226 protein-coding genes, 1 tRNA gene and 2 pseudogenes (2 of these 229 only partly in view) are annotated in these 226,437 nt (G+C 71.4%); 111 read left to right on the top strand and 118 right to left on the bottom strand.

The window, feature by feature from the left end; genetic code table 11:
• Positions 1–723: pseudogene (locus I847_RS0102195) on the bottom strand (LLM class flavin-dependent oxidoreductase); its annotated part reaches 147 nt to the left of the window's first position; the annotation flags it as partial.
• Between the two features lie 92 nt (positions 724–815).
• On the opposite strand from I847_RS0102195, the gene I847_RS0102190 reads away from it, so the two are divergent.
• Positions 816–3,167, top strand: coding sequence for an excinuclease ABC subunit UvrA (locus I847_RS0102190; RefSeq protein WP_231384043.1), 2,352 nt, complete (start codon positions 816–818; stop codon positions 3,165–3,167).
• Between the two features lie 66 nt (positions 3,168–3,233).
• Positions 3,234–3,662 (top strand): iron chaperone, encoded by a 429-nt coding sequence (locus tag I847_RS0102185; protein WP_028048367.1) that lies wholly within the window; start codon positions 3,234–3,236, stop codon positions 3,660–3,662.
• Positions 3,663–3,717: 55 nt separating this feature from the next.
• Here the strand turns inward: I847_RS0102185 and I847_RS0102180 are convergent, their stop codons facing one another.
• Both I847_RS0102180 and I847_RS0102175 read right to left on the bottom strand, forming a co-directional pair.
• Positions 3,718–4,227 (bottom strand): hypothetical protein, encoded by a 510-nt coding sequence (locus tag I847_RS0102180; protein WP_028048366.1) that lies wholly within the window; start codon positions 4,225–4,227, stop codon positions 3,718–3,720.
• 68 nt (positions 4,228–4,295) lie between these two features.
• The gene (locus I847_RS0102175; protein ID WP_028048365.1) at positions 4,296–4,565 is read right to left on the bottom strand and encodes an SHOCT domain-containing protein; all 270 of its coding nucleotides are present in this window, start codon (positions 4,563–4,565) and stop codon (positions 4,296–4,298) included.
• Positions 4,566–4,864: 299 nt separating this feature from the next.
• Between I847_RS0102175 and I847_RS0102170 the strand changes: the two genes are divergently transcribed.
• Positions 4,865–5,146 (top strand): hypothetical protein, encoded by a 282-nt coding sequence (locus I847_RS0102170; protein WP_028048364.1) that lies wholly within the window; start codon positions 4,865–4,867, stop codon positions 5,144–5,146.
• A gap of 68 nt (positions 5,147–5,214) precedes the next feature.
• On the opposite strand, the gene I847_RS0102165 is transcribed toward I847_RS0102170, so the two are convergent.
• A complete protein-coding gene (locus I847_RS0102165; protein WP_028048363.1) occupies positions 5,215–6,213 on the bottom strand; it encodes a hypothetical protein in 999 nt (332 codons plus the stop codon).
• A gap of 154 nt (positions 6,214–6,367) precedes the next feature.
• Between I847_RS0102165 and I847_RS0102160 the strand changes: the two genes are divergently transcribed.
• The gene (locus I847_RS0102160) at positions 6,368–6,856 is read left to right on the top strand and encodes a hypothetical protein (protein ID WP_155855959.1); all 489 of its coding nucleotides are present in this window, start codon (positions 6,368–6,370) and stop codon (positions 6,854–6,856) included.
• Between the two features lie 388 nt (positions 6,857–7,244).
• On the top strand, positions 7,245–7,649 hold the full coding sequence (locus I847_RS0102155) for a hypothetical protein (protein ID WP_155855958.1): 405 nt from the start codon (positions 7,245–7,247) through the stop codon (positions 7,647–7,649).
• A gap of 35 nt (positions 7,650–7,684) precedes the next feature.
• Here the strand turns inward: I847_RS0102155 and I847_RS0102150 are convergent, their stop codons facing one another.
• The 4 genes from I847_RS0102150 to I847_RS27315 all read right to left on the bottom strand — a co-directional run bounded on the left by I847_RS0102150 (position 7,685) and on the right by I847_RS27315 (position 11,368).
• Positions 7,685–8,407, bottom strand: coding sequence for a bifunctional 2-polyprenyl-6-hydroxyphenol methylase/3-demethylubiquinol 3-O-methyltransferase UbiG (locus I847_RS0102150; RefSeq protein ID WP_028048360.1), 723 nt, complete (start codon positions 8,405–8,407; stop codon positions 7,685–7,687).
• A gap of 758 nt (positions 8,408–9,165) precedes the next feature.
• Positions 9,166–9,708, bottom strand: coding sequence for a hypothetical protein (locus I847_RS0102145; RefSeq protein ID WP_028048359.1), 543 nt, complete (start codon positions 9,706–9,708; stop codon positions 9,166–9,168).
• A 4-nt stretch (positions 9,709–9,712) separates the two neighbouring features.
• Entirely contained in the window at positions 9,713–10,015 is a 303-nt protein-coding gene (locus tag I847_RS0102140; RefSeq protein ID WP_155855957.1) for a hypothetical protein, read from the bottom strand.
• 819 nt (positions 10,016–10,834) lie between these two features.
• Positions 10,835–11,368: a hypothetical protein gene (locus I847_RS27315; protein ID WP_231384041.1), complete on the bottom strand. Its 534-nt coding sequence runs from the start codon at positions 11,366–11,368 to the stop codon at positions 10,835–10,837.
• Between the two features lie 420 nt (positions 11,369–11,788).
• Between I847_RS27315 and I847_RS0102130 the strand changes: the two genes are divergently transcribed.
• On the top strand, positions 11,789–11,974 hold the full coding sequence (locus tag I847_RS0102130; RefSeq protein ID WP_028048356.1) for a hypothetical protein: 186 nt from the start codon (positions 11,789–11,791) through the stop codon (positions 11,972–11,974).
• A 990-nt stretch (positions 11,975–12,964) separates the two neighbouring features.
• On the opposite strand, the gene I847_RS21510 is transcribed toward I847_RS0102130, so the two are convergent.
• Positions 12,965–13,216: a VOC family protein gene (locus tag I847_RS21510; protein WP_196804450.1), complete on the bottom strand. Its 252-nt coding sequence runs from the start codon at positions 13,214–13,216 to the stop codon at positions 12,965–12,967.
• 682 nt (positions 13,217–13,898) lie between these two features.
• Between I847_RS21510 and I847_RS21505 the strand changes: the two genes are divergently transcribed.
• Complete coding sequence (locus I847_RS21505; RefSeq protein WP_155855956.1) at positions 13,899–14,321, top strand: hypothetical protein; 423 nt, start codon at positions 13,899–13,901, stop codon at positions 14,319–14,321.
• A gap of 415 nt (positions 14,322–14,736) precedes the next feature.
• On the top strand, positions 14,737–15,930 hold the full coding sequence (locus I847_RS0102110) for an alkaline phosphatase family protein (RefSeq protein WP_028048355.1): 1,194 nt from the start codon (positions 14,737–14,739) through the stop codon (positions 15,928–15,930).
• Between the two features lie 56 nt (positions 15,931–15,986).
• Here I847_RS0102110 and I847_RS0102105 read toward each other — a convergent pair whose 3' ends face one another.
• Complete coding sequence (locus I847_RS0102105) at positions 15,987–16,529, bottom strand: dihydrofolate reductase family protein (protein WP_028048354.1); 543 nt, start codon at positions 16,527–16,529, stop codon at positions 15,987–15,989.
• Between the two features lie 151 nt (positions 16,530–16,680).
• Here I847_RS0102105 and I847_RS0102100 point away from each other — a divergent pair, with 151 nt between their 5' ends.
• Together I847_RS0102100 and I847_RS0102095 are read left to right on the top strand one after the other, a co-directional pair.
• Positions 16,681–17,091, top strand: a complete 411-nt coding sequence (locus I847_RS0102100) for a YciI family protein (RefSeq protein WP_028048353.1) — start codon at positions 16,681–16,683, stop codon at positions 17,089–17,091.
• 5 nt (positions 17,092–17,096) lie between these two features.
• Positions 17,097–18,287: an RNA polymerase sigma factor gene (locus tag I847_RS0102095; protein WP_034608735.1), complete on the top strand. Its 1,191-nt coding sequence runs from the start codon at positions 17,097–17,099 to the stop codon at positions 18,285–18,287.
• A 99-nt stretch (positions 18,288–18,386) separates the two neighbouring features.
• On the opposite strand, the gene I847_RS0102090 is transcribed toward I847_RS0102095, so the two are convergent.
• The 3 genes from I847_RS0102090 to I847_RS0102080 all read right to left on the bottom strand — a co-directional run bounded on the left by I847_RS0102090 (position 18,387) and on the right by I847_RS0102080 (position 19,780).
• Positions 18,387–18,887, bottom strand: coding sequence for a GNAT family N-acetyltransferase (locus I847_RS0102090; RefSeq protein ID WP_034608734.1), 501 nt, complete (start codon positions 18,885–18,887; stop codon positions 18,387–18,389).
• Positions 18,888–18,948: 61 nt separating this feature from the next.
• Complete coding sequence (locus I847_RS26490) at positions 18,949–19,089, bottom strand: hypothetical protein (protein ID WP_155855955.1); 141 nt, start codon at positions 19,087–19,089, stop codon at positions 18,949–18,951.
• Between the two features lie 55 nt (positions 19,090–19,144).
• Positions 19,145–19,780, bottom strand: coding sequence for an MBL fold metallo-hydrolase (locus I847_RS0102080; protein ID WP_028048350.1), 636 nt, complete (start codon positions 19,778–19,780; stop codon positions 19,145–19,147).
• A 95-nt stretch (positions 19,781–19,875) separates the two neighbouring features.
• On the opposite strand from I847_RS0102080, the gene I847_RS0102075 reads away from it, so the two are divergent.
• Positions 19,876–20,640, top strand: coding sequence for a ParA family protein (locus tag I847_RS0102075; RefSeq protein ID WP_028048349.1), 765 nt, complete (start codon positions 19,876–19,878; stop codon positions 20,638–20,640).
• Between the two features lie 31 nt (positions 20,641–20,671).
• On the opposite strand, the gene I847_RS0102070 is transcribed toward I847_RS0102075, so the two are convergent.
• From I847_RS0102070 to I847_RS0102035, 8 genes are all read right to left on the bottom strand, one after another.
• Positions 20,672–21,205 (bottom strand): MerR family transcriptional regulator, encoded by a 534-nt coding sequence (locus I847_RS0102070; protein ID WP_081680452.1) that lies wholly within the window; start codon positions 21,203–21,205, stop codon positions 20,672–20,674.
• Between the two features lie 206 nt (positions 21,206–21,411).
• Positions 21,412–21,924, bottom strand: a complete 513-nt coding sequence (locus I847_RS0102065) for a bifunctional nuclease family protein (protein WP_028048347.1) — start codon at positions 21,922–21,924, stop codon at positions 21,412–21,414.
• A 69-nt stretch (positions 21,925–21,993) separates the two neighbouring features.
• Positions 21,994–22,788 (bottom strand): MerR family transcriptional regulator, encoded by a 795-nt coding sequence (locus tag I847_RS0102060; protein ID WP_034608733.1) that lies wholly within the window; start codon positions 22,786–22,788, stop codon positions 21,994–21,996.
• A 13-nt stretch (positions 22,789–22,801) separates the two neighbouring features.
• Entirely contained in the window at positions 22,802–23,266 is a 465-nt protein-coding gene (locus I847_RS21500; protein WP_034608732.1) for an FHA domain-containing protein, read from the bottom strand.
• 130 nt (positions 23,267–23,396) lie between these two features.
• Complete coding sequence (locus I847_RS25295) at positions 23,397–24,608, bottom strand: DUF881 domain-containing protein (RefSeq protein ID WP_155855954.1); 1,212 nt, start codon at positions 24,606–24,608, stop codon at positions 23,397–23,399.
• A 2-nt stretch (positions 24,609–24,610) separates the two neighbouring features.
• Positions 24,611–24,943, bottom strand: coding sequence for a small basic family protein (locus tag I847_RS0102045; protein ID WP_028048345.1), 333 nt, complete (start codon positions 24,941–24,943; stop codon positions 24,611–24,613).
• The gene (locus tag I847_RS21490; protein WP_081680343.1) at positions 24,940–25,875 is read right to left on the bottom strand and encodes a DUF881 domain-containing protein; all 936 of its coding nucleotides are present in this window, start codon (positions 25,873–25,875) and stop codon (positions 24,940–24,942) included. The genes I847_RS0102045 and I847_RS21490 overlap by 4 nt, the downstream gene beginning before the upstream one ends.
• Positions 25,876–25,937: 62 nt before the next feature.
• Complete coding sequence (locus I847_RS0102035) at positions 25,938–26,522, bottom strand: CDP-alcohol phosphatidyltransferase family protein (RefSeq protein ID WP_028048344.1); 585 nt, start codon at positions 26,520–26,522, stop codon at positions 25,938–25,940.
• A 119-nt stretch (positions 26,523–26,641) separates the two neighbouring features.
• Between I847_RS0102035 and I847_RS0102030 the strand changes: the two genes are divergently transcribed.
• Together I847_RS0102030 and I847_RS0102025 are read left to right on the top strand one after the other, a co-directional pair.
• A complete protein-coding gene (locus I847_RS0102030; protein ID WP_028048343.1) occupies positions 26,642–27,058 on the top strand; it encodes a CoA-binding protein in 417 nt (138 codons plus the stop codon).
• Between the two features lie 266 nt (positions 27,059–27,324).
• Complete coding sequence (locus I847_RS0102025) at positions 27,325–29,103, top strand: DEAD/DEAH box helicase (protein ID WP_028048342.1); 1,779 nt, start codon at positions 27,325–27,327, stop codon at positions 29,101–29,103.
• A 51-nt stretch (positions 29,104–29,154) separates the two neighbouring features.
• Here the strand turns inward: I847_RS0102025 and I847_RS0102020 are convergent, their stop codons facing one another.
• On the bottom strand, positions 29,155–30,201 hold the full coding sequence (locus I847_RS0102020; protein ID WP_028048341.1) for a low specificity L-threonine aldolase: 1,047 nt from the start codon (positions 30,199–30,201) through the stop codon (positions 29,155–29,157).
• A gap of 71 nt (positions 30,202–30,272) precedes the next feature.
• On the opposite strand from I847_RS0102020, the gene I847_RS21485 reads away from it, so the two are divergent.
• The gene (locus I847_RS21485) at positions 30,273–30,797 is read left to right on the top strand and encodes a DUF6328 family protein (RefSeq protein ID WP_051274469.1); all 525 of its coding nucleotides are present in this window, start codon (positions 30,273–30,275) and stop codon (positions 30,795–30,797) included.
• Here the strand turns inward: I847_RS21485 and I847_RS0102010 are convergent.
• The 4 genes from I847_RS0102010 to I847_RS0101995 all read right to left on the bottom strand — a co-directional run bounded on the left by I847_RS0102010 (position 30,754) and on the right by I847_RS0101995 (position 33,582).
• Complete coding sequence (locus I847_RS0102010; RefSeq protein ID WP_028048340.1) at positions 30,754–31,158, bottom strand: Fur family transcriptional regulator; 405 nt, start codon at positions 31,156–31,158, stop codon at positions 30,754–30,756. The genes I847_RS21485 and I847_RS0102010 overlap by 44 nt on opposite strands.
• Positions 31,159–31,259: 101 nt before the next feature.
• Positions 31,260–31,541, bottom strand: a complete 282-nt coding sequence (locus tag I847_RS0102005; protein WP_028046395.1) for an HU family DNA-binding protein — start codon at positions 31,539–31,541, stop codon at positions 31,260–31,262.
• 143 nt (positions 31,542–31,684) lie between these two features.
• Positions 31,685–32,731: a PHP domain-containing protein gene (locus I847_RS0102000; protein ID WP_051274382.1), complete on the bottom strand. Its 1,047-nt coding sequence runs from the start codon at positions 32,729–32,731 to the stop codon at positions 31,685–31,687.
• Complete coding sequence (locus I847_RS0101995; protein ID WP_028048338.1) at positions 32,728–33,582, bottom strand: Ku protein; 855 nt, start codon at positions 33,580–33,582, stop codon at positions 32,728–32,730. The genes I847_RS0102000 and I847_RS0101995 overlap by 4 nt, the downstream gene beginning before the upstream one ends.
• A 24-nt stretch (positions 33,583–33,606) precedes the next feature.
• Between I847_RS0101995 and ligD (I847_RS21480) the strand changes: the two genes are divergently transcribed.
• Genes ligD (I847_RS21480) through I847_RS21475 form a run of 4 tightly spaced genes read left to right on the top strand, consistent with a single transcriptional unit; the run spans position 33,607 to position 37,209 of the window.
• Complete coding sequence (gene ligD / locus I847_RS21480; protein WP_369751695.1) at positions 33,607–34,620, top strand: non-homologous end-joining DNA ligase; 1,014 nt, start codon at positions 33,607–33,609, stop codon at positions 34,618–34,620.
• Positions 34,617–35,507 carry a non-homologous end-joining DNA ligase gene (gene ligD / locus I847_RS0101985; RefSeq protein WP_028048337.1) on the top strand — a complete coding sequence of 297 codons (891 nt, stop codon included), beginning with the start codon at positions 34,617–34,619 and terminating at the stop codon, positions 35,505–35,507. Before ligD (I847_RS21480) ends, ligD (I847_RS0101985) begins: the two co-directional genes overlap by 4 nt.
• Positions 35,508–35,551: 44 nt before the next feature.
• Positions 35,552–36,112 (top strand): Dps family protein, encoded by a 561-nt coding sequence (locus I847_RS0101980; RefSeq protein WP_028048336.1) that lies wholly within the window; start codon positions 35,552–35,554, stop codon positions 36,110–36,112.
• Positions 36,109–37,209 (top strand): App1 family protein, encoded by a 1,101-nt coding sequence (locus tag I847_RS21475; RefSeq protein WP_034608729.1) that lies wholly within the window; start codon positions 36,109–36,111, stop codon positions 37,207–37,209. The genes I847_RS0101980 and I847_RS21475 overlap by 4 nt, the downstream gene beginning before the upstream one ends.
• 1 nt (position 37,210) lies before the next feature.
• Here I847_RS21475 and I847_RS0101970 read toward each other — a convergent pair whose 3' ends face one another.
• Entirely contained in the window at positions 37,211–37,417 is a 207-nt protein-coding gene (locus I847_RS0101970) for a hypothetical protein (protein WP_028048335.1), read from the bottom strand.
• Between the two features lie 135 nt (positions 37,418–37,552).
• On the opposite strand from I847_RS0101970, the gene mqo reads away from it, so the two are divergent.
• Both mqo and I847_RS0101960 read left to right on the top strand, forming a co-directional pair.
• Positions 37,553–39,052, top strand: a complete 1,500-nt coding sequence (mqo, locus tag I847_RS0101965; RefSeq protein WP_034608726.1) for a malate dehydrogenase (quinone) — start codon at positions 37,553–37,555, stop codon at positions 39,050–39,052.
• 24 nt (positions 39,053–39,076) lie between these two features.
• Positions 39,077–39,337, top strand: coding sequence for a hypothetical protein (locus I847_RS0101960; RefSeq protein WP_051274381.1), 261 nt, complete (start codon positions 39,077–39,079; stop codon positions 39,335–39,337).
• A 15-nt stretch (positions 39,338–39,352) separates the two neighbouring features.
• Here I847_RS0101960 and I847_RS0101955 read toward each other — a convergent pair whose 3' ends face one another.
• Genes I847_RS0101955 through I847_RS0101945 form a run of 3 tightly spaced genes read right to left on the bottom strand, consistent with a single transcriptional unit; the run spans position 39,353 to position 40,780 of the window.
• On the bottom strand, positions 39,353–39,691 hold the full coding sequence (locus I847_RS0101955) for a DUF2277 domain-containing protein (RefSeq protein ID WP_028048332.1): 339 nt from the start codon (positions 39,689–39,691) through the stop codon (positions 39,353–39,355).
• A gap of 10 nt (positions 39,692–39,701) precedes the next feature.
• Complete coding sequence (locus I847_RS0101950) at positions 39,702–40,307, bottom strand: methylated-DNA--[protein]-cysteine S-methyltransferase (RefSeq protein WP_081680341.1); 606 nt, start codon at positions 40,305–40,307, stop codon at positions 39,702–39,704.
• Entirely contained in the window at positions 40,304–40,780 is a 477-nt protein-coding gene (locus I847_RS0101945; RefSeq protein WP_196804449.1) for an RNA polymerase sigma factor, read from the bottom strand. The genes I847_RS0101950 and I847_RS0101945 overlap by 4 nt, the downstream gene beginning before the upstream one ends.
• Before the next feature lie 62 nt (positions 40,781–40,842).
• Between I847_RS0101945 and I847_RS0101940 the strand changes: the two genes are divergently transcribed.
• The 5 genes from I847_RS0101940 to I847_RS0101920 are packed head-to-tail and all read left to right on the top strand — an operon-like array spanning position 40,843 to position 45,852.
• Positions 40,843–41,817, top strand: coding sequence for a pirin family protein (locus I847_RS0101940; protein ID WP_028048329.1), 975 nt, complete (start codon positions 40,843–40,845; stop codon positions 41,815–41,817).
• A complete protein-coding gene (locus I847_RS0101935) occupies positions 41,814–42,290 on the top strand; it encodes a YbaK/EbsC family protein (protein ID WP_028048328.1) in 477 nt (158 codons plus the stop codon). The genes I847_RS0101940 and I847_RS0101935 overlap by 4 nt, the downstream gene beginning before the upstream one ends.
• Before the next feature lie 55 nt (positions 42,291–42,345).
• The gene (locus I847_RS0101930; RefSeq protein WP_028048327.1) at positions 42,346–44,016 is read left to right on the top strand and encodes an FAD-dependent oxidoreductase; all 1,671 of its coding nucleotides are present in this window, start codon (positions 42,346–42,348) and stop codon (positions 44,014–44,016) included.
• 31 nt (positions 44,017–44,047) lie between these two features.
• Entirely contained in the window at positions 44,048–45,520 is a 1,473-nt protein-coding gene (locus tag I847_RS0101925) for an ATP-binding protein (RefSeq protein WP_196804448.1), read from the top strand.
• The gene (locus tag I847_RS0101920; RefSeq protein ID WP_028048325.1) at positions 45,517–45,852 is read left to right on the top strand and encodes a UBP-type zinc finger domain-containing protein; all 336 of its coding nucleotides are present in this window, start codon (positions 45,517–45,519) and stop codon (positions 45,850–45,852) included. The genes I847_RS0101925 and I847_RS0101920 overlap by 4 nt, the downstream gene beginning before the upstream one ends.
• Before the next feature lie 67 nt (positions 45,853–45,919).
• Here the strand turns inward: I847_RS0101920 and I847_RS0101915 are convergent, their stop codons facing one another.
• Together I847_RS0101915 and I847_RS0101910 are read right to left on the bottom strand one after the other, a co-directional pair.
• A complete protein-coding gene (locus tag I847_RS0101915) occupies positions 45,920–46,615 on the bottom strand; it encodes an anti-sigma factor (RefSeq protein ID WP_028048324.1) in 696 nt (231 codons plus the stop codon).
• Complete coding sequence (locus I847_RS0101910; protein WP_028048323.1) at positions 46,612–47,118, bottom strand: sigma-70 family RNA polymerase sigma factor; 507 nt, start codon at positions 47,116–47,118, stop codon at positions 46,612–46,614. The genes I847_RS0101915 and I847_RS0101910 overlap by 4 nt, the downstream gene beginning before the upstream one ends.
• 136 nt (positions 47,119–47,254) lie before the next feature.
• Here I847_RS0101910 and I847_RS21470 point away from each other — a divergent pair, with 136 nt between their 5' ends.
• On the top strand, positions 47,255–47,779 hold the full coding sequence (locus tag I847_RS21470; RefSeq protein ID WP_231384039.1) for a hypothetical protein: 525 nt from the start codon (positions 47,255–47,257) through the stop codon (positions 47,777–47,779).
• 4 nt (positions 47,780–47,783) lie between these two features.
• On the opposite strand, the gene I847_RS0101900 is transcribed toward I847_RS21470, so the two are convergent.
• The gene (locus I847_RS0101900; protein WP_231384038.1) at positions 47,784–48,194 is read right to left on the bottom strand and encodes a VOC family protein; all 411 of its coding nucleotides are present in this window, start codon (positions 48,192–48,194) and stop codon (positions 47,784–47,786) included.
• Positions 48,195–48,299: 105 nt separating this feature from the next.
• Here I847_RS0101900 and I847_RS0101895 point away from each other — a divergent pair, with 105 nt between their 5' ends.
• On the top strand, positions 48,300–49,166 hold the full coding sequence (locus I847_RS0101895) for a sigma-70 family RNA polymerase sigma factor (RefSeq protein ID WP_028048321.1): 867 nt from the start codon (positions 48,300–48,302) through the stop codon (positions 49,164–49,166).
• A 92-nt stretch (positions 49,167–49,258) separates the two neighbouring features.
• On the opposite strand, the gene I847_RS21465 is transcribed toward I847_RS0101895, so the two are convergent.
• Positions 49,259–49,498 (bottom strand): PspC domain-containing protein, encoded by a 240-nt coding sequence (locus I847_RS21465; protein WP_231384037.1) that lies wholly within the window; start codon positions 49,496–49,498, stop codon positions 49,259–49,261.
• Between the two features lie 276 nt (positions 49,499–49,774).
• Between I847_RS21465 and I847_RS0101885 the strand changes: the two genes are divergently transcribed.
• The 10 genes from I847_RS0101885 to I847_RS0101840 all read left to right on the top strand — a co-directional run bounded on the left by I847_RS0101885 (position 49,775) and on the right by I847_RS0101840 (position 61,556).
• Positions 49,775–50,992, top strand: coding sequence for a toxic anion resistance protein (locus I847_RS0101885; RefSeq protein ID WP_028048320.1), 1,218 nt, complete (start codon positions 49,775–49,777; stop codon positions 50,990–50,992).
• A gap of 32 nt (positions 50,993–51,024) precedes the next feature.
• Entirely contained in the window at positions 51,025–51,552 is a 528-nt protein-coding gene (locus I847_RS21460; protein WP_051274380.1) for a hypothetical protein, read from the top strand.
• Positions 51,549–52,889: an AAA family ATPase gene (locus I847_RS0101875; RefSeq protein ID WP_028048319.1), complete on the top strand. Its 1,341-nt coding sequence runs from the start codon at positions 51,549–51,551 to the stop codon at positions 52,887–52,889. The genes I847_RS21460 and I847_RS0101875 overlap by 4 nt, the downstream gene beginning before the upstream one ends.
• An 89-nt stretch (positions 52,890–52,978) precedes the next feature.
• Positions 52,979–54,151, top strand: a complete 1,173-nt coding sequence (locus I847_RS0101870) for a hypothetical protein (protein ID WP_051274378.1) — start codon at positions 52,979–52,981, stop codon at positions 54,149–54,151.
• Positions 54,148–55,098: a glutamate ABC transporter substrate-binding protein gene (locus I847_RS0101865; protein ID WP_028048317.1), complete on the top strand. Its 951-nt coding sequence runs from the start codon at positions 54,148–54,150 to the stop codon at positions 55,096–55,098. The genes I847_RS0101870 and I847_RS0101865 overlap by 4 nt, the downstream gene beginning before the upstream one ends.
• Positions 55,095–56,204, top strand: coding sequence for a hypothetical protein (locus I847_RS0101860; protein ID WP_028048316.1), 1,110 nt, complete (start codon positions 55,095–55,097; stop codon positions 56,202–56,204). The genes I847_RS0101865 and I847_RS0101860 overlap by 4 nt, the downstream gene beginning before the upstream one ends.
• Positions 56,201–58,483, top strand: coding sequence for a serine/threonine-protein kinase (locus I847_RS0101855; protein ID WP_028048315.1), 2,283 nt, complete (start codon positions 56,201–56,203; stop codon positions 58,481–58,483). Before I847_RS0101860 ends, I847_RS0101855 begins: the two co-directional genes overlap by 4 nt.
• A complete protein-coding gene (locus tag I847_RS0101850) occupies positions 58,477–59,514 on the top strand; it encodes a PP2C family serine/threonine-protein phosphatase (protein WP_028048314.1) in 1,038 nt (345 codons plus the stop codon). The genes I847_RS0101855 and I847_RS0101850 overlap by 7 nt, the downstream gene beginning before the upstream one ends.
• A gap of 24 nt (positions 59,515–59,538) precedes the next feature.
• Complete coding sequence (locus tag I847_RS0101845; protein ID WP_028048313.1) at positions 59,539–60,822, top strand: VWA domain-containing protein; 1,284 nt, start codon at positions 59,539–59,541, stop codon at positions 60,820–60,822.
• A complete protein-coding gene (locus I847_RS0101840; RefSeq protein WP_028048312.1) occupies positions 60,819–61,556 on the top strand; it encodes an FHA domain-containing protein in 738 nt (245 codons plus the stop codon). The genes I847_RS0101845 and I847_RS0101840 overlap by 4 nt, the downstream gene beginning before the upstream one ends.
• A 95-nt stretch (positions 61,557–61,651) precedes the next feature.
• Here the strand turns inward: I847_RS0101840 and I847_RS0101835 are convergent, their stop codons facing one another.
• From I847_RS0101835 to I847_RS0101825, 3 genes are all read right to left on the bottom strand, one after another.
• The gene (locus tag I847_RS0101835; RefSeq protein WP_034608718.1) at positions 61,652–63,631 is read right to left on the bottom strand and encodes a hypothetical protein; all 1,980 of its coding nucleotides are present in this window, start codon (positions 63,629–63,631) and stop codon (positions 61,652–61,654) included.
• 147 nt (positions 63,632–63,778) lie between these two features.
• A complete protein-coding gene (locus I847_RS0101830; protein ID WP_028048310.1) occupies positions 63,779–64,831 on the bottom strand; it encodes a LacI family DNA-binding transcriptional regulator in 1,053 nt (350 codons plus the stop codon).
• Positions 64,832–64,985: 154 nt separating this feature from the next.
• Complete coding sequence (locus tag I847_RS0101825) at positions 64,986–65,408, bottom strand: hypothetical protein (protein ID WP_028048309.1); 423 nt, start codon at positions 65,406–65,408, stop codon at positions 64,986–64,988.
• Positions 65,409–65,533: 125 nt separating this feature from the next.
• On the opposite strand from I847_RS0101825, the gene I847_RS0101820 reads away from it, so the two are divergent.
• Positions 65,534–65,992 carry a MarR family winged helix-turn-helix transcriptional regulator gene (locus tag I847_RS0101820; RefSeq protein ID WP_028048308.1) on the top strand — a complete coding sequence of 153 codons (459 nt, stop codon included), beginning with the start codon at positions 65,534–65,536 and terminating at the stop codon, positions 65,990–65,992.
• 60 nt (positions 65,993–66,052) lie between these two features.
• On the opposite strand, the gene I847_RS0101815 is transcribed toward I847_RS0101820, so the two are convergent.
• The 4 genes from I847_RS0101815 to I847_RS21455 form a co-directional block, all read right to left on the bottom strand.
• Positions 66,053–66,685, bottom strand: coding sequence for a DedA family protein (locus I847_RS0101815; protein ID WP_051274377.1), 633 nt, complete (start codon positions 66,683–66,685; stop codon positions 66,053–66,055).
• A 113-nt stretch (positions 66,686–66,798) separates the two neighbouring features.
• Positions 66,799–67,518 (bottom strand): FAD:protein FMN transferase, encoded by a 720-nt coding sequence (locus I847_RS0101810; protein ID WP_231384036.1) that lies wholly within the window; start codon positions 67,516–67,518, stop codon positions 66,799–66,801.
• A 35-nt stretch (positions 67,519–67,553) separates the two neighbouring features.
• A complete protein-coding gene (locus I847_RS0101805) occupies positions 67,554–68,066 on the bottom strand; it encodes an FMN-binding protein (RefSeq protein WP_028048305.1) in 513 nt (170 codons plus the stop codon).
• Complete coding sequence (locus I847_RS21455; protein WP_034608716.1) at positions 68,066–69,433, bottom strand: ferric reductase-like transmembrane domain-containing protein; 1,368 nt, start codon at positions 69,431–69,433, stop codon at positions 68,066–68,068. The genes I847_RS0101805 and I847_RS21455 overlap by 1 nt, the downstream gene beginning before the upstream one ends.
• A 101-nt stretch (positions 69,434–69,534) precedes the next feature.
• On the opposite strand from I847_RS21455, the gene I847_RS0101795 reads away from it, so the two are divergent.
• From I847_RS0101795 to I847_RS21445, 3 genes are read left to right on the top strand one after another with little or no spacing between them, the layout of a single operon-like run.
• Positions 69,535–69,990: a MarR family winged helix-turn-helix transcriptional regulator gene (locus I847_RS0101795; RefSeq protein ID WP_028048304.1), complete on the top strand. Its 456-nt coding sequence runs from the start codon at positions 69,535–69,537 to the stop codon at positions 69,988–69,990.
• 17 nt (positions 69,991–70,007) lie between these two features.
• The gene (locus I847_RS21450) at positions 70,008–70,475 is read left to right on the top strand and encodes a redoxin domain-containing protein (RefSeq protein ID WP_034608714.1); all 468 of its coding nucleotides are present in this window, start codon (positions 70,008–70,010) and stop codon (positions 70,473–70,475) included.
• A gap of 45 nt (positions 70,476–70,520) precedes the next feature.
• Positions 70,521–70,919, top strand: coding sequence for a nuclear transport factor 2 family protein (locus I847_RS21445; protein WP_051274376.1), 399 nt, complete (start codon positions 70,521–70,523; stop codon positions 70,917–70,919).
• A gap of 22 nt (positions 70,920–70,941) precedes the next feature.
• Here the strand turns inward: I847_RS21445 and I847_RS0101780 are convergent, their stop codons facing one another.
• The 3 genes from I847_RS0101780 to I847_RS21435 form a co-directional block, all read right to left on the bottom strand.
• On the bottom strand, positions 70,942–72,090 hold the full coding sequence (locus I847_RS0101780) for an EAL domain-containing protein (protein WP_051274375.1): 1,149 nt from the start codon (positions 72,088–72,090) through the stop codon (positions 70,942–70,944).
• 22 nt (positions 72,091–72,112) lie between these two features.
• Positions 72,113–74,431: a PAS domain S-box protein gene (locus I847_RS25290; protein ID WP_051274374.1), complete on the bottom strand. Its 2,319-nt coding sequence runs from the start codon at positions 74,429–74,431 to the stop codon at positions 72,113–72,115.
• Positions 74,432–74,648: 217 nt separating this feature from the next.
• A complete protein-coding gene (locus I847_RS21435) occupies positions 74,649–75,008 on the bottom strand; it encodes a nitroreductase family deazaflavin-dependent oxidoreductase (RefSeq protein ID WP_034608711.1) in 360 nt (119 codons plus the stop codon).
• 61 nt (positions 75,009–75,069) lie between these two features.
• Between I847_RS21435 and I847_RS0101765 the strand changes: the two genes are divergently transcribed.
• Positions 75,070–75,615 (top strand): NUDIX hydrolase, encoded by a 546-nt coding sequence (locus tag I847_RS0101765; protein ID WP_028048302.1) that lies wholly within the window; start codon positions 75,070–75,072, stop codon positions 75,613–75,615.
• A 79-nt stretch (positions 75,616–75,694) separates the two neighbouring features.
• Here the strand turns inward: I847_RS0101765 and I847_RS0101760 are convergent, their stop codons facing one another.
• Positions 75,695–77,413 (bottom strand): SulP family inorganic anion transporter, encoded by a 1,719-nt coding sequence (locus tag I847_RS0101760; RefSeq protein ID WP_028048301.1) that lies wholly within the window; start codon positions 77,411–77,413, stop codon positions 75,695–75,697.
• Positions 77,410–78,951, bottom strand: a complete 1,542-nt coding sequence (locus I847_RS0101755; protein ID WP_051274467.1) for an MFS transporter — start codon at positions 78,949–78,951, stop codon at positions 77,410–77,412. The genes I847_RS0101760 and I847_RS0101755 overlap by 4 nt, the downstream gene beginning before the upstream one ends.
• Before the next feature lie 610 nt (positions 78,952–79,561).
• Between I847_RS0101755 and I847_RS0101750 the strand changes: the two genes are divergently transcribed.
• A complete protein-coding gene (locus tag I847_RS0101750) occupies positions 79,562–80,089 on the top strand; it encodes a CD225/dispanin family protein (protein WP_028048299.1) in 528 nt (175 codons plus the stop codon).
• 325 nt (positions 80,090–80,414) lie between these two features.
• Positions 80,415–81,929, top strand: a complete 1,515-nt coding sequence (locus tag I847_RS0101745; protein WP_028048298.1) for a DUF3466 family protein — start codon at positions 80,415–80,417, stop codon at positions 81,927–81,929.
• A gap of 119 nt (positions 81,930–82,048) precedes the next feature.
• Here the strand turns inward: I847_RS0101745 and I847_RS0101740 are convergent, their stop codons facing one another.
• Genes I847_RS0101740 through I847_RS0101730 form a run of 3 tightly spaced genes read right to left on the bottom strand, consistent with a single transcriptional unit; the run spans position 82,049 to position 83,195 of the window.
• Positions 82,049–82,540 carry a GNAT family N-acetyltransferase gene (locus tag I847_RS0101740; protein ID WP_028048297.1) on the bottom strand — a complete coding sequence of 164 codons (492 nt, stop codon included), beginning with the start codon at positions 82,538–82,540 and terminating at the stop codon, positions 82,049–82,051.
• Entirely contained in the window at positions 82,537–82,785 is a 249-nt protein-coding gene (locus tag I847_RS27650) for a hypothetical protein (protein ID WP_028048296.1), read from the bottom strand. The genes I847_RS0101740 and I847_RS27650 overlap by 4 nt, the downstream gene beginning before the upstream one ends.
• The gene (locus tag I847_RS0101730) at positions 82,782–83,195 is read right to left on the bottom strand and encodes an LLM class flavin-dependent oxidoreductase (protein ID WP_028048295.1); all 414 of its coding nucleotides are present in this window, start codon (positions 83,193–83,195) and stop codon (positions 82,782–82,784) included. The genes I847_RS27650 and I847_RS0101730 overlap by 4 nt, the downstream gene beginning before the upstream one ends.
• 295 nt (positions 83,196–83,490) lie before the next feature.
• Between I847_RS0101730 and I847_RS0101725 the strand changes: the two genes are divergently transcribed.
• Both I847_RS0101725 and I847_RS21430 read left to right on the top strand, forming a co-directional pair.
• Positions 83,491–84,660, top strand: a complete 1,170-nt coding sequence (locus I847_RS0101725) for a serine/threonine-protein kinase (RefSeq protein ID WP_155855952.1) — start codon at positions 83,491–83,493, stop codon at positions 84,658–84,660.
• 14 nt (positions 84,661–84,674) lie between these two features.
• Positions 84,675–85,166, top strand: coding sequence for a mucin-associated surface protein (locus tag I847_RS21430; RefSeq protein ID WP_155855951.1), 492 nt, complete (start codon positions 84,675–84,677; stop codon positions 85,164–85,166).
• Positions 85,167–85,229: 63 nt separating this feature from the next.
• Here I847_RS21430 and I847_RS25285 read toward each other — a convergent pair whose 3' ends face one another.
• Positions 85,230–86,759, bottom strand: a complete 1,530-nt coding sequence (locus I847_RS25285) for an HD-GYP domain-containing protein (RefSeq protein WP_051274371.1) — start codon at positions 86,757–86,759, stop codon at positions 85,230–85,232.
• A 210-nt stretch (positions 86,760–86,969) separates the two neighbouring features.
• On the opposite strand from I847_RS25285, the gene I847_RS21420 reads away from it, so the two are divergent.
• The 6 genes from I847_RS21420 (at position 86,970) to I847_RS0101675 (ending at position 91,763) form a co-directional block, all read left to right on the top strand.
• On the top strand, positions 86,970–87,413 hold the full coding sequence (locus tag I847_RS21420) for a hypothetical protein (RefSeq protein ID WP_155855950.1): 444 nt from the start codon (positions 86,970–86,972) through the stop codon (positions 87,411–87,413).
• Between the two features lie 82 nt (positions 87,414–87,495).
• Entirely contained in the window at positions 87,496–88,179 is a 684-nt protein-coding gene (locus I847_RS0101700) for a DUF6766 family protein (RefSeq protein ID WP_028048293.1), read from the top strand.
• Between the two features lie 286 nt (positions 88,180–88,465).
• A complete protein-coding gene (locus I847_RS26480; RefSeq protein ID WP_155855949.1) occupies positions 88,466–88,621 on the top strand; it encodes a hypothetical protein in 156 nt (51 codons plus the stop codon).
• A gap of 212 nt (positions 88,622–88,833) precedes the next feature.
• A complete protein-coding gene (locus I847_RS21415) occupies positions 88,834–89,529 on the top strand; it encodes a GAF and ANTAR domain-containing protein (RefSeq protein WP_051274369.1) in 696 nt (231 codons plus the stop codon).
• A gap of 90 nt (positions 89,530–89,619) precedes the next feature.
• Positions 89,620–90,162 (top strand): DUF2231 domain-containing protein, encoded by a 543-nt coding sequence (locus I847_RS0101680; protein ID WP_028048292.1) that lies wholly within the window; start codon positions 89,620–89,622, stop codon positions 90,160–90,162.
• A gap of 2 nt (positions 90,163–90,164) precedes the next feature.
• Complete coding sequence (locus tag I847_RS0101675) at positions 90,165–91,763, top strand: NAD(P)/FAD-dependent oxidoreductase (protein ID WP_028048291.1); 1,599 nt, start codon at positions 90,165–90,167, stop codon at positions 91,761–91,763.
• 6 nt (positions 91,764–91,769) lie between these two features.
• Here the strand turns inward: I847_RS0101675 and I847_RS0101670 are convergent, their stop codons facing one another.
• From I847_RS0101670 to I847_RS0101625, 10 genes are all read right to left on the bottom strand, one after another.
• Positions 91,770–92,744, bottom strand: coding sequence for an SDR family oxidoreductase (locus I847_RS0101670; protein ID WP_028048290.1), 975 nt, complete (start codon positions 92,742–92,744; stop codon positions 91,770–91,772).
• Positions 92,741–93,193 (bottom strand): SRPBCC family protein, encoded by a 453-nt coding sequence (locus I847_RS0101665; RefSeq protein ID WP_028048289.1) that lies wholly within the window; start codon positions 93,191–93,193, stop codon positions 92,741–92,743. The genes I847_RS0101670 and I847_RS0101665 overlap by 4 nt, the downstream gene beginning before the upstream one ends.
• Positions 93,193–94,395, bottom strand: coding sequence for a Zn-dependent alcohol dehydrogenase (locus I847_RS0101660; RefSeq protein ID WP_028048288.1), 1,203 nt, complete (start codon positions 94,393–94,395; stop codon positions 93,193–93,195). Before I847_RS0101660 ends, I847_RS0101665 begins: the two co-directional genes overlap by 1 nt.
• A gap of 519 nt (positions 94,396–94,914) precedes the next feature.
• Positions 94,915–96,678, bottom strand: coding sequence for a thiamine pyrophosphate-requiring protein (locus I847_RS0101655; RefSeq protein ID WP_028048287.1), 1,764 nt, complete (start codon positions 96,676–96,678; stop codon positions 94,915–94,917).
• Complete coding sequence (gene glf, locus I847_RS0101650) at positions 96,675–97,880, bottom strand: UDP-galactopyranose mutase (protein ID WP_051274368.1); 1,206 nt, start codon at positions 97,878–97,880, stop codon at positions 96,675–96,677. Before glf ends, I847_RS0101655 begins: the two co-directional genes overlap by 4 nt.
• The gene (locus I847_RS0101645) at positions 97,880–98,206 is read right to left on the bottom strand and encodes a hypothetical protein (RefSeq protein WP_028048285.1); all 327 of its coding nucleotides are present in this window, start codon (positions 98,204–98,206) and stop codon (positions 97,880–97,882) included. Before I847_RS0101645 ends, glf begins: the two co-directional genes overlap by 1 nt.
• On the bottom strand, positions 98,203–100,806 hold the full coding sequence (locus tag I847_RS26470; RefSeq protein WP_051274367.1) for a family 1 glycosylhydrolase: 2,604 nt from the start codon (positions 100,804–100,806) through the stop codon (positions 98,203–98,205). Before I847_RS26470 ends, I847_RS0101645 begins: the two co-directional genes overlap by 4 nt.
• 138 nt (positions 100,807–100,944) lie before the next feature.
• The gene (locus I847_RS21405) at positions 100,945–102,879 is read right to left on the bottom strand and encodes a sugar-binding domain-containing protein (protein WP_231384035.1); all 1,935 of its coding nucleotides are present in this window, start codon (positions 102,877–102,879) and stop codon (positions 100,945–100,947) included.
• Positions 102,852–103,124 carry a hypothetical protein gene (locus I847_RS0101630; protein ID WP_028048284.1) on the bottom strand — a complete coding sequence of 91 codons (273 nt, stop codon included), beginning with the start codon at positions 103,122–103,124 and terminating at the stop codon, positions 102,852–102,854. Before I847_RS0101630 ends, I847_RS21405 begins: the two co-directional genes overlap by 28 nt.
• A 126-nt stretch (positions 103,125–103,250) precedes the next feature.
• On the bottom strand, positions 103,251–104,027 hold the full coding sequence (locus I847_RS0101625; protein ID WP_028048283.1) for an aldo/keto reductase: 777 nt from the start codon (positions 104,025–104,027) through the stop codon (positions 103,251–103,253).
• A 140-nt stretch (positions 104,028–104,167) separates the two neighbouring features.
• Here I847_RS0101625 and I847_RS0101620 point away from each other — a divergent pair, with 140 nt between their 5' ends.
• Positions 104,168–104,911, top strand: a complete 744-nt coding sequence (locus I847_RS0101620; RefSeq protein WP_028048282.1) for an MBL fold metallo-hydrolase — start codon at positions 104,168–104,170, stop codon at positions 104,909–104,911.
• 19 nt (positions 104,912–104,930) lie between these two features.
• On the opposite strand, the gene I847_RS27525 is transcribed toward I847_RS0101620, so the two are convergent.
• Together I847_RS27525 and I847_RS0101610 are read right to left on the bottom strand one after the other, a co-directional pair.
• Positions 104,931–105,059, bottom strand: coding sequence for a hypothetical protein (locus tag I847_RS27525; RefSeq protein WP_255346359.1), 129 nt, complete (start codon positions 105,057–105,059; stop codon positions 104,931–104,933).
• Between the two features lie 15 nt (positions 105,060–105,074).
• Complete coding sequence (locus I847_RS0101610; RefSeq protein WP_028048281.1) at positions 105,075–105,257, bottom strand: Rv0909 family putative TA system antitoxin; 183 nt, start codon at positions 105,255–105,257, stop codon at positions 105,075–105,077.
• A gap of 192 nt (positions 105,258–105,449) precedes the next feature.
• Here I847_RS0101610 and I847_RS21400 point away from each other — a divergent pair, with 192 nt between their 5' ends.
• On the top strand, positions 105,450–106,232 hold the full coding sequence (locus I847_RS21400) for an alpha/beta fold hydrolase (RefSeq protein ID WP_196804447.1): 783 nt from the start codon (positions 105,450–105,452) through the stop codon (positions 106,230–106,232).
• Here I847_RS21400 and I847_RS0101600 read toward each other — a convergent pair.
• Positions 106,189–107,670 carry an aldehyde dehydrogenase gene (locus I847_RS0101600; RefSeq protein ID WP_231384034.1) on the bottom strand — a complete coding sequence of 494 codons (1,482 nt, stop codon included), beginning with the start codon at positions 107,668–107,670 and terminating at the stop codon, positions 106,189–106,191. The genes I847_RS21400 and I847_RS0101600 overlap by 44 nt on opposite strands.
• A 138-nt stretch (positions 107,671–107,808) precedes the next feature.
• Here I847_RS0101600 and I847_RS0101595 point away from each other — a divergent pair, with 138 nt between their 5' ends.
• From I847_RS0101595 to I847_RS0101560, 8 genes are read left to right on the top strand one after another with little or no spacing between them, the layout of a single operon-like run.
• A complete protein-coding gene (locus tag I847_RS0101595; protein ID WP_231384033.1) occupies positions 107,809–109,479 on the top strand; it encodes a carbamoyltransferase C-terminal domain-containing protein in 1,671 nt (556 codons plus the stop codon).
• Positions 109,480–109,499: 20 nt separating this feature from the next.
• Positions 109,500–111,017, top strand: coding sequence for an HAD-IIIA family hydrolase (locus tag I847_RS0101590; protein WP_196804446.1), 1,518 nt, complete (start codon positions 109,500–109,502; stop codon positions 111,015–111,017).
• Positions 111,014–112,042, top strand: a complete 1,029-nt coding sequence (locus I847_RS0101585; RefSeq protein ID WP_028048277.1) for a glycosyltransferase family 9 protein — start codon at positions 111,014–111,016, stop codon at positions 112,040–112,042. Before I847_RS0101590 ends, I847_RS0101585 begins: the two co-directional genes overlap by 4 nt.
• Positions 112,039–112,995 carry a glycosyltransferase gene (locus I847_RS0101580; protein ID WP_028048276.1) on the top strand — a complete coding sequence of 319 codons (957 nt, stop codon included), beginning with the start codon at positions 112,039–112,041 and terminating at the stop codon, positions 112,993–112,995. The genes I847_RS0101585 and I847_RS0101580 overlap by 4 nt, the downstream gene beginning before the upstream one ends.
• Entirely contained in the window at positions 112,992–114,212 is a 1,221-nt protein-coding gene (locus I847_RS0101575; RefSeq protein ID WP_028048275.1) for a glycosyltransferase, read from the top strand. The genes I847_RS0101580 and I847_RS0101575 overlap by 4 nt, the downstream gene beginning before the upstream one ends.
• Positions 114,209–116,206 (top strand): PfkB family carbohydrate kinase, encoded by a 1,998-nt coding sequence (locus I847_RS21395; RefSeq protein ID WP_051274365.1) that lies wholly within the window; start codon positions 114,209–114,211, stop codon positions 116,204–116,206. The genes I847_RS0101575 and I847_RS21395 overlap by 4 nt, the downstream gene beginning before the upstream one ends.
• Entirely contained in the window at positions 116,203–116,931 is a 729-nt protein-coding gene (locus I847_RS0101565) for an SDR family oxidoreductase (RefSeq protein WP_051274364.1), read from the top strand. Before I847_RS21395 ends, I847_RS0101565 begins: the two co-directional genes overlap by 4 nt.
• Complete coding sequence (locus tag I847_RS0101560; RefSeq protein ID WP_231384032.1) at positions 116,928–117,851, top strand: glycosyltransferase family 9 protein; 924 nt, start codon at positions 116,928–116,930, stop codon at positions 117,849–117,851. Before I847_RS0101565 ends, I847_RS0101560 begins: the two co-directional genes overlap by 4 nt.
• On the opposite strand, the gene I847_RS21390 is transcribed toward I847_RS0101560, so the two are convergent.
• Entirely contained in the window at positions 117,843–118,829 is a 987-nt protein-coding gene (locus I847_RS21390; protein WP_051274363.1) for a UDP-glucuronic acid decarboxylase family protein, read from the bottom strand. The genes I847_RS0101560 and I847_RS21390 overlap by 9 nt on opposite strands.
• A 306-nt stretch (positions 118,830–119,135) precedes the next feature.
• Between I847_RS21390 and I847_RS0101550 the strand changes: the two genes are divergently transcribed.
• Together I847_RS0101550 and I847_RS0101545 are read left to right on the top strand one after the other, a co-directional pair.
• Complete coding sequence (locus I847_RS0101550; protein WP_028048273.1) at positions 119,136–120,017, top strand: manganese catalase family protein; 882 nt, start codon at positions 119,136–119,138, stop codon at positions 120,015–120,017.
• 4 nt (positions 120,018–120,021) lie between these two features.
• Positions 120,022–121,002, top strand: coding sequence for a glycosyltransferase (locus tag I847_RS0101545; RefSeq protein WP_196804445.1), 981 nt, complete (start codon positions 120,022–120,024; stop codon positions 121,000–121,002).
• Between the two features lie 27 nt (positions 121,003–121,029).
• On the opposite strand, the gene I847_RS21385 is transcribed toward I847_RS0101545, so the two are convergent.
• From I847_RS21385 to I847_RS25275, 4 genes are all read right to left on the bottom strand, one after another.
• Positions 121,030–122,505, bottom strand: a complete 1,476-nt coding sequence (locus I847_RS21385) for a PP2C family protein-serine/threonine phosphatase (protein ID WP_051274362.1) — start codon at positions 122,503–122,505, stop codon at positions 121,030–121,032.
• Positions 122,502–123,221: a GAF and ANTAR domain-containing protein gene (locus I847_RS0101535; protein ID WP_028048271.1), complete on the bottom strand. Its 720-nt coding sequence runs from the start codon at positions 123,219–123,221 to the stop codon at positions 122,502–122,504. Before I847_RS0101535 ends, I847_RS21385 begins: the two co-directional genes overlap by 4 nt.
• Positions 123,218–123,583: a hypothetical protein gene (locus I847_RS0101530; RefSeq protein ID WP_028048270.1), complete on the bottom strand. Its 366-nt coding sequence runs from the start codon at positions 123,581–123,583 to the stop codon at positions 123,218–123,220. The genes I847_RS0101535 and I847_RS0101530 overlap by 4 nt, the downstream gene beginning before the upstream one ends.
• A gap of 90 nt (positions 123,584–123,673) precedes the next feature.
• Entirely contained in the window at positions 123,674–124,627 is a 954-nt protein-coding gene (locus I847_RS25275; protein ID WP_155855945.1) for an ANTAR domain-containing protein, read from the bottom strand.
• Between the two features lie 332 nt (positions 124,628–124,959).
• On the opposite strand from I847_RS25275, the gene I847_RS0101520 reads away from it, so the two are divergent.
• From I847_RS0101520 to I847_RS0101505, 4 genes are all read left to right on the top strand, one after another.
• Positions 124,960–125,625 (top strand): DUF4142 domain-containing protein, encoded by a 666-nt coding sequence (locus tag I847_RS0101520; RefSeq protein WP_051274360.1) that lies wholly within the window; start codon positions 124,960–124,962, stop codon positions 125,623–125,625.
• Positions 125,622–126,257, top strand: coding sequence for a class F sortase (locus tag I847_RS25270; RefSeq protein ID WP_051274359.1), 636 nt, complete (start codon positions 125,622–125,624; stop codon positions 126,255–126,257). The genes I847_RS0101520 and I847_RS25270 overlap by 4 nt, the downstream gene beginning before the upstream one ends.
• Before the next feature lie 92 nt (positions 126,258–126,349).
• The gene (locus I847_RS0101510; protein ID WP_155855944.1) at positions 126,350–126,742 is read left to right on the top strand and encodes a hypothetical protein; all 393 of its coding nucleotides are present in this window, start codon (positions 126,350–126,352) and stop codon (positions 126,740–126,742) included.
• A complete protein-coding gene (locus I847_RS0101505) occupies positions 126,739–128,364 on the top strand; it encodes a DNA polymerase ligase N-terminal domain-containing protein (protein WP_028048267.1) in 1,626 nt (541 codons plus the stop codon). Before I847_RS0101510 ends, I847_RS0101505 begins: the two co-directional genes overlap by 4 nt.
• Here I847_RS0101505 and I847_RS0101500 read toward each other — a convergent pair.
• The gene (locus I847_RS0101500; protein WP_196804444.1) at positions 128,347–128,898 is read right to left on the bottom strand and encodes a DUF2243 domain-containing protein; all 552 of its coding nucleotides are present in this window, start codon (positions 128,896–128,898) and stop codon (positions 128,347–128,349) included. The two genes, I847_RS0101505 and I847_RS0101500, sit on opposite strands and share 18 nt — an antisense overlap.
• Before the next feature lie 341 nt (positions 128,899–129,239).
• Between I847_RS0101500 and I847_RS21365 the strand changes: the two genes are divergently transcribed.
• The 6 genes from I847_RS21365 to I847_RS0101470 all read left to right on the top strand — a co-directional run bounded on the left by I847_RS21365 (position 129,240) and on the right by I847_RS0101470 (position 133,377).
• Complete coding sequence (locus I847_RS21365; protein WP_051274358.1) at positions 129,240–129,536, top strand: hypothetical protein; 297 nt, start codon at positions 129,240–129,242, stop codon at positions 129,534–129,536.
• A gap of 74 nt (positions 129,537–129,610) precedes the next feature.
• Positions 129,611–129,844 (top strand): hypothetical protein, encoded by a 234-nt coding sequence (locus tag I847_RS0101490; RefSeq protein ID WP_155855943.1) that lies wholly within the window; start codon positions 129,611–129,613, stop codon positions 129,842–129,844.
• A 22-nt stretch (positions 129,845–129,866) separates the two neighbouring features.
• Positions 129,867–130,616 (top strand): histidine phosphatase family protein, encoded by a 750-nt coding sequence (locus tag I847_RS0101485; RefSeq protein WP_034608983.1) that lies wholly within the window; start codon positions 129,867–129,869, stop codon positions 130,614–130,616.
• Positions 130,600–131,463, top strand: a complete 864-nt coding sequence (locus I847_RS0101480; RefSeq protein ID WP_028048263.1) for an NAD(P)H-hydrate dehydratase — start codon at positions 130,600–130,602, stop codon at positions 131,461–131,463. Before I847_RS0101485 ends, I847_RS0101480 begins: the two co-directional genes overlap by 17 nt.
• Positions 131,464–131,726: 263 nt before the next feature.
• Entirely contained in the window at positions 131,727–132,806 is a 1,080-nt protein-coding gene (locus I847_RS0101475) for a YihY/virulence factor BrkB family protein (protein WP_028048262.1), read from the top strand.
• Positions 132,799–133,377 carry a type 1 glutamine amidotransferase domain-containing protein gene (locus I847_RS0101470; RefSeq protein WP_028048261.1) on the top strand — a complete coding sequence of 193 codons (579 nt, stop codon included), beginning with the start codon at positions 132,799–132,801 and terminating at the stop codon, positions 133,375–133,377. The genes I847_RS0101475 and I847_RS0101470 overlap by 8 nt, the downstream gene beginning before the upstream one ends.
• Positions 133,378–133,434: 57 nt before the next feature.
• Here I847_RS0101470 and I847_RS21360 read toward each other — a convergent pair whose 3' ends face one another.
• Together I847_RS21360 and I847_RS0101460 are read right to left on the bottom strand one after the other, a co-directional pair.
• Positions 133,435–134,400 carry a glycosyltransferase family 2 protein gene (locus I847_RS21360; RefSeq protein ID WP_051274357.1) on the bottom strand — a complete coding sequence of 322 codons (966 nt, stop codon included), beginning with the start codon at positions 134,398–134,400 and terminating at the stop codon, positions 133,435–133,437.
• Positions 134,401–134,640: 240 nt separating this feature from the next.
• A complete protein-coding gene (locus tag I847_RS0101460; protein WP_028048260.1) occupies positions 134,641–135,081 on the bottom strand; it encodes an Hsp20/alpha crystallin family protein in 441 nt (146 codons plus the stop codon).
• A 264-nt stretch (positions 135,082–135,345) separates the two neighbouring features.
• Here I847_RS0101460 and I847_RS21355 point away from each other — a divergent pair, with 264 nt between their 5' ends.
• The 3 genes from I847_RS21355 (at position 135,346) to I847_RS0101445 (ending at position 138,691) form a co-directional block, all read left to right on the top strand.
• Positions 135,346–136,197, top strand: coding sequence for an SDR family oxidoreductase (locus tag I847_RS21355; RefSeq protein WP_051274356.1), 852 nt, complete (start codon positions 135,346–135,348; stop codon positions 136,195–136,197).
• Positions 136,198–136,204: 7 nt separating this feature from the next.
• Positions 136,205–137,800, top strand: a complete 1,596-nt coding sequence (locus tag I847_RS0101450) for a RecQ family ATP-dependent DNA helicase (protein WP_028048259.1) — start codon at positions 136,205–136,207, stop codon at positions 137,798–137,800.
• A 90-nt stretch (positions 137,801–137,890) separates the two neighbouring features.
• Positions 137,891–138,691, top strand: coding sequence for an SDR family oxidoreductase (locus I847_RS0101445; RefSeq protein WP_028048258.1), 801 nt, complete (start codon positions 137,891–137,893; stop codon positions 138,689–138,691).
• A gap of 44 nt (positions 138,692–138,735) precedes the next feature.
• On the opposite strand, the gene I847_RS26465 is transcribed toward I847_RS0101445, so the two are convergent.
• The 6 genes from I847_RS26465 to I847_RS0101410 form a co-directional block, all read right to left on the bottom strand.
• Positions 138,736–138,882, bottom strand: coding sequence for a hypothetical protein (locus I847_RS26465; RefSeq protein WP_155855942.1), 147 nt, complete (start codon positions 138,880–138,882; stop codon positions 138,736–138,738).
• A gap of 71 nt (positions 138,883–138,953) precedes the next feature.
• On the bottom strand, positions 138,954–139,184 hold the full coding sequence (locus I847_RS0101435) for a hypothetical protein (protein ID WP_028048257.1): 231 nt from the start codon (positions 139,182–139,184) through the stop codon (positions 138,954–138,956).
• Between the two features lie 49 nt (positions 139,185–139,233).
• The gene (locus tag I847_RS0101430) at positions 139,234–139,905 is read right to left on the bottom strand and encodes a hypothetical protein (protein ID WP_028048256.1); all 672 of its coding nucleotides are present in this window, start codon (positions 139,903–139,905) and stop codon (positions 139,234–139,236) included.
• 277 nt (positions 139,906–140,182) lie between these two features.
• Positions 140,183–140,611: a hypothetical protein gene (locus tag I847_RS0101420; RefSeq protein WP_028048255.1), complete on the bottom strand. Its 429-nt coding sequence runs from the start codon at positions 140,609–140,611 to the stop codon at positions 140,183–140,185.
• The gene (locus tag I847_RS0101415) at positions 140,608–143,064 is read right to left on the bottom strand and encodes a molybdopterin oxidoreductase family protein (protein ID WP_028048254.1); all 2,457 of its coding nucleotides are present in this window, start codon (positions 143,062–143,064) and stop codon (positions 140,608–140,610) included. The genes I847_RS0101420 and I847_RS0101415 overlap by 4 nt, the downstream gene beginning before the upstream one ends.
• 15 nt (positions 143,065–143,079) lie before the next feature.
• Positions 143,080–143,943, bottom strand: a complete 864-nt coding sequence (locus I847_RS0101410; RefSeq protein WP_028048253.1) for an SDR family oxidoreductase — start codon at positions 143,941–143,943, stop codon at positions 143,080–143,082.
• A gap of 436 nt (positions 143,944–144,379) precedes the next feature.
• Between I847_RS0101410 and I847_RS21350 the strand changes: the two genes are divergently transcribed.
• From I847_RS21350 to I847_RS21340, 8 genes are all read left to right on the top strand, one after another.
• Positions 144,380–145,141, top strand: a complete 762-nt coding sequence (locus I847_RS21350) for a hypothetical protein (RefSeq protein ID WP_051274355.1) — start codon at positions 144,380–144,382, stop codon at positions 145,139–145,141.
• The gene (locus I847_RS0101400; protein WP_028048252.1) at positions 145,138–145,548 is read left to right on the top strand and encodes a phage holin family protein; all 411 of its coding nucleotides are present in this window, start codon (positions 145,138–145,140) and stop codon (positions 145,546–145,548) included. Before I847_RS21350 ends, I847_RS0101400 begins: the two co-directional genes overlap by 4 nt.
• The gene (locus I847_RS21345) at positions 145,545–146,183 is read left to right on the top strand and encodes a DUF3618 domain-containing protein (protein ID WP_034608699.1); all 639 of its coding nucleotides are present in this window, start codon (positions 145,545–145,547) and stop codon (positions 146,181–146,183) included. The genes I847_RS0101400 and I847_RS21345 overlap by 4 nt, the downstream gene beginning before the upstream one ends.
• A gap of 189 nt (positions 146,184–146,372) precedes the next feature.
• Positions 146,373–146,543 (top strand): hypothetical protein, encoded by a 171-nt coding sequence (locus tag I847_RS26460; protein WP_155855941.1) that lies wholly within the window; start codon positions 146,373–146,375, stop codon positions 146,541–146,543.
• Between the two features lie 42 nt (positions 146,544–146,585).
• The gene (locus tag I847_RS0101380) at positions 146,586–147,191 is read left to right on the top strand and encodes a UdgX family uracil-DNA binding protein (RefSeq protein WP_028048251.1); all 606 of its coding nucleotides are present in this window, start codon (positions 146,586–146,588) and stop codon (positions 147,189–147,191) included.
• Positions 147,188–148,102, top strand: a complete 915-nt coding sequence (locus I847_RS0101375) for a phosphotransferase family protein (protein WP_028048250.1) — start codon at positions 147,188–147,190, stop codon at positions 148,100–148,102. Before I847_RS0101380 ends, I847_RS0101375 begins: the two co-directional genes overlap by 4 nt.
• A 133-nt stretch (positions 148,103–148,235) precedes the next feature.
• Entirely contained in the window at positions 148,236–149,189 is a 954-nt protein-coding gene (locus I847_RS0101370; protein ID WP_034608697.1) for a carbohydrate ABC transporter permease, read from the top strand.
• The gene (locus tag I847_RS21340) at positions 149,189–150,127 is read left to right on the top strand and encodes a carbohydrate ABC transporter permease (RefSeq protein WP_081680336.1); all 939 of its coding nucleotides are present in this window, start codon (positions 149,189–149,191) and stop codon (positions 150,125–150,127) included. The genes I847_RS0101370 and I847_RS21340 overlap by 1 nt, the downstream gene beginning before the upstream one ends.
• 1 nt (position 150,128) lies before the next feature.
• Here the strand turns inward: I847_RS21340 and I847_RS21335 are convergent, their stop codons facing one another.
• The 5 genes from I847_RS21335 to I847_RS0101340 all read right to left on the bottom strand — a co-directional run bounded on the left by I847_RS21335 (position 150,129) and on the right by I847_RS0101340 (position 157,027).
• Positions 150,129–152,108 carry a hypothetical protein gene (locus I847_RS21335; RefSeq protein ID WP_051274354.1) on the bottom strand — a complete coding sequence of 660 codons (1,980 nt, stop codon included), beginning with the start codon at positions 152,106–152,108 and terminating at the stop codon, positions 150,129–150,131.
• Entirely contained in the window at positions 152,105–153,952 is a 1,848-nt protein-coding gene (locus I847_RS0101355) for an MBL fold metallo-hydrolase (protein ID WP_028048248.1), read from the bottom strand. The genes I847_RS21335 and I847_RS0101355 overlap by 4 nt, the downstream gene beginning before the upstream one ends.
• The gene (locus tag I847_RS21330) at positions 153,949–155,772 is read right to left on the bottom strand and encodes a hypothetical protein (RefSeq protein WP_034608972.1); all 1,824 of its coding nucleotides are present in this window, start codon (positions 155,770–155,772) and stop codon (positions 153,949–153,951) included. The genes I847_RS0101355 and I847_RS21330 overlap by 4 nt, the downstream gene beginning before the upstream one ends.
• The gene (locus tag I847_RS0101345; RefSeq protein ID WP_028048247.1) at positions 155,757–156,653 is read right to left on the bottom strand and encodes a hypothetical protein; all 897 of its coding nucleotides are present in this window, start codon (positions 156,651–156,653) and stop codon (positions 155,757–155,759) included. The genes I847_RS21330 and I847_RS0101345 overlap by 16 nt, the downstream gene beginning before the upstream one ends.
• Positions 156,654–156,778: 125 nt before the next feature.
• Positions 156,779–157,027: a hypothetical protein gene (locus tag I847_RS0101340; protein WP_028048246.1), complete on the bottom strand. Its 249-nt coding sequence runs from the start codon at positions 157,025–157,027 to the stop codon at positions 156,779–156,781.
• A 269-nt stretch (positions 157,028–157,296) separates the two neighbouring features.
• On the opposite strand from I847_RS0101340, the gene I847_RS0101335 reads away from it, so the two are divergent.
• The 8 genes from I847_RS0101335 (at position 157,297) to I847_RS0101300 (ending at position 167,620) form a co-directional block, all read left to right on the top strand.
• Positions 157,297–159,735 (top strand): alpha-mannosidase, encoded by a 2,439-nt coding sequence (locus I847_RS0101335; RefSeq protein WP_028048245.1) that lies wholly within the window; start codon positions 157,297–157,299, stop codon positions 159,733–159,735.
• Between the two features lie 170 nt (positions 159,736–159,905).
• On the top strand, positions 159,906–161,276 hold the full coding sequence (locus I847_RS0101330; RefSeq protein ID WP_155855940.1) for an extracellular solute-binding protein: 1,371 nt from the start codon (positions 159,906–159,908) through the stop codon (positions 161,274–161,276).
• 192 nt (positions 161,277–161,468) lie between these two features.
• Complete coding sequence (locus tag I847_RS0101325; protein WP_028048243.1) at positions 161,469–163,673, top strand: catalase; 2,205 nt, start codon at positions 161,469–161,471, stop codon at positions 163,671–163,673.
• Positions 163,674–163,903: 230 nt separating this feature from the next.
• Positions 163,904–164,551: a fasciclin domain-containing protein gene (locus tag I847_RS0101320; protein ID WP_028048242.1), complete on the top strand. Its 648-nt coding sequence runs from the start codon at positions 163,904–163,906 to the stop codon at positions 164,549–164,551.
• A 148-nt stretch (positions 164,552–164,699) separates the two neighbouring features.
• A complete protein-coding gene (locus I847_RS0101315; RefSeq protein WP_028048241.1) occupies positions 164,700–165,527 on the top strand; it encodes a DUF4397 domain-containing protein in 828 nt (275 codons plus the stop codon).
• Positions 165,528–165,706: 179 nt separating this feature from the next.
• A complete protein-coding gene (locus I847_RS21325; RefSeq protein WP_231384031.1) occupies positions 165,707–166,249 on the top strand; it encodes a class F sortase in 543 nt (180 codons plus the stop codon).
• 29 nt (positions 166,250–166,278) lie between these two features.
• Positions 166,279–166,890 carry an RNA polymerase sigma factor gene (locus I847_RS21320; RefSeq protein ID WP_231384030.1) on the top strand — a complete coding sequence of 204 codons (612 nt, stop codon included), beginning with the start codon at positions 166,279–166,281 and terminating at the stop codon, positions 166,888–166,890.
• Between the two features lie 7 nt (positions 166,891–166,897).
• Positions 166,898–167,620 (top strand): anti-sigma factor, encoded by a 723-nt coding sequence (locus I847_RS0101300; RefSeq protein WP_231384029.1) that lies wholly within the window; start codon positions 166,898–166,900, stop codon positions 167,618–167,620.
• Between the two features lie 226 nt (positions 167,621–167,846).
• Here I847_RS0101300 and I847_RS0101295 read toward each other — a convergent pair whose 3' ends face one another.
• The 3 genes from I847_RS0101295 to I847_RS21315 form a co-directional block, all read right to left on the bottom strand.
• Positions 167,847–168,467, bottom strand: a complete 621-nt coding sequence (locus I847_RS0101295) for a dihydrofolate reductase family protein (protein WP_028048239.1) — start codon at positions 168,465–168,467, stop codon at positions 167,847–167,849.
• Between the two features lie 178 nt (positions 168,468–168,645).
• Entirely contained in the window at positions 168,646–169,362 is a 717-nt protein-coding gene (locus I847_RS0101290; protein ID WP_034608691.1) for an SRPBCC domain-containing protein, read from the bottom strand.
• A gap of 1 nt (position 169,363) precedes the next feature.
• The gene (locus I847_RS21315) at positions 169,364–170,011 is read right to left on the bottom strand and encodes a helix-turn-helix domain-containing protein (protein ID WP_051274352.1); all 648 of its coding nucleotides are present in this window, start codon (positions 170,009–170,011) and stop codon (positions 169,364–169,366) included.
• A gap of 272 nt (positions 170,012–170,283) precedes the next feature.
• Here I847_RS21315 and I847_RS0101280 point away from each other — a divergent pair, with 272 nt between their 5' ends.
• The 8 genes from I847_RS0101280 (at position 170,284) to I847_RS25260 (ending at position 178,190) form a co-directional block, all read left to right on the top strand.
• The gene (locus tag I847_RS0101280) at positions 170,284–171,189 is read left to right on the top strand and encodes an SDR family oxidoreductase (protein WP_028048237.1); all 906 of its coding nucleotides are present in this window, start codon (positions 170,284–170,286) and stop codon (positions 171,187–171,189) included.
• A gap of 92 nt (positions 171,190–171,281) precedes the next feature.
• Positions 171,282–174,479 (top strand): AfsR/SARP family transcriptional regulator, encoded by a 3,198-nt coding sequence (locus I847_RS25265; RefSeq protein ID WP_028048236.1) that lies wholly within the window; start codon positions 171,282–171,284, stop codon positions 174,477–174,479.
• A 192-nt stretch (positions 174,480–174,671) separates the two neighbouring features.
• Positions 174,672–175,460 (top strand): CPBP family intramembrane glutamic endopeptidase, encoded by a 789-nt coding sequence (locus I847_RS0101270; RefSeq protein WP_028048235.1) that lies wholly within the window; start codon positions 174,672–174,674, stop codon positions 175,458–175,460.
• Positions 175,461–175,527: 67 nt separating this feature from the next.
• The gene (locus I847_RS21305; RefSeq protein WP_051274351.1) at positions 175,528–176,187 is read left to right on the top strand and encodes a hypothetical protein; all 660 of its coding nucleotides are present in this window, start codon (positions 175,528–175,530) and stop codon (positions 176,185–176,187) included.
• Positions 176,188–176,379: 192 nt separating this feature from the next.
• A complete protein-coding gene (locus tag I847_RS27310; RefSeq protein WP_155855939.1) occupies positions 176,380–176,577 on the top strand; it encodes a hypothetical protein in 198 nt (65 codons plus the stop codon).
• A gap of 848 nt (positions 176,578–177,425) precedes the next feature.
• Complete coding sequence (locus I847_RS26450) at positions 177,426–177,611, top strand: hypothetical protein (protein ID WP_155855938.1); 186 nt, start codon at positions 177,426–177,428, stop codon at positions 177,609–177,611.
• A gap of 123 nt (positions 177,612–177,734) precedes the next feature.
• The gene (locus I847_RS26445; protein WP_155855937.1) at positions 177,735–177,893 is read left to right on the top strand and encodes a hypothetical protein; all 159 of its coding nucleotides are present in this window, start codon (positions 177,735–177,737) and stop codon (positions 177,891–177,893) included.
• Between the two features lie 18 nt (positions 177,894–177,911).
• Complete coding sequence (locus I847_RS25260; protein ID WP_028048233.1) at positions 177,912–178,190, top strand: site-specific integrase; 279 nt, start codon at positions 177,912–177,914, stop codon at positions 178,188–178,190.
• A 96-nt stretch (positions 178,191–178,286) separates the two neighbouring features.
• Here I847_RS25260 and I847_RS0101235 read toward each other — a convergent pair.
• The 11 genes from I847_RS0101235 to I847_RS0101185 all read right to left on the bottom strand — a co-directional run bounded on the left by I847_RS0101235 (position 178,287) and on the right by I847_RS0101185 (position 188,120).
• Positions 178,287–178,360 (bottom strand) — tRNA-Pro (locus I847_RS0101235).
• 65 nt (positions 178,361–178,425) lie between these two features.
• Positions 178,426–179,901 carry a ribosome biogenesis GTPase Der gene (gene der, locus I847_RS0101230; protein ID WP_028048232.1) on the bottom strand — a complete coding sequence of 492 codons (1,476 nt, stop codon included), beginning with the start codon at positions 179,899–179,901 and terminating at the stop codon, positions 178,426–178,428.
• A 124-nt stretch (positions 179,902–180,025) separates the two neighbouring features.
• Complete coding sequence (locus I847_RS0101225) at positions 180,026–180,715, bottom strand: 1-acyl-sn-glycerol-3-phosphate acyltransferase (protein WP_051274350.1); 690 nt, start codon at positions 180,713–180,715, stop codon at positions 180,026–180,028.
• Positions 180,712–181,422, bottom strand: coding sequence for a (d)CMP kinase (cmk, locus tag I847_RS0101220; protein WP_231384028.1), 711 nt, complete (start codon positions 181,420–181,422; stop codon positions 180,712–180,714). Before cmk ends, I847_RS0101225 begins: the two co-directional genes overlap by 4 nt.
• Positions 181,419–182,528 carry a prephenate dehydrogenase gene (locus I847_RS0101215; protein WP_028048229.1) on the bottom strand — a complete coding sequence of 370 codons (1,110 nt, stop codon included), beginning with the start codon at positions 182,526–182,528 and terminating at the stop codon, positions 181,419–181,421. Before I847_RS0101215 ends, cmk begins: the two co-directional genes overlap by 4 nt.
• Positions 182,525–183,796 (bottom strand): pseudouridine synthase, encoded by a 1,272-nt coding sequence (locus tag I847_RS27305; protein ID WP_231384027.1) that lies wholly within the window; start codon positions 183,794–183,796, stop codon positions 182,525–182,527. The genes I847_RS0101215 and I847_RS27305 overlap by 4 nt, the downstream gene beginning before the upstream one ends.
• Positions 183,793–184,449: an SMC-Scp complex subunit ScpB gene (scpB, locus tag I847_RS0101205; RefSeq protein WP_028048227.1), complete on the bottom strand. Its 657-nt coding sequence runs from the start codon at positions 184,447–184,449 to the stop codon at positions 183,793–183,795. The genes I847_RS27305 and scpB overlap by 4 nt, the downstream gene beginning before the upstream one ends.
• Complete coding sequence (locus tag I847_RS21295; RefSeq protein WP_051274349.1) at positions 184,446–185,339, bottom strand: ScpA family protein; 894 nt, start codon at positions 185,337–185,339, stop codon at positions 184,446–184,448. Before I847_RS21295 ends, scpB begins: the two co-directional genes overlap by 4 nt.
• A complete protein-coding gene (locus I847_RS0101195; protein ID WP_034608953.1) occupies positions 185,323–186,174 on the bottom strand; it encodes a ParA family protein in 852 nt (283 codons plus the stop codon). The genes I847_RS21295 and I847_RS0101195 overlap by 17 nt, the downstream gene beginning before the upstream one ends.
• Positions 186,175–186,253: 79 nt before the next feature.
• Positions 186,254–187,189: a site-specific tyrosine recombinase XerD gene (locus I847_RS0101190; RefSeq protein WP_028048225.1), complete on the bottom strand. Its 936-nt coding sequence runs from the start codon at positions 187,187–187,189 to the stop codon at positions 186,254–186,256.
• 4 nt (positions 187,190–187,193) lie between these two features.
• On the bottom strand, positions 187,194–188,120 hold the full coding sequence (locus I847_RS0101185) for a heme o synthase (RefSeq protein ID WP_369751704.1): 927 nt from the start codon (positions 188,118–188,120) through the stop codon (positions 187,194–187,196).
• A 382-nt stretch (positions 188,121–188,502) separates the two neighbouring features.
• On the opposite strand from I847_RS0101185, the gene tkt reads away from it, so the two are divergent.
• From tkt to pgl, 5 genes are all read left to right on the top strand, one after another.
• Complete coding sequence (gene tkt, locus I847_RS0101180; RefSeq protein WP_028048223.1) at positions 188,503–190,668, top strand: transketolase; 2,166 nt, start codon at positions 188,503–188,505, stop codon at positions 190,666–190,668.
• Between the two features lie 62 nt (positions 190,669–190,730).
• Positions 190,731–191,873 carry a transaldolase gene (tal, locus tag I847_RS0101175; protein ID WP_028048222.1) on the top strand — a complete coding sequence of 381 codons (1,143 nt, stop codon included), beginning with the start codon at positions 190,731–190,733 and terminating at the stop codon, positions 191,871–191,873.
• A complete protein-coding gene (gene zwf, locus I847_RS0101170) occupies positions 191,870–193,411 on the top strand; it encodes a glucose-6-phosphate dehydrogenase (RefSeq protein WP_028048221.1) in 1,542 nt (513 codons plus the stop codon). The genes tal and zwf overlap by 4 nt, the downstream gene beginning before the upstream one ends.
• Positions 193,408–194,325: a glucose-6-phosphate dehydrogenase assembly protein OpcA gene (locus I847_RS0101165; protein ID WP_028048220.1), complete on the top strand. Its 918-nt coding sequence runs from the start codon at positions 193,408–193,410 to the stop codon at positions 194,323–194,325. Before zwf ends, I847_RS0101165 begins: the two co-directional genes overlap by 4 nt.
• Positions 194,322–195,758, top strand: a complete 1,437-nt coding sequence (gene pgl / locus I847_RS27645) for a 6-phosphogluconolactonase (protein WP_028048219.1) — start codon at positions 194,322–194,324, stop codon at positions 195,756–195,758. Before I847_RS0101165 ends, pgl begins: the two co-directional genes overlap by 4 nt.
• A 150-nt stretch (positions 195,759–195,908) precedes the next feature.
• Here the strand turns inward: pgl and I847_RS0101155 are convergent, their stop codons facing one another.
• From I847_RS0101155 to uvrC, 9 genes are all read right to left on the bottom strand, one after another.
• Complete coding sequence (locus tag I847_RS0101155; protein WP_034608687.1) at positions 195,909–196,256, bottom strand: RNA polymerase-binding protein RbpA; 348 nt, start codon at positions 196,254–196,256, stop codon at positions 195,909–195,911.
• Positions 196,257–196,268: 12 nt separating this feature from the next.
• Complete coding sequence (gene secG, locus I847_RS0101150) at positions 196,269–196,511, bottom strand: preprotein translocase subunit SecG (RefSeq protein ID WP_028048217.1); 243 nt, start codon at positions 196,509–196,511, stop codon at positions 196,269–196,271.
• Positions 196,512–196,674: 163 nt separating this feature from the next.
• Entirely contained in the window at positions 196,675–197,469 is a 795-nt protein-coding gene (tpiA, locus tag I847_RS0101145; RefSeq protein WP_028048216.1) for a triose-phosphate isomerase, read from the bottom strand.
• Positions 197,470–197,471: 2 nt separating this feature from the next.
• Positions 197,472–198,671: a phosphoglycerate kinase gene (gene pgk / locus I847_RS0101140; RefSeq protein WP_028048215.1), complete on the bottom strand. Its 1,200-nt coding sequence runs from the start codon at positions 198,669–198,671 to the stop codon at positions 197,472–197,474.
• A 134-nt stretch (positions 198,672–198,805) separates the two neighbouring features.
• Positions 198,806–199,810, bottom strand: a complete 1,005-nt coding sequence (gap, locus tag I847_RS0101135; RefSeq protein WP_028048214.1) for a type I glyceraldehyde-3-phosphate dehydrogenase — start codon at positions 199,808–199,810, stop codon at positions 198,806–198,808.
• Positions 199,811–200,022: 212 nt separating this feature from the next.
• Positions 200,023–201,003 (bottom strand): DNA-binding protein WhiA, encoded by a 981-nt coding sequence (gene whiA, locus I847_RS0101130; protein ID WP_028048213.1) that lies wholly within the window; start codon positions 201,001–201,003, stop codon positions 200,023–200,025.
• A 48-nt stretch (positions 201,004–201,051) separates the two neighbouring features.
• Positions 201,052–202,038, bottom strand: coding sequence for a uridine diphosphate-N-acetylglucosamine-binding protein YvcK (gene yvcK / locus I847_RS0101125; RefSeq protein ID WP_028048212.1), 987 nt, complete (start codon positions 202,036–202,038; stop codon positions 201,052–201,054).
• Positions 202,035–202,979, bottom strand: a complete 945-nt coding sequence (gene rapZ, locus I847_RS0101120) for an RNase adapter RapZ (protein ID WP_028048211.1) — start codon at positions 202,977–202,979, stop codon at positions 202,035–202,037. Before rapZ ends, yvcK begins: the two co-directional genes overlap by 4 nt.
• Entirely contained in the window at positions 202,976–205,015 is a 2,040-nt protein-coding gene (uvrC, locus tag I847_RS0101115) for an excinuclease ABC subunit UvrC (protein ID WP_028048210.1), read from the bottom strand. Before uvrC ends, rapZ begins: the two co-directional genes overlap by 4 nt.
• Positions 205,016–205,088: 73 nt before the next feature.
• Here uvrC and I847_RS0101110 point away from each other — a divergent pair, with 73 nt between their 5' ends.
• Positions 205,089–205,607, top strand: a complete 519-nt coding sequence (locus I847_RS0101110) for an OsmC family protein (RefSeq protein ID WP_028048209.1) — start codon at positions 205,089–205,091, stop codon at positions 205,605–205,607.
• A gap of 8 nt (positions 205,608–205,615) precedes the next feature.
• On the opposite strand, the gene I847_RS0101105 is transcribed toward I847_RS0101110, so the two are convergent.
• A complete protein-coding gene (locus tag I847_RS0101105) occupies positions 205,616–206,221 on the bottom strand; it encodes a hypothetical protein (RefSeq protein WP_028048208.1) in 606 nt (201 codons plus the stop codon).
• Positions 206,218–209,079 carry an excinuclease ABC subunit UvrA gene (uvrA, locus tag I847_RS0101100; protein ID WP_034608684.1) on the bottom strand — a complete coding sequence of 954 codons (2,862 nt, stop codon included), beginning with the start codon at positions 209,077–209,079 and terminating at the stop codon, positions 206,218–206,220. Before uvrA ends, I847_RS0101105 begins: the two co-directional genes overlap by 4 nt.
• A gap of 123 nt (positions 209,080–209,202) precedes the next feature.
• Between uvrA and I847_RS0101095 the strand changes: the two genes are divergently transcribed.
• Both I847_RS0101095 and I847_RS0101090 read left to right on the top strand, forming a co-directional pair.
• Positions 209,203–211,014: a glycoside hydrolase family 15 protein gene (locus tag I847_RS0101095; protein ID WP_028048206.1), complete on the top strand. Its 1,812-nt coding sequence runs from the start codon at positions 209,203–209,205 to the stop codon at positions 211,012–211,014.
• A complete protein-coding gene (locus I847_RS0101090) occupies positions 211,011–211,655 on the top strand; it encodes an MBL fold metallo-hydrolase (protein WP_028048205.1) in 645 nt (214 codons plus the stop codon). Before I847_RS0101095 ends, I847_RS0101090 begins: the two co-directional genes overlap by 4 nt.
• Position 211,656: 1 nt before the next feature.
• On the opposite strand, the gene I847_RS0101085 is transcribed toward I847_RS0101090, so the two are convergent.
• Genes I847_RS0101085 through I847_RS0101075 form a run of 3 tightly spaced genes read right to left on the bottom strand, consistent with a single transcriptional unit; the run spans position 211,657 to position 215,001 of the window.
• Entirely contained in the window at positions 211,657–213,309 is a 1,653-nt protein-coding gene (locus I847_RS0101085; protein ID WP_028048204.1) for an AMP-binding protein, read from the bottom strand.
• A 29-nt stretch (positions 213,310–213,338) separates the two neighbouring features.
• On the bottom strand, positions 213,339–213,830 hold the full coding sequence (locus tag I847_RS0101080; protein WP_028048203.1) for a GNAT family N-acetyltransferase: 492 nt from the start codon (positions 213,828–213,830) through the stop codon (positions 213,339–213,341).
• Between the two features lie 7 nt (positions 213,831–213,837).
• Positions 213,838–215,001, bottom strand: coding sequence for an acyl-CoA dehydrogenase family protein (locus tag I847_RS0101075; RefSeq protein ID WP_028048202.1), 1,164 nt, complete (start codon positions 214,999–215,001; stop codon positions 213,838–213,840).
• Between I847_RS0101075 and I847_RS27290 the strand changes: the two are divergent.
• Positions 215,000–215,227 (top strand): annotated as a pseudogene (locus I847_RS27290) (YciI family protein); the annotation flags it as partial. The gene I847_RS0101075 and the pseudogene I847_RS27290 sit on opposite strands and share 2 nt — an antisense overlap.
• Here I847_RS27290 and I847_RS21290 read toward each other — a convergent pair.
• From I847_RS21290 to I847_RS0101040, 7 genes are all read right to left on the bottom strand, one after another.
• The gene (locus I847_RS21290; protein ID WP_081680320.1) at positions 215,150–216,295 is read right to left on the bottom strand and encodes a TerC/Alx family metal homeostasis membrane protein; all 1,146 of its coding nucleotides are present in this window, start codon (positions 216,293–216,295) and stop codon (positions 215,150–215,152) included. The pseudogene I847_RS27290 and the gene I847_RS21290 sit on opposite strands and share 78 nt — an antisense overlap.
• A gap of 10 nt (positions 216,296–216,305) precedes the next feature.
• Complete coding sequence (locus I847_RS0101065; protein WP_028048201.1) at positions 216,306–217,310, bottom strand: TerC family protein; 1,005 nt, start codon at positions 217,308–217,310, stop codon at positions 216,306–216,308.
• A 209-nt stretch (positions 217,311–217,519) separates the two neighbouring features.
• Complete coding sequence (uvrB, locus tag I847_RS0101060) at positions 217,520–219,625, bottom strand: excinuclease ABC subunit UvrB (protein ID WP_028048200.1); 2,106 nt, start codon at positions 219,623–219,625, stop codon at positions 217,520–217,522.
• A 60-nt stretch (positions 219,626–219,685) separates the two neighbouring features.
• The gene (locus I847_RS0101055) at positions 219,686–220,288 is read right to left on the bottom strand and encodes a peptidase C15 (RefSeq protein WP_028048199.1); all 603 of its coding nucleotides are present in this window, start codon (positions 220,286–220,288) and stop codon (positions 219,686–219,688) included.
• Entirely contained in the window at positions 220,285–220,914 is a 630-nt protein-coding gene (gene coaE / locus I847_RS0101050; protein ID WP_028048198.1) for a dephospho-CoA kinase, read from the bottom strand. The genes I847_RS0101055 and coaE overlap by 4 nt, the downstream gene beginning before the upstream one ends.
• Before the next feature lie 162 nt (positions 220,915–221,076).
• The gene (rpsA, locus tag I847_RS0101045) at positions 221,077–222,588 is read right to left on the bottom strand and encodes a 30S ribosomal protein S1 (protein WP_028048197.1); all 1,512 of its coding nucleotides are present in this window, start codon (positions 222,586–222,588) and stop codon (positions 221,077–221,079) included.
• Positions 222,589–222,826: 238 nt separating this feature from the next.
• On the bottom strand, positions 222,827–223,852 hold the full coding sequence (locus tag I847_RS0101040) for a 6-phosphofructokinase (RefSeq protein ID WP_028048196.1): 1,026 nt from the start codon (positions 223,850–223,852) through the stop codon (positions 222,827–222,829).
• A gap of 126 nt (positions 223,853–223,978) precedes the next feature.
• Here I847_RS0101040 and I847_RS0101035 point away from each other — a divergent pair, with 126 nt between their 5' ends.
• Positions 223,979–224,788 (top strand): class I SAM-dependent methyltransferase, encoded by an 810-nt coding sequence (locus tag I847_RS0101035; RefSeq protein ID WP_028048195.1) that lies wholly within the window; start codon positions 223,979–223,981, stop codon positions 224,786–224,788.
• 24 nt (positions 224,789–224,812) lie between these two features.
• On the opposite strand, the gene I847_RS0101030 is transcribed toward I847_RS0101035, so the two are convergent.
• Positions 224,813–226,437, bottom strand: partial view of a cation acetate symporter gene (locus I847_RS0101030; RefSeq protein WP_028048194.1) — the 3' portion only. 34 nt of this gene lie beyond the right edge of the window; the window shows 1,625 of its 1,659 coding nt (coding positions 35–1,659); its start codon lies beyond the right edge, outside the window; its stop codon occupies positions 224,813–224,815.

The raw sequence follows: 226,437 nt of genomic DNA, 5'->3' as shown, positions 1-226,437 counted from the left end.
CTGCGCGGTCGACCCCTGCGGCCCGTTCGTGAGGTTCAGCAGTCGCCGGACGTCGCGCGGGGAACGACCGGCCGCGTGCGCCGCCTCGTCGATGGTCGCGTTGCCCCGGCTCAGGTCACCGGGCTGCAGGTAGCCCTGGCTCGGTAGCCACCCGTCGGCCTTGGTGCCGACGAGCCGAAGCATCCGCGGCTTGTACGCACCGAGCCAGATCGGGATGTCATGCGCGGGAGCCGGGCCACGCTTGGCGCCGTCGACGGAGTGGAACGTGCCGCGCACCCGCAGGGGAGTGCGCTCGTCGGCGTCCCAGATGCCGCGGATGATGTCGATCGCCTCGTCGAGCGCGGTCACGCTCTCCCCGGGCGTCCTACGGGGTGCTCCCATGGCCACGATCGCGTCCCAGAACACCCCCGAGCCGAGCCCGAGAGCCAACCGTCCGCCGGACAGCAGGTCGAGGCTGGCGGCCGCGCGGGCGAGCACGGCGGGCGGACGCAGCGGCAGGTTCAGCACGTTGCCGGACAGCTGGATCGTCTCGGTCGAGGCGGCCACCCAGCCGAGCAGGGTCCACGTGTCGAGGAACGCCGGCTGGTAGGGGTGGTCCTGGAACGTGACGAGGTCGATCCCGACCCGCTCGGCGGTCTGGGCAAGTGCGACGACGCGTCGTGGGTCCTTCGCCGACGGGGTCAGGAAGCTGCCGAAGACCAGATCGTGGCCGTAGTCGGGCACCGCGTTCACCTTCGCTCGGTCATTGAGAGTTCAACGATATCCGGTGGTGCGCGGCTGCTCGCCGGGGGAGTGGGCGTGGCAGGATTTCGCGCGTGACGCTCGCCGACAGCCATGACCTGATCCGTGTGCAGGGCGCACGGGAGAACAACCTCAAGGACGTCAGCGTCGAGCTGCCGAAACGACGACTGACGATCTTCACCGGCGTCTCGGGCTCGGGCAAGAGCTCGCTCGTCTTCGGCACGATCGCCGCCGAGTCGCAGCGGATGATCAACGAGACGTACAGCAGCTTCGTGCAGGGCTTCATGCCGACGCTCGCCCGGCCGGACGTCGACGTCCTCGACGGGCTGACCACCGCGATCATCGTCGACCAGGAGCGGATGGGCGCCAACGTGCGCTCGACCGTCGGCACCGCGACCGACGCGAACGCCATGCTCCGCATCTTGTTCAGCCGGGTCGGGCAGCCCCATGTCGGCCCGCCTCAGGCGTTCTCGTTCAACGTCGCGTCCGTGTCCGGAGCCGGGGCGATCACGATGGAACGAGGCGGCGAGACCGTCAAGGAGCGCCGCAGCTTCTCGGTCACCGGAGGCATGTGCCCCCGGTGCGAGGGCATGGGCAGCGCCACGAGCATCGACCTCGCCCAGCTCTACGACGACTCCAAGTCGCTCGACGAGGACACGCTCACGATCCCCGGCTACACCGGCGGCGGCTGGAACACGCGGCTGTACAAGGAGTCCGGCTTCTTCGACCCGGCAACACCGATCCGCGACTTCACCGAGCAGGAGCTGCACGACTTCCTGTACCACGAGCCGGTCCGCATGAAGATCGCGGGCATCAACATGACCTACGAGGGCCTGATCCCGCGGATCGAGAAGTCGATGCTCTCCAAGGACAAGGAGGCCATGCAGCCGCACATCCGTGCGTTCGTCGACCGTGCTGTCACGTTCACGACGTGCCCGGACTGCGGTGGCACCCGGCTCAACGAAGGTGCGCGTTCCTCGAAGGTCGGTGGCCTCAGCATCGCCGACGCCTGCTCGATGCAGATCAGCGACCTCGCCGAGTGGGTGCGTGGGCTGGACGAGCCGTCGGTGGCTCCGCTGCTCTCGGGGCTGGGCGGGATCCTCGACTCGTTCGTCGACATCGGCCTGGGCTACCTCTCGCTCGACCGGCCGTCGGGCACGCTCTCCGGCGGCGAGGCCCAGCGGACCAAGATGATCCGTCACCTCGGGTCGTCGCTCACCGACGTCACCTACGTCTTCGACGAGCCGACGATCGGCCTGCACCCGCACGACATCCAGCGGATGAACACCCTGCTCCTGGCGCTGCGGGACAAGGGGAACACGGTGCTCGTCGTGGAGCACAAGCCCGAGACGATCGTCATCGGCGACCACGTGGTCGACCTGGGCCCGGGTGCCGGCACCGAGGGCGGCACGATCTGCTTCGAGGGCACCGTCGACGACCTGCGGGCCAGCGGGACCCTGACCGGGCGGCACCTGGACGACCGCGCGGTGCTCAAGGACTCGGTGCGGTCGTCGTCGAGAAGCCTCGAGATCCGCGGAGCGAAGGCGAACAACCTGCGGGACGTCGACGTCGACGTCCCGCTCGGTGTCCTCGTGGTCATCACGGGCGTCGCAGGGTCGGGCAAGAGCTCGCTGATTCACGGGTCCATCCCGGCCGACGCCGGCGTCGTGTCCATCGACCAGGGTGCGATCAAGGGGTCGCGACGCAGCAACCCCGCCACGTACACGGGCCTGCTCGAGCCGATCCGCAAGGCCTTCGCGAAGGCCAACAACGTCAAGCCCGCTCTGTTCAGCGCCAACTCGGAGGGTGCCTGCCCGAACTGCAACGGCGCAGGCGTGATCTACACCGACCTGGGACCGATGGCCACCGTGTCGACGATCTGCGAGGTCTGCGAGGGCAAGCGGTTCGACGCCTCGGTGCTCGAGTACCACCTCGGTGGCCGGGACATCAGCGAGGTGCTCTCGATGTCCGTCACGGAGGCGGAGGAGTTCTTCAGGACGGGCGAGTCGAAGACCCCTGCCGCGCACGCGATCCTCCACCGGCTCGTCGACGTCGGCCTGGGCTACCTGCGCCTCGGCCAGCCGTTGCCCACCCTCTCCGGTGGGGAGCGGCAGCGCCTCAAGCTGGCGACGTCGATGGGGGAGAAGGGCGACGTCTACGTCCTGGACGAGCCGACGACGGGCCTGCACCTGGCGGACGTCGAGAACCTGCTCGGCCTGCTCGACCGTCTCGTCGACTCGGGCAAGTCCGTCATCGTCATCGAGCACCACCAGGCCGTGATGGCGCACGCCGACTGGATCATCGACCTCGGCCCCGGCGCCGGCCACGACGGCGGGCTCGTGGTGTTCGAGGGAACGCCGGCGGCGCTCGTCGCGGACCGCACGACGCTCACGGGTGAGCACCTGGCGGCCTACGTCGGCAGGTGAGTTCGCCTGTCACATCTTCTCGTCGGGGAACGTCAGGCCAACACGACACCCGAGAGGACGGCGGACATGACGAACACCCAGACGGAGACGACGACGCAGGGCTTCACCGACGACGAGCGCGCCGCCATGAAGGAACGCGCAGGGGAGGTCAGCGGCAAGAAGGGCAACGGCGAGGCCGAGGTGCTGGGCAAGATCGCCGAGATGGAGGACGCCGACCGCGTCATGGCCGAGCGCCTGCACATCCTCGTCGCCGAGTCGGCCCCGGGGCTGGCCCCGAAGACCTGGTACGGCATGCCTGCCTACGCGAGGGACGGCAAGGTCGTGCTGTTCTTCAAGCCGGCGGCGAAGTTCAAGGCACGCTACGCGACCCTCGGGTTCAGCGACTCGGCGGCGCTCGACGGCGGCACGATGTGGCCGACGGAGTTCGCGCTCACGACGTTGACGGCTGCCGACGAGCTGCGGATCGCTGCGCTGGTGAAGCAGGCGGCCGGCTGAGCTCCGGCCGGGTCCGACGACGCGGGGCACGGATCCGTGCCCCGCGTCGGTCATGTCAGGCGCGTTCGAGCTCGTCGGCGGCGAGCAGCCCGACCTCGACGAGATCGAGCGGGTGCACCCACCCGTCGCTGACCGGGACGCCACCGGCGCGTGCGATCGCAGCCCGCAACGGTGTCGCCCACACGTGCTCGATGAGCGCGATCGCCGCGGCACTCCCTCGGGGGATCTGCGCGGCGACGTCCCACGCCTGCTCCTCGTCGAGGACATGGCCGTCGGACCCCGCCTCGAAGCCCGCCAGGGCTCCTGCTTCGAGACCCGCCTCACCCGCGAGCCCGAGTCCGAGCAGCGCGCCGATCGTCGCGCCGAAGTCCTCCGCCTCCTCGATCGACAGGTCGCTCCAGGACAGGGCGACGACGTCGCCGTCGAGCGTCTTCTCCACCACCAGGACGTCGATGAGGCGGATGAGCTCGTTCTCACGCAGGCGCTGCAGCTCCTCCAGGATCTCTCCCGAGAAGTTGGGCTTCTCGAAGCTGACGACGAGCAGCTGTACTGGACCGATGGGCATGCTGAACTCCTGTGGGACGGAACGTGCCGGCGCCCCGGACCAGGACGCCAGGTCTCGCTGTCTGCTGGTCAGGCGTTGAGGAGCTTCGTCTTCTGAGCGTCGAACTCCGCCTGGGTCAGCACGCCCGCGTCGAGAAGCTCCTTCAGCTGGGTCAGCTCCGCGTAGACGTCCGCAGGCGCGGCTGCGGGTGGCGCCGCCGCAACCGGTGCCGCCTCCGGCTCAGGAGCGGCCGCCTCCTGCGCGGCGGCGTTCTGGGCGTTCGCTCTCGCGGCTCCGCGGTTCGCGGCGACGTGGGCCGTGGCCCCGAGCACTGCAGCGCGACGTAGCATCCGCGGCATCGTGTTCTCCTTCTGTCCGGCGTCGCGCACGATGTGCCGCCACCTGGGTATACGGGCGAGCCGCGTCCGCGAGCGGGGCCGGTCCCTCCTGCGGGCCGCCCGCTTGGAGCGTAGCCCGCGCCCGGTTCCTCCGGGCATCGTCCCTGGCGGGTGATTTGTCGAGACGGCCGCCTCCGACTACCGCGGCGTGCGGGCGCACGTCCGACGAGCGACCGCGCCCGGATACGACCAACTCCCGGAGGCGCGTGTCGGTGCCTGCCGAGAGGATGCGTCTCGACAGCGTGGGAAACGGGGGAGCAATGAACGAGAAGGTCGTCGAAACTCCGCAGTGGGCCGCGGCTCGGCTGCGTTCCGAGGTGCGTCTGACAGCGAGTCGCCTGACGTTCGAGCAGCGAGCCGACTTTCTTCGCGACCTGGTGAAAGCGGTTCGCGACGCCGTCAAGTTCGACCCACTTCTGGGCGGGTCTGCTCCCGACGGCACCGAGTGGGAGCTCAACGGAATGGGCGTCGTCGGCGGCGCCGCAGAGGACTACTACGCCGAGGCGCTGGACGCCGACCATCGAGCCCAGGGTCGCTCCTGACGCGTCGGCGCAGGACCGTGCGGCGGGACCGAGCGCCCGGCTGGACGCTCGCGGTCCCGCCGCCGACCTCAGTGCCAGAACGTGTCGAACGCCAGGCTGCCCTTGGCGTCGAAGTACGCCGCGATGCCGAGGTAGGGCGTGACGCCGAACCCGGACGTGACGACCGTCCCTGTGTCGGACGCGCTGAAGCACGACGGGCGGCAGCCCTCCGAGTAGCCGAGGTACTCGTGACTGTTCGCGCCGCGGAACACCACGTACAGGTCCGAGTCCGCCGACGACAGAGCCGGGGGTGAGAGCGCCGTCACGGGGTCACGAGGTCCCGAGACGTTCGTGAGCGTCGTCGTCCCCGTGAAGGTGCCGAACTTGAGGTAGCGCGTCGCGTCGTCGCTCACCCAGCCGACCAGGACACCGAGCTCGCTACTGCCGCTCGAGTCGTAGACGAGTCCAGGCCCGAACGGCGTGGTCGCGGTCAGCACCTGTCGACCGACGAGGTTCATCAGCCCACCGCCCGCGGCCGTGCACCCCGACTGGCCCAGCTGGGCGACGTTGATGTGCTTGGTCTTGTCGGTCCACGCGATCCAGGCGCGACCCTGTGGGTCTCGGGCGAGCGCGGGGGCGTGGTCGGTGGTGAGGAAGGCGAACGAGGTGAAGCAGCCGAAGTGCGTGCCGTCGAACCGGACGGCCGTCAGCGTGTTCCCGTTGTCGCCTGCCGTCCACGCCATCGTGACGCCGGCTCCTCCTGTCGCGTCGGCGACCAGCGCCGGCCCCTCACCCTGCGGGCTCTTCTGCGGGTTCGTGTATTGCGGGTCAGGCGGCAGCTTGACGATGTTCTTGCCGTTCGCCAGCGAGTAGCCGAGGTTGAGGTACTTCGCCGCCGCCGTCCCGGTCGTGCCGGTCCAAGCGACGTACAGCCGGTCGCCGACCCGGGCGACTGCGGGGGAGCCGCTGCCGACGTGGCCAGTCGTGATCACGGTGGCCGCGGCCGGCGTGACGAGTGCGGCGACGAGTGCGGCTGCCACCGCGACGATGATGACGCCCGTGCGGGCGCGGAGCGTTCGGCGCTTCATGGACTCTCCGATGAGTGGGGGAAGCGGTTCGGGGTGGCATTTCTCGGCGATAGAGCGCTCTATGAGCCAGGACGAGTGTGGGCCACCTGGACGAACCGGGTCAATGCCCCCAAGGTGCGCCTCGATCGCGGGCGCCCCCGCGCCGGTCGCTGGCTTGAATGACGAAGGACCCAATCGCTACATTCCGGGACCGACGTCGGTGCATGATGACGTCGACATGCCGAAGCCGTATCCGGCTCCCGCCGTGACGCCGCGGAGCACGCATGCAAAGTCTTCTGCCGGGCGCACCAATCCGAAGGGCACGACCATGAAGTCTTACCAGTTCGCGCGCTCCACCGGCCGGCTCGTCTCCGGCATCATCTTGACGTTCATCGGCCAGGCTGTCTGGAACATGGGCCAGCAAGCCGCACTGCTCGACTCCCTGACCAGGAACGGGTACGTCGACAACTCGAATGGCGCTCAGGGAGCGAGCGTCATCGGTGCGCTGCTGACGTTGATGGGGCTGAGCCTGTTGATCGCAGGGGTCGGGCGGCTCTCGAAGAACGTGGATCTGGCCGCGCTGGTGGCCGCACGCAACCTCGAGGTCGAGGAAGCGGCCTCGATCGAGGCGACCCAGAAGCGAGTCGGCCCCGCCGGCGAATGATCCGAGAGTGGTTCGATCACCTCCCGCGAGAGAGTCTCGAGCTCAACCCAGGGGATTGAGGGCCGGTGCCCGTCTGGGTCCGACGACCCGAACGGGTGACACGGTGTGAAACGAGGTTCCGCGGAGCAATGCCGGCGATAGGTTCGCACCCGCTCGCCCATTCACCGAAAACCGGCATCCAGGGGTATTCCATGCGCGCCATCCTGTACGGCGTTCGCGCCGCGACCCTGGCGACCAGCAACTGATGGCGACGACGAAAACAATGCTGCGTTGGTTCGGTCCCGTCTCGGCGGCGTTGATCGGTGCGGCCTGCCTCGCGGGGTGCGCCTCGATGGGCTCGGGTGTCGGAGCGACGAACGACGTCGCCGGAGACTGCGACCGAGGGCACGTGCCCAGCGAGCTCGCATGCCTGACGTTCGTGTCCACGTCCGGAAGCGACGCGGCCAGTGACGTCTCGTGGCTCGCGACCGATCCGCTCACCGTCGAGTTCGAGCAGGTCGACGGACAGGTCACCATCGAGCTCCAGGTGTCGTGCGGCAGTTCGCTGGTCCCCGTGAGCATCGACGGGTCGACCCTCACCCCGGACGCCAGCGGCACGGTCGTCTCCCTCGTCGGCTGCATCGAGGGAGCCGCAGGCCCGCGGGACTGGGCATACGAATTCTTCGCCGAGCCCATGACGTACGCACTCGACGGCAAACAGCTCACCCTGAAGACGGACCACGCAACCGTCGTGCTCGGCGGTCATCCCACGCCGGCGGACGAGCCCGTCGCTACAGCGTCGCAGCAGAGCTGAGAGACCTCGAGCGACGTCGCCAGCCGAATGGGCGGCTAGTTCCTTCGTGCCTCGAAGATCATGAGCGGTGAGTCGTTGGTCGAGGCCGTGCGGGACCAGTCACCCCAGACGTTGGCGACGTGAAATCCTGCGTCGACGAGCTGCTGCTCGATCTGCTCCCGTTCACGGAACTCGAGCGTCAAGTGCTCGATCACGAGATCGCCAGTCTGAACGAACTCGTTGTACGCGGTCAGCACCACGCGGCCCGGCTGGATCTCGTCGACATCCAGCCACTCCCGAAGTAGACCGTGTGGTGTGGGCCTGGACGTCGGTTCGACGTTCGACCACGTCGTCCACGCTCGGGCGAGGGGATTGCGACTCTCGAACGTCAGCACACCGTCGTCCCGGAGCGCCGTGCGGATGTCCGACAGTGTTCGCTCCCACGCAGGGTCCGGGATGTGCTGGGCGACGTTCCCCGACATGACCGCGAGATCAAAGCGGCCCGCCGGAATGTTCCGCGAGTCGCCGAGCACCCAGGTCACCTCGCCACCGCCGGCGCGGCCACGGGCGTACGCGAGCATGGTGCTGGACGGATCGATGCCTACGACTCGTCGACCGGCCTGTACGAGGGTCGCGGTCAGAATTCCCGTCCCACATCCCACGTCCAGGATCGACTGTGCGCCGATCTCGTCGGCAAGAGATCGCACGTAGTCGTGGTCGGCACCGTCCGGGTTGTCGACGTCGTAGAGATCCACGAGTCGAGCGTCATAGTCGGGCACGAGTTGATGCTAGGGCTCCGGACCCGTGCCTCAGATGCACCTCGCACTGGCTGATTTGGTATGCGTGCATGCTTGGTCGTACCGGATGTCGGCCACTATCTGAGCGAAGAGGCTCCGGATGCAGTGGCCGACGCGCTGAGGACCTTCTTCGTCGGCGCGTCCGACTGAGTCGGCCGACGATCCGCAGATCAAACCTGCCTGGAGATGCAACTCGCGCTGCTCGACTGGTACGCGTGCGTGACCGTCAGGTGCGAGTAGGTGGAGGAAACGACCGTTGAAGAGCACGCGGCGGCAGCATGGGCCCGGGCCTATCAAACTCGGGGGGCGCCTCAGCGGGTCGCCTCCCTCAGAGTCCTTGCGTCAGATGCAACTCGCACGGATTGACTGGTACAGAGACGTATCGCGTTGAGACGAGTTGACGGCGCGGCTCGGCCTCGAGTAGTCATCAGTTCGTCGACGTCGGGCCGGCGCAGTGGGTCGACGAGGGCGCCGACACCGGCATCGCCCGCCCACGCGTGTGCCGGCACCTGGCTCCCTGGCCGACCGAGCACCACAGCGCTGCGCCGGGCTGCGAGCCGCCACCGGGCGAGCCGGGGACGTAGGGAGTGTGGTCACCTGATCTGGCCCCGGCGGGGCGGGTTGTCGTCATGAACGGCTCGCCACCACCGGGGCTCGCCGGTTCGACGGGGCGACATCGCTGCAGCTGCAGCTGCAGGGCTACGTCCGGTCGAGCGCGACCACACGGTGGTCGTGTTGGTCTACGGCCCGATCGGCACGTTCATGAAGTCGACGCCGACGAGGTCGAGTGCGAGGAGCGCGTCGGCGACGGTCGCCGAAATGATGGTGGTCAAGGGGTTGCCGGGTAGTGCCGTGACGGCGTGGCCGGCAAGTTTGGCGCGGGAGAGCACGTAGACGATGGGCAGGCCGCTGGGTCCGAAGGTGGAGAGCTCATGGTTGAGCAGGTCGTGCACGGGGAAGTGTGGGCTCCAGTGCGGTAGTGCGGTGCCGTCGGGCAGGGTGACGGTGCCGGGTAGCCATTGGATCTCGTCGTCGGGTCCGAGGTGGGCGTCGAAGATCTCCCGCAGCCGCGGGCTGACCAACCGGATGCCGTCAGCCGTCGGCACCAGGTCGTCGACGGGTTCCGGGCTGGCCCAAGTCCAGCCGAGCTCGGAGGGCTCGTCCTTGTGCCCGTCGGCTCTGAGCCGGCGCGTCGTCGCGTAGGGGTGCACGGGCATCGCGACACGTCCGGCGTCGGACCAGTCCGTCGCATGGATTTCGACGTAGTCGGGGCGATCGACCACGTGCTCACCTCCACTTGTAGTTCGGCTGACACTTCCAATAGCCGGCCCTGACGATACTGGGGTCCTTCTCCACCACCTTCGTCACCCACTTTTCGGACAGCTCGAGGAACAGAGCCGTGCGTTGCGCCTTGTCGGCGTCCACGGGGAACTGCGCCCGTGCGGCGCGGTCCGCCTCTCGCATGTTCCGCCAGACCCAGTTGTGATAATTCCAACGGTGCGAGCCAGCGTGGTCGCGGATGCACATGGGCGTTTCGGGGCTGTGAGGTGCGACGACGTTCCGATGGAGCAGTGAGGCGAGTTCTCTCATCTAGTTGACCTCGTCCCGTTTTCCTGGTGGAGAGACGTATCGCGTTGAGACGAGTTGACCGTCGCGGCTCGGCCTCGAGTAATCATCAGCTCGTCGACGTCGGGCCGGCGCAGTGGGTCGACGAGGGCGCCGACATCCTCGCCAAGACCGGCATCGCCCGCACACGCGTGTGCCGGCACCTGGCTCCCTGGCCGACCGAGCACCACAGCGCTGCGCCGGGCTGCGAGCCGCCACCGGGGGAGCCGGGGACGTAGGGAGTGTGGTCACCTGATCTGGCCCCGGCGGGGCGGGTTGTCGTCATGAACGGCTCGCCACCACCGGGGCTCGCCGGTTCGAGAGGGCGACATCGCTGCCGCTGCAGCTGCAGGGCTACGTCCGGTCGAGCGCGACCACACGGTGGTCGTGTTGGTCTACGGTCGCCTGCGTCGAAGGCGCCGTCCATTTCCCGCGCCGCCGCTGCCGGGAGGCTCACACTCGGAACCGACAACGGGTCGCAGTTCACCTCGCGGGACTTCCGCACGCACCTGTCCGCCCGCGGCATCACCCACCGCCGCGGCGGCTACCGCGACCCGGAGTCCCAGGCGTTCATCGAGTCCTGGTTCGGACAGTTCAAGAAGCGCTGCGCCTGGCGCATTGAGTGGGAGACCATCGAGCAGGCACGACAGGAGATCGCTTCCTATCGACGGCTACCACCACCGGCCGCACTCCGGGCTGGCCTACCGCACCCCCGCCGAGGTCGCCCGCACCTCGGCCGACCCCGAACACCTACCCACCACAGCGACCTGACCCGTCAACGTCGGCGGGGTCCACGTCAGCCTCTCACTCGTTGGAGGACAACTGATGCAACTCGACCTCCGCCGCAGCGCCCAGATCTCCTCCTATGTCCGCAACCACTCGGCGAAGGTAATAGGACGCCTCTGACGCAACACTGTCGTCCAGCGCGGCACACAAGGCTGCGAAGTCCACAAACTCGGCCTGTAGGTCGACATCACCCAACTGAGCCGCCACGGCAAAGAAGGGAAGGGCAGTTGCCAGGCCGCGAGCCATTTCCTGATCCACAGTCGCGCCAGCGCCCAGCAACGAGCCGCCGATCTGACCAATAAGGGCCAGCGCGGCTGGCCTGCCCGATGAGGCCATGAGGGGCAGACACGCACTCACGGCACGAACCACTGCTCCAGCACCGCGCCCCACGCCCCCGCGAGGAGGTGCGACTCTCAACTCAATGAGAGACGCGAGCCGTTCAGCCACCTCGCCGTCATTGGCCACAACGAGTCGCTCGACCAGTCCAGTGAGTTCAGGGTCGATATCCCCCTCACCGAAACAATACGCGACGACCCAGCTACCTTCACTCATGGAAGACCATCCGACTCGAACGGCGTGCCCGGCGGGTAGGCGCCTCGCCCATACGCGGGTTCACAGAACGCCGCACATACAGGCTGCACCGTTGGGGCTCTTCCCCCACCGCGAGGCCTAAGCGGTGTCGTGAACCTTATATCACCGATGTCGCAGCGGAGGAGGTTACTCGCCTGGTAGCCCTGCGGAACGCTGGACACTTGTCCGACGAGGAGTTCGCAGTAGCTAAGGCCAAGCTCTCGGCCTCTGAGGCTGTTGTTCATTTGCGGCGACAGATCCTCCGCTGACCTGCGGCCGCACTCGCACTAGTTGACTACCGATAATGCACATTATGACAACTGGCTCGAACAAGAGGCCTGTTGCCCGCCCGTGAGCATCCTCTAGCCCTCTTCGAACGTTGGCTTGCACCCGAACACCGTCATGGTCCGCCTTCGCGACCTCGGAGTCGACCTGCGAGGCGCACGCAACCGAGCCCTCGACGACCTCGTGAACGAGATACCGCCGCCCGTTGTCGCCGATGCGCTCGGCTACAGCCACGTCACCGCGTTCAACCACCAGCAGGTCGCCGGTGGCACCTGGGCCCGGTACGTCGCCCGCCCCACCTGAACTACAGCCAACGGTTGGTGCAAGCAGGAGGTTGCCGGCCGTACAGACCGTAGGTGAACTGGCAACAGCTGTTGCCAAACTGCTTCCGCTTTCATCTCGGAAGCGCGCATCTAGCGATACGCCGACCCCGGCGTTCGGTCCGGACGAACGCGGAACCGGGAGATATCCGTCTTCATCGCCAACGAACCACAAGAACCGATGCGGCCTGATGCGAGCTTGCGTAGCGCACAGTCGAACAATTTCTTCCAACGCCGGCCGCTCCTTGTCTGGAACGCCTTCGACGAGCAACGTTTCCGCTTCTGAGGCCAGCCCTTCGCGCTGAAATCTGTTGAAGAGAGTGTTCCCGATTGGGTTGATTCCGGCGAGCATCGGAAACCTTCTCCGGTCCCGGTTGGCGTATGAGGCGAAGTACACGGCGTCGCTCAGATATTCGCGGTGCCGCGCACTGGCCCGATTGCCATGGCAATTCCCATGTGTCACCATCCTGGGTGCAGAGTATTCAACTCGTGCGTGTAGACATCACGGGCAATTGTATAGTTGCTCGTTTGGGCCCCCCGTTGAGGGGGCGGTCGGCGGCCCTGTGGGCATCAGAGGAGCGTCACACCGCCCATCCGAGCGGCGTGCGCGATGTTTTCAGAGCGGCGCCGCGATAGACCGGTTACCTTGACGCTCTTTGACGAGTCCGTAAACCACAGGGTTACCCCGTGGCCGGAGACCTTAAGCCTAGAAATGTCGCCCCATTCGTGCCGTAGGCCAATCGTATTCGATACAAAGATTCGCAAGAATGGCCCGCGAAACGCGAAGCCTTGTGTGTCGAATTGAAACCCGACAAGCGGCCATGTTGCGGTGAAACGAAGGGGGATGCGAACTCCAACTCGATATCGTCGCACTACCATGCCTTTCCAGGGTCGGTCGAGCCTCCTCCATGGCGGTCTGGGTCGCGGAGCACCGACTGGCGCTCTACCCACGGCTGGTCGGCCGGCTCGTCAATCACCTCGGCGCCTGCCGCAACGGAGTGAACGTTGCGGCGCCGACATCGTCGACTGCGAAGCTCAGGGCAACGGCCCCGTCGTTGCCCGACGTCGGTCGCTCGTGCAGCTGGATCTCCATGCCGGAGGCGTCCTGGAGCCTCGCGATCGGCGGTGAGACCCAGGTGCGGCGCAGGCCGAGGGTCGTCTCATAGAACATGAGCGAGCGGTCCAGCTGTGACCGGGAAACGATGGCGCGCGCGAGCGAAGGCATTCACAGAGGCTATCGAGAGCGAAACCATGTTCGACCGCTCCCACGAACACGACGATTCTTGATACGCAGCGGTGCCAGTACGAGCCCTTTCGTACTGCGTCTGACGACACACAGCCCCTGGCGACGCGGGCTCCTCTTGCGCGGCCGTTGCGTCCCTGAGCAAGCACGTCCTCCTGTGTCAGAGCCCGCTCGTACTCTCGGCTGACATGAGGGCAGAGGAACTGACGAGGTGGATCCCAGCCGTCTTGCTCGCGGTCGCCCTGTGGTCGGCCGTGGGGACGGCCGTTCTCGGGCGCCGTACCCGGGTGTTCTGCAATGCTCCGACTCGTCGGGGCGGGCGCTGCCGAAACCCGGTTGCGGTGCCCGGCCGCTGTAGCGCAGGGCACGGCACCGGGTGGATCGCGCGCGAGCGGGTGGCGGCGCTCGTCGTCACAAGCCTGGCAGTGGTCATGTTGCTGGTGGGTCCAGCGACGTTCATCGAGAACGTGCAGAAGACGCTCGACTCGTCCTCGTCACCGGTATCGACGCACTGACGACCACATGATTCCTCGCACCTGGCGCGAGGAATCCTGTCGTCGCCAGGCTAGATGGTTCCGACCATAGGACGCGCGCGACTCACTCGCCCGCCAACCTCGCCGGTTTGGTGGCTAGCGGGGACTCCGATGCTGCCATCCTCGTCCTCATGGATGAGACGTCGGCTACGCATGTCGAACTTGACGAGCCGCAGAGGCGGTTCCTCCGAGCCGCGCTCTTGGACTGGAGCGGGCCGGCTCGTCCCACCGACGAGTTGGCAGCCGCGATGGGGTTCAGCAGGGCGGAGAACCTCTCGCGCGAGGCCTGGACCCTTTGGACACGCATCGAAGCGGGCGAGAAGCTCACGACGAATGCCTGGCGGCAAGTCCTCTTGGCGGTCGAGATTGTGTTTGTGAGCGACGTCGTCGGCTCGGGTCTGGATTGGCGATTCACGTCCGGGATGTCAGACGAGGAGTCGATCCGAGTACTCCGAGAACTTCAGCGCAAGCTACCCCGGTGGCGTGGAAGCGCTCAGTTCTCAACCAAGAGCGGAAGCGTGGAGATTTTGGACCCCGAACGCGGCGCTCCCTGATGTCCGCTCTTGCCGCGGAAGGCGGCTGGGCCGAGCGGAGATCGGGCACCCTGCCGATTCGCGGGCGTTGAATCGTTGCAGGTCGGCCGGTGGATGCGACGCAATTTGATATCCAGGGGTGCCAGTAACCGTTCGGACTGTGCCTTCGCATCGTTGCTCCGGTCTGAGCGCTGGCCTTCCCCCGAGAGTCGCGGGAGCTTCCGGGCTGCTCTCGCGTGTCAGATCGAGAAGATCCGTAGGCGCGCGCGCGAACCTCGCCGGGTGCTGAGGAGCGCGTCGATGGCCACTAGCACTCGACGGGCGCTCCAGCCGGTCCGAGCCAGTCCGAGCGCGCTGCGGCCATTCGCTCGGTCGAGTAGCGTGATTTCACCGGACGCCCCGTCACGACCCCCATGAATCCCGCCTGGAGGCACGCATGGCCGCTGCGATCCCGGGACACCGGGTGATCGTGTTCCTGCAGGAGAACAAGACGACGGACTTCTATTTCCCCACCATGAGCGCGTGGGGTGCCGCGGTAGCGAATGGCGGCGCACTGCTCACGCAGCCCCCCGACTTCGACCAGCCGCACGACCGGAACGCGTGGGTGCACTACCGGATGGGCGACTATCCGGCACTGGCAGCGCAGGTCGACAACGACGTCGTCATACCGTTCTACAGCTGGCTGGCCAAGCAGTTCGTCTTCGCCGACCACCATTTCGGTCCCGGCACCAACTCCACGCCGGGCCACATGCTCGCCATCGGTGGGCAGATGCCGACGATGAAGAATCCCCCGTTCGTCGGGCCGCACCCCGTCTGGGACCTGCCGTCGATCTTCACCGTCGCCGAGGCTGCCGGGGTGTCGTGGGCCGCGTTCCCGGACCAGAGCGGCTATCCGACGAAGTACTACACCAGCCTGAGCACCGCGCCCGGCAACGAGAAGGTCCACCCGCCCAAGGACTTCGTGCCGATGGCCAAGGCCGGGACGCTGCCGCAGATCTGCTACGTGTGGTCCCCCGCGGGTTTCGACGAGCATCCCCCGCAGGTGTCTGATCCCGGTTACGTCACCAAGGGGCACAACCTGGTCTGGGACCGGGTGCAGGCAGTCATCGACGGCGGTGGGTGGGCCGACACCACCTTCATCCTGACGTGGGACGACTGGGGCGGGTACGCCGACTCGGTGACGACCCCGTCGATCGAGACGGTGGCCGACGCGCTGCACCCGGACGGCTTCGTGGCGATCGGCGGCTCCCGCCTCCCTCTGCTCATGTTCGGCGGCAAGGTCGGCCAGGCCATCGACGCTCAGTGGCGCTCCCACGCATCGATCCCCAAGACGATCATCGACCTGCTCGGGCTGCCTCCGATGGGGGTCGCGCGGGTCGACACCGCACCCTCGCTCGCCGGGCACGTCGATCCGACGTCGAGCCGGCCCGTTCCGCCGGTGCCGGGGTCCACCATCGTGCAACCCGCTCCGCCCGACCCCACGCCGGCACCGCAGCCCACGCAGCCGTGGCCCGAGCCGACCGACCAGCCCATGCCGTCGCTGGTCACCCTGGACGGCAGCGTCGTTGCTGCACCGACGGACGGCATCGTGCGACCGAACCCACCGAAGCCGCCCGTGCATCAGCCCTGAAGGTCGCAAGGGCGCGACGACCACCTCTCCCCCGGCGAGCTTCGTGACCGCGGTGCCTACCCCAGCACGCGATAGTCGACGATCAGGTGACCCGTCGGCGAGATCACGCTTCGGATGAGAGCGAGGCGGATGGACGGCAACCCGTCGAGCAGCCTTCGCCCGGCACCGGGGACCGTCGGTGCGATCGCGAGCCGGAGCTCGTCGACGACGCCCGCGGCGAGAAGCGTCTGCGCGACCGAGATACTGGCGTGGACGCCGATGTCGCCGCCAGGTCTGCTCTTCAGATCCCGCACGAAGTCGACCAGCTCACCGCCGATCGCACTCGCGTTGGCCCACTCGCGGTCGAGCGGCGTAGATGTCGCGACGTACTTGGGGACGGCGTTGATGAATGTCGCGAACGGCTCGATCTCGCTGCCCGGCCAGAACGCGGCCCATTCGTCGTAGCTGCGACGGCCCAGGACGACGGCGTCCTGGGTGGCGATCCAGTCGGCGCCGGCGGCGTCCAGGGCGTCGTCCCACTCGGTGAAGAAGCCGTCGGGAGCCTCGGCGACGCCATCGAGGGACAGCAGCTCGCACACGACGACTTTCCTCGAACCCATCGTCCGATGGTTCCAGCCCCAGCGGCACCGTGTCCACGCGGTCCGGTCCCCTGGCTTGATCGGTGATTTCATGTCGAGAACCGCAGGTCGGCTCCGCTCACCAGGTGAAGGGCCGCGACCGACGCGGCCGACGACACCTAGGAGACGCACCATGCCGAAGTACCTGCTCCTCAAGCACTACCGCGGCGGCCCCCAGGACCACCGCGACGTGCCGCCGATGGACCAGTGGGCACCCCAGGACGTCGAGGCGCACATGGCGTTCCTCAAGCACGTCGCCGAGCTGCTCGAGAAGAACGGCGAGTACGTCGACGCGCAGGCGCTGACGCCGACGCAGACCTGGGTGCGCTACGGCGGCCCGGACGCCGCGCCGGTGACGACGGACGGCCCGCACCCCGAGACGAGCGATCTCGTCGCGGGCTGGTACATGATCGACGTCGACTCGTTCGAGCGTGCTGTCGAGCTCGCGGCCTACGTCTCGTCAGAACCCGGTCCGGGTGGGACACCGTTGTACGAGTGGATCGACATCCGCGAGGTCATGTCCGAGATCCCGGCGAACGACTGAGTCGCATGGTCGACGACACGTCAGCGCGGGACGAGGTCGCACTGCGCGTCCTCGTCCCGCGTGTCCTCGCCGGGCTGGTCCGTCGGGGTGAGGACTTCGACGCCGCCGAGGACGCGCTGCAGGAGGCGCTCCTGGAGGCGCTTCGCGTATGGCCCGACCATCCGCCGCGGGACCCGCGCGCCTGGCTGACCACGGTGGCGACACGGAGGCTCGTCGATGCCCGTCGCAGCCAGGCCGCCCGGGATCGTCGCGAGGAGGCGGTGTTCGTCGAGCCGCATCCGGGAGCGACCGAGGAAGGCGACGACACCCTCTTCCTGCTGTTCTGCTGCTGCTCCCCCGAGCTGTCGCCCGCATCCCAGGTCGCGCTGACCCTGCGCGCAGTCGGTGGGCTGACCACTCGGGAGATCGCCGACGCGTTCTACGTTCCGGAGCCGACGATGGCGCAGCGGATCAGCCGGGCGAAGGGCATGCTGCGGGGTCGCCGGCTCGACCAGCCCGGCGACCTCGCGGTCGTGCTGCGCGTGCTCTACGTGATCTACACCACCGGCCACGCGGCGCGCGTCGACCTGGCCGGCGAGGCGATACGGCTCGCCCGGCACCTCACGCTGGCCACCGACGAGCCCGAGGCTCGTGGGCTCCTCGCGCTGATGCTCCTCAACCACGCCCGATTCCCGGCGCGCTTCGACTCCGAGGGGCGCATCGTCACGCTCGACCTGCAGGACCGCACGCTCTGGGACACCCGCCAGATTGCCGAGGGGGTTCGCGTCCTGCAGTCGGCGCTGGAACTGCAGCGCCCTGGTCGCTATCAGATCGAGGCCGCCATCGCCGCGCTGCACGACGACACGGCGCGAGCGGACGAGACCGACTGGCCACAGATCCTTGCGTGGTACGACGACCTGGTCGGGCTCACCGACGACCCGGTGCGACACGACCCGGCCGCGGTGCTCGGGCGTGCTGTCGCGGTCGGACACGTCCTGGGTGCGGCCGCCGGGCTTCGTGAGACCGACCGGCTCAGGGCTGTCCTCGGGGACCGGCACCGGTGGCACGCGGTCCGCGCGTACCTGTACCAGCTCGACGGCGATCCCGAGGCTGCGGCCACGGAGTTCGCCCGTGCGGCTCACCTGGCGACGGACGTCAGAGAACGCGACCACCTCGTCCGTCAGGCCGTGCGTGCGAGGGCCATGTCGACACCCTGAGCCGGGCGGAGCCGACGACCGGTCCTCAGGGGCACGTCTCGCCCGGGCCACGGCGATCGCTCGATGCGTCGACGCCGAGGAGCGCGTCACATCCGGAACTCAGGACGTCTGCTCCGGCACGATGGTGAGCACGTAGCGTTCCTCGGTCAGGGAACCGTCGCGGGACAGCGCCTGCCGCTCCCCCGTGCGTGCGTACCCGGCGCGGACGGACAGGTCGCCCGCAGCATGGTTGTTGTCGACGACCCACAGGGAGACCGTCCGCGCACCGTCGGCGGCCGCAGCCTGGCGGACGGCGTCGAGGAGCGCCCAGCCCATGCCCTGGCGGCGCGACTCGGGTGCGACCCACAACGAGATCACGTGCCGGTCGTCGATCGGCGAGCCGGGCTCCTGGAGCATCTGGACGATGCCTCGGCCGGTGCCCGTGTCGTCGACCGCGATCCACGTGGGGCTCGTGCGCAGACGCATGCGCCAGTGCGACTCCACGAACCGGTTCTCGCGGGCAAGCGACGCGCCGAAGATCTGGGGGTTCTCACGCACGGCCCTCAGACGGACGTCGCGGACGAGCTCCCAGTCGTCCTCGCCTACGCGTTGGATCAGCACCAGGACAGAATGCCCCACGTCGGGCACGGGCGCCGTCAGGGCGCGCCGCGGCCTGATCCGGTCAGCCGCCGTGGCCCGCCGGATCGGGTACCGACCGCGCGGCGTCGGCGATCTCCTCCTCGGGGCGAGGTGGTACGGACTCGTCGTACTCGAGCTCGGGCACCTCGTGCGCATGGCCGTCGTGGCCTTGGGGGTGAGTCACGGGCTTCTCCCTCCGACGAGGATCACGGTACGCGGCCAGTCCGGCAGCGCGCGCCCTACAGCTCGATCGATTCACCCGAGCCCAGCAGGATCGGGTCCCCCGCGCCCCCGAGGCGACCCACGAGCGTCGACGCGAGCCCGACGCCCGGCGCGGAGAGCTGAGCGTCGTGGATCGTGACGAGCCGACCGGGCGAGACCGACCGGACGTAGTCGACGACCTCGCCGATCTTGAGCCAGGGACCGCCGATCGGTGTCATCAGCGCGTCGACGTCCGCGCCGAGCGGGTCGACGAACGCGTCGCCGGGGTGCAGCACGCCCGCTGTCAGATAGCCGACGTTGGCGGCTCGAGGGATGTCCGGGTGGATCTCGGCGTGCCACTCCCCCAGCACGGTGACGTCGAACCCACCCGCGTGGACGGCGTCCCCGGCGGCGACCGCATGTAGCCGGTCAGCCGTGACCCCGGCTGCCGCCAGGAGGTCGAGCGCTGGTTGCGGTCCCCAGACCTCGACCCCTGCCGCCGCCACGGGATCGGCGGCCAGATGGTCGGCGTGCTCGTGCGTGACGAGCACCGCCGAGACTCCGGACAGGGCGCCCGCAAGGTCCGAGAAAGCCCCAGGGTCGATCACCAGGCGGTCGTCGCCGCGGTCGAGCCTGATGCAGGAGTGGCCCCAGCGGGACAGTCGGACGCTCATCCCCGCAGTCTCCCCTGACCGGCCTCTGCGTGCCGCCCGAACGGCGTCCGGGCTGCGATTCGTGAACGACACGCGGCACAGATACGGTGTCGCCCGTGCTGGTGCTCGGTGTGTGCAGCCTCAAGGGTGGCGTCGGGAAGACGTCGGTGACCCTCGGTCTGGCGTCGGCTGCCCTGGAACGCGGCCTGCGCACGCTCGTCATCGACCTCGACCCCCAGGGCGACGCCACGATGGCGCTCGGTGCGCGGCCGGACACGGCGGACGTGGCCACGGTGCTGGAGCTTCCCGGCGCCGCGACGATCGAGGCCGCAACCGTCCGGTCGTCGTGGGCCGACGAGGGCGTGGACGTGCTCGTCGGCTCCGAGCGCTCGGCCGAGCACGACCGGCTGCGTGACAACGACGTCGAGCGGCTGCGGTACGCGCTGTCGTGGGTGAACGCCTACGACCTGATCCTGATCGACTGCCCGCCGTCGCTCGGCGGCCTCACGCGGACGGGCCTCGTGGCCGCGGACCGAGCGATCGTCGTCACAGAGCCCGGACTGTTCTCCGTGATGGCCGTCGGGCGCGCCATGCGGACGATCGACGAGCTGCGCCGCGGTCCCGCACCGGCGCTGCAGCCGCTCGGGATCGTGGTGAACCGGGTGCGGGCCCGCTCGGTCGAGCAGGCGTTCCGGCTCGACGAGCTGCAGACGCTCTACGGGCCCCTCCTGCTCAGTCCGAGCGTCCCGGAGCGCGCGGCCCTCCAGCAGGCTCAGGGCGCCGCGCAGCCGGTGCACGCCTGGCCGGGGGCCGCCTCCGTCGAGCTCGGTCGCACGTTCGACGCCCTGCTGGACAGAGCACTGCGCGCGCCCCGCCGATAGGCGGAACGCGCGCACGTAGTATTCGGGCTGGTCAGCCTGCGGTTCGTGCCTGGCGTCGCATGGCGAGCTCGTCGTGCGGCGACGGCTCTCCGGTGAGGTCCTCGTCCTCGTCCGCACGCTCCGACGGGAGGGCCGCGAGCGTGCCCTCGACCTCACGCCAGACCCGGCCGACGGCGATGCCGAACACGCCCTGGCCGCCCTGCACCAGGTCGATGACCTCGTCGGCGGACGTGCACTCGTACACGCTGGCACCGTCGGACATCAGGGTGATCTGCGCCAGGTCGTCGACGCCCCGCTCGCGCAGGTGGGCGACGGCGGTCCGGATCTGCTGCAACGAGACGCCCGTGTCGAGCAGGCGCTTGACCACCTTGAGCACGAGGATGTCGCGAAAGCTGTAGAGGCGCTGCGTTCCCGAGCCGGTCGCCGGACGGACCGAGGCCTCGACCAGCCCGGTGCGGGCCCAGTAGTCGAGCTGGCGGTACGTGATGCCGGCCGCGCGGCAGGCCGTGGGGCCGCGGTAACCGGTCGAGGTGTCGAGATCCGGGAGGTCGTCGTCGAAGAGCATGCCCTGGGCGCGCTGGGGAACGACCCCGCCGACGCTCTCGGCATTCTCGGTGCTGGTCACGGATCCTCCACTCGTCGAGCGCCGGTCAGGACGACGTCTCGCCCGGCTATCCGCCACAGTAGGCCCGTCACGGTGCAGACGCCACGACGCCCCCGGGCGTGTCGCCGTGCGCGAGTCTCACCTTCAACCTGAACCGGAAGGTTTGATCACAACCCCTCGTCGTCGGGCTCGCTGCCGGTGCCGAAGTCCTCCGGCGTCACCAGGTCCAGGAACCGACGGAACCGCTCGAGGTCCTGCTCGGAGGACGCTGTGCGGACCTCGACGCCGGCCACGGCGACCACCTCGGCGGAGCAGAGGACCGGGCACGAGAACCGCAGAGCCAGAGCGATGGCGTCGGATGCGCGCGAGTCGACGCGCGGACCGGTGCGCAGCACCAGCTCGGCGTGGAACACGCCCTCTTCCAGCCGGGTGATCTCGACGCGGGTCAGGCCCGAGCCGGTTGCGACCAGGACGTCCCGCAGCAGGTCGTGGGTCATCGGGCGCGGCGGCACGATCCCCGCCTGCGCGGAGGCAATCGCACTCGCCTCGGACGGCCCGATGAGGATGGGCACGAGGAGCTCCGAGTCGGGGTCCAGGAGCAGCACGACGATCTCGTCGTCCGCCAGGTGCTGACGTACACCCACGACCTCGACGGGAATCAGCTCAGGATCTTCCCCCATACGGCCCAACCTACGACGCCCAGGGCGATCCGGCGTGGTGGTGGGGGGCGCGAGTGTGTCTCGGTCCCGTTACGGAGCGAGGTCGGCGACGGCCGCGCGTACGAGGGCCGTGTGCATTTGCGTGCAGAGCTCGCCGACCTCCGCGGCGAGCGTTCCTGCGCGTGCACGGCTCGATGCGCTGCGCTGGCCGCGCCACGGCGCAACCACCTGCTCGACCAGGTCCGCCTGACGGTCAGCCGCAGCACGGAACTGGCGCAGGTGCCGCGGGTCGATCCCGTGCTCGGCGAGGGCCGCCGCCGAGACGACGATCTGGAGCGCCCAGGAGTCGAAGGCGCCGGACGGGTGCGGCCGCACGATTCCGGCGGTGACCAGGTCCTCGATGAACGCCGCCTCGACCCCCGCCTCGGTCGAGAGGACCTCCAGCGTCAGGCGAGTCCCGGAGGACTCACGAACGCCGTCGCGGGTGGCCAACCGGGCCCGGGGCGCAGGCTCGTCCTCCTCCCCTGCGTCCAGCGCCGCGAGCCGTTCGCCGATCACCTTCAACGGCATGTACCGGTCGCGCTGCTGGCGCAGGACGAACCGGAGGCGCTCGACGTCGGCCGGCGAGTACTGGCGGTACCCCGACGGCGTGCGCACCGGTTCGATCAGGCCCTGCTCCTCGAGGAACCGCAGCTTGGACGTCGTCACGGCGGGGAACTCGATCTGCAGGCCGGCGAGCACGTCCGAGATCCGCATGGTCGCGCGGCGCGAGATGCCGCGCGGCCAGAGCTCGTCGGTCGGTGCGGCGTCCTGCGTCGTCGCAGGTTCGTGCACGGCGTCCAGCCGGTTCGGTCGTGCACTCACCACGCGATGCCCCCGGTCCATCCGATCCGTCGGTTCACGCGTCCGCCGCGTCCCGGTGCGGGCTGGGATGGAACGTCATGCGGTACTTGCCGATCTGCACCTCGTCGCCGGCCCGCAGGACCGACTGGTCGATCCGGGTGCGGTTCACGTAGGTGCCGTTGAGCGAGCCGATGTCGCGGACGACGAACTGGTTGCCCTCGCGGACGAACTCCGCGTGCTTGCGCGACACCGTCACGTCGTCGAGGAAGATGTCCGCCCCGGTCGAGCGGCCTGCGACGGTCCGCTCGGCGTCGAGCAGGAACCGTGCCCCTGCACTGGGGCCCCGTTGCATGACGAGCAGCGCGGACGTGGGCGGCAGGGCGTTCACCGCCCCGATCTCGTCGGGGGTGAGTCCGACGGGCGCAGCGGCCTCGATCTCGACGGGCTCGATCGCACCAAAACTCATGGTCGTGTCTTGTCCGGATGTCGGACCGCCGACGCGCGAATCGTCGCTGCTCATGCCACCTCCCGGCCCGGTTCCGACTCTGCAAGCGGGCTGACCGCCACGCGTTTCACACCCTATGCGGACCGGGGCGTCCCGCGCAGCACCGTCGAGATGCGCACGGCGGGCGAAGGCCGACAAACCAGGGTCATTTCTTCGACGGAGGTACCGGGGTGGCGTACACGGGGTCCGGGATGACGCGCAGGGCTGTGATCTGGACGTTGTCCCGGCGGTCGACCGTGCCCTCGGCTCGGTTGTTGCGCACCTGCGCCATCGCGCCGCCTGGGATCTGCAGAGCAGGGTCGATCGTCTCCGGGTCGCCGATCGCCGTCCACACGTACGGCGAGACCAAGGCGACTCCGTCGAGCTCGATGGCACCGGCGGTGCCCGTGAACGCACTGCTCGCCGTCACTCGCTGACCGTTCAGCTCGATCGCCTCGGCGCCCGCGTTGCGCAGCTCCTCGAGCACGTCGAGCATCGTGATCGGCTTGACGAGCCCGTTCGAGTCGTTCGGCTCCGTGAGCGTCACGACGACACCGGGTCCCTCCGCCGGAAGCCGGCCCGTCAGGATGCCCTGGGTCTCGGCGCTGCGGCGCAGGGCGTCGAGCGCGGCCTGGCGTCGGTCCGAGCCCGACAGGAGCTCGTCCCGCTCCCGGGTGAGGTCCGCCGACTCGTTCGCCAACGCGTCGCTGCGGTTGGTCACCTCGTCGAGGATGCGCACGAGGTCTTGCTGGCGCATGGAGCTCAGGTCAGCGCCGGCCGCCTGACGCACCTGGACCACGAGCGCGAACCCGAGCATGGCGCACAGCACTCCCGCCAGGACCTGGGCCCGCGTCATCCGCGGCCGCAGTGCCCGCCCGAGCACCGCCCATGCGCCCGGCGACGCGGGTGCTGCCGGACTCGCCGGCTGTTCAGGCCCCGACGAACGCTCGTCCTGGTCGACGGCGGGCTCGAGCCCGTCGACGGCGGACTCGTCCTCCGACCCGGCGGACGCGTCCTCTGCCCAGGCGGGCGCCTCGCCGGACCGGGCAGGCGCGTCGTCGAACCCCGTGGGCTCGTCGTCGGAGCCTGTGGGCTCGTCTGTCCCGGGCTCGGAGCTCGGGGCGACCTCGACGTCCGGTGCGTCGTCCGGTGCGTCGTGCGCCGACTCCTCGATCGCGTCCGCGCGAGCCTGCTCGATGGCTTCTGCGCGGGCGAGCTCGGCGGCGGCAGCAGCTGCGAGAGGCGACTCGTCGTCGTTGACGACCGGCCCAGCGAGGTCAGGGCGGGGCTCGTTGAGGGCGTCGAACACCTCGAGCGGGCTCGGGCGACCAGGCTCCAGGTCGTCCCGACCCTCTCTCTCGTCCGACGGGGTGTCCACGGTCACGCCTTGAACAGGTGACGGCGGATCGAGGCAGCGTTGGAGAAGATGCGGATCCCGAGCACGACGACGACGGCGGTCGACAGCTGCGTCCCGACGCCCAGCTGGTCGCCGAGGAAGACGATCAGGGCGGCCACCACGACGTTCGACAAGAACGAGATCAGGAAGACGCGGTCGTCGAAGATGCCGTCGAGCATGGCGCGCAGCCCGCCGAAGAGCGCATCGAGCGCTGCGACGACAGCGATCGGCAGGTACGGCTGCAGCTCGGTGGGCACGGTCGGCTGAAGGAGCAGCCCGCCCACGATGCCGATGAGCAGCCCGATGACGGCGATCATGTGCCCTCCCTCCCCGAAAGACGTGCCGACGATGCCACACCGGACTCGTCGGGCGCACGTCCCGCGCCGAACGCATCGGCCGTCCCGCTCTGCGTCGGGCTCGGGGTCGTCGACGGGGTCGGCTCCGTGGCCTCGCCCAGACCCAGCCTCGTCGCGTCGTGCAGCGTGACCGGCCCGGTGCCTGGGAGCTTGAGGCGGGACTGCGACGACATCTGGACGCCGATCCCGAAGCTCGTGCGCAGTGTGGAGAGGCGCTGACCGGCGCTCGACCGGGCGAGTGCCGGCTGCATCGCCACCGGGTTCCCGATCGCGTCGACCTTGTACGGGCTGCTCAGCGGGACGAGGTCGACCAGCACGGCGTCCCCGGCAGAGCGGATGGCCGTCATCGAGGTGAGTCGCTGCCCGTTGACCGCGATCGCCTCCGCGCCGGACGCCCACAGGCCGTTGACCAGCACCTGCAGGTCCTGGTCCTGGACGCGCAGCTTCGGGTCCTCGGTGTCCGGGTCCTCCGTGGGCGCGTCGGTGAGCTCGATACGCAGTCCGCGCCCCTCGACCGGCTGGACGCCCGACTCGACAGCCACGGCGTCCGCGCCCTCCTGCAGCGCACGGTCGTCGTCGCCCAGGACCTCCGCCTGCAGCGAGCTGACCTGGCCCGTGAGCTCGTCGATCTGGGCCTGGAGGTTCTCGGCCTTCTCGGTGCGCTCCCCGATCTGCCCCTCGAGGATCTCGCGTGCCTTCTGCACGGAGCTCGCGGGATGGCGCAGGGCGATGGTCGCGGCCGTGGTGCCGAGCCCGAGGACGACGGCGATCACGACGAGCGTCGAGAGCGACCGGATGGTGCGTGGGCTCGCCGTTCCGGTGGCTCGCCGGGCTGCGGCCTCGGCGTACCCGGGGTCGAGCGGGCGTCGGTACACCTCGGTCAGCAGCGTCATCGATGCGTCGGGTGGCCGAGCAGGCGCGACCGGCAGCGGTCTCTCAGTGCCGTGCCGGGAGCTCATGCCTGCTCCGCCGGTGCGCGCAGCAGGCTCGCCGCCTGCGCGAGATACAGGGCGCCCGCGAACCAGTACAGGGCCACGCCCCAGAGCGCGAACGCCCAGCCGACCACGCCGGCGACCACACCGACCCACGAGTCGAGCTCGGCGAGCAGAAGGAGCGGGAACGCGTACAGCAGGGCGAAGGTGCCGGCCTTGCCTGCCAGGTGAACCGGGAGCGGTGCGTAGCCGGCGCGGCCGAGCACGAGCAGCATGATGCCGAGCACCACGTCCCGGAGCACCAGCACACCGAGCAGCCACCACGGGACGACGTCACGCCAGGCAAGGGCCACGAGCGTGACGATGATGAACAGGCGGTCGGCTGCGGGGTCGAGCAGCTGGCCCAGCCTCGAGACCTGTCCGAGCCGACGGGCGAGCACCCCGTCGAGCCAGTCGGACGCACCGGAGACGGCGAGGACGAGGATCGCCCAGCCGTCGTTGCCAGTGGCCAGGAGAACCGCGAACACCGGCACGAGCAGGAGCCGGACGAAGCTGATCGCGTTGGGGATCGTCAGCACGCGCGAGGAGACGGTGTTGTCGTCGATCATCGCCTGCCACTTCCTGATCCCCGTGCGGACTGTGCGCGGCGACGATCCTATGCGCGCGACCGGCACGCTCCCGACCGTGGCGCGCGGCGGGCACGGCCCGTTGGTGCGACGCTGGCGCTATGGCGCATCGCAACGACCCTGAGGTGATCCGACGGCTCCTGACAGCCCCGGGTCGATGGGCGGTGGTCGGCCTGTCGTCGAACCGGGCGAGGGCCGCCTACGGGGTGTCGGCCTACCTGGGCCGGATCGGCAAGGAGATCGTCCCGGTGCACCCGAGCGGGGACGCGGTCCACGGCGCGGCTGGGGTGCGCTCCCTCGCGGAGGTCCAGGGGCCGATCGACGTGGTGGACGTCTTCGTCAACCGCAGCCTGGCCGGTGGCGTCGTCGACCAGGCCATCGCGGTCGGCGCCGGGGCGGTGTGGCTCCAGCTCGACGTCATCGACGAGGAGGCGGCGGCGCGCGCGGAGGCGGCCGGACTCGACGTCGTCATGAACGCCTGCCCGGCGATCGAGGGTCCGCGGCTCGGCCTGACGTGACCTGTGCCCGACGTCACGCGAACCGGTCCGGACAACCGGGCGCGCGCCCGGCTAGACTTGCCCCGAATCTGGAGTTCGTCGCGTCCCCCTTCGAGGCGTCGCCACCATCACTGCCTGCACGGCAGTGGCTGGGGCCCGCCTCTTGTTGTGAGGTCTAGGCACCGCGAGACGCGGTTGCCACTGGGTGGTCCGGGGCTGCGACCCGCTGTTCGCCGACCCGGTGCACGGTTCAGGGCTCCGCCCCGCGATGATCGGTTTCTCATTTCATGAGTTCTGTTGCGCCCTCTTCCATGCCCGAGAACGGCACCTTCGACGAGCTGGGACTCCCTCCGGCGCTCGAGGCCGCTATCGCCGACCTGGGCTTCACCACTCCGTCCGCGATCCAGGCACAGGCCGTCCCTGCCCTGCTGAGCGGCCGCGACATCGTCGGCGTCGCCCAGACCGGCACCGGCAAGACGGCCGCGTTCGGCCTGCCCCTCCTGGCGTCGATCGACATGGACGTGCACGCGGTGCAGGCCATCGTCCTGACGCCGACGCGTGAGCTCGCCATGCAGGTCGCCGACGCGATCCAGTCGTTCGCGACGCACCTGCCCGGCCTCAACGTCCTGGCCGTCTACGGCGGTTCGCCGTTCCTGCCGCAGCAGCGTGCGCTGGCCCGTGGCGCCCAGGTCGTCGTCGGTACCCCGGGCCGCGTGCTCGACCACCTCGACCGTCACACCCTGAAGATGGCGGACGTCCGCTTCCTCGTGCTCGACGAGGCCGACGAGATGCTCCGCATGGGCTTCGCCGAGGACGTGGACCGGGTCCTGTCGGCCGCGCCGCGTGAGCGCCAGGTCGCGCTGTTCTCCGCGACGATGCCGCCGCCCATCCGCCGCGTCGCCGAGCAGCACCTGACGCGTCCGGTCGAGATCACCGTGTCGCGCCAGGCGTCCACGGTGACGAGCGTCCGCCAGACCTACGCGGTCGTCCCCCACCGCCACAAGACCGGCGCGCTCGCCCGCGTGCTCGCCGTGTCCGAGGCCGATGCCGCGATCGTGTTCGTCCGCACCCGCGGTGCGGCCGAGGAGGTCGGCAGCGCGCTGATCGAGCGTGGCATCTCCGCCGCCTACATCTCGGGCGACGTGGCTCAGACGGAGCGCGAGAAGATCGTCGACCGCCTCCGCACCGGTGCGCTCGACGTGCTCGTCGCGACCGACGTGGCCGCCCGCGGGCTGGACGTCGACCGGATCGGCCTCGTCGTGAACTTCGACGTGCCGCGCGAGCCCGAGACCTACGTGCACCGCATCGGTCGCACCGGCCGCGCCGGTCGCGAGGGTGAGGCGCTGTCGTTCGTCACGCCGGCCGAGCAGTCGCGTCTGCGTCAGATCGAACGGACCACGCGCCAGTCGCTCATCCAGGTGGAGATCCCGACGCCCGTCGAGGTCTCAGCGCACAAGGTCACCGGGCTGCTCGCCCGCACGGCCGAGCGCAAGGAGATCGGCCGCCTGGACCTGTACCGCGAGGCCATCGCGGTCCACCTGGCGCAGAACCCGGACGTCGACCCGGTCGACCTGCTCGCCGTCCTGACGGCTCTCGCCGTCGGTGACGAGGGCCCGCAGGCTGCGAGCGGCGACGACCTCGACGATGCGCTCTCGCGTGCTCACCTCAGTGGTGGCAACGGGCGGGACCGCGACGGCGAGCACGCGAGCGGCCGGAGCTACGACCGCCCTGAGCGTGGCGAGCGTCGCAACAACAGCACGCACATCGCCGGCGGTTCCCCGCGCTGGCGCGTGGCGGTCGGCCACCGGGACGGTCTCCAGCCGGGCGCCCTGGTGGGCGCGCTGACCGGTGAGGGTGGCCTCACCGGCAAGGACGTCGGCAAGATCGACATCTTCGGCAGCTTCGCCCTCGTCGACATCCCGTCCGGACTGACCCCCGAGGTCATCGACCGTCTGGCGCGTACGCGCGTCGCCGGTCGTCCGTTGCGGATCCGCCAGGACACGGGCCCGCGCCCCGGCCAGGGTGCCTCGCGCCCGAGCCACGGCCCGGCGCGCGGCCGCTCCTGACATCGACGACGAAGCCTCGCCTCTCCGACGAGAGGCGAGGCTTTCTCGCGCTCAGGCGACTTCGGACGCCACTGCCGCGACCAGCTCGTCCACGTCCGACTCGGTCGTGTCGAACGAGCACATGAGTCGGACCTCGCCGGTGGCGACGTCCCAGTCGTAGAACCGCCAGCGGCGTCGCAGCGCCTCGACGACCCCGGCCGGGAAGACGACGAACACGCCGTTCGCCTGGGTCGGCCGCGTCACCCGGACGCCGGGGAGGTGCTCGATGCCCGCCCGCAGACGGGCCGCCATCGCGTTCGCGTGCGTGGCGGACCGCAACCAGAGATCGCCCTCGTACAGCGCCACGAGCTGCGCGGAGACGAACCGCATCTTCGAGGCCAGCTGCATGTCCATCTTGCGCAGGTAGAGGAGACCGCCGTCGGCGTCCGGGGTGAGCACGACGACCGCCTCCCCGAACAGCAGCCCGTTCTTCGTCCCGCCGAGGGAGACGACGTCCACGGCCGCATCGGTGGTGAAGGCCCGCAGCGGCAGGTCGAGGGCCGCAGCCGCGTTGGAGATCCGGGCGCCGTCGAGGTGCAGGCGCATGCCGAGCGCGTGCGCCTGGTCGGCCAGGGCGCGGATCTCGTCCGGCGTGTAGAGCGTGCCCAGCTCGGTGCTCTGCGTGATGGAGACGACCCCGGGCTGGGCGCGGTGCTCGTCGCCGAACCCCCATGCCTGGGTGGCCACAAGGTCCGGAGTGAGCTTGCCGTCGGGCGTCGGGACCGTGAGCAGCTTGAGGGCTCCGATCCGCTCCGGGGCACCGTTCTCGTCCGTCTGGATGTGTGCGGTGTCGGAGCAGATGACCGCGCCCCAGCGCGGCAGCAGCGACTGCAGGGACAGCACGTTGGCGCCGGTGCCGTTGAAGACCGGGAACGCGGAAGCCGTCGGCCCGAAGTGCTGCTGGAGCACGGTCTGGAGGCGTGCCGTGTAGACGTCTTCGCCGTACGACGTCTGGTGCCCGCCGTTCGCCGACGCGATCGCCTCGAGGATCTCCGGATGCGTCCCCGCATAGTTGTCGGACGCGAAGTCCCGGCGGTCGGCGTCGTGCAGTCTGGTCACGGCTCAAGTGTGCCCTGGGGCTTCCCGTGCGGCATGATCCGAGCAGTCGGCAGGAGGTGACGGTGGACCCGATGGACGCAGACCCGGACGACGGTCGGACCGAGACGGCCAACCAGAGGGCCGACCGCAACTGGAGCGAGCTCCTCCAGGAGCTGCGGGTGTCCCAGACCGGCACGCAGATCCTCACGGGCTTCCTGCTGACGATCCCGTTCCAGCAGAGATTCGCGACGCTCGACACCTACGAGCGCAACCTCTACCTGGTGCTGGTGCTGCTCGCCGTGCTGGCGACGGCCCTGCTGCTCACGCCGGTCCCCCTGCACCGGGTCCTGTTTCGCCGACACCTCAAGCCGCAGCTCGTCGAGTGGGGAAACCGGTTCGCGCGCGTCGGGCTGTTCGTCCTGGCACTCGTCCTCGCCGGCGGAGCGATGCTCCTCTTCGACGTCGTGCTCGGGCGTACCGCCGGGCTGCTCGTCGGCGTGTCGTCGCTCGTCGTCCTCCTCGGGTTCTGGTGGGTGCTCCCCCAGGTCATCGGGCGACGCACGGACCGAAGCGCTACGACGCAGCGGCCGCCCGGCAGCCGGCACACGTCCCGATGAGCTCGATCGTGTGCTCGACGTCGTCGAACCCGTGCGCGGCCCCCACCTGTGACGCCCACGCCTCAGCCTGACCCGCGTCGATCTCGACGGTCCGGCCACACGACCGGCACACGAGGTGATGGTGGTGGCTGCGCTGCTCGCAGAGGCGGTAGACCGACTCCCCCTCCTCGGTCCGCAGCACGTCGACGTCACCGTGCTCGGACAGGCTCTGCACCGCGCGGTAGACCGTGGCGAGGCCGACGCTCGAACCCCGCGAGCGCAGCATCTCGTGCAGCTGCTGCGCGCTGCGGAACTCGTCGACGTCCGAGAGCAGGTCGAGGATCTCGGCGCGCTGCCGCGTCTGGCGCGGGACGACCACCATCGCGGAGCCGCCTTCCTGAGAGTCGTTCCCAAGATCATACGAGACCGAGCCCCCGATCCCAGTGGATCGGGGGCCCGGCCTGACGTGCTGGAGGTGCTGCGTCAGCCCTGCACGGCGCGCTTGAGGGCGCTGCCCGCAGTGAGCTTCACGCGGAAGCCCGCGGGGATCTCGAGCTTCTCACCGGTCTGCGGGTTGATACCGGTGCGGGCACCACGCTCGGCGCGGGCGACTGCGAGGAAGCCGGGGATCGTGACGGCCTCGCCCTTGGCAAGGTTCTCGACCACGACCTCCTGGAGGGCCTTCAGGGCCTTGTCGGCGTCCGTGTTGGTCAGGCCCGCCTTGGCGGCGAGGGCCTGGACGAGCTCGGTGCGGTTCACGCTCACTAGATGTGCTCCTTGTTCACTCGGAATGCGGGCCCAGGTGCGGGCCGAGGTGTGCCCGGGCATGAGGGGGTACCGACGTGCCCGGGGACGACCGGCTGACACTAACCCGTGAAGGGCCTCCAGACCGATCCGGGCGTGTCGCGTCACCTGTGCGCGCGCGCCAGGACAGCCTCCAGCGGCCACGTGGTGATGATGCGGGCGGGATCGAGATCGTGCTGCGCGACCCGCTCACAGCCTGCCCCGAGCCAGTCGAGCTGGCCGGGGGCGTGCGCGTCGGTGTCGATCGAGAACAGGCACCCGGCCTCGATGGCGATGTCGAGCAGGTCGTGGGGCGGGTCGAGCCTGTCGGGGCGGCAGTTGATCTCCACGGCGACCCCGTGCTCGGCGCAGGCGTCGAACACGCGACGGGCGTCGAACTCGCTCTGCGGGCGGCTCTTGCCCTTGATCTGGCGTCCCGTGCAGTGGCCCAGGATGTCGGTGCGGGGATTGCGGACGGCCGTGAGCATCCGTTCGGTCATGGGTCCGCGGTCCATGCGCAGCTTGGAGTGGACGGAGGCGACGACGACATCCAGCCGGTCGAGCAGGTCCGGGTCCTGGTCCAGCCCGCCGTCGTCGAGGATGTCGACCTCGATGCCGGTCAGCACCCTGAACGGCCCGACCACCGTGTTCAGCGCGGCGACCTGGTCCAGCTGGGCCCGCAACCGTGGGGCGGACAGCCCGCTGGCGACCGTCAGGCGCGGCGAGTGGTCCGTGATCGCGAGGTACTCGTGCCCGAGCTCCATCGCGGCAAGCACCATCTCCTGGATCGGCGTGGACCCGTCGCTGGCCTCCGTGTGGGCGTGCAGGTCGCCGCGCAGCGCTCGTCGCACCTCGGCCGCCGCCGGATCCAACGTCGACGCGGCATACTCGTCCTCGAGGGTGCCCAGGTACTCGACCGGCTTGCCACGCAGCACATGGGCGACGACGTCCGCCGTGCGGGCGCCGACGGACGGCAACGTGGCCAGCGCACCCGTGGTCGCCAGGACCGCGAGACGCTGCGGGTCCTGCTTCTCGACGCTCACGGCGGCCTTGCGGAACGCCTCGCTGCGGTACGCGCTCGCCTGCGCACGCTCCAGGAGGAACGCGATCCGGCGCAGGGCTGCGACGGCGTCCGCCTGCCGCTCGGACGCCGCTCGGTCTGCCGGGCTCACGACGCCTTGGACTTCCGCTTCTTCGGCTCCTCGGGAGCCTTGGCCGGCTCCTCACCGCGCGCGCTCCGCGCCTTCTCGACACTGCGCTGCAACGCGGCGAGCAGGTCGACGACGTCCCCGCCGCCGTCCCCCGACGTCTCCTCGCCGGGGGGGACCGGAACCGACTGCGTGTCGCCGGAGGAGACCTTGGCCTGGATCATCGCCTCGAGCGCACCCGCGTAGCGGTCCTCGTACTGGCTCGGGTCGAAGTCGGCGGCGAGCGAGTCGACGAGGGACGCCGCCATCGCCAGCTCCTGCGGGCGGACGGTGACCTCCTCGTCCAGAACCGGGAAGTCGACCGCACGTACCTCGTCGGGCCACAGCAGCGTCTGCATGACGATGGCCTTGTCGCGGACGCGCAGGATCGCCATCGACTCACGCTGGCGCAGCGCGACCTTGACCACGGCCACGCGGTCGGCCTGCTCCAACGCACCGCGCAGCAGCGCGTACGGCTTGGCGGCGGACTTCTCGGGCTCGAGGTAGTACGTCTTCTGCAGCAGGATCGGGTCGACCTGGTCCACGGGGACGAACTCGAGCACCTCGATCTCGCGCTCCGTCGACAGCGGCAGCGAGCGGAAGTCCTCGTCGGTGAGGACGACCAGCTCGCCGTCCTCGGTCTCGTAGCCCTTGGCGATGTCCGACATCTCGACGGGCTCGCCGTCGATGCTGCAGAACTTGCGGTACCGGATGCGGCCGCCGTCCTCGCGGTGGACCTGGTGGAGCGTCACCTCGTGCTCCCCTGTCGCCGAGTAGAGGCGCACAGGAACGTTGACCAGCCCGAAGGCGACCGAGCCCTTCCAGATCGCTCGCATGGTGGTGACCTTTCGTCGTCGAGGGTGCGGTGGTCCGAACCAACCGCATGCACGCAGAACCAAGGGCGCGACCCGCGCGACCTTCTACCGGCAGGATGGACCCGTGGAGCCCATGCTCGCCACCCCCCCACCGGTCCGACGGAACTTCCGCGCGGCTCGCAGTGGTCCTACGAGGTCAAGTGGGACGGCGTCCGCGCGCTCGCCGACACGACCACGGGCGTCCTGCGGCTGTGGAGCCGGCAGGAGCGCGAGATCACCGTTGCGTACCCCGAGCTGGCGGGTCTCGCGGCCATCGACGACGTGATCCTCGACGGCGAGATCGTGCTGCTGGCCGACGGCATCCCGTCGTTCACCGCACTCGCCGAGCGGATGCACGTGCGCGACAGCCGTCGTGCGGCGGCCCTCGCGGCACGACAACCGGTGACGTTCATGGTGTTCGACGTCGTGCGGACCGACGGTGTCGACGTCACCGGTTCGACGTACGACGAGCGTCGAGCGCTCCTCGAACGGCTCACCCTGCCCGAGAACGTGCAACGCTCCCCCGTCTACCCCGACGGGCAGGACCTGTGGGGGGTCACCCGGCAGCTGGGGCTCGAGGGCGTCGTCGCGAAGAAGCGCACCTCGATGTACCACCCGGGTCGACGCTCGGAGGAGTGGGTCAAGGCGCCGCACCGCCGGACGCGTGCCGCACTGGTGTGCGGATGGCGGGTGGAGACGAACGGGTCGGGACGGCTCGGCGCCGTGCTGTTCGGCGCCCGCGACGCGAATGGCGCGCTGCGGTTCCTCGGACGCGCCGGCAGCGGCCTGAGCGGTCCGAAGGCGGCCAGGATGCGCGAGCTGCTCGTGGAGCACGCCCGGACCGACTCGCCGTTCGACGAGGAGGTCCCAGCACTGGACGCGCGCGGGACCCACTGGGTGGACCCGGTCGTCGTCGTCGACACCCTGTACCTCGCCCGTAACCCCACCGGTCGCCTGCGCCAGCCGGTGGTGCGCGGGGTACGGACCGACACCGACGCCGACCCCTGGGAGCAGCCGTGACGCCGGAACGGCAGATGGTGGACGTGGAGGGCCGCGCCGTCCGCGTGAGCCACCTGGAGAAGGTCATGTACCCCACGACCGGGATGACGAAGGCCGAGGTGATGAACTACTCGGTGGGCGTCGCGCCGGCCCTGCTCGCGCAGCTGCGGGACCGTCCGGTCACCCGGATCCGGTGGCCGGACGGCGTGGAGGGCGAGAAGTTCTTCGAGAAGAACACCCCGCGCGGTGCGCCCGCCTGGGTCCGTCGGCAGAAGATCAGGGCCGCGCCGGGATCCGACGACGAGGGCGCCGAGCTCGAGCTGCCCTTCCTCGACGACCTCGCGGGGCTGGTCTGGGCGGCGAACCAGGGGGCGCTCGAGCTGCACACGCCGCAGTGGCGGGTGGGGCCGCGCGGCAAGGTCCACCGCCCCGACCGGCTCGTCGTCGACCTCGACCCCGGGCCGCCTGCAGGGCTGGACGCGTGCGCGAAGGTCGCCCATCTCGTGGCCGACCGGTTGCGCGCGGACGGCCTCGACGCGATCGTGCCCGTGACGTCGGGCAGCAAGGGCATGCAGCTGTACGCACGCCTGCCGGGGACGCAGACCGTGATGGAGGTGCGGCAGTACGCCCACGACCTCGCCTACGAGATCGCGGCCGCGAACTCGAACCTCGTCGTCGCGATCATGAAGAAGGACCTGCGCGGCGGGAAGGTGCTGATCGACTGGTCGCAGAACCACCCGAGCAAGACCACCATCACGCCCTACTCGTTGCGGGGGCGGGAGGTGCCGCACGCCGCGGCGCCCCGCTGGTGGGACGAGATCCGTCCGGGTCTGCAGCAGCTGACGCCCGAGGAGGTGGTCGCGCGGTTCGCCGAGCGCGGTGACCCCTTCTCGGATGGCGGGGGCTGACGACCTGCGGCAACGTAGCGGGACACAGACCGAAGGAGATCGCCATGGCGCTGCCCAAGTACACAGTCCCGTCCCTCACGCCGGAGCAGGGAGCCGAGGTCGCCGCCGTCCTGCAGGGCCGGCTTGATGCGTTGAACGACCTGGCACTCACCCTCAAGCACATCCACTGGAACGTCGTGGGCCCGCACTTCATCGCGGTGCACGAGATGATCGACCCGCAGGTCGACGCCGTGCGGCTCATGGTCGACGCGATCGCCGAGCGCATCGCGACGCTCGGAGTCGCACCCGTCGGGACGCCCGGCGCGCTGGTGAAGAACCGCACCTGGGACGACTACTCGATCGGCCGCGACAGCGCCATCGCGCACCTCGGCGCGCTCGACGTGGTCTACGTCGGCATCATCACCTCCCACCGGGAGGCGGCGGAGGCGACGGAGGAGACCGACCCGGTCACCAACGACATGCTCATCGGGCACCTGCACGAGCTCGAGCTCTTCCACTGGTTCGTACGCGCGCACCTGGAGTCGGTCGGCGGGGCGCTCACGACGGGGTCGTCGAGCACCGAGAAGGGCTCCGCCAAGAAGGCCGGTGCGAAGGACGACGTGTGACCGGTGCCGGACCTTCGGACGTGCACAGCGCACGACCGCACGTCGCCGCCCGCATCGAGAGCGCCATCGACCGTCGGATCGCAGCGCGTCTCGGGCGGCGGGGATGGACCGTCAGGATCGAGCCGTACGCCAGCTACGGAGCGCCGGGCTGGGTCCGCGTCATGGCGCGGGCCCTGCTCGCCGCCCCGATCGTGGGCGACGAGGACCTGCCGGGTGCCGGCAGCTCGGCCCAGGCCGGCGAGCGGCCGGCCCCGGCCGTGCGCGGGTGGCGAAGCTTTGCCACGGCGCAGGTGTCGGGAGCCGTTCTGACCGTCACGCTGGGCGACCGGGTCCACCGGGTCACGACGGACCGCGGGGGCTACGTCGACGTCGTGCTGACCGCCGACCTCGAACCGGGGTGGCACGACGTGCGGATCACGACGCAGGACGGTGCGTCGTCGACGGCGCCGGTGCACGTCATCGGCCCGGAGGTGCGGTTCGGCATCGTCAGCGACATCGACGACACCGTCATGGTCACCCGACTGCCGCGCCCGTTCCTCGCGGCCTGGAACGTCTTCCTGAGGCACGAGAACGCCCGCGAGCCGGTCCCAGGCATGTCGTCGCTGTACGCAGAGCTCCTGGACGGCGACGAGCGGCTGCCCGTGATCTACCTCTCCACGGGAGCCTTCAACGCGGCGCCGACGATCGGCCGGTTCCTGCAGCGGTACCGCTTCCCGGCGGGGCCCATGCTGATGACCGACTGGGGGCCGACGAACAGCGGCTGGTTCCGCAGCGGACCCCACCACAAGATCACGCAGCTCCGGCGGCTGATGCGTGAGCTGCCGCAGGTGCAGTGGGTCCTGGTCGGCGACGACGGCCAGCGAGACCCGCAGATCTACGCGGGTGCCGCCCAGCGCCATCCGGGACACGTGCTCGCGATCCTCATCCGCCAGCTGACGTTCACCGAGCACGTCCTGGCGCACGGCGTGACAGCGCCCACGAACGACTCGCTCCGGGCAGAGCTGCGGGCTCGCCGGGAGGGTATTCCCGTCCTGCAAGGGCCGGACGGTCCGTCACTGGCCCGGCAGGTCCGCGACCGGGGGATCAGGCTGCGCTGACTCAGAGACGCTCGGGGTCGTCCCACTCGTCGCTGCTGGCGATCGCCTCGTCGTCCGCCTCCAGCTCGACGGCGTGCAGGGACCGCGGCGCGCGGGACGGATTGCCGCCGGAGCGGGCGTCGGCTGCATCGAGGTCCGCCTGCGACTGCAGGGGGTCCGCCAGGTGCTCGGCGGAGGGGTCGGAGGTCAGGTCCCGGTCGCGACTCATGTCTTGGTTCTACCGCGCAGCGGAACCCGACGCACCCACAGCCCACCGATCGGGCACAACTGTGACGTAGGCCCGCGACCAAGATCACAGCGCCTGGGGGTGGAGGTATCTCGACGTCAACATACGATCGAAGACGTGCCAGAACGCGAGAAGACCGTGGCCCTCCCCGACCAGCCGGTGGACGTCGTCCTCGTCGGCGGCGGCATCATGAGCGCCACTCTGGCCGCTCTGATCACGACCCTCGAACCCACGTGGAGAGTCGAGATCCACGAGGTCCGCCCCGCGCTGGCGCAGGAGAGCACGAACGCCTGGAACAACGCCGGAACCGGGCACGCGGCGCTGTGCGAGCTGAACTACACGCCCGAGAAGCCCGACGGCTCGATCGACATCAGCAAGGCCGTGACGATCAACGAGCAGTTCGAGCTCTCGCGCGAGCTGTGGAACCACCTCGCCACCGCCAACCGGCTGCCGGGCGGCGAGGGCTTCCTGTCGAGCACCCCGCACATGACCTTCGTCCGCGGTGCGGCGAACGCGGACTACCTGCGCCGGCGGTACGAGACCCTGCGCACGCACCCGCTGTTCGACGACATCGAGTTCAGCACCGATCCCGCGCAGATCGCGCAGTGGGCCCCCCTGCTCATGGTCGACCGCGACGGGGACGAGGTCGTCGCCGCGACGCGTTCGGCCGTCGGTACGGACGTCGACTTCGGCCGCCTGACCAACGCGATGGTGACCGACGCGGTCGCCCGCGGCGCCCGTCTGCACCTGGAGAGCGAGGTCACCCGCCTCTCGCAGCGTCGGGACGGCACCTGGAGGCTGCGCATCAAGGACCGGCGCTGGAACGGTCACTCCCGGTCCCGCAAGGTCAACGCCCGGTTCGTGTTCATCGGCGCCGGCGGCGGTGCGCTGCGGCTGCTGCAGCGGTCCGGCATCCCGGAGGCCAAGGGGTTCGGCGGCTTCCCGATCAGCGGGCAGTTCCTGCGCACCACCAACCCGTCGATCGTGGCGGCGCACCAGGCCAAGGTCTACGGCAAGGCGGAGGTCGGCGCTCCTCCGATGTCGGTGCCGCACCTGGACGCTCGCGTGGTCGACGGCGGCTCCGCCCTGATGTTCGGCCCCTACGCGGGCTGGAGCATGAAGTTCCTGAAGAACGGCTCGTGGACCGACCTGCTGCGTTCCGTCCGGCCCGGCAACATCGTCCCGATGCTGGCGGTGGGTCTGAAGAACCTCGACCTGGTCAAGTACCTGGTCGGCGAGGTGACCGCGAACGACGCCGACCGGCTGCGCACGCTGCGCGCGTTCATGCCGAGCGCCCACCCGCGCGACTGGGAGCTGATCACCGCGGGTCAACGGGTCCAGGTGATCAAGAAGGACAAGAAGAAGGGCGGGGTCCTCGAGTTCGGCACCGAGCTCGTCACGTCCGCCGACGGCTCGATCGCCGGCCTGCTCGGCGCCTCGCCCGGTGCGTCCACCGCGGTCGCGACGATGCTCGACCTGCTCGAGCGGTGCTTTCCCGACCGGTCCTCGACCTGGCACCCCCGTCTACGCGCGATGATGCCGAGCCTGGGCGGCGGCGAGTGGGACGAGTCCTTCGAGCTCGACCAGCTCGTCGACGAGGTCCGCAGCGACCGGTAGCCGCGGGTGCGGCACGATGGGCGGGTGGACCTCTCCCCCGTCAGCGCCGAGATGCGGCACGCGAAGCTGCGCGCGGCGACCGAGCACACGACGGTCGGTCAGGTCGTTGCCACAGACGACGGCCGCGTCACCATCGACTGCGCCTGCGGGATGGTGCTCAGCAACGGGCCGACCTGGTCGCTCGACGAGCACATCCGTCTGCACCGTGCCGAGGCGCGGTTCCTTGCCCTCGCGGCCGTCGCCCCGGCGGGCATCCCGAGGCTCGTGGACTGGCCGTTGCGGTAGGCGAGCTGCTCCGGGCTAGACGTGGGCGAGGTCGTCGTCGTCCTCGTGCTCGTGAGGTAGCCCGAGCTCATGCGCGCGTTCGTGCGCCTCGCGCGCCGCGATGCGGGCCTGCACGTCGGCACGACGCAGCGGCGGGACGGTCGTCGGCGGCTGGCGGCGTTCCGGCAGCTCGTCCAGGAGCCGGGCCGTGATGGCGGCGATCTCGGCGACGGCGGCCTCGAACGGGTCGCGTGTCTTGTCGGTGAGCGTCTGGACGCCCGTCACCTTGCGCACGTACTGGCGCGCCGCGGCGGTGACCTCCTCCGAGGTGGCGGGTGGCTCGAGGCCTCGGAGCGTCGTGATGTTCCGGCACATGGCACCGACGCTACGCGGCGAGCGCACCGGTCTCCAGGGCGAGCAGCCGTCGCTTCGCCTCCGTGCCCCCCGCGTACTGCCCTGGCGAGCCGTCGGAGCGGACGACACGGTGACAGGGCAGGACGAGCGGCAGCGGGTTGAGCGCGCACGCCGTCCCCACTGCGCGGACGGCCTTCGGGCTGCCTGCACGGTGCGCCATGTCGGCATAGCTCTCGGTGCGGCCGTACGCGATGTCGGGCAGGTGCTCGACGACGACGCGCCGGAAGCCGTGCAGCAGCCGGAGGTCGAGCGGGACGTCGAACGTCCTGCGCCGGCCGGCGAAGTACTCGTCGAGCTCGCGGGCCACGTCGTCGAGCCGGTGCGGCGCCTCGAGCACCCGGGGGCTGATGTCGTCGGAGAGGGCCTGCAGGACCGCGTCGTGGTCCTGCACCGCGAACGCGACGCGGACCAGCCCCTGAGCCGTCCGCGCGAGCAGCAAGGGACCCACCGGGGTGTCGAGCGTCCGATAGGCGACGTCCACCAGGTCGTTCGCGCGCCGCACGAGGTCGGCGTGCAGCCGGGCCACGTCGTCCAGGGCGATCTCGGCCAGCAGGGCGGCCGGCGTCTCGTCGTTCATCGTCGTCCTCCATCGATGTCCGGGTAGGTGGTGCGCAGAGTCGCGATCCCGTCTGCGCCCGCGCGTCGGGCGGCCGCGGCCGTGCCGCCGAGGAGTGCGGCGACGTCGTCGTACGGCAGCCCGCCGAGGTGGTGGTAGGCCACGACGTGCCGCTGCTTCTCGGGCAGCGCGGCCACGGCCGCCCACAGGTCGAGGTCGCGACCGTCGTGCGCCGCCGGGCGGTCGGGGACGTCGGCCACGGGCACGGCCTGCCGGGCCGCTCGGCGAACCACGTCGATCGACTTGCGGTGGGCGATCGTCACGAGCCACGCCTCCACGTTCGCGTCGGCGGGCAGGTCCGGGTACGCACGCAGCGCGGACAGGAACGTCTCCGACCAGGCGTCCTCGGCGTCGGCAGCTCCGAGCACGGCGCGGCAGACACGCAGCACGGTCGGACCGTGTGCGACGACCACCCGCTCGAAGGGTTGTTTCACGCTCACAGTGTGCAGACGCGCGAGGGTGCCCGGGTGTGAGGTCCGGCTCCTAGGGTGGGGTCGTGACGAATCTCGAGGTCCGGCCCGTGCCCGAGCTGTGCGACCTGGTCCCCACGCACGGTCCGGTGCTCGAGCTGCACCCGTCGCGCGAGGTCCCCCTCGGCGGTGTGCGCGCCATGCAGGTCCGCCGGACCTTGCCCCAGCGAGGCCTGCCGCTCGTCGGTGCCTGGTGCTTCCTGGACGAGTTCGGACCGCAACGGGTCGACATGCGGGTCCTGCCCCACCCGCACACGGGCCTGCAGACGGTTACCTGGCCGATCGCCGGCGAGATCCTGCACCGCGACAGCGTCGGCTCCGAGGCCGTCGTCCGCCCCGGGCAGCTCAACCTCATGACGGCCGGGCGTGGGGTGTCGCACTCGGAGTTCTCGCTCGGGTCGCAACCGCTGCTGCATGCGGCTCAGCTCTGGGTCGCGCTGCCGGACGGGCGGGCGGAGGGCGCCGCCGGGTTCGAGCAGGTGGGCGACCTGCCGGTCTGGGAAGCGGCAGGCCTGCGCGCGACCGTCTTCATCGGGCAGGTCGACGGGCATGCCTCCCCGGCGCATGTGCACACCCCGCTGCTGGGCGCCGAGGTGACGGTCGACGCCGGTGCCTCGGGCGAGGTACCTCTGGTTCGCGGTTTCGAGCACGCGATCCTCGTGCTCGACGGCACGCTCGACGTCGCGGGCACGCCGCACGCGCCGAGCGGGCTGCTCTACCTCGGCGACGGGCGGGACTCGATTCACCTGCGCTCCTCCGGGGGTGCGCGGCTCCTGCTGCTCGGCGGAGCACCGTTCGAGCACGACCTGGTCATGTGGTGGAACTTCGTCGGACGGGACCACGCCGACATCGCTCGTGCGCGCGCCGACTGGGAGTCCTCGGACCGCGCGGACCGCTTCGGGACCGTGCAGGGGCACGGCGACCTGCGCATCCCGGCCCCCGAGCTGCCCAACATCCGTCTCCAGCCCCGCCGCCGCCAACCGCCGAAGGGTTCCGCATGACCGAGCTGCCTGTCCGCTCCCGCCTGGTCGCGACGGCTCTGGCCGAGGCGGGGGTCGAGGGGCTCGTGCGTGAGCTGCCCGACTCGGCCCGAACCGCGCCGGAGGCTGCCGCTGCACTCGGGGTCGAGGTCGGCGCGATCGCGAACAGCCTGATCTTCTGGGCCGACGACGAACCGCTGCTGGTGCTGACGAGCGGTCGGCACCGCGTCGACACGGCCGCGCTGGCCGACCGGATCGGCAGGTCCGTGATCGCGCGGGCCACGCCGGACCAGGTCCGCGCCGCGACCGGCCAGGCGATCGGTGGCGTCGCACCGGTCGGTCACCCGGCCCGCGTCGAGACGATCGTCGACGTCGCGCTCGCCGACTACCCGCAGGTCTGGGCGGCCGGCGGCACACCCCACACGATCTTCCCCACCACCTTCGAGGAGCTCGTCCGCATCACCGGGGGACGTGCACTCGTCGTCGGCGACTGACAATTCGGGCGCCGCAGCACAAACTGTGGGTGAAGGAACCAGCCGAGGGAGTCATGTGGAGCAGGTGCAACGCCAACCGGTCCTCCTGACCGTCGACGACGACCCCGTCGTGTCCAGGTCGGTGGCGCGTGACCTGAGACGCCACTACGGCGAGCACTTCCGGGTGGTCCGCGCCGAGTCGGGGGCCGCCGCGCTGGAGGCCTGCCGCGAGCTCAAGCTCCGGGGGGACCAGGTCGCGGTCCTGCTGGCCGACCACCGGATGCCCGACATGAACGGGCTGGAGTTCCTCGAGCAGGCGATGGACCTCTTCCCGTACGCGCGCCGGATCCTGCTCACCGCGTACGCCGACACGGACGTGGCGATCGACGCGGTCAACGTCATCGACCTCGACCACTACCTGCTCAAGCCGTGGGACCCGCCCGAGGAGAAGTTCTACCCCGTCATCGACGCACAGCTGAAGGCGTGGAAGACGACCTCCCGCAAGGCGGTTCCCGAGACGAAGGTCGTCGGGCACCGCTGGTCGGCGCGGTCGTCGGAGGTCCGGGAGTTCCTCGCCCGCAACCAGGTCGCGTACCGCTGGTACGCCTCCGACGAGCCCGAGGGCCGACGGCTGCTGGAGGTGGCGGGCGCCGACGGCCTCGACCTCCCGCTCGTCGTCACGACGGCGGCGAAGGCCCTCGTCGCACCGTCCGACGCAGAGCTCGCGGCGGAGGTCGGGCTCTCCGTCGCGCCGACCGAGGAGTTCTACGACCTGGTCGTCATCGGCGGCGGACCGGCCGGGCTCAGCGCCGCGCTGTACGGGGCGTCCGAGGGGCTGCGCACGGCACTCGTCGAGCGGTCCGCGACCGGCGGCCAGGCAGGCCAGAGCTCGCGGATCGAGAACTACCTGGGCTTTCCCGACGGCGTCTCGGGCGCACAGCTGACGGACCGCGCGCGACGACAGGCGCTCAAGTTCGGCGCCGAGATCGTGCTGACGCAGGACGCCGTCGGGCTCGAGGTCAACGGCGCCGCCCGGTCGGTGCGGTTCGCGGACGGCAGCTCCGTCGACGCGCACACCGTGATCCTGGCCAACGGGGTCGCCTACCGGGAGCTCGACGGGCCGGGCATCGGGGCGCTCACCGGACGCGGCGTCTACTACGGGTCCGCGCTGACCGAGGCGACCGCGTGCTCCGACCAGGACATCTACATCGTCGGCGGCGCCAACTCCGCTGGTCAGGCCGCCATGTTCCTGTCCGCGCACGCCCGGACCGTCACGCTGGTCGTGCGGGCGCCGTCGCTGACGCAGTCCATGTCGCACTACCTGATCGAGCAGGTGGAACGGAACCCGCGGATCAGGGTCGTCACGCAGACCGAGGTGGTCGAGGCCGTCGGCGACGACCACCTCGAGCAGCTGGTCCTGCGCGACATCGCCACCGGCGAGAAGCGCACGGTCGCGACCGGCTGGCTGTTCGTGTTCATCGGCGCCGCTCCGCTGACCACCTGGCTGGACGGGGTCGTCGAGCGCGACTCCCACGGCTTCGTGTGCGCCGGGCACGACCTGCTGGTCGACGGCCAGACGCCCGAGTCGTGGCCGCTCGACCGGCCGCCCTACCACCTGGAGACGAGCGTTCCCGGGGTGTTCGCGGCCGGCGACGTGCGCGCCGAGTCCGCCAAGCGTGTGGCCAGCGCCGTCGGTGAGGGCGCCATGGCTGTCATGTTGGTCCACCGCTATCTGGAACAACTGTGAGCACCACCCTCCACCGCCATCTGGAGCAGCTGTGACCACCATCGACGAACCGGCGACGACCACCCGCACGCACCTCGCGTGCGACATCGACGAGCTCCGGACGCTCTTCCTGTTCGAGCGGTTGAGTGCCGAACAGCTGCTCTGGCTGTGCGGTCGCGGCCACGTCGAGCAGATCGACCCGGGCGTGCTGTACCGCGAGGGCGATCCGGCCACCGACTTCTACGTGCTGCTCGACGGCTCGCTGGCGATGTACCGCCGGGTCGGCGCGGACGACGTCGAGGTGACCCGCACCAGTCAGGTCGGCGTGTATGCGGGCGCCTGGGCGGCCTACCTCGGCGATCGCGTGCCGCAGGTCTATGCCCAGACCTTGCGGGTGCTGGAGCCCTCGCGGTACTACGTGCTCGGCGCCGCCGACTTCGCCAGCTTCATGAACGACTGGTTCCCCATGGCGGTGCACCTCCTCGAGGGCCTGTTCTTCGGCCAGCAGAGCTCGCAGCAGGTCATCGGGCAGCGCGAACGGCTGCTGGCCCTGGGGTCGCTGTCGGCCGGCCTGACCCACGAGCTCAACAACCCGGCCGCAGCGGCCACGAGGGCGACCGCGACGTTGCGCGAGCGCGTCGCCGGGATGCGTCACAAGCTGGCGCTCATCGCGTCCGGGACGTACGACCGCGCCCAGCTGGCCCAGATCATCCACCTGCAGGAGAAGGCGGTCGCCGTGTACAAGGCGACCCGGGCGTCGGGCAAGACGCTCAGCGCCATGGAGGTCTCCGACCTCGAGGACGGCGTCGGTGACTGGATGGACGACCACGGCATCGCGGGCGGCTGGGAGCTGGCCGAGAGCTTCGTGACCGCCGGGCTCGGAACCCAGTGGCTGGACGACGTGGCGTCGTACGTCGGAGACGAGGTCCTCGAAGGTGCGATCCGGTGGCTCGCCTACACGCTGGAGACCGAGTCGCTGATGTCGGAGGTGGAGGACGCCACGACGCGTATCTCGGCACTGGTCGGGGCTGCCAAGCAGTACTCGCAGATCGGTCGCGCGCCGGACCAGGTGGTCGACGTCCACGAGCTGCTCGAGAGCACGCTGACGATGCTGGACCGCAAGCTCGACGGGATCACGGTGGTCCGGGACTTCGACCGCGACCTCCCACCGATCCACGTGTTCGGTGCCGAGCTCAACCAGGTCTGGACGAACCTGATCGACAACGCCGCGCAGGCGATGGACGGCACCGGGACGCTCACGATCTCCACGCGGCGGGTGGACGACTGGCTGGAGGTCGTCGTCGCCGACTCCGGACCGGGCATCCCGCAGGACGTGATCGGCCGGATCTTCGAGCCGTTCTTCACCACGAAGCCGGTCGGCTCGGGCACCGGGCTCGGCCTCGACATCTCGTGGCGCATCGTCGTCGGGAAGCACCACGGCGACCTCAGTGTGACCTCGGAGCCCGGGGACACCCGGTTCCGCGTCCGTCTCCCCTACTCGTCGACCGAGGGACCCACCGCATGAGCATCGATCCGAGCGTGCCCCCGAGCGGCACAGGCTGCATGGAGTGCGACGCCAGCGACGGGTGGTGGTTCCACCTGCGCCGCTGCGCGACCTGCGGGCACATCGGGTGCTGCGACACATCACCCTCGCAGCACGCGACGGCGCACTTCCGCGAGACCGGCCACCCGGTCATGCGGACCTTCGAGCCGGACGAGGACTGGTACTGGGACTACACCACCGACGACTACGGGGACGGCCCGCCGCTCGCGCCGCCCGAGCACCGGCCGCGTGAGCAGACCGTCCCGGGGCCCGCAGGGCGGGTCCCGGACAACTGGCGGTCGCTGATCCACTGACCGGCGTCCGGCGGGCACGAGCGGGTGCACGGGGGCACCCCGGCGTGCCCCGGAGACCCAAGTTCCGTCAGGTCTGCGCGCGGGCCAACGGTTCGTCCGAGCCGGCGACCCGGATCTCGACCGAGCGGATGTCGTCGGTGACGATGCTGGAGGACGCCCCGAGCCCGTGGGCGCCGGTGCTGCGGGCCAGCCAGGTGGCGACGACGGTCCGTCCACCTGCGGCGTCGACGAGGACCAGCTCGTAGGTGGGTCCGTCGCCGGTCGGCCACGCGTCGGCCGGGTAGGTGCACTGCCAGTCGATGCGGGTGCCCCAGCCCTTCTTCTGCAGCGTCAGGTCCGCCGTGACGGCGACATCGCCCACGGGCTCCAGCTCCAGGTTGGTCGTCACGTTCGCGCTCGGTGGCTCGGGTGCCGGCCGGGCGAGGAACGTGCCGGCGAGGCCACCGACAGTCAGCAGGACCGCCGCGGCGGCGACGAGGGCGACGAACCGGTTGCGCCGGACGCGGCGCGCCGAGTGTGCGAGCGCCGCGAGCTGCACGACCTCGCCGCCGGTGGTGTCGTCGGCACCGTCGAGCGCCTCCTGTGCCGGCACCATCCGCAGCAGCGCCGGCATCCCGGCGAGCTCGGTGACGGCCGCGCTGCACTCGTCGCACGTGCGCAGGTGCTCCTCGAAGTCGCGCCGGTCCTGCGGGCTCAGCGCGCCGAGCACGTAGGCGGCGTCCCAGTCGCGGAACCGGTGGTCGTCCGCGCTGCGGTCGCTCATGACGACACTCCTCTCTCCTGCAGCGCGAGGCGCAGCGCGCGCAGTCCGTAGTGCAGGCGCGACTTCACGGTGCCCTCAGGGATCTGGTGCTCGTGGGCCAGCTCGGCCACCGACCGGCCGCGGTAGTAGGCGCCGACCACGACGGAGCGGTGCTCCGCCGACAGCTGCGCGAGCGCGTCGGACACGAGCCACTGGTCGAGAACCGCCTGCGACTCGTCGGGCTGCTCGTGGTCGGGCGTCTGGTCCATGGTCCGCTCACGCACGTGCCGGGCGCTGCGGCGGTCGTCGATCACGAGGTTGCGCACCACGGTGTAGAGCCACGCACGGGTCGCGTCCTGCTCGCGCGCCAGCACCTCGGGGTGCTTCCACGCGCGGACCATCGCCTCCTGCACGACGTCCTGAGCGAGCGCGTGGTCACCGGTGAGCCGCACGACGTAGGACTGGAGCGGGCGGGCGTACGCCTGGTGCAGCGCACGCATGAGCGCGTCCGGATCGTCACCCACGGCCCTCCTTCCGATGTCCTATCCGGTCAACGAGACGGGAGCGTGCAGAGTTCATCGGACGGTGAACCTCACCCGCCCGGGTCTCGTGGTCCAGGTAGCCGGTCGTCGAACCGGCCCTGAACCCAGGAGGTACATCGTGCGCACGTCCAAGCGGCCCTCGATCCTTTTCCCGATCACCATGATGCTCGCCGTCGGGACTCTCGCCGCGTGCGGCAGCTCGAACGACAGCGGCGGCGGTGGCGGCTACGGCGGTGGCTCCAGCACGCCGAGCACCGAGATGTCCAGCCCGGCTGCCGCCGGCAGCACAGCAACAGACCTGTCGACCGCCGACAGCTCGCTGGGCAAGATCCTCGTCGACGGCAAGGGCATGACCGCCTACTACTTCACCAAGGACGCGAAGGACTCGGGCGCCTCTGCGTGCACGGGCGACTGCGCCGCCGCCTGGCCGGCGATCGAGTCGACGTCGGACACCCCGACCGTCGACGGCGTGACCGGGACCGTCGGCACGATCCCCGCGGCCGACGGTGGCAAGCAGATCACCATCAACGGCATGCCCGTCTACACCTATGTCAAGGACATGGCGGCAGGTGACGTCAACGGCCAGGACGTCGGTGGTGTCTGGTACGCGGTCGCGCCCGACGGCACGATGATCGAGGACTGATCCCTCAGCCTGTCTCCACGTTGAGGATGTTCCCGTCCGGGTCGGCGAACCACGCGGACTTCGTCGACTCGAACGTGAGCACGCCGTCGACCCACTCGCCCTCGGGCACGTCGAACGTCTGGAGCTCGACGCCCGCGGAGCGCAGCGCGGCGACCTCGGCGTCGAACGCGTCGCCGGGGATCTGGAACGAGATCGCCGTGGCCTTGTTGGTGCCGGCGTAGGTGGACGGGTAGACGAGGAACCCGCTGGTGGCGGTCGAGTACAGGACGCCTTCGGGTATCTCGTCGTTCCCGGGGGTGAAGCCCAGCGTGCCTTCGTAGAACGCGCGTGCCCGCTCGAGGTCCGTCACGGCGAGGACCGGGATCGCGGGGTGGGCGGAGAGCATGACGGCCTCCAGCGCGGGCCAGACGACCATCGGCTGGCCGGCTCACTCGACCGTAGAGGTGCGCCATGTCGCGGTCAACGGTCACATGCGTGCCGTCCAGATCGTCAACAGCGCAACAGACGAGAGGATGGCCCGATGAGCGACGACGAGTACCTGGCGCGACGGTTCGAGGAGAACCGCGGACGCCTCACGGCCGTCGCCTACCGGATGCTGGGCTCGACCAGCGAGGCGGACGACGCCGTGCAGGACGCGTGGCTGCGTCTCCACCGGGTGGACGCCGACGGGGTCGACAACCTGCCCGGCTGGCTCACGACCGTCGTCGCACGGATCTGCTTGGACCGGCTGCGGAGCCGGGCGTCGCGTCGCGAGGACCCGCTCGACGTCGCTCTCGCACGCGTCGACGTCGATGCCGTCGACCCGGCGCAGGAGGCGGTCCTCGCGGACTCCGTGGGGCTCGCGATGCTCGTCGTGCTCGAGCACCTCTCGCCCGCCGAGCGGCTCGCGTTCGTGCTGCACGACATGTTCGCCGTCCCGTTCGACGAGATCGCACCGATGGTCGGCCGCTCCCCCGAGGCCACCCGGCAGCTGGCGAGCCGCGCCCGGCGCCGGGTCCAGGGCGCGCCTGCGACCGTCGAGACCGACCTCGTCCGCCAGCGGGAGGTCGTCGACGCGTTCCTGACCGCGGCCCGCGGCGGCGACTTCGCGGCCCTGCTGGCCACGCTCGACCCGGACGTCACCCTGCGCGTCGACCCGAAGGTCGCCTCGTTCGGGTTCCTGAAGGACACGGTCGGGGCGCACGAGGTTGCCCTCGCCTTCAACGGTGCGGCACAGACCGCCGAGCTCGCGCTGCTCGGTGGCGCCGTCGGGGCGATGTGGGCCCCGGGCGGCGTCCCACGCACCGCGTTCGCGTTCACGATCGAGGACGGGGTGATCGTGGCCATCGACCTGTCCATGGACCCCGACGTGCTCAAGCGGCTCGACCCGGTCCCGCTCGGCTTCTAGCGGTCCCCCCGCCCCACGGCCCCGCGCCGTCGCGACGCGCTAGCTGGGCAACCCTGGGACGAGCGGAAGGTCTGCCCGTTCGGCCCCGGGGGTCAGGCCGTGGCTTGTGCCGGACCGGTCGGCGGCGCCTGGACGTAGGCGACACGTTCGGCAGGCATGAGGATCCAGAGGATCGGATAGACCAGGAGCTGGCTGCCCGGGAGCACGAGCAGGATCAGGACGAAGAGCAGCCGCGCGGGCCAGGGGTCGAGGCCGAAGCGCTGGCCCAGCCCGGCGCAGACACCGCCCAGCACCCTCCCCTGGAGCGGGCGCACCAGTCCTTGCTCGGTCATGCTGTCGTGGATCGTTCCCATCGTGGTTTCCCTCGTTCGTCGGTCGTGATCTGGTACGTCCGATCGTCGTCGGCGAGCCGGAAAGGCACATCGGGGACTCCCCCGAGTTCCACCCTGAGCGGACTCTCTCGTCCCCCTGGCCTCGGACGCCTAGGCTCTCGGGGTGGCCGTGCTACGTTCGGCGCGACACCTGCTTGACCATCCCGTGACCATCGAGCGGTATGGCGATGACGCCGGCGCGCATCGCTCGTTCCGTGCTGGACGTGAAGGACGACGATGACCGACGCAGCGCCCCTCCTCCCCCCGGAACCGCAGTCGGTGTTCGCACTGGAAGCGCCGCCGGCGCCCGCGCCGGTGTCCACCACGAAGGCACCCGCGATGGCCCCGAAGATCGACGCGGCCGCGCTCCCGGGTCTCGACGCCAAGGTCGACGCGTACGTCGCGAGCCTCATGGCCGCGCAGGTCGGGTCTCCCGAGCTGACTGCCAAGGCGGACGACATCCGCCTCATGGGTGACTCCGACATCCGCGCGGCCGCCGACACCTCGAACCGTCTGCTCCAGACGCCGGTCAAGGCCATGCGCGACGGCGGCGTCTCGGGCACGTCCCAGATCAGCAAGTCCCTGCTCGACCTGCGCAAGACGGTCGACGACCTCGACCCCAGCGAGGCCACGCTGGGCAAGAAGCTGCTCGGGCTGATCCCGTTCGGCGACTCGATGACCGACTACTTCCGCCGGTACGAGAGCGCCCAGTCCCACATCGACGCGATCGTGCGGTCCTTGTACGGCGGCCAGGACGTCCTGCGCAAGGACAACGCCGCGCTCAACCTGGAGAAGCAGCATCTCTGGGACACCATGGCGCGCCTGAACCAGTACATCTACGTCGCGGAGTCCTTGGACACCCGGCTCTCGGCCACGATCGCGCAGCTCGACGCCACGGACCCGGACCGGGCCAAGGCGCTGCGCCAGGACGTGCTGTTCTACGTGCGCCAGAAGCACCAGGACCTGCTCACGCAGCTCGCCGTGAGCATCCAGGGCTACCTCGCCATCGACATCATCATCAAGAACAACCTCGAGCTCATCAAGGGCGTCGACCGCGCGACCACCACCACCGTGGCGGCGCTGCGCACCGCGGTGATCGTCGCGCAGGCGGTGAACAACCAGAAGCTCGTCCTCGACCAGATCACGGCCTTGAACACGACCACCACCGGCCTGATCGCCTCGACCGCGAAGATCCTCAAGGACCAGTCGGCGGACATCCAGCAGCAGGCGGCCGGCGCGACGATCGGGCTGGCCCAGCTCCAGCAGGCGTTCAGCGACATCTACGCCACGATGGACTCGATCGACGACTTCAAGGTGAAGGCGCTCGACTCGATGGCCCAGACCGTCGGCGTGCTGCAGACCGAGACCGCCAAGGCCCAGTCGTACCTCGACCGCGTCCGCCAGGCGGACACCACCGAGGTCACCGGTGGGTCGCTCGACCTCGGCCTGACCTGAGTGGCACCGGACCTTCGGGCAGCGGGCGCTCCATGAGCTGGTTCGGACGCCGCAGGGGGCGGGGTTCCGCGGTCGAGCTGCCGGCTGCCCCTCCCGTACCGACGTCGGCGGAGATCGTCTCGTCGGCACACGCCGTCGAGCAGCAGATCGTGGGACGCGTACCCGCTGCGGTGACTGCCCGTGTGCACGCGATCGCTCGGACCGTGGAGGACATGGCGCCGCGCCTCGACCGGCTGGGCGAGGGCAGCCAGCAGGCGTTCACGGTCGTCGCGACGGCGACCAGCTACCTGCCGGAAGCGGTCGGCGGCTACCTGCGGCTGCCCCGAGACTTCGCCGACCGTCGCGCGGTGTCACAGGGCAAGACGTCGCTGATGCTGCTGTGCGACCAGCTCGACCTGCTCGACCGCACGCTCGACAAGATCTCCGACGCGGTCTCGCGACAGGACGCCGACGCCCTCGTCGCACACGGCATGTTCCTGGCCGAGAAGTTCGGCGGCGGTTCGTCGCTCGAGCTCTCGCAGGACGCCGGCCGCGACACGCCACAGACGGAACTCCCATGACTGGAGCAGACATGACCCTGGCCGAGGCCCTCGACGCCCTGGAGCGGGCCGGTGTCTCCGCCGGCCTGGACGGCGCCGCGGCGCGGGACGAGGGTGAGCGGCTCTCGGCCGCGGTGGCCGAGTCCCTCAGCGGAGCGCCGAGCTCGTGGCTCGAGGGGGTCGGGTCTCCGGACGCGTCGTACGGTGCGTTCTTCGAGGCCGCGTCGAGCGCGCGCCGGTGGCGGACGTCACCGACGGACCTGCTCGCCCAGATCGCCGGGACACCCGCCGCCACGGCGTACTCCGCGGCCCTCGCCGACGTCATCTCGGCTGCGTGCGAGCTCGGCGTCGCGGACATCGGCGTGATCGCCCGGGCATCCGCCACCGCTGCGGTGCAGCGCTCGGTCGCCCCGGGCGCACCACCGGCCGTGGCGAGCACGCAGCCGGCGCCGCCGGTTGCTGCACCCGCCACCACGGGTCCCCCCGAGCGCACGCTCGCCGACCTGCTCGCCGAGCTCGACGCCCTGGTCGGGCTTGCCGCCGTCAAGGAGCAGATCCGGCAGCAGACGCAGCTCCTGCGCATCGAACGACTGCGGACCGAGGCCGGACTCACGACACCGACCCTGACCCGCCACCTGGTGTTCCTGGGCAACCCCGGGACCGGGAAGACGACCGTGGCGCGGCTCGTCGCCGGCATCTACCGCGCGCTCGGGCTCCTGACCAAGGGGCACATGGTCGAGGTCGACCGCTCGGAGCTCGTCGCCGGGTACCTCGGGCAGACGGCCGTGAAGACGTCCGAGGTCGTGGCGACCGCGATCGGCGGCGTGCTGTTCATCGACGAGGCCTACGGTCTGGCGGAGGACGAGTACGGCGCAGAGGCGGTGAACACGCTGGTCAAGGACATGGAGGACCACCGCGACGATCTGGTGGTGATCGTCGCGGGCTACCCGGGGCCGATGGCGACGTTCCTGGCGACCAACCCGGGGCTCGAGAGCCGGTTCTCCACGACGGTCGAGTTCGCCGACTACACGGACGCGGAGCTGCGCGAGATCTTCGAGCGCTCCGCGCGCAAGGCCGACTTCGAGCCGACGCCCGAGACGCTCTCGCGGTTCGAGGAGATCGCCTCCGTACAGGTCCGCGACGAGGGCTTCGGCAACGGCCGGTACGTGCGCAACGTGCTCGACCTGGCCATCACCAGGCACGCCTGGCGGCTTCGGGACGTTGAGCAACCGACGGTGGACCAGCTGCGTCTGCTGCTCCCGGAGGACCTGGTCGCGGGGTCCGACGGGACCGACGCCTCCCCCACCGACGGGACGGCGCCCGCCGAGGAGCCCGCGCACATCGAGGAGCACGCGTGACGCAGACGGTCGCACCACCGCAGCCGGCCCCTACGCTGCCGGCACCGACGACGAGACATCGGTCCCCGCTGAGCCGGACCCCAGGACGGATGCGTCTGGCCGGGGTCGTCGCCGTCCTCGCCTCCCTGGCCGTGGGCGTGCTCGGCGTGCAGGCGGGCCTCGCGCAGTCGAAGGCTCTGGCCAGCGCCGACGCCGACACGCGTCAGCTGGTCGGCATCCAGGACGTCCGCAACGACCTCGTGGTCGCGGACGCGACGGCCACCAACGCCTTCCTGGTCGGCGGCCTGGAACCGCCGGAGCAGAGGGCGAAGTACGACGCGGCGATCGCGGCGGCTGCCACGGGCCTCGCGCACCTCGCCGGCTCCAACGAGGCCGATGCCGAGCTCCTCGGCAAGGCGAACGCGGGCCTGACCACCTACACCGGCCTCGTCGAGCAGGCTCGGGCCAACAACCGGCAGGGGTTCCCGGTCGGTGCCGCCTACCTGGACCAGGCGTCCTCGGTGCTGCGCTCGGAGGTGCTGCCCGAGCTCGACACGTTGGTGCAGACCAACTCGGACCGTGTCGACTCGTCGTTCGCGGCGGTCAGCAATACGCCGCGGCTGCTCGCGCTCGGCGTCGTCGCCCTGATCGCGTTCGTCGTCGTGCAGGTCTGGCTCGCACGGCGCACGCACCGTCGGCTGAACGCGGGCCTGTTCTGGGCGACGGTCCTCGCGCTCGTCGCGAGCGTCGCCGGCGCGTTCGTCCTCGACCGGAGCGCGCAGAACGCAGCGGACGTCCGGACCGGGTCGTACGCGGACACGGTTGCGGTCTCGAAGGCGTACTCGTTGGCCCACGACGCGAAGTCGATGGAGTCGTTCACCCTGATCAAGCGCGGTTCCGGCCAGGCGTACGAGGAGACGTTCCAGACGGAGACGGCGGAAGCGCGCAGCCTGCTCGCCGGTGTCGACGACGCCCTCGTCCAGTCGCTGGACGCGTGGACCGCGAAGCATGCCGACATCCGCGAGCTCGACGACGCGGGCAAGTGGGACGACGCCGTCGCCCTCGCGATCAGCACGGAGCCCGACTCGCCGAACGCAGCGTTCGACGCGTTCTCGACGGCGGCGTCCGACAGCCTGGAGGCCAGCGCGGCCGCGACCCAGGACGCGCTCTCCGGGGCCGGTACCGCAGCAGTCGCCCTCGGCTGGTTGATCCTCGTCGCCGGTCTGGTGGCGGCGGTGCTCAGCTGGCGCGGCATCTCGAAGCGAGTGGAGGAGTACCGGTGAGGCGCACCCTGCTCGGCCTGAGCGGCGCACTGGCCGTCGCGGTCCTCGTCCTGGGCGGGTGCACCCCGTCGACATCGCCGGAGCCGCAGGTCACGGCCACGCCCGAACCGACGGCGGCGCCCGCCGCGCCGGCCGTCGTGTGCGACGACGCGACGACGTCGTACGCGCCGGGCGCCGGGCTCGCGATCACTGCCGGCAGCACGATGCAGGCGATCAGGGACCGCACGTCTCTGATCGTGGGCGTCTCGGCGGACACGCTGCTCATGGGGTCGCGCAACCCGTTGTCTGGGCAGATCGAGGGCTTCGACATCGACGTCCTGCACCTCGTGTCGGCGGCGTTGTTCGACGGCGACCCCGATCGCTTGCAGTTCCGGGTCATCACGTCGGGGCAGCGGCTCGCCGTGCTGAAGAACCACGAGGTCGATCTCGTGGCACGCACGTTCACGATGAACTGCGCGCGGTGGCAGGACATCGCGTTCTCGGCCGAGTACCTCGACGCCGGCCAGAAGGTGCTCGTCACCCGCGACTCGACCGCCACGAGCATCGACGACCTCGCGGGCAAGGCCGTGTGCGCCCCCGAGGACACCACCACCCTGGAGCGTCTGAAGGACAACTACCCCGACATCACGGCGGTGAGCGCACCGACCCACACGCAGTGCCTGGTCCTCTTCCAGGAGGGGAAGGTCGACGGCATCACCGGCGACGACACGGTCCTCGCAGGGTTCGCGGCCCAGGACCCGTACGCCAAGGTCGTCGGCGACGCGTTCAGCTCCGAGCCGTACGGCGTCGGCGTGGCCGCCGACCAGGTGGATCTCGTGCGGTTCGTCAACGCGGTTCTCGACCAGGCCAAGACGGACGGCACCTGGGCGGCGATGTACGACCGCTGGCTGCACGCGCTCGGACCCGCGCCCAAGCCGCCGACGTCGGTCTACGGCCGGACACCGTGACGACACCCGACGCGCCGGAGGCCCCCGGACGGCTCGGCGAGCCGATCCCGGCGCAGGAGCTGCTCACCTACCTCGGTGGGCTCGACGCGTGGCTGGCCCACCGACGGACCGAGCTGGACAGGCTCGACGCCGCCGCGCAGGCCTCCCCGACCACCGAGACGTACACGGCCGACGTGCTCCTGGCGATGACGATGTGGCAGGCGATCCGGACGCGCGCCGACGAGCTCGTCGCGGTGTGGGACTCGGGGCGGGCCGATGCGGTCGACCGGGAGAAGATGTCGCGCCTCATCTGGGGCCGGCTCGACTCGGGCCTCGGATCGGCACTCGTGTCGCTCGTCGAGGCCGTGACGCTGTGCGACGCCATGATCTCCAAGGTCCGCTCCCGGCTCTCGTTCGACCCGGACAGCGCCGACCAGGCGGAGCGCTTCCGAGGTCTGCGTGCCGGGCTCGTGCGCTGCGAGGACCTGGCCGGCACCGACGCTGCGGCCGCCGAGCGGGTCGGCTCGTTGCGGCAGCGCGAGCAGAAGCTCGTCGCGCAGGCGGCCCGCGGCGCCGACGTCACGGGTCCGCTCGGCGAGCTCGAGACCGAGGCGGCACGCGCGGAGCGCGACCTCATCGTGTACGTGTCCCAGCGCCGGACCCTCGAGAAGGGCCGCGCCGACGCGCAGGCCACGCTGCGTGCGCTCAAGACGCGGGAGCCGACCCTGACCGAGCTGGCGGACCGGTGCCGGCGCGAGATCACCCACCCACCCAAGCTCGCCGTCCCCGACGTGTCGCGGCTGGGCGCGGTGCCCGACACCCGCCAGGAGCTGGATGCGTTCGTCGACCGGCTCGCGGCGGTCGGTCGCGCGTTCGAGGCCGTCGCGGACGCCTACAGCGCTCCCCTGCGCGAACGAGCGGAGCTCCGCTACAAGCTGACGGGCGCGCACGCCGCTGCCGACGCCAACGGGCGCAGCGCGTCGCCGACCGTCCGCTCCGGCTACGAGGAGGCGCACGCCGCGGTGTCGGCGGTGCCCTGCGACGTCACGATGGCCCGCTACCTCGTCGAGCAGTACCTGTACCTGACCCGCGACCTGCCCACGGCAGCTCAGGAAGGATCGCGATGACCGCCATCCACTGCACCCAGCTCGGGTGCACAGGCGTCTACGAGGACGGCTGGTGCAACGTCTGCGGCTCGCCGCAGCCCGCGGGCTCGGCAGCGCCGGCGTCCGCGACCTCCCTTCTCGGCACGGGCGTCGCCCAGGCGACGGCCGGCCCGACCGGCGACGAGGGAGCCGAACAGTCGACGCGGACGGGCCGGACGAGCTCGAGCCAGCTGGCGACGGTCGCGCTCGGGTCGGCGCGGACCTCGGCGACCGGCAGCCGGCCCACCCGTCGCGTGGGCACGTCCTCGACCCGCCTGCGCGGTGCACGCCTCGGCGCCGGACTGACCACCGTGCCCGCCGCCCCGGTGCAGGATCCGCTGCAGGCGGTCATGGCCGTCGCCGAGGTACCCGAGCGCAAACGGTTCTGCCCGTCGTGCTGCCATGAGGTCGGACGCACGCGTGACGGCGTGCCGGGTCGGTCCTCCGGGTTTTGCCCGCAGTGCGGGAACCACTTCGACTTCACGCCCGCGCTCAACCCGGGCGACCTGGTCGGTGGCCAGTACGAGGTCGTCGGCTGCCTCGCGCACGGCGGGCTCGGGTGGATCTACCTGGCCCGCGACCGGAACGTCTCCGGCCGGTGGGTGGTGCTCAAGGGCCTGCTGAACTCGGGCGACCCGGACGCGTACGCCGCGGCGATCTCGGAGCGGCAGTTCCTCGCGGAGGTCGAGCACCCGCTGATCGTCGAGATCTACAACTTCGTCATGCACGAGGGTGCCGGCTACACGGTCATGGAGTTCGTCGGCGGCCGGTCGCTCAAGCAGATCCTGCAGGACCGGCGCGACGGCAACGCCGGTGTCAACAGCCCGCTCCCGGTGGACCAGGCGATCGCGTTCGTCCTGGAGATCCTGCCCGCGTTCGCGTACCTCCACGACGTCGGGCTGCTCTTCTGCGACTTCAAGCCGGACAACGTCATCCAGCAGGGCGACGCGGTCAAGCTGATCGACCTGGGTGGCGTGCGGCGGGTCGACGACCTGCAGTCCGCCATCTTCGGCACCGTCGGCTACCAGGCACCCGAGGTTCCCGAGGTCGGCCCGTCCGTGGCGTCCGACATCTACACGATCGGGCGCACGCTGGCGACCCTCGTGCTGGACTTCCGAGGGAACACCACCACGTTCGTCGCGTCGTTGCCGGCGGTGGCCGACACCCCGGTCTTCCAGACGTACGACTCCTTCTACCGCCTGCTCGCCAAGGCCTGCGCGGTCGATCCGTCGGACCGGTTCGGGAGCGTCGACGAGCTGCGCGCGCAGCTGCTGGGTGTGCTCCGCGAGGTCGTCGCGACGGACCGCGGTCCGGGCAGCCCCGCGCTGTACTCGGCCGCGTCCGTCCTCTTCGAGGCCCCTGCCTCCGACGAGGCGAGTCGCCCGCTAGCGTGGGATCAGCTGCCGGCCCTCAAGGTGGACGCGAGCGACCCGTCGGCCAGCTGGCTCGCGGGCGTGAACGTCAGCGACCCGGTGCTGAGACTGTCGGCGCTCGACGACGCACCCGAGGACTCCGTCGAGGTACGGCTGCGGCGCGCCCAGACCGCGATCGAGGCGGGCGTGGAGCCCGTCCTGTCGGACGCGCTCGCGAAGATCCTCGCGGACGACCCGTGGGAGTGGCGCGCAGCGTGGGTGTCCGGCCTGGCCCAGCTGAGCAACGGCGATCCCGTGGCTGCTCGCGCGTCGTTCAACGCCGTCTACGGCCAGGTGCCGGGTGAGCTGGCGCCGAAGCTCGCTCTGGCCACCGCGTGCGAGCGGAGCGACGAAGCAGAGATCGCCGAGTCGCTCTACGTCATCTGCGCCCGTGCCGACGCCAACTACACCGCCCCCGCAGCATTCGGGCTCGCACGCATCCGCAGCGCCCGCGGTGATCTGGAAGGTGCTCTGCACGCACTCGATCTCGTGACCGCCACCCGGAGCTCCTACGTCGACGCGCGCATGATGCGAGCGCGTCTGCTGGCCCGGGCCACCGGGGACGTGTCGGCGCTCTCGCAGGCCCTCGCGAGCGTCCAGACCGTCGTCCTGCCTCCGCTGCAGCACGCCGAGCTGCGGGTCGACGTGCTCGGCTCGGCGCTCGACGTGGTCCTCACGCGCGGACCTGCGAGGAACGTGAGCTTCGACGGCGTGCCGGCGCAGGAGCCCGCGCTGCGCGACGCGCTCGAGGGGGCACTGCGCCAGCTCGCGTCGTTGACCGAGGACCACGAGGAGCGCGTCGCGCTGGTGGACCGCGCGCACGAGATCCGGCGGTGGACCACGTGGTGAGCCTCGTCTGCGCGTCGTGCGGCACGGCCGCCCAGGACGGGTCGAAGTTCTGCGAGCAGTGCGGGTCGCCGCTCACGCCGCCCGTCGCGGTACCGCCGGCCGCCGCGGAGCCGGCGGTCCGGTCGTGCCGCGCCTGCGGCGGACAGATCGCCGACGACGGGTACTGCCAGGACTGCGGCACGCCGGCCGCGACCGAGCGCGACCACTGGTCGGAGGCACCCTCGGTGACGCTGGGCGGCGTGTGCGACCGCGGAGTCCGGCACGACAAGAACGAGGACGCGATGGCGTTGGGCCTCGCCGGCGACGCCGCCGTGCTGGTCGTCTGCGACGGCGTGTCGAGCGTCCCGGACTCGGACATCGCGAGCCTCGCCGCGGCCCGTGCCGCCCGGGACGTGCTGGTCGAGGGCATCCCGGAGGGCAACAGCGGCACGGCACGCGTCTCGGCGTGGTCCGCCCTCCTCGTCCGGGCAGCCGACGCCGCGAACCGTGCGATCATGACCGCGGTCGGGGACATGGCGGTCCGCCACGACCCTCCGTCGTGCACGTTCGTCGCCGCCGTCGTCGACGGACCGCACGTGGTCGCCGGGTGGCTGGGCGACTCGCGGGTCTACTGGCTTCCCGACTCCGGCGACCCGATCCAGCTCAGCAGCGACGACTCGGGCGCCAACGAGCTCATGGCACTGGGGCTGCCCCGTGCCAAGGCGGAGTCGTCCCCGCAGGCGCACGCCATCACGCGCTGGCTCGGCCCGGACGCGACCGACGTCGTCCCCCGCACCGCGCCGACGCGCGCGCAGGGCCCGGGGTGGGTTCTCGTCTGCTCGGACGGGCTGTGGAACTACTGCTCCGAGGCGGCCGCGATGGCCGACCTGCTGCGCACCTCGCAGAGCGTCGCGGGGTCCGCACCCGACGCGATCGCGGCCGAGCTCGTGCGCTGGGCGAACCAGCAGGGCGGCGCCGACAACATCACCGCCGCACTGCACCGGATCGACGTCGTGCCGGGCACGACGACGGTCGATACTGTCGACAGCTGACCCCGTTCACCACAAGGAGCGATAGTGGCCGAGTTCCACACCGAGGTGTTCCAGAACGAGTTCCTCTCCGAGGGCGCCACGGACGTGCATGCCATCGTGACGGTGACCAGCACGGGTGCAGGGACCGCCGGGGCCGCGTCGGCCACCGGCACGGTCGCCGAGATCGTCATGGTGGACACCTCCGGCTCCATGCAGGGCCCGAACATCGACGCAGCCAAGTACGCCGCGCAGGTGGCGGTCGATCAGATCTCCGACGGCACGTGGTTCGCCATCATCGGCGGCAGCCACGTGGCGCAGCGGGCGTTCCCCTACCCGAACGCGCCGGTCGCGATCGTGCAGATGGAGCCTGGTGCGCGCCGGGAGGCCAAGCGGGCGATCTCGCTGATGTCGCCGTCGGGCGGCACCGCGATGAGTACCTGGCTGCGCCTCGCCGACCAGGTGTTCTCCCACGTCCCGCAGGCCACGCAGCGTCACGCGATCCTGCTCACCGACGGCAAGAACGAGTCCGAGCCCCGCGCCGAGCTCTCGAACGCGATCCGGGACGTCACCGGGCGGTTCCAGTGCGACGCGCGCGGTGTCGGTGCGAAATGGGAGGTCGCCGAGCTGCGCGAGATCGCCTCGGCCCTGCTGGGCACCGTCGACCTGATCGCGAACCCGGCCGACATCGCGGAGGACTTCCGCCAGCTGGTGCAGGCGTCGATGTCCAAGGGGGTTGCCGACGCCGAGCTGCGGGTGTGGGCGCCGCAGGGTGCACAGGTGCTGTTCGTGCGCAGGGTGGCACCGACGGTCGAGGACCTGACGGCCCGACGAACCGAGGTCAACGCGCTGACCGGCGCCTACCCGACGGGCGCGTGGGGCGACGAGTCGCGCGACTACCACGTGGCCGTCCGCGTGCCCTCGAAGCCCGTCGGCTCGGAACAGCTCGCTGCGCGCGTCCAGATCGCCGTGGGTGGCCAGGTCCTCACGTCGGCTCTGGTGAAGGCCCGCTGGTCGGACGACGACTCCCTGACGGCTCGGATCAGCCCGGAGGTGGCGCACTACACGGGCCAGGTCGAGCTCGCCTCGGCCATCCAGGAAGGCCTCGCGGCCAAGGCGGCGGGTGACACCGCAACCGCGACCGTGAAGCTCGGCCGTGCCGTGCAGCTGGCCCAGGAGACCGGCAACGACGAGGCGACCAGCCGGCTGCGCCGCGTGGTCGACATCGACGACGAGGAGAAGGGCACCGTGCGCCTCAAGCGGGACGCCGCCAAGCTCGACGAGATGGCCCTCGACACCGCGTCCACCAAGACCACGCGGGTCCGCCGGTGAGCACGGTCCAGTGCCCGAACGGCCACGCCTCCGAGTCGACCGACTACTGCGACGTGTGCGGGAGCCCGATCGCGGCTGCCCCGGCCGTGGCAGACCCGCCGGTCGCGACCGCACCCCCGGCCACGACGTGTGCGAACTGTGGCGCACCCGCGGCGGCCGGCGCCCTGTTCTGCGAGACCTGCGGCTACGACTTCACGACGGGCTCCCTGCCGGTCGCTGCGTCGAGCCCGACGCCGGTCGTCCCGCCGGCGGCCACGCCCGCCTCGGCCCCGGCGACCTCGTCGCCGACGCCGGTCGTGCCCTCGTCCCCGACTCCTCCGCCCGCCGGCGCCGACTCCTGGGTCGCCGAGATGTGGGTGGATCCGGACTGGTACGCGGCGCAGAAGGCCGAGGACCCCATGCCGTCCGTCGGTCTGCCGGGCCTCGTCCCGCTCCGTGAGCGCAGTGTCCTGGTCGGCCGACCGTCCGTCTCGCGCAACATCCACCCCCAGGTCGACTGCGGGACCGACTCGGGGGTCTCCCGACGGCACTGCCAGCTGAACACCGACGGTCAGCGGTGGTGGGTCGAGGACCTGCAGTCCGCGAACGGCACGTACGTCAGCAAGCCGGGCGAGGCCGTGCCGACGACCCCGATCCCGGTCGGCCAGCGCCGCGAGCTCGAGGACGGCGACCGACTGTTCGTCGGCGCCTGGACTCGGATCGTCATCCGCAAGGCGCTCCCCGGCGAGGTCTAGCCTGCCGCCAGGTCCCCTCGTCGACGAGAACGCGGAACGGCGCCGGTGCATCCGAGAGGATGCACCGGCGCCGCTTCCTGCTGCGGACTACCTCGTCACGGAGCGGGGTACTGCGTGACGAACTGCGGCGTGCCGGTGTTGGTGTTGTCCGCCTGGGTGCCCACACCGTCGATGACGTGGCGGATCGTGCCCTGGCTGAGGTTGACGGTCAGCACGTGCTTGACCTGGACGCCCGGAGTGGTCGGGACCTCGAAGCCGTTCTCGGTGATGACCGACGGGTTGTTCTGGTTGAAGACGTAGGAGCCACCACCGTAGAGGTGGTGCGTCTTCACCTTGTCGGAGACCTTGTAGGCGGCGTAGCCGAGCGTGCCGGCGGGCGTCGTCCAGTCGGCCTGCGTACGCGGGTCGTACGGCAGCTCGTTCTGGTAGAAGATCGTGGTGCCGTTCTGGCCGTTCCAGACCGTGTTGTACTGCTGGAAGTGCTCGACGAACAGGCCGGTCGCGGTGACGTTGTCACCGTTGACGACCACGCCGTTGGCGGCGGTGTTCGTCACCCAGCGGGTGTCGTCGTCGTTGAGCAGCGGCAGACCGTTGGCAGCACGCTGCTCGTCGGTCGCCGAGCGCACGACGGTGTCCGTCGGGAAGCCCTCGTCACCGTGGTCGGCGCGCCACACCCACGCGTGGTCGAGCAGGACGTTGTCGCTGTTGACCTCCAGGGCGATGTTCGTGCGGCCGATGTACGGGCCGCCGACGCGGAAGAACACGTCGCTCAGAGTCGTCGGGTCCTGCGCACGGGTCCGGCTGGAGTGCGCGCAGGCGTTCTTCTTGCCGACCCGAAGGAGCGCGGGCGAGTTGACCTCGCCGGCGTCGACCGTGAGACCGGCGACGACCGCGCCGTGGACGTCGGCGATCTCGAGCGGAACCGCACCGTGCACCGAGTGGAGGGTCGCGTAGCCGAGACCCAGGACGACGGTGTCGGCGCGCTTGACCTCGATGGACTTGGCGACGTCGTAGACGCCCGGGGTGAGGATCAGGTTCTGGCCCCTGGCGAGTGCGTTGTTGATCGTGTGCACGGAGTCGCCCGGCTTCGCGATGAAGAAGTCCTTGATCGGCACCGTGCGGCCCGGCGTCAGACCGGCCCCCCAGGTGATGCCCGAGCTGTTGGCGGCAGCGGAGGGCACGCGGACGTTGTACTTGCCCGCCGCGTCGACGAACAGGTAGGGCTTCTCACGGCTGACCGGCGTGGTGTCGAGCACCGTGTACGGGTTGGGGGTCGGGAAGGTCTCCGCGGGAGCCCCGACGACGCCCGAGAAGACCGCGTTCCAGACCGCGTTCGACCAGGACTTCACCTCGCTGTTGCGGGTGTACCACTGCTGCTGCGAGCCGTTGACGACGGCGTCCGCGTTGCTGCGCGAATCGGCCATGAACCCGCCGCTGGCGTACTGCGGGCCGTCCGAGCAGTAGTCCATGAAGGACAGTCCGCCGTTGATGTTGACGCGGCGGAGCGGAGCAGCCTGCGAGACGGCCCAGAACTCGGTGTTCGTGCACCAGTCGGGACGCGGCTTGGCCTCGCCCAGCACGTTGGTCAGGCCGCCCGCGACGTTGATGGTCAGGTTCGAGAGCGAGCGCCAGAAGTTGGTCAGCGCGAGGCAGTTGCTGGTCTCGTTGTCGGCCAGGCAGCGGTTGTAGACGTTGACCGTGCCGTTGATGACGACGTCCGTCGGGGAGGCGCCGAGCCCGGCGACCTCGGTGTAGTACCCGACCTGGACGTTGAGCGGAGCCTCAGGGGTTCCGTACGTGCCGGGGAGGAAGTAGACCGCGTCACGACGAGGGCCGAACTCGTTGCTGAACTGGGCCGCGGTGATCGCGTCGAACTTCGCCTTGATCTCGGCGGTCGACATGCTCGGGTTGAAGATCGTGACGTTCGGGCCGAGGTCGGTCGGCGCCGGGGGCTTCGGGTGGGCGGAGGCCGCGGTCGCTCCTGCGATGGCGATCGACAAGGCGGTCACGCCGATCAGCACGTGGCGGCCGATCCGTCGGCGCACCCCGCGGGGGTGGGTGATGGGCACGGACATCGTCGTCCTACCTTCTGTCGAGATGGCTGACCGGAACTGGAAACGTTTCCGATCGGTCCGAAATATAGGGCTATGCCCGGCGGCAAGTCGAGCAAAACGCCCTATTCGGACGTACGACACGCACGACACTGGCGACGGCGCCGACGGCTACCCGGCGGTCGGGGCAGGCCCCGACGACTCCCGAGCGATCAGGACGGCCCGGATCAACCGCGGAAGCGTGGCGCTCTCGTCGACCGGCCCGCCGGCGTGCCGTGCCGTGATCAGGTCGGTCAGCAGCTCGACCGTCGCCGCACCCATGGCGAGGTAGTCCTGCCGGATCGTGGTGAGCGCAGGGCGGACGACCGCGGCGAGCTCCTCGTCGTCGTACCCGACGATCGAGATGTCACCAGGAACGTCCAGCCCGGCCTCGAGGACCGTGCGGCAGGCGCCGATCGCCATGCTGTCGCCCGCGACGAAGACGGCGGTCGGTCGTTCGTCGAGGGCGAGCAGCGCCCGCATCGCCGCGCGGCCCGAGTCCAGGAAGTAGTCCCCGTGCACGACGTATCCGTCCGGGACCGCCAGCTCCAGGCCGGCCATCGTCTCCCTGTAGCCCTCGAGTCGGTCGATGGCCGGCAGCTGGTCGGGCGGCCCCGCGATCGTCGCGATGCGTCGGTGACCCAGCGACGCCAGATGTCGCACGGCGGCGGCGGCACCTGCCCGGTTGTCGGTGCTGACGTAGCTGGCCCGGATGCCGCGGACCGGGAGGTCCAACCCGATCACCGGCAGGCCCGACGAGATGAGCGCCTTCACGGCCGGCAGGTGCTCGTCGACACCCATGAGCACGACGCCGTCGAGACTGTGCTGTGAGGCGACGTGCTCGAACGCGTGCAGGTCCGCGGCGGCGGCTCTCGGCGACACCAGCATCAGGTGGTACCCGGTGTCGGCGAGCGCCAGCTTCAACCCGATGAGCAGATCCTGGAGGAAGGGCACCCGCAACCCGGCCGACGAGTAGCTGGTGTCCCAGATGAGGCCGACGGTGTCGGACCGCCGCCGGACGAGCGACCTCGCCTGCAGGTTGGGCAGGTACCCGAGCTCGCGGGCGATTCCCACGACTCGATCACGGGTCTCGGCGCTCACGCCGGGACGAGCGTTCAGGGCGCGGGAGACCGTGGCCACGGAGACCCCGCTGCGGCGGGCGACGTCGCGGATGTCGACGGCCACGTGACGCCTCCTCCTTTGGCAGCGAACCTGGCGTCACCGTAGTACGTCACGGGCCGCCGACTGTCCGCACGTCCTGCTGCGGTGGGCTCGCTGCGTCGTCAGTCGTCCGGTCGATCACCCCATGCCGGCCCGCAGGCGCGTGGCGAGACGGCGTTCACGACGCGGCGGCCGCCAGCTCCGCGTTCGCGCGCTCGGTCACCAGGCTGAGCACGCGCCCGGCGACTGCCAGGTCCTCGGGCGGCACGTCGCCGTAGAGCCGGGCCGTGATGGAGGCGATCTCCTCGCTCACGACGGCGTACTTCTGCAGCCCCTCGGCCGTCAGGGTCAGCCGCTCCTCGCCCACCGCGACGAGGCCACTGGCGATGACGGCGTCGACCGTGTCCCGCGCGGCCTCGGCGTCGATCTTCAGACCTCGGACGAGCCGAACCACGAGCGCCTCGCGGCCGCCGACGCCGGAGTGCACCTGGTTGACGGCCACCCACGTCTCGAACGCAAGACCGGTCTCGCGCAGGTGCAGCTCCAGGAGCGTGCGCGTGGCTCGTTCGGCCTGTCCGATGATCTGCCCGTTGAGCGTCATGATCGATTCCCCTCGTACGAGGCGGACGCGATCGTCCGCCGTATCGTTTGTCGTACGAACGTTAGGCCACTGAACGATCGACCACAAGACGTTCGGTGCACCAACGATTCTGCTAGCGTCCGACCATGACCGGTCCGGCACAGGTCGCCGCGCTGCCCAGCTGGCTGCTGACCCAGACAGCCGCCCACGCGCACCGCATCCTCGTCGAGCGCCTCTCCGCGATCGGCGCCCGCGGGTACGACTACCGGGTGCTCGCCTCGCTCGACGAGCGCGGGCCGACCAGCCAGGCGGACCTCGGCCGCAGCACAGGCATCCACCTCAGCGACATGGTCGGCTGCCTGAACGACCTGGAGACCGCCCACTACGTCGAGCGCACACCCGATCCGGCGGACCGACGACGCAACGTCGTCACGATCACCGACCGCGGGCGCGAGCGCATGCAGCGCCTCGCCGCCGAGGCGTCGCTGGTCCAGGCGGACCTGCTCGCTCCCCTCTCCCCCGACGAGCGCGCCCAGCTGACCGCGCTGCTCACGCGCCTGCTGGAGCACCACGACGCACGTCGGGGCGTCGACGAGCCGGAGTGATCGAGCGGGCCACCGGACCGCCCTACGGCATCTCGATGCTCGAGGCCACCGGCGTCCTGCTCATTCGGCGGAACCCTCCGCGGCGGCGCGTTCGGCCCGGCGGCGCCGCACGCGCCACACGACCAGCGCCACGATCGCCGCGATCACGACAGCGACCGCAAGACCGCGCCCGATCTGGGCCGCGACCCGCTCGTAGGCGGTTCCCACGAAGTAGCCGAGCAGGACCGTCCCCGCACCCCAGACGAGCCCGCCCACGGCGTTCGCCGGGAGGAACTGCGCGTAGGGCATCCGGGAGGCGCCGGCCATGGCCGGCATCATCGCGCGGAAGAAGGCGGTGAACCGGCCGAGGAACACCGCGGCCCGCCCCCGCCGCACGAGCATCTCCTGCCCTGCCTGCACGGCCCGCTGCCGGTCGCGCAGGAATCGCGACGAGAACAACCGGGGGCCGACGTGCTTGCCCACCTCGTACCCGACGCTGTCGCCCAGGATCGCCGCGAGCACGACCACGGGGATCAGCACGGTCAGCTCGATCCGACCCTGGCTGGCGAGCACGCCGCCGACGATGACGACCGTCTCGCCCGGCAGGACGAAGCCGAAGAACAGCGCGTCCTCGGCGAAGACGAGCGTGAAGATCACCGAGTAGACCACCCCGGCAGGCACGGTCTGCAGCCACGACGTGAAGCTGTCGAGCATCGACGGTCTCCCGGGTGGTCGGCGGAACTGGCGCGGCCGCCAAGTCTCTCAGGCGATCCGAATGACTCGTGCACGAGACCGCGTCGGCGCGCCGGAACGTACCGGTGCCGGGATCAACGTGTCGTTCCCAGCAGCGCCGCGCCGGCACGGTCGGCGCGGATCCGTCCGTCGGCTCCCACGGCGATGACCGCGGTGGCCCCGTGCCGACCTGCCCAGTCGACACCCTCGTCGCCCAGCGCGAGCACCGAGGTGGCCAGGACGTCGGCCGTGGCCAGGTCGGACGCGACGACGGACGCCGAGACCAAGCCCGTCGCCGGCTCCCCCGTGCGGCCGTCCCAGACGTGTGCGCCGCGCTCGTACGTGCCGGACGTCGCGACCGCGCCGCCGCGCAGCTCCAGCACGGCCAGGAACAGCTGCGGGTCGTTCGGGTCGCGGATCCCGACGTGCCAGCCTCTCCCCGGTTCGGGCTCGCCCCGGACGACGACGTCCCCGCCGGCGTTCAGACAGAACCGCTGGAGGCCGCCGGCCCACAGCACGTCGGCGGCACGCTGCGCCGCCCATCCCTTGACCACGCCGTCCGTGTCGAGCGTGCCGTCCGGTCGGCGTACTGAGAACGCACCCCCGGAGTCCTCCCAGGCCTTCCCCGCGACGGCCAGCACCTCGCGCAGGTCGTCGGAGAGGTCGGCCGGCCGGACCTCGTCCCGGGCGTAGCGGCTCACCTCGCTGGCGGGGTCGTACCGGCTGAAGCGGCGGTCGGCCGCCCGGAGGACCGCGAACGCCCGGTCGACCAGGTCCGGGGTCGTCGGTCCGTCGTCGCGGACGTCGACCGACATGGGGATCCCCATGACTGTCTCGCGGTGCCGCACGGTCAGCCGTGCTGGTCGATGGCCGACTGCACGGAGGCCGCGTAGCTCTCGGACGTGTACGTCGCGCCGCTGACGGTGTCGATGTGGGAGGACTGTGCGGCGAGCACCTCCTGCGCGAGCGCGGGTGCCGCGTTCTCGTTGATCCGCACGCTCTCGCGTTCTCGGTCGGGCACCTGCAGGGTCTGCACGTCCGTGATCTGGCTGCCCACGAACGTCACCGAGACCTGCACCGAGCCGTATCGGTTCCGCTCGACAGAGCCCACGATCGTGACGGTGTCCGAGGTGGTGCTGGAGCCGTTGTCGGTGCTCGCCGGGTCCGACCCGGAGGCCGTCGACCCGTTGTTCGTCGTGCCGTGGTCGGTCGTGCCGTCGACACTCCCGTTCGACGTCGTGCCTGCCGTGGCCGGGGCCGTGGTGTCCTGCATGACGGGCGCGAACTTGGCCATGCCTGCGGCGGTCATCGCTGCGGCGGCGCCGACGAAGAGCAGCGTCCCTCTCCAGGGTCGTGCAGACATCAGCCCAGCTCCTCTCGGTGGATCGCCGTGCGAGGGACGCCGAGCGCGCGCGCGGACCTGACGACTGCGCTCACCATGGGGTCCGGACCGCAGATGAAGACGTCCCGTTCCGCGACGTCGGGCACGAACCGTCGAAGGTGACGGGGGTCGAGGGGGTCGTACCCGAGCTCGGTCCGACGCCCGGCCAGAGGCACGTACCGGAGCCATGGTGACGGGGTGAACTCGGCGGCGAGCGCGAGCCCCTCGACGGTGTGCGCGCGGTGCACGACGACGAGGTCGTGCCCACGGCGCAAGAGCTCCTCGGCCAGCGCACGGATCGGGCCCACGCCGGCACCTCCGGCGACGAGCAGCACCTTGTGGGTCGTCGCACGGTCTGCGGTGAACCGGCCGAAGGGTCCCTCGACCTGGACACGGGTACCGGGGCGCAGGGCGGTGATCGCGCTGGAGTGGTCGCCGAGCGCGCCGACGGTGAACCGCAGGGTGTCGTTCGTCGGGACCATCGACAGCGAGTACGGATGGGCCGTGCCGAAGTGGCCACGCGTCAGGAACCGCACGAGGAAGTACTGGCCCCCGCGTGCCTCGAGATCCGCGAGGCCCGAGCCGGTCAGCCAGACGCTCGCCAGGCCGTGACCCTCCTGAACCACCTGGGAGACCTTGAGCGCATGCCGCCGGTGGTCCACGAGCGGCAGCACGACGCGCCAGATCAGGATCGCCGCGGCGGTGCCGGAGTAGAGCGCGATCCAGGCGACCTGCGCCAGACGGTCGGTCACGAAGTGCGTCCCACCGGCGATCTGGTGGAAGAACGTCAGGAAGATGGCGACGTAGGTGGTCAGGTGGATCGCGAACCAGACCTCGTAGGAGACCTTCTGCCGGACCAGACGGGCGCTCGACAGCCCGACGACGAAGAACAGGACGGTGCCGATCAGCGCGAGCCAGAGGTACGGCTGCCGCGCCAGGGCGCTCGGCACCTCGGACCAGACGGACGTGGCGTCGAGCAGCGCTCCCCCGAGGATCATGAGCAGCACGTGCGTGAGCATCAGCAGGACGACCGTGGTACCGAGCGTCCGGTGCCAGGACAGGAGCCGGTCGAAGCCCACGGACCGCTCGAACCATGGCACCCGTGCCACGAGCAGCAGCTGGGCGCACACCAGGAAGGACGCCAGCAGCCCGGCGAGCTCACCGACACTCATCAGAGCTCCACCGGGCGTCGACCCGGTCGCCGCCGGCGTGCCGAACCACCAGAAGGCGGTGACCGCGAGCGAGCCGGCCCACAGGCACACGAGCGCGGCGGACGACCGGCGGGACGGCGCAGGGCGGCGCGCAGCGGCCGTCCCTCTCGGCGCGGCGGCTCGGGTCGTGGCGGTCATACGAAGACTGTCCTCCTGGGTGCTCGGAGAAGTCTCGGAGAACCCTGTGCGTTTGCCAAGTGGCCCATTGTGCACAATCGCATTGTGTGCAATGTTTGAGCGTGCCCAGCAGCGCCTTCGACCACATGCCGTGCTTCTCGCTGTACGCCGCCTCACGGGCCGTGATGCAGACGTACCGCGCGGTGCTGTCGGAGACCGGCCTCACCTATCCGCAGTACCTCGTGCTCGTCGCGCTGGCGCAGTCGGACGGCATGGCGGTCCACGAGCTCGGGGACGCGATGTTCCTCGACTCCGGGACGCTCTCCCCCCTGCTGCGCCGGATGGAGGCCAAGGGCGTGGTCACGCGCGAGCGGCAGCCGGGCGACGAGCGCGTGGTCACCGTCGCCCTGACGTCGGAGGGCCGCCGGCTGCGAGGCGAGGTCGCTGCGGCGGTCGAGTGCCTGACGCCGGCCTACGGGCTCGCCTCCTACGAGGAGCTTGCCGAGCTGCTGGACAAGCTCCACCGCATCACCGACGGAATGACGGCGTTGACCGCAACCCTGCGCAACCCGACCTGACCACCCAGGAGACGTGCATGCCTCTCGACCTCGGCTCGACCCTCACCTTCGAGGTCCAGGAGGCTGACGGTTCGCCGTTCGACCTCACGGACTACCGCGGCACGCACCATGTGCTGGTCTACTTCATGCGTGCGCTCTCGTGCATGCAGTGCAACGCCCACGTGCGGGTGCTCGTCGCGCAGCAGGAGGCCTTCGAGGCGGATCGGGTCCAGGTGGTGATCGCCGTCCCGGAGGATGCCGCAGCCGCCGCCGCATGGAAGGCGAAGAAGGGCATCCCGTACCCGGTCGTCGTCGGACGCGCGGGAACGCCGCACGCCGAGGTCGGGCTGCTGCGCAAGGCGTTCGGCGCGCTCCAGCAGTCGGGGGCCGCGCTCCTCGACAGCGCCGGAGTGGTCCGGTACAGCCACACGTCGACCAACCCCGGATCCAGCTACTCGAAGGCCGACGTGGCTGCGGCCATCCGCGACCTGCCCGCCATCGTCTGACCAGGTGGGCACCGGCCGGCCAGCGGCCGGTGCCACACTGGCACGATGGCCGTCCCGCATCCTGCCCAGTTCAGTGCCGCCTGGGAGGCCGCGTGGAACGCGCGGGACCTCGACGCCGTGCTGGCCCACTTCCACGACGACGTGGTGTTCACCTCCCCGGTCGCCGCCAGGATCGTGCCCGACACGGGCGGGATCGTGCGCGGCAAGGCCGAGCTCCGGGCGTACTGCACCGCGGGTCTGCGGCTGGTCCCCGACCTCCACTTCACGGTCGAGGACGTGTACGCCGGCATCTCGATCCTCGTCCTGCAGTACCGCAACCAGAGGGGCGACGTGGTCGACGAGGTCCTCCTCTTCGACGACGACGGCCTCGTGGTCGAGGGCCACGGCACCGCCCGGACGGGCGGCGTGCACGCCACCGGAGAGCCGACGAGTCAGGGCGCGTGACCACACCTCGCGGCGCGGCCGATCATGCCACCGTGCCCAGCAGCGGACCCGGCCGACCGAGCAGGTAGCCCTGCGCCCACGGAACCCCGAGGCCCTGGAGGACGGCCAGCTCCTCGGGCTCCTCGACACCTTCCGCGATGAGCTTCGCGCCCACCTCCTCGGCGAACGAGACCATGGCTCGCGTCAGTGCGCGCTTCTCGGTGCTGCGGTGGATACCCGAGATCAAGGAGATGTCGAGCTTGATGATGTCGGGCTTGAGCCGCACGAGATGGCGGAAGCCGGCGTACCCAGCGCCGAGGTCGTCGGCGGACAGGCGGGCGCCGTGGGTGCGGATCCCGGCGAAGGCGCCACGGACGGCGTTGTAGTCCTCGACGGGCACGTGCTCGGTCAGCTCGATGACCACGCGCGATGCCATCTGCGGCGTGAGCAGCTCACGCTCGAGCATGTGCAGCGCGGTCGCCGGAGACATGTTGACCGCGAGGAACAGCGGTGCGGGCGCGCGGTCGAGGTAGTCCAGCGCAGCCAGCGCGGCGGCCCACTCCATCTCGATGCCGAGCCCCACGGAGAATGCGTCGGCGAACCACCGCTCGGGTCCGCCGTGGCCCAGGTCGTCGAATCGCGCGAGCGCCTCGTGGCCCACCGTCTCGAGGGTTCGCGTGTCCACGACCGGCTGGTAGACGATGTCACGCGTGCCGTTGCGCAGGACGTGCTCGATCCGCTCCCGGGTGCGCGCCGCGCCCTCGGCTTCGGCGGAAGGTCGCTGATCCCGACGCAGGCCGGAGGTGCGCAACGTCGAGTACAGCTCCCGCGTCTGGAGCAGGTTCGCGATGCGGAGGCAGGTCTCGGTGATGTCCAGCGGCTTCGTCAGGAAGTCCTGCGCCCCGAGGCCGAGCGACCGGTTGCGGGCTCCGGTGGTGGTGTCGGCGGTCAGCACGACGACCGGCAGGTAGCTCCCGGCGGCGTAGGCCTGGACCTGCGCGAGAACAGCGAACCCGTCGACCTCCGGCATGTGCAGGTCGAGCAGGACCAGGTCGGGGCGGACCTGGGGCAGGAGGGAGCCGATCTTGCGCGGGTCGGTCTCGGCGACGACCCGCTCCATGCCCTGCTGGAGCAGCAGCGAACGGAGCAGGAGCACGTTGCTCGGGCTGTCGTCGACGATCAGCACGACCATCGTCGAGAACCGCTCGAGAGACCTAGCCTGCATCGCGCAGGCTTCCGACCTCGTCGAGCGCACCGAGCACGTCACGCAGGTCGAGCGGCTTCGTGAGGTACCGGGCCGCGCCCGCCGCGAGCAGCCGCCGCATCTGTTCCGGGGTCGCGTCCGCACTGAGGACGAGCACGGGGACGTCGCAGGTGATCGGGTCACCCTTGAGCGACTGGAGGACGTCCAGGCCCGAGCGGTCCGGCAGGTGAAGGTCGAGGAGGACGAGGTCCGGCTGGTTGGCTCGTGCCAGGTCCAGACCGAGGCCTCCGAGCCCGGCGTGGATGAGCCGCCAGTGAGGCCGCAGCCGGAGCAGGTGCGCGATGATCTCGACGTTGGAGGCGTTGTCCTCGACGTAGAGCAGGGTTCTCGTCGGGACGACGTCTGGTTCGACCGGAGCCCGACGAGGGGCGTCGTCCGGTTCGGACAGACCGTCGTCCGGGCTGGCCACCACCCGTGGCAACGTCACGGTGAAGGCCGATCCCTCGCCGACTGCCGACACCGCGTCGACCGTTCCGCCCATCAGCTCGGCGAGCGACCGGGTCAGCGCCAGCCCGATACCTGTCCCGTCGACGGCCGTCGCCTCGGCACCGAGGCGGTCGAACGGCGTGAAGAGCCGATCCTGGAGAGCCCGCGGGATGCCGGGACCGTCGTCGCGCACCGTGATAGCGACGTGGTCGTCGCGCAGGTGCTGCTCGATCCAGACCGTGCCGCCTGCACGGTTGTACTTGATGGCGTTCGACACCAGGTTCAGCAGGATCTGCCGCAGCCGCTGACGGTCCGCGACGACCTGCCACCCCTCGACCGCTGACGCGTCCAGCACGACGTCCGCGCGGTCGGCCATGGACGCCATGAGCCGGACGCTCTCGTCGATCAGCTCCACCGTCGAGACCGGCTCGAGGCTGATCGACATCTCGCCGGCCTCGATGCGCGCCACGTCGAGAACGTCGTTGATGAGGTTCAGCAGGTGCCGTCCGCCCATGAGGATCTGGTCGAGCTCTCCCTCGTACTCCGTCCCGGCCAGCTCGATCTCCAGCAGCTGACCGAATCCGAGGACCGCGTTCAACGGGGTGCGCAGCTCGTGGCTCATGCGGGACAGGAAGACGTTCTTGGCGGCGTTCGCTGTCCGGGCTGCCAGCTCGGCCTCCCGCAGCGCCGCTGCCGCATGCATCCGCGCGCTGATGTCCTCGATCGTGATGACGTAGCGATCAGTCGGGCCGTACGGGTTCGGGACGGGCGTCGATCGCGTGTGCACCCACCGTTCGACACCGTCCGGCCAGATGATCCGGTGCTCCGACTCGGCGGGCAGGCCGGCCTGGCTCGGAGCGACGAAGTCGCGCCAGACGCGCTCCCGGTCGTCCGGGTGCGTGGTCACCACGTCAGGGTCGGCCATCAGCTCGTCCGGGGTGACGCCCAGGATCTTGGCCGACCCGGGGCTGATGTACAGGTGCGCCGGTGGATCGATCTGACGCAGGAGGAAGACCGTGTCGACGCCCTCGGCCAGCTGGCGCAGCCGCGTCTCGTTCTCCCGGGCCACCTGTTCCGCGGCGCGCTGGTCCGTCAGGTCCCGGAACACGGCGATCGCCAGCGGCTCGTCGTCGGAACGGTCCTGCGACAGGCTGACCGCCATCGGGAAGACAGATCCGTCGCCCCGAAGACCCGGCACCTCGACGTGGATCGTCGTCGAGGCGAGCTCGGGCCGGCTGAGGTAGTCGGCCCGACGCTCGACGTGCATCGCCCGCTGCTCCTCCGTGAGGAGCAGCTCCATCTGTCTGCCCACGAGCGCGTCACCCGCGTACCCGAACATCTCCCCCGCGCGTGCGTTGGCCATGACGATCACGCCCGACGAGTCCGCACACACGATCGCGTCCGGTGCCGCCTCGAGGAGCGCCGCGAACCGTGCCGCCTGGCGCTCGTCGCTGCTCACGGGCCGGGAGATCGAGGCGACCCCGACGATCACGCCGCGGTTGTCCCGGACCGGCGACATCGACATCACGACCTCGACCTGCGCTCCGTCCGCCCGGAGCCGCGTCGTGCGGAACCCGCTCGCAGCCGCACCCGCAGCGACCCGTGCGTGCAGCGCCCGCTCCTGCTCGAGCACCCGCGCCGGGACGACCGTCTCGATGTTCTTGCCGAGCATCTCCTGGGCAGTCTGCCCGTAGACGGTGGTGGCTCCGAGGTTCCAGGCCGTGACGGTCCCGTCGAGGTCCTTGGCGATCACCGCGTCGTGGGAGGACTCGACGATCGCCGCGAGTGCCAGCGCGACCTCGAGACGTTGGTCCGACGCGCGGCCACCTGCGATCTCGCTCATGCCCACCCCGTACGCATCGATCGGCGGCACATCGGCGAGCCGTCAGCGTCGCCAGCATATTCCGAGAAGTGCCGGCGCGCTTCTTTGGGAAGTGACGTTCGGATTGTGTGGGCTACGGTCTGACCTGGACAAACACCCAGGTCGGGAAATTCCCCGGAACGGGTGAAAATGCATTCGCCGGTGGACGCGCATTGTGACGGCTGCCGTATTCGATCGGCTAGGAGCCGCCCGACGGGGTGATCTCGATCAGCGGGCTCTGCGCCATCATCAGCTCGACGTCGTCACGGCCCCACCGCTTCGCGGCCGCCTCGATGAGCGGCCGACGCTCGTCCGCGTCCTCGACCACTCGCGCGAGGGCAGGCACATCCTTCGGCGCCCCCACCTTGAGGTGGAGCACGACGTGCGGGTCGGCGGCGACGTTGTGGACCCAGGCGCGGGTGCGCGGCGACGGCTGGCCCGAGATGAACAGCCGCCCGTCGAGATGGTGGAGGTAGATCTCGATCGTGCGCGGCTCACCCGTGTGCCGCCCGGTCGTCGTGAGGTCGATGATCTGGCTGCGGTGCAGCGCCGGGTCCATGTCGATCACTCTGTGCGCGGGCGCTCACCGGCGCAACCGGATGGTCGGGCAGTCTGGTGCCATGACACCCTGGCGCACCCGCACATCGACGACCGTCTACGAGAACGCGTGGATCCGTGTCCGCGAGGACGACGTGGACCGCCCGGACGGCAGCTCGGGCATCTACGGCGTGCTGGAGGTGCGCAACCCGGCGGTCTTCGTCGTGCCCGTGACGGACGACGGTGGCGTCGTCCTGGTCGACGTCGCGCGGTACACCACCGGCGCCGCGTCGTGGGAGGTTCCTGCGGGTGGGTCCGACGGAGAGGACCTGCTGCTGGCCGCGCAACGGGAGCTACGGGAGGAGACGGGCCTCGTGGCCGACCGCTGGGAGCCGATCGGGTTCATGTTCGCACTCAACGGCGTCAGCCATGCCCCGGAGCACGTGTTCCTCGCGCGCGGGCTCCGCCCCGCGGACGTGCCCGCGGAGCAGGCCGCAGAGGGCATCACCGCCGTACGGACGGTCCCGTGGGCCGAGGTGCTGCGCCTGGTGGCCGACGGGACGATCACCGACGGTGAGACCGTCGCGGCGCTCATGTACGCCGCGATCGCGCTGGGCCGCGTCACGTGAGGACCGTCGACCGACGAGCGTCGACGTCGTTCGCCGACGACGCGCCCTCGCTCGAGCCGGCGGGGATCAGCGATCCGTGTCAGTGCCCTGGCTCGTCTGCGGTTCCCGCGCCGACCTTCTGGGCCTCGACCGCGCGGTGGATGTTGCCGTGGATGTGGTCGGCACCGAGGCGCTCCACGAAGCCCTCGCGGACCAGGACCGCCCGCACGCCCGGCTTCAGCCGTGCCAGACGGAGCGTGACGCCGGCCTGCGTGCACAGGACGAGGATGTCGTCGAGCTTCGCCGACCCTTGGGAGTCCACGAAGTTGACGCCCTCCAGGACCACGACGACGCCGTGCACACCCGGGGTGTCCTGGATCAGCGTGCGTACCCGGTCCTCCAGAGCGTCCGACGTCGCGAAGAAGAGCCCGCCGTCGACACGCACGACGGCGACGCCCTCCGGCAGCTCGTCGTCCGGGTTCACGCTCGCGTCGCGGTAGACCTGGGTGCCCCGTTGGCGGGCGAGGAGGGGCATGTCGGGACGCGTGGCCACCCCGACGAGCCAGAGCAGCGACAGGCCGATGCCGATCATCACGCCGGCGAGCACACCGAACACCAGCGTGCCGAGGATCGCCGCGATCGCCACCCAGAAGTCGAAGCGCTGGACGCGGTACATCCGTCGCATCTCGGGGAGGTTCATCATCCCCATGACGACCGCCTCGATGATCAACGCGCCCAGGACGGGCTTGGGCAGCTGGGAGAACAGCGGAGCCAGCACGAGCAGCGTCGCCAGCACCGTGACGCCGGACGTGATCGACGCGAGCCCCGTGCGGGCACCGGAGTGGTCGTTGAGCGAGCTCGCCGACAGGCTCGTCGAGACCGGCATGCCCTGCAGGACACCGGAACCGACGTTGGCGGCGGACTGCGCCAGCGACTCCTGGTTCACGTCGATCTGGTACCGGTGCTTGGCGGCGAAGGCCCGGGCGTCCCCGGCGGTCTGGGAGAAGCCGATCAGCATGAGCGCGAACGCACCGAGCGTCACCGGGATCACGTGGTCCCACATCAGGCCCAGGTCCGGCAGCGCGAGGGACGGCAACCCGCGTGGTACATCCCCGACCAGCGCGACGCCGTGGTCGCCGAGATCCAAGGCGTACGAGGCGACCAGGCCACCGACGACGAGCACCAGGGCGCCCGGCACGCGCGGCGCGACGATGCGCAGACCGAACACCACCACGAGCGAGACCACGCCGACGAGCAGGGTCGCGCGATTGCCCGTGCCGAGCGCGCCGACCCACGAGCGCAGCTCCTGGAACGAGTTCGAGCCGTCGACGCTGGTGCCGTTGATCTTGGGCAGCTCCCCGATGACGACGTCGATCGCCGCGCCGAACAGGAACCCGGTGACGACCGCGCGGGAGAGGAACTGCGCGATCCAGCCCATCTTGAGAACGGCCAGGACGAGGAACAGGAGGCCCGACGCGAGCGTCAGGCCGGCGACGAACGAGGCGATGTCAGCCTGGTCGGTGATCCCCGCCGCGACGACCGCGCTCGCGGCCACGGCGGCGAGACCGGAGCTCGGCCCCATCGAGATCTGCCGGCACGTGCCGAAGACGGCGTACAGGAGCGCACCCGCGGCAGCGGCGTAGAGCCCGTTCTGGAGCGGGATCCCGGCAATGTCGGCGTAGCCGAGGTTCTTCGGCACGATCAGCGACGCCACGGTCACGCCGGCGATCAGGTCTCCGCGCAGCCACCGGCGGTCGTACGTCCTCGCCCAGCCGACGATCGGCAGGAAGCGCTCGACCCGAGACGGTGTCCCGCTCAACCGAGGTCCATCCCCTCGAGCGCCGACGACGGTACCCGGTCGGGGAGGCGCAGCATGCGGAAGGAGTTGGCCAGACCGAGCAACCCGGCGAGCAGCGGCACGAGAAGCGCGACCTGCAGCGAGATGTTGCGCGCGTCGTCGTTGATCGCGACGACCTCCGCCTCCACCTCCGGCGGCAGCCCGGTCAGCTGTTCGGCGAGCTGGGTGTTGCTCATGATCTCGGCGTCGTCCTCCAGCGCGGAAGCGATCTGCTGCTGCTCGGCCGCGGGGATGACCGTGCTGTTCTCCGTCATGGTGGTGAAGCTGAAGGCCAGCGTCGCGAGCATCAGACCACCCGCCATGGCGAGGCCGAACGAGAGGCCGAAGGAGCCGGCGGCGGAGTTCACGCCGGCCGCCTCGCTGACACGCTCCTCCTCGACGGGCGCGAGCGTGTAGTTGTTGAGCTGCGAGACCAGCAGGCCGAGGCCCGCACCTGTGAGGGCGAGCGGGAGCGCGAGGTACCAGCCGCTGTCCACGCGTGGGACGAAGGGGATGATGACCGCCATCCCGAGACTCGCCAGCAGGAATCCCGTGCGGATGATCGCCGCGGGTCGCCGGTCGCCCGCCCGCTTCCCGGCGACGAGAGCCGCCGCGAACATCGTCAGCGACAGGGGCGCGAGCGACAGACCTGCCTCGAGCGCGTTGTACTCGAGCGTCATCTGGAAGAACAACGGCAAGGCGATCATCGCGCCACCGAGAGTCACCTGCTGCAGCAGCTGCCCGGAGATCCCGGCCGTGAAGTTCGGGTGCCGGAACAGGTCCGGGTCCAGCAGCGTCACGCGTCGGGCGCGCTTGCGTCGGATCAGCCAGCGGGCCAGGGCGACGAGCGCCGCGGCGCCGAACACCATCAAGGCGCCGACGTACTCGCCCCCCTCCTGCCAGACGAGGATCCCGAGCACCACCCCGCCCATGCCGACGACCGACAGGACGGCACCGACCACGTCGACCTGGCGCGATCCGGTGTACGCCACGTCCCGGACGAGTCGGATCTGGCTGAGGACCACGAGGATGATCACGACCTCGAGACCGAACCCGACGCGCCACGACAGGTAGGTCGTCACGAAGCCGCCGAGCAGGGGCCCGATCGCCGCCGCGATGGCCGCCGCGGCACCGACCATCGCGTACGCCTGCTTCTGCGCGCCTCCCACGAAGTTCCCGTGGATCAGCGACTGCATGGCCGGCAGCAGCAACGACGCGCCGAGCCCACCGACGATCGCCCAGAAGACGATGATCGCGGTGAGGCTCTGGGCCACCGTCATCGCCAGCGCGCCGACGGCGTAGGCCGCCAGACCCAGGACGTAGGCGCGCTTGCGCCCGATGAGGTCGCCGACCTTGCTGTTGATCAGGATGAAGGCGGCCGACACGAGCGCCTCGAGCGCGATCGCGGACTGGACGCCGCTGGCGGTCGTGTCCAGGTCAGCGACGACCGCCGAGATGGAGACGTTCATCAGCGAGGTGTCGACGACGAGCACGAACATCGCCATGGCCAGCAGGACCATCAGCCGGCGGCTCCCGCCCGGCGCTTCGACCTCGTCGGGTCCGGTGCTCACGATCGCCCTCCAGGTCTCTTCGTGGGACACCACGCGTGCGGGGCCGCACGCAGGGCGGCGGCTCGTTCGGAGACTATCGAAGAAGGCGGGCCGCGCTACCCGTCGGCCGGCTCGGAGACGCAGAGAGCCCGCGGAGCAGGCGGTGGGGACCTGCTGCTCGCCGGCACGTGGCGTCCAGCAGGTCCGACACTCGGGGCGCTCTCGCCGCCCCGTCCACCGCCGCCCGCAGGCTCGGCTCATGACACGTCTCGAAGGGATGGGTGCTCACCGTTTCTTGGGAGCCGGCGCCCTGCACGTCGACGTCGACGTGCGCGCCCGATCGTGCGGCACTCACTGCGCGCGATCGCCTGATCAAGAAACACTAGTCCTCACCCGGCACGTCAGCACCGGTCTCGAGCCGAGCAGATCTGGCGGTGCTGACGTGACGAACCGCGCCAGCAGCTGCCGCAGAGCAGCCGAGAAGACTTCGATCGCGGGTCACCCGTTTGCCCCATTCCCTAAGGGACTTCCCAGTTTGGCGTCCTAACGTCGGCGCACCAGCGCGCATCCAGGAGGAACCATGGCTCGAGAGTCCGACCCCGCGACCGACCCGACCGAGATCGTCGATCCGCCCGCCGTGGCCGATCCTCCTGCCTACGTCACTCCCCCGCCGGCCAGCCCCCCGCCCGCCGGTCCCCCGGCCGGCTTCGCGACGCCCTCGGCGCTGCCCCCCGGCCGGACGTCCGCACCCGTCGGGTGGGTGATCGCCGCGATGCTGCTCTTCTGGCCCACCGGGATCCCCGCGCTCCTGGCCTCCCACCGGGCGGCCCGAGCGTTCGGTGCGGGCGATGTCGCCGTGGCACTCCAGGAGTCGGCCAACTCACGCCGCTGGAGCATCATCAGCGTGATCGTCGGTGGCGTCCTGATCGCCATGTCGTTCCTGGCGACGATCGCCTGGGCCTTCGTCATCGCGGTCGCGGTGCACGACCACGGCGACACCCGCTTCGAGCGGGGCCCGGCCTTCGGCAACGAGAAGCCGTTCCTCGGCCCCGACCAGAAGCAGTTCCACGGCCCCGACGGCCGTGGCCTGAGGCGCTCCGAGGGGTAGGGCCGCCCGGGACGAGTGACCTCCAGACCACCCGAGCGACCTGCGGACGGACCAGGACACAACACCTGCCATAGAGCGCTCTATCGGGGCGGATTTCCCGGTATGTTGCCGCTCAGGCACAGATGATCCGGCTCCCTCGCCGGACCTTGCCGGCCGGCCGGGCGCGTCGTTGCGCTGAACCCGGTCCGGCGCTCCTGTGCCGCTGGTGAGTCTTGCGCGTTCCCGATCGACAGTGCCGCAGTTGCCAGGTCGAACGATCCCGCGATGTGGCGGGATGCATTGGTCACGAAGTCACCCAGCGAGGCCGATACCCGAGGAGCCCTCCATGCCCGGATCCGCCAACACCCGTCCCGTCCGCATCCTCACCGCGAGCGTCGCGGGACTGCTCGTGCTCGGCGTGCCCAGCGTCGCTCACGCCGCCACGACGACCACCCCTGCCCGCTACTCCATCGTCGAGCTGTCCACCCCCACCGGCGGCTACAGCTACGCCAACGCCATCAACAACGCCGGTGTGGTCGTCGGGTCCGTCGACGTCTCCGGGACCGGGACGCAGCCCGTCAGGTGGAGCGCCACAGGCGTTCGCGCCGACCTGCCCGGTCCGAGCGGCGGTCGAGCAGCCACAGCGAACGGCATCAACGACGCAGGCCAGGTGACCGGCTCGTACACGCGGGCCGACGGTGGGTACGCCTACCCGGTCCGATGGAGCGCCGCGAACGTCCCGCAGGTCCTCGGTGACCAGCACGTCAACCGGCTCGGCTACGGCTCCGCGCTGGACCCGAGGGGTGTGGTCGCAGGCGGCCAGCGCCCGGCGGACTCCGAGATGTTCCCGCTCGGGATCGTCTACGCGCTGGACGGGACGCCGACCGAGCTCGGACCCGACTTCGACGTCGCCCGCGGGATCAACGGCTACGACCAGGTCGTCGGCGCACCCGGCTACGTCTGGAAGTCCGGTGCGGTCACCTACCTGCCCGGCCTGGACGGGACCACTCGATCGTCGGCGGCCTACGCGATCAACGACGCGGGGTCCGTGGTCGGCGCCGCACCGACGCCGGGGGGCTTCGGAACGAACGCCGTCTACTGGAGCAGCAACGGCGTCATCACCGACCTCGGTACCGTCGACGGCGCCCAGTACAACGCGGCCAAGAGCATCAACGGCGCCGGCCAGGTCGTCGGGAGCGCGGATCCGAAGTGCCAGCCGTGCGCGCCGGCTCGCGCCTGGATCTGGCAGTCCGGCACGCCAGCCACACCGCTGGACACGTTGCTCCCCGTCGGCTCGGGCTGGACCCTGCGCGACGCCACAGGCATCAACGACCGCGGCGAGATCGTCGGCACCGGGCTGCACAACGGGCAGATCCGGGCGTTCAAGATGACGCCGACGTACTACACCGCGATCAACTTCCAGCCGTCCTCGGCCGCCGTCCCGCCCGGCTACCTCGCCGACGGTGGCGCCGTCTACGCGGACCGCGGGAACGGGCGCACGTACGGGTGGAACATCGACGGGTCCCCCAACGTCCGGGACCGCAACTCCGCCGCAGCGCCGGACCAGCGATACGACACCTTGACCCACATGCAGAAGTCCGGCGGGGCCACGAGGTGGGAGCTGGCGGTGCCGAACGGCACCTACACCGTCCACATCGTCGCGGGTGACACGGACAACGTCGACAGCATCTACAAGATCGCGGTCGAGAGCACGGTCGTGGTCTCGGGCACGCCGACGACGGCCAAGCGCTTCATCGAAGGCTCGGCACGGGTCACCGTCACCGACGGCCGGCTCACGGTGAGCAACGCCGCCGGATCGTCCAATAACAAGATCAACCTGATCGAGGTCCTCGGGTCCTGATCGGTCGTAGGGCTCCCCCGCTCGCGGATCGCGCGCAGGCGGGGGAGCTCGTCGGCGTGCCTGCGCGACGTCCCTGACGGGCGGTCGTCATCCCTCGTCGCGGGGCCCGGGGCGCGGCCTCAGTCGGTGCCGAGCACCTTCTCGAAGTACAGCCCGAAGTCACGGAAGGCCTCGGGCCCGAAACCGGGGATCCGCGTCCAGCCCTCGCGGGTGTAGAGCGCGATCGCCTCGGTCTGCAGTGGTCCCGTGCCCAGGACCAACCTGCGTCGGCCCCGCTCGCGCGCGTAGGTCTCGAGCGAGGCGAGCAACGCCTGTGACACTCCGCGCCTGCGGGCGTCGGGCCTGGTGTAGACGCGCTTGACCTCCCAGTCGTGCCCGACGTCCTGCAGCGCGGCGTGCCCTGCCGGAGCTCCGTCCACGTCCGCGACGACGGTGTGCAGGATCGTCGCCGGGTCGATGTCGGGCGGGCCGTCCTCGAGGTCGGCGTGCTGCGCCAGCAGCTCCGCGTAGCGGACGGTCATCTCCGCGACGAACTCGGCCCGCAACGCGACGGCCTCAGGTGCCGCCCACGTGATCGTCCGGACCGTGACCGTGCTCGTCGTGCTGCTCAACGTCGGATCTCCTTGACTGGGTCGAACAGGGTGCGGCTCACGGCACGTGCGAGGGTTCGTCGGTCCGTCACCAGGCCCCGCGGACGATCTGCGGCGGCCAGGCCGCGGCGCGCTCGGCGACGTCGAGCTGGTTGCCAGTCCTGCGGCACGCCGTCGACAGCCGAGTACTGGCACATCGGCGAGACCCGCAACCGGTTGCGGAACGTCGCACCTCGCAGCACGAGCGGCTCGAACAGTCCGGTCACTGCTGGACCAGCTCCCGCTCGGGGACCCGTCGACCGACCGACTCGGGCAGCCCGAGGTCGAGGCTCGCCAGCCGGTTGGCCAGGTGGAAGGGCTCGGCGCCGTCCGCGCTGGTCTCGACCACGAGCCCGATCCGCGACGTCAGGGCAGCCAGATAGGCCGCCAGCTCCACGGGATCGAGACGCCCCTGGATGTTCGGGAACCCGTCGCCGGGCCGGCGCGCGGCCAGCGTGGCGAACGAGAATCCTGCCGTCTCGGCCGCCCGTACCGTCCGGCCCAGGCGCGCGGGGTCCAGCAGCTCGGCGGGGCCGTGTCCGGCGAATCGCCACGCGGCAGGATGGGCGCCGTCGCCGTCGAGCTCGATACCGAGGGGCGTCTGTCCGTCGTCGGACGAACGATTGTCTGAGGGCACGGCGCGCAAACTAGGAACGGATCCCGCTGCGGTCAATGGATGGACGACACTGCTCAGCATTCGGGACGCAGGGCAGGGTGCCCGCGATGCGGGACGACCGCGGGGATGGTCGACCGCCGACTACGAGCAGGTGCTGCACGACACCGCGACGCTCGTCGCCCCGCACCTCGGGTGGCAGCCGGCGAAGGGCGTCGTCGTCGCCTGGCGGGGTGCGTTCACCCGGTCGGGTGCGCATGGTGCGGCAGTTGCGTACCCGAGATGCAGGCCCAACAGGGAGCGCCTAGCCTCCGTAGACATGTCGGAGCGAGTGGGCGCCGTCCACGCGGCTGACGGGCTGAGGGTGGGACGAGACGGGGAGCAGGTCCTCGGCGGGCGCTATCGGCTCGACGGCCTGATCGGTCGCGGCGGCATGGCCACCGTCTACCGCGCGAGCGACCTCCTGCTCGATCGCCAGGTCGCCGTCAAGCTGTTCCCGCCCGTCTCGGATGACGCGGACGACCTGCTGCGGGGGTCGGCGGAGATCCGGATCCTCGCGACGCTGAGCCACCCGGGCCTGGTGGCCCTGTACGACGCCGGTTCGGTGCACGACGCCGACGGCTATCGACAGCTGTACCTGGTCATGGAGCTCGTCGACGGACCCAACCTGGCTGACCACCTCCTCGGCGGTCCCCTCAGCGTGGAGGACACCGCGCTGGTCGGCCTGCGGGTAGCCGCGGCGCTGGAGGTGGTGCACGGGCAAGAGATCGTCCATCGCGACATCAAGCCCGGCAACATCCTGCTGGCTGCGCCCGGGGACGACCGCGACACAGCCCCCGCCGAGCGGATCGTCAAGGTCGCCGACTTCGGGATCGCGCGGCTCTCCGGTGCGACGCGGCTCACGATGACGGGCGTCACGCTCGGCACGGTCCGCTACGTCAGCCCCGAACAAGCCTCGGGCGGTCCGGTCGGTCCGTCGTCGGACGTCTACTCGTTGGGCCTGGTCCTCATCGAGTGCCTCGCCGGCCGCGCGGCGTTCGACGGGACGCTCGCCGAGGTGGCCGCCATGCGACTGACGTCGCCCCCGACGATTCCCCCAGGGACCCGATCCGACCTCGCGCAGCTGCTCACCCGGATGACCGCCATCGCGCCGGCTGAACGTCCCGACGCCTCGGAGGTCAAGGTCGCGATGGCCGAGGTGCTGGCCACCACCGCCGTCCCTGGCATCGCCGACACGATCGCACTGCCTCAGGTCGGAAGGCCCGTCCCGACCGTCCCGGAGGACAGCGAACGCCGTGGACCACACGCGCGACGTCGCCTTCGCCTGCTCACCGGCGGCGCGGTGGCTGTGGTGGTGCTGGCCCTCGCGACCGTCGTCGGAGTACATCTCGGGGACCGGGCGACGCCGACGGCCCCGCCGAGCTACCCGGCCGTCCAGGGCGAGCTCGGCGATGCACTGACCTCTCTGCAGCAGAGTGTGAACCCGTGAGGCGCCGTGGTGGGGTGGCGATTCTCCCCGTGGTCCTGGTCCTGGTGCTGTCCCTGGCCGGGTGCGGTGGACGCGCGGCCTTGGACCCGGATCGCGCCGCCACCCTCCAGGATCAGGTGCTCACGGTGACGAGCGCGGCGGCCGCAGGCGATTGGGACGCAGCCGACGCCGGCATCGCGGCGCTGCGCCTGCAGCTGGAGTCGGCACGTGCCGCAGGCGACGTCTCGAGGACCCGGCTTCACGAGATCGACCAGGCGCTGGCGCGCGTGGCGTCGGACGTCGCTGCCGAACGGGCCAGGGCCGAGGCCGCGCGCGCGGCGGCCGAGCTGGCCGCGGCTGCCCGGACGGCGGCCGCTCTGGCCACCGCACCACCGTCGACACCGACGTCCGCATCGACATCCGCACCACCTGCAGCGACCAAGGGCCCGGGCAGCGGGAGCAGACCGCCAGCCGCCAAGCCGGGGCGGGGCGACCCGAAGCCCCCCAAGCCGAAGAAGGACCACTGACAACTCAGCCAGAGTCGGTAGGTCCCCGCGCGCTTGGCTGAGGTCCGATCCTGGGGAGCCGGTCTAGTGCTCGGCCTCGATCTCGGCTTCGCCCTTGGCCTGGCCCTTGTTGCTGCCCTCGTTGCTGCCCTTGGTGCTGCCCTTGTTGCTGCCGCCCTTGGTCGCCGACTCGTCCTTTTCCTGGTCGACCTCGTCGGGAGCGGTGGCGGCGGCCGTCGGCTGATCAAGCGACGGCTCGGGCGCCGACGGCGTGGGCACCGGTGCAGGCGTGGACGCCGAGGGAAGCGGCGCCTCCTGCTGCGCACGGGCAGCATCGTCGGCCGATGGCGGCGTCACCGCCGGGAGCGCAGCGCCGATCCGGTCTGCGGCTGAGGGCGCCCGGCCCACAGACCTGTCGGTCACGCCCGACGCAGGCGGTCGGGTGGTCTGTGGAGGGGTCGGTTGTGGCGTCGGGAAGCCCGTCGGGGCCCCGAGCGCGGTCGCTGCCGATATCGACAGGACGACGCCGACCACGCCGGTCGCCTTCAGCGCTCCCGCAGTGGTGAAGTTCTGGACGACGGACGGCAGGTCGGTTCTCAGGTGCGGCAGGCCGGGCAGCGCCGACAGGAGGGACAGCGGCCCAGCGATCCGGCGCAACCTTCCGAGGCCGATGGCGAGAAATGCTCGGACGACCTCCGGGTCGAACTGCTGACCGGCACACCGCGCCAGCTCCGCACGCGCAGCCGAGGCCGGGAGCGCCCTCTTGTACGAGCGTGCCGACGTGATCGTGTCGTACGCATCGGCCACCGCGACGATGCGCGCGCCGTCACTGATCGCCGTGCCGGCCAGACCGCCGGGGTAGCCCGCGCCGTCCCAGCGCTCGTGGTGCTGACCGATCGCGTCCAGCCAGGGCCCGAGCCACTCGCGGAGCGGCCTCGCGATGTTCATCCCGGCCTCGGGATGCCCCACCAGGATGTCCCATTCCTTAGAGGTCGGTTCGCCGGGCTTGCTCAGGACCGTCGCCGGGACGTGCAGCTTTCCGACGTCGTGCAGGAGAGCCGCCCAGCTGAGCTTTGCCGCGTCCTGCCCGGACAGACCCAGCTCCTTCCCGATCAGCGCTGAATAGGCCTGGACGCGCTCGCTGTGGGTGCGGGTCAGCTGGTCGTGGGCGCCGATGGCCGCCACGAGGTCGAGGATCTGGTCGGCGTGGTGATCTTCGGGACGCACTCCGCGCCGACGTCCCCAGGCGGCCAGCTGCACCTTCAGCGCGTTCGGCGAGTAGTGGCGCATGGCGACGGCGAGCCGCGAAGGCGCCCGGTCGGGGAAGTACATCGTGAGGCGCAGCAACGTCGTCAAGGGCAAGAGCCGGCGCGCCAGCCGGGTCGCGAGGACCAGGACGCCCGTCGCGACGACGACCTCGACGACGAGCCACGCCCAGGCGTTGACGCCGATCCGTTGCGGTGGGAACCAGCGCACGGCAACCAGCCCGAACCCGACCGAGAGGAGAACCGGCACCGCCGTGATCACCGTCCGGATCGCCCCGGCCAGCATCGGGCGGCCCTTCCACACGCCGAGACTCGCGTCGTCGTAGTTCTGCGTGGGACCGAAGGCCATGACTTGCCTTCGACACCGCGGGCGCCGTTCTTGACCTGCGACGCAGCGAAGCCACCCGGATGAGCGAGGTCGTTCACTCGCACGTGATCACGTGGGGCTCGCGTCGCGTACCACCGGGCGCCTCTCACTTCTCCGGACACGCGCAGGTCGACGGCGTCGGCGGCATGCCTCGGCATGCGCCCGCCCAGGGCAAGGCCCTACGCTCGCTCGATGACCCGGCGCCCGACGCACCGCGACGTGACGGTGCTGCTCGGCGCTGCCTGCGTCGGAATGCTCGTGCTGACGGCGTGCGCGGGCCGGCCGGCCGCGTCGGCCGCAGCGGGTACCGCATCGGCGTTCTACTCCGCGATCGGCAGCTCGGACGGCGCGGCCGCGTGCGGGCTGCTCACCCCTGCCGCGCGGCACACGCTCGAGAGCGACGCGGACGAGTCGTGCGACGAGGCCGTCCTGGGTGGCGACGTCGGAACGACGCTGGAGGAGCGTGCAGACCCGAGGCCGGCGTCGACGGTGTCGGTCGCGGGTCGCGAGGCGCAGGTCGTGCTGTCGACCGACGTGGTCTTCCTGACGATCACGGGCTCGACGTGGCGGATCACCGCCGTCGGCTGCGACCCTCGCCCACAGCGGCCCTACCGGTGCGTCGTCGAAGGATCCTGACGATGCGAGCTCTGTTCTGGACGTGCCTCGGAGGCATCCTGCTCGGGCTGGGCTACTGCATCGCCCTGGGGGTGTCGCACCGGTGACCGGCCTCCGCACCCGGCTGGAGCGCAACGGCCTGAGCCTCTTCTTCGGTGTGATCTTCATCGCGGCCATCGCCGGGCAGGCCGTCTCCGGCGTGGCCTTGTTCAACGAGACGCAGATCAGTGCCGGCCTGGCCCCGATCAGCCTCGTCGACTACGTGACGACCTCCGCCTTCGCCGTCGACGTGACCGAGAACTGGCAGTCGGAGTTCCTCCAGTTCCTGCTCTACATCGTGGCTACCGTCTTCTTCCTGCAGCGCGGGTCGCCGGAGTCCAAGGCCCTGGACGAGGCAGGACGCGAGAGCGACGAGGACCAGCTGGTCGCCGAGTTCGCCACGGCGGACTCACCGCGGTGGGCCCGCGCCCGAGGGTGGCGACTGAGTGTGTACTCCCGATCGCTGAGCCTGGTGATGGGGTCGATCTTCTTCCTCTCGTGGCTCGCCCAGTCGATCACGGGCTCCGTGGCGTACAGCGAGGAGCAGATGCGTGACCTCCAGGACCCCGTGACCTGGACCGAGTACCTCCGGCTGCCCGACTTCTGGAGCCGCACGCTGCAGAACTGGCAGTCCGAGTTCCTCGCGGTCGCGAGCATGGTCCTGCTCTCGATCTACCTGAGGGAGCGCGGTTCCCCGGAGTCGAAGCCCGTGGGCACGCCACACGAAGCGACCGGCGTCGAGGGCTGATCCCCGGCACCTCAGCCCGACGCGCTCCCCCGACGTCCTACCCACGGGCGGCGGGAGGGCACCCCGGCCAACAGGGCACCGGCGCCACCGGCGCCGATGTCGTGGTGCGTAGCGCGACGCGCGCGTGCCGCGAGCGTCTCGTCATGTCTCCCGTCGGCCGCGCACCGGCCCGAGCGCACCCACAGGGAGCTCGCAACGGTGGCGCTCAGCGGCCCGGATTGCCGGCCTGCTCCGGCCGGCGCACGCTGAAGGAGACGCTGAGGGATTCGAGAGAGAGGGCGCGGTGATGACAGAGTCAGAGGCAACCCGGGACGACGGCTTGGTCCACGACGTCGAGGAGCTGGCACACGCGGGAGGTGTGGGTATCTCCGCCGGCGAGCCCTCCTCGTTCGAGCCCGAGGAGGACCCCGAATCGGTGGACGACGCGGACACCGAGAGCTGACCAGCGACGCCTCGCACAAGACGGCGCACGGCCCAGCGGCAGCCGTTACCCCGGCGGCGGGTGCCGATGTTCACCGGGCTGGCCGAGGGCGTGGCGGAGCCGGTGTCCCCACGGCTGTCGACCGTCCCCGGCCCCGTGCACAGACGTCTCGCCTACAGCCGCGACCCGACGGACGAAATGTCGAGCGACGACGACACCAAGGACGGTGAGCCATGAACACCCACACACCCGTAGAAGCGTTCGCCGACCTGCTCGGCACGCTGGTGCGCGACCACGAGACCACCGACGTGGTGGCCCGCCTCGTCGACGACTGCGCGACGCTGCTCCACGCCGATGCGGCTGCGCTCCTCGTCGAGGTCGGCCGGGGTCTCGAGCTGCTCGCCGCGACGTCTCATCGCGCTGCGGAGCTGGAGGTCTACCAGGCACAGCAGCAGAGCGGACCGTGCGTCGACGTCATAGCCACAGGTGAGCAGCTCAGCATCGTGGGCGCAGCGATGATCGCCGAACGCTGGCCCGACGTCGGTAGCGCGGTCGTCACGGCCGGCTTCGACGCTGTCTACGCGTTCCCCATGACGTGGCGCGGCCGGACGATCGGTGGCCTCAACGTCTTCCTCCGGCGCTCAGAACGACTTGACGACTCCGCGTTGCGACTCGGTCAGTACCTCGCGGACGTCGCGACCCTCGCGCTGGCACAGCCGACGGACCTGACGGATGACGACCTCGCGGAGCGCGTCCGGCTCGCGCTCGACGGACGCGCGACCATCGAACGAGCCAAGGGCGTCCTCGCGCACACGTACGGCGTGGACATGGCGAGCGCGTACGAGAGGCTGCTGAACGCCGCCGAGGTGGCCGGCGCGACCCTGACGCAGACGGCCGCGCGGGTGATCCGAGAGGCGCGGCGGCGCTGATCCGCCCCTCGTCCTGCGCGGTGGCCCCGTCGCTGCGATGCTCGCGGTGGTGAAGAAGACTGCCGCGACTCCTCTTCCGGGGAGGGACCGATGGTCTCCCTGTCATCGCCCCGCCGACCGCTTCCACGTCGGGCCGCCACCGCGCTCGAGACGAACGCCGGCCTGGACCGGCCGGCCCGCGGCCTCCGCGCGCTCGCCCGCCCGCTCGAGCGGGTCCCCCGCGTCCGGGCCATGCTGCGCGGCGCGCCGATCGGCCATGCCGCGCACCCGCTGCTGACCGACGCGCCGATCGGGCTGTGGCTCAGCAGCACGGTGCTCGACCTGGTCGGGCCCGCCGAGGTGAGGGCGGCCTCCGACCGCCTGCTCGGCCTGGGCATCCTGACAGCGGTGCCCACAGCACTGACGGGCCTGGCCGACTGGTCGGCTTCCGGAGAGCGCGTGCAGCGGGTCGGCGCCGCGCACGCCGGGCTCAACGGCCTCGCCCTCGGGCTGTACACCACGTCCTGGCTCCTGCGACGGGCGCGTCGCCGACGACTTGGCGTGGCCCTCTCGCTCGCCGGCGGCGCCGTGCTCGCGGTCAGTGGCTATCTCGGCGGCCACATGGCGTTCGTGCAGCGCGCGCCCCAGGGCTGACGATGACCGGCCTGACGGTCGACGCGGTGGTGATCGGCGCAGGACCCAACGGCCTCGTCGCTGCGAACGCGCTCGTCGACGCGGGTTGGGACGTTCTCGTGCTCGAAGAGCAGGACACACCGGGTGGCGCCGTCCGGACCGACGAGGTCATCAGACCGGGCTTCCACACCGACCTGTTCAGCGCCTTCTACCCGCTCGCGGCGGCGTCGCCCGTCCTCGAGGGCCTGAACCTGGGCGACCACGGGCTGCACTGGGTGCACGCGCCGACGGTGCTCGCGCACGCCCTGGACGACGGGCGCGCGGCGGTGCTGCACCGCGGCGCGGACGACACCGCAGCCGGTCTCGACGAGTTCGCGCCGGGCGACGGTGACGCCTGGCTGCGAATGGTCGAGGCCTGGCGCACGATCCGCGACCCGCTTCTCGACGCCCTGTTCACGCCGCTGCCGCCGGCCGTCGCCCTCCTGCGCCTGCTGCGCCGGACGGGCATCGCGGGGGCGCTGGACCTGGCCCGGATCGGTGTCCTCCCCGTCCGGCGCCTCGCCGACGAGAACTTCCGTGGCGAGGGTGGCGGGCTGCTCCTGGCCGGCAACGCCATGCATGCCGACGTCCCTCCCGACGCCGCCGGCAGCGGCGTCTTCGGCTGGCTGCTGGCGATGCTCGGGCAGGACGTCGGCTTCCCGGTGCCTCAGGGGGGCGCCGGAGCACTCGCGGGAGCACTGGTACGACGACTCGAGGCCGCCGGCGGTCGGGTCCGGACGGGCACCCGGGTCGACCGGGTCGTCGTGTCGGCCGGGCGCGCCGTCGGCGTGCGCACCGCAGACGGTCGGCGGGTGCGAGCGCGCCGCGCGGTCGTCGCCGACGTGACCGCACCCTCGCTGTACCTGGACCTCGTCGGCAGGGAACACCTCCCGGCCCGCCTGACGCGCGACCTGGAGCGGTTCCAGTGGGACCACCCCACCTTCAAGGTCAACTGGGCCGTGGGGCAGCCCGTGCCCTGGACTGCCGAGGCCGCGCGGCAGGCCGGGACGGTGCACCTGGGCCGAGACATGCGTGGATTCGTCGACATGGCCGCCGACCTGTCCCTGGGACGCGTCCCGGAGCCCCCGTTCCTGCTGTTCGGCCAGATGACGACCGCGGATCCCGCCCGCTCACCCCTGGGGACCGAGTCGGCGTGGGCCTACACGCACGTACCCCGCGGCACGGACTGGTCGCAGGCCGAGGTCGAGGCCCAGGTCGAGCGCATGGAGTCCACCGTCGAACGGGTCGCACCGGGCTTTCGGGACGCGGTCGTCGGCAGGCACGTGCAGAGCCCGGCCGACCTCGAGCGAGCGAACCGCAGTCTCGCGGGCGGCGCGGTCAACGGCGGTACGTCGGCGATCCACCAGCAGCTCGTGTTCAGACCCACCACCGGACTGGGGCGTCCGGAGACGCCGGTGCCCGGCCTGTACCTGGCCAGCGCGTCCGCACACCCTGGGGGCGGCGTGCACGGGGCCTGCGGGTGGAACGCCGCACGCGCCGCGCTCGGTGCGGCGAGCGCGACCGGGCGCGTGCGGCGGGCCCTCGCGCACACCGCGTGGGAGCGCGTGCTGCGGGAACCCTGACCGCCGTCAGGACCGGCGCAGCAGCTCACGGAGGGCGACCGCCGCCGGGACCGTCGCCGCGACGACGAGGGGCGCGCGCAGCCACTGGCGCCCCCACCGTCCGTGCACGGCCTCGCCGGCAGGGGTCGGGGCCCAGACGTTCCCGCTGTTCGCCTCGACGTTCCGGCGCGAGAGCCCGAGGACGGACATCAGAGGCGTCACCAGAGCGTCGAACAGGCTCGGGAGCAGCCGGAAGGCGGCGGCCATCACCGGGGTGAACCGCCCCACGGACACCATGCGCCTCGGACGGTCGAGCACGTGCGCGATCGTGCGGGCGACAGCCTCCGGGCGGACGACCGGAGGCGGTGGGCGACCGACCCGCCCGGCGTAGCTGCCCGCCTGCGAGTACACGGGCGTGTCGACGCTGCCGGGCGCCACCAGGGAGACGTGGACGCCCGGCATTCGTCGCACCTCCTGCTGGAGCGTGCGAGCCAGGCCGTGCACACCCCACTTCCCGGCCACGTACGAGCTCATCCAGGGGGTGGTGATCCGGCCCAGCAGCGAGCCCACCACGACCAGGTGGCCACCGCCTGCGGCGCCGAACAGCTCCAGCGCGGCCCGCGCGACGTTGGCCGTGCCCAGCAGGTTCACCTTCATGGCCTGGTCGAACACGTCGCCCGGCACCTCGGTGAACCGCCCGTACGCCACGACGGCGGCCGAGACCATCACGGCGTCGACCCGACCGAACCGGTCGACGGCTGAGCACAGCAGGGCCTCCACAGCGGCACGGTCCGCCACGTCCGTCGGCACCACGTGCGCACCCGGCCGACCCGGTGGGGCGAGTGCTTCGCACTCCCGCGCGACGATCTCCAAGACGGCTCGCGAACGCGAGGCCAGCACGAGCGCGTCCCCTCGACGCGCCAGCCGGTGCGCCGTCGCTCGTCCGATCCCGCTGGACGCGCCGACGAGGACGACGACGCGTGGGTCCGGCGACGGGGTCACGCCGCCGCCGCGCGGGCGCTGCGCCCCTGCGCCAGGTGCGACAAGCGGCGCAGAGTCTCGGTGTTGCGGGGCACCAGGAGCGCTGTACGCAGCGGTCGGGGCAGCAGGAGGCCCGGACCCCGCACGGCGTCCTCCACGATCCGCACGGAGCAGCCCCCCGCCCGCGGAACCACGTCGATGCGCACCCGCGCCTCCCCCACCGGCCACCCACGGGCCTGCAGCTCGATGCCTCGGTCGGGACGCCACGCCAGCACGATCGTCTTGTCGTCGATCACCGCCGGCCACACGCCGAAGGAGTGGTCGATGGTGGACCCGGGCGCCGGGAAGGACAGGTCGACGCTGCGCAGGCGCGACGTCCCGACCACCCAGGTGGCGTAGGTCCAGCCGTCGGCGAGCACGTCGAGCACCGCCTGCGGAGGGCAGCTCATCGCGCGCGTGACGGTCGCCATCAGCCCGCCCGTGCGGCCGGGTCGAGGACGACCTTGATGCAGCCGTCCTTCTTGGCCTGGAACATCGCGTAGGCGTCCGGCGCCTCGTCGAGCGGGAGACGGTGCGTCCGCAGGTCCAGCACGCCCAGCGGGTCCTCGTCCCCCGACACCAGCGGCAGCAGGTCGTCGACCCACCGCCGGACGTTCGCCTGGCCCATCCGCAGGCTCACCTGGCGGTCGAACAGGTCCATCATCGGCATCGGGTCCACGGCGCCGCCGTAGACGCCGGAGATGGACACGGTGCCCCCTCGCCGCACCAGCTCGATGGCCGTCTGCAGCGCCGCGAGCCGGTCGACCCCCGCCTTCTCGGTCATCGGCCGGGCCAGAGCGTCCGGCAGCAGACCGGCGAGCTTCTGGGCGCCGGCCGCCGCAGACGACCCGTGCGCCTCCATGCCGACCGCGTCGATCGTCGAGTCGGCACCCCGGCCGTCCGTGAGGTCACGGACCGCCCCGAGGAGGTCGTCGACCGCCGTCACGTCGATCACGTCGATGCCGTGGCGGCGCGCCATGGCCAGCCGCTCGGGCACGAGGTCCAGCCCGATCACCCGCGACGCCCCGCGGTGCGCTGCGATCCGTGCCGCCATCTGCCCGATCGGACCCAGCCCCACGACGACGACCGTGCCGCCCGGCGGGACCGCGGCGTACTCCACGGCCTGCCACGCCGTGGGCAGGACGTCCGAGAGGTAGAGGTAGCGCTCGTCCGGCGAGCCGTCGTCAGGCACCACGACCGGCCCGAACTGTGCCTGCGGCACCCGCAGGTACTCCGCCTGGCCGCCCGGTACCTGCCCGTAGAGCTTGGTGTAGCCGAAGAGCGCGGCGCCCTTGTCCTGGTCGCGCACCTGCGTCGTCTCGCACTGCGACATGAGCCCGTGCGTGCACATCCAGCAGGTGCCGCAGGCGATGCCGAAGGGCACGACGACCCGGTCGCCGGGCTTCAGGCGCGTCGCGCCGGGGCCAACCTCCTCGACGACGCCCATCGCCTCGTGCCCCAGGATGTCGCCCTTCTCCAGGTACATCCCGAGGACGCCGTACAGGTGCAGGTCGGAACCGCAGATCGCGGTCGACGTCACCCGCACGATCGCGTCGGTCGGTTGCTCTATGCGCGGGTCCGGGACGGTCTCGACCCGGACGTCCTCGCGTCCCTGCCAGGTGAGTGCACGCACGTCGGTCCTCCTGGTCGTGCTCGCCGGCGACGTTCTGCACCTGAGGGGAAAATCGTGCGCTCTGAGGACCGTCACCGCGACCGCAGCGGCCATCGCGGCCGTCGCGCACTCGGGCGCCGGGCTGCCACGACGTGCTGGGCCGGACGCCGCCAACTACAGTGAGTCGCATCCCCCGAGAAGGGCGAGGATCCAGACCACGACCGTGGACGGAGCTCGCCCGATGCCACTGCAGGTGTGCCGTTGCGGGACAGCAACCCTCACCAACGGGCACTGCCCGCACTGCGACCGCGGTGCCCGTTGCGCCGGGTCGCACCCGGTTCCCGGACTCCTCGGCAGGAGACCCGAGCCGTGTCCCGCCTGCCTCCAGCGCGACTCGACGTGTCCGGTCTGCAAGATGGACCGCCGGTCGGTCGACGCCGCCGCCGCGTGCGAGCAGCTCTGCCGCACCTCGGAGTCGCGGCGGCGCGTCTGACCGGCACGGCCGCCGCTCGTCAGCCGTTCTCCTGCGCCCGCCGCTCGTCAGCCGTTCTCGTGCGCCCGCTGCTCGCCGAGCAGCCGGACAGCGGTGCCAGCGTCAGGCTCCTGCTCGAGGCCGCGCACCGTCTGGTCGACCTTCTCCTGCGGCTGGCGCGGTGCCAGCAGGGGAACGTCCGGGTCCACCACCGCCTCCACCACCACCGGCCGGTCTGCCGCGAACGCCGTGCGCCAGGCGGTCGCCACGTCGTTCGAGTCGCTCACCCGGATCCCGGTCAGCCCGAGCAGCTCGGCGTAGGCCGCGTACGGGAAGGCCGGGACACGCTGCGACGTGACGAACCGCGGATCGCCCTCCATCTCACGTTGCTCCCACGACACCTCCGAGAGGTCGCCGTTGTGCAGCACGAGGACCACGAACCTGGGGTCCGTCCAGTCCCGCCACCGGTCCGCGACCGTGATGAGCTCCGCGAGCCCGTTCATCTGCATCGCGCCGTCGCCCGCCAGCGCGACCACCGGCCGGTCGTCGTGCAGGAGCTTGGCGGCCAGCCCGTACGGGAGGGCGGAACCCATCGAGGCGAGGGTGCTGGAGAGGTGAGCCGGCACCCCGGGCGGCAGGTGGAGGAACCGGGCGTACCAGTAGGTCACCGAGCCGACGTCGACGGCCACCTGCGCGTCCGGCGGAAGGTGCGCGGACAGCTCCTTCACGACGAGCTGGGGGTTGAGGCGGTCGGCCTTCTGCTCGACCCGCTGGCGAGCCGTCTCCTGCCACCGCGACCGGAAGCCCTCGACCTCGCCGCGCCAGCCGTCCCGTGCGGGCAGGCGCGCAAGAAGCGCCCCGAGGGTGTCACGGGCGTCGCCGACGAGGGCGAGCTCCACCGGGTACTTGGTGCCGATGTTCCTGGCCGTCACGTCGATCTGGACCGCTCGCGCCTGCCCGGGAGCGGGGTAGAACTCGGTCCACGGGTCGTTGCTGCCGACGATCAGCAGCGTGTCGCAGCCGGCCATGAGGTCCGCCGACGCCGTCGTCCCGAGGTGGCCCATGACGCCGCAGTGACCGGGCGACGACTCGTCCAGCAGCGGCTTGCCGAGCAGCGACGTGGTGAGCCCCGCGCCCAGCCGCTCGACCACCGCCGCGACCTCGTCCGCGGCGCCGCGAGCCCCCTGCCCGGCCAGCACGGCCACCCGCTGACCGGCGGACAGCAGCGCCACCGCCTCGGACAGCTCCTCGTCGCGCGGCAGCGACCGGCCGCGTGCGACGGCGGTCGAGGTGGGCACGAGCCCGTGCCCGTGCAGGTCCTCGACCGGATCGGCCTTCTGCACGTCGTGCGGCACGATCACACAGACCGGGCTCGAGGTGGCCAGCGCCGTGCGGAAGGCGTTGTCGAGCACGTGCGGCAGCTGTTCGGGCGTCATGACGGTCTGCAGGTACTGCGCGCAGACGTCCTTGAACACCGTGTGCAGGTCGACCTCCTGCAGGTACCCGGACCCGAGCGCCGTGCTCACCACCTGACCGACGATGGCCACCACGGGCACGCGGTCGAGCTTGGCGTCGTACAGGCCGTTCAGCAGGTGCACGGCGCCGGGGCCCTGCGTCGCGAGGCAGACGCCGACCCCGCCGCCGTACTTCGCGTGGCCGGTCGCCATGAAGGCGGCCATCTCCTCGTGCCGCGCCGTCACCAGCGAGATGCGGTCCTCCCGTCGGTCCAGGGCGGCGAGGATCGGGTCGATGCCGTCACCGGCGTACCCGAACACCCGGTCGACACCCCAGTCCAGGAGCCGGTCGACGATGGCGTCCGCGACGGTGCTCATGAGCCGTCCCCCTCGAGGGCTCGTGCTCGCAGCCGCTCGGCCAGCCGGTTGTCGAACAGCGCCATGGCCGAGGCGATCGCCATGTGCATGTCGAGGTACTGGTACGTCCCGAGGCGGCCCCCGAAGTAGACGTCCCGCTCGGAGGCGGCACGCTTGCGGTACCGGGCGAGGATCTCCCGGTCGCGGGGCGTGTTGACCGGGTAGTACGGCTCGTCGCCGGGTCCCGCCGTGCGGGAGTACTCGTGGACGATGACCGTGCCGTCGCTCGGGTAGTCGCGTTCCGGGTGGAAGTGCCGGAACTCGTGGATGCGGGTCCACGGCACGTCGGCGTCGGCGTAGTTCATGACCGAGGTGCCCTGGAAGTCCCCGACCGGCAGCACCTCCTGCTCGAAGTCCAGCGTGCGCCAGCCGAGCCGTCCCTCGCAGTGACCGAAGTAGCCGTCGAGCGGCCCGGTGTAGACCACGGGCGTGCCCTGCGGCACCAGGTGCCGGACCTCGAAGAAGTCGGTGGAGAGAGCCACGTCGATGTTCGGGTGGGCCGCCATCCGTTCCAGCCACGCGGTATACCCGTCGACCGGCAGCCCCTCGTGCGTGTCGTTGAAGTAGCGGTTGTCGAAGGTGTACCGGACGGGAAGGCGCGTGATGATCTCGGCGGGCAGCTCCCTCGGGTCCGTCTGCCACTGCTTCTCCGTGTACCCCCGCACGAACGCCTCGTACAGCGGACGCCCGATCAGGGAGATCGCGCGGTCCTCCAGGTTGGACACGTCGTCGGCCGACACCTCACGCGCGTGCTCCAGCACCATGGCGCGGGCCTCGGTCGGCGACAGGTTGCGGCCGAAGTACTGGCACATGGTGCCGAGGTTGATCGGCATGGGGTACGTCTGCCCCTTGCTGACCGTGTAGACCCGGTGCTGGTAGGAGGTGAACTCGGTGAACCGTCGCACGTACTGCCACACGCGCTCGTTGGAGGTGTGGAAGAGGTGCGCCCCGTACCGGTGCACCTCGATGCCGGTCTGCGGCTCGAGCTCTGAGTAGGCGTTGCCGCCCAGGTGGTGCCGTCTGTCGAGCACGAGGACCCGCAGCCCCAGCTCCCGGGCCGTGCGCTCGGCGATGGTCAGCCCGTAGAAGCCGGAGCCGACGACGACGAGGTGTGCCCGCCGGAGCCGATCGTGCAGGTCGAGCGCTGCGGTCGTCGTCGTCATCAGTCGAGCTCCTTCGCGGTGGGGCACGGGTCCGGCACGTCGCAGGACGGGCATCGGGCCGGTCCGCCGCGGGGGTCCGGCGGACCGGTGGGGGTGTGCAGCACCCGGACCCGCGAGAGCCGCCCGAGCAAAGGTGCGCGGACGAAGGGGGTCGCCGACGTGACGGCGGCCTCGGCGAGCGTGGGCACGGCGGTTCCCGCGAGGCGGACAGGTCCCAGACCTGCGTCCTGCAGCCCGGCCGACGCCGCTCCGACGGCCTGCGCGTGCGCGCGCTCGAGGTCGAGGCTCATCGGCGTGTGCCGGAGCTGCTCGCGCCAGCCGGTCATGCGCTCCGCTCCCCTGCTGCAGCGCCGCCGAGCGTCGAGCGCGCCGCCCCCTCGACGAGGCGCGACATCGACGCGGCGATGTAGTCCCACTCCTGCCGCGCCTGCAACGGGCGGGCGCGCACGTCACGGGCATGCTCGTCGTCCAGGACGAGCACCCGGCAGGCGTCCGCGAAACCGGCGGCATCGTCCGCGAGCCGCACCACGGTGGCGTAGTCGTCCACGACGTCGGGCACACGGGTGGACACCACCGGCAGACCGGCCGCCAGGTACTCGAGCGTCTTCGTCGGGCTGATCGAGCGCGTCGCCTCGTTCAGCGCGAAGGGCATCAGCGCCACGTCGAAGCCGGCCATGACGCCCGGCAGCTCGTCGTACGACTTCATCCCCGGAAGCTCCAGGTTCGGCCGCGCCGGCAACGAGGCGGGGTCGATCTTGGCGATCGGACCGACGAGCCGGATGGTCCAGTCGGGCAGGCGCCGGGCGAGCTCGTCCACGAGCTCGAGGTCGATGCGTTCGTCGATGACGCCCACGTAGCCCGCGACCGGGCGCTCATGGGCGTCCCGGAGCTCCCGGCTTTGGGCGTAGTGCTCGGAGTCGACGCCGCTGCGGAACAGGTGGACGCCGTCGGGTCGCTGCCGCAGGATGCCCCGGTGCAGCGACGGCCCGCCGGTGAACACGACGTCGGCCTCCGCGAGCAGGCGACGCTGGCGCAGCACGAGCCCCTGAGGCGCGTCCTTGAACGACGCGAGGTCGTCCATCACGTCGTAGACGAGAAGGCCACTGGGGATCGCCAGGGCGATGTCCAGCGCCATCGGGGTGTAGAGCCACACCTCGGGCAGCAGCTCCGGCTCTCCCACCAGCTCGGCCAGCAGCCGTCCGTACGACTGCGCGGCCGGGTCCTCGAACCCACGATCGTGCGGGTAGGCCTCGCTGCGTGGCACGGGGCTGGACGCCTCGGGAACGACCAGGACGACGCGCGTCACGTCCGGCCCGGCCGCCTCCAGGTGGAGCTGCGGCTGGTCCACGTCGCCCGTCATGGGCTCCTCGACGAACCACGTGTGAGCGCCGCTCGCTGCCCGGGTGTGCGCGAGCCGAGAGACGACGTGCTGCGGGCGCTGCCACACCCACGGCCACCTGAGGTGGGACAGGACCACGAGATCGGGTTCCGTCGGGTCCGAGGGGCGGTGCGACGAGGCAGCGGCGGACTGCGATACGGACATGGTGGGCTCTTCAGGGGTGTCGAGGGTGACTGCGTGGACAGGGTCGACGGGGAGCTGCGCGCGCAGCACGTGCACCTGCTGCGCGGGCGTGGGGTCTGTCCAGGGCCAGTGCGCCATGGCGGGCAGCAGGCCCTCGAGCTGGGCGTCGCACGGCGGCTGGAAGCGGACCGCCGGCAGCTCGGCCACGGGCACGCCGCGGGCGGCCGCTTCCCAGGCGTCCGTGAACGGGGTGCGCATCCTCGACCCGTCGGCGGCGCGCGCCACCACCCCGACCGGATCGGGTCGCCCGGCCGTGCGCGCCAGCAGCGAGTCCCAGTCCGCGGAGTCCAGCTGGGGGAACCAGCAGTAGCCGTGCAGCGGGATGCCGCGACCGAGGGCGACCTCGTACTGCTCGAGCGTGTGCCGCAGCCATCCCGCGCGGTCGGACGGCAGCCCGCGCAGGTTGGTCTCGGTGAGCATGAGCGGCAGCCGGTACCGGTCCCAGTACTGCTGCACGACGTTCGCCAGGCCCACGGGTCGCGGTGAGGGCGCGTGGCCGCCGATCTCGTCGTAGAACCACTCCGAGTGGCAGTAGTAGTCCAGGCCCAGGACGTCGACCCGCAGTGGCGGTAGGTCCAGGAGGCGACCACCGGCGTCGTGCACGAGGCGGCCGAGGAACGGTCGTGCCGGGTCGAGGTCGTGACCGAGCACGAGGTCCAGCACCGCGTGCCGCCTGTCGTTGGCCAGCTCTGCGTACGCCCGGCCTGGGCCTGTCCCCCGGTGGTGCTCGCCGGTGTCCACCCACACGTGGTGCGCGTCGGGGAGGAGCTCACGCCAGGTCGTGGCCGCGTCGCAGAGCGCCGGGAGGACGGACAGCAGGAGTCGGCGGAACCCCTCGATCCCCCGGTCGTAGGGCGGCCAGAGCGCCTCGTGACCCGAGAGGAAGAGGGTGGCGAAGGGCTCGTTGAACAGCGTGTAGGCGTCGAGCCAGGGGTATCGCTCGGCGACCGCCCGCGCGTAGCGCACGAACGCCGGCCCGAACCTCTGGTCGCGGAAGCCGTCGGTCAGCCAGTCGGGGTACGACGTGTGGTGCACCAGGTCCACGATGGGCACGGCCCCGCGGTCCCGGAGCCCGCCGAGCACCCGGTCCGTCTCGTCCCAGACGAACTGGCCCCGCTCGGCCTCGATCCGGTGCCACCGCAACGGGTAGCGCAGGTGTCGGACGCCAGCGGCCAGGAGCGCGTCGACGTCCTCGCTCCAGCGGGCGACATGCCCCGTGACCTCGAGCGCGTCGACCCCGGTGGCGGGGCTGTAGGTGCTCTCGAAGCCGCCGACGAACGTGCGGCCGACGGGCGGGAGCGGGGCGAGAGCGTGGTGACCGATGGGTCGCTCGACGGGGTGCACGGGGCCTCCGGTGATCAAGACCCCTGCGGGTCCTGTCGTGCGGGGCTGTCGACCCAACCTCTCTGGTGCACAACGTACGTGCTGATCGGCGGCTCGTCGCGGCGAACGCTTTCCAGCACCGGACGCGCAGGGACTGCGCTACCCCGACCCGGTCGAGGACGGACCGTCGAGGTCCTGCGGGCTGCCGGGGGCGTAGTCGCCGTAGGCGAACTCGTCGATCGCGTCTCCGGGGACCGCCGCCGCCACCCTCTGCGTGATCGCCCGGATGGCGCCCACCGGGACCTTCGGCGTGCGCTCCGCGGTCAGCAGACCGTTGCGCTCCTGCTGCGTGTCGGTCAGCTGGGTCCAGCAGAACCCGACCACGGCTGCACTGTCGAGCAGGGCGGTCACCAGGTCGCGGTATCCCTCGAGAAGGCCGTCCGCCGAGCGGACCTCGCCGTAGCCGCGCCAGCCTCCGTTGTTGTCGGCGTCCAGGGTGATCCCGCCGAACTCGCTGATCAGCACGGGCCGGTCGTCGCGCGCCGCGCCGCCGAGGAGGAGGACGCGATAGCCGGGCTGGATGCGCTCGAGGGTGTGCTCCAGCCTGGCCCAGTCGCCGTACCGGTCGCGGAGCACCGAGCCGCGGGACGCGTAGTCGTGCACCGTGACCACGTCGGTCACGGGCTGCTCCCAGCCGTCGTTGCCGATCACGAGCCGGTCGGGGTCCATGGCCTTGGTCAGGTGGTAGAGCGCCCGGACGAGGTCCTCCTGCGGCCGCGACCGCTCGAGGGCCGGGACGCCCCAGCTCTCGTTGACCGGCACCCAGGCGATGATGCAGGGGTGGCTCAGGTCACGCTCGAGGACCTCCAGCCACTCGCGCGTCAGTCGCTCGATCGTCGTCGTGGAGAACTGGTAGGCCGCCGGCATCTCGGCCCAGACGACGAGGCCGAGGCGGTCGCACCACGCGAGGAACCGGGGGTCCTCCACCTTCTGGTGCAGCCGGACGCCGTTGAAACCGAGGTCCTTGATCATCTGGACCTCCCGCCGGAGGGCGTCGGCGTCGGGCGCCGCCAGGTGCGACTGCGGCCAGAAACCCTGTGCGAGGACCAGGCGCAGGAAGTACGGCCTCCCGTTGAGGAGCAGGCGGTCGCGGGACGCCGAGACGCTGCGCACCGCCGTGTAGCTGTAGACGCGGTCCAGCACCTCCTCGCCGTCGAGCAGCGTGATGACCGCGTCGATGAGGTTGGGGTGCTCGGGCGACCAGAGCAGGTCGGAGTGCCCGAGGCTCATGTCGTGCTCGGCGAAGGTGATGCGTCGCTGCAGCTCGCCGTCGGTCACCGCGTACGTGTCGTCGCCGAGCACGCGCCCACGCTGGGTCAGGACCACCCGCAGACGCAGGTCGTTCTTCGCGTCCTTGCGCACCTTGACCACCAGGTCCACGCCGCGACCGTCCGCGTCGGTGCTCCACCGCAGCGAGCGGACGCGCGCCTCGGGCACGTGCTCGAGCCAGACGGGCTGCCAGATCCCCGACGTGCGGTCGTACCAGATGGCGTGCGGCTCCGGCTGCCAGTCCTGCTTGCCTCGTGGCTGCCGCAGGTCCGACGGACTGTCCTCCGCGCGGACCACGACGACCTGCGTGCCGGAGTCGTCCAGGACGGAGGTGATGTCTGCCGCGAAGGGGGTGTTGCCGCCCTCGTGGTAGGCCACCGACGCGCCGTTGACCCAGACGTGCGCGCGGTAGTCGACGGCGCCGAAGTGCAGCAGGAGACGCTGCTCGGGTCGGGCGGTCGCCGTGAACTCCCGTCGATACCAGACGACGGGGTGGAACCCGGTGTCGTGGACGCCGCTGGCCGGCGACTCGAACGGGAACGGCACCTGGATCACGCGGTCGAACACGTCCTCCCGCTCGTGCCAGCGGCCGGGGATGCCCTGCAGGCCGTCGTCGAACGCGAAGCCCCACGGCCCGCTCAGGTCCTCCCACTCCTCGCGCCGGAGCTGCGGGCGGGGGTGGTTCACGTCCACCGTGGTCGCAGCGACGTCGTCCTCGGGCGTGCTCGACGACGCGCTCACGGGCGAGGCCGGGTCCGCACCCACGGGCGCTCGTCGCGCCTCTTGCCCATGCCTGCGGCGCACCGCGGGCAGACGCGCTCCACCTCGTCGGCGTGCCCGCCGGTCGCCGGCTGGACGTCCGCCCACGTGACGTGCGGGAACCGCGCCAACGAGCTCCGGTACAGGCTCAGACCACAGACGGTCTCGTTGGCGCCGCTGTGCCAGGCGTGCACCTCACCGGCCGGCCGGCGCACCCCGTCCGGGTCGGTCCACGTCCCTGTCGCCGCCACTGCGGCACGTCTGGTCGTCGTCGTCACTGGCACCCGCCCACCACCTCTGGCTACGGTCGGCTCGGTTCTCGGCGCACGACAAGCCTGGCACACAGCCACCGGCTTCCGCCCGTCCGGGGTCTGCCGTCAGCCGAGCGCGTCGATGCGCGCCATCTCCTCGTCCGTGAGCTCGAAGCCGAACACGTCCAGGTTGGCAGCCAGCCGCTCCCGGTCCGTCGACTTGGGAATGACGACGACGTCGTGCTGCACGTGCCAACGGAGCACCACCTGGGCCGCCGTGACGTCGTGCGCGGCGGCCGCGTCGACCAGGGCCGGTGCACGCAGGTCGGAGCGCTTGAGAGGGCTGTACCCCTCCACGACGATCCCGCGCTCGCGGTGGGCAGCGAGCAGAGCCGGGTCGTGGTCCGACGGGCTGTACGGGATCTGGTTCACCGCCGGTGCCTCCCCCGTCACCTCGATGAGCTCGTCGATCTGCCGGATCGAGTAGTTCGACACACCGATCGACCGGACGAGCCCCTCGTCGCGAGCCGCCCGGAACTCGTCCCACGTCCGTGGGGCCGCCTGCCCGCCCGGAGGCCAGTGGATGAGCCACAGGTCGACGTGGTCGAGGTTGAGCGCGATGAGCGACTCGGTCAGCGTCCGCTGTTCCCGACCGACGCGTTCGGGCGGAAGCTTCGTGGTGACGAAGACGTCGTCCCGGTCGATGCCCACCGTGGACAACGCCCGCCCGACCTCCCCCTCGTTGCCGTACATCGTGGCGGTGTCGACGTGCCGGTAGCCCAGCTGGAGAGCCGCACTGACGGCACGTTCGGCCGCGCCGTGCTGCGCCTGCCAGGTGCCGAGACCGAGCACAGGGATGGCGCCACCGCGCAGCGCGAGGGTGGGGACGTCGACGTGGATCATCGCCCCAGGATGCGCGACCGCCCGTCGGGGCGCATCCGCCGGGACGACCGACGCTGCGTTTGACACACACGTGGTGCGCGCGATGATCGGTCAGACCCGTTCGGAGGCGTGCGGTCCCACGACAGCCGTCCGGAGCACCGATGATCACCTCCGAGGTCGCCGATCGCGTCTACCGTCTCGGGCACGCGTTCGTGAACTGCTATCTGGTCGAGGACGACGGGCGAGTACTCATCGTCGATGCCGGGCTCCCGGCGATCTGGCCCCTGCTCGCCGGGGCGTTGCGCGAGCGCGCGCTGCGCCCCCAGGACGTCGCCGCGCTCGTCCTGACCCACGCCCACTTCGACCACACCGGGGTCGCGGCGCGCGTCCAGGCGCACCTGGGCGTCCCGGTCTGGGCGCACCCGCACGACTTCGTCCTCGCCGAGCACCCGTACCGCTACGCGCACGAGAACCCCCGGGCCATCTACCCGATCCGCCATCCGCGCGCGCTGCGGATCCTCGGCTCCATGGCGGCGGCGGGCGCCCTGCGGGTGCCGGGGGTCCGTGGCCTGCAGGCACTGCCGCAGGGGGGTCCGGTGGACGTCCCCGGACGGCCCGTCGTGGTCCCGACGCCCGGTCACACCGCCGGGCACTGCGCGCTGCACCTGCCCGACCGCGACGTGGTGCTCAGCGGCGACGCGCTCGTCACCCTCGACCCGTACACCGGCGTGCCGGGACCGCAGATCGTCGCGGGTGCGGCGACGGCGGACAGCGCCCTGGCGCTGGCGTCGCTCGAGCCGCTGGCCGCGACGGGCGCCACCACCGTCCTGCCCGGGCACGGTGAGCCCTGGACCGACGGGGTGGCGTCCGCCGTCGAGCAGGCGCGCCGGGTGGGCGCGCACTGACGAGCAGTGCTCGTCGCGGTCAGCCGGCGTCGCCGCGCTCGTCCTGCGAGTGGTCGGAGCCGGTCTTGGCGGGGTCGAGCTCGCTCTCGTCGGGGCCGGTGCCGTCTCCGGCAGGAGTGGTCGGCCCGTCGTCAGTGGTCTCGCTCATGCGCCCGGCCGCCGGTCAGTCGGTGCCGACGTGCTCGTCGGCCGACTTCTCGACCCGGCTGATCTGCTCGTCGTGCGAGCCGCCGGTTGCCGACGAGGCCGCGTCGCTCGCCTTGTCCAGACCCGCGTCGCTCGCCTTCTCACCCTTGTCGCTGTCGAGAGCGTCGGAGGCCTTGTTCTTGAGGTCGTCGATTCCCATGTTTCACCACCACCACTGTCACGCTGGTCGCGGTCGCCTGCTTCACCCGCGTCGCCATCGTGCGCCACGTCGCGTCGGGCCGCACGCGGTCGCGGTGACGACGAGGGCGCGCTCGCGCAACGCCGTTCCCGTCGGCCATGCTCGACGAGGGTGGAGCAGGCGCCCCGACTCCTGAAGGGAACGGATCCGCCCGTGAACCACGTCAGGGTGCACACCCTGCAGCACGTCGGCCCGCACCACGAGCCGCCGGTGTTCGTGCTCGTCCACGGCATCGGCGCCTCGCACCGCTACTTCCGCCGGTTGCAGCACGAGCTGGCGGGTCGCGGGGACACGCACGCCGTCGACCTGCCCGGCTTCGGCGGGTCGCCCCGGCCGCGCAGAGCCCTGTCGATCGAGCAGCTGGCCAGCGCTCTGGGCGACCGCCTGGACGACCTCGGGGGCCGGCGGGCCGTGGTGGTGGGCCACTCGATGGGCGTCCAGGTCGCGGTCGCGCTGGCCCTGGTCCGGCCGGAGCTCGTCAGCCACGTGGTCCTCCTGGGCCCTGTCACCGACCCGGACCGCGCGACGGCGCTCACCCAGGCGCGCGACCTGTGCCGGGATGCCGTGCGCGAGCCGGTCTCGGGGAACGCACTCCTGCTCGCCGACTTCCTGCGGTGCGGACCACGCTGGTACGTCGCAGAGCTGCCGGCCATGCTCACCTATCCGCTGCTCGACGCGGTTCGTCACGTCCGGTGCCCGGTCCTGGTGGTGAGGGGGTCACGAGATCCGGTCGCCCGCGGCGCCTGGGCAGCGAGGGTCTCGGGGGCCGCCGGCAACGGCCGCCTGGTCGAGGTGCCCGGGGCTCGTCACCTCGTGCAGCACACCGATCCGCAGCGCACGGCCGCGGCGATCGGTGAGCTGGTGGAGAGCCGGTCCTGCGCGTCCCCGCCGCTCAGCCGACGACCGGCGGGCACGCCTCCACGTGCACGGCCTTGAGCACCGTCATCGCGTCCAGGAGGTCCGGACCGTACCCGGCACCCGCGCCGCTGTCCCGGCGGGGGTCGGCTGAGCCGCCGGGGGCTCCCCCGAACACCGCGTTGACCTTCACCGTGCCCACCTCGAGCTCGTCCGCCGCGCGCAGGGCGTGGTCGAGGTCGGGGGTCAGGACCGTGGCCGCCAATCCGTACCGTCCGCGTCCGGCGAGCTCCAGACCGCGGTCGAAGTCCGGCACCCGGGTCACGGCGGCCACGGGTCCGAAGGTCTCCTCTGTCATCACGTCCATCTCCGGCGTGCACCCGTCGAGGACGGTCGGCGGGTAGAAGGAGCCGGCGCGGTCGAGCCGCCGGCCACCGGCCAGCACCCGTGCACCCGCCGCGACCGCCTGGTCCACGTGCCGCTGCACGACGGCCAGCTGCTCGTCGTCGACCAGCGGACCCAGCTCCGTCGTGCTCTCGGTCGGGTCGCCGACCTCGAACGTGGCGCAGATGCTCACGAGCTCCGCGAGGACGGCATCCGCGACGGCCTCGTGGAGGTAGACCCGCTCGACCGACGTGCACAGCTGGCCGGTGTTGGTGAACGCCCCGGTCGCGATCTGACGGGCCGCCCAGGCCGGGTCCACCCCGTCGTCGACGAGCAGCGGGTCCTTCCCGCCGTTCTCCCGGATCACCCGAGCGCCGCGGGCGCCCACGACGGACGCGATCCTGCGGCCCGTCGCCGTGCTGCCGACCTGCGCGACCAGAGCCACGCGAGCGTCCGCGACGAGGGCCTCACCCGTCGGTGCGTCCCCGTTGACGACGTTGAGGACGCCGCTCGGCAGGTGGGCGGCGACCAGGCTGGCCAACCTCCAGCCGGGAACCGCACTGCGCTCGGACGGCTTGTGCACGACGGTGTTGCCGGTGATCAGCGCCGCCGCGAGGAGGCCGGCCGCTGCCGGGTACGGATCGTTCCAGGGCGTGATGACGGCCACGACGCCGTGCGGCTCCCGCCGGACCACATCGAGCGCCGACCAGCCTCCGGCGAGCACCCGGCCGCCGGCGCCCAGACCCGTCGTCGCCGCCTCGTCGAGGAGGTCTGCCGCGACGAGCGCCGACTCGACCGACTGCGACAGCAGGCGCCCGGTCGCGCGGCAGAGCTCGTCGCCGAGCTCCTCCGCGCCCGCCCGGACGGCCGCGGCGGCGTCCCGCAACGCCGTGGCTCGCGCGGCCGGGGGTGTCCTTCGCCACTGCAGGCGGGCGCCGTCGGCCGCCGCGACGGCCTCCGCCACCTCGTCGGGCGTCGCCGGTACGACGTCGAGCGCCGGCAGGCCCGTCACGGGGTCGCGCCGCGGCACGGTGCGGGTGCCGCGTGCGGACGACGTCCGGCCCGCGGCGTAGTGCACGGCGAGCCGGTTCGTCGCGACCGAGCCTGTCCGGTCGAGCGCTGAGGGTGCGGGCACGGGACTGCTCCGATCTTCCGTCGGGGAGAAGCGGTTCGAAGTGCGGCTCTCGGAGAAGTGCTTCACAGTGGCCAGCAGAGGCGCCGAGAACCGAGCACCACTCATCGTGTGCAGAACACGCACGACTCTGGACCACCGATGATTGGTCTGCCACTCATGCGCGTCCTGGGTATCAACGCGATCTACCACGACCCGTCCGCCGCCCTCGTCATCGACGGCGAGGTCGTCGCCGCCGCGGAAGAGGAGCGGTTCAGCCGGCGCAAGCACGGCAAGCGACCGGTCCCGTTCTCCGCGTGGGAGCTTCCCGAGCTGTCCATGCGCTGGTGCCTGGCGCAGGCGGGGATGCAGCCGGAGGACCTGCACGCGGTCGCCTACAGCTGGGACCCGGCCCTGGCCAAGAACGCCGAGGACCTGGGCCTCGACGACCCCTGGGACTACCTGCGCACGACGTACGCCGAACGCTTCCCCGGGTTCCTTGCCACGTCGCTTCCCGGGATCGACCCGTCGATCGTGCGGTACGTGCCGCACCATGTGGCGCACGCAGCCTCGGCGGCGCTCGCCTCCCCCTTCGACGAGAGCAGCGTCCTCGTGCTCGACGGTCGCGGCGAACGCGCGTCGCACCTTGCCGGGCGGTACACCGGCGGTCGCCTCGACGTGCTGGCGACCCAGGAGCTGCCGAACTCGCTGGGGCTCCTGTACGAGTCGCTGACCGAGCACCTCGGCTTCCTGAGGTCGAGCGACGAGTACAAGGTCATGGCGCTCGCGTCGTACGGCACGCCGGCCTTCCTCGACGAGCTGCGACCGCTCGTCTACGCGACCGGCGACGGCGGATTCGTCGCCGAGCCGCTCGACTGGGACCGGTGGGCACCCCGGCGGGTGGACGACGGCACGTGGGGCGGGAGCCACGCCGACCTGGCCTGCTCCGTCCAGGCGCGCCTCGAGGAGGTCCTCGTCGAGCTGGCGCGGTGGCTGCACGACCGGACGGGCGACCGGGTGCTGACCCTGGCCGGCGGCGTCGCGCTCAACTGCGTGGCCAACTCGCGGATCTGGCGGGACAGCGGGTTCGAGGAGGTCTGGGTGCAGCCTGCTGCCGGCGATGCCGGCACCTCGCTCGGCGCGGCCATGCAGCTCGCGGCCGAGCTCGGCGACGCGCCGCGGCCGATGCCGGACGCAGCGTTGGGGCGGGCATGGGACGACGAGGCCCTCGCGCAGTGGCTGCGCGCGGCGGCCGTGCCGTTCACGACGCCACGGGACCACGCCGGCGAGGTGGCGGACGTGCTCGCCGCGGACGGGGTCGTCGCCTGGTTCGACGGGCGCAGCGAGTTCGGGCCGCGCGCGCTCGGGCACCGTTCGCTGCTCGCCCACCCCGGTCACGCCGAGAACCTCGAGCGGCTCAACGACGTCAAGGGTCGCGAGCAGTTCCGCCCGGTCGCCCCGATGGTGCTCCTCGACCACGCGGAGGAGATCTTCTCGGACGGTCCGCTGCCCAGCCCGTACATGCTGTTCGTGCACCAGGTGGCACCTGAGTGGCGCGACCGCATCCCCGCCGCGGTGCACGTCGACGGGACGGCCCGGATCCAGACGGTCGACCCGGTACAGCTACCCCGGCTGGGTGCCGCCATCGAGGCGTTCCGCGACCGCACCGGACTGCCCGTCGTGATCAACACCAGCCTCAACACCGCCGGCCGGCCCATGGTCGACGACCCACGGGACGCGCTCGAGCTGTTCGGGTCCGCACCGGTCGACCTGCTCGTGCTCGGCCCGCACCTGGTCCGGCGCGCCGACCTCTTCCGGGGCCCGAGCCAGTGACGCCGGCACCGTCCTGGTCGGTGGTCGTCCCCACGGTGGGACGACCGTCGCTCGACGTGCTGCTCGAGAGCCTCGTGGGGCAGGACTGGTCGCCGACCGCACCGGGACCCGCGTCCGTCGTGATCTGCGACGACCGCCCGCTCACGGCGACCCGGCCGCTGGTGCCGCCGGCGCTGCCCTGGCCGACTCGCGTCGTGCGCACCGGGGGGCGCGGCCCGGCGGCCGCCCGCAACGCCGGGTGGCGGGCGACGAGTCAGAGCTGGGTCGCGTTCCTCGACGACGACGTGGTGCTTCCCCCCGGGTGGGCTCGGGCGTTCGTCGACGACCTGACCGCGGCCGACGCGGAGCTGCAGGTGGCCGCGACGCAGGCGCGCCTGCACGTGCCGCTTCCCCAGGACCGCCGGCCCACCGACTGGGAACGGAGCACGGCCGGGCTCGAGCGGGCGCGATGGGCGACCGCGGACATGGCCTTCCGGCGCACTGCGCTGCAGGAGGTCCACGGGTTCGACGAGAGGTTCCCGCGGGCCTACCGCGAGGACGCCGACCTGGCGCTGCGGCTGCGTGCCGCGGGCTGGACCCTCGTCAAGGGCTCGCGCACCACCCACCACCCTGTCCGTCCCGCGCAGGACCGGGTCAGCGTCCGGGTGCAGGCCGGGGCCCGGGACGACGCCCTGATGCGGGCGCTGCACGGACGCCGGTGGCGCGAGCGGGCCGAGACCGGACGGGGACGGTTCCCGTGGCACGTGGCGACGGTCGTCGCGTCGGCGACCGGCACGATCCTGGCGCTCGCAGGCAAGCGACGCCCCGCTGCGGTCGCACTGGCGACGTGGACGGTCCTGACCACCGACTTCGCGGTGCGCCGCATCCTGCCCGGCCCGCACCCGGGCGAGCCGGGGGCCCCGGCCGAGTGGCGTCGGATGGCGTGGACGAGCGTCCTCATCCCGTTCGCCGCGGTCGCGCACCGGCTCCGGGGCGTCGTCACGCACCGGGGAGCAGCGCCCTGGCGGCCCGCCGTCCGGGCCGTGCTGTTCGACCGCGACGGGACGCTCGTCACAGACGTGCCGTACAACGGTGACCCCGATCGGGTCGAGCCGGTCGACGGGGCGCAGGAGTGCCTCGACCACCTGCGTCGGGAACGCGTCGCCGTCGGCCTCATCACCAACCAGTCGGGGGTGGCGCGGGGCCTGATCAGCAGGGCGCAGGTCGACGCCGTGAACGACCGGCTGGCGGAGCTCGTCGGCCCCTTCGCCAGCGTGCAGGTGTGCCCGCACGGGCCTGAGTCGTGCTGCCCGTGCCGCAAGCCGGCGGCCGGGATGGTGCTCCGGGCAGCGCACGAGCTCGGGCTGTCCCCGTGGGAGGTCGGCGTCGTCGGCGACATCGGTGACGACGTGGGCGCCGCGCTCGCCGCCGGTGCACGGGCCGTGCTCGTACCCACGCCCGCGACCCGACCCGAGGAGATCCGGTGCGCGGAGCTCGTGGCGACCGACCTGCGCGAGGCCGTCGCGCTGCTCGTCCCCGGTCCGGAGCGTGCCCGATGAGCGGGGTGCTGGCGGTCCGCCTCGACTCCGACGGTGACGTCCTGCTCACGGGACCGGCGATCCGGGCCCTGGGTCGGCTCGGCGAGGTGGACCTCCTCGTCTCCCCTGGCGGCCTGCAGGCCGGCAGCCTCCTGCCCGGCGTCCGCTCGGTCTGGACCTTCGACCCACCGTGGAGCGGCCTGTCCCCTGCGCCGGTCGATCCGGTGGCCGTGCAGGCGCTCGTCGACCGGCTGCGCGCCGCTCAGCACGCCCGGGCCGTCGTGTTCACCTCGTTCCACCAGAGCCCCCTGCCGGCGGCCCTGGTCCTGCGGCTCGCGGGCGTGCCGTTCGTCGTCGCGACGAGCGAGGACTACCCCGGCAGCCTGCTCGACGTCCGGCACCCTCGCCCGCAGGGTCTGCACGAGGTCGTCGCCGCACTCCGGCTGGCGGAGTCGGCCGGGGGCGGGTTGCGCCCGGGCGACGACGGTCGTCTCGCGGTGCGTCGGCCGCTGCCTGAGGTCCGCTCCCTCGTGCCTCCCGGCCCCTACGTCGTCGTGCACCCGTCGGCGTCCGTGCCCGCGCGGGCGCCCTCGCCGGCTCACGCGCGGCAGATCGTCCGCGACCTGTGCGATGCCGGGTGGGAGGTCGTCGTCACCGGTGGACCGACGGACACCCGCCTCACCGCGGGCGTCGCACAGTCGCCGGCGGCCGTCGACCTGGGCGGTCGGACCAGCCTGGCGGAGCTCGCGGGCGTCCTCGCCGGAGCGGCCGCGGTCGTGGTCGGCAACACCGGGCCCGCGCACCTCGCCGCCGCGGTGGGCACCCCGGTCGTCTCCCTGTTCTCCCCCGTCGTACCTGCCGACCGGTGGGCGCCCTTCGGTGTGCCGCACGTGGTCCTGGGAGACCAGGGCGCCGCGTGCGCCGACACCCGGGCCAGGCTCTGCCCGCTCGTCGGGCACCCGTGCCTCGGTTCCGTGCCGACCGAGGCCGTCGTCGAAGCCGTCGACCGGCTCGCGGGGCGCGTCCGGCGGGAGGCGGTCGTATGAGGATCCTCGTCTGGCACGTGCACGGCTCGTGGATGACCTCGTTCGTCCAGGGTCCCGACGAGTACGTCATCCCGGTCGACGACGCACGCTCGCCGGACGGTCGGGGGCGCGCCCGCACCTGGGACTGGCCGCGGTCTGCCCGAGAGGTGCCGGTGGCGGCGCTGCGCGACGAGGAGCTGGACGTCGCGGTCCTGCAGCGTCCCGTCGAGCTCGACCTCGTCGAGCGGTGGACCGGTCGACGGCCGGGCACCGACCTGCCGGCCGTGTACGTCGAGCACAACACGCCGCCCGGTCCCGCGGCGGCGTCGCGGCACCCGCTCGCCGACCGGTCCGACGTCCCGATCGCGCACGTCAGCGACTTCAACGCCCTGATGTGGGACAACGGTCGCGCACCGACGACCGTCGTGGACCACGGCATCCCCGATACCGGCTACCGCTACACCGGGGAGCGCGCGCGCATCGCGGCGGTCGTCAACGAACCGGTGCGGCGTTGGCGCGTGGCCGGCACGGACGTGCTGCTCGACGTGGCGTCCCGCGTGCCGGTCGAGGTCTACGGCATGGGGGTCGACGCCCTGCGCGAGCACCGGCCGGAGCTGGGCGGCCACCTGCACGACCTGCCGCAGCACGAGCTCCACACCGCGCTGCCGCAGGCCCGGGCGTACCTGCACCCCTATCGGTGGACCAGCCTCGGCCTGTCGCTGATCGAGGCGATGACCCTCGGCCTGCCGGTCCTGGCGGTGGCCACGACGGCCGCCCCGTACGCCGTACCACCCGAGGCCGGCGTCGTCAGCGCCCGACCCGACCGACTTGTCGAGGCAGCCCGTCGCTGGCTGCACGACCCGCAGGACGCGCTCGAGCACGGGCGCGCAGCACGCGAGCACGCGCTGCGCGTCTTCGGTCTCGACCGGTTCCTGTCCGACTGGCAGTCCGTGCTCAAGGAGGTGACGCGATGAGGATCGCGATGGTGTCCGAACACGCGAGCCCGCTGGCGACGCTCGGCGGTGTCGACGCGGGCGGCCAGAACGTCCATGTGGCTGCCCTGAGCACGGCGCTGGCACGCGCCGGCCACGAGGTCGACGTCTATACCCGTCGGGACGACCCGGACCTGCCGGAGTGCGTCGAGCTCGCCGCGGGGGTCACGGTGGTGCACGTGGCCGCGGGGCCGGCCCGGACGATCGCCAAGGACGAGCTCCTCCCCTACATGGACGCGTTCGGCGACGTGCTGGCCGACTGGTGGAGCACCCGAGCGACCGACGTCGCCCACGCGCACTTCTGGATGTCCGGGCTGGCCAGCCTGCGCGCCGCCGCGCTCACCGGCGTGCCCGTCGCCCAGACGTTCCATGCGCTCGGCTCGGTGAAGCGCCGCCACCAAGGGTCCAGCGATACCAGTCCCCCCGGACGGGTCGCCGCCGAGGCCTCGATCGGTCGTCGCGTCGACGTGGTCGTCGCGACGTGCTCCGACGAGGTCACCGAGCTGGTCCGCCTCGGTGTCCCGGCGGAGCGGATCCGCGTGGTGCCGTGCGGTGTGGACATCGAACGCTTCCGGCCGGGGTGCGGCGGCGTCGTCGAGCCGCCCCGGCGCGCGCGGTACCGGTTGGTGTGCGTCGGCCGGCTCGTCGAGCGCAAGGGGATCGAGACCGTCCTCCACGCGCTGGCCGACCTGCCCGACACCGAGCTCGTCGTGGCGGGTGGTCCGTCGGCCGACCTGCTCTCCGCCGACGACGAGGCACGTCGCCTCCTCGAGGTCGCCAAGGCCGATGGTGTCGACGACCGCGTCCACCTCGTGGGGCGCGTCGACCACGACGACCTGCCCGCCCTCGTCGGATCCGCGGACGCCGTCGTCGCGACACCGTGGTACGAGCCGTTCGGCATCGTGCCGGTCGAGGCCGCCGCCTGCGGCGTGCCGGTCGTCGGCTCGGCCGTCGGCGGTCTGGTCGACACCGTCCAGGACGGCAGGACGGGACTGCTCGTGCCGCCCCGCGACCCGGCCGCTCTCGCCTCCGCCCTGCGGGACCTGCTCGGCCACCCCGAACGACGCGCGGTCCTCGGAGCGGCGGCGCGGCGGCGCGCCGTCGCCCGCTACGGCTGGGACCGGATCGCCGCGCAGACCGAGGTGGTCTACCAGGCGATGGTCCGCGGGGCGGTGCTCACCGAGGCGGCAGCGCGATGACGCCGGGACGGTGGTGGGACGAGCACCTGACGGAGCTCACGTCCGCCCTCGCGGCGGTCGGCGACGAGGCGGAGACCGTCGAGGGCTGGGGACGGCTGCTGGCCGAGCGGCTCGTCGCCGGCGGGCGACTGCTCGCGGCCGGGAACGGCGGCAGTGCCGCCGAGGCCCAGCACCTCACCGCCGAGCTGGTCGGTCGGTTCGTCGCCGAGCGCCGGCCGTACTCGGCGATCGCGCTGTGCGCCGAGAGCTCGAGCCTGACGGCGATCGTCAACGACTACGGCGCCGACGAGATGTTCGCCCGACAGGTCGAGGCGCACGGCCGGTCCGGCGACGTCCTCGTCCTGCTCTCGACGTCGGGTCGCAGCCCGAACGTCCTGGCGGCGGCGGCCCGTGGGCGCTCGCTGGGGATGCAGGTATGGGCACTCACCGGGGCGGCCCCGAACCCGCTCGCGGACGCCTGCGACGCAGCGGTGTGCGTGCCCGCGGTGTCCACCGCCGCGGTCCAGGCCGGGCACCTCGTGCTGGTGCACGCGCTCTGCGCGGCCGTGGACGCGCACCTCGAACGGCTCGACAACTCGGAGCCCGAGGCTCCTGCTGACGACCGTCCGCACGTCGTGGTCGTCGGCGACCTGCTCCTCGACCGCGACGTCTTCGGCAGCACCGACCGCCTCTGCCCGGACGCCCCGGCCCCGGTGCTCGACGTGACGGCCGTGCGCGACTCCCCCGGCGGAGCCGGGCTGGCCGCTCTCCTGTGCAGCGAGAGCGGCGCGCGGGTCACCCTCGTGGCGCCGGTCGCGCGGGACGCCGACGGTCGGGCACTGTCGCGCGAGCTGCGCGCCACGCTCGACCTCGTCCCGCTGGGTCACGAGGGCTCGACGCGGCGCAAGGTGCGGGTCCGCAGCGACGGGCACTCGATCGTGCGCATCGACGACGGCGGTCCGGGCACCCCGACGACCGTGCCCGAGGACGTCGTGCGCTCCGCCCTCGCCGACGCCGACGCCGTCCTCGTCTCCGACTACGGCGCGGGCGTGACCCGGGACGTCCGCCTCCGAGCCCTGCTCACGGAGGTCGCCCAGCGCTGTCCGGTCGTGTGGGACCCGCATCCGCGCGGTGGTCCCCCGGTTCCCGGCGCCGGTCTGGTCACCCCCAACCTGGCCGAGGCCCGCACGTCGGCGCCCGACGGGACAGCCCCACCGGACGAGGTCGCCCGGGCGCTGCGCGAGGCGTGGGGTGTCCGCGCCGTCGCCGTGACTGCCGGCGACCGTGGGGCGTTCCTCGCCACCGGGACCGAGCCGACCTTCGTCCCGGCCGCCCCTGCCCGAGGGGGCGACGCGTGCGGTGCAGGCGACCGGTTCGCCGCCTCCGTGGTGGTGTCCCTCGCCCTCGGACGCCTGCCGACGATGGCGGTCGGTGCTGCCGTCGCCGATGCGACGGCCTGGGTGGCCTCGGGCGGCGCGGAGGCGTTCCGGACGCGCCGGTGCACGACGCCGGGCGCCGTGTCCGAGCCGGCTCCCGACGAGGACCTCGCAGGGCTGGCCGCGCGTCTGCGCGTCGGCGGACGCACCCTCGTCGCGACCGGGGGCTGCTTCGACATCGTGCACGCCGGGCACGTGGCCACGCTCCAGGCCGCACGCCGGCTCGGCGACGCCCTCGTCGTGCTCATCAACTCGGACGACTCCGTCCACCGGCTCAAGGGTCCGGGCCGGCCGGTGGTCGGTGCGGCTGATCGCGCGCGGGTGCTGCAGGCGCTCGACTGCGTCGACGCCGTCGTCGTGTTCGACGAGGACGATCCCCGGCAGGTCCTGGCCGCCCTGCAGCCCGACGTCTGGGCCAAGGGCGGCGACTACGGGGGTCAGGCGCTGCCCGAGACCGACGTCGTGCGCGCGGGCGGCGGGCGCGTCGTGCTGCTGCCCTTCCTGGACGGTCGGTCCACCACGTCCATCATCGAGCGGACGGCACAGGTTCGGACGCCCCAGCCCGAGGAGGTCGCATGACCAGCACGCTCAGCACCATCCCGCCGATCGGGGCGTCGCCGCGCGACGTGGGCACCGTGATCGTCACCGGCGGCGCGAGCGGCTTGGGCGCAGCCGTCGTCGATGCCGTGGCCGCGGCCGGCGGTACACCGGCCGTCCTTGACCGTGTCACGCCTCGGGACGGCGTCGCCCACGCGCTGGTCGACCTGTCGGACTCCGTCGCCACCGCACGGGCGGTGGAGGAGCTCGTCGACCAGGTCGGCGCACCGAGCGGGCTCGTGACGGCGGCCGGCATCGACGCGTGCGGACCGCTCGACCAGATCGACACCGAGACGTGGGAGCACGTGGTGCGCGTCAACCTGTTCGGCACGGTCGCCGTGGTGCGCGCCTGCCTGCCGTACCTCGAGCAGACGCACGGGACCGTGGTGACGGTCGCGTCGACGCTGGCCCTTCGCGGGGTCAGCGACGCCACCGCCTACTGTGCGTCGAAGTTCGCCGTCCGAGGGTTCACGCAGGCGCTCGCCGCCGAGCTGGCGGGACGCGTCGGCGTGACGCTGCTCGTGCCCGGCGGCATGCAGACGCCGTTCTTCGACGGTCGCAGCGAGCAGTACCGGCCGGGGCCGGATGCCCAGCTCAACGACCCGGCCGCCACGGCGGGCGCCGTCCTGACCGCGCTGACGCAGCCGGTGGGCAGCGAGATCCGCGAGATGCTCGTCATGTCGTCCGGGGAGAGCTCCTGGCCGTGATCTCCGGTCCCGGGGACGTCCTGGTGCTCCGGGCGCTCGGCCTCGGCGACGCGCTCACGGGCATCCCGGCGCTGCGTGGCGTCCGACGGGCGTGGCCGGGGCGGCGGGTGACCCTCGCGGCGCCGCAGGCCGTGGGCTCCTGGCTGCGCGACCTGGGTCTCGTCGACGACGTCTGCGACACGCACGGTCTCGACGCTCCGCTCAGGTGGGCGCGACCAGGGCACGTCGCGGTCAACCTGCACGGCCGGGGGCCGCAGAGCCACGAGCTCCTGCGTGCCACCGCTCCGGCCCGTCTCGTGGGCTTCACCGCGGCCGGCCCGCCGTGGCGGTCCGACGAGCACGAGGTGGACCGCTGGTGCCGGCTGGTCAGCTCTGCCGGCGGAGCCTGCGGCCGGGACGACCTGCGCCTGGAGATCCCCGCGAGGCCGCGGTCCCGTGAGGTGCTGCTGCACCCCGGCGCGGCCTCCGCGGCGCGGCGATGGCCGCCCGAGCGCTGGGCGGCCCTCGCGCGGGATCTCGTCGGCCGCGGCGTAACCGTCGTCCTCACCGGCGGTCCGGACGAAGCCCGGCTGTGCCAGCACGTCCGAGGTCTCGCCGGTCCGCAGGTCCAGGTGGCGGGGCCGACCTCCCTGCCACAGCTCGCCGACCTGGTGGCAAGCGCCCGGCTCCTGGTCTGCGGCGACACCGGAGTCGCCCACCTGGCGACGGCGATCGGGACCCCGTCGGTCCTGCTGTTCGGGCCGACGTCCCCGCGGCTGTGGGGACCGGCGATCGACGACGCCCTGCACACGGTCCTGTGGCACGGCGACGAGGCCACGCCGGGCGACCCGCACGGCTCGGTCATCGACCCCGCACTCGAGCGCATCAGCGTGGAGGAGGTCGGCGCAGCGGCGACCGACCTTCTCGAGCGGTCAGGCTGAGACGCTCGACGCCTGCCGGAACCAGCGCACGGTGCGGTCCAGCCCCTCTTCCCACGGCACCTCGGGCGACCAGCCCAGCTCGCGGGCCGCCAGGGACGTGTCGGGACGGCGGACCTCGGGGTCGTCGACGGGCCGGTCGATGAACGTGATCCCGGCGCGGGACCCGGTTGCGGCCAGGACGTCCTCCGCGATCTGCCGGACCGTCAGCTCCGTCGGGTTCCCGATGTTCATCGGCCCGCTGTGCCCGTGCGCGGCGAGCGCGAGGATGCCGCGGACCAGGTCGTCGACGTAGCAGACCGACCGGGTCTGGCTGCCGTCACCGGCCACCGTGACCGGTTCGCCGGCCAGTGCCTGGCGGATGAACGTCGGGATCGCACGGCCGTCGTGCGGCCTCATCCGGGGACCGTACGTGTTGAAGATCCGGACGATCCCGGTGTCCACACCATGCGTCGACCGGTAGGCGGTCGTGATCGCCTCGCCGAACCGCTTGGCCTCGTCGTACACGCCGCGGGGACCGACGGGGTTGACGTGCCCCCAGTAGTCCTCGGTCTGCGGGTGCACCTGCGGATCGCCGTAGACCTCCGAGGTCGAGGCCAGGATGAAGCGCGCGCCCTTCTCCTTCGCCAGCCCCAGCGCGTGGCTCGTCCCGATCGAGCCCACCTTCAACGTCTCGATCGGCAGCTGCAGATAGTCGACGGGTGACGCGGGTGAGGCGAAGTGCAGCACGAGATCCACCGGTCCGGGCACGTGCACGAAGTCGGTGACGTCGCACCGGGCCAGCCGGAAGGCACGCCGGTCCATGAGGTGCGCGACGTTCGCCGGCGACCCGGTCAGGAAGCTGTCGAGGCAGACGACCTCGGCGCCGCGCTCGAGCAGCGCGGTGCACAGGTGGCTGCCCAGGAAGCCGGCACCACCGGTGACGACGACGCGCCCCGTCGTCGGGTCTGCGGCGTCGGGTCGGGCAAGGACGGTACGCATGGGGTGCGTCCCCTCGTCGGGTGGTCCGCGTCGTCGGCCCCGTCTTCGCCGGCTGGTTCCCTCCACGACAGTCCTACCGTCCCCGGCGCGATGACGCGCGTCGAAGCACCGGTTGCGCTCCGCGCGCGGAGGTCTACCGTCGATCGAACGACCCCCTCACCCGGGGTACGACGAGCACCGATGCAAGCAACGCGTCGGCGCCCCCAGGCCGGAAGGACCTGCGGACGCCTCAGGCGTTGCGCTCCCCCCAGCCTGGAGACCAGCCGCCGTCGGTCTGTGCCGGCGGCCAGCATCGGGGAGTTGTCGATGTTCCTTCACCGTCAGACGTTGCAGCACCAGGCCAAGCCGGACCGCCCCGACGCCGTCTACGCGCGCAAGCTCCAGGAAGTGCTCGGCGGCCAGTACGGCGAGATCACGGTGGCCATGCAGTACGCGTTCCAGTCCTGGAACATCCACGTGCCCGGAAAGTACCGGGACCTGCTGTTCGGCATCGGCAGCGAGGAGTTCGGCCACGTCGAGATCCTCGCGACGATGATCGCCCAGCTGTTGGAGAAGGCACCGGTCGGCGTCGCCGAGGGCGCGATGCAGGACGACCCGACCGTCGCGGCCGTGCTCGGCGGGACCGACCTCCAGCAGGCCATCGTGGCCGGTGCCGGGGCCCGACCGGTCGACAGCATGGGAAACCCGTGGTCCGGGTCGTACATCACGGCGAGCGGCAACCTGCTGGCCGACTTCACCGCCAACGCCAACGCAGAGATGCAGGGCCGTCTTCAGGTCGCCCGGCTCTACCACATGACCGACGACACCGGCGTGCGGGACCTGCTCGGCTTCCTGCTGGCGCGGGACACCATGCACCAGAACCAGTGGCTCGCGGCGGCTGCCGAGCTGCGGGCCGAGGGCGCGGAGGAGCTGCCGGTGCCGAGCAACTTCCCCCTGCAGAAGGAGGACCGCGAGGTGGCCTACCAGTACATCAACTTCTCCGACGGAACCCACGCCGACGAGGGCAGCTGGGCGTCCGGGCCCACCCCGGACGGCAAGGGCGAGTTCACCTACGTCGCCGAGCCGCCGACCGGCGTGCCGATGCCGGCGCCGACCCGTCCCGACGCTCGGTTCTACGGGACGACGGACCTGCCCAACGCGGTGGAGAAGATCGCCGGGGTGGTGCAGGACAGGCTCCACAAGGAGTGACCCGGTGAATACGCTCCCCCCGGCGCAGCGGCTGGACGCCGAGTACGTCCTGCCGCTGCGCTGGGAGCGGGACGACGACCTGGAGGACCTGACGACGTACCTCGCCGACCTGGTCCGCCACGTCGACGTCACGGTCGTGGACGGCTCCCCGGACGAGGTGTTCGCCGGACACGCCCAGCGGTGGGGGTCACGGGTGCGGCACGTCCGCCCCGAGCGCTGGCCGGGAGCCAACGGGAAGGTCGCCGGGGTGATGACCGGCGTGCACCTCGCTCGGCACGAGGTGGTGGTGGTCGCCGACGACGACGTCCGTTGGGATGCACGGCAGCTGCAGGAGTCACTGGCCAGGCTGGGGCCCGCCGACGTGCTGCGCGTGCAGAACGTGTTCGCACCCGCCCCGTGGCACGCGCGCTGGGACACCGGCCGGATCCTGGTGAACCGGGCGCTCGGCTCGGACTACCCGGGCACGCTCGTGGTGCGCCGCTCGGCCCTCCTGCGGGCCGGCGGGTACGAGGGGGACGTGCTGTTCGAGAACCTCGAGCTCATCCGCACCGTCCGGGCGCACGGTGGGACCGAGGTGCGCGCCGACGACCTGTTCGTCGAGCGTCGGCCGCCCTCCGCGGCGCACTTCTGGTCGCAGCGCGTCCGGCAGGCCTACGACAGCTTCGGCCAGCCACCTCGACTGGTCGCCGAGTCGGCCGTCCTGCCGGTGCTGCTCTGGGCCCTCCGTCGCCGCCGGGCGGCGCCGGTCCTCGCCCTGCTGTCCGCCGCCGTGCTCGTCGCGTGGCACGGTGCGACGCGCGCCGGCGGACGGGCGCACTATCGACCGGTGAGCGTCCTGTGGGCTCCGGTGTGGCTTCTCGAGCGCGGGGTGTGCTCGTGGGTCGCTCTCGTTCTCCGGCTCCGGGGCGGCGTCCCGTACCGCGGGCGTCGCATCGTGCGAGCAGCGTCACGGGAGTCGGCGCTGCGCCGTCGCGCGACGCTGTGAGCTGACCCGAGCACGTCGGCCGACGGCTCACGCGGACGCGTCCGGCTCCAACGCGATCTGACCCTGCGTGGTCCAGTGGACGAGGACCAGCGTGGCGTCGTCCTGCAGGACGCCGCCCTGGTGCTCGAGGATGCGACCACGGATGCGCCGCAGCACCTCCGGGAGCGGCAGGTCATCGGCAGCCGAGCGCTCGAGGATGCCGGCGAGCCGGTCCAGCCCGAACATCGTCCCGGCCAGGTCCCGCGCCTCGACGATGCCGTCCGTGTAGAGCAGCACCATGTCTCCCGGCTCGAGTCGCTCGTACGCGACCTCCGTGTGGCGCGCCTCCAGCCCGAACAGGGGCCGCCGGCCGCCGTCCAGCTCCCGCACGACGCGACCGTCGCGCACCAGCAGCGGCGCCGGGTGTCCCGCGTTGACGTAGCGCCACTCCCCCGTGTCGAGATCGAGCTGCGCGACGACGCCCGTCGCGTACATGGAACCGCGGAACTGGCTCTCGATCGCGGCGTCGACGGCCTCCGCCTGCTGGAGCAGTCCGTGTCCTGCGCGTCGCGCGTGCCGGTAGGCGGCGAGGCCCGCGGCCGCGGCCAGACCGGCGTGCAGATCGTGCCCGGTCGCGTCGGCCACCATGAGCTGGAGCCGATCGGTGGCGATCGCGTAGTCGAAGATGTCCCCACCGACCGCGTCCGCCGGCTCGAGACGACCGCTGATCAGGACCTTGTCCGAGCCCGCCGTCAGCGGCGGGAGCAGGGAACGGACGAGCTCGGACTGGATCTGCCGGTCGCCCTGCCGCCGGACGGAGTCGATGCTGTCGCCGTAGGCGTCGAGCACGGTGACCAGATGCCCGAGGTAGTGCGTGAACCACCAGCACTGGCGACGAAGCACCGGGTCGTCGAGGTCGCGCGCGTCCTGGAGCTCCACCTCCAGCACGCCGAGTCGCTCCGCTCCGTCGAGGATGGGGATCCAGAGGCGCGGCCCGTCGGTCGTGGTGCGCTGCGTCTCGACGAGGCGGTAGGCCCGCCCGGCGAGCGTCGCGTCGACGTCCTGCACCGTGCTCCGCCGGGACGCACCACCTACCGGGACGAGCACCTGGTCCGTGTCGTCGACGAGGTAGGCGAACGCGCGGACCCCGAGCTCCTCGGCCCCGAGCTCGACCGCACGAGGCAGGACGTCCGGGGCCGCGAGATGCGTGGCGCGGAGCAGCTGGGTGAGCGCAGCGAGCGGCCCGCCGGGCTTGTCCAGCTGACGGATCGTGCGCGAGTACGGCGCCCGCTGTCGGTAGTTCACGTGGTCCAGGCGCTCGTTGACGGCGAGCGCCACACGGTCCGCCTCCTGCGGGGGCAGCGCGATCTCACCACCCAGGTACGCCGTCAGGTCACCCGGGCCGATCGTCGCGCCGAGAGCGAAGGAGCGCTGCCAGAGCTCGTCCGCCGACAGCTGCGTCCGGGCTACCGCCGCCCTGATCAGCTGCCGCTGGTGCTCCGCGAACAGGGTTCGGCCGGTCACCGACGGACCTTGCCCGTCCGCCGCACCAGGCGCGCAGCCGCCTCGTGGACCGTGTGACCGTCCCGTTCCGCCAGGCTCATCAGGTAGGTGTAGGCGGCGTCGGCCGTGACGCCCTCGCGCTCCATGATCACGCCGCACGCCCGGTTGATGTCGTCCCGTTGCCGTAGGAGGGCGCCGAGATGCTGAGTGAGATCGCCCGCTCGACCGTAGGCGCGCGCCTGCCCGACGAGGACGGCTGCCTGTGCGGCGAAGACACGAAGGGTCGCTTCGTCGTGCTCGCCGAAGCGGCCGGAAGTGTGCGCGTAGACCTTGACCGCGCCGAGCGCCGTGTCTCCCACCACGAGAGGTGCGCTGAGCGAAGAGGCCAGCTTCCGCTGCGCCGCGACGGCACACCACCTGGGCCATCGTCGCTCCGTCGCGACGTCGTCGATCCGCACGACCACCCGGTCGCGCCAGGCGGTCAGGCACGGTCCCTCGTCGAGCTCGTACTGGAGGGCGTCGAGCGCCTCGACCTCCTCGTCGGTGGCGGCGACGGACCTCATCGCGGAGTCCGGCCCGCCGATGGTCAGGCCGGCGCCGGACCCCGCGGGGACGACGCGCTGCGCCGCGGTGGTGAGCAGGCTGAGCAACGTGTCGACGGTCGCGTCGGTCATGACGGCCCCGGACGACAGCTCGACCGCTGCCCGCAGCTCGTCGGGCACCACCGGGGAGGTCATGACAGGTCACCCTCCGCCGCGCGTCGGCGCCGACGGGCCCGAACGGCGAGGGTCGTGACGATGCCCGCCGTGACGACGACGACGGTCGCGATGAGCGCCAAGCGGACAGGCGTCACGGCGCGGCCGGTCTCCTCCTCCGGCGTGTCCTGGTGCGGTCCGCCGACCCGGTCGTCGTAGTTGGTCGTCTGCGGAAGGGGTTCGTCGGACGCGGCACCCTGCACCGCGCCCGCCGGCGTGCCCTGGGTGGCCGCTGCCCCGAGCAGTACCGCGGCGGCGGGCAGGAGCAGCAGGAGGAGCACGAGCACCACGAACGGCCGACGGCGGACGGGAACGGCATGCGAGCGAGTGGCGGGTGTGGGCATTCGATCTCCAGGCGTCAACGCCGAAGCCCCGCCAGCTCGAGGGCCACTGTAGGTCGCTCGCCGTTCGGCCTCAGCCGACCGAGCGAGGCGTCACCGGAGGCGCGGCACCAGCCCGCGGTCCGGGTGCCCCGCCGACCGGGAGGCGGAGGCGGCGTGCGGTTCGGGCGGGTGCTCGGCGCCCGCTCCGACGACCTCCATCGTGATCGCCCGGGCAGCGCAGCGACGTTGCGCCGCGCGGAGCACGTCCAGAGCGGCGGCACCGACCTGAGGTACGTCGCTGAGGTCCACGACCACCCGGCCCCGCGGCCGAGCCGTCTCGAGCAGCCTGCTCAGTGCGGCGTCCAGCTCCGTCATCGACGTCAGGTCGACCTCGCCGTGGACCCGCAGGCGGGGGCCCGCGGGCAGCTCGTCGAGCTCCACGGTCGCGCTCGGGCCGTGCGGCGCTGCAGGCCGCCGGTCGTCGATCGCACGGACGAACAGCTCGTCCATGACGGCCCGGGGTACGACGTCCTGCCCGCTGAGGGACCGGGCCGAGTCGACCAGCCGTTCCGCGAGTGCGCGCAGACGCACGTTGTGCTGCTGGGATGCCGAGCGCAGCAGGTTGAACGCCGACCCGTCGTCGATGCCGTAGGTCATCATGAGCATGCCCTTGGCCTGGTCGATCACCGCGTGCGACTCCAACGCCACCTTCAGCTGCTCGTTGACCGCTGCCGCGACAGCGCGACTGCGCTGCTGCGTGTCGTCGACGACGAAGCCCTGCACGGCACCGCTCTCGCTGCGCGCCGCGGCGACCACCACGTCGTGCTGCGCGCCGGACAGGTCGAGAAGCCGGTACGAGCATGCGCGGGTCCCGTCCTCGGCTCCCAGGAGGACGTCGGCCACCTGGTCGCGATCGCCGGGGTGCACGTGGCTCAGGAACAGGGCGCGCGTCGGCACCACGTCACCCGGCGCCATGCCGTGCAGCGCGAACATCTCGTCGGACCAGGCCCACCGGGTCGCCTCCGGCGAAAAGCTGAACCGACCTACTCGCACCGAGGTAGTCACAAGGCCCTCCCACGGCACCGCGTCCTGGACGGCCTGCACGGGCTCCAGGCTGAACCCGACGGGACGTGACCAGTCGACCAGTGACGGGGTCGACGGACGAAGGCGCCACTTCGAGAGTAGGCCGACCTGGCGCGAATCGCGACGGGACCAGGCATCCGTGCGTGTCGCCGAGGGGTCACGCGCCGAAGCCCACCCGGTGTCCTGGACGATCGTGCCGACACCCCGCGCTGTTGCGGGCCGGCGGATTGCGCCTACGGTTCTTCCACGGGTCCAGCAGGGCGGCCGGACCCGCCGCGAAGCGCCGGGTGTCACCACCCCCCATCGGAGTTCCCGTGAAGCACTTCCGTCGCACCGCCCTGGCCGGCGTCGTCGCCGTCGCCGCACTCGTCCTGGCCGCCCCCACCGCCCAGGCCGCACCGTCCGCACAGGACCAGTCCTGGATGGTCTTCGCCCACCAGGGCAACCTCGCCGAGATCGCCGCCGGTCAGGCGGCCGTCGCTCAAGGCGCGTCCGACACCGTACGACGGCTCGGCCAGATGCTCATCGACGACCACACGACGTTGGACGCCAACCTCACCGCAGCCGCCACGCAGCTCGGCGTGACGCTTCCCGGTTCGCCGACGCCTGAGCAGCAGGCAGAGCTGGCGTCCGTGAAGGCGAAGACCGGAGCGGCGTTCGACACCGCCTGGATCACCAGCCAGATCACGGCGCACCGGGCGACTCTTGCGGCTGGGGCCACCGAGCTCGCGAGCGGGTCCGACCCGACCGTCAAGAACCTGGCGAGCGCTGCCGCGCCCGTGGTCCAGCACCATCTCGACGAGCTCCTTGCGGCAGCACCGGCCTACGGCGTGCCCTCCTCGGTCTCGGCGGGAAGCGGCGGCCAGGCCGCTCGGTCCTTCAGCGCCGTCGGGACTGCCCTGCTCGTCGCCGGCGCGCTCGCCCTGCTGCTCGCCGGGGGGACGCTGCTCCGTCGCCGTGGCACGGTCGACGTGCCGTGACCGCGGGGCGGAGACGCTGGGCGGCCGTGTGGTGCGTCCTCGGTCTCGTCCTGCTGGGCGCGGGCGGCTTCGTCCTCGCCCAGCCCGCGGCCGTGCACGCGTCGACAGCTGCCTCCCGGGCCACGCCCACCCCCGAACCAGCCAGGCCCACCCGGGCGGCCGAGGCACCTGCCGCACCTCCCGCCGGGGAGGCGGCGCCCGTGAGCATCTCGGTGGGATCGCTCGGCATCCAGGCGGGCGTCGTCCCGGTCCTCGCGGCCCCCGGAGGGGCGCTCGACATCCCCGCCGACCCGTCGACCTTCGGCTGGTGGTCCGCGGGTGCTGCGCCGTCCGGGGCCGCCGGCAGCGTCGTGCTCGTCGCGCACATCGACGCCGTCCAGTACGGCGCAGGGCCGATGTCGACGCTCATCCGCGCGCCGATGCGCACGGCGATCACCGTGGTCGACTCCACCGGCCGCGTCTACCCGTACACGCTCTCCCAGCGGCGTTCCGTCGCCAAGCCGGACCTGCCGCTCGACCTCTTCACTCTCAGGGGGGATCGCCGGTTGGTCCTCGTCACCTGCGGCGGCACGTTCGACCGACGCAGCGGTCACTACAGCGACAACATCATCCTGATCGCGACGCCCGCGTAGTGCTGACGACGTGTCGCGCGCGGCGGGGTCGCGTGCGATCGTGGAACGAGCCGGAGAAGGCGGCTGAGCGACGACCGCGAGGCGGGGTTCCTGTGCCTTCTTCCACGGTGCACCGGGTCGACTGCCCCGGCACCCCCAGCATGGTGTGGTCCGCGCTCCTGCGGGCGGGCCGCTCGGACGAGAACAGCCACCACCTGCTGCACCTGCGGCACACCGACCTGCGGCTGCGGCCCAGCTCGACCGGCGTCGCCGCCCGGGGCCGGGCACAGTGGGCGGGGGTCCGCTACCGGGTCACCGTCTACCTGTTGCCCGAGGGCGGGACCACGCGCCTGCTCATCGCGGGCCGGGAGGACACCCGGGCGAGCACCCCCGGCACGCTCGCTCGGATGCGCGCCCGGCGCCTCGCCGGCCACGACCTGCGACGGCTCGCACAAGCCACCCGCACCTACTCGGGGGCTCGGACCGCCGAGCCCTATCGGGCATGACGAGCGTGGAGGCGCGACGTCGCGGCTCCGAGGAGCTGGAGACCTACCGGTCCAAGCGTGACTTCGCCCGGACGTCGGAGCCCGCCGGTGCGGCTCCGCGGGTGGGACCGCCGCGCACGGGTCGCCGGTTCGTCGTCCAACGGCACCGGGCCCGGAGGCTGCACTACGACCTGCGCTTCGAGATCGACGGCGTGCTGGTCAGCTGGGCCGTGCCGCGTGGGCCCACCCTCGACCCAGGCGCGCGCCGCATGGCGGTGCACGTGGAGGATCATCCGCTGGAGTACATGGACTTCGAGGGTGTGATCCCGGCCGGCGAGTACGGCGGCGGGGACGTCATCGTCTGGGACCACGGCACGTGGGAGCCGTACAAGAGCGAGGACCCGCGAGCCGAGCTGGAGGCGGGCGAGCTGCACGCCGAGCTCCACGGGTCCAAGCTCCGCGGCCGCGTGGTCCTGATCCGGCGTGGCGAGTCCGACCGGCGCGGCAAGGAGCAGTGGCTCCTCCTGCACAAGCGGGACGACCACGCGGTCCCCGGCTGGGATCCCGAGGACCATGCCCGGTCCGTGCTCAGCGGGCGCACCAACGACGAGGTCCTGGCGGACCCGGACCGGCTCTGGCGCTCGGACCTGCCGGCAGCCGAGGCGTCCATCGACCTGCATCCGGTCCACGCGCAGGGGCCGACGCCCGACGACCTCGGCAGGCTCGACGCCCTGCCTGCCGGCGGGTCGTGGGACGTCTTCGGGAGGCGGCTGCGCCTCACGAACCTCGACAAGGTCCTCTTCCCCGGGCGTGCGGGCGAGGACCCGGTCACCAAACGTGACCTCGTGCGGTACGCGGCCCGCATCGCGCCGGTCGTCCTCCCGTACCTGAGAGGGCGACCGCTGAACATGCACCGGTACCCGAACGGCGTCGACCGGCCGGGCTTCTGGCACAAGCAGCTGCCCGTCCACGCCCCCGCCTGGATCGGCCGGTGGGACAACCCGGAGGCGGAGGGCGACGAGACCACCACCTACCTCGTGGTCGACGAGCCCGCGGCGCTCGTGTGGGCGGCGAACTTCGGTGCCGTCGAGTGGCATCCGTGGACGTCCCAGGTCGCCGATCCGCACCGACCGACGTATGCCCTCATCGACATCGACCCCGGCCCGTCGACCGCCTGGGAGGACGTTCTCCTGCTGGCCCGCCTGCACCGTGACGCGCTCGAGCACCTGCAGGTCCAGGCACAGCCGAAGCTCACCGGACGACGCGGCATCCAGATCTGGGTGCCGATCTCCGCCGGGCCGGGCTTCGACGAGACGCGCGCCTGGGTGGAGAAGCTCTCCCGCACGATCGGCAAGGTCGTCCCGGAGCTCGTGAGCTGGCGCTGGGAGGTGCGGGAGCGGGGCGGTCAGGCACGGCTCGACTACACGCAGAACGCGATCAACAAGACCCTCGTCGCCCCGTACAGCCCGAGAGCTGCAGCGGGTGCCCCGGTCTCCGCGCCGATCACCTGGGACGAGCTGGACGAGCCGTGGCTCAGGCCTGACGCCTTCACGATCTCGACGATCATGGACCGGCTCGCCGAGCGCGGGGACCCGTTCCGGGCGGTCCTCGCGGGCGACCAGCAGCTACCGCCGCTGGGGTAGCTCGCCGACGTCAGCCCGGGCGTTCCGCGTCGTGAGCTCGCGCAGGCCGGAGAGCTGCCAGGTCCAGCCGCCCACGAGCAACGCGGCGCTGACGGCCAGGAAGCCGAGGTCCCAGGAGAGCGGCCCGCCGAGATCGTCGCGGACGTGGTGGATGCCCAGGATCTGGTGGTCGACGACGCCCTCCACCAGGTTGAAGGCGCCCCAGCCCGCCACCAGGAGACCGATCTGGAACCGCCACGTCGGAGCGAGCCGGCCGCGTCGCCAGGACACGATCGTCAGCACCACGCCGACCACCACCACGACCCAGGTGAACGAGTGGAACAGCCCGTCGGCGAGCGTGTTGGCACGCAGCCCGGCGACCGTGGTGACGGGATGGCCGTGCGTGTCGCTGATCATGTGGTGCCACTGCAGCAGCTGATGCACCACGATCCCGTCGACGAATCCGCCGAGGCCCACGCCGAGCACGAGCGCGGGCGCCCGATCGGGGATCCGGAACCGAGCATCGGTGGGTGCGCCGGGCGTCGCCATGGTCATCGGCCGTCCATGTCCCGCGACGACCGACCGGTGCTCGGGTCCGCGCGGGCGCTCGTGCAGCGCTGGGCCGGGTCGCGATCTCGGTCGGCGCCGTCTTCACCGAGAAGAGTTCGCCCACGCTACGGCGGCCCCGGCAGTGCCGCCAACGGACGGGCGACCCCTCCTGCGCGAGCCCGTTCGCAGGGCTCGGCGACGCCCGCCGGAGCCTGCCGCGTCGGTCCGGCTCCGCCCGGTTGCACCCGCGCGACGGCCGGATAGCGTGAAGGTCGGTCAAGCAGAGGGCTGGCAACCAGGGAGCCGGGACACAGCGCTCGGCGTCCCACACGTCGAGGAGACCAACCATGGCGACAGGCGAGACCGGGTTCGACGACGTCACGTTCGACCTCATCTCCGTGCAGTACCACTCACTCAAGGCCGGCCACGACTACGGCCAGTACGTGCGCGACGCACGCAACGCCGGCAAGGACGAGATCGCCTCGTTCTTCGAGCAGGTCATGAGCGAGGACTCGCAGCGCGCGCAGCGCTGCCACCAGTTCATCTCCGAGCTGACCAAGGACGGGACCTCTGCCACCTCGCCGCAGGACGGGGACGGCGCCAGGAGCAGCGGTTCCCTGCAGGATGTGGCATCCGCCGAATGACCCGTGCGGGGCGGTGGGCCTCGGCCCGCCGCCCCGTCTGCCACAGCGACCCTCGCGAGACGTAGGAGCCTCCAGTGACTGCAGAACGGCGCTTCGACGAGACCGGGACTCCCGAACCGGTGGTGGAGGACCGCCACGACCCCTCCCCCTCCATCGCCAACGCCGCCGACGACGTGGCGGAGGCGGTGCTCAGCCGACCGGAGCGACTCGTCGACCCGAGGGACGAGAGGTCGGACCGGCAGGTTCCCGTCGCACCGGCCGACCCGTCCGACCCGCCGGTCGCCGACGGACCGGTCAACTCGGCCTGAGCCGGCGGCGTAGGAGGTGGCGGTGCCCGAGCGGCGACACAGCGGAGTGCGTGAGCTGATCCTCGTGCGCCACGGGGAGAGCGTCGGCAACGTCGCGGCGACGGAGGCGGAGCGAGCCGGCCGCGAGGAGCTCCAGCTCGAGACGCGCGACGCGGACACGCCGTTGTCACCGCTGGGCGAGCAGCAGGCCGCCGCGTTCGGCTCGTGGCTCATGGAGCGCCGCGGGGACGGGCCCGACGTGGCCTGGTGCTCGCCGTACGTGCGGGCCGTGCAGACGGCGACGATCGGGATGCGGGAGGCGGGTTCCGGACTGGTCCTGCACCAGGACGAGCGGCTGCGCGACCGCGAGCTCGGCATTCTGGACCGGCTGACGACGCTCGGCGCGGACGCGCGGTTCCCGTCGGAGAGCGGACGGCGCCGGCAGCTGGGCAAGTTCTACTACCGCCCACCGGGCGGGGAGTCCTGGGCGGACCTGGTGCTCCGCGTGCGGTCGTTCCTCGCTGACCTCGACCGGTCGCTGGACGGTGCGCGCGTCCTCGTCGTGTCCCACGACGCGGTGATCATGTCGATCCGCTACGTCTGCGAGAGCCTCTCCGAGCTGGAGGTCCTGGAGCTGGCTCGCCACCATCCGGTGCGGAACGCGGCGGTCACCCGCCTCGTGCGAGACGCCGACACGTGGACGGCGCTGGTGGTCAACGAGGACGACCACCTGGCACGCCGGGGAACGCCGGCCACGGAGCACAGAGGAGACGCCGATGCCCTCCCGCACTGAGACCCTCACCCCGGCGGTGCTCCGCGACTGGTCCTTGCCGGCGCCGGGCGGCACCAAGTACTCCCGCGGAGCGGTCGTCGTCGTGGGCGGAGCGCGGTCCACGCCCGGAGCGGCGATGCTCGCCGGCACCGCGGCCCTGCGTGTGGGCGCCGGCCGGCTGACCCTCGCGGTGGCCCGGTCGGTGGCGGTCCACCTGGCGGTCGCCCTCCCCGAGGCCGGTGTGCTCGGCCTGCCCGAGACGGACTCCGGCGCTCTGGAGGGCACCGGGACGGACCTCCTCGACGGCGACCTCGGCGGAGCGCACGCGGTGCTCGTCGGCCCGGGGCTCGACGACCCCGACCGGACCGTCGACCTCTTGCAGGCGCTCACGCCGCGGATCGGCAGGAGGACGCCGGTGCTGCTCGACGCGTTCGCCCTCGGCGTCCTGCCCCGGATCCCGGACGTGGCTTCCGCGCTCGCCGGTCGGCTGATCCTCACGCCGAACCCCACGGAGGCGGCGATGCTCCTGGGGGTCGACGAGGTCGGCGACGACGCGCCCCGACGCATCGCCGCAAAGTACGGGGCGGTCGTCAGCTGCCGGGGCACGATCGCCGCAGCGGACGGGCGGGCGTGGCAGATGGCCACAGGGTCCTCCGGTCTGGCCACCTCGGGCAGCGGAGACGTCCTGGCGGGCCTGCTCGTCGGCCTGCTCGCCCGACGTGCGGAGCGAGAGCAGGCCGCCTGCTGGGCCACGCACCTGCACGCCGCCGCGGGCGACCGACTGGCGGTGCGTGTCGGCCGTGTCGGCTACCTCGCACGAGAGCTCGTCGACGAGGTTCCTGCGCTGCTGACCGAGCTCTCCCCGTAGCCGTCGCTCCCCGAGTGGCGGGCGCCTCTGTTCCGGCTTAGCGTCCGAGACTCAGGCGGAAGCAGTCCCGTCGTACACCGTCGCCCGGGACAGGACACGTCGCCGGACATCGGCAGGTCGGCCGCTTCGCGGCACGCCACAGACACACCACGCCAGCGCTCATCGCGCTCAGCCCCGTACGGAGCAGTCGCCCGCGCCAGCCCGCTCCCACCCGGCCCGGCGCGCCCAGGGGCCCGCCCAGCACGCGAGACGAGGTCGAACCCATGACGCATGACACGCAGAGCACACGCAGCACCGCCAAGGACTCGGCCCCGTCGCCCGAGCACTCGAGCAAGCCCGCCTCCCCCGACGACATCACCAAGCCGTCCTGGATCTACGTCCTGCGCAAGACCCTGCGCGAGTTCAACAGGGACCAGTGCACCGATCTGGCGGCGGCCCTGACCTACTACGCGGTCCTGGCGATCGCCCCGGCGCTGCTGGCACTCGTCTCCATCCTCGGGCTGCTCGGCGACCCGCAGACGATGGTCGACAAGGTGCTCGACATCGTGGGCGACGTCGGGTCCGCGTCCGCCGTCGACAGCCTCGAACCCATCCTCACCCAGCTCACCGAGGCGCCGGCGGCGGGGTTCGCGATGGTGTTCGGCCTCCTGCTGGCGCTGTGGTCGGCCTCCGGCTACGTCGCGGCGTTCAGCCGCGGGATGAACCGCATCTACGAGATCGACGAGGGTCGCCCGATCTGGAAGCTGCGACCGGCGCTGCTGCTGGTCACGCTCGTCCTCGTCGTCATCGCGGTGGTGATCGTGGCGGCGGTCGTCCTCTCGGGCAGCGTGGCGCGCTCCATCGGCCAGACGATCGGTCTCAGCGACGCGACGGTGACGGTCTGGAACATCGTCAAGTGGCCGGTGATCGTCGGGCTCGTCGTGATCGCCGTCGCGATCCTGTACCACTCGACCCCCAACGTCCGGCAGCCCAAGTTCCGGTGGATCAGCGTCGGCGCCGTCGTCGCGATCGTGGTCTGGGTCGTCGCGTCGGTCGCGCTCGGGTTCTACGTCGCGAACTTCGGCAACTACAACAAGACCTACGGCTCGCTCGCCGGCGTGATCGTGCTGCTGCTCTGGCTCTGGATCACGAACCTGGCCCTCCTGTTCGGCGGCGAGCTGGACGCCGAGCTCGAGCGCGGGCGGGAGCTGCAGGGCGGCATCGAGGCCGAGAAGTCGATCCAGCTTCCGCCCCGGGACACGAGGGCGAGCGAGAAGAAGCAGGCCAAGCAGGAAGAGGACGAACGACAGGGCCGCGCTCTGCGGCAGTCGCGAGGAAAGGACAAGGAGCCGCATCATGACTGACACCGACCTCACCGGGCACACGGTCCTCGTGCTCGTCACCACCTACGGCGTCGAGCAGGACGAGCTCGTCGTGCCCGTCGACCGGCTCCGTGCCGACGGCGCCACCGTCGTGGTGGCGGCGGACTCCGCCGAACCCGTCCAGACGCTCGTGTCCGACCAGGACCCGGGGCAGCGCGTCACCCCGGACGCGACGTTCGGTGACGTGCAGGCCGACGACTTCGACGCGCTCCTGCTGCCGGGCGGCACGATCAACGCCGACAACCTGCGCCTGCAGGCCCAGGCGGTCGAGCTCGTGCGCTCCTTCGCCGGCGCCGGGAAGCCGATCGCCGCCATCTGCCACGGGCCGTGGGCCCTGATCGAGGCGGGCGTCGTCCGGGATCGGTCGCTCACGTCCTACGCGTCCCTGCAGACGGACCTGCGCAACGCGGGCGCCAGCTGGACGGACGAGCCGGTGGTCACGGACCACACGGGCGGCTTCCCGCTGGTCACCTCGCGCAACCCCGGCGACCTGGACGACTTCGTGCCCGCCGTGGCGAAGGCCGTCGTCGCACGGGCCACGGCTCGGGCCTGAGCGCCGCTGCACTCGGACGTGCGCCCTGCCGGCGGCCCCCGGCAGGGCGCACGTCCGTCAGTCCGGGGGCTCGACCGGCCCGGCGTCCTCGGAGGGCCCGTCCGGGTTCGCGAGGGTGTCGGGCGCCACGTCCCGATCATCGGGCAGGTCGGTGAAGTCGGGACCGTCGGGAACCCGTCCGGGGTCGGGGATGGGGCTGCTCACGAGGACCTCCTGGTGATCGATGGGTCTGGCGATCGATGACGTGACCTCGGGCCGCCGCCCGGCCGGCGACGGCACTCGGTCGACGTGGCCGTCCCGGCGGGACCAGCGCAGCCACGGGAAGTCGTGCGGCCAGTGCACGACGACGGAACGCAGCCCCCTGCGCCACCGCACCGCCATGCCGCGGGCCGACCGCAGCGGTCTGGCGGAGATGCCGACGTGCATCGTGCCGGCGTAGCGGATGACCGCCACCGCGCCGAGGTGGTAGCTCAGGTCGATGTCGTCGTGCACGTCCGGACCGTCGTGGACCTCTCGGCGGACCGCCCGCCACGCCTGCGACCGGAAGGCGCAGTTCGACCCGAACAGCGAGGTGTGGCCGAGAGTCACCCACATGACCGCGAAGTACAGCCGCATGTAGAAGACCGCGGCACACCACGAGACGACGGGCGGCGCGTCGTAGAAGCGGCCCGGCCCGGTCAGCGCCCCGAGCCGCTCGTCGTCGGCGAAGGCCCGCTGGATCCGGGCCAGCCAGTCGCTGGGCAGCACGCTGTCGGCGTCGCACCGGGCGATGATCTGCCCGCCGGCCGCGTCGTAGCCGGTGGCCGCCGCATAGCCGATGCCGCGCCGCGGTTCCGACACCACGACGGCGCCGTGCCCCGAAGCGACCCGGACGCTGTCGTCGGCGCTGCCGTTGTCGACGACGATCACCTCGCTCGGGGCCACCTGCTGCGCGGCGAGCGACTGCAGGCACCTCTCCAGGAGAGCCGCGTCGTCCAGCACGGGGATGACGACCGAGATCGTGGGGCCAGGGCGGTCCGGCACGTGGGGTCCCCGTCTCCTCGCAGGATCCCACCAGGTGCTCGATGGCTGCCCCGACATCGTCGGCCGAGACCTCGCCCACGGCAATTCGAGCCGCCGTCGGACGCTCGTGGTCACCGAGAGACACCTCCGGGAGGTGACGACGTGGCAGGGGCGCGAAGGCCTCGGCTCGCCCGCACAGGGCGTCCCTGCGCCTCCTGGCGGCGGCTCTCGCTCGCCGGCACGCGCCCCTGCCTCAGTCGATCAGGCGTTCGCCTCTGACCCGGACGTGATCTGCGTCTGGTCACCCGCGTGCTGCACCTCGATGCGGCGCGGCTTGGCCTCCTCGGCGACGGGGATGCTCAACGTCAGGACCCCGTCGGCGTACGTGGCCGAGACCGAGTCGAGCGCCAGGCCGCGGCTCACGGCCAGCTGGCGGGCGTACGTCCCGGACGGGCGTTCCCTGGCGAGCCACTGGACGTCGCCATCCGTGTGCGACGTCCGCTCGGCGCGGATCGTCAGGCTCCGGTCCTCGACGTTCACGTCGATCGATCCCGGGTCCACGCCCGGCAGGTCGACGTGCAGCACGTAGTGGTCACCGGCCCTGTACAGGTCCATCGGCATCGTCGCGGACGACCGCTCCGCCGTCAGCAGCTGACCGAACAGACGGTCGATCTCCTGGAACGGGTCGAATCGCGTAGCCATGACCCTCACCTCCTTCGCGTCTGGGGTACCGGACCGCCCGGCCCCCGGGGTGCTGTCCGATCCCTTCTCGGACTGGCTACAGGCACATAATTAGCACTCTCCACATGCGAGTGCCAGTCCTGCGGCGGCACTTTTTTTCTCACGTGCGGGAGCCCGAGGTGCTCGCCTGTCGCGTGCTGTCGCGGACCCGCGCAGCCCTGCCTAGGCTTGCTCCGCCGGTCCAGACATGGCCGCTCACCACGGTCACGAGGGTGGTGTGGACCCATGACGAGTACCCCCACGGCGACCCGCGCGGTCGTCGTCCCCGACCCCACCGCGGGTCACGGTCCCCGCCGTGTGCTGGTCACAGGCGCGGACTCGGGCATCGGCAAGGCGATCGCCGCCGAGCTGTCCGACGACGCCGAGCACGTCGCCATCACCTGGCACCAGGACGAGGACGGGGCGCGCCGGACCGCCGACGAGATCGCCGCGCGCGGTGCCACAGCGCACGTCCTGCACCTCGACCTGACGGACCCGACGAGCGCGCCGGCGGTGGTCGACGACGCCGTGACCGCGATGGGTGGCCTCGACGCCGTCGTCCTGAACGCCGGAACCGGCACCGCCACTCCCCTGCTCGACCTCACGTGGCAGCAGTGGCGCGACGTCCTGGCCGTGGACCTCGACGGAGCGTTCGTGTGCCTGCAGCGCAGCGCCCGGCACCTGGTGGACCAGGGAACGGGCGGTCGGATCGTGGCGATCACCAGCGTCCACGAGCACGCGCCCCGCGTGGGCAGCGCGCCCTACTGCGCAGCCAAGGGCGGGCTCGGCCTGCTCGTGAAGGTCGCCGCCCTGGAGCTGGCCGAGCACGGGATCACCGTGAACGCCGTGGCTCCCGGCGAGATCGCGACGCCGATGACCGGCCAGGAGGACGAGTCGGTGTTCGAGGGCGCGGCGCGGCCGGGCGTGCCCCTGCGGCGTCCCGGCGATGCGCGGGAGGTCGCCGCCGTGGTCCGGCTGCTCTGCGGGCCCGACGGGGGCTACGTCACGGGTGCGTCCTGGGCCGTCGACGGCGGCATGCTGACGATGGGACCGATGGCGGGATCGCACCTGCAGTCCGACGACTGGCGCCGCCCGTGAGCGCTCGATGACGACGACTCTCGACGACGCCGCTCGCCGCGTCCTGGGCCCGGGCGAACAGCTGCGCGACATCCAGTCCGAGGCGCTGCGCGAGCTCGCGACCCACGACATGCTCCTGGTCGCCCGCAGCGGTGCTGGCAAGACGGCGGTGTACGCGATCGCGACCCTGCTGACGGGTCGCCTCACCGTGGTGGTCTCCCCGCTGCTCGCCCTGCAGCGCGACCAGGTCGAGGCATTGCGCGCGGCAGGTCTGCGTGCGGCGTCGGTGAGCTCGGCGCGCACGCCGGCACAGCGCCGCACCGCGCTCGACGAGGCCCGGGGCGGCCGGCTCGACGCCCTCCTCCTGGCGCCCGAGCAGCTGGTCAAGACCGACGTCACGGACGCCCTGGCGACGGCCGACGTCGGGCTGCTGGTGGTGGACGAGGCTCACTGCGTCAGCGAGTGGGGCCACGACTTCCGGCCCGACTACCTCGGCATCGCCCCGACCGTCCGCCGGCTGGGTCGACCGCGGCTCCTGGCGATGACCGCGACGGCGTCCCCACGGGTGCGCCAGGAGATCGTCGACCGGCTCGGCATGACCGACTCCCGGGTGCTGGTGCGCGACGCCGACCGTCCGAACATCTGGCTGGGCGTGCAGCACTGCGCGACCGCACGCGACCGCGACGACCTCGTGGTGCGGACCGTGCTGGAGGAGTCCGGACCGACGCTCGTCTACGCCCGCACGCACAGCCACGCGGACGCCCTCGCCGACGCGCTCACCGACGCCGGCCGGCCGTCCGACGCCTACCACGCCGGTCTCCCCCGCGCGGAGCGGCTACGCGTGCAGGACGACTTCCTGGGCAGCCGGACGGACCTCCTCGTCGCGACGAGCGCGTTCGGCATGGGCGTGGACCGCGCGGACGTCCGCCTCGTGGTGCACGCCGGTCTGCCGCCCTCGCTCGACTCGTACTACCAGGAGGTCGGGCGGGCCGGGCGCGACGAGCAGGCTGCACGGGCGATCGCCGCCGTGCTGCCCGGCGAGGTGGGACTCAACCGGTTCCTCACCTCGACGGGCGGGCCTCGGCCCGCGTCCGTACGGGCGGTGCTCGGCGCCGTCCGGGGCGGTGCGAAGGACCGCGGACAGGTCGTCGCGACGAGCAGGCTCGGGTCGCGGACCGTGGCCCGCACCCTCGGCGCGCTGCTCGAGGTGGGCGCGGTGCAGCACGAGGCCGCGGGCCTGCGGCCGGGCACGATGGACGACGCGACGGCCCTGCGGGAGCTCCGTGAGCGCCACGACCGCCTGCGCGCACTGGACCGGTCGCGCGTCGACCTGGTGCAGACCTACGCCGACTCGTCGGACTGCCGACGCCGCCTGCTGCTCGAGCTGCTGGGAGAACGGCACCCGGACCGGTGCGGCACCTGCGACAGCTGCGACGCCGGTACGAGCCTCGACGTCGTCGACTCCCGGCTGACCGGTGGACAGCGGGTGGTCCACGCTCAGTGGGGGCCGGGCACCGTCAGCGCCGTCGAGGCGGAACGCGTCACCGTCCTGTTCGAGGAACGGGGTTACGTCACCCTCGACACGGAGATCGCGCTGGACTCCGGGCTGCTCGTCCCGGCCTGACCGTTGGGCGAGCGCGTTGCCGTCCTCGCGCTTACGGTCGGACGAGCGCCAAGCAGGCGGCGCTCACGCACTCGTTGCACGGAGGTCGCCATGACCACCACACCCACCACCCCACACCCGCTCGCAGTCGTCACGGGGGCGTCGAGCGGGATCGGACTCGCGCTCGCCACCGTCTTCACCGAGAACGGCTACGACGTCCTCGTCACGGCCGACGACGACGGCGTGCACACCGTCGCCGACGAGCTCGGGCGGGACGGGATCACGGCGCACGCCGTCCAGGCCGACCTGACCACCCCCGACGGCGTCCAGGAGCTGGTCGACGCCGTCCACCGCCAGGGTCGACCGGTCGACGCACTCGCCCTGAACGCCGGCGTCGGCCAGGGCGGGCCGTTCGTCGAGACGCCGCTCGAGGGCGACCTCGAGGTCATCGCGCTCGACGTGGTCGCGCCCGTCCGGCTGGCCAAGGCCCTGGTGCCGGACATGGTCGGACGGGGCGCCGGCCGCGTGCTGTTCACCGCGTCGACCGCGAGCCTCATGCCGGGCCCGTACTACGCCACGTACGCGGCGTCGAAGTCGTTCGTCCTGTCGTTCAGCGAGGCGCTGCGGCACGAGCTGAAGGACACCGGGGTCTCCGTCACGGCGCTGCTGCCCGGCCCGACCGACACGGCGTTCTTCGAGCGGGCGGACATGACCGACACGCGCGTCGGCCGCGGGCCCAAGGACGATCCGGTGAAGGTCGCGACCGAGGCGTTCGACGCGCTCATGGCCGGGAAGGACAAGATCGAGGTGCACTCGATGAAGGTCAAGTCGCAGACCGCCGCGGCAGCGGTGCTGCCCGACCGCGCCAAGGCGGCCATGCACGCCGGGTTCACCAAGCCGTCCGACGAGTGAGCCCCGCCGCCCGGGAGCGCCGCACGCTCCCGGGTGGCGCGCCGTCAGGCGTGGATGATCGGCCCGTGGGCGTCAGGGTTGGCCGGGTCCTCCGACGCCGGCGGCGAGTCCGCCGGTTCTGGGTGCGGCAGCCCGTCGAGGGCCTCCGGCAGATCCGGGACGTCGGTCCGGTCGGGTGTCTTCTCGCTCATCGCTGACCTCTCTTCTCTCCGCTCGATCACTCGGCATCCGACAGCGTCGGACCACTGGGTGTCGGGCACCCTCATCCGGCGAGCCGCTCGCGCAGGATCGCCTTGCCCTGCTGCGCGCCTTTGCGGCTGTCCGCCTGTGCACGCCGGAAGAAGTCCGCAAGGTCGCCGTCGCCGTCGCGCTCCGCGTCGGCGATGTACGTCTCGAGGCGCAGCACGTTGCTCAGGCACGCCTCCACGAACCAGATCACGTTGTAGTCCTTGTCCCGTGTGCCGGTGACGTCACCGGTCTCGCTGTCCGACATCGTCGTCTCCTCTCCTGGGCCACCCGGCTGGCGGCCCCTGTCGTGTCGCTCAGAGCTGCAGCCGGACGCCGGCCTCGTGGCGGATGCCGTCGAGCTGCCGCTCGACGCCACCGTTCATGGCGGCAGCGCCGGCGCCGCGACGCAGCACCGGCAGCACGGACCGCTCGTGCACGTCCTCGAGCTCGAAGGCGAGGGCGGCGTACAGCGCGAGCGCGGCGAGCGCGACCCCGGTCCACCCCGCAACCCGGGTCCAGTCCGCAGAGCCGGTGAGCTGGACGATCCCGGTGCAGGCGAAGCGCACGGCGCTGAGCGCCATGACCGCGGCGGCGACCAGCTTGCCCGACGCTGAGAGGGCAGGGACGAGCATGGCGGCGGCCGCCGACACCAGGAGGACACCCAGGCCCGGAGAGTGGGTGGCCGGCTGTGCGCGCAGCGTCGTGATGCCGACCGCGGCCCAGGTGCCGGCCAGGACGCCCATCCCGGTCCCGGCGACCGGGTCCCGCGCGAGGAAGCCGATCGCGCTCGCCAGCAGCTGGACGGGCACCGTGAACACGAGCACGCCGGCCGCGATCACCGCGGCCTGGTCCGCCGGTACCCATCCGAGCTGCACGGCGGAGAACCCGGTCGTCGCGACGAACAGACCCAGGAACCCGAGCGGAAGCGGCGACCCGACCGGGCGGAGCACCACCCGGACGCGATCGGTATCGGTCGGTGTGCTCATCGCAGCATCGACCTCGCCTTGGTCGCGGACGTCTCGACCGCCCGCAGTCCGCGGGATCCGACGTTCGGGCCGTCCGGTCGACGTTCGATGCGCGCTGCGAGCCGACGGGCCACCGTCGCGACGAGAGGAGCAGGACGACGACGACGAGAAGGATGCGTACGCGCCGAAGGAGCAGGAACCACACAGGTGCCTCCGGTGATCTGTGGGCCACCGGCGCACCCTGCTCGACGCCGAACTCCATCGTCGGTCCGCCGTGCCCTCGGCGCACCTCGGGCTCCTACTCCTGGACGATCTGCGCCGCCGACACCTTGCGCTGAGCGCGCAGCCACGTGACCTGACGCTTCGTCTGCGGGGCGCACAGCTCGACGAGCGCACGCAGCTCGTCGTCCCGGCGTGCCTTCGCCACTTGTCCCAGCACGTCCCAGTCGGTCGCCACGCCACACGCTGTGGCGTAGACGTCCCGCAGGTCGGTCAAGAGCTTCGCACCGGGGTCGTCGCGGTCGGACAGCGCCACGGCGGGGTCGGGCAGGCGGAGGTCGGCACGCTCGGCGAGTGCGGCCGCATGATCCTGCGACCAGCGGGCGAGGTCCTGGGCCACGTGGTGCACGTCCGCGTCGGTCGGGTGCTCCTCGGCGAGGCGGGTCAGCGCGGCCGCCAGTCCCGCCTCGGCTGCGGCCATCTCGGAGGTCAAGGTCACCAGCTTCACGACGAGCTCCCGGCGGGCGTCGACTCCTCGACCTCTGCGTCCGGGCCCCCGCGGGTGGGAGGGACCTCGGCGGACACCGGTGCGGACGCGGTCGTCGTCGGCGCCGCGGAGGTGTGGCCCTCGCCCGCGGACAGCCGGCGCAGACGTGCAGCACCGGACTTGAACAGCGGCTGCTTCGACACGGCATCCCACTCGGTGGGCGTGAGCTCGTTCGCGGCTCGGCCGGCGTCGCCGGTCGCGCTCAGGTCCTGCGCGTCCCAGTACCCGTAGTGGAACGGCAGGAAGACGACGCCGCGGCGGATCGCGGTCACCCGTACCCGCGCCTGGACGCTGCCGCGACGAGTTCTCACCTCGGCGAGATCGCCCTCGGTGAGCGCCAGAGCACTCGCGTCGTCGGCCGACACCTCGACCCACACGTCCGGCGCGGCTGCCTGCAGCTGGGGCGCCCGCCCGGTCTTGGTGCGCGTGTGGAACTGGTAGAGCGTCCGGCCGGTGAGGAGCGCGAGCGGGTACTCGCTGTCCGGCTGCTCGTGCGGTGCCCGGTACGCGGCGCCCTTGAGGATCGCCTTGCCGTCCGGGTTGAGGGCCCGGTACTCCGTCACCTCGACCGGCGCCCCGGTCAGCAGGTCACGGCCGTACGTCTCGCACCGGTCCGGGTCCGCCCAGAAGCGCCCGTCGGCGTAGAGCCGCTCGGTCCCCTCGGGGTGCTCCGGCGTGCACGGCCACTGGATCCCACCGGACCCTCGCAGCGCGTCGTACGACAGACCGCTGTAGTCGCACGGTCGGCCGGCGCTGCACCGTTTCCAGGCCTCGAAGGCCTCCTGCGGCGCACGCCAGCCGACGAGGGGCACGCCGTCCCTGTCGACGAACCCCATGCGGTCGGCGAAGTCGACGAAGATGTCGAGGTCGGAGCGCGCCTCGCCCGGTGGGTCGACGGCCTGCTCGGACAGGTGCACCGTCCGGTCGGCGTTGGTGAACGTCCCGGTCTTCTCGGCCCAGGCGGCGGCCGGCAGGACCACGTCCGCCAGCTGCGCCGTCTCGGTCAGGAAGATGTCCTGGACCACGAGGAACAGCTCGTCGCGCGAGAGGACCGACCGGATCCGGGCCAGCTCGGGCAGCGAGACCGCCGGGTTCGTCGCCTGGACCCAGAGCATCCCGATCGAGCCCTGCTCGACGTACCGGAAGATCTGCATCGCGTGCGTCGGGGGCGAGTAGTGCGGGATCGTCGACGGTTCGACGTTCCAGATCGCCGCGAGCTCGGCGACGTGCTCCGCGTTCGCCCAGTTGCGGAAGCCGGACAGGTCGCCGTCCGCGCCGCACTCTCGGGTGTTCTGGGCGGTGGGCTGGCCGTTCATCTGCAGGATGCCGCAGCCCGGGCGCCCGAGCATGCCGCGCAGCAGGTGCACGTTGTTGACCTGAACCGCCGCCGCTGTCGCCTGGTTGGCCTGGTAGAAGCCCTGCAGCACGGTCGACAGGAGACGGTCCGCCGTCCCGACCAGGGTGGCGGCGGCGCGCAGGTCGTCGACGTCGATGCCGCAGATCTGCGCCGCTCGCTCCGCGGGGTAGTCCTGGACCACGGCCTGCAGGTCCTCGAACCCGACGGTGTGCGCGGCGACAAACTCAGGGTCGAACCAGTCGTTCGCGAGCAGCTCGTGGAGCAGCCCGTTCATCAGCGCGACGTTGGTGCCGGGCCGTGGCGCGAGGTGCACGGTCGCCGCGCGCGCGACCGGGGTCGGGCGGGGGTCCACGCACAGGATGGCGGGCGGGTTCGGGCCGGCCAACCGGTCGAGGATCCGGGCCCACAGGACGGTCTGGGTCTCGGCGACGTTGTGCCCGTACAGCGCGATGACGTCGGCATGGTCGACGTCGGTGTACGAGCCGGGCTGGCCGTCGCAGCCGAACGACTCCTTCAGCGCCTCGGCCGCCGTCGCGGTGCAGAGCCGGGTGTTGCCGTCGAGGTGGGCCGTGCCGATCCCGCCCCGGGCGACGAGCGCGAGCGTGTAGTACTCCTCCAGGAAGAGCTGGCCCGACGTGTAGAAGCCGATGCTGCTGGGCCCGCGCGTGTCCAGGAGCTGTCGCGTCCGTGACACCACCCGGGTCATGGCCTCGTCCCACGACGCCTCGACGAGCCGGCCGCCCTCGCGGACGAGCGGCCGGGTGAGCCGGTCCGGCGAGTGGTTCGCCTGCCAGCCGAACAGGTCCTTGGGGCCGAGCCGCCCGTGGTTCACCCGGTCGTTCGCGCGCCCGCGCACCCCCACGATCCGACCGTCCCGCACGGCGATGTCGAGGCCGTCGCCGTTCGAGTGCAGGACGCTCGCGCTCTGCACCCAGCGGTCCACCTGGTCGGTGGTCGTGCCCTCGCCCAGGTAGGTGTCCACCCGGACGGGCCAGCGCTCGCCCGAGCCGTAGGGCGTGCGGGCGCCCCACGGCTCGGCGATCCTGTCGCGCTTCATCTCCGGTCCTGTCGCTCAGAACACCGGCTTCCCGCCGGTGACGCCGATGACGGTGCCCGACACGTAGGACGCCGTCGAGCTGGCGGCCAGGAACACGAACGCCGGGGCGACCTCCGCGGGCTGCCCAGCCCGGCCCAGCGGTGTGTCCGCGCCGAACCTCTCGACCTTGGACTCGAACTGCGTGGCAGGCTGCAAGGGCGTCCAGATCGGCCCGGGAGCGACCGCGTTGACCCGGATGCCGCGAGCCCCCAGCTCACCCGCGAGGTTGACGGTGAAGTTGTTGATCGCCGCCTTCGTCGCCGCGTAGTCGAGCAGCGTCTCCGACGGCTGGTACGCCTGGATGGAGGACACGTTGATGATCGAGCTCCCCTCCCCGAGGTGCTCGAGGGCGCTCTGCGTCACCCAGAACAGCGCGTAGAGGTTGGTCTTGAACGTCCGGTCCAGGTCGTCCGTGGTGATGTCGGCGACCGACTCGCGACGGGCCCACTGGTAGCCGGCGTTGTTGACGAGGATGTCGAGGCCTCCCAGCTCGGACGCCGCGGAGCGCACGGCGCCGCGGGCCTCGTCCTCGTTGCGGAGGTCGGCCGCCACCAGGACGCACCGGCGTCCCGCGCGTTCGACCCACTCGGCGGTCTCGTCGGCGTCCGGCTTCTCCTCCGGGAGGAACACGATCGCGACGTCGGCCTCCTCGCGCGCGAACGCGATGGCGACGGCTCGGCCGATTCCCGAGTCGCCGCCGGTGATCAACGCCTTGCGGCCGCTCAGGAGTCCTGATCCTTCGTAGCTGGACTCGCCGTGGTCCGGCGCCGGGGTCATCGGCTCGGTCAGGCCGGGAGGCTGCTGCTGCTGTGCGGGGAACTGCTCGTCGGACTCGGACATGCGGGCTCCTCGGGGGTGCGAGCTCCGTGTGTCGCCAGTTTTCTCCAGCCCGTCGAGCCTCTCACCGACCCGATCTGCCGACCACCCGGAGCGGTGCGGGCGCAGGGCGGCCGCTCGCTCCCCCGAACGCCCCCTTCCCGCCTCCTCCGGTGGCGAGCACGTCCGGGCTGGCTTAGCGTCCCGGGATACCGGTCTTGAGGCAGGGCCGGTCCACCGCCGTCCGGGACAGGAAGCGTCGCCGGACCCGAGCAGTGCGAGGCACAGGCCCCGCACGCTGCGGACGAGTTGATCGAGGGCGCTCCCGCCCCCCAACCACACACGCGGACGATCCTGCGGCAGAAGGCTCCCGGGATCTGACGACCCGGTCCGTGCGACGCGCCCACGCGGCACGAGTCGCAGGGATCCCTCGCACGGAAGACACGAGACGAGGAACACCATGACTGAGTACACGAGCAGCTACACGGGACCGGACGACGGCACGTCCGGCACGACATATGCGGCACCGACGGACGGCACCTCCGGTACGACGGACACGGCGAAGGACGAGGCCACCCGCCTCAAGGACTCGGCCAAGCAGACCGGCGGTCAGCTGCTCGAGGACGCCAAGGGCGAGGCCGTCGCGGTCTCGCAGGAGGCTCGCCGCCAGATCGGTGACCTGTGGCAGCAGGCCCGGTTCGAGGTCTCCGACCAGGCGAGCGCGCAGCAGAGCAGACTCGCGGGCGGCCTGACCTCGATCGGCAGCCAGCTCACGCAGATGGCCTCGAGCACGGACGAGCAGAACACCGCGACGGACATCGTGCACGAGGTCGGGCAGCGCATCGACAGCCTCGGCCGCTGGCTCGACACGCACGGCCCCGACGAGCTCGTCGACGAGGTCCGGAACTTCGCCCGACGCCGTCCAGGGACGTTCCTCGCGATTGCGGCCGGCGCCGGCATCGTGCTGGGCCGCCTGACCCGGGGGATCAAGGACGCCGCGAACGACGAGCCGCGCACCGAACAGCGCACCGCCCAGTACCCGACCAGGACCTCGCTGGCGTCGGCCGGGTACGTCGACCCTGTCGAGGACCGGCCGCGGTTCGCCGACGACCTGTCCTCGACGGCCGGCACGTCGCCGGTGCCCACCGCCACCGTGCCCGGCACACCGACCGTGCCCACCTCGTCGTCGGTGCCCAGCTCGTCGACGTGGGGCCAGCGATGACCGAGCCGCTGAACGCCCCACCCCGCCAGTCCGTCGGCGACCTGCTCGGAGACGTCACCCGGGACATCTCGACGCTCATCCGCCAGGAGGTCGAGCTGGCGAAGGCCGAGATCACGCAGTCGGCGAAGCAAGCGGCCAAGGGCGGGTCCATGTTCGCGGGCGCCGCCGTGGCGGGCCACTTCGTCCTGCTGTTCCTGTCGATCGCCGTCTGGTGGGCGCTCGGCGACGCGATGGACTCCTGGCCCTGGTCCGCGGTCATCGTCGCGGTCGTGTGGGGGATCGTCGCGGCGGTCCTCGCGGCCCGTGGCCGCGCCGAGTCCAAGCGCGTCGGCGGCCTGCCGCGGACGACCGACTCCGTCAAGAAGATCCCCAACGCTCTGCAAGGACACGAGGAGAAGAACTCATGAGCACAGATCCGGACCAGATCCGCGACGACATCGAACGCACGCGCGCCGAGCTCAGCTCGGACGTCGACGCCCTCACCGACAAGGTGAGCCCGACGCAGGCCGCGCAGCGGCAGGCAGAACGTGCGCGCTCCGCCGCGACCGCCGTGAAGGACCGCATCATGGGGGCCGTATCCGACGGTGCGGACGCGGTGCGCGGCACCGTCGGAGACGGCGCCGACAGGGTCGGGTCGACGGCCTCGGCGCTCGGCGACAAGGCGTCGGACCTTCCTCACGCGGCCGCGTCCCGGGCGCGGGGGAACCCGTTGGCTGCGGGTCTCGTCGCCTTCGGGGTGGGGTGGCTCGTCTCGTCGGTCCTCCCGAGCACCCGACAGGAGCAGCGGCTCGCACGGTCCGCCAAGGACCAGGCGGCACCGCTCGTCCAGGAGGCCAAGGAGGCGGCACAGAGTGTCGCCGACAACCTCCGGGAGCCCGCCCAGGACGCGGCAGCCGCCGTCAAGGACCGGGCGGCCGAGGCCGGGGGGACGTTGCGCGACGAGAGCCGCGACGCGGCGTCCGCACTGCGCTCGGACGCGACCGACGCGGCCGACAACGTCAAGGGCGCACACGCGGCGAACGACGGCGGGCAGGGCTTCTAGACCGTGTAGCGACGGGGCGGGTCCCCCCACCGCCCCGTCGCTACGCCCGCGGCTCGCCCGCGTCCGGACAGCGGTCGCGGCGCGGGCGGGGCGGGCGCATGATCGAACGGCGGACGTCACCAGCAGGCTCCGCCGCTCCGCACGGGCTCCAGCAGCGTGGTCCTCCCCTCCTGCACCTGGGAGAGCACCATGAGCCAGACCACACCCGACCCGGTCAGCGGAAGCAACGACCCCTTCCGCTCCGACGACGAGGCGCGCGACGAGAACCGCCCCGACCACGACTCTGACCGGATCCCGTTTCCCGTGATCGGGAACCTCGACGCGGACGCCGACCGTGACGAGCCCGGCGACCGGGTGTAGCGCGAGGGCGTGCGCGCGCCCCTGCTCGATCGACGCCGAACGGTGAGCGACGCACCCGGGGCCGGGCGCTGGGTCCCCGACACCTCGCACCTCGACGACCTTCGCGCGGCTGCGCCGGACTGTCGCGGCTGCGAGCTCTGGCAGCCGGCCACGCAGGTGGTCTTCTCCCGAGGGCCGTCGGACGCCTCGATGGTCCTGGTCGGCGAGCAGCCCGGCGACCGCGAGGACCTGGAGGGCGAGCCGTTCGTCGGTCCGGCCGGGCGGCTGCTGAGCGACGCCCTGCGCGAGGCGGGCATCGACGAGAACGCGGTCTACCTGACCAACGCGGTGAAGCACTTCCGGTTCGAGGAACGCGGAAAGCGCCGACTGCACAAGTCGCCGACCATCACTCACCTGCGGGCGTGCGCCCCCTGGCTGGAGGCCGAGCTCGGCATCGTGCAACCGCGGGTCGTGGTGGCGCTGGGCGCGAGTGCCGCCCGCTCGCTCCTCGGCCGCTCGGTGAGCGTGACGAAGGAACGCGGTCGACTCCTCGGCGGCGGCTACCTGGTGACGACGCACCCCTCCTCGGTCGTGCGGCTGCGCGGCCGCGAGGGGTTCCGCGACGCGTTCGACGAGCTCGTGAGCGATCTGCGCCTCGGCGCGTCGTGAGTCTGGCGGACGTCGTCGCGCCGGTGCTGGCCGCGGTACGGGACCGGCGACCGGGAACCGCTCCTGACGGCTGGAGGCCGGTGGTCCAGGGAGCCGCGGGGCACGTCGTCGGCGTGCGGGACCTCCGGGGCAACGACCTGGTCGTGAAGATCTACCCGGGTGCTCCCGACACCCGGCTCGCCACCGAGGTCCTCGGCCTTCGCCTGGCCGCGGAGGTCCTGCCCGTACCGCGCGTGCTGCTGCACGGCGAGCTCGCCGACCGGTCGGCGGGGTACGTGCTCATGACCCGCCTGCCGGGGGTGCGCTGGGCGGACGTCCGCTCCGTGATCGACCCGGCGACGGGGACGGCACTGACCCAGGCGGCAGGCCGGCTGCTGCGCCGGCTGCACTCCGTCCGCGGTGCGCGGTTCGGCGACCTGCTCCGACCGTCCCATGACACGGCGTGGGGACGGGTCACCGCGCTGCGCGACACGCTGCTGCCGGCCTACGTCGGAGCCGGAGGATCGTCGCTCCTCGCAGGTCGGGTGGCACGGTTCGTCGAGACCCGACGACCGGCGGCCGAGTCCTGCTCCGAACCCGCCCTCTGCCATGACGACTTCATCAGCGGCAACCTGCTGCTCCGCGAGGGTCCGGACCCCGCGCTCACCGGTGTCGTCGATCTCGAGGGTGCGACGTGGGACGACCCCATGAGCGACCTCGCGCAGACCCAGGTGCACGTGGCCTTCCACGCCCCGGCCGACGTGACGCCCCTCCTGGAGGCCTACGGGGTGAGTGCGGCGCAGCGGCCCAGGCTCGACCTGTTCACCTTGCTGCACCGCGTCCGGGAGCGCACCTGGGTCGCGACGGACCGGCCCGCAGGCTGGGAACGTTCGGCCGCACGGCTCGACGCGCTGATCGCCGCCGCGCTCTGACCCATCGTGTTGCGGTACCCGCGGCGCGGAGTTACGTTCGCGCCAACGTGGCCCTTCGTGGCCACACCAGGACGCGGGACGCGGGTGAGAACGGACCGGCGGCGCCCGCGCTGGTCGCGCAGGCGGAGGCGCCATGGCGCAGCCCGAGGTCGTGCAGCGGGTGTCGGCCCGTCGGCCGAGACCGGCCCGCGTGCGCTTCAACCGCCGGGAGGCGGTCGCGGGCTACCTGTTCATCTCGCCCTGGCTGGTCGGGTTCCTGGTGTTCACCGCGGGCGCGATGATCTACAGCCTGGTGATCTCGTTCAGCCACTACAACCTCGCGACGAACGCCGCGGTCCCGGCCGGGCTGTCCAACTACCAGGGCCTCGTGCAGGACCCGCGCGTGGCCACCGCCCTGGGGAACACGCTGTTCTACGCGCTCCTGGCGGTACCCCTCGAGATCGCCTTCGCCCTCCTGCTGGCGTCTCTCCTCAACGGCATCGGGCGCGGCGCGGGGGCCTTCCGCACGCTCTACTACCTGCCCAGGATGACCCCCCTCGTCGCCACGGCGGCGGTCTTCTTCCTCCTGCTCAACGGGAACACCGGGGCGATCAACCAGGGCCTGCGCGCGTTCGGCATCGCCGGGCCGCAGTGGCTGGTCGACCCCACCTGGATCAAGCCGTCGATCGTCCTCATGCAGCTCTGGGCGGTCAGCGGCACCATGGTCATCTTCCTGGCGGCGCTCAAGAACGTGCCGCGCGAGCTCTACGAGGTGGCCTCCCTCGACGGCGCCGGTCCCGTCCGACGGTTCTTCAGCATCACCCTGCCGATGATCTCGAGCGCCATGTTCTTCAACGTCATCGTGCTCACGATCGCCGCGTTCCAGGTGTTCGACCAGGCCTACCTGCTCTTCTGGCGCGACCAGTCGAACTCCTCGCCGGAGGCGTCCCTGTTCTATGCCGTCTACCTGTTCCAACAGGCCTTCCGGCAGTTCAACTTCGGGTTCGCCGCTGCCATGGCCTGGCTGCTGTTCGTCATCATCATGATCGTCACGTTCGTGCAGATGAGGTTCGGCAACCGGCTCGTCTACTACGAGGGAGACCGCTGATGTCTGCCGTCGGGACCGCCGGGCCGCGTCCGGGTGCCGCTGTCATCGTCGCCCCCAGGCCGGACGAACAGCCGACCGACGGGGGGCCGCAGGGACCGCGGCGCCGGGTCGGGCGCATCGTCCTGTGGGTGCTGTCCATCGGGTTCGCGCTGATGTTCCTGTACCCGTTCGCCTGGCTGCTGGCGGCCAGCCTGAAGGGTCGGGGCAAGGTCTTCGACAACTCGCTGTGGCCGGGGACGTTCGAGTGGTCCAACTACGTGGAGGTCTGGCGCCAGCTGCCCCTCCTGCACTGGGTGGGAACGAGCTTCGCCATCGCCCTGATCGCCTCGGTCGCCGTCGCGCTGTCCAGCTCCGTCGTCGCGTTCGGCTTCGCCTACTTCCGCTTCCCGGGCCGCGGCATCCTGTTCGGGCTCGTGCTCGCGACGATGATGCTGCCCGGCGCGGTCACCATGGTCCCGATCTACCTGATCTGGAAGAACGTGGGCCTGCTGGGTACCTGGGTGCCGCTCTTCGGCGCCAACCTGTTCGGGTCCGCGTTCTACATCTTCCTGCAGCGACAGTTCTTCCTCGGCCTGCCGCGTGAGCTGTTCGAGGCGGCCCGCATCGACGGCGCGAGCTACTGGAAGATGTTCTGGAAGGTCGCGATGCCGCTGTCCATCCCGTCGTTCGTGATCGTGCTGCTGTTCGAGTTCCAGGCCAGCTGGAACAACCTGCAGCAGGCGCTCATCTACCTGAACGCGGGAAGCGTCGACGGGTTCACCGCTCCGCTCGGGATCGCCTACGCGATGACCAAGTACAGCCCCACGGCAGGCGGCCAGGGCGACTACCAGTACGTCATGGTGGCGTCGCTGATCGTGACGCTGCCCATGCTGGTGCTCTTCGCCTTCGGGCAGCGGTACTTCATCGAGGGCGTCGCCACCACCGGGCGCAAGGGGTAGCTCACCGCGCGGGCACCAAGAGCTCCGGCCGGACGATCGCCTGCTCGCACGCGAGCAGCAGGACGCCGACCGACCAGGCGTGCGACAGGGTGAGGAGCATGCCCTTGGGCTGGAACGACTCGGTCTGGTAGTAGCGCTCGCTCGCCATGCCTCGGTAGGCGTTGAAGTCGCCGTCGAAGCGCGCGATGAGCTGCCGGAAGCAGGCGAGGGTCTCGCGGGCGCGCTCGACGTAGTGGTCGTCGCCCGTGGCGACCGACAGCTCGGCGAGCTCGGCGGTGCAGACCAGCCCGTAGGCGTGCAGGTGGGGGTTCGGCGGCGACGCGTTGTCGGCGCCCCTGGTGCGGAAGTCGTAGACGTCCAGGAGCGTGCCGCTCGGGAACGCGGTGTTGTACGTGTACCGGAACGTGAGCATCCAGTCGGCCGCGCGCCGGGCGAGGTCCAGCCAGCGCGGGTCGCCCGTCCGGCGGTGCAGAGCCATGTAGGACATGACCGCGACGTACCCGTCCTCCGAGGTCGGCGCCGCGTCCACGTCCTCGGGTGCTCCGTGGAGCAGCCCGCCCTCCACGAACGGCGCGTAGTAGTCCCCGGCGTGCTCGGCAGCCGCCAGGTAGGAGCCGTCGTCCCAGCGGGACGCCTCCGCCAGGGGCGCCACCCACGCGAGCCCGGCCGTGCTGTCCCACGAGAGCACCTCGCCCGTCAGGGCGTCGTGGGCGGCGCCGAGGTTGCCGTCCGCACGCTGCCGGGCGGCGACTGCGTCGAGGGTGGAGCGCAGCGCCTCCGACCAGCGCGGGTGCTCGGACCGCACCTCCGGTCCGAGCTCGAGCGCGCGCAGCAGGAACAGCGACGCCTCGGCGAGGGTCCGGGACTGCAACGCGTGCGGTCGGCTCGACCAGCTCTGGGTCCAGCCGCCCTCGGCGTACCAGACGCCCCAGAAGGAGCCCGACGGGGACAGGTCGGCGCACACGAAGTCGATGACGCGCTCCGCCCGGCGGACCTCCTCGGGACGTGCCCGACGACGCCCGTGCACGAGCAGCGCGTACGCCCACGGGATGCCGCTGAGCCAGCCGACGTGCATCGCCTGCCGGTCGACCGACAGCCCGTCGCGCCCCGCGATCCCCCGGTCGAACCCGACGGTCTCCAGCAGGACACCCGGCTCGGCGTAGTGCCAGCGGCACAGGCCGTCGGCGGCGAGGTCGGCGGCCTCGGGGATGGCCACCCACGGACGCAGGGGCGAGGAGGCCCGGGACCGGGCGTGCTCGTCGCGCAGGACCGAGGCGTACCCGTGGCGGTCGCTCCCGAGCGCGTGGACGACGAGCTCGACGCACACCTCCTCGCCCGGCGCCCAGCGGTGGGTCGCCACCTCGGCGGGTCGAGGGGACGGCGAGCCGTCGTAGCTCACCGGCTCCTCCCGGAACGGGAATGTCAGGTGCAGGCTTCCCCGACGGGTGCGCGCGTCGTGGGCGAAGCCCAACCCGGTCATCCCGAGCGAGGTCGTCTCGGCGGCCAGCATGGCGAGGCCTCCGGGACCCGCCCAGCCGAAGACCGCGGGGGTGGCCGCCCGGTCGGCGCGCAGAGCCCAGTGGTCACTGACGAGGTGGTCGTAGTCCCGCGACCCCACCTCGAACCTCGGGAAGACCACGGTGCTGTCGGACGGGCGGTTCGCGCCGTAGAACGAGCCGGGGACCAGCCACCACGGCGGGTCGTCGTGGGGCGGCAGGGAGCAGCGCACCCGGATGGACGCGTCCGCCGGGCGGGCGCCGTCGTAGCGGACCGTGAGCCGCACCCTGCGTGCCCCCGAACCGTCGGACGGGGACCAGCGCGCCTCGGCCCGGAATCCGCGACAGGTGCCCCGGCGAGTGCCGTCGGCGTCGGTGCCGGCGTCACGGAAGGGCTCCGTCCGACCGTCGGGCAGGACGAGCTCGGCCACGTGGTCGACGACACCGACCACCGTCCCGTCGCCCGTTCGGAGCTCGATCGTCACGCGTCGACCACCTCGAGCACGGCCTCGGCGTGCTGGCCCAGCCGCAGCTCGCCGATGCTCACGTCGAACCCGATCGGCACCCGGGGACGGGCCGGCCCGCAGGCCGTCACCGAGACGTGCACGACCACCGCGCCGCCGCCGGCCACCTCGGCGGTGGCCACGCCCGGCTCGCAGCGCCACCCGTCGGGCACGACGGGCCGGACGACGACACCGCACGACACGGAAAAAGGGTTCCGGACCTCCACCTCGAGACGCCGGGTCGCGCCGACCACGACCCGGGAACGGTACGGGGTCGCCCGAGCCAGGACGCCGTCGGCTCCGAGATCGAGCTCGTCGAACGGGAGCAGGTCGTCGTGCACGCGCACCACCTCCTCGCCCTGCACCGCGAGCATCTCCAGGTACGCCTCGTCGACCCAGCGCGGTTCCCAGTGGCCCGAGACCATGACGCCCGGAGCCACGGCACGGTAGAGGCTGGCGCTGTCCCGGTAGTCCTCGACGCGGAACCGGTTGCGGTACTGGTAGTTGAGGAACTCACGACGCCGTCCCGGGATGCCGAGGCCGTCCTGCTGGTCCCCCGTGACCAACACCCGGATCCCGTCTACCACCAGCTCGAACGCCGCCGCGAAGAGCGTGTGACCGGGCAGCTCGTGGACCGTGATCTCGTACTCGCGCCAGCGCGTCGTCGAACCGAGCGGCAGCACCCGGTCGACGGGTACCGGGTCGAACCAGAGGCACGGCAGGTCGTGGTCGGCGGGCGAAGCGAGGACAGGCGCGACGTTGGCCGGCGCCCACACCTGCGTGCCCTCGACCTCCCGCAGCAGGTTCATGCCGGCCACGTGGTCGTCGTGGTAGTGCGTCGCGAGCACCGCCTCCACGGCACCCACTGCGTAGGTCCGGCGCAGCGCGGGCAGCGACGCCAACCACGGCCGACGCGACGCCCGGTCGGAGCCGCCCGGGAGACCGGTGGTCATGTCGTACCCGTAGTCGATGAGCAGCGCTGCACCGGACCGCGACAGCAGCACGTAGCAGCAGGAGAGGCTCGACGTGTTCAGCAGCAGGTGCTCGGTCACGCGCAGGTACGGGTCCTCGAGCCGGGTCCGCAGGTCCCACGGCAGGGGCCGGCGGGAGTCCACGTAGGCACGCATGCGGGACGCGAGGAGTCCGAGGGCGTGCCGGGGGTCGTTCATGACCTCGCCGTGCGACGGCAGGAGGACGTCCACGTCCCGGTCCATGAGCAGGTAGGCCGACAGCACCGTCATCGCCGGCCCCTCGGTCTCGGTGTAGCTCCACTGGCTCGCGGCGAGCGACCAGACCTTCCCCGGGGAGTAGACGAGGTCGCCGGTGAACGCGAGCAGCCGGTCCGCCGCGCGGACCAGGTAGGTCACCGACCCGACGGTGTGGCCAGGGGTCGGCAGCACCTCGACCTCGACGCCGCCGTACCGCGCTGTGCGGTACTCGGGCACGACGTCGTCCACCGGCACGGGCTCGAGCAGCGAGAAGCGGTCCTGGCGCAGGTTGTAGTCGTTGTCGAGCGGGCGGGTGCGCCACATCTCGTCGACCCGGTCGAACAGGTCACGTTCGACCGGCGGGACGTGCACGCGGATCCCTGCGGCGACGGCGCGCGGCAGCCCTTGCGCCTGGTCGCGGTGGTGGTGCGTCAGCAGCACGTCGGTGATCCGGTCGACACCCATCGCCGCCAGCTCGTCCAGGACGGCACCGGAACCGAAGTCGATGGCGATCGCCGTGCGCTCGGCGCCCTGCTGGGCGACGACGACGTACACGTGGCAGGTATCGGCGATCCGGAAGACCCCCGGCACGATCTCCGTCGGGGTCGTGCCGCTCATCGGGCGCCGTCGCGCGCTCGGTAGGTCGCCCAGCTGGACGCCACCAGGGCCAGGTCCTCGTGCTCGAGGGGTTCGCCCGACCGGTCGATGCGCTCGGCGTAGTAGAGCGCCGGCACCCCCCACGCCGCTTGCTGCACGACGTACTCGCGCCACTCGGCGAGCGACGTCATGGGCCACTGGTCCGTGTCGACCAGGTGGGTCGGGAGGCACGCGGCCACCGTCGCGGCCCGGACCGCCGCCTGCCCGGCCGCCGGGACGCGCGCACCGAGAGGATCGCTCTCCAGGAGGTCGTCGAGCCGGACCATGTCGCACACGTCGCCGAACGACGGGTGCGGCGTGTGCGTCACGACGAGCGCGTCGGGCTTGGCCCGCTTCGCCGCGACGTACGCCCGGCGCAGCAGCACGTGCAACGCGGCGACACCCCACGGTCCCCCGCCACCCGGCCGGCGGACGGCCGCGCCCGAGGGCGACCGCTGCGTGAAGTCGATCTTCAGCCCGTCCGCGTCCAGACCCGCCCCACCCACCAAGGACGCCACCACACGGTCGAGGCGGTCCAGGTAGTCCGGGTTGCCCACGTCGACCGCGACCGGCCGACCGGAGGGGTCGACCAGGCACTCGTCGGCCGGGACGCCGGCGGGGTCCCAGGCCTTCCACCAGAGCAGCACCCGCTGTCCGGCGTCGTGACGCCTGGCGATCCACCCCCGCAGGTCCGGCCATCGCTCGTCGTCCGGCTCCGCGGTGCCGTAGGCCTTCTGCCACCTGTCGTCCACCACGATCGTGCCGGGTTCGACGCCGTGCGCGGCCAGGTGGTCGAGCAGCTCGTCGTACACGTCGGCGCGCGAGAGGTCCGTCGCGTTCGGTGTGCCCGTGGGGGCCAGCGGCAGGTCGGCCAGGTGCGAGGGGTGCAACCGCGTCGGGCCGGGCAGCGGCGCCCGGGCGCACTGCGCGCCCCAGCCGCAGAAGATCGGCTCGCGCCACCACGCCGGGCGATCTCCGCGGGGGCCCTGCGGCGCGAAGCCGGCGTCGACGAGGTCGTCGCGGTAGGTGCGCAGCCCGTCCCACGGGTCGCCGACCGGGCGCAGCACCAGGGCCGGCGTCTCGAACCGGCCGTCCACCGCCGTGTGGCCGTCGTAGTCCAGGGCGAGCAGGAAGCCGTCGTCGAGCGGCTCGTAGGTGAGCTCGGTGAACCCGAGGGTCGCGACGGGGGCGACGACACCCACGGACAGCCAGTCGCCGACCGGGACGTCCAGCGGTCCGGGCGCCGCGGCGCGTCCCAGCACCAGGCAGAGCGGAGGTGGGGAGAACACCGCGTGGACCCGCCCGGGCGACCCGTCCCCGAGGACCCCGAGCGCGGCCGCGCTGGTCGCCGGCCGGACGACCTGCACGGGCTCGGTCGGCGTCGGCACGAAGACGCTCCGGTGCTCGATCGACGAGCGGAAGGTGCCCGTCGCCCCCGAACCGAGCAGCGCCGAGCCTCCGAACAGCCGGACGCGTCCCAGGTCGCCCGAACCGCGGACCGTCACGGTGAGCTCGAGGCGGTCGTCGCGACACAGCAGCCGGACGGTCCTGGACGACCACGCGGTGCTGCTGCTGGACAGCACGACCTCGAGCTGGTCTTCCGCGACCTGCCGGACCTCGGGCGCGCCGACGGCCACCGACACGTCCGGTTCGTCGACCCGGTCGACCGACGCGAGCAGGCTCAGCTGCGACCAGATCCGACCGTGGCGGTCGGCGAGCACCGCGCGCGGCGGGGTCGGCAGGACGACGACCCGGTAGTCCCGGGCGACGAGCGTCCCGTCCGCGGTCAGGACGACGCCCACACCTGGCTCCACGGCTGCGCCTCGGCGTCGACGACCTCGATCAACCGGCGCAGCCGCGGGACCGCCACGGCCCGCAGGGTGGCTTCGACGTCCGGTGTGCCGACCACGTCGCTCCACAGGGCACGGCCCGCCAGGAAGCCGCTCGCGCCGCCCCGGCAGGCCGCGACGACGGCCTGCGCGAAGTCCTCGGGGTCGACCCCTTGCGAGAGAACCACCCACGGACCGCGCACGGCTCGTCCGAGCCGTTCGCACGCCGCCACGAGCGCCGGGAGCGGCCCGCGCCCGGCCCGCGGGACCTGCGCCTTGTACAGGTCGGCGCCCAGGACCGACAGCTCCTGCGCCGCCTCCACGATCGCGTCGTCCAGGTCCCAGCTCCCGGCCTCTGCGGGCGTGGCCCGCACGACCGGTTCGAGGACCGACAGCACACCGCGTCGGCGCGCCTCGTCGACGAAGCGCCGGGCCAGCTCGACGCGCTCGTGGCGCCGCTCGTCACGTCTCCAGATCAGCAGGAGCTTGAGTGCGGCCACACCGCGCAGGTCGAAACCGTCCGCGAGCACGACGTGGTCCAGTCCGGTCTCCTCGACCGGTCCCCCGGCATCCTGCACCAGGCTGTCCGCCGCCAGGAGCAGGCCGGTCGACGACGGCAGCACACAGGACCGGATGCGCTGGAGCGCTGGGCCGCGATCGATGAGGAAGCCCGAGGCGAGGGGGCCGAGGACCTGCGCGACGGCGACCTTGAAGTCCACCAGGCGGCTGTCGTCGGCACGCACGGACACCGAGCCCGCAGCATCGAACATGGTGCGCAAGCTCTCGCGCTGGTCCATCGCCACCATCGCGAAGCCACCAGCCGGCCGGGCTATCGCATCGAGGGTCGCGCTCATGAGTTCTCTGTCGAGCCGGGCACCTTCCCATCCTGCGAAGCGCTTCTCCGGCGGGTCAAGTGCACGTTGACAGACCTGGGAACCGCTTCATTTCATGGAGCGGTGCATCGGGTGCAGGCGTTGACTCAGGAGGTCGTCGGGCTCCCCGCGCCACCGAACTCCTGGCTGTGCCTCACCAACCACTGCAGGGTCGCGTCCCCGGCGGGGTCCGCGACGTGCAGGGCGGAGGTGTCGAGGACCGAACCCGCGCCGGCCACGGCCAGCAGCGGGAGCACCGCCTCGCGGAAGTCGGGGGCGGTGTGGACGTCGAGGACGCCGCGCGCGACGACGACCGGCGGTTCACCGTCCGCACCCAGCTGGATGGTCACGTCCATGTGGAGCTCCGGAGCGTGCTGGTCCGTGCGCCGTCGTTTCTCGCGGTGCCGGCTCTCGCAGGGTACGACCCATGGCGAGCAACGGCGAGACCTCCACCGGTCGGCCCGTGCCTGAGCGGGACCCGAACGACACGGTGCCCGAGCCGGTGCGTCGGGTGCCTCCCACGTCGCGCGCCGGTCGGGCAGGGCCGATGTCGAATGCGCCGGCGGGCGAGCAACCCGCAGGCTCGGGGAGTCCCCCCGCCGCGACGCCGCCGCGGCTCGTCCACATGATCGGGAACGCTCACATCGACCCGGTGTGGCTGTGGCCGTGGCAGGAGGGCTACCAGGAGGCGCGGGCGACGTTCGCGTCGGTGATCGCGCGGATGGGCGAGTACGACGACTTCGTGTTCACCTGCGACCAGATGGTCCTGCTGGCCTGGGTGGAGGAGTCGGACCCGGAGCTGTTCGAGCAGATCCGCCGACGTGAGTCCGAGGGCCGGTGGGTCAACGTCGGCGGTTGGTGGGTGGAGCCCGACTGCAACATGCCGCTGGGCGAGAGCTTCGTCCGGCAGGGGCTGTACGGGCAACGCTTCCTGCTGTCCCGGTTCGGGCGCTCCGCCACGGTCGGCGTGAACCTCGACCCCTTCGGGCACAGCGCGGTCCTGCCGACGATCCTGCGGGGGCAGGGCATCGACTCGTACCTGTACCTGCGGCCGGGTCCGCACGAGAGCGACTTCCACCGCACGCTCCTGCGCTGGCAGGCACCCGACGGCAGCTCCGTCCTCGCGTACCGCGTGCCCCACGAGTACTCGACGGGCGCCGGACCGGTGGACGGCCAGGTGGACAAGGCGCTCGCCGCGCTCGACCCGGACCTGAGCGAGGTCATGGTGCTCTACGGCGTGGGCAACCACGGGGGCGGTCCGACACAGGCGAACATCGAGTCCATCCACCGCTACGACCGGATGGGGTCGTTCGGTCGCCTGCGCATGGCGGGACCTCGGGAGTTCTTCGACAACGCCGTCGCGGGCGACGGCATCGCTGCCCGATCCGGTGACCTGCAGCACCACGCGCCCGGGTGCTACTCGGCGCACTCCGGCATCAAGGCGTGGCAGTACCGCGCCCAGCGCGCGCTGCTGGTCGCCGAACGGTGGGCTGCCGTGACGGCCGCGACCGACGGCCTCCCATACCCGCGCGAGGAGCTGGAGGGCGCGTGGAAGCACGTGCTGTTCAACCAGTTCCACGACATCCTGCCCGGCACGGCGATCGAGGGCGCCTTCGACGACGCCCGCGACCAGCTCGGCGCGGCCGTCACGACCGCGAAGCACCTGACCGCCCGGGCGCACGGCACGATCGCCCGGCAGGTCGACGTGCCGTTCGAGCCGGGCTCGCAACCGGTCCTCGTGTTCAACCCGCACACGTGGCCGGTCTCCTGCGACATCGGGCTGCACCTGGGAGTCGCTCCGGCCGACGTGGTCGACGAGCTGGGTGACGCCGTCCGCTGGCAGCCGACGCAGTCGCGTGCGGCAGCGGCCGCGTCCGGGCGCACGTCGTTGGTGTTCCGCGCCGACCTGCCCGCGCTGGGCTACCGCCTCTACCGCGTCCGCGGCGCGAACGGCGGCCCGAGCCCGCGGACCTCTCTGGTGGCCTCCCCGACCCTGCTCGAGAACGACCTCGTCCGCATCGAGCTGGACCCTCGCACGGGGTGGCTGTGCTCGTACCTCGACAAGCGGACCGGACTGGACGTCATGGCGGGTGTCGACGGCGGCACGCACACGCAGGTGTGCGCGGACCCGACCGATACCTGGGGGCACCGGGTCGTGTCCTACGCGTGGCCGGGGTCGCCGATGGACGTGCGCGACGTCGCCGTTCGGGAGCTCGGACCGCTACGTGCCCGGGTGCGGGTGCAGCGGGCGTGGGGAGCGTCGACGATGACGGAGGACCTGGTCCTCGACCACGACTCCGGCAGCCTGCGCGTGGACGTCACGCTCGACTGGCACGAGGAGGCGCACCTCCTCAAGGTCAGGGTGCCCACCTCGCTCGACGATCCCCGCGCCACCTACGAGATCCCGTTCGCGACGATCCAGCGACCTGTCGACGGCGCAGAGGAGCCGGGTCAGGGGTGGGTCGACCTCACCGGTTCCGTGGCGGGCAGGCCGGCCGGTCTCACCGTCCTGGTGACGAACAAGCACGGCTACGACATCTCGGGCGGGACGCAGCCGAGCATCGGGATCACGGCCGTCCGCAGCCCCGTGTACGCCTGGCACGACCCCTACCTCCTCGACCCGGACGGCGACTACGCCTTCCAGGACCAGGGGGTCCAACGCTTCACCTACGTCCTGCTCCCCCACGCCGGTGATCTCCACGCGGCAGATCCGACCCGTCGTGCCCAGGAGCTCGGGATGCCACCGCGGGCGATGCTCGAGTCGGCGCACGACGGGCCGCTGCCGCCGAGCCGGTCCTTCGCCTCCGACGGCGGTGGCGCAGTGATGATCACGGCCGTCAAGGGCAGCGAGGACCCGACGGGTGGCCCCGGCGGCGCCGACCTCGTGGTCCGCGCCGTCGAGACGCTCGGGCGGGCCGCCACGGGCGTCCTCGACCTCCGGCTGCTCGGCCGCCGTGTCGAGTCGCCCTTCGGGCCGTTCCAGCTGCGCACGTTCACCATCCCGGCCGGGAGCGAGGAACCGGTCGTCGAGCTCGACCTGGTGGAGCGGCCCCTGTCCCCCTGACCCGGGACACCGGCTCGGGATGCGGCTCGGACGATCGGGACCGACCCTGGGAGGGCGCACCGGGTGAATCCCCGTGCGCGACGGCGTCGAGACGGGGCGCGGCCTTCGGTCCTCAGGACCGGGACGATCCCGACCGGCGCTGTCGCCGGCTCCGGGGCGAAGGAGTCGTGATGAGGAGGAACCGACGCATCGCTGTGCTGCTCGTGCCGGCCGCGGCACTGGCGATGGCCGCATGCAGCAGCGGTGGGAGCTCGGCAGGCAGCACGGCCGCCGCCGACTTCACGGGTACGCCGACCGGCACCCTGAACGGCTGGGCGTTCGACAACCCCGACGAGGTTGGTACGTCGCGGCTGGACTACGCCGCCAAGCAGCTCGGTGACGTCGACGTCAAGCTCGACCAGACGGCGTTCGACGCCCAGAAGTTCACGACGCGCCTCGCCGGCGGCGACGTGCCGGACGTCGTGCAGATGGATCGTCGGTACGTCACGACGTACGCGGCGCAGAACCTGATCATGCCGCTCGACAAGTGCTTCCAGGCACACGACGTCGACGCGGACACCTGGTGGTACAAGTTCGTCGTCGACGACGTGCGGTACAAGGACCAGGTATGGGCGGTGCCGCAGTTCTACCAGCCGCCCGCGATCCTCCTGAACGAGCGCGTGATGAAGGCTGCCGGGGTCACCGACGACCAGATCGACACGTCGAAGCCGGACGTGCTGATCCCCGCGATCGCCAAGATGTACAAGGAGAGCGGCGGCGTCCCGACGACCCTCGGCTTCGACCCTGTCGCCACCGGTCAGGCCGGGCTGTGGGTGCTGGCCAACGGTGGCCACCTCACGGACAAGGACGGCAAGCCGACGCTCGACGACCCGTCGAACGAGGCCGGGATCGACCTGCTCAAGAAGATCACCGACGCCCAGGGCGGCTTCGCCAAGGTCAAGAGCTTCACGGACGCCTTCGACACGTTCGGCGAGAACAACCAGTTCGTGGCCGACCAGGTGGGAGCCCAGGTCGACGCCCAGTGGTACCCGAACGTCCTGTCGCCGTACCTCGACAAGGTCCAGCTCGGTGCGGTGCCGTTCCTCGGCAAGGACGGCAAGCCGTTCTCGGTCGCCTCGGGGTCGGCCTTCGTCATCCCGACCGCCGCCAAGAACCCGGCAGCGGCGTGCGCCTGGGCCATCGACCTGACGTCCTCTGCGGCGTGGGATGCCGCAGGCGAGGCTCGCGGAGCGACGCGCAAGGCCGACGGCGGGGTCAACACCGGCCTCTTCACCGGCTCGCCCGAGGCGGACAAGGCCCTGCGCACCACGTGGGTCGTCCCGTCGGGGAACGCGAGCTTCGACCAGGTGATCTCGACGTACTACGACGTGCTGGACTACGGCCGGACGTTCGGCTCCTCGCCGGCGGGCCAGGAGCTGGAGAACGAGCTCAACAACGCGGTCACCGCGGCACTGCTCGGCGACAAGTCCACCAAGGAAGCGCTCGCCGATGCTCAGTCCGCTGCCCAGCGCGCCTACGACAACGTGACGGCCGGCAGCTGATCGCTCTCCGCGGGCGAGGACGGGGAACGGCCGACCCCAGGTCGCACGCCCTCGCCCGCGGACGGCGTCGGTCCGTCGGGCGCGGGCGCGCTCCGATGGCCGGCACGATCTCAGCGGCGGATAGTGGTCCAACCGGTGCGGCGCATCGTCGGGAAGCGCGCGACGACCGTACCTCCAGGCGAGGAGCCCCCGATGGCCCAGCCGAATGTCCCGCCCGGTGTCCCCGGAAGCCGAGCCGTCTCCGTCGAGGAGCCGACCGACCCGCACGATCCCCAGCCACCCAAACCAGGGACGCGGTCCCCCGCGCCCGTGTCTGCGACCGGCCGGCCGCTCTCGGAACGAGACGACGCCCGTGCACAGGCCGGTCCCTGGCTCACGACGGCCGGCGGGGTTCCGCTCGCCGACACGGACCACTCGCTCAAGGCGGGCCGACGCGGGCCGACCCTCCTGCAGGACCACCACCTGCGGGAGAAGATCACCCACTTCGACCACGAGCGCATCCCTGAGCGTGTGGTGCACGCCCGCGGTGCCGGGGCGCACGGGCAGTTCGAGTCGTACGGCTCGGCGTCACAGCTCACGTGCGCGGAGTTCCTCCAGCCCGAGGTCGTCACGCCGGTCTTCGTGCGCTTCTCGACGGTGGTCGGGTCCCGCGGCTCCGCGGACACCGTCCGTGACACCCGCGGCTTCGCGACGAAGTTCTACACGTCGGCCGGCACGTTCGACCTGGTCGGCAACAACATCCCCGTGTTCTTCATCCAGGACGCGATCAAGTTCCCGGACGTCATCCACGCCGTCAAGCCGCACCCCGACCTGGAGATCCCGCAGGCGCAGAGCGCGCACGACACGTTCTGGGACTTCGTCTCCCTGCACACAGAGGCCCAGCACCACACGATCTGGAACATGTCCGACCGGGGGATCCCCCGCTCGTACCGGACGATGGAGGGCTTCGGGATCCACACCTTCCGCCTGGTCGCCGCCGAAGGCGAGACCGCGCTGGTGAAGTTCCACTGGAAGCCGAGGGCCGGAGTGCACTCCCAGGTCTGGGAGGAGGCCCAGCTCACTGCAGGCGCCGACCCGGACTTCCACCGTCGCGACCTCGCGCTCGCCATCGAGTCCGGTGCCTTCCCGCAGTGGGAGCTCGGGGTGCAGGTGTTCCCGGACACGCCGGAGCAGACGTTCGAGGGCATCGACCTGCTCGACCCGACGAAGATCGTCCCGGAGGAGCTCGCGCCGGTGCAGCCCGTCGGACTCATGACCCTGGACGCCAACCCGCGCAACTACTTCGCGGAGACCGAGCAGGTCGCGTTCCACGTCGGTCACCTGGTCCGCGGCATCGACGTGACCGACGACCCGCTCATGCAGGGCCGGCTGTTCTCCTACATCGACACCCAGATCACCCGGCTCGGCGGTCCCAACTTCACGCAGCTGCCGATCAACCGCCCGCACGCGCCGGTGAACGACATGCTGCGCGACGGCATGCACCAGAGCGCCGACCACGCCGGCGTCGCGCCGTACCGGCCCAACTCCCTCGACGGCGGGTGCCCCTTCCAGGCCGGCGCCGACATCGCCTTCATCGACGTCCCGGCAGTGGTGGGCGCCGGCGTGAAGGAGCGTGGGGCGCCGACCTCCTTCAGTGACCACTTCACACAGCCGCGGCTCTTCTGGGCCAGTCTGTCGCCCGTCGAGAGGGCCCACACGGCCCAGGCGTACACGTTCGAGCTCGGCAAGTGCTACGAGCAAGCGATCAAGGAACGGCAGCTGCAGGCGCTCGCGAACATCGACGCCGAGCTGTGCGCGGTCGTGGCGGCGGGACTCGGGCTCCCGGCGCCGAGCCCGACCCAGCAGCCGGCCGACGTGGTCCCGAGCCCGGCGCTCTCGCAGGTGGGCAAGCTGTGGCCGATCGCCGGGAGGGTCGTCGGCATCGTCGCCGATGCGACCACCGACCTGGACGCGCTGGAGGACATGCACGCCGGACTGAGCCAGGCGGGGTTGCTGCCTCTGGTCGTGGCTCCGCACGGTGGTCCGCTCGCGGAGGGGCGGCCCGCCACGACGGCCCAGCGCACCTGGCTCACGGCGAGCTCCGTCGAGCTCGACGCGGTCGTCCTCCTGGGTGCGGCCGCGGTCGCACCGGACGCGGACCCGTGGTTCGACGCCAAGGCCGGCCAGCCGGCCGCCGGGGTGGACCCACGCGTGGTCAAGATCGTCCAGGAGGCGTTCCGGCACGCGAAGGTGATCCTCGGGGTGCCGGCGGCTCGGCCCGTGCTGTCGGCGGCCGGGGTCGACGAGTCTGCGCCTGGCGTCGTCGTCGCCGCCGAGGCGGCGGTGATCGTCGAGGCGGTGGAGGCCGCGCTGCCTCGTCACCGGGTGTGGGAACGGTTCGCCGACATGCCTGCATGACCCACCACGGTGTTCGGTGGACGTCGACCCGCGACGACGCTCTCGGACGAGCACCTCGGCATGCCCTCCCCTGGTGCGCCGTCGCCCCCGACCGTCGGACGACAGTTCTCCGCTATCTGGGTGCATCTGGTGGGGACCGGGACGGCGAAGGACGGGTGCGGGTGCAGCAGCCGCCCGCGCGACGTAGCGCCACCGGGTGCTCGTCCTCGTCCCGACCGCAGGAGCTCATCATGAGGATCCGCCGCACGCTCTCCCTCCTTGTCGCAGCAGGTCTCGTCGCCGGGACCGGCGTCGTGCTCGCGCCCGCCGCGTCGGCCGCGCCGCCGCCGGCGGGGACGTCCAGCCTGGCGACCCTGCTGGCCGCCGACGGGCACACGTTCGACCGCAGCTGGCGGGACTTCGACATCCTGGACCAGGCGGTCCTCGCCGTGCTCGCCGCCAAGCCGTCGAGCCCGGTCGCGGTCCTGGCAGACGGTACGGTCCCGCTCACGGCCTTCCTCCCCACCGACCGGGCGTTCCAGGTCCTGGCCGCGGACCTGACGCACCGCTGGTACGGCACCGAGGCGCAGGTGTTCAACGCGCTCGCCGGCGCGGTCGGCGTCGACGCGATCGAGCAGGTCCTCTTCTATCACGTCGTGCCGGGCGTGACGATCGACTCCGCTGCGGCGCTGGCGAGCAACGGCGCGGTGCTGACCACCGCCCAGGGCAGCACGTTCACGGTCCAGGTGCTCTCGAAGCGGTGCGCCATCGTGCGGCTGCGCGACCAGGACCGCAACGACATCGACCCGTTCCTGATCCGCGGGCGCCTGGACCTCAACGCGGGCAACGTCCAGATCGCGCACGCGATCACGTTCGTGCTCCGTCCCGCGGACCTCTGAGCCCACCCGCGGTGCGTGCACCGGTGCGCCGGCCATCACGGTCGGCGCACCGGTGCATCCAGGGAACGTCGAACGACCGAAGGAGGGGTGTCAGCACATCGGCCGCCCGGCTTCCACCTTCGCCGGGCCCCTTCTCGAAGGACGAACCATGCGCACACGTCTGCTCGCCGGCATCGCAGCCGGCGCACTCGGCTTCCTCACCCTCTCGGCGATGCCCGCGTCGGCAGCCTCCGACGCCAAGCTCTCGGTCTTCCACGGCGTGCCGGGTCTCACGGTCGACGTGTGGGTCAACGGCAAGCGCACGCTCGACGACTTCACACCGGGGTCGATGGCCGGACCGCTCGACCTGCCGGCCGGGAAGTACACCGTGGCCATCACGGCTGCGGACGCTGCCGACGCGTCGGCTCCGGCCATCGGCCCGGTCGACCTCCAGCTCGAGAGTGGCAAGAACTACACGGCCGTCGCCCACCTCGACGCGGCGGACAAGCCGACCGCGACGCTGTTCACCAACGACATCTCCACGACGCCGGCAGGGCAGGGCCGACTCACGGTCCGGCACGTTGCGGCGGCTCCCGGTGTCGACATCGTTGCGGGCGGCAGCGCCGTGATCACCAACCTCACCAACCCGAACGAGAAAGTGCTGGACCTGCCGGCCGGCACGGTCTCGGCGAGCGTGACCGCGACGGGCACCACGACACCCGCGCTGCTCGGCCCGGCCGACGTGCCGATCACCGAGGGCACCAACACGATCGTCTACGCCTGGGGCAGTGCGTCGGCCTCGCCCGCGACTCTGGCGCTCGCGACGCAGACGATCGACGGCCTGCACGGCAACCCGGCCGGCGTGAACGCGGGCGAAGTGGGTCTCGTCGCCGACGGAGGCACCCCTGCGTGGCCGTGGGCACTGGGCGCGTTGGCGGTCGCCGGCGTCCTCGGTCTCGGGTTCGCTCGCAGCCGCGCGACCTCCCGGTCGAGCTGATCCTGACCATGACCGGTGCGCCGGTACCCGGGCGGGCTGCTGCGCCTGCCCGGGTACCGGTGCGCCCTTCTGCGGCCCGTGCGGTCTTCGCGCTCGCAGTCGCAGGGAGCGTTGCGCTCTCGTCGTGCAGCGCTCCACCGCGGACGCCGGCGCGCTCGAGCGCCCCTCCAGCCTCGACCTTGCCCACACCGGCTCCCGAGCCGCCGGTCCCTTCCGTCCCCGTCTACGACGCGACGCTCGGCGCTGCCGCTCCCCTGGCAACCGAGCCGGTCCCTGTGCGACTCGTCGCGCCGGAGGTCTCGATCGACATGCCCGTGGACCCTGTCGGCGTCGAGGAGGACGGCGACATGCAGATCCCCGAGGATGCGAACCGCGCGGGCTGGTACCGGTTCGGTCCCGCACCGGACGACGCCCAGGGAGCGACCGTCCTGGCCGCGCACGTGGACAGTCGGACGACCGGCATCGGACAGTTCTCCCGGCTCCGCAACCTCCAGCCTGGATCCACCGTGTCGCTGACCACGTCGGACGGCCGGGCGCACACCTATGAGGTCGTCGACCGGCAGAAGATCCCGAAGGTGGGGGCGCCCGTCGCGCAGTGGTTCGACCGTACGGGTGCTCCGCGACTCGTCCTCGTGACCTGTGGCGGAGCGTTCCGGCAGGACATCGGGCACTATGTGGACAACGTCGTCGTCACTGCCAGGCCTGTCGACGGACAGCCATGACAACGGTGCACACGAGTGAGGAGTCGTCCGTGACGGTGCCCGGCCACGGCTCCGGGGAACGGGTGCCTCCGCAGGCCGCGACCGGGCGGGACCGCGACGGCGAAGGAGTCGACGAGCTGGGCCTGGCGTTCGCCGACGGAGACGAGAGTGCGCTGGCCGAGGCCTACCGCCGCTGGTCCCTGCTCGTGCACTCGGTGGCACTGCGGTCGCTCGCCAGCGTGGCCGACGCCGAGGACGTCACCCAGCTGGTCTTCGTGCAGGCGTGGCGCAGCAGGCACGGGTTCGACCCCGCGCGATCGCGTCTGCCCGCCTGGTTGCTCGGCATCACGCGGCACGTCGTGGCCGATGCGCACGAGCGGCGCTCGCGCGACCGCAGGCTGCGGGACAGGTCGCTGGCGTCGGCCCCGGGAGAACTGACTATCGTCGACGACCGGGTGGTCGATCGAGTGGTCATCGCCGACGAGCTGGAGCGGCTCGGGGACCCGCAGCGCACCATCCTCAGGCTCGCGTTCTACGACGACCTGACGCACGACCAGATCGCCAGCCGCCTGGGGTTGCCCCTCGGCACGGTGAAGAGCCACGTCCGGCGCAGTCTTGCCCGGCTACGGACCAGATGGGAGGCAGACGGTGTCGTTCGATGAGTCGCACGTGGACGACGACGCGCTCGCCCTCCTCGCGTTGGGCGAGCAGGTCGCGTCGCCGACGGAGCTCGTGCACCTCGAGGGATGCGAGCGCTGCACCGACGAGCTCGCGGCCTTGCGCGCCGTCGTCGACCTCGCGCGGTCGGCGGGCGCGGACACGGCACTCGTCGCGCCCGCACCCGAGGTCTGGGAACGCGTCGCCGACGAGCTCGACCTCACGCCGCAGGCGCGTGCCCTCGCGGCACAGGGACCGTCGACGAATCCCGTCGTGTCGATCGGGACGCGCCGCCGCCCGCGCTCTCGCGCGACACCCTGGGTCGCGGCTGCCGCAGCCGTCGGCCTCGTCGTGGGCGGCGCCGGCGTCTGGTGGTGGACCACCCGTGCCGAGCCGGTCACGGTGCTCGCCACCGCGACGCTCGAGCCGCTGCCCGGCTGGCAGGCGACGGGCTCGGCCGTCGTGGAGACGTCGCCCGACGGTAGCCGGGTGCTCGTCGTCGACCTGTCCAAGAGCATGACGTCCCCCGACGCGTTCCAGGAGGTGTGGCTGCTGACGCCCGACGTCAGCGGGCTGGTCAGCGTCGGAAACCTCGACGGGGCGACCGGCCGGTTCGACCTTCCGTCGGGGCTGGACCTCACCAAGTACTCCGTGGTCGACGTCTCGCAGGAAGCCATCGACGGCAACCCGGCGCACTCGGGCGACTCGATCGTGCGAGGACCTCTTCGGGCCTAGTCCTGGGGAGGCGATGCGGCGCCGACGAGCGCTGCGCTCTTGCGATCGAGGCGATGCAGTGGCCGTCGCCCTAGCTGCACGCCGGCCCATATCCAGTCAAGCAACGGCGCCAAACGGCTCGTGGGGTTGTGGAATGCGACTAGGTCGCAGCGGACCGTTGTTGAGCCGCCTCGCGGGGGCAATTCGTCGTCCCCTGACCACCATGAGCCCTACAACAGTCGCCGACTCACGTGTCGCTCGCGCCCGGCACGTTGTCGGTGACGTCGTCGTAGCCGGCTGCGCTCGGGAGCTCGCTCGGTGCGTAGATCAGCCGGACCACCCCGGACGGGAAGACCTCGGAGCGTAGGAGCGTCAGCGGGTAGATCGGCTCGCCCTCGTCGAACAGCCGCTCTCCGCTGCGCGCAGCCACGGGGTGGACCAGGAGGCGTAACTCGTCGAGGAGCCCCGCCGCCAGCAGCTGGCGCACCACCGAGATCGACCCTGGCACGAGGACCTTGCTGATGCTCTCGTCGGCACGCAGCGCGGCGGCGACCGCCACCAGCTCGCCGTCCAGGCGTTCGGCGTTGCGCCAGCCAAGGTCCTGCGACCCGCGGGTCGCGACGATCTTGCGCAGGACCGCGAGCTGCTTCGCCAACGGTGCATCCGGGCCGCCGGCGGTCTCCCGGGCGGGCCAGGCGCCGGCGAAGCTGTCGTACGTCACGCGCCCGAAGAGCAGCACGTCGACACCGGCGTAGTCGTCGCCCACGGCCGCGCCCATGCTGGCGTCGAAGTAGGGGAAGTGCCAGGTCGGGTCGATCTCGACGACACCGTCGAGCGAGATGAACAGCGTAGAGACGATCTGTGCCATCAGTACTCCTTGTCGAGGTCGTGACCCCGGCCGCGCCGGGGAGTTGTCCACCGACCGAACCGCTTCCCGCCATCGGGGCGGGTCGCGTCGGCGGTCACATCGTCAGCCATTCGCGCCGCACCGCGAACCGGGGTTCGGCGGGACACCATCGTTGTCGCGAAGATCGGACGCCGCGCGCTCACGCATAGACCTTGGCCAGCCACTCCGACCAGTCGGCCGTGGTTGTCTCGCTCGGGGTGGCGTCGTCGGCGAAGTCGTGGACCGCGATGCCGACCGGCGCGCCGTAGGCGTTGCGACCGAAGAGCCGTACGAGCGCCGTGTCCGTACGCAGGCCGAGGAAGTTCGGCTGCGCGTAGTCGACGACCACCGACGTGTCACCGCTCGGCAGGCTGACGGTTGCCGCAGTACCGACGGCGACGTCGTCGGGCAGGCCGAGTCCCGCGCGCAGGGAGGTGAACCCGTCGGGGCTGTTCGACGACGCCGGCGCGTCCGTCGAGGAGTAGGTGACCGGTCGGCGCGAGAAGTGCGCGAGGTACGAGCGCAGCGTCGCCAGGTAGAAGTCGGTGTGCGCGCCGGCGCCGTCGAACTGGTTGTCCCAATCCTCGACGAAGACACCTGAGTGGACGTACCGCAGGTGGGTGCGGCCGTCGGGAAGCGGCGTCAGCACCTCCTCGACCTGGTTGAACCAGCCGTCGGGACCGTCGTTGCGGCCGACCAGGTGGTGCGGCGGGTCCCAGGCGGCCACGACCCCGTCGAACGGTGCCTTGCCGCCCGTGCGGGGCTCGTACTCCATCGGCCAGAGCCAGCCGCCGATGCCGGTGGTCAGGGCGTCCCAGACCTCCTCCGGCGAGGCGTCGACGTCGTGCTCACGGACGATCTCGAACTCACGGGACATCTCAGTGCTCCTGATGGGTGGCTGTGGTGGTGGCGATTGTGCGCGGGTCGTGCGGGAGCGCGTCGGGAGCCGGCTTGAGGGCGGGATGCAGCGCGACGACCAGCCGGTGCTCCCGCCCGCCGGGTGCTGCGGGGTCGTCGTACTTCTCGACCAGGCCGCTGAGCGTCACCGACAGCTCGTCGGCGAAGGCCGCGCGCGAGGCTGCCGACGAGAAGCGCACGGTCCCGTCGACCGCGTAGGTCGCCAACCGCTGTCCCGCCTGCTGGGCGCCGGCCAGGAGGGTGCCCACCTCGTGCACCATGCGGGCGCCGAGGGCCAGCATCCACTGGGCGGAGAGCTGGTCGCGCAGGCGGTCGGGGTCGGGTGCGACGGCGGGCAGCGCCACCGGCGAGATCACGTACGACGCCGCGGTCGCCTGCAGCACGCGCTCGGTCATGTTGCCCTTGCGGCGCTCCTCGACGAGCACGAGCAGCCCGTGCCCCTCGAGCGTGCGCAGGTGGTAGTTGGCCTGCTGCCGGGACAGCCCGAGCGGCTCGGCCAGCGACGATGCGGATCCCGGCGTGGCCAGGGCCGCCAGCATGCGCGCGCGGATCGGGTCCAGCGCCGCCTCGGCGACGGCCGGATCCTCGATCACGGTGACGTCCAACATGCGTTCACGGTCTCACCGACAATGGTTCGTGTCAAGACACCAAACACTGTCGGTGCCTCTGATTGCTTGCTCCGGCGGCTGATACGAGGAGTCGGACTCGCCAGCTCCCGGCTCACCCCGCCTCCGGCGTCCGAGCGCCCGACGTGGCACCAGCGGCACACCAGTCACGTCCCAGCCGTCACTGCGAGCGTGACGTCAAGAGGTCGCAGCGAGGTCCTGGACACCGAGGGCTTGCGCGGCCACCTGCGGATCAGTGAGCGGAAGGAACGACAGTGACGATTCTGGTCGCCGGTGCCACCGGCAACATCGGCAGGGAGGTCATCGCAGTTCTCGTGGCGCGCGGTGCGACCGTGCGGGCCCTGGTCCGGAGCCCTGCGGGAGCTGCGCAGCTGCCGAAGGAGGTCGAGCCCGTGCTCGGCGACCTCCGGGACGCCCGTGCGGTCGAGGGCGCGCTGACGGGTGTCAGCGCGGCACTGTACGTGTCACCGCACGACCCGGACGAGGTGCAGCTGGCGAACCTGTTCGTCAGCACGTGCGAGCGGCTCGACGTCCGGCTCGTCTTCGCCGGCGTGGCCGTGACCGCGCAGAACCCATTCCTGCGCTGGGGCATGCGGGCGCTCGTGAACGCGTTCCTCCCGCACTACCGGGGCAAGCTACGGATCGCCAAGCGGATCGGAAGGGCGGTTCGGACACGTCCGGTGATCCTCGGTCTGGCCAACTATTACCAGAACGACGAGCTGATCCGGGACGAGATCCTCGCAGGCGCCTACTGCCTGCCGACCCATCGGTCCGGGGTGAACCGAGTCGACCTGCGCGACGTCGGCGAGATCGCGGCACGGGCCTTGATCGATCCGGCCTTTCCCGCCGGTGCCTACGGTCTGGTCGGCCCCGCGTCCGTCAGCGGCGTCGAGGCCGCAGCCACGTGGAGTCGAGTGCTCCACCGGCCGGTCGCCTACGACGGCGATCGCCCGGACCGGCCGGATGTGCTGGCCCGACATCTCGATGGGCCCAAGCTGGCCGACTACCGGCGCAGCTACGCCTTCCTCGGGAAGCACGGCGTACCCACCTCCCGGCGTGACGTCGCTGCCACGACCGATCTGCTGGGACGCCCGCCGCGCGACTACGAAGCCTTCGTCCGGGACACGGCACGTCGATGGGGCGCGCTGCAGCAAGCCTGACGGGACTCCCGTGACGAACCGCGAGTCGACCCGCCGGGCGACCTGAGGCGAACCGCGAGGACGACGCGGTCCGGCCCGGTACTGTGCCGGGCATGCTGGAGGTGCGGGTGCTCGGTCCCACGGCGGTGACCCGGGGCGTCGGCGCCGAGCTCGATCTCGGCGCCCGCAAGCACGCCGAGGTGCTCGCGGTGCTCGCTGCACACCGCGGCCGTCAGATCAGCGCCGAGACCCTCGCGGACCTCGTCTGGCGGGGCGAGCCGCCACCCTCGGCGACCACGACGCTGCAGGGCTATATCGCCCGCCTGCGCCGGATCCTTGAACCCGACCGTCCAGGGTCGTCGTCGTCCTGCATCGTCACGGTGACGGACGGGTACCGCCTCGATGTCGCGACTGATGCGACCCGATTCGAGGCCGAAGTCCGCAGTGGCCGAGAGCTGGTCGTGACGGCGCCCGCGCGAGCGGTGGAGCTGCTCGCGGCGGCGCTGGCCCGCTGGCGGGGAACGGCTTTTGCCGACGTCAAGGACATTGGCGCGCTCGGACCCGAGATCCAGCGGCTGGAGGAGCTGCACGTCGTCGCCCGCGAGGCTCACGCGCAGGCTCTGCTGGCAGCCGGGGGCGAGGCTGAGGCCGTCCCGGAGCTGCGTGCGCTCGTCGTGGAGCACCCGTTGCGGGAGCGCGGACCAGCACTGCTGGCCACCGCGCTCTACCGCGGCGGCCGGCAGGCGGATGCCCTCGCCGTGCTGCGCGAGCTGCGCGAGCGCCTCGTCGAGGAGCTCGGCGTCGACCCGGGGCCCGACGTCGTGGCCCTGGAACAGCGGCTGCTCCAGCATGATCCCGGGTTGTCGGCACGACCCGCGGCCGTCCCGGCGCCGTCCCGGCGCGGCTTCGCCGGCCGGGATCGCGAGATGACGGCCCTGCGCGGTGCTTGGGACCGTGCCCGCGCAGGAACCGTGGCGACGGCCGTGATCCGGGGTGAGGCGGGAATCGGGAAGACGCGGCTGGTCGAGGAGCTGCTGGACCACGTCGTGATCCCGTCGGGCGGGGGCGCGCGCTGGGGACGCTGCCCCGCGGCACCGGGCGCACCCGCCTACTGGCCGTGGGCGCAAGTCCTCGGCGGGATGCCGGCGATCGACGCGCAGATGGAGGCCGGGCGCTTCGCCATCGGCCTCGACCTCGGCAGGCGTCTCGGCGAGCTGGCCGGCGGCGGCACGGGGGTCGTCGTCGTCCTCGACGACGCGCACTGGGCCGACCCGGACTCACTGCTCGTGCTGGAGATCGCCCTCGACACCCTGGTCAACGTGCCCCTGCTCCTGATCCTCACGGCGCGGGACGACGCTCCCCACGCTCCCGAGGAGCTGGGCCGGGTGCTGGCGGCGGTGGCGCGGCGTCCCGATCACCTCGACCTCCGGTTGTCCGGCCTGTCCTCCCAGGACGCGGCGAGCCTGCTCGTCGAGCTGAGCGACCTCCCCCTGGCCGAGGGAGCCGCTGAACGTCTGGTGGTCAGGACCCAGGGCAATCCCTACTTCCTCCGGTCGCTGGCCGCGCTCGGCCCCGACGCCGACGTGCCGAGCGACGTCCGGGACACGGTTCGCGCTCGGGTCCGGGCCCTGCCGAGCGACGGCGTCGACCTCGTCGGCGCACTCGGTCTGGCCGGCCGGGAGCTCCCGCTCGCGGTCGCGGCGGCTGCCGCTGGGACGACGCCCGAGGCGATCGAGCTCTCACTGGCGGCGGCCGTGCGCGCCGGACTGATCGAGGAGTCTGCGCCAGGTCGGCTCCGTGTGGCGCATGAGCTGGTGCGCGAGGCCGTGGTAGCCGATCTCGGACCGGGCGCCCGGCTCGCCATCCACAGCCGCCTGGCCGATGCGCTCGCGACCGGTGGGATCTCCGCGTCCGCCGCCGTCGCCGAACACCGTCTGGCGGCGGCAGCGGGATCCGCGGACGACCGCGCCTCACGCGCCGCCCTCGACGCCGCCTCGGTCGCGCTCGCGGGCGCCGCGCTCGACGATGCGGTCTCCTGGGCGCACCGAGGACTGGCTGCGGCCACGGACGACGAGGTGCGCGCCGATCTGCATCGCATCGCCGGCACGGCCGCCCGTCGTGCGGGGCGACTCGAACTGAGCGAGGCAGAACTGCGCGAGGAGGCACTGCTCGCCCGCGGATCGGGCGACTGGACCAGGCTCGCCGAGTCGGCGCTGGAGTCGGCACCCGGCGGGATCGGTGGCTACTGGTCCCTGTTCGGGATGCCGTTGCTCGGCCGGAACACCCTGCTGGACGAAGCACTCACCCATGTGGACGATGTCGAGCCCACGCTCCGGAGCCGGCTGCTGGCGGCTGCGTCGACTCAGCTCACCGCCTCGGACTCCCCGGGGGCGGCCGCGCTCGCCGACCGCGCCCTGGCCGAGGCGGGGGCCGATCGCGATGCTCGGGCCCGCGCGCTGGTCGCGGTGCTCCTGGCCACCTGGACCCCTGACACGGCGGTTCAGCGGCTCGGCCAGGTGCAGGAGCTGCTCACGCTCGGCGCGCTGAACACCGGCCTGGAGGCGACCGCCGCGCACCTCCATCGCTGCGTCCTGCTCGAGCTGGGCCGCCCCCAGAAGTCGGCTCAGGCATCGCGCGCGTTCACGGAGATCGCTCGGCGCACCCAGGACCCCGATCTCGCCCTCCTCGACACCTGGTGGGAGGCCGGCCTGCGGCTGTTGCGGGGAGAGCTGGACGAGGCCCGCGAGCTCGCGCGCGCAGCGGCCGGTACCGCGGCGCTAGCATCGCCCGCGGCGGCCATGCTCGACCTGATCTCCCGATCCACCGTCGAAGGGATCGCCGCCTGGCACGCCGGGCGGCTGATCGACGTCGTCGGCCAGGCGGCCGATCTCGCCGCTGACACCGACCCCGCATTCCTCCTGGTGGTCGCCCTCGGGCACGCCGAGTCCGGGAACCGTGACGTCGCGATTCCGCTGATCGACGGGCTGCTCGCCGAACCTCCCACCGGGCAGCGCCGGGCTCCCTGGTCCATCATGCTGGCGGCCGCCCTCATCGCGTTGGGAGACGCCGGGCGCCTCGCACCTCTGATCCCCGTCCTCCGGTCGTTCGGGCCCCATGTCGTGGTGTTGTGGCCAGGCATGGTCACGCTGGGACCGGCCCAGCTCTACCTGGGCGGCGCCCTGGCGGTCACCGGCGAGACCGACGAGGCGCGCCGGGTGTTGTTCGCGGCGTTGGACCAGGCCGAGGCGCTCGGGGCACGTCCCTTCGTCGAGCGGGCACTCAGGCTCTTGCACTCCTTGCCGGCGACCTAGCACTCTCGGTCGGCGAGCCGGCTCCTGTCGTGACCCCCACCAGCGCCGCACCAGCCGGGCACCAAGGCCCGCCGTGACCCTGGCGGCATGACAACTACGGCACCTACCAGTCACGCGGGTATCCCCACGCCGTCCGCACGTATCGCTCGACGCGAGGTCGTTCGCTTCGTCGTCGTCCAAGCGGTCCTCGGAATGGCCTGCACCGCCGTCGCCGCCTCGCAGGGCGTCGCCGTGCTCACCCTCGACGAGGCCTCGCCTCTAGGACAGGCCGCTACCTACGGTCTGGCCCTCACTCCCCTCGTCGCCGCCTTCGCGACACGTCTGAGCACGACGCATCGCCTCCGCGGCTGGGGCTTCCGCAGGGTCGCAGGCCGCACCCTGCTGCTCGCCTGGCTCGTCGGACTCGTCCCGGTGCTCGCGGCCTACGCCGCCGTGTGGCTGAGCCGGGCCGCGGGCTACGACGGCGACCTGCGCTCGGCCGTCCTGGCCGCGACGGTCATGGTTCTGCCCTACCTCGTCCTCGCGATCACCGAGGACATCGGCTGGCGGGGGCTGCTCGTCGCCCGGCTCGCCGAGCTCGCTCCGACGCGCATCGTCTACGTGGTCAGCGGCGTCCTGTGGAGCCTGTCCCATGTGGGCCTGCTCGTGTTCCTGGGCGGTACGCCGGCCGGGGTGTCGACGGTCTACGCGGTCGCCATGTTCACGATCGCGACGACCGCGCTGGGGTCGATCCTCGCGGCGATGCAGCTGCGCTGGGGGCTGTGGCCGGGTGTCCTCACGCACGCCACGGTGAACGCCGTCCTCTACCAGTTCGCGGACCCCTCGACCGTGCAGACCTCTCCGTGGACGCCCTGGATCGCCACCGAGACCGGCCTCGCCTACGCGGTAGCGATGCTGCTCGCAGCCCTCGTCTTCCTGCGCTGGTTCGGGGTTCCGGCCAGACACCAGTCACCCACCAGCGACGTCGCCGACGCTGACTGAGGTCAGCACAGCTCGACCGAAAGCCGACCAGTCCCGATCACCAGATCCCCAGTCAAGGAGAATCGCCATGAACACCCTTACCCTCCGCCGCCTCAGTGGCGTCGCTGCCATCGCCGCCGGGCCGCTCTGCTTGCTCGGCGGAGTTCTGCACCCCGTCGTCGAGGGCAGGGCGCACAGCGCCGAGGCGCTCGCCGGACCGCATGCCACCGGGTCTCTGGCCCTGCTGCTTGGCACGGTCCTGCTCCTGCTCGGCCTGCCCGGCGTCTACGGATGGATCGCGCCGCGCCTCGGCACCCTCGGCCTGATCGGATACGTGCTGTACTTCCTCGGCAACATGCTCAGCGCCGTCCCGCACCTCGTCCTGATGGCCTTCGCGGCATCGGACGTGGCGCGCACGCACCCGGAGGTCATCTCGGACCAGGACGCGATCATCGGCGCTCCGGGCTTCGAGGTCGAACAGCTCACGACAGGGCTCGGCATCATGCTCGGACTGCTGCTGCTGGGCATCGCCCTCCTGCGTGGCCACGTCGTGCCGCGCTGGATCGGCTGGGCCGGCCTCGCTGGAGCCTTGGTCATGCTGGCCCCGCTGCCTGCGATGCCCGTGGCCAGCGGCTTGCAGATCGAGCTTCTGCGAGGCGCCATGATCGTCGGATTGGGCGCGATGGCCGTCCGGTCGACGCAGGAACGACCGGTCGCCATCGAGCGAGAGCAAGTCGCCGCCCTCTGACCGGTCGCGACGGGGACCAAGCGGGTGCCGTGACCGCGCTTGCCTCAGGCCTGGTGAGACACCGTCTCACCAGGCCTGATACGTCGGGCTGGCAGTGTGCGATCTCAGGGCACCCCGGAGGGGTGTCTCGCGTCATGGCGGACAGCGTGCCTCGGGTCATCGAGCACAGTGGCGCGAGCACGATGGCCGGGCATGTCAAAGGCTCGCCTGGTCATCACCGCCGTCGTCCTGGCAGATCGCCCGGTCGCGCAGGTCGCCCGCGACGACCAGGTCGCCCGCTCATGGATCTACGAGCTACTCGCCCGCTACCACGAGCACGGCGAGGCCTACCGCACTTGCGACACCCACGACGCGTCCGCGCCGACCCCGTCTCCACGACCGGGAACCTGACCCTGCGCCACGACGGCCGACTGCACCGCATCCGCATCGGCCGGGCCCACGCCGGAACCCACGTCCTGCTCCTGCTCCACGACCTCGACATCCGCATCATGAACGCAGCGACCGGCGAGAGCCTGCGCGAGCTCACCCTCGACCGCACCCGCGACGACCAGCCACAACACCCACGAACCCAGAAATGACGAACGCCCGAACCTACGAAACGTAGGTTCGGGCGTCCTCGATGTCCTGAGACATCACAACGTCGGGCTGGCAGGATGTGAACCTGCGACCCCTTGACCCCCAGGGAAGTCGAAGGGGGTTCGACTCGATATCGAACGATCGTCGTTTTGCCGTCTGACCTGCGTCGACGCGGTCGAGACGGCACAGCACGAGACGTGCCGAAACGATCCGTCCAGCGATGCGTGGCTGCCCTCGTGGCTGCCCTCTGGCGCGCTCGCGGTCGACGGCAGTACGTTCGTTCCCTCGGTGGCCGTGAGTCGCGGCATGGCATGGCAGAGGGTCGGAGCGGGCAGCCACCGGACGCCCCGACCCTCCCAGAGCGTCAGACGACGCCGATCATCGATCATGGGAGATGTCATGAGCACCACACTCGACGCCCGGTCCCTCGTCGCCCGCGAGGCTACCGTTCGCCGCCGCCTCGCCCCAACGGGTACGCGCTGCGCAAGGATCGCCGCACGGGCGTCTACCGCGTGCTAAACCTCGCCGTCTACGCCGCCCTCGTCCTCGAGACGGGCGTCCTCGACAACGTCGAGGACGTCGTCCGCGACCGGGCCTGACCGCCGTCATCCTGCTCGGCGTCGAGCCTGATTCCAGGACCCGTTCGTGCCGATAGATCACTTGTGAGCGAGCAGCTGCAGGAGCAACCACCGACGAAGTCGCAACCTAGTCGGCTTCAGTTGCTGTGGGGTTTCTGCATCGTCATCGTCGGCGGCGCGGTCGCGCTGGTCGGCTTCCTGGCCGTGATGTTCGTGTGCATCTGGGTCATCGTCAACGTCATGACCGCTGCGCAGGCGCTGACGTCGTAGCTGACTCACGAGCGCCAATCTCTGACGGCTGGCGGTCGTCAGCGCCAGTGTCGCGGCACCGTCCAGCAACGCTCGAGCGCCAGCGCCACCAGCTCGGCAGACGGGGATCGCGGCGAGCTGCGCGTGCGCGGGACGCTCGTGCGGACCGCCGACGGGCTCGTCATCCATCCGCCGAAAACGGGCAACGGCTGGCGCTCGATCCCTGTCTCGCCCGCCAGCGCCGCAGCGTTGCGCGAGCAGCGCCAGCGGCAGCGGCTCGACCGGCTCGCCGCCGGTCCGTAGTGGATCGGCTCAGAGCACGTGTTCACGAGCGAGGCGGGCACGCCGCTCGACCCGCGCAACGTGTCCCACTGGTTCGAGCGCGTCGTGCGCGACGCGCAGGTGACCGGATCGCTGCACACGCTGCGGCACACCGCCCTCACCGCCATGGCGGTCGCGGGTGTCCCGCTGTCCGTCGTCTCCCGCGTCGCCGGGCACGAGTCGATCACGACGACGATCGATCTGTACGGGCACGTATCGGAATCCGCTGCGCGCGACGCGGTGGCTGCCGCCGCTGCTCAACTCGGGCTGCCCGGGTAGCCGAGCGTGGCTGCCTAGCCGTTCGCGTGGCTGCCTAGAGCACCGGACACGACGAAGCCGCAGGCCAGACATACCGTCTGACCTGCGGCTTTGTTGTCGGGCTGACAGGATTTGAACCTGCGACCCCTTGACCCCCAGTCAAGTGCGCTACCAAGCTGCGCTACAGCCCGTCGGCCCCCGCAGGAGCCTCGGAAACTCTACCCCACGGTCGAGGTCGTTCCCGCACGCAAACCCGTCAGCGCTTGCGCTTCTCCCGGACGCGGACGGAGATCGAGATCGGCGTGCCCTCGAAGCCGAAGGTCTCGCGCAGGCGGCGCTCGATGTACCGGCGGTAACCGGGGTCGAGGAAGCCCGTCGCGAAGATCACGAACCGCGGCGGGCGCGTGGACGCCTGCGTGGCGAACAGGATGCGGGGCTGCTTGCCGCCGCGCAGCGGGTGCGGGTGGGCGGCGACGAGCTCGCCCAGGAAGGCGTTGAGGCGGCCGGTCGAGATGCGGGTGTCCCACGACTCCAGCGACCGCTCGAGGGCGGGCACGAGGCGGTCGGTGTGCCAGCCGGTCTTGGCGGAGATGTTGACGCGCGGTGCCCACGCGACCTGGACCAGGTCCTGCTCGATCTCGCGCTCGAGGAACGGGCGACGGTCCTCGTCCATGAGGTCCCACTTGTTGTACGCGATGACCAGGGCGCGGCCCGCCTCGATGACCTGCGAGATGACGCGGGTGTCCTGCTCGGTCATCTTGACGGAGGCGTCGACCAGGACGACGGCGACCTCGGCCTTCTCGATCGCGGCCTGTGTGCGCAGGGAGGCGTAGAAGTCGGCGCCGGAGGTCTGGTGCACGCGCCGTCGGATCCCGGCGGTGTCGACGAAGACCCACGGCTTGCCCTTGAGGGCGACGAGCTCGTCGACCGGGTCACGGGTGGTGCCCGCGATCTCGTCGACGACGACGCGCTCGGAACCGAGCACCTTGTTGAGGAGCGACGACTTGCCGACGTTCGGGCGACCGATCAGCGCGACGCGGCGTGGCCCGTCGGGGATCGGGGTGCCGTGCGCGGAGACCTCGGGCAGCGCGTCGATCGCGGCGTCGAGCAGGTCGCCGGTGCCGCGGCCGTGCAGGGCGGAGACCGGGAACGGCTCCCCCAGACCGAGCGCCCAGAGGTTGGCCGCGTCGGCCTCACCGGCAGGGCCGTCGACCTTGTTGGCACAGAGCACGACCGGCTTGCCGGACCGGCGCAGGAGGCGGACCACCTGGGTGTCGGTCTCGGTCACGCCGACGGTCGCGTCGACGACGAAGATGACGGCGTCGGCCAGCGAGATCGCGACCTCGGCCTGCTGGGCGACGCGCGCCTCGATGCCGGCGACGTCGACCTCCCAACCGCCGGTGTCGACGAGCGTGAACCGCTTGCCGGCCCAGTCGGCGGGGTAGCTGACGCGGTCGCGTGTGACGCCCGGCTTGTCTTCGACGACGGCCTCGCGACGACCGAGGATGCGGTTGACGAGGGTCGACTTGCCGACGTTCGGGCGGCCGACGACGGCGAGCACCGGGTAGACGACGACACGCTCGTCCTCGTCGGAACCCTCCTCGCCGGCGTGCAGGAGGGCAAGGTCCTCGTCCTCGAGCTCGTACTCGGTCAGGCCGGCGCGCAGAGCCTGCTCGCGTTGGGCGTCGCCCTCTTCGTCGGGCAGCACCAGGGCAGGATCAGTCTCGGTCATGGCCCCATTGTCCCAGGTGCTGCGACCGCGACACGACCCAGGCGGCTCGGGGGCGACGAGAACAACCTGAGTGGCGTGATCGGGCGACGTGGCGCGACCCAGGTTGTTCTCGACGAACCGGAAATCAGTCGGGCTTGCTGCTGCGCTCACGCTGGGGGTCGTCGGTCGGCAGCGGGATGCCGGAGCGTGCCGACGCCTCGTCGACGAGCCGTGCCAGGGCGATGCGGATGGCCTCGTTGGCTCGCTCGATGGCGAGCTTGCCGGACATCCCCGGCGGGCGCTCGATCACCAGCGGCTCGCCGAACTCGATCGCAAGCCGACGTCTCGGCCACGGCACCTTGTTCACCGACTCCCCCGTGCGCCGAGTGCCCAGCACCGCCACCGGGACGACCGACGCGTGCCCGTTCAGGGCGAGCCAGGCGATCCCCGCCCGCGCGCTCGTCGCGTCGCCGCGGCCGCGGTTGCCCTCAGGGAAGACGCCGACGAGCCCGCCGCGCTTGAGCACGCCCAGCGCGGCGGTCAGCGCGGTCCGGCCGCCGTCGTCACGGTTCACGGAGATCTGCCCCGCGGCCCGGAGCAGCAGACCGATCGGGCCCCAGAACATCTCCTCCTTGACCAGCACGTGCGAGGGCCGTGGCACGACGCCGTGCAGCAGCGGTCCGTCGAGGACGCCGGTGTGGTTGGCGGCCATCAGGACCGGTCCGGTCGCAGGAACGTTCGACCTGCCGGTGACCTGCGTGTTCCAGACGACGCGCGCCAGGAACCGGCCGACCCACCGGGACCAGCGCGGACCCCACACCGACGGGACGCTCACGGCCGGGGACCGACCTCGGCCTCGACGACCTCCAGCACCGCCTGCACCGTCTCCTCGAAGTTCATGTGCGAGGAGTCGATCGTCACGACGCCGTCGGCGGCCACGTGGAACTGGACCACGGTCGAGTCGTCGGCGTCACGCCGCAGCACCTGGTCCCTGGTGGCCTCCACGGCCGCGGCGTCGTCGGTGCCGTGGACGTCACGCGCACGCCGCGCCAGCCGTGCGGCCTCGCTCGCCGTCAGCAGCACGCGGACGTCGGCGTCGGGCGCGATCACGGTGGTGATGTCGCGCCCCTCCGCGACGATCCCCCGACCCTGGGAGAACGAGTCGGACTCCCCCGACGCGGCGATGAGCGACCGCTGCAGGTTGCCGAGCAGCTCGCGCACCTCCAGGTTGGTCGCGATCGCGCTGACGACCGCCGTGATCTGGGTCGACCGGATCGCCTCGTGCACGTCGACACCGCCGACGTGCACGCTCGGGTGCGCGGGGTCCGTACCGATGACCAGCGGGAACCCGTCCACAGCGGCAGCGACGGCTGCGGCGTCGGTCAGGTCGAGCCCCTGCTGCACGCACCACCACGTCGCCGCGCGGTACATCGCGCCGGTGTCCAGGTAGGCCAGCTCGAGGGCGCTCGCGACGGCCCGGGACACGCTCGACTTGCCCGAGCCCGAAGGCCCGTCGATCGCCACGACGAGGGTCGTGCTCAACTCACCAGTCTCCAACCGCGGGCACTCAGCTCCGCCTCCAGGTGCTCGACGCTGCCGGGCAGCACCGAGATCTCCGCCATACCGACCGGTCGCCCGGCCGCGTGCTCGAGGTGCAGGTCCTCGAGGTTGACCCCCGCCGCACCCACGTCGGTGAGCAGTCGCGCCAGCTCGCCGGGCGTGTCCGGCACCAGCACCGTCACGACCGCGTAGATCCGCTGCGCGCCGCCGTGCTTGCCGGGGATGCGCGCCACGCCGGCGTTTCCCTCGCTGATCGCGTGCGCGATCGCCGCCAGCGCGCCCAGCTCGACCGTCTCGGGTCCGTCAGCCTTCGCTGCGTGCGAGAGCGCCTCGATGACGGCGTCCAGGTCGGTGCGCAGACCGACGAGCACCTCGTGCACCGCCGACGCGTTCGCGGCGAGGATCGAGGTCCACAGAGCCGGGTCCGACGCCGCGAGCCGCGTGACGTCCCGCAGGCCCTGACCGGCCAGTCCCAGGGCCGTGTCGTCGGCGTCGCGCAGGCGCGCGGCCACGAGGCTCGCAGCGACCTGGGGGACGTGCGAGACGGCCGCGACTGCGGCGTCGTGCGCGTCGGCGTCCATCGCGACCGGCACGGCGCCGAGGTCCACCGCCAGCGAGCGCACGGCGAGCAGGGCGTCGGGTCGCGACGAGCCGGAGTCGGCGATCACCCACGGTCGGCCCAGGAACAGGTCCGGGACCGCGGCGCTCGGACCGGACCGCTCCCGACCCGCCATCGGGTGCGAGCCGACGTACCGGCTGAGATCCGCCCCGGCGGCGCGCAGCTCGGCGAGCACGTAGCCCTTCACGCTGGCCACGTCCGTGACGATCGCGTCGGGGAACGCCTCCAGCTCGGCGCGCACGACGTCCGCGGTGACGTCGGGCGGCGCCGCGACGACGATGATCGCCGGCGCAGGGTCGCCCGCAGACGCGGGCCGGCCCGCACCCACGTCCCGTGCGAGGGCCAGCGCCGTGCGGGACGGGTCGTGCAGGACGACGTCGACGCCTCGCGTGGTCAGGGCGAGCCCGACCGACGCGCCGAGCAGCCCGGTGCCCACGATGCGCACCGGCCCACGGGTCGCCAGCGTCACATGCCCACCCGGACCATCAGGGAACCCACCTCGGTCTTCGAGAGCACACGCGTGCGCCCGGACTTGAGGTCGCCCAGGCGGATCGGGCCGATCTGCGTGCGGACCAGGCCGGTGACCGGGTACCCGGCCTCCTCGAAGATCCGCCGCACGATGCGGTTGCGGCCTTCGTGCAGCTCGACCTCGACCAGGCTGGCCTGCGGGGTCGTCTGCACGATCTGGAACTTGTCCAGCTTGGCCGGACCGTCCTCGAGCTCGATGCCCTTGAGCAGTCGGCCGCCCAACGAGTTCGTGACGCGACCTTCGAGCTGCACCAGGTAGACCTTGGGCACGGCGTGCGCCGGGTGGGCCAGCCGGTTGGCCAGCTCGCCGTCGTTGGTCAGCAGGATCAGACCTTCGGTCTCGGCGTCGAGCCGGCCGACGTGGAACAGACGCTCGCTGCGGTCCTGGACGTACTGCCCGATGGAGGGACGGCCCTCCGGGTCGTGCATCGTCGAGACGACGCCCTTGGGCTTGTTCAGTGCGATCGTCACGATCGAGGTGTCGAGCTGCACGCGCAGGCCGTCGACGTGGATCACCGCGGTCAGCGGGTCGACGCGCACGCCGAGCTCGCGGACCGTGTTGTTGTCCACCGTCACGCGGCCGGCCGCGATGAGGTCCTCGCACGCGCGGCGCGAGCCGAGTCCCGCGGCGGCGAGCACCTTCTGCAACCGGACGCCGTCGGGGTCGTGGACGTCGATCGTCACTTCGGCCACGCGCTGGCGCGGCGGTCGGGCAGTCGTGCGCGACCTGCTCGCACCTGTCGGCGCCGCGCTGCGCGGGTAGCCGGACTTCGCGCGCGGTGCGGCACTCCTCGACGAGCTGGGAGCACCGCCGCGCGACGAGCCGCCGGTGCCCGCCGAACCGCGCGACGAGCCGCCGGTGCCCGCCGAACCGCGCGACGATCCACCCGTTCCGGCGGCACCGCGTGACGCGCCTCCACCCGCACCGGAGCCGCGCGACGAGCCGCCGCCGCTCGATCCACCGCGGTAGGAGTCACCGCTGCTGCGGTAGCCGTCACCACCACCGGTGCTCCCGCGGTACCCCTCGCCGCCGCCCGAACCCCGGTACCCACCGGAGCTGCCACCACGCGAGCCGCCGCTGCTCGCACCGCCGGTGCTCCGGGAGCCGCCGGTGCTGGGCTTCGACCCGCCGCTGCGGCCGGAAGCAGAGCCCCCGGACCGTCCGCCGGTCGACCCGGTGCCTCCTGAGCGTGGTGCCTGCGGGGTCATCTGCTGTCTCCGATCGCCTGGTCGACGCCCTCGAAGGCGTCGATGTCCGGCAGGTAGGGCGCGAGCGGGGGCATCTCGTCCAGGCTGGACAGCCCCATCCGCTCCAGGAAGTATCCCGTGGTTGCGTACAGCACGGCACCGGAGGACGGATCTGTGCCCACCTCGGCCACCAGTCCGCGGGTCGTGAGGGTGCGCACGACACCGTCGACGTTCACGCCACGGACCGCCGAGACCTGTCCGCGCGTGACGGGCTGCCGGTACGCGATCACGGCGAGGGTCTCGAGGGCGGCCTGGGTGAGGCGGGCCGTCTGGCCGTCCAGCACGAACCGGCCGACCACGTCGGCGTACACGGGTGCCGAGTAGATCCGCCAGCCGTCGCCGGCACGCCGCACCTCGAAACCGCGAGGGCGGCCACCGTTCTCGCCCCGGTACTCGGCGGCGAGCGTGGCCAGCAGCTCCTCGACCCGGTCCGTCGGCAGCGCCAGCACGGTGGCCAGGCGGATCGCGGGGATGGGCTCGTCGGCGACCATGAGGACGGCCTCGAGCGCCGACAGCGCACCGCCGGGAAGGTCGTCGACGTCGAACGCGAGCTCGTCCGCGGCCGCGGGGTCGACGTCGACCGCGTCGACGGCCTCCACTGGTTCGTCGGTCATGCATCCTCCTCGGGTGCAGGCTCCGGCACCGTCTCGATGGTGGTGTCCAGCTGGTCGAAGTCGTCGGACACCTCGATGTCCCCCTCGGCCGATCCCGTCCAGCGCACGGTCAGCTCGCCGAGCGGCGTCACCTGGTCGAACCCGACCGCACCCTCACGGAACAGCTCCAGGAGCGCCAGGAACCGCGCGACGACGACGATCGTCGCGTCCGCGTCGGCGGTCAGCGCCCGGAACGACATCGCACCGCCGTGCCGCAGCCGGTCCACCAGCACCGCCGCCTGCTCCCGCACGCTGACGGCCGGCGCGTGCAGGTGACTGAGGTCGACACCGGGCGCCGGGGCCCGGGGCTGCTCGGCCTTGGCCGCCAGCGCGGCAAGCTCCTGCGGGCCGATCTGCCAGATCAGCTCCGGCAGGAGCGCAGCGAGATGCGGTTCGAGCGTGACGAGGCGGGGGAACCGGCGTCCCTCGGTGGCGAGCCTCTCGGCCAGGTCGGCGGCGACGAGCTTGTACGCGCGGTACTGCAGCAGCCGCGCGAAGAGCAGGTCGCGGGCCTCGAGCAGCTCGATGTCCTCCTGGTCCTCGACGTCCGCCGAGGGCAGCAGGCGGGCGGCCTTGAGGTCGAGGAGCGTGGCTGCGATCACCAGGAACTCGCTCGCCTGACCGAGGTCCCACTCCTTCTCAGCGGCCCGCAGGTACCCGATGAACTCGTCGGTCACCTGGGCGAGCGCAACCTCGGTGATGTCGAGCTTGTGCTTCGCGATCAGCCCGAGCAGGAGGTCGAACGGCCCGCTGAAGTTCGTGAGGTGAACCTCGAAACCCTGGCTGCCGACAGGCGCAGCCGGGGTCGACTCGGAGAGCGGGGCCGCTGCCTCGTCAGGCGGCGTCGCCACGGGCGACGAGCTCACGTGCCAGCTGCCGGTAGGCCGCCGCACCGGAGTGCGTCGGGGCGTACGTCGTGATCGGCTCGGCGGCCACCGTCGCGTCGGGGAACTTCACCGTGCGGCTGATCACCGTGTGCAGAAGGGCATCACCGAACGCCTCGTGCACGCGGGCGACGACCTCCCGCGCGTGGAGCGTCCGGGGGTCGTACATCGTGGCCAGGATGCCGTCGAGCTCCAGGCGGGGGTTCAGCCGGTCACGGACCTTGTCGATGGTCTCCACCAGCAGCGCCACGCCGCGGAGCGCGAAGAACTCGCACTCGAGCGGGATGAGCACGCCGTGCGCGGCGGTCAGGGCGTTCACGGCCAGCAGGCCGAGCGACGGCTGGCAGTCGATGAACACGACGTCGTAGTCGTCCAGGATCGGACGCAGCGCCCGGGCGAGCACCGTCTCGCGCGCGACCTCGCCGACGAGCTGCACCTCGGCGGCGGACAGGTCGATGTTCGCGGGCAGCAGGTCGAGGTTCGGCGTCGCGGTGTGCTGGATGAGCGAGTGGATGTGGGCGTCGCGCTCCATGAGCAGGTTGTAGACCGTGCGGTCCAGCTCGTGCGGGCTGATCCCCAGACCGACGGACGCGGCACCCTGCGGGTCGAAGTCGACGATGAGCACGCGCCGGCCGTACTCGGCGAGCGCGGCGCCCAGGTTGATCGTGGTCGTCGTCTTGCCGACGCCACCCTTCTGGTTGCAGAGCGCGATCACCCGGGCCGGGCCGTGCGAGGCGAGCGGCGTGGGGTCGGGGAACTCAGGCATCGGGCGCCCGACGGCGTCGAGCTGCGGGTCGGTCATCTGCTGGCTCACCACGCCGCACAACCTACCGGAGCGGACCGCCTCGACGCCGCGCGACAGACCGGTCGAACGCCAACGCTCACCGCGCGCGTGGGTGGGACGCGGCGTACACCTCGCGCAGCGTGTCCGGAGTCACGAGCGTGTAGATCTGCGTGGTCGTGACCGACGCGTGCCCGAGCAGCTCCTGGACCACCCGGACGTCCGCGCCGCCGGCGAGCAGGTGCGTGGCGAACGAGTGCCGCAGCGTGTGTGGTGACACGTGCTCGGCACCCGCCAGACCGGCCTTCTCCGCAGCGGACCGCAGCACCGCCCAGGCGCTCTGCCGGCTGAGCCGCGCGCCGCGCGTGTTGAGGAACAACCCCGGCGACCCACCCCTGCTCCCGGTCGCCAGTGCGGGTCTCCCACGGACCAGATAGGCGTCGACCGCGTCGAGCGCGAAGCTCCCGACCGGTACGACGCGCTCCTTGCGCCCCTTGCCGAACAGCCGGACCGACGCGTATCCCGGCGTTCGATCGACGTCGTCGACGTCGAGACCGACCGCCTCGGAGATGCGGGCCCCCGTGCCGTAGACGAGCTCGAGGAGCGCGCGGTCGCGCAGCGGGACCGGGCCGTCGCCGAGCCCGGCCGCGTCGAGGAGCCGCTCGACGTCGTCGACCGAGATCGCCTTGGGAAGCCGCTTGGGCTGAGCCGGCGGGCGGACTGCGCTCGCCGCATCGGTTCCCGTCACGCCGTCCAGCAGCAGGAACTTGTGCCACCCGCGCACCGCCACGACCGACCGGGCCGACGACGACGCCGACAACGCCGTCCGCCCGTCGGAACCCGTACGGACGGCCAGCAGGTAGTCCTCGACGTCCCGTTCACGGATCAGCCCTGGGTCGTGGCAGCCGCGCGACGCGAGGAACGCGACGTAGCGGGAGAGGTCCCGACGGTAGGCGAGCAGCGTGTTGACCGACAGCCCCCGCTCGACGGTGAGGTGGGCCAGATAGGTCTCGAGGGAGGCCTCGATGGTCGTCACGGCGTCAGAGCGGCAGGAAGACGTCCACTGCCAGGGCGATCGACAGCAGCGTGAGGTAGGTGATCGACGCGTGGAAGACGGTCATCGCCTTGAGCTTGCCGCGGCTGGGGTCCTCGGCGCGGCGCAGCAGACCGATGGTGCTCCACAGGAACCAGATGCCGAGCCCCGCCGCGACGACGCCGTACACCCAGGTCATGCCCTGCACCGGCCAGATCAGCAGCGAGCACGCGATCATCGCCACGGTGTACAGGATCATCTCCCGCGCGACCTTGGTGTCCTTGGCGACGACGGGAAGCATCGGGACGCCTGCGGCGGCGTAGTCGCGCTTGAACTTCATCGACAGCGGCCAGTAGTGCGGCGGCGTCCAGAAGAAGATGACGCCGAACAGGAGCACGGCGGTCCAGGACAGTCCGCCGGTCACCGCAGACCAGCCGATGAGCACCGGCATGCAGCCGGCCGCACCGCCCCAGACGATGTTCTGCGGCGTCCGTCGCTTCAGGATCATGGTGTAGCCCACGACGTAGATCAGGATCGCCGCGGCGGTGAGCCACGCTGAGGCCGGGTTCACCAGGAACCACAGCCAGGTGAGCGAGAAGACCCCGAGCGCGATGCCGAAGATCAGGGCCGCCCGTGGCGACACCTCACCGGTCACCAGCGGTCGGCGCTTGGTCCGGTTCATGATCTTGTCGATGTCGCGGTCGAGGTAGCAGTTCAGGACGTTCGCCGCACCAGCCGCCGCCGCACCCCCGACCAGCGTCTCGAGGACGAGGACCAGCCCGGGCCAGCCGCCCGCCGCGAGGATCATCGTCGGGACCGTGGTGACCAGCAGGAGCTCGATCACGCGGGGCTTGGTCAACGCGACGTACGGACCGACCACCCGCCGCAACCAGCCCGCCCTCGGCGAGGTCGAGACGGACTGCGACCCGTGCAGCGGGCCGACAGCGATCTGGTCGTCCGACGCTCCGGCGTCTTCGACTGACAGAGGGCTGCTGAGGCGCACGCGCTGCGGGTTCCGTTCGTGTCCGGCGGGGGTGATGTCGCGCAGCCATGCTACGGCCTGCGCCCACCCCCGGGGCGACGCCGAACCGGTACAACCGCCCCGCGGGCGTGTGACATCCATCGCTGGTGACGAGCGCGACAACCACGGTCCTGGTCACGCCCGGCGGCATGGCCCACCTGCGCTATAGGCTCGAAGGGCACGGTCCGACGACCGCCGCGAAGGCGCGACGCCGACCTGCTCGGTGGCCCGCAGTGGCTGCCCGAACTCGTCCGACACGTCACCCGGCCGCAGGCCAGGGTGGGAATGAGGTGCGGTGAACGCGAAGGCTCCCCTGGCGAAGACGGTCGGTTGGACTGATCTTGACGTGAAGGCGGTGGACACGGTCCGTGTCCTGGCCGCGGACGCGGTCGAGAAGGTCGGCAACGGCCACCCGGGGACGGCGATCAGCCTGGCCCCCGCCGCCTACCTGCTGTACCAGAACGTGCTCCGGCACGACCCGGCCGACCCGCACTGGCTGGGCCGCGACCGGTTCATCCTCTCGGCAGGCCACTCCAGCCTCACGCAGTACATCCAGCTGTACCTGGCCGGCTTCGGGCTCGAGCTCCAGGACCTCGAGGCGCTGCGGACGTGGGGCTCCAAGACGCCCGGACACCCCGAGTACAAGCACACGACCGGTGTGGAGATCACCACGGGTCCGCTCGGCCAGGGGCTCGCATCCGCGGTCGGCTTCGCGATGGCGGCCCGCCGTGAGCGCGGCCTGCTCGACCCCGACGCCGCACCGGGCACCAGCCCGTTCGACCACTTCGTGTACGTCATCGCTTCCGACGGCGACCTGCAGGAGGGCGTGACCAGCGAGGCGTCGTCCATCGCGGGCACGCAGGAGCTCGGCAACCTCATCGTGCTCTGGGACGACAACCACATCTCGATCGAGGGCGACACCGAGATCGCGTTCACCGAGGACGTCGTCGCGAGGTACGAGGCCTACGGCTGGCACACCCAGTTCGTGGACTGGACGGCGGGGCCGGACGGCTACGTCGAGGACGTCGACTCCCTGCACGCGGCGATCGAGGCGGCGAAGGCCGTCACCGACCGCCCGTCGTTCATCGGCCTGCGGACGCTGATCGCGTGGCCGACCCCCGGCAAGACGAACGAGCACTCGGCCCACGGCTCCAAGCTGGGCGGCGATGCCGTCCGTGGGCTCAAGGAGGCCGTCGGGTTCGCCCCCGACAGAGCCTTCGACGTCGACCCCGCGGTGCTCGCGCACACGCGTGGGCTGAGCGAGCGCACCGCGCCCGTCAAGGCCGCGTGGCAGGAGTCGTTCGGCGCGTGGCGTGCCGCCAACCCGGACAACGCTGCCCTGCTCGACCGGCTGGTCGCGGGCGAGCTGCCCGACGGCTGGGCCGACGCCCTGCCCGTGTTCCCCGCCGGCAAGGCGGTAGCCACACGTGCCGCGTCCGGCGACGTGCTCTCCGCCCTGGCCCCGGTGCTGCCCGAGCTGTGGGGCGGCTCTGCCGACCTCGCCGGCTCCAACAACACCACCATGAAGGGCGAGCCGTCCTTCCTCCCGGCCAAGCGCTCCACGACGGAGTTCGCCGGCGACCAGTTCGGACGCACCCTGCACTTCGGCATCCGCGAGCACGCCATGGGCTCGATCCTCTCGGGCATCCGGCTGCACGGGCTGACCCGGCCGTACGGCGGCACGTTCTTCACCTTCAGCGACTACATGCGCGGTGCCGTACGCCTGGCCTCGCTCATGGGCGTGCCGGCCGTCTACGTCTGGACGCACGACTCCATCGGTCTCGGCGAGGACGGCCCCACGCACCAGCCGATCGAGCACCTCGCGGCGGTACGTGCCATCCCCGGCCTCACGGTCGTCCGCCCCGCCGACGCCAACGAGACGGCCGCTGCCTGGAAGGCGACGCTCGAGCACACGACCGGTCCTGTGGCCCTCGTGCTCACCCGGCAGAACGTCCCGACGTTCCCCCGCGGCGAGGACGGCTTCGCCTCGGCGGACGGCCTGGCACGGGGCGCGTACGTGCTGCTGGAGGCGAGCACCGGCACACCTGACGTGATCCTCATCGGCACGGGCTCGGAGGTGCAGCTGGCGGTCGAGGCCCGCACCACCCTCGAGGCCGCCGGCGTGCCGACCCGGGTCGTGTCCGCTCCGTCGCTCGAGTGGTTCGCGGACCAGGACGAGGCGTACCGCGAGTCGGTGCTGCCGTCGTCGGTCCGCGCACGCGTCTCGGTCGAGGCGGGCATCGCCCTCTCGTGGCACAAGCTCCTCGGCGATGCGGGCCGCTCCGTCTCGATCGAGCACTACGGTGCCTCGGCGTCGGCGGAGAAGCTGTTCGAGGAGTTCGGCTTCACCGCCGAGCACGTCGTCGCCGCGGCCCACGAGTCGATCGCGGCGGCGAACAGCGGTCCCGCGAACACACCCGGCCTGCCCCTCGCGAGCGGCACGGGCGACCAGCAGGTCTGAGTCTGATCGGACGCGCCGGCCCCGGGTTCTACGGGGCCGGCGCTCGGATGAAGGGGATCGACATGGCACGGAACAGCAACCCCCTGGCACGCCTGGCGGACGCAGGAGTCGCGATCTGGCTCGATGATCTGTCGCGCGAGCGGCTGCGCACGGGGAACCTCGCCGAGCTGGTCGCGGACAGCGGTGTGGTCGGCGTGACGACGAACCCGTCGATCTTCGCCAGTGCCCTGTCCAAGGGCGACGCGTACGACGCCCAGCTGCGCGAGCTGGCCGCGGACGGCGCCGACGTCGACGCGGCGGTCTTCCGGATCACCACCGACGACGTGCGCGAGGCGGCGGACGTGCTGCGGCCCGTGTACGACCGCACCGACGGCGTCGACGGCCGCGTCTCCATCGAGGTGGATCCGCGACTGGCCAAGGACACCGAGGGCACGATCGCGTCGGCGAAGTCGCTGTGGGCGACAGTCGACAGGCCGAACGTCTTCATCAAGATCCCAGCGACGCGCGAGGGCCTGGCTGCGATCACGGCTGTGCTCGCCGAGGGCATCAGCGTCAACGTCACCCTGATCTTCTCGCTCGAGCGCTACGGTGCCGTGCTCGACGCGTTCGAGTCCGGACTCGAGCAGGCGCAAGCGAACGGCCACGATCTCGCCCCCATCGCGTCGGTCGCCTCGTTCTTCGTCTCACGCGTCGACACCGCGATCGACCCGCTGCTCGACAAGCTCGGCTCCCCCGAGGCGGCAGCTCTGCGCGGGAAGGCCGCGATCGCGAATGCCCGGCTCGCGTACGGGCTGTTCCAGGAGGTCGTCGCGGACGACCGCTGGAAGGCCCTCGCGGCCCAGGGCGCGCATCCGCAGCGTCCCTTGTGGGCGTCGACCGGCGTGAAGGACAAGGCGTACCCCGACACGCTCTACGTCGACGAGCTCGTGGTTGCCGGCGTCGTGAACACGATGCCCGAGGCCACGCTGCGGGCCGTCGCCGACCACGGCGGTGACGCGCACGACACGGTGACGGGCACCCGCGAGCAGGCAGAGGGGGTCATCTCCGGCCTGCGCGACCTGGGCATCGACATCGACGACGTGACGGAGCAGCTCGAGGTCGAGGGCGTGGACAAGTTCACGGCCAGCTGGGGTGAGCTGCTCGGGACCGTCTCCGACGGCCTCGCGGCCGCCGCGAAGCAGAACGAGTCGGGAGTCGCCAGGTGAGCTCGACCAAGGTCAGCGCCGAGAACAACCCGCTGCGGGACGAGCGGGACCGCCGGCTCCCCCGGATCGCCGGTCCGTGCGGGCTGGTGATCTTCGGGGTGACTGGAGATCTCGCGCGCAAGAAGCTCATGCCGGCCGTGTACGACCTGACCAACCGGGGTCTGCTGCCCCCGGGTTTCGCCCTGACCGGCTTCGCACGACGCGACTGGGCGACCCAGGACTTCGCGAAGATCGTGCACGACTCGGTGCGTGAGCACGCGCGCACGCCGTTCCGCGAGGCGACCTGGCGCCAGATGTCCGAGGGCATCCGGTTCGTGCAGGGCACGTTCGACGACGACGACGCGTTCGACCGGCTCCGCGAGACGGTCGAGGAGCTGGACGTCACCCGAGGGACGGGCGGCAACCACGCGTTCTACCTCTCCGTCCCGCCGAGCTCGTTCCCCGTGGTGTGCAAGCAGCTCGCCCGGTCCGGCCTGTCGCAGCCCGCCGAAGGCACGTGGCGCCGCGTGGTCATCGAGAAGCCCTTCGGCCACGACCTGAAGAGCGCCCGCGAGCTGAACGACATCGTCTCCGACGTCTTCAACCCGGACGACATCTTCCGGATCGACCACTACCTCGGCAAGGAGACGGTGCAGAACCTGCTGGCCCTCCGATTCGCCAACCAGCTGTTCGAGCCGATCTGGAACGCCAACTACGTCGACCACGTCCAGATCACCATGGCCGAGGACATCGGCATCGGCGGACGCGCGTCGTACTACGACGGCATCGGCGCGGCCCGGGACGTGATCCAGAACCACCTGATGCAGCTGCTCGCGCTCACCGCGATGGAGGAGCCGGCGTCGTTCGAGGCGGACGGCCTGCGCGCCGAGAAGGTCAAGGTCCTCTCGGCCGTCCGGGTTCCCCGGGACATCGGCAAGCACACCTCTCGCGGGCAGTACGCGGCCGGCTGGCAGGGCGGCGAGAAGGTCGTCGGGTACCTCGAGGAGGAGGGCTTCGACAAGGAGTCCACCACCGAGACGTTCGCGGCGATCCGCGTGGACATCGACAACCGTCGCTGGGCCGGCGTGCCGTTCTACCTGCGCACGGGCAAGCGTCTGGGCCGACGGGTCACCGAGATCGCCGTGGTCTTCAAGCGCGCTCCGCACCTCCCGTTCGAGTCGACCGCGACCGCCGAGCTGGGCAAGAACGCCCTGGTCATCCGCGTGCAGCCCGACGAGGGCGTCACGCTGCGCTTCGGCGCCAAGGTGCCGGGCACGGCCATGGAGGTGCGCGACGTGACGATGGACTTCGGCTACGGCCACGCGTTCACCGAGTCCTCCCCCGAGGCGTACGAGCGGCTGATCCTCGACGTCCTGCTCGGCGACCCGCCGTTGTTCCCGCGGCACGAGGAGGTCGAGCTGTCCTGGAAGGTGCTCGACCCGATCACCGCCTACTGGGCCGCCCACGGGAAGCCGGACCAGTACCGCTCCGGCACCTGGGGGCCGGAGTCGGCGGACAAGATGATGGCGCGCGACGGACGAGCCTGGAGACGGCCATGATCATCGAGATGCCGAACACGACCACCCGCGACGTCAACAAGCGGCTGCTGAAGGAGCGCGACGAGGGCGGTGCGATCGCGCTCGGCCGTGTGCTGACCCTCGTCGTGTCGGTGGGCGACCGCGACCCCGAGGAAGCGATCGAGGCGGCGAACGACGCCAGCCGGGAGCACCCGTGCCGCGTGATCGTCATCGCCAACGACGTGTCCGACAAGGAGTCGAACCTCGACGTGCAGATCCGGCTCGGAGGCGACGCCGGTGCCAGCGAGGTCCTCGTCCTGCGGCCGTCGGGCGCTCTCGAGCGGCACCTGGACACCCTCGTGATCCCCCTCCTGCTGCCCGACGCGCCGATCGTGGCCTGGTGGCCGTACGAGGTGCCGAAGAACGTGGCCGAGGACCCGATCGGTCGTATGGCCGCCCGCCGGATCACGGACTCCACGCAGGCGCTCCACCCGCTGGCCACCCTGCGTCAGCTCGCGGCCACCTACGTCGACGGTGACACTGACCTCGCCTGGACGCGCGCGACCCTGTGGCGTGGCCTCATCGCCGCCACGCTCGACCAGCCGCCGTACGAGCCCGTGCACAAGGCGGTCATCGTCGGGCAGGCGAACCACCCGTCGGTCGACCTGATCGCCGCGTGGCTGGCGCAGGCGCTGCGCTGCCCGGTCGAGATCGAGCGGGTCACCGAGGCACTGGCCATCACCCAGGTCCGACTCGAGCGAACGTCAGGACCGATCGTGCTGGACCGGCCCGACGGGAAGACCGCCGCCCTGCACCAGCCCGACCAGCCCGACCACCGGATCGCCCTGCCGATCCGCCAGCTCCGTGAGTGCCTGGCGGAGGAGCTGCGACGCCTCGACGCCGACGAGGTCTACGGCGAGGTGCTCCAGAAGGGACTTGCGAGGCTCCAGGCGTGACCGGCTCGCAGCACGCCCCGCGGGACGTCGTCGTCCATCCCGACGCCACCGTGCTGGCGGAGGCGGCGGCCGCGCGGCTGCTGACCCGGCTGATCGACCTGCAGTCGCACCGATCGCCGCTGCACGTCGGGCTGACGGGCGGCACGGTCGGCATCGCCACGCTCCGTGCGGTCGCGGCGAGCCCTGTACGGGACGCCGTCGACTGGTCGGGCGTGCACCTGTGGTGGGGGGACGAGCGGTTCGTCCCGGACGGCCACCCGGACCGCAACGAGACCCAGGCCCGCGAGGCGCTCATCGACGCTCTCGGCGAGGCGCTGCCCGCGTCGAACGTGCACCCGATCCCCGCGCTGAGCGACGAGGTCCCGACGCCCGAGGCGTCCGCCGCGCTGTACGCGTCGGCGTTGACGGAGGCCGGCACGCCCGCGTTCGACATCCTGCTGCTCGGCATGGGTCCGGACGGGCACGTCGCTTCCCTCTTCCCGGGGCACCAGGCGCTCGGCGCCCAGTACTCGCTCACCGTCGCCGTGCACGAGTCGCCCAAGCCCCCGCCCCTGCGGGTCTCGCTGACGTTCGACGCCATCCGTGCTGCCCGGGAGGTCTGGGTCGTGGCCGCCGGTGCCGAGAAGGCCGAGGCAGTCGCGTCCGCGCTCGGTGGCGCGTCGGTGAGCGTGACGCCCGCTGCCGGCGCGCTCGGCACCGAGCGGACGCTCTGGCTCGTCGACGCTGCGGCGACTGCCGCCCTGTCCACGGCCGAGGCCCCTGCGGCCCCGAAGACCAAGGACCTCTGGACCGCGGTCGACGAGTACTTCGCGGTGCTGGTGCCCGAGGACGTCGCCCTGGTGGACACGCGTGCGAGCGCGGTCCACGCCGGGCTGCCCGACATCGCCGTCACACCTCACCAGGGCAAGCTCCTGCACCTGATCGCGCAGGCGGTCGGAGCTCGTCGGATCCTGGAGGTCGGGACGCTCGGCGGGTACAGCACGGTCTGGCTCGCGCGGGCACTCCCCGCCGACGGCTCGCTCGTCACGCTCGAGATCTCCCCCGAGCACGCCACCGTGGCCACCGACTCCCTCGTGCGCGCGGGACTCGGTGACGTGGCCTCCGTGCTGGTCGGCGCGGCGGTCGAGACGCTCGACCGGCTCGTCGCCGACGGCACCGAGCCGTTCGATCTCGTGTTCATCGACGCGGACAAGGAGTCGATCCCCCGCTACCTCGAGCAGACGCTCGAGCTCACGCACCAGGGGTCGCTGGTGATCGTCGACAACGTCGTGCGCGCCGGCGGCGTCCTCGATCCGCATCATCCCGACGCCCGGGTCCAGGGCATCCGCACGATGGTCGACCTGCTCACCGACAACCCGCGTTACGACTCGACGGTGATCCAGACGGTCGGCACCAAGGGCTACGACGGGTTCGCACTCCTGCGGGTGCTCTGAACGACAGACGGGTCACCGCTGGGCCAGCCGAGCGAACGGAGCCTTTGCGACCGCGGCTCGCCGTCCGCACGGCACATGCCGGGCGGACGTACGAAAAGCAAGAGACCCCGCGCCGTTGCGGGGCCTCTTGTGCAGCTGTCCGGCGCGGACTCAGCCGCCGCGCTTCGCGCGCAGTGCCGCCAGCGCCTCGTCCAGGATGGCGGCACCGTCCTCGTCGGAACGCCGCTCCTTCACGTACGCGAGGTGCGTCTTGTACGGCTCGTTCTTGCTGGGTGACGGCGGGTTCGCCTGGTCCTGACCGGCGGGGAACCCGCAGCGCGGGCAGTCCCACGTCAGAGGCGCCTCGAGGGCGGCCTCCTCAGCGAAGCTCGGCCGCGTCTCGTGCCCGTTGGCGCACCAGTACGACACCCAGATGCGGGGAGCGGTGTCGCCGCGTTCCGCCTCGCCCATGGGACCGGCTCCGACTCGCGACCCCCTGATCGCACTCCCGCTCGCCATCGCCGACCGCCCTCAGACCGTCTTCTCGAGGAGCCCGAGAAGGATGATGATGACCGTCCACAGGAGCGCAGTACCGACCGTGATCCGGTTGAGGTTCCGCTCGGCGACCCCGGAGCTGCCGGCGCTGCTGGTGATGCCGCCGCCGAACATGTCGGACAATCCGCCGCCCTTGCCCTTGTGCAGCAGGACGAGCGGGATGAGCAGGAGGCTGGTGAGGACCAGCAGCACCTGGAGGGCGATACGCAAGGCGTCCACGTCGGCGTCGGTTCCTTACTGGGAGGGCACGTCACAGGCGAATCGGGCCGGCGACGCTGCGGTTGACCGCGGTACAGGGTAGGCGACCGGCGGCCGGAAAACCACCATGCCGCGGCCCGGGTCCCCGCCCGGACGAACCGGACGGGGACCGGAACGGCACAGGTCAGAGACCGACCGCGTGGGACTGGTAGCGCGCGATCGCCGCGAACTCGTCGGGGTCGAGGCTCGCGCCACCCACCAGAGCACCGTCGACGTCGGGCTTCGCCATGATCGACGCGACGTTCGACGACTTCACGGAGCCGCCGTAGAGCACGCGCACGGCGTCGGCGGTCTCGGCGTCGTACAGCTCGGCGATGCGCGACCGGATCGCCTCGCACAGCTCCTGCGCGTCCTCGGGCGTCGCCGTCTCGCCGGTGCCGATGGCCCAGACGGGCTCATACGCCACGACGATCGTCTTGACCTGCTCGGCGGTCAGTCCGGCGAGCGCTCCGTCCAGCTGCGCGAGCGTGTGCGGGACGTGCTCTCCGGCCTTGCGGACCTCGAGGACCTCTCCGACGCACAGGATGGGCACGATGCCCGAGGCCAGCGCGTTGAGGACCTTCTTGTTGATGAGCTCGTCGGACTCGTCGTGGTACTGCCGACGCTCCGAGTGGCCGACCGCGACGTACGTGGCACCCAGCTTCGCGAGGAACGCCGGCGAGATCTCACCGGTGTAGGCACCCGACTGGTAGGCCGAGCAGTCCTGCGCGCCGTAGACGAGCTCGAGCTTGTCCGCGTCGACCAGCGTCTGCACGCTGCGCAGGTCGGTGAAGGGCGGCAGGACGGCGACCTCGACCTTGGAGAAGTCGTGCTTGCCGTCACGCAGCGCCCACGCGAGCTTCTGCACGGTGTGCGTGGCCTGGTGGTGGTCCAGGTTCATCTTCCAGTTGCCCGCCATGAGCGGGGTACGCGTCGCCACGATCAGTCCTCCAGAACCGCGATGCCGGGGAGCGTCTTGCCCTCGAGGAACTCGAGGCTGGCGCCACCACCGGTCGAGATGTGTCCGAACCCGGCCTCGTCGAAGCCGAGCGTGCGCACGGCCGCGGCGGAGTCGCCACCGCCGACGATGGTGAAGCCGCCGTTGGTGCCGGCGTCGATCAGCGCCTGAGCCACGGCACGGGTGCCGCCCGAGAACGCCTCGAACTCGAACACGCCGGCCGGGCCGTTCCAGACGACGGTCTTGGCGTCCACGATCTTGCTGGCGAACAGCGTGCTGGACTCGGGACCGATGTCCAGGCCGATCTTCCCGTCGGGAATGGCATCCGCGGGAACCACCTGCGCCGGGGAGTCCGCCTTGAACTCGTCAGCGACGACGATGTCCGTCGGCAGCACGATCTCGACGCCCGCGGCCTCGGCCTGCGCCAGGTAGCCCTTGACGGTCTCGAGCTGGTCCTTCTCGAGGAGCGAGTTGCCCACCGAGTAGCCCTTGGCCGCGAGGAACGTGAACAGCATGCCGCCGCCGATGAGCAGACGGTCGGCCTTGGTCAGCAGGTTCGCGATGACGCCGAGCTTGTCGGAGACCTTCGAGCCGCCCAGGACGACGACGTACGGGCGGGCCGGGTCGTCCGTCGCCTTGCGCAGCGACGCGACCTCCTTGAGAACGAGTGCCCCGACTGCGTGCGGGAGCACGAGGGCGACGTCGTACACCGAGGCCTGCTTGCGGTGGACGACCCCGAAGCCGTCCGAGACGTACACGTCGGCCAGCTCGGCGAGCTCAGCCGCCAACGACGCCCGCTCCTCGTCCACCTTCGACGTCTCACGCGGGTCGAACCGGATGTTCTCCAGCAGCGCGATCTCGCCGTCCTGCAGCGCGGCCACAGTGGCCTTGGCGGACTCACCGACGACGTCGTCGGCCAGTGCGACCGGCTGGCCCAGGAGCTCCGAGAGGCGTGCTGCGACGGGCTTGAGCGAGTACTTGTCCTCGGGCGCGCCCTTGGGGCGACCGAGGTGCGCGGTGACGACGACGCGGGCACCCGCGGACAGGAGCGCCGTCAGTGTCGGGAGCGCGGCCCGGACACGGCCGTCGTCGGTGATCGTCGTTCCGTCGAGCGGCACGTTGAAGTCGGAACGGACCAGCACGCGCTTGCCGCGCAGGTCTCCGAGGTCCTCGATGGTCTTCATGTTCTCCTGCCTAGGGTCGTACAGGTGGTGGCTGAGCCTTCGCACTCACGAGACACAGCAGCGTCCGCGTGCACCGGGCCGGTGGGCCGGGGCGCACGCGGACGCTGGACGTCACTCGTGGTGCACGGACGAGGTCAGAGACGCTCGCCGACGTACGTGGTGAGTGCCACGAGGCTGTTGGAGTAGCCCCACTCGTTGTCGTACCAGGCGATGATCTTGACCAGGTCGCCGCTCACCTTGGTGAGCTTCGAGTCGAAGATGCTCTGGTGCGGGTTGGTGACGATGTCGCTCGAGACGATCTCGTCCTCGACGTACTCGAGGACGCCCTTGAGCGGACCCTCGGCGGCGGCCTTGACCGCGGCGTTGACCTCGTCGACCGTGACCTCGCGCGAGGCGGTGAAGGTCAGGTCGGTGGCCGAGCCGGTGATCGTCGGCACGCGCAGAGCGAAGCCGTCGAGCTTGCCCTTGAGCTCCGGGAGGACGAGCGCCACGGCCTTGGCCGCACCGGTCGACGTCGGGACGATGTTCTGCGCGGCCGCGCGGGCGCGACGCAGGTCCTTGTGCGGACCGTCCTGGAGGTTCTGGTCACCCGTGTAGGCGTGGATCGTGGTCATGAGACCGCGCTCGATGCCGATCGCGTCGTTGAGCGCCTTGGCCACCGGGGCCAGGCAGTTCGTGGTGCACGAGGCGTTGGAGATGATGTGCTGCGTCGCGGCGTCGTAGTCCGTGTGGTTCACGCCGACGACGAAGGTGCCGTCCTCGTTCTTCGCGGGCGCCGAGATGATGACCTTCTTCGCACCGGCCTCGATGTGGGCCTTCGCCTTGGTCGCGTCCGTGAAGAAGCCCGTGGACTCGATGACGATGTCGGCACCGAGCTCCTTCCACGGCAGGTCCGCGGGGTCGCGCACCTCAAGGGCGCGGATCTTCTTGCCGTCGACGATGATGTTCTCGTCGTCGAAGTCGACGCTCAGCGGGAACCGGCCCAGGACCGTGTCGTACTTGAGCAGGTGGGCCAGGGTCTTGTTGTCCGTCAGGTCGTTGACACCGACGATCTCGATGTCCGCGCCCGAGGCAATGATCGCCCGGTAGAAGTTGCGACCGATTCGGCCGAAGCCGTTGATGCCGACCTTGATGGTCACTTGCCCTCCTCGGCAGCGCCGACGGAGGTCGGCGCACACATGTTTTCGATGGGTTCCGCACGCCGCTGTGCGTTCCGATCGTCAACCGCCCTGCCAAACCGTACCTTGGCACAACACGGTAGAACGCGTGGCGATCGGATAACCGAAGTCTATACCCGCGACACCGCACACGCAGACACCGGCCGTCGGGACCAAAGGCCCTTTCTGGGCTCTCAGAGGTCGAGCAGATCCGGGCTGAGTCCGGCCTCCGTGTCGGGGATGCCCAGGTCAGCCGCCCGCTTGTCCGCGGTCGCGAGGAGCCGACGGATCCGTCCGGCGACCGCGTCCTTGGTCAGCGGCGGGACGGCCAGCTTGCCCAGCTCCTCCAGCGACGCCTCCTTGTGCGCGAGCCGCAGCTCCCCCGCCTCGCGCAGGTGCTCGGGCAGCTCGTCGCCCAGGATCTCGAACGCACGCTCCACCCGAGCGCCGGCGGCGACCGCGGCCCGGGCCGAGCGGCGAAGGTTCGCGTCGTCGAAGTTGGCCAGCCGGTTCGCGGTGCCGCGGACCTCGCGCCGGACCCGACGCTCCTCCCACAGCAGCATGGTCTCGTGCGCACCCAGACGCGCCAGCATCGCGCTGATCGCGTCCCCGTCCCGGATGACCACGCGGTCGACACCGCGCACCTCGCGAGCCTTGGCCGAGATGCCGAGCCGACGAGCCGCACCGACGAGCGCCAGAGCCGCCTCCGGGCCGGGGCACGTGACCTCGAGAGCCGACGAACGTCCCGGCTCGGTCAGCGATCCGTGCGCGAGGAACGCGCCACGCCAGGCTGCCTCAGCCTCGGCGACGCCCGCCGACACCACCTGTGGGGGCAGACCTCGCACCGGACGGCCGCGGTTGTCGAGGAGACCTGTCTGGCGGGCGAGCGACTCGCCGTCCTTGACCACCCGCACGACGTACCGGGAACCGCGACGCAGCCCGCCGCCGGAGACGACGATGATCTCGCTGTCGTGCCCGTAGACCTCCGAGATCGCCTGGCGCAGCCGGCGGGCACCGATACCCGTGTCCAGCTCCGCCTCGATGACGATCCGCCCCGAGATGATGTGCAAGCCCCCCGCGAACCTCAGGGTGGCCGAGACCTCGGCCTTCCGTGAGGACGTCTTGTCCACCTTCAGACGGGCGAGCTCGTCCTTCACCTGTGCCGTCAACGCCATGGCTGCATCCTGCCATCCGGGACAGCTGTCCGGGACCGGTCCGAGCAGCTAGTCCGACCGGGTTCCGACGTCCCCGAGAAAGCCCTCGACGACGTCCGAGTACGCGCCGGCCAGGCGTAGCGGGTCGTGTCGGGGTGTTCCGTCACCCTTGCCGACCTGGCGCAGCAGCAGACGAGCCCCCAGGTCGGCGGTGCGCGAAGCCAGTGCCGAGACGTCCTCGACCGCCGTGGGATCCGCGACGACGGCGTCGATCCTCAGCTCGGGCGCGTGGGTGCGCAGCACCTCGAGGTAGTCCTCGGCGCGCATACCCGCCGTCTCCCCCGATTCACCCGATGCGAGGTTCAGCGTCAGGATCGTCCGGGCACGCGTTCGCCCGAGTGCCGCACGCAGGCTCGGAACGAGCAGGTGCGGGAGCACCGAGGTGTACCAGGACCCGGGACCGAGCACGATCCAGTCGGCCGCCCCGATCGCCTCCACCGCCTCCGGGCACGCGGGTGGGTCCGGAGGGTCGAGCCGCAGAGCCTCGATCGTTCCGGTCGTCACGGCGACGGCACTCTGTCCGACGACCAGCGACCTGACACCCAGGTCGTCGACGACATCGGCCTCGATGCGCAGGGGCACGGAGGCCATCGGAAGGACCCGGCCCCGAGCACCCAGGAGTCGCCCCACCCAGTCGAGACCCTCGACGGTGTCGCCGAGCTGCTCCCACAGGGCGACGATGAGCAGGTTCCCGACGGCATGCTGGTCGAGGTCGCCCGACGAGTGGAACCGGTGCTGCAGCAGGTCGCGCCAGGTGCGACCCCACTCGGAGTCGTCGCACAGCGCGGCGAGTGCCATCCGCAGGTCACCTGGCGGCAGCACCCCGAGCTCCTCGCGCAGGCGACCCGACGATCCACCGTCGTCCGCGACGGTGACGACGGCAGTGATCTGGTCGGTCATGAGCCGGAGCGCCGAGAGCGACGCCGAGAGCCCGTGCCCACCGCCGAGCGCGACGACCGCGGGCGCACCTCTGCGGGCTCCTCGAACGTTCGTCATTCCTTGCCGAGGTCGCGTGCGCTGACGGCCACGTGGTGCCCCTGATCGCGCAGCCTCGTCGCGATCGCCTCGCTGACCGCCACGGAACGGTGCTTGCCGCCCGTGCACCCGACGGCGATCGTGACGTAGCGCTTCTCCTCGTTGAGGTATCCCGCGAGCACGGGCTCCAAGGCCGCCACGTACCGGTCGACGAAGGTCACAGCCCCGGGCAGACCGAGGACGTAGTCACGGACCGGAGCGTCCCGACCGGTCAGGTGACGCAGCTCGGTGATCCAGTACGGGTTGGCCAGGAAGCGCACGTCCACCACGTGGTCGGCGTCGAGCGGCAGCCCGTACTTGAAGCCGAACGACAGCACCGAGACCTGCAGCACGTCCTCGCCGGCCGTCGTGACGACCGTGCGGACCTCCCGGGCCAGGTCGTGCACGTTGAGCTCGGACGTGTCGATCAGGGTGTCCGCGCGCTCGCGCAGGTCGACCAGCGCCGCGCGCTCGGCCGCGATCCCGTCGAGGATCCGTCCCGCCCCTTGCAACGGGTGCGGCCGGCGGACCTGCTCGAACCGACGGACCAGCACCTCGTCGGACGCGTCGAGGAAGAGGATCCGGTAGACGACGCCGGACTCACGGAGCCCCTCGAGCACGAGTGCGAGATCGCGGAAGAACTCCCGTCCTCGCACGTCGATCACGGCCGCCAGCCGCTGCGCGCGGGCGCCGGCGGCTCCGCTGGTGAGCATGCCCACCAGGTGCGTCAGCATCTGGGCGGGCAGGTTGTCGATGACGTACCAGTCGAGGTCTTCCAGCACCGCCGCCGCACGCGAACGACCCGCGCCCGACATGCCGGTGATGATCAGCACCTGGGGCTGGACGAGGTGCGGCGCCTCCGTCGCAGCCTCGAGGGCGGGAATCCCGGTGGGCACCGTGATCGGCGAAGGCTCGTCGCTCATGCGTCAAGCATGCCAGCCGACGCGCTCACCTGGTCCGACGCGCCGGTCGTGGGACTGTCCGACGTCGTGTCGCGCGCCGGGTTGAGGGCGGCCACCACTGCCGCGGCCGTCCGCTCACCCATCCCCTGCACCGAGGCGATCTCCTCGACCGACGCAGCGCGAAGCCGCTTGACGGAGCCGAAGTGCCGCAGGAGCGCCGCCTGGCGCGCCGGTCCGAGGCCCGGGACGTCGTCGAGCACCGACGTCGTCATTCCCTTGCTCCGGCGCTTGCGGTGTGCGGTGATGGCGAAGCGGTGCGCCTCGTCGCGAAGCCGTTGCAGCAGGTAGAGCCCCTCCGAGGAGCGCTGCAGGATGACGGGGTACTCCTCCCCGGGCAGCCAGACCTCCTCGAGTCGCTTGGCCAGCCCGCACAGCGCGACGTCGTCGATGCCCAGCTCGGCCATCGCCGCCGCCGCGGCCGCGACCTGGGGCGGACCGCCGTCGACCACGACCAGGTTGGGCGGGTAGGCGAAGCGCACCGGCCTGCCCGTGACCTCGTCGATCGGACCCGACCGCACCAGGTGGTCGTCCTCGTCGGCGCCGGTGTCGAGCTCCAGGTCCCGCGAGTCCGCCCGGTCGGCCAGGTAGCGCCGGAAGCGTCGAGTGATCACCTCGTGCATGGCAGCGGTGTCGTCGCGCGCGCCCTGGCCCTCGGGTCCGCGAATGTTGAACATCCGGTACTCGCTCTTGCGGGCCAGGCCGTCCTCGAACACCACCATCGAGGCCGACTGGTAGGTGCCCTGGTTGTGCGACACGTCGTAGCACTCGATGCGCAGCGGTGCCGACGTGAGGTCCAAGGCCTCCTGGATCTCCTGCAGCGCCTGGCTGCGCGTGGTGAGGTCGCCCGCGCGGCGGGTGCGGTGCAGGACGAGTGCGTGCTCGGCGTTGCGCAGCACCGTCGCGGCCAGCTCGCGCTTGTCGCCCCGCTGCGGCACTCGGACGGAGACCTTGCTCCCCCGCAGGCCACCGAGCCACGCCTGCACCTGGTCGACGTCCGGCGGAAGCACCGGGACCAGGACCTCCCGCGGGACGGCCGACGACGTTCCACCGTCACCCGACGCCTCGTTGCCGTAGATCTGCTGAAGCAGGTGCTCGACCAGCTCGCCGTCCGTGACGTCCTCGACCTTCTCCACCACCCAGCCGCGTTGACCGCGGATCCTGCCGTCGCGGACGTGGAAGACCTGCACGGCGGCCTCGAGCTCGTCACCCGACAGCGCGAAGATGTCCGCGTCGGTGCCGTCTGCGAGCACGACGGCGTTCTTCCCGGTCGCTCGTTCGAGCGTCTGGATGTCGTCCCGCAGCCGCGCGGCCCGCTCGTAGTCGAGCTCGTTGGCCGCCTCCTTCATGGCCACGGTCAGGCGTCGCGTGAACTTGGCCGTGTCCCCGGCCATGAAGTCGCAGAAGTCCTGCGCCAACGCGTGGTGGTCGTCCGGCGAGATCCGCCCGACGCACGGCGCCGAGCACTTGTCGATGTAGCCGAGCAGGCAGGGCCGACCCTGCTGCTTGGCACGCCTGAAGACACCCGCCGAGCACGTGCGCACGGGAAACACCCGCAGGAGCAGGTCCACCGTCTCGCGGATGGCCCACGCGTGCGCGTACGGCCCGAAGTAGCGCGTGCCCCTGCGCTTGGCGCCGCGCATCACCTGTACCCGGGGGAACTCGTCGGCCATCGTCACGGCGAGGTACGGATACGACTTGTCGTCCCGGTACTTCACGTTGAACCGCGGGTCGAACTCCTTGATCCACGAGTACTCGAGCGCGAGGGCCTCGACCTCGGTCCCGACGACCGTCCACTGGACGGAGGCCGCCGACGTGACCATCTGCTGGGTGCGGGGGTGCAGCCCGGAGAGGTCCTGGAAGTAGCTGGACAGGCGCTGCCGCAGGCTCTTGGCCTTGCCGACGTAGATGACGCGTCCGTGCTCGTCGCGGAAGCGGTAGACCCCGGGCTCGTCGGGGATCTCCCCCGGCGCGGGACGATAGGTGGCGGGATCGGCCATGTGTTCGAGCCTAGTTCGCGCCACCGACGTCGCGGACCGGACGCGGCCCCCTCGGCGCGGCTACCGTGGGGCGATGGGCCCCCTGCACACGTACTCGGTCGACCTCGCCTGGACCGGCGCCGGAGCGAGCGGAACCGCGAGCTACACCTCGTACAGCCGGGACCACGAGGTGCGCATCGGGTCCAAGCCGCCGCTGCTCGGCTCGTCGGACCCCGCCTTCCGCGGTGACCCGTCGCGGTTCAACCCGGAAGAGCTGCTGGTCAGCGCCTTGGCGCAGTGCCACATGCTCTGGTTCCTGCACCTGGCATCCGCCGCCGGTGTCGTCGTCGTCGGCTACGAGGACCAAGCGGTCGGCACCATGCGGATCGAGGCAGCGGGTCACGGGCAGTTCCGCGAGGTCGTCCTGCGGCCTCGGGTGGTCGTCGGTCGTCGCGGGCTCCTTGCGGACGAGTCGCCGGTGACCGACACCCTGCTGGTCGACCTCCACCGCAAGGCCCACGAGCACTGCTTCATCTCCCGTTCGGTGAACTTCCCCGTCCGTCATGAACCGGTCCCGCTCCGCACGGCGGAAGAGGTCCCCACGCCGCCCTGAGCGGGCGCTCAGGGACGACGCAGCGTCAGCCAGCGTGGTTCGAGGACGTACCCGAGCACCTCGTTGATCCGCAGCGATGCCTCGTTGACCGCCGAGCCGCCCGTCCCGAACGACCGGGTCCCCTGGCGCTGCTGGTCGAGGATCGCGTACGCCTTGACGGCCGTGGCCAGCCCCTGCCCTCGATACCTCGCCCGCGTCACCGTGAACTCGGTCTCCACACGGTCCTCCTCCGGGCGCATGACCGTCACGCAGTCGAGCCGGCCGTCCGGCGTCCGGGCACCGTACGCGTGCCACTCCCCGGCAAGCCGTCGTCGAAGGGTTGGCTCGTCGGGGACCGCGTGAGACGTCGCCGGACCGCCATCCGGGTAGTCCGCGATCGAGGCGCCGTCGAGGTCGACGATGCTTCGCGCGTCCCGTTCCCCGAGTCGGGAGACGGTCCAGCCCTGCTTGCGGACCGCGTCGACACAGGCCTCGAGGCGCGTGCCCCACTCGCCCGAGTCCTCGGGCACGGTCAGCCGCGCGCCCCACGACTCGTGGACGACGACCCAGCCGTCGGCGAGCAGCCGCACGGTCTGCGGATCGTCCTCGCGCAGGACCCGTTCGTCGGTCGTCATGCCGAGACGCGCTCCACGACAGGCTCGAGCACCTCGGCCAGGAACCGGCCCGTGTGGGAGTCCGGTGACAGCGCGATCTGCTCGGGCGTCCCCTCGGCGATCACCAAGCCACCTCCGCTGCCGCCCTCGGGACCCATGTCGATGACCCAGTCGGCGTTCTTGATCACGTCGAGGTTGTGCTCGATGACGATCACCGAGTTGCCCTTGTCGACCAGCGACTGGAGCACACCCAGCAGCTTGCGGATGTCCTCGAAGTGGAGCCCCGTCGTGGGCTCGTCGAGCACGTAGATCGTCCGTCCGGTCGACCGCCGCTGCAGCTCCGCGGCGAGCTTCACGCGCTGAGCCTCGCCGCCGGAGAGCGTCGGCGCCGGTTGCCCGAGCCGTACGTACCCGAGGCCGACGTCGACCAACGTCCGTAGGTGGCGTGAGATCGCCGGCACGGCGGCAAAGAACTCGGCGGCCTCCTCGATCGGCATCGCGAGCACGTCGGCCACGGTCTTGCCCTTGAAGTGCACCTCGAGCGTCTCGCGGTTGTAGCGGTCGCCGTGGCAGACCTCGCACGGAACGTAGACGTCCGGGAGGAAGTTCATCTCGATCTTCAAGGTCCCGTCACCCGAGCACGCCTCGCAGCGTCCGCCCTTGACGTTGAACGAGAAGCGCCCGGGCGTGTAGCCGCGCACCTTGGCCTCGGTGGTCTCGGCGAACAGCCGGCGCACGTGGTCCCAGACCCCCGTGTACGTGGCGGGGTTGGACCGCGGCGTGCGTCCGATCGGCCCCTGGTCGACGTGCACGACCTTGTCCAGGTGCTCCAGGCCGGTCACGCGCTTGTGGCGGCCTGCCACCTGGCGCGCACCGTTCAGCTCGTTGGCCATGACCGTGTAGAGGATGTGGTTCACGAGCGTCGACTTGCCCGATCCGGACACCCCGGTGACTGCCGTGAGAGTGCCGAGCGGGAACGACACGTCGATCCCCTGCAGGTTGTGCTCCCGCGCGCCGACGACGGTGACCTGCCGCTTCTTGTCGATGGGCCGACGCACCTGCGGCATCGGGATGCTCCGCCGACCGGACAGGTAGGCGCCCGTGACGGACTCGGCAGAGTCCAGCAGCCCCTCCAGGTCGCCGGAGTGCACGACGCGGCCGCCGTGCTCCCCCGCACCCGGACCGATGTCGACGATCCAGTCGGCCGTACGGATCGTGTCCTCGTCGTGCTCGACGACGATCAGCGTGTTGCCCAGGTCGCGCAAGCGTGTGAGCGTCTCGATCAGCCGGCGGTTGTCGCGCTGGTGCAGCCCGATCGACGGCTCGTCGAGGACGTACAGCACGCCGACGAGTCCGGAGCCGATCTGCGTGGCCAGCCGGATCCGCTGCGCCTCACCACCCGACAGCGTGCCGGCCGGACGCATGAGCGACAGGTAGTCCAGCCCGACGTCGAGCAGAAAGCCGAGCCGTGCCTGGATCTCCTTGAGCACCTGCATCGCGATCGCCCGCTCGCGCTCACCGAGCTCCAGGGTGTCGAGGAACTCGCGAGCCTCCCGGATGGGCAGGGCGCACACCTCGGCGATGGACCGACCGCCCACACGCACAGCCAGCACCTCGGGCTTCAGCCGGGCGCCCCCGCACACGGGACACGGGACCTCCCGCATGTACGCCTCGTACTTCTCCTTGCTCCACTCGGAGTCGGTCTCGTTGTGCCGACGCTCGAGGAACGTGATCACGCCCTCGAACCCGGTCGAGTACTGCCGTTCGCGACCCCACCGGTTCTTGTAGCGGACCTTGACCTCGTGGTTCTGCCCGTGGAGCACCGCGTCCCGTGCGCGCTGAGGCAACGCACGCCACGGCACGGACGTCGAGAAGCCCATGTCTGCGGCCAGCGCGGTGAGCACGCGGCCGAAGTACTCGCTCGAGATCTGCGCCCAGGGCGCGACCGCCCCGTCGTCGAGCGAGAGGTCCTCGTCGGGGACGACGAGGTCGGGGTCGACCTCGAGCTTCGAGCCGAGGCCGGTGCACTCGGGGCAGGCACCGTACGGAGCGTTGAACGAGAACGTCCGCGGCTCGATCTCGTCGAGCGCCAGCACGTGGTCGTTCGGGCAGGCCCGGTGCTCGGAGAAACGCCGCTCGCGGCTGAGGTCGTCGATGTCGGCGTCGACGAGCTCGACCACGAGAAGTCCACCGGCGAGGCCGAGGGCCGTCTCGACGGAGTCGGTGAGCCGACGCTGGACGCCCTCGCGCGCGACGAGCCGGTCGATCACGACCTCGATGTCGTGCTTCAGCTTCTTCTCGAGCGTGGGGGGCTCGGTCAGCTGCACGACCTCGCCGTCCACGCGGGCGCGGGCGAAGCCCTTGCTCTGCAGCTCCTTGAACAGGTCCGCGTACTCCCCCTTGCGGCCCCGGACGACCGGCGCGAGCACCTGGTAACGGGTGCCCTCGGGCAGCTCCAGCAGCCTGTCCACGATCTGCTGCGGCGTCTGGGCGGTCACTCGCTCGCCGCAGACGGGGCAGAACTGGGTACCGGCGCGCGCGAACAGGAGACGCAGGTAGTCGTAGACCTCGGTGATCGTCCCGACCGTCGAGCGCGGGTTCCGGTTGGTCGACTTCTGGTCGATCGACACCGCGGGCGACAGCCCCTCGATGAAGTCGACGTCGGGCTTGTCCATCTGACCCAGGAACTGTCGTGCGTACGCGGACAGCGACTCCACATATCGCCGCTGACCCTCCGCGAAGATCGTGTCGAAGGCCAACGACGACTTGCCCGACCCCGACAGCCCGGTGAAGACGATGAGCTTGTCGCGCGGGAGATCGAGGTCGACGTTCCGGAGGTTGTGCTCGCGGGCGCCTTGCACCACCAGACGTTCGTTCACGCCGGGGAGTCTACGTCCCGCCACTGACAATCGCACATCTGTTCGACGTGGGTGAACACAGACATCCGGGCCCGACCAGCACCTCGACGTGCCGGTCGGCCACCGCCAAGCCATGCTCACGCCATGGACGACGACGACCCGGCAACGGTGCCGATCGAGGAGTACGCCGTGCTCGGCGACGGCATGACCGCCGCGCTGGTGAGCCGGCGCGGCTCGATCGACTGGATGTGCCTGCCCGCCTACGACTCGGCCGCGTGCTTCGCGCGGCTGCTGGGCTCCCCGGAGAACGGACGTTGGCTGCTGACGGTCCGCGACGCGACGTCCGTGACCCGGCGCTATCTCGACGACTCGTTCGTCCTCGAGACCACCTACGTGACGCCGACAGGGACGGCAGTCGCGCTGGAGGCGATGCCGCTCAAGGACGGACGCGCCGACATCGTGCGGCGTCTCGAGTGCACCGACGGTCAGGTGGAGGTCGAGCACGAGTGGATCGTGCGCTTCGGGTACGGCGCGATCGAGCCGTGGGTGCACCACGTGACGGACGACGACGGTGCCGACACGATCCGGGCGATCGCCGGCCCGGACTCGTTGCTGCTCCGCGGCGACCGCCTCCCGAAGGCGCACGACCGGCGACACGCAGACCGGTTCACGTTGCCTGCGGGCGAGTCGGTCGAGCTGGCCCTGACGTGGATCCGCTCGTGGGACCCGGTGCCACCGCGGCTGACCATCCCGGACCGGCTCGACCAGACCCGGATCGCCTGGGGTCTGTGGGCCCGCAGCTGCAGGTACCTGGGCTCCTACCGGGACGCGGTCGTCAGGTCGCTGCTCGTGCTCCGTCTGCTCACGGACCAGTCGACCGGCGGGATCGTCGCGGCACCCACCACGTCCCTGCCCGAGGACTTCGGGGGCTCCCGGAACTGGGACTACCGCTTCTGCTGGCTGCGCGACGCGGCCATGACCCTCGAGGCGCTCCTGGAGCACGGGTACGTCGAGGAGGCGACGGACTGGCGCGGCTGGCTGCTTCGTGCGGTCGCCGGCAATCCCGCCGACCTGCAGATCATGTACCGCGTCGACGGCGGGCGGGAGCTGCCGGAGCGCGAGCTCGATCATCTCGCGGGGTACGCGGGCAGCCGGCCGGTCCGGGTCGGGAACGCCGCCGTCGGGCAGGTGCAGAACGACGTCCTCGGCGAGGTCATGTGCGCGCTCGAACAGGCGCGGGAGGCCGGGATCGCCGAGACCGACGACTCCTGGTCGCTGCAACGGCACCTGGTCGACCACCTGCTCGGCCACTGGCGCGAGCCGGACCGCGGCATCTGGGAGGTCCGCGGCGATCCACGCCACTTCACGCACTCGAAGGTCATGGCCTGGGCGGCAGTGGACAGGGCCGTCCGCGCTGCGGAGCGGCACGGGCTCGACGGCCCGGTCGATCGCTGGTGCAGGGAGCGCGACGCGATTCACGCCGACGTCCTGGCGCACGGCTGGAACAGGTCACGCGAGACCTTCGTCCAGTCCTACGGCGCCGAGCACACCGACGCCGCGCTGCTGCAGATGGTCCAGGTCGGCTTCCTGCCGCCGGACGATCCCCGCATCCGCAGCACGATCCGCGCCATCCGCAGCGAGCTGGAGATCGCGCCAGGCCTCCTGCGTCGCTACCGGACCGAGCACACGGACGACGGCGTACCAGGCGACGAGCACGCGTTCCTGGCATGCTCGTTCTGGCTTGCCGACGCCCTGGCCCGGGTGGACGACGTCCAGGGCTCCACGGAGGTCCTCGACATCCTCATGGCCCTGGCCAACGACGTCGGTCTGCTCGCCGAGCAGTACGACCCTGCGGGCCGCCGCATGGCTGGGAACATGCCGCAGGCGTTGTCCCATCTGGCCCTCGTGCGCGCGGTGCACAGTCACGACCTGGCCCTGGACCGGAGGACCTCATGACCGTCCTGCACACGCTCGACGAGGTCGAGATCCGCGCGCTCGCGGTGGGCAGCATGGACAACAACGCCTACCTCCTGACCGACCGCCGGGAGGGCGCTCAGCTCCTCGTCGACGCAGCCGACGAGCCCGAACGCCTTCTGGAGCTGCTCCAGGAGGGCTCGGGTTCGGCCCGCCTGGACGCCGTCGTCACCACCCACCGACACCAGGACCACCACCGCGCGCTCGCGTCCGTCGTCGCTGTGACGGGCGCGCCGTCGATGACCGGAGCCGACGACGCCGACGCGATCCAGGAGACGACCGACATCCCGGTCTCGCGGCGACTGCATCACGACGACATCCTCACCGTCGGCGCCCTGACGTTCGACGTGGTCCAGCTGCGCGGCCACACGCCCGGCTCGGTAGCGCTCGCCTACCGCGAGCCGGCCGGACGTGTGCACCTCTTCACGGGCGACTCGCTGTTCCCGGGCGGACCGGGAGCGACCCGGACGCCGGAGCACTTCGGCTCACTGATGGCAGACCTCACGGAACGCGTCTTCGACCGGTTCGACGACGACACCGTGGTCTACCCCGGCCACGGCCGGAGCACGACTCTCGGCGCGGAGCGCCCGCACCTCGACGAATGGCGCGCTCGCGGCTGGTGAGCTACTGCGCGAGCACGAGGTCGCGGACCTGGCGGCGCAGGACCTTGCCGACCATCGACCGCGGCAGCTCGTCGAGCACCACGAGCCGGCGAGGCAGGGCGTACCGCGCGACGCGCTGCTCGCACCATGCGCGCACGGACTGCAGGTCGACGCCCGTCGCGCCGGGATCGAGCACGACCGCCGCCACGACCGTCTCCCCGAGGTCGCCACCCGGGATGCCGACCACCGCGACGTCCGCGACGCCGGGCATCAGCCGGAGCCCGTCCTCGACCTGTGACGGGTAGACCTTGAACCCGCCGCTGACGATCAGCTCCTTGAGCCGGTCGACGAGGACGACCCACCCGCTCTCGTCGATCGTCACCACGTCGCCGGTACGCAGCCACCCGTCGTCGAGCAGCTGCTCCGCGGTGTCGTCCGGCCGCTGCCAGTACCCGGCGAAGACCTGCGGACCGCGGATCAGGAGCTCTCCCCGCTCGCCCTGCGGCACGTCGCGCGAGGCGTCCGTGGGGTCGACCACGCGGATCTGCGTGCTCGGGAACGGCAGGCCGAGCGTGCCAGGACGCCGGTCGTCGGTCAGCGGGTTGCCGAGAGCAACGGGAGACGTCTCGGTCATCCCGTACCCCTCGATCACGAGTCCCCCGCTCGCGTCCTCCCACCGCTTCGCAGTCTGGGCAGGCAGTGCCATCGCACCGGAGATCGCGTAGCGGAAGGAGGCCAGCTCGCCGGGTCCTGCAGCGGCGGCGAGCCGGTCGAGCATCGGCGGGACCGCCGGGAGGAACGTGCCGGGCACCCGCTGCTGAGCCTCCAGCACGAGCGCCGGATCGAAGTTCGGGAACGCGACGAGCGTCGCGCCCACCCGGATCGCATAGCTGAGGCACAAGGTCAGCCCGAAGGCGTGGAAGAACGGGAGCAGCGCGTAGACCACCTCCGTGTCGGGCTCGGCGGCAGTCCAGGCCTGGCCCTGCACCGCGTTGGCGACGAGGTTGCGGTGGGTCAGCATCGCCCCCTTGGGCGTCCCCGTGGTCCCGCCCGTGTACTGCAGCAGCGCCAGGTCGTCCGATGCAGGGCCCGGGTGGGCGGTGTCGATCGGGTCCGCCTTGGCGACGAGCCGGTGCCACCGCGGAAACGCGGGAGGCAGCGGCCCGCGCATCGCGGCTCGGACCGTGCGCGCTCGCGCGACCGGCAGGCGAAGCTTCCACCGGCTCGACCTCGGCAGGTCGTGGGTGAGGTCGACCGCGATCACGGATCGCAGGCGGGTCGTGGTCAGCGACGAGAGCACCGCCGGAACGGTCTTCTCCCAGACCAGCGCGACGACCGCTCCGGAGTCGGCGAGCTGGTGCGCGAGCTCGCCGGCCGTGTACGTCGGGTTGTGCTCCACGACGACCGCACCCAGGCGCAGGACCGCGTAGAACGCGACGACGTGCGCCGTGCAGTTGGGAATGACCAGCGCGACCCGGTCACCGGGCTGGACACCCAGGTCGAGCAGGGCCTGTGCCCCGCGGGCGACCGCGTCCGCCAGGTCGCGATACGTCGTCTGACCAGCGAGGAAGTCGACGGCGATCCGCTCGGGGCACCGCGCCGCCGCGCGGTCCAACGCTGCACCGAGAGGCTCGTCGGGGATCGTGACCTCGCGCGGAGGTTGCCCGGTCGTCATGCGCACACCCTAACTTACGGTTCCGTAGGTTACTGCTCCGTAACCCAGCGGGTGACGGAGGCTCCGTCCGGCTCGACCTCGACGCCCACCCGGACGAACGAGGCCCGCTCCAGCACCCGCTCGCTCGCCGAGTTGCCCACCCTCGTCAGGGCGTGAACCTGCGGCGCGCCGTGGGCGAACGCCCAGCTCGTGAGCGCCAGCACCGCCGACGTCACGAGCCCTCGGCCACGCACCTCCGGAAGGAGCGCGTAGTACAGGTACGGACCGTCGACCCGCAGCGAGATCCCGATCGTGCCGACCGAGATCCCACCCGTCTCGATGATGAACCGGCCGCCGCGCCCGTCCCGCCGCAGCTCGATGTTCCGTGCGACCCGCGCCCGCGCTACGTCCTCGCTGGCGTCGGCCGGGTAGTAGGTCCATCTCGTCACGTCCGGTACCCGCGAGAGCGTGTAGTCGAGTCGCCAGTCCGCCGGTTCCACGGGGCGCAGACGACCGTCGGTCAGGTCGAGGACGTCGGGCATCTCCACGTCACGCCTCCGGCGCCCCGAGCACGGACGCGGCGATGGTCGCGTGTGCCGACTCGTCGTCGGAGGGGTGGAAGATGCCCGCAAGGACGTCGCGGTACAACCGACCGAGCTCGTTGCCGCTGAAGTACGAGCCGCCGCCCGACACCCGCAGGGCGTCGTCGACGACCACCCGCGCCGACTCCGTCGCGCGGACCTTGAGCCCGACCAGCTGCGCGAACCAGCGCGCACCGTGGTCCACCTGCTCGTCGACATCCCGCGCGAGCGCGAACACCTGGAGCTCGGCGCCGTCCTGGGCGAGGACGGCGTCGGCGATCCGCCATCGGATGTCGGGGTCCTGCGCGTACGCACGCCCGTCGTACTTCAGCGACGTCCGCCGCTGTGCCGCAGCCACGCCCAGCTCGATCGCCCTGCGGCCGATCCCCGTGTAGACCGCCGCGAGCAGGACCTCGAACACCGCGAACAGCGCGAAGATGAACGGGTCGGCGCTCGGGCCCGGCGGCAGCGAGCGATAGACACGATGGGCGGGCGCCAGTGCGCCGTCGAGGACGGTCGTCGCGGACTGCGTGGCTCGCATGCCGACGGTGTCCCAGTCGTCGAGGCTCTCGACGCCGCCGTCGCCCCGCGAGACCACGCCGTGCACGAGCCGCGGGTTCTGCGGGTCCGACTCGTCGAGTCCGAACGTCGCCAGTCGGGTCCAGACCGGCGACAGCGACGTGAAGATCTTCGTGCCGAAGTACCGGTAGCTCCCGTCGGCCTGGCGTTCCGCTCGGGTTCGCGAGCCGAACATCACCAGGTCGTTGCCGGCCTCCGAGTTCCCGAACGCGAAGATCTCCCCCGCGCCGGCCTCGGCCAGGACGAACTCGACGGAGTCGTCTCCACGGGCGACCAGGAGGGCCGCCAATCCTGTGACGACCAGGTGCATGTTCACCGCCAGGGCCGTCGCCGGAGCCGCGGCCGCGAGACGCACCTGGTCGCGGGCCACCTCTTCCAGCGACAGGCCCGCGCCGCCCAGCCGTTCGGGCACGAAGGCCGTCAGGTACCCCGCCGCGACGAGGTCCGCGAGGTCGTCGTGGGGAAACGTGTTGTCCCGGTCGTGCCCCGGGGCGCGTTCGTGGATCCGGTTCAGCAGGTCGTCGGTGAGCAGTGAGCGCAGCGTCCGAGGCATGCGAAACACTCTGCCACCCGCATCCGGCAGGATGTGGGCCATGCCTACCTATGCCGTCCGATACACCTACAACGAGCGCACCGACGTGCGCGACCGCGTGCGCCCGGCGCACCGTGAGTTCCTGGTGAGCCAGAGCACGCTGCTCGGTTCAGGGCCGTTCGTCGACGGCGCCGCCGGGGCCCTGCTCGTCTTCCGCACCGCCGACCGCGTCGAGCTCGATGCGATCCTCGCCGCCGACCCGTTCGCGATCGAGTCGCTCGTCGCCCAGACCGACGTCCGCGAGTGGGACGTCGTCCTGGGGCCCTGGAGCGCCTGAACCCGCCCGATCGTCTCGACGCACCTTCCACAGGCTCGCGATCGTGGTCACGCCCAGGATGAGCACGATCGCGACCAAGGACACCCACGTCGGGATGTCCGGCACCCACGGCACGGGCTCGCCGCCGTTGATGAACGGCAGCTCGTTCTCCGACAGCGCGTGGAGGATCAGCTTCACACCGATGAAGCCGAGCAGGACCGCCAGTCCGATGTTGAGGTAGATCAGCCGCTTGAGCAGGTCGCCGAGCAGGAAGTAGAGCTGGCGCAGCCCCATGAGGGCGAACAGGTTGGCCATGAGGACGAGATACGGCTCGCTCGTCAGCCCGAAGATCGCCGGGATCGAGTCGAACGCGAACAGCAGGTCCGTCGCCCCGAGCGCGACGAGCACGACGAGCATCGGGGTCATGAGCCGACGCCCGCCCTCGACGATCGTCAGCTTCACGCCGTGGTACTCGGTCGTCGAAGGGAACCAGCGCAGGACCAGCCGCAGGAGCAGCGGGGGCCTGAACTCGTCGTCGTCGGCCTCCCCCTCGCGACCCACCTTGACGGCGGTCCAGACGAGGAAGCCGCCGAACAGGTAGAACACCCAGCTGAACGCGCTGATCGCCGCAGCGCCCGCCCAGATGAAGAGGCCGCGGAGCACGAGCGCCAGGATGATGCCGACCAGCAGTGCGGTCTGCTGGTACGGCCGGGGGACGGCGAACTTCGTCATGATCAGCAGGAACACGAACAGGTTGTCCACCGACAGCGAGTACTCCGTGATCCACCCGGCGTAGAACTGCCCGGCGAAGTCCGCTCCCCACGCCGCCCAGACACCGAGCCCGAAGAGCACGGCGAGACCGACGTAGAAGCCCAGGTACCGCAGGCACTCCACGGTCGTGGGGATGTGCGGCCGCCGCGCGACCACCGCTACGTCGACGACGAGCAACGAGCCGGCGAGGCCGAGCGAGACCGCCCAGATCAGGGGTGTGACATCCACGTCCCGGCCGTCAGCTCTCGCTCGACGGCACGGCGGGGACGTCGTTGCGGGTCTTGATCAGGCTCGCGATCGTCGCCACCGCGAGCGTTCCCACGATGAAGGCCAGCGAGAACGCCGTCGAGATCTCGGGCGCCCAGCTCACCGGCTCACCACCGTTGATGAAGGGCACCTCGTTGACGTGCAGGGCGTGCAGCACGAGCTTGACCCCGATGAACCCGAGGATCACGGCCAGGCCCTGCGACAGGTACACGAGCCGCTCGAGGAGGCCGCCGATGAGGAAGTACAGCTGACGCAGGCCGAGCAGGGCGAACGCGTTCGCCGTGAAGACGATGAACGCCTCGTTGGTCAGCCCGTAGATGGCCGGGATGGAGTCGAGGGCGAACAAGAGGTCCGTCGACCCGATGGCGACCATGACCACCAGCATCGGCGTGAACAGACGCTTGCCGTCGATCCGCACGCTCAGTCGGTCGCCGTGGTACTCCTCCGTCGTGGGCAGCACACGCTTGAGCATCCGCACCGCGAACCCGTCCGGTCGATCCGTCGGGTCGTGCTCCTTGTCGTGCTTCTCGCCGGCGAGCTTGACGGCCGTGTACACCAGGAAGGCGCCGAAGAAGTAGAAGACCCAGGAGAACTGCTCGATCGCCGCGGCACCGAGAAGGATGAAGATGGTGCGCAGGACGAGCGCGATGACGACGCCGACCAGCAGCACCTTCTGCTGGTAGATCCGCGGCACGGCGAACTTCGTCATGATGATGAGGAAGACGAAGAGGTTGTCGACGGACAGGCTCTTCTCCGTGACGTAGCCGGCGAAGTACTGGGTGCCGAAGTCCCAGCCCCAGACGATCCCGACAACGACCCCGAAGAGCAGGGCGATCGCGACGTAGAAGATCGACCACTTCAGCGACTCGGAGAACGTGGGCTCGTGCGGTGTGCGCACGTGCGCGTAGAAGTCGAAGACGATCATCCCGACGATCAACAGGGACGTCCCTGCCCAGACCCACCCTGATACGTCCATGGACTCACCTCCGGTACGACGACCTCGTGACCGAAGGTCTCCCCCGCCCGCACGTCGCATCTGTTGCGGACCGATCGCGCCGGGACCCGTGCGAACAGGTCCGTGATGACGACGCGGTCGTGACTGGGGTACTCCCCTTCAACGTGCGGCAAGCATAGGACGCCGACCCGCGGTCCGCCCGCGCCGGAGCGACGGCCCTACCCGGCACCTCAGGCGGTGGCCGCCTGCATCTGGCGCAGCTCCTTCTTCATTCCGGAGATCTCGTCCCGCAGACGGGCCGCCAGCTCGAACTGCAGCTCCGCCGCCGCGGCGTGCATCTGGTCGGACAGCTGCTGGATCAGGTCTGCGAGCTCGCCGGCCGCCGCGCCCGTGAGGCGCGTCCGCTCGTCCCGTGGCGCACCCCTCGAACCGAAGCCCGGCACCGGCGCCTTGCCACGGCTGGTCTGGCGCCCACCGCCTCCCAGCAGCTCGGCCGTATCGGCGTCCTCGCGCGCCAGGAGGTCCGTGATGTCGCCGATCTTCTTGCGCAGCGGCGTCGGGTCGATGCCGTTCTCCAGGTTGTACGCGACCTGCCTCTCGCGACGGCGCGTCGTCTCCTCGATGGCCTGCGCCATTCCGTCCGTGATCCGGTCGGCGTACATGTGGACCTCGCCCGACACGTTGCGGGCGGCACGCCCGATCGTCTGGATGAGCGACCGACCCGAGCGCAGGAACCCCTCCTTGTCGGCGTCCAGGATCGCGACGAGTGACACCTCAGGCAGATCCAGGCCCTCACGCAGGAGGTTGATGCCGACCAGCACGTCGTACTCGCCCAGTCGAAGCTCGCGCAGCAGCTCGACGCGCCTCAGCGTGTCCACCTCGGAGTGCAGGTAGCGGACCCGGACGCCCTTCTCCAGGAAGTAGTCCGTCAGGTCCTCGGCCATCTTCTTGGTGAGCGTGGTGACCAGCACGCGCTCGTCCTTCTCGACCCGGTCGTGGATCTCCCCCAGCAGGTCGTCGATCTGCCCGGCCGTGGGCTTCACGACCACCTGCGGGTCGACGAGCCCGGTCGGCCGGATGATCTGCTCGACGAAGCCGTCCGAGATGGACATCTCGTAGTTGCCGGGCGTGGCCGACAGGTAGACGGTCTGCCCGATCCGCTCGACGAACTCCTCCCAGCGCAGCGGCCGGTTGTCCGTGGCGCTCGGCAGTCGGAAGCCGTGGTCGACCAGGGCCCGCTTGCGCGACATGTCCCCCTCGAACATGGCCCCGATCTGCGGCACGGTCACGTGCGACTCGTCGATGACCAGCAAGAAGTCCTCGGGGAAGTAGTCGAGCAGCGTGTTCGGGGCGGTGCCCGCGCTGCGACCGTCGATGTGTCGTGAGTAGTTCTCGATGCCGGAGCACGAGCCGATCTGGCGCATCATCTCGACGTCGTAGGTGGTGCGCATGCGCAGCCGCTGCGCCTCCAGCAGCTTGTTCTGCCGTTCCAGCTCCGCGAGACGGTCCTCCAGCTCCACCTCGATGCCCGCGATCGCACGCTCCATCCGTTCGGGACCGGCGACGTAGTGCGTGGCGGGGAAGATGTGGATCTGGCTCTCGGCGCGCACGACGTCCCCCGTCAGCGGGTGCAGGGTCGCGATCGCCTCGATCTCGTCGCCGAAGAACTCGATCCGGATGGCGAGCTCCTCGTACACCGGGATGATCTCGACCGTGTCACCCCGGACGCGGAAGGTCCCCCGCGTGAACGCCATGTCGTTCCGCGTGTACTGCATCGTCACGAACCGGCGCAGCAGCTGGTCGCGGTCCACCTGGTCGCCCACCGAGAGCGCCACCATCCGGTCCACGTACTCCTGCGGTGTGCCGAGACCGTAGATGCAGCTCACGGACGCCACGACGACCACGTCCCGCCGCGTGAGCAGCGAGCTTGTCGCGGAGTGCCGCAGTCGCTCCACCTCGTCGTTGATCGACGAGTCCTTCTCGATGTAGGTGTCCGTCTGCGCGATGTACGCCTCGGGCTGGTAGTAGTCGTAGTACGAGACGAAGTACTCGACGGCGTTGTTGGGCAGCAGCTCCCGGAACTCCGTGGCCAGCTGGGCGGCGAGAGTCTTGTTGGGTGCCATGACGAGCGTCGGCCGCTGCAGCTTCTCGATGAGCCAGGCAGTCGTGGCCGACTTGCCGGTTCCAGTGGCACCGAGCAGGACGACGTCCTTCTCGCCGGCGTTGATGCGCGCAGCGAGCTCCTGGATGGCCTTCGGCTGGTCTCCGGACGGCGTGTACTCGGAGATGACCTCGAAGGGCGCGACGGTCCGCTGCAGATCGGTGACGGGACGCATACGACAACCGTACGATCCCCCACCGACACCCGCGGTTCCGGACCGTCCCCCTCCGGCGCGTCAGGTGTGGGCGCCGGACACGACCCGTTCGTCGGTCGCGACGGTCGACGCGGCGTCGAGGATCGCTCGCAGGGCGGTCGCCGCCTGGTCCGTCGAGAGTCCGGTGCGCGGCACGTGCACGAACCCGCCGCGCACGTCGGGGCGGGACGCGAGCAGATGCTGCAGCGCGTAGAAGGTCGCGTTGCAGACGTATGTGCCGGCCGAGTACGAGACCTCCACCGGTATCTGTGCGTCGCGGACGGCCGCGACGCACGCCCTGACCGGCAGGGTCGAGAAGAACGCGGCGGGGGCCCCGGCGATCACCGCGACGTCGACGGGCGCGGAACCGTCGTTGTCCGGCATGCGTGCGTCGATCAGGTTCACGGCGACCCGCTCGACGCCGACCGCCGACCGGTCGGACGCCTCACCGACGCCGATCACGAGCGACGGAGACAGCTCCGCGACGGCCGACCTGAGCACCTGTCGAGCGCCACGGAACGACACCGGCAGCTCGCGGACCGCCAGGTCGTCGCCGGTCCATCGAGCGGCGACCTCCTGCACGGCGAGCCAGGACGCGTTCACGGCCTGCCCGTCGAACGGCTCGAACCCGGTCAGCAGGATCACGGTGTCTCCGCGGCGAGCTCGTCGGCACGCTCGACCGTGAGCCGCTCCCAGAGCGCATCCACCTGCAGGCGCAGGTCGTCGTCGCTCCCCGTGCCGTCCAGCACCACGTCGGCGACCGCGAGCCGTTCGGCGTCCGTCGCCTGCGCGCCGACCCGCGCCTCGGCCGCCTGACGATCCATCCCACGGAGCCGCACGAGCCGCTCGACCCGCAGCAGTGCCGGGGCGTCGACGACGACGAGCACATGGAACTCGTCCGCCTGTCCGGTCTCCACGAGCAGTGGGATGTCGTGGACGACGACGGCGCCGTGGTCGGTCGCGGCGGCGACGGCCTCGCGCTCGGCCGACAGACGCCGGACGATCGGGTGCACGATGGCATCCAGACGTGCACGCGCGGCGGGATCAGTGAAGACGATCGCCGCCAGGGCGCCGCGGTCGAGGGTGTCGTCGGCGGCGAGCACGCCAGGGCCGAACTCCTCGACCACCGCGTCCAGCCCCGCCGTCCCGGGCGCCACGGCTTCTCGCGCGAGGGCGTCGGAGTCGATCACCACCGCCCCGAGCTGCGCCAGTCGTCGTGCCGCGACGGACTTGCCGGCCGCGATCCCGCCCGTGAGTCCGATGCGTTGCATCCGACCATCTTGCCGCCTCGCGCTGTCGGCGCGCGTCGCGGCCGGAAGCCGACGTCGGAAGAGCCGCGCTCGGGACGCCTGGAAAGCAGACGGGCCGGCCACCCGAAGGTGACCGGCCCGTCTGCTGTGCTCAGCTGTCCGTGGTGACCAGCCGAGCGGTGATCAGTTGCCCGTGAGCTTCTCGCGCAGAGCGGCGAGCGCCTCGTCGGACGCGAGGGTGCCCGCGGCCTCCTCGGTGCTCGACGAGTACGAGGACGGGACGGGCCCGGCGGACGACGACGAGGACGAGGACGACGTGGCCGTCGCCCCACCCTCGGCGGCCGTCAGAGCAGCCTCCGCGTCGGCCTTCGCGGCGTCGGAGACCTGCTTGCGGTGCGCCTCCCAGCGCTCGTGGGCCTGCGCGTACTGCGCCTCCCACACCTCGCGCTGCGCCTCGAAGCCCTCGAGCCACTCGTTCGTGGCCGGGTCGAAGCCCTCGGGGTACTTGTAGTTGCCGGCCTCGTCGTACTCCGCCGCCATGCCGTACAGCGCGGGGTCGAAGTCGTCGCTCGTCGGGTCGAAGCCCTCGTTCGCCTGCTTCAGCGAGAGCGAGATGCGGCGACGCTCGAGGTCGATGTCGATGACCTTGACGAAGACGTCGTCGCCGACCTGCACGACCTGCTCCGGGATCTCGACGTGGCGCACGGCCAGCTCCGAGATGTGCACGAGGCCCTCGATGCCGTCCTCGACGCGCACGAACGCACCGAACGGAACCAGCTTCGTGACCTTGCCCGGGACGACCTGGCCGATGGCGTGCGTACGGGCGAAGGCCTGCCACGGGTCCTCCTGCGTCGCCTTCAGCGACAGGGAGACACGCTCGCGGTCGAAGTCGACGTCGAGGACCTCGACGGTGACCTCCTGGCCGACCTCGACGACCTCGGACGGGTGGTCGATGTGCTTCCAGGACAGCTCGGAGACGTGCACGAGGCCGTCCACGCCGCCCAGGTCCACGAACGCGCCGAAGTTGACGATCGAGGACACGACGCCGGGGCGGACCTGACCCTTCTGCAGCGTCTGCAGGAAGGTGGAGCGGACCTCGGACTGCGTCTGCTCGAGCCAGGCACGGCGCGACAGGACCACGTTGTTGCGGTTCTTGTCGAGCTCGATGATCTTGGCCTCGATCTCCTTGCCGACGTACGGCTGGAGGTCGCGGACGCGACGCATCTCCACCAGCGACGCGGGCAGGAAGCCGCGCAGACCGATGTCGAGGATGAGGCCGCCCTTGACGACCTCGATGACGGTGCCGGTGACGACGCCGTCCTCTTCCTTGATCTTCTCGATCGTGCCCCAGGCGCGCTCGTACTGTGCGCGCTTCTTGGACAGGATCAGCCGGCCTTCCTTGTCCTCCTTCTGGAGGACGAGGGCCTCGACTGCGTCGCCGACCTTGACAACGTCTCCGGGGTCCACGTCGTGCTTGATGGACAGCTCACGGGACGGGATGACGCCCTCGGTCTTGTAACCGATGTCGAGAAGGACCTCGTCGCGGTCGACCTTGACGATGGTGCCCTCGACGATGTCGCCATCGTTGAAGTACTTGATGGTGGCGTCGATCGCGGCGAGGAAGTCCTCGGCCGAGCCGATGTCGTTGATCGCGACCTGCGGCGTGGCGGGCTTCGCGGGGGTGGTGATGCTCATGTAGGGATGGGCTCCGATGCGGACAGGGAAGTTGTTCGGACACGAATGTTGTGCCGGCGGCACGGTGGACTGCGAGTGGTGACCACGCTGGTGGGGAGCTTCCCCGGACCTGCCGCGACATGCGAGACCGATCCACGTGCGAGACGCACGTTCGCGATGCGCCGACGCAACAAGGCGCGCGGCACCGCCGTCTACCCTATCCGGGTGACGCAGGGCTGGTCAAAGCGCGCGCGGGACGTCAGCCCAGCGCGCGGGCGACGGCCAACAGCTCCTCCGGGACGTACTTGACCTTCCCCGCCACCTCGTCGAGCGAGATCATCTGCACGCTCTCGCCCCGCAGAGCAGTCATGACGTTCGACATGCCCTGGCTCGCCGCGTCGATCGCCGCGACGCCGAAGCGTGACCCGAGGATCCGGTCGACGTGGGACGGGATGCCACCGCGCTGCACGTGACCGAGCACCACGGTGCGGGTGTCGAACCCGGTGCGCTTCTCGATCTCGATCTTGAGGCGCTCGCCGATGGCTCCGGCGACGATGTCCCCGAACTTGCCGTGCTGCGTCTCGTAGTGCATCGACGTGCCCTCGGCGGGGACGGCACCCTCAGCGACCACGATGATCGAGAAGCTCGCGTGCGCACGGTGCCGGTGCTTGAGGAACTTCTCGATCTTGTCGATGTCGAACGGCGCCTCGGGGGCCAGGACGATCTCGGCACCCCCGGCGATGCCCGACGTCGCGGCGATCCAGCCGGCGCTGCGACCCATGACCTCGACGATCATGACGCGGTTGTGGCTCTCGGCGGTGGTGTGGATGCGATCGATCGCCTCGGTCGCGATGCCCACCGCCGTGTCGAAGCCGATCGACTGGTCCGTGCCCCAGACGTCGTTGTCGATCGTCTTCGGGATCGCGATGATGCGCACGCCGGCCTCGGCCACCTTGGAGGCCGCGTGCAGCGTCCCGTCGCCACCGATGCAGATCAGCACCTCGATGCGCTCGGACTCCAGCGTCGACAGGACCGCGTCGAGGCCTCCGTCGTCGTCGTGGGGGTGGTACCGCGCCGTGCCGAGCAGGGTGCCGCCGACGGCCAGCTGGTTGCGGATGTGCTGCCGGGTGAGAGGCAGGCTGTATCCGTCGACCACACCCCGCCACCCGTTGCGGAACCCGATGATCGAGTGCCCGTACTCCCCCTCGCCCCGCTTGACGACGGCCCGGATCGCGGCATTCAGGCCGGGGACGTCGCCGCCGCCCGTGAGAAGTCCCACTCGCACGCTGCACTCCTTGGACGATCGGTTGACGGGGCTCGGCGCGCGTCGTCGGGCTGCCGTGGGGACACCATAGCCACCTCGTGCGTCACGCAGATGTCGCACGACCAGAACAACCGCGACACTAGGCCCATGACCGACGACCCCCTCGCCGAGGCCGGCTATCTCGACATTCCGCCGTCGTCGGGTGGCGCCGCCGGGCGGGGGTGGTGGGACGCCAACGCGGCCGACTACCTGGCCGAGCACGGTGCGTTCCTGGGGCCGGCCGACTTCTGCTGGTGCCCCGAGGGCCTGCGCGAGTCGGAGGCGGGACTTCTGGGCGCCCTCGAGGGCCGACGAGTGCTCGAGGTCGGTGCGGGCGCCGCCCAGTGTTCGCGCTGGCTCGTCGAGCGGGGTGTCTCCGTCGTCGCGACCGACATCTCCGCCGGGATGCTCGAGGCCGGCTCGCGGTACGACGGGGTGACCGGCTTCACCACACCGCTCGTCCAGGCGGACGCCCGAGCCCTGCCGTTCGCGGAGGCGTCGTTCGACGTCGCGTTCACGGCGTTCGGCGCGCTGCCCTTCGTGCCTGACGCCGACCGCGTGCACGCATCGGTCGCGCGTGTCCTGCGCCCCGGCGGTCGGTGGGTGTTCGCCGTGACGCACCCGATCCGTTGGGCGTTCCCGGACGACCCGGGCGAGGCGGGCCTGACGGCGACGCGCTCGTACTTCGACCGGACTCCGTACGCGGAGATCGGCGAGTCGGGGTCGGTGCTCTACGCGGAGTACCACCGGACGCTCGGCGACCACGTCGCGGAGCTCCGAGCGGCCGGCTTCGTGCTCGACCGGCTCGTCGAGCCCGAGTGGCCCGCCGGGCACGACAGGACCTGGGGCGGCTGGGGACCGGTGCGCGGCGCGCAGCTTCCCGGGACCGCGATCTTCGTGACGCACCTGGGGCGGTGACGACGGCGCCACCGCCCCGGGGCGTCAGTGCACGACGGCCTTCTCGGAGCCGGCTCCGGTCAGCGACCGGACCTCCATCTCGGCGTACTTCGCCGAGTCGGCCCTCACCTTCCCGACGTAGGTCCCGAAGATCCCGAGCAGGAAGCCGAGCGGGATGGAGATCAGTCCTGGGTTCTCGAGCGGGATCAGGTGGAAGTCGACAGCCGTGTTCTTGATCATCGACAGGCTGTCGCCCGTCACCGGGTCCACCTTCCCGGACACCACGGGCGAGAACGTGATGAGCACGAGGCAGGAGATCAGCCCGCCGTAGATGCTCCACAACGCTCCCGAGGTGTTGAAGCGCCTCCAGAACAGCGAGTACAGGATCGTGGGGAGGTTTGCGCTCGCGGCGACCGCGAACGCCAGTGCCACGAGGAACGCGACGTTCTGACCGTTGGCGAAGATGCCGCCGATGATCGCCAGGATCCCGATGATCACCACCGTGATGCGCGCGACCCGTACCTCGCCGTCCGGCTTGACCTCGCCGTGCTTGATCACGGACGCGTAGATGTCGTGCGCGAAGGACGCCGCTGCCGTGATCGTCAGTCCCGCCACCACGGCGAGGATCGTCGCGAACGCGATCGCCGAGATCAGCCCCAGCAGGATCGTTCCGCCGAGCTCGTACGCCAGCAGCGGTGCCGCGGAGTTGACGCCGCCCGGTGCCGCCTTGATGGCCTCCGGTCCGACGAGGGCCGCCGCCCCGTAGCCGAGCACCAGCGTCAACAGGTAGAAGATGCCGATCAGCCAGATGGCCCAGACGACCGAACGCCGCGCCTCCTTGGCCGTGGGGACGGTGTAGAAGCGCATGAGCACGTGCGGAAGGCCCGCGGTGCCGAGCACGAGCGCGAGGGCCAGCGAGAGGAAGTTCAGCTGGCTCATGGACGTCGCGCCGTACTGCTTGCCAGGTTGGATCAGCGACTCGCCGCCCTCGCCGGCGGTGTCGATCGCCCCCTGGAGCAGGTCGGACAGGTTGAACCCGTACTTCGAGAGGACCCAGACGGCCATCACTGCGGCTCCGATGACCAGGAGCACCGCCTTGATGATCTGCACCCAGGTGGTGCCTTTCATGCCGCCGATGAGGACGTAGAGGATCATCAGCGCGCCCACGACGGCGATCACCGCACCCTGGGCGGCCGTGCCCTCGACGCCCAGCAGCAGCGCCACGAGGCCACCGGCGCCCGCCATCTGGGCAAGCAGGTAGAAGAACACGACCGTCAGGGTGGCGAGCGCCGCCGCCATGCGCACCGGTCGCTGCCTGAGCCGGAACGACAGGACGTCGGCCATCGTGAACCGTCCCGTGTTGCGCAGGAGCTCGGCCACGAGGAGCAGGGCGACGAGCCACGCGACGAGGAAGCCGATCGAGTAGAGGAACCCGTCATACCCGTTGATGGCGATCGCACCGCAGATGCCGAGGAACGATGCGGCGGAGAGGTAGTCCCCGGCGATGGCCGTGCCGTTCTGAGGTCCGGTGAACGAACGCCCGGCCGCGTAGTAGTCGGCGGCCGTCTTGTTGTTGCGCGACGCCCGGAACACGATCACGAGCGTGATGGCCACGAAGCCGGCGAAGATCGCGAGGTTGACCGCCGGACTTCCGACGTCCTCGGTCGTCG

It is taken from the genome of Cellulomonas sp. URHD0024, from assembly GCF_000426185.1.
Taxonomy (GTDB): domain Bacteria; phylum Actinomycetota; class Actinomycetes; order Actinomycetales; family Cellulomonadaceae; genus Cellulomonas.
This window is presented reverse-complemented; position numbering and strand designations above follow the sequence as displayed.

Bases quoted from the DNA above. Each gene is read 5' to 3' on its own strand.
- I847_RS26480 (WP_155855949.1), top strand. From the start codon at position 88,466: ATGACAGAGTCAGAGGCAACCCGGGACGACGGCTTGGTCCACGACGTC.
- tal (WP_028048222.1), top strand. From the start codon at position 190,731: ATGGCACGGAACAGCAACCCCCTGGCACGCCTGGCGGACGCAGGAGTC.
- I847_RS0101655 (WP_028048287.1), bottom strand. From the start codon at position 96,678: ATGAGCACCGTCGCGGACGCCATCGTCGACCGGCTCCTGGACTGGGGT.
- I847_RS21500 (WP_034608732.1), bottom strand. From the start codon at position 23,266: ATGAGCAGCGACGATTCGCGCGTCGGCGGTCCGACATCCGGACAAGAC.
- I847_RS0102080 (WP_028048350.1), bottom strand. From the start codon at position 19,780: ATGAGCGTCCGACTGTCCCGCTGGGGCCACTCCTGCATCAGGCTCGAC.
- I847_RS0101295 (WP_028048239.1), bottom strand. From the start codon at position 168,467: ATGGCACAGATCGTCTCTACGCTGTTCATCTCGCTCGACGGTGTCGTC.
- I847_RS0101955 (WP_028048332.1), bottom strand. From the start codon at position 39,691: ATGTGCCGGAACATCACGACGCTCCGAGGCCTCGAGCCACCCGCCACC.
- I847_RS0101765 (WP_028048302.1), top strand. From the start codon at position 75,070: ATGACACCCTGGCGCACCCGCACATCGACGACCGTCTACGAGAACGCG.
- I847_RS0101665 (WP_028048289.1), bottom strand. From the start codon at position 93,193: ATGGCGACCGTCACGCGCGCGATGAGCTGCCCTCCGCAGGCGGTGCTC.
- I847_RS0102100 (WP_028048353.1), top strand. From the start codon at position 16,681: ATGCCGAAGTACCTGCTCCTCAAGCACTACCGCGGCGGCCCCCAGGAC.
- I847_RS21485 (WP_051274469.1), top strand. From the start codon at position 30,273: ATGGACGCAGACCCGGACGACGGTCGGACCGAGACGGCCAACCAGAGG.
- I847_RS0102060 (WP_034608733.1), bottom strand. From the start codon at position 22,788: ATGGACCGGGGGCATCGCGTGGTGAGTGCACGACCGAACCGGCTGGAC.
- I847_RS0101745 (WP_028048298.1), top strand. From the start codon at position 80,415: ATGCCCGGATCCGCCAACACCCGTCCCGTCCGCATCCTCACCGCGAGC.
- der (WP_028048232.1), bottom strand. From the start codon at position 179,901: ATGACCGAGACTGATCCTGCCCTGGTGCTGCCCGACGAAGAGGGCGAC.
- I847_RS0101620 (WP_028048282.1), top strand. From the start codon at position 104,168: ATGATCACCTCCGAGGTCGCCGATCGCGTCTACCGTCTCGGGCACGCG.
- I847_RS0102105 (WP_028048354.1), bottom strand. From the start codon at position 16,529: ATGGGTTCGAGGAAAGTCGTCGTGTGCGAGCTGCTGTCCCTCGATGGC.
- I847_RS0101400 (WP_028048252.1), top strand. From the start codon at position 145,138: ATGACCGAGCCGCTGAACGCCCCACCCCGCCAGTCCGTCGGCGACCTG.
- I847_RS0101445 (WP_028048258.1), top strand. From the start codon at position 137,891: ATGACCACCACACCCACCACCCCACACCCGCTCGCAGTCGTCACGGGG.
- I847_RS0101320 (WP_028048242.1), top strand. From the start codon at position 163,904: ATGAGGATCCGCCGCACGCTCTCCCTCCTTGTCGCAGCAGGTCTCGTC.
- I847_RS0101195 (WP_034608953.1), bottom strand. From the start codon at position 186,174: ATGACCGACCCGCAGCTCGACGCCGTCGGGCGCCCGATGCCTGAGTTC.
- I847_RS0101725 (WP_155855952.1), top strand. From the start codon at position 83,491: ATGTCGGAGCGAGTGGGCGCCGTCCACGCGGCTGACGGGCTGAGGGTG.
- I847_RS0101105 (WP_028048208.1), bottom strand. From the start codon at position 206,221: ATGACGACCGACGAACGGGTCCTGCGCGAGGACGATCCGCAGACCGTG.
- I847_RS0101155 (WP_034608687.1), bottom strand. From the start codon at position 196,256: ATGGCGAGCGGGAGTGCGATCAGGGGGTCGCGAGTCGGAGCCGGTCCC.
- I847_RS0102185 (WP_028048367.1), top strand. From the start codon at position 3,234: ATGACGAACACCCAGACGGAGACGACGACGCAGGGCTTCACCGACGAC.
- I847_RS21420 (WP_155855950.1), top strand. From the start codon at position 86,970: ATGACCCGGCGCCCGACGCACCGCGACGTGACGGTGCTGCTCGGCGCT.
- I847_RS0101095 (WP_028048206.1), top strand. From the start codon at position 209,203: ATGGACGACGACGACCCGGCAACGGTGCCGATCGAGGAGTACGCCGTG.
- I847_RS25290 (WP_051274374.1), bottom strand. From the start codon at position 74,431: ATGAGCGAGATCGCAGGTGGCCGCGCGTCGGACCAACGTCTCGAGGTC.
- I847_RS21305 (WP_051274351.1), top strand. From the start codon at position 175,528: ATGAACACCCTTACCCTCCGCCGCCTCAGTGGCGTCGCTGCCATCGCC.
- I847_RS0101035 (WP_028048195.1), top strand. From the start codon at position 223,979: ATGACCGACGACCCCCTCGCCGAGGCCGGCTATCTCGACATTCCGCCG.
- I847_RS0101335 (WP_028048245.1), top strand. From the start codon at position 157,297: ATGATCGGGAACGCTCACATCGACCCGGTGTGGCTGTGGCCGTGGCAG.
- I847_RS0101780 (WP_051274375.1), bottom strand. From the start codon at position 72,090: ATGGTCGTGCTGATCGTCGACGACAGCCCGAGCAACGTGCTCCTGCTC.
- I847_RS21490 (WP_081680343.1), bottom strand. From the start codon at position 25,875: ATGACGCTGCTGACCGAGGTGTACCGACGCCCGCTCGACCCCGGGTAC.
- I847_RS0101065 (WP_028048201.1), bottom strand. From the start codon at position 217,310: ATGGACGTATCAGGGTGGGTCTGGGCAGGGACGTCCCTGTTGATCGTC.
- coaE (WP_028048198.1), bottom strand. From the start codon at position 220,914: ATGCAACGCATCGGACTCACGGGCGGGATCGCGGCCGGCAAGTCCGTC.
- scpB (WP_028048227.1), bottom strand. From the start codon at position 184,449: ATGACCGACGAACCAGTGGAGGCCGTCGACGCGGTCGACGTCGACCCC.
- I847_RS0101290 (WP_034608691.1), bottom strand. From the start codon at position 169,362: ATGTCCCGTGAGTTCGAGATCGTCCGTGAGCACGACGTCGACGCCTCG.
- I847_RS0101920 (WP_028048325.1), top strand. From the start codon at position 45,517: ATGAGCATCGATCCGAGCGTGCCCCCGAGCGGCACAGGCTGCATGGAG.
- I847_RS0101355 (WP_028048248.1), bottom strand. From the start codon at position 153,952: ATGAGCGGCACGACCCCGACGGAGATCGTGCCGGGGGTCTTCCGGATC.
- I847_RS0101090 (WP_028048205.1), top strand. From the start codon at position 211,011: ATGACCGTCCTGCACACGCTCGACGAGGTCGAGATCCGCGCGCTCGCG.
- I847_RS0101435 (WP_028048257.1), bottom strand. From the start codon at position 139,184: ATGTCGGACAGCGAGACCGGTGACGTCACCGGCACACGGGACAAGGAC.
- I847_RS0101900 (WP_231384038.1), bottom strand. From the start codon at position 48,194: ATGGTCGTCTGGCCCGCGCTGGAGGCCGTCATGCTCTCCGCCCACCCC.
- I847_RS0101815 (WP_051274377.1), bottom strand. From the start codon at position 66,685: ATGCTCGACAGCTTCACGTCGTGGCTGCAGACCGTGCCTGCCGGGGTG.
- I847_RS21365 (WP_051274358.1), top strand. From the start codon at position 129,240: ATGGCGACAGGCGAGACCGGGTTCGACGACGTCACGTTCGACCTCATC.
- I847_RS0101805 (WP_028048305.1), bottom strand. From the start codon at position 68,066: ATGTCTGCACGACCCTGGAGAGGGACGCTGCTCTTCGTCGGCGCCGCC.
- uvrB (WP_028048200.1), bottom strand. From the start codon at position 219,625: ATGCGTCCCGTCACCGATCTGCAGCGGACCGTCGCGCCCTTCGAGGTC.
- I847_RS0101110 (WP_028048209.1), top strand. From the start codon at position 205,089: ATGGGCCCCCTGCACACGTACTCGGTCGACCTCGCCTGGACCGGCGCC.
- I847_RS0101575 (WP_028048275.1), top strand. From the start codon at position 112,992: ATGAGGATCGCGATGGTGTCCGAACACGCGAGCCCGCTGGCGACGCTC.
- I847_RS0101325 (WP_028048243.1), top strand. From the start codon at position 161,469: ATGGCCCAGCCGAATGTCCCGCCCGGTGTCCCCGGAAGCCGAGCCGTC.
- uvrC (WP_028048210.1), bottom strand. From the start codon at position 205,015: ATGGCCGATCCCGCCACCTATCGTCCCGCGCCGGGGGAGATCCCCGAC.
- I847_RS21465 (WP_231384037.1), bottom strand. From the start codon at position 49,498: ATGACCGAGCAAGGACTGGTGCGCCCGCTCCAGGGGAGGGTGCTGGGC.
- I847_RS0101625 (WP_028048283.1), bottom strand. From the start codon at position 104,027: ATGATCCACGTCGACGTCCCCACCCTCGCGCTGCGCGGTGGCGCCATC.
- I847_RS27305 (WP_231384027.1), bottom strand. From the start codon at position 183,796: ATGACCCCGCAGGCACCACGCTCAGGAGGCACCGGGTCGACCGGCGGA.
- I847_RS0102140 (WP_155855957.1), bottom strand. From the start codon at position 10,015: ATGAGAGAACTCGCCTCACTGCTCCATCGGAACGTCGTCGCACCTCAC.
- rapZ (WP_028048211.1), bottom strand. From the start codon at position 202,979: ATGAGCGACGAGCCTTCGCCGATCACGGTGCCCACCGGGATTCCCGCC.
- I847_RS0102130 (WP_028048356.1), top strand. From the start codon at position 11,789: ATGGTCCGCCTTCGCGACCTCGGAGTCGACCTGCGAGGCGCACGCAAC.
- I847_RS0101870 (WP_051274378.1), top strand. From the start codon at position 52,979: ATGCGTCTGGCCGGGGTCGTCGCCGTCCTCGCCTCCCTGGCCGTGGGC.
- I847_RS21450 (WP_034608714.1), top strand. From the start codon at position 70,008: ATGCCTCTCGACCTCGGCTCGACCCTCACCTTCGAGGTCCAGGAGGCT.
- I847_RS0101645 (WP_028048285.1), bottom strand. From the start codon at position 98,206: ATGACCGGCTGGCGCGAGCAGCTCCGGCACACGCCGATGAGCCTCGAC.
- I847_RS0101755 (WP_051274467.1), bottom strand. From the start codon at position 78,951: ATGGTCCTGCTGGCCATGGCGATGTTCGTGCTCGTCGTCGACACCTCG.
- I847_RS21445 (WP_051274376.1), top strand. From the start codon at position 70,521: ATGGCCGTCCCGCATCCTGCCCAGTTCAGTGCCGCCTGGGAGGCCGCG.
- I847_RS0102180 (WP_028048366.1), bottom strand. From the start codon at position 4,227: ATGCCCATCGGTCCAGTACAGCTGCTCGTCGTCAGCTTCGAGAAGCCC.
- I847_RS0101935 (WP_028048328.1), top strand. From the start codon at position 41,814: ATGACCGAGCTGCCTGTCCGCTCCCGCCTGGTCGCGACGGCTCTGGCC.
- I847_RS0101915 (WP_028048324.1), bottom strand. From the start codon at position 46,615: ATGAGCGACCGCAGCGCGGACGACCACCGGTTCCGCGACTGGGACGCC.
- I847_RS0101415 (WP_028048254.1), bottom strand. From the start codon at position 143,064: ATGAAGCGCGACAGGATCGCCGAGCCGTGGGGCGCCCGCACGCCCTAC.
- I847_RS0101535 (WP_028048271.1), bottom strand. From the start codon at position 123,221: ATGACCTCCCCGGTGGTGCCCGACGAGCTGCGGGCAGCGGTCGAGCTG.
- I847_RS0101950 (WP_081680341.1), bottom strand. From the start codon at position 40,307: ATGAACGACGAGACGCCGGCCGCCCTGCTGGCCGAGATCGCCCTGGAC.
- I847_RS0101085 (WP_028048204.1), bottom strand. From the start codon at position 213,309: ATGACGACCGGGCAACCTCCGCGCGAGGTCACGATCCCCGACGAGCCT.
- I847_RS25285 (WP_051274371.1), bottom strand. From the start codon at position 86,759: ATGGCCTTCGGTCCCACGCAGAACTACGACGACGCGAGTCTCGGCGTG.
- I847_RS26460 (WP_155855941.1), top strand. From the start codon at position 146,373: ATGAGCCAGACCACACCCGACCCGGTCAGCGGAAGCAACGACCCCTTC.
- I847_RS0101810 (WP_231384036.1), bottom strand. From the start codon at position 67,518: ATGTCGGTCGACGTCCGCGACGACGGACCGACGACCCCGGACCTGGTC.
- I847_RS0102070 (WP_081680452.1), bottom strand. From the start codon at position 21,205: ATGCTCTTCGACGACGACCTCCCGGATCTCGACACCTCGACCGGTTAC.
- I847_RS0101585 (WP_028048277.1), top strand. From the start codon at position 111,014: ATGAGCGGGGTGCTGGCGGTCCGCCTCGACTCCGACGGTGACGTCCTG.
- I847_RS0101505 (WP_028048267.1), top strand. From the start codon at position 126,739: ATGACGAGCGTGGAGGCGCGACGTCGCGGCTCCGAGGAGCTGGAGACC.
- I847_RS0101750 (WP_028048299.1), top strand. From the start codon at position 79,562: ATGGCTCGAGAGTCCGACCCCGCGACCGACCCGACCGAGATCGTCGAT.
- I847_RS0101450 (WP_028048259.1), top strand. From the start codon at position 136,205: ATGACGACGACTCTCGACGACGCCGCTCGCCGCGTCCTGGGCCCGGGC.
- I847_RS0101340 (WP_028048246.1), bottom strand. From the start codon at position 157,027: ATGGACGTGACCATCCAGCTGGGTGCGGACGGTGAACCGCCGGTCGTC.
- I847_RS0101460 (WP_028048260.1), bottom strand. From the start codon at position 135,081: ATGGCTACGCGATTCGACCCGTTCCAGGAGATCGACCGTCTGTTCGGT.
- yvcK (WP_028048212.1), bottom strand. From the start codon at position 202,038: ATGACGAACGTTCGAGGAGCCCGCAGAGGTGCGCCCGCGGTCGTCGCG.
- I847_RS0101675 (WP_028048291.1), top strand. From the start codon at position 90,165: ATGACCGGCCTGACGGTCGACGCGGTGGTGATCGGCGCAGGACCCAAC.
- I847_RS0101565 (WP_051274364.1), top strand. From the start codon at position 116,203: ATGACCAGCACGCTCAGCACCATCCCGCCGATCGGGGCGTCGCCGCGC.
- whiA (WP_028048213.1), bottom strand. From the start codon at position 201,003: ATGGCGTTGACGGCACAGGTGAAGGACGAGCTCGCCCGTCTGAAGGTG.
- I847_RS0102010 (WP_028048340.1), bottom strand. From the start codon at position 31,158: ATGGTGGTCGTCCCGCGCCAGACGCGGCAGCGCGCCGAGATCCTCGAC.
- I847_RS21345 (WP_034608699.1), top strand. From the start codon at position 145,545: ATGAGCACAGATCCGGACCAGATCCGCGACGACATCGAACGCACGCGC.
- I847_RS0101970 (WP_028048335.1), bottom strand. From the start codon at position 37,417: ATGAGTCGCGACCGGGACCTGACCTCCGACCCCTCCGCCGAGCACCTG.
- I847_RS0101480 (WP_028048263.1), top strand. From the start codon at position 130,600: ATGCCCTCCCGCACTGAGACCCTCACCCCGGCGGTGCTCCGCGACTGG.
- pgk (WP_028048215.1), bottom strand. From the start codon at position 198,671: ATGAAGACCATCGAGGACCTCGGAGACCTGCGCGGCAAGCGCGTGCTG.
- I847_RS0101595 (WP_231384033.1), top strand. From the start codon at position 107,809: ATGATTGGTCTGCCACTCATGCGCGTCCTGGGTATCAACGCGATCTAC.
- I847_RS0101835 (WP_034608718.1), bottom strand. From the start codon at position 63,631: ATGTCCGTGCCCATCACCCACCCCCGCGGGGTGCGCCGACGGATCGGC.
- I847_RS21355 (WP_051274356.1), top strand. From the start codon at position 135,346: ATGACGAGTACCCCCACGGCGACCCGCGCGGTCGTCGTCCCCGACCCC.
- I847_RS21415 (WP_051274369.1), top strand. From the start codon at position 88,834: ATGAACACCCACACACCCGTAGAAGCGTTCGCCGACCTGCTCGGCACG.
- I847_RS26465 (WP_155855942.1), bottom strand. From the start codon at position 138,882: ATGAGCGAGAAGACACCCGACCGGACCGACGTCCCGGATCTGCCGGAG.
- I847_RS21350 (WP_051274355.1), top strand. From the start codon at position 144,380: ATGACTGAGTACACGAGCAGCTACACGGGACCGGACGACGGCACGTCC.
- I847_RS0102175 (WP_028048365.1), bottom strand. From the start codon at position 4,565: ATGCCGCGGATGCTACGTCGCGCTGCAGTGCTCGGGGCCACGGCCCAC.
- I847_RS0101855 (WP_028048315.1), top strand. From the start codon at position 56,201: ATGACCGCCATCCACTGCACCCAGCTCGGGTGCACAGGCGTCTACGAG.
- I847_RS0102045 (WP_028048345.1), bottom strand. From the start codon at position 24,943: ATGATCGCCGTCATCGGGCTGCTCATCGGCATCGTGGGCGGGCTGCTC.
- glf (WP_051274368.1), bottom strand. From the start codon at position 97,880: ATGACGACGACGACCGCAGCGCTCGACCTGCACGATCGGCTCCGGCGG.
- I847_RS0101345 (WP_028048247.1), bottom strand. From the start codon at position 156,653: ATGAGCGCGACCCTCGATGCGATAGCCCGGCCGGCTGGTGGCTTCGCG.
- I847_RS0101075 (WP_028048202.1), bottom strand. From the start codon at position 215,001: ATGCCTCGGACGCTGCGCTCACTGCTCACCGACGACCTGCTGAACCGG.
- I847_RS21390 (WP_051274363.1), bottom strand. From the start codon at position 118,829: ATGCGTACCGTCCTTGCCCGACCCGACGCCGCAGACCCGACGACGGGG.
- I847_RS0101530 (WP_028048270.1), bottom strand. From the start codon at position 123,583: ATGCCCACACCCGCCACTCGCTCGCATGCCGTTCCCGTCCGCCGTCGG.
- I847_RS0102095 (WP_034608735.1), top strand. From the start codon at position 17,097: ATGGTCGACGACACGTCAGCGCGGGACGAGGTCGCACTGCGCGTCCTC.
- I847_RS27525 (WP_255346359.1), bottom strand. From the start codon at position 105,059: ATGAGCGAGACCACTGACGACGGGCCGACCACTCCTGCCGGAGACGGC.
- I847_RS0101080 (WP_028048203.1), bottom strand. From the start codon at position 213,830: ATGCCCGACGTCCTCGACCTGACCGACGGTCGTCTGCGCCCCGTGGAA.
- I847_RS0101430 (WP_028048256.1), bottom strand. From the start codon at position 139,905: ATGAGCACACCGACCGATACCGATCGCGTCCGGGTGGTGCTCCGCCCG.
- I847_RS0101550 (WP_028048273.1), top strand. From the start codon at position 119,136: ATGTTCCTTCACCGTCAGACGTTGCAGCACCAGGCCAAGCCGGACCGC.
- I847_RS0102035 (WP_028048344.1), bottom strand. From the start codon at position 26,522: ATGATCGACGACAACACCGTCTCCTCGCGCGTGCTGACGATCCCCAAC.
- I847_RS0102065 (WP_028048347.1), bottom strand. From the start codon at position 21,924: ATGGGGGAAGATCCTGAGCTGATTCCCGTCGAGGTCGTGGGTGTACGT.
- I847_RS0101330 (WP_155855940.1), top strand. From the start codon at position 159,906: ATGAGGAGGAACCGACGCATCGCTGTGCTGCTCGTGCCGGCCGCGGCA.
- I847_RS0101825 (WP_028048309.1), bottom strand. From the start codon at position 65,408: ATGACGCTCAACGGGCAGATCATCGGACAGGCCGAACGAGCCACGCGC.
- rpsA (WP_028048197.1), bottom strand. From the start codon at position 222,588: ATGAGCATCACCACCCCCGCGAAGCCCGCCACGCCGCAGGTCGCGATC.
- I847_RS21435 (WP_034608711.1), bottom strand. From the start codon at position 75,008: ATGGACCCGGCGCTGCACCGCAGCCAGATCATCGACCTCACGACGACC.
- I847_RS0101980 (WP_028048336.1), top strand. From the start codon at position 35,552: ATGGCGCTGCCCAAGTACACAGTCCCGTCCCTCACGCCGGAGCAGGGA.
- I847_RS0101875 (WP_028048319.1), top strand. From the start codon at position 51,549: ATGACTGGAGCAGACATGACCCTGGCCGAGGCCCTCGACGCCCTGGAG.
- I847_RS0101165 (WP_028048220.1), top strand. From the start codon at position 193,408: ATGATCATCGAGATGCCGAACACGACCACCCGCGACGTCAACAAGCGG.
- I847_RS21340 (WP_081680336.1), top strand. From the start codon at position 149,189: ATGTCTGCCGTCGGGACCGCCGGGCCGCGTCCGGGTGCCGCTGTCATC.
- I847_RS0101410 (WP_028048253.1), bottom strand. From the start codon at position 143,943: ATGTCCGAGTCCGACGAGCAGTTCCCCGCACAGCAGCAGCAGCCTCCC.
- I847_RS0102170 (WP_028048364.1), top strand. From the start codon at position 4,865: ATGAACGAGAAGGTCGTCGAAACTCCGCAGTGGGCCGCGGCTCGGCTG.
- I847_RS0101315 (WP_028048241.1), top strand. From the start codon at position 164,700: ATGCGCACACGTCTGCTCGCCGGCATCGCAGCCGGCGCACTCGGCTTC.
- I847_RS0101370 (WP_034608697.1), top strand. From the start codon at position 148,236: ATGGCGCAGCCCGAGGTCGTGCAGCGGGTGTCGGCCCGTCGGCCGAGA.
- I847_RS21455 (WP_034608716.1), bottom strand. From the start codon at position 69,433: ATGACCGCCACGACCCGAGCCGCCGCGCCGAGAGGGACGGCCGCTGCG.
- I847_RS0101610 (WP_028048281.1), bottom strand. From the start codon at position 105,257: ATGGGAATCGACGACCTCAAGAACAAGGCCTCCGACGCTCTCGACAGC.
- I847_RS21460 (WP_051274380.1), top strand. From the start codon at position 51,025: ATGAGCTGGTTCGGACGCCGCAGGGGGCGGGGTTCCGCGGTCGAGCTG.
- I847_RS0101885 (WP_028048320.1), top strand. From the start codon at position 49,775: ATGACCGACGCAGCGCCCCTCCTCCCCCCGGAACCGCAGTCGGTGTTC.
- I847_RS21505 (WP_155855956.1), top strand. From the start codon at position 13,899: ATGGATGAGACGTCGGCTACGCATGTCGAACTTGACGAGCCGCAGAGG.
- I847_RS0102025 (WP_028048342.1), top strand. From the start codon at position 27,325: ATGAGTTCTGTTGCGCCCTCTTCCATGCCCGAGAACGGCACCTTCGAC.
- I847_RS0101470 (WP_028048261.1), top strand. From the start codon at position 132,799: ATGACTGACACCGACCTCACCGGGCACACGGTCCTCGTGCTCGTCACC.
- I847_RS0101270 (WP_028048235.1), top strand. From the start codon at position 174,672: ATGGCCTGCACCGCCGTCGCCGCCTCGCAGGGCGTCGCCGTGCTCACC.
- I847_RS0102110 (WP_028048355.1), top strand. From the start codon at position 14,737: ATGGCCGCTGCGATCCCGGGACACCGGGTGATCGTGTTCCTGCAGGAG.
- I847_RS0101995 (WP_028048338.1), bottom strand. From the start codon at position 33,582: ATGCGAGCGATCTGGAAGGGCTCGGTCGCCTTCGGGCTGGTCAACGTT.
- I847_RS0101580 (WP_028048276.1), top strand. From the start codon at position 112,039: ATGAGGATCCTCGTCTGGCACGTGCACGGCTCGTGGATGACCTCGTTC.
- I847_RS21510 (WP_196804450.1), bottom strand. From the start codon at position 13,216: ATGCCTTCGCTCGCGCGCGCCATCGTTTCCCGGTCACAGCTGGACCGC.
- I847_RS21315 (WP_051274352.1), bottom strand. From the start codon at position 170,011: ATGTTGGACGTCACCGTGATCGAGGATCCGGCCGTCGCCGAGGCGGCG.
- I847_RS27310 (WP_155855939.1), top strand. From the start codon at position 176,380: ATGTCAAAGGCTCGCCTGGTCATCACCGCCGTCGTCCTGGCAGATCGC.
- I847_RS27315 (WP_231384041.1), bottom strand. From the start codon at position 11,368: ATGAGTGAAGGTAGCTGGGTCGTCGCGTATTGTTTCGGTGAGGGGGAT.
- I847_RS25265 (WP_028048236.1), top strand. From the start codon at position 171,282: ATGCTGGAGGTGCGGGTGCTCGGTCCCACGGCGGTGACCCGGGGCGTC.
- I847_RS0101820 (WP_028048308.1), top strand. From the start codon at position 65,534: ATGACCGGTCCGGCACAGGTCGCCGCGCTGCCCAGCTGGCTGCTGACC.
- I847_RS0101500 (WP_196804444.1), bottom strand. From the start codon at position 128,898: ATGACCATGGCGACGCCCGGCGCACCCACCGATGCTCGGTTCCGGATC.
- I847_RS0101475 (WP_028048262.1), top strand. From the start codon at position 131,727: ATGACGCATGACACGCAGAGCACACGCAGCACCGCCAAGGACTCGGCC.
- I847_RS0101895 (WP_028048321.1), top strand. From the start codon at position 48,300: ATGAGCGACGACGAGTACCTGGCGCGACGGTTCGAGGAGAACCGCGGA.
- I847_RS21395 (WP_051274365.1), top strand. From the start codon at position 114,209: ATGACGCCGGGACGGTGGTGGGACGAGCACCTGACGGAGCTCACGTCC.
- I847_RS0102165 (WP_028048363.1), bottom strand. From the start codon at position 6,213: ATGAAGCGCCGAACGCTCCGCGCCCGCACGGGCGTCATCATCGTCGCG.
- I847_RS0102030 (WP_028048343.1), top strand. From the start codon at position 26,642: ATGGCGCATCGCAACGACCCTGAGGTGATCCGACGGCTCCTGACAGCC.
- I847_RS0101680 (WP_028048292.1), top strand. From the start codon at position 89,620: ATGGTCTCCCTGTCATCGCCCCGCCGACCGCTTCCACGTCGGGCCGCC.